Annotated in this window: 184 protein-coding genes, 2 tRNA genes, 5 pseudogenes and 1 riboswitch (2 of these 192 only partly in view); of the genes and pseudogenes, 76 read left to right on the forward strand and 115 right to left on the reverse strand. The window is 61.3% G+C overall.

Annotated elements, in window-relative coordinates; genetic code table 11:
- From JFT85_RS13250 to rnr, 12 genes are all read right to left on the reverse strand, one after another.
- Positions 1–1,328, reverse strand: the 5' portion of a protein-coding gene (locus JFT85_RS13250; protein ID WP_053254064.1) for a circularly permuted type 2 ATP-grasp protein. Its footprint begins 1,159 nt before the window's first position; only the first 1,328 of its 2,487 coding nucleotides appear in the window; its start codon is at positions 1,326–1,328; the stop codon falls past the left edge of the window.
- A gap of 159 nt (positions 1,329–1,487) precedes the next feature.
- The gene (locus JFT85_RS13255) at positions 1,488–4,778 is read right to left on the reverse strand and encodes a transglutaminase family protein (RefSeq protein ID WP_069550898.1); all 3,291 of its coding nucleotides are present in this window, start codon (positions 4,776–4,778) and stop codon (positions 1,488–1,490) included.
- A 176-nt stretch (positions 4,779–4,954) separates the two neighbouring features.
- The gene (locus JFT85_RS13260; RefSeq protein WP_053254062.1) at positions 4,955–5,404 is read right to left on the reverse strand and encodes a hypothetical protein; all 450 of its coding nucleotides are present in this window, start codon (positions 5,402–5,404) and stop codon (positions 4,955–4,957) included.
- Entirely contained in the window at positions 5,397–6,320 is a 924-nt protein-coding gene (locus tag JFT85_RS13265; RefSeq protein WP_053254061.1) for a hypothetical protein, read from the reverse strand. The genes JFT85_RS13260 and JFT85_RS13265 overlap by 8 nt, the downstream gene beginning before the upstream one ends.
- Before the next feature lie 204 nt (positions 6,321–6,524).
- Positions 6,525–8,828 (reverse strand): YgiQ family radical SAM protein, encoded by a 2,304-nt coding sequence (locus JFT85_RS13270; RefSeq protein ID WP_053254060.1) that lies wholly within the window; start codon positions 8,826–8,828, stop codon positions 6,525–6,527.
- Positions 8,829–8,941: 113 nt separating this feature from the next.
- Complete coding sequence (dnaB, locus tag JFT85_RS13275; protein ID WP_017526410.1) at positions 8,942–10,339, reverse strand: replicative DNA helicase; 1,398 nt, start codon at positions 10,337–10,339, stop codon at positions 8,942–8,944.
- Between the two features lie 110 nt (positions 10,340–10,449).
- On the reverse strand, positions 10,450–10,896 hold the full coding sequence (gene rplI / locus JFT85_RS13280) for a 50S ribosomal protein L9 (protein ID WP_003171376.1): 447 nt from the start codon (positions 10,894–10,896) through the stop codon (positions 10,450–10,452).
- A gap of 18 nt (positions 10,897–10,914) precedes the next feature.
- Positions 10,915–11,808 (reverse strand): hypothetical protein, encoded by an 894-nt coding sequence (locus JFT85_RS13285; RefSeq protein ID WP_053254059.1) that lies wholly within the window; start codon positions 11,806–11,808, stop codon positions 10,915–10,917.
- Positions 11,809–11,844: 36 nt separating this feature from the next.
- Positions 11,845–12,075 (reverse strand): 30S ribosomal protein S18, encoded by a 231-nt coding sequence (rpsR, locus tag JFT85_RS13290; protein WP_002551829.1) that lies wholly within the window; start codon positions 12,073–12,075, stop codon positions 11,845–11,847.
- Positions 12,076–12,103: 28 nt separating this feature from the next.
- Positions 12,104–12,526: a 30S ribosomal protein S6 gene (gene rpsF, locus JFT85_RS13295; protein ID WP_003217491.1), complete on the reverse strand. Its 423-nt coding sequence runs from the start codon at positions 12,524–12,526 to the stop codon at positions 12,104–12,106.
- A gap of 326 nt (positions 12,527–12,852) precedes the next feature.
- On the reverse strand, positions 12,853–13,608 hold the full coding sequence (rlmB, locus tag JFT85_RS13300; protein ID WP_053254058.1) for a 23S rRNA (guanosine(2251)-2'-O)-methyltransferase RlmB: 756 nt from the start codon (positions 13,606–13,608) through the stop codon (positions 12,853–12,855).
- On the reverse strand, positions 13,605–16,238 hold the full coding sequence (gene rnr / locus JFT85_RS13305) for a ribonuclease R (RefSeq protein WP_078827669.1): 2,634 nt from the start codon (positions 16,236–16,238) through the stop codon (positions 13,605–13,607). The genes rlmB and rnr overlap by 4 nt, the downstream gene beginning before the upstream one ends.
- A 224-nt stretch (positions 16,239–16,462) precedes the next feature.
- Between rnr and JFT85_RS13310 the strand changes: the two genes are divergently transcribed.
- The 4 genes from JFT85_RS13310 (at position 16,463) to JFT85_RS13325 (ending at position 19,561) form a co-directional block, all read left to right on the forward strand.
- Positions 16,463–16,549, forward strand: a tRNA-Leu gene (locus tag JFT85_RS13310).
- A 177-nt stretch (positions 16,550–16,726) separates the two neighbouring features.
- A tRNA-Leu gene (locus JFT85_RS13315) sits at positions 16,727–16,813 on the forward strand.
- 157 nt (positions 16,814–16,970) lie between these two features.
- The gene (locus JFT85_RS13320) at positions 16,971–17,996 is read left to right on the forward strand and encodes an extracellular solute-binding protein (protein WP_069550896.1); all 1,026 of its coding nucleotides are present in this window, start codon (positions 16,971–16,973) and stop codon (positions 17,994–17,996) included.
- Positions 17,996–19,561 carry an ABC transporter permease gene (locus tag JFT85_RS13325; RefSeq protein WP_069550895.1) on the forward strand — a complete coding sequence of 522 codons (1,566 nt, stop codon included), beginning with the start codon at positions 17,996–17,998 and terminating at the stop codon, positions 19,559–19,561. The genes JFT85_RS13320 and JFT85_RS13325 overlap by 1 nt, the downstream gene beginning before the upstream one ends.
- 91 nt (positions 19,562–19,652) lie before the next feature.
- Here the strand turns inward: JFT85_RS13325 and JFT85_RS28715 are convergent, their stop codons facing one another.
- From JFT85_RS28715 to JFT85_RS13385, 13 genes and pseudogenes are all read right to left on the reverse strand, one after another.
- Positions 19,653–20,537: a methyl-accepting chemotaxis protein gene (locus tag JFT85_RS28715; protein WP_372435876.1), complete on the reverse strand. Its 885-nt coding sequence runs from the start codon at positions 20,535–20,537 to the stop codon at positions 19,653–19,655.
- 21 nt (positions 20,538–20,558) lie between these two features.
- Positions 20,559–21,614: pseudogene (locus JFT85_RS28720) on the reverse strand (methyl-accepting chemotaxis protein); the annotation flags it as partial.
- Between the two features lie 112 nt (positions 21,615–21,726).
- On the reverse strand, positions 21,727–23,016 hold the full coding sequence (locus JFT85_RS13335; protein WP_053254053.1) for an adenylosuccinate synthase: 1,290 nt from the start codon (positions 23,014–23,016) through the stop codon (positions 21,727–21,729).
- 54 nt (positions 23,017–23,070) lie between these two features.
- Positions 23,071–24,258 (reverse strand): ATP phosphoribosyltransferase regulatory subunit, encoded by a 1,188-nt coding sequence (locus JFT85_RS13340; protein ID WP_053254052.1) that lies wholly within the window; start codon positions 24,256–24,258, stop codon positions 23,071–23,073.
- A 303-nt stretch (positions 24,259–24,561) separates the two neighbouring features.
- Positions 24,562–25,428 (reverse strand): protease modulator HflC, encoded by an 867-nt coding sequence (gene hflC, locus JFT85_RS13345; protein ID WP_053254051.1) that lies wholly within the window; start codon positions 25,426–25,428, stop codon positions 24,562–24,564.
- Entirely contained in the window at positions 25,428–26,603 is a 1,176-nt protein-coding gene (hflK, locus tag JFT85_RS13350; RefSeq protein WP_012721916.1) for an FtsH protease activity modulator HflK, read from the reverse strand. Before hflK ends, hflC begins: the two co-directional genes overlap by 1 nt.
- Before the next feature lie 96 nt (positions 26,604–26,699).
- Positions 26,700–28,001 (reverse strand): ribosome rescue GTPase HflX, encoded by a 1,302-nt coding sequence (gene hflX / locus JFT85_RS13355; protein WP_069550893.1) that lies wholly within the window; start codon positions 27,999–28,001, stop codon positions 26,700–26,702.
- Between the two features lie 12 nt (positions 28,002–28,013).
- Complete coding sequence (hfq, locus tag JFT85_RS13360) at positions 28,014–28,274, reverse strand: RNA chaperone Hfq (protein ID WP_003188059.1); 261 nt, start codon at positions 28,272–28,274, stop codon at positions 28,014–28,016.
- 93 nt (positions 28,275–28,367) lie between these two features.
- Positions 28,368–29,339 (reverse strand): tRNA (adenosine(37)-N6)-dimethylallyltransferase MiaA, encoded by a 972-nt coding sequence (gene miaA / locus JFT85_RS13365; protein ID WP_053254049.1) that lies wholly within the window; start codon positions 29,337–29,339, stop codon positions 28,368–28,370.
- A complete protein-coding gene (gene mutL, locus JFT85_RS13370; protein ID WP_053254048.1) occupies positions 29,339–31,252 on the reverse strand; it encodes a DNA mismatch repair endonuclease MutL in 1,914 nt (637 codons plus the stop codon). Before mutL ends, miaA begins: the two co-directional genes overlap by 1 nt.
- The gene (locus JFT85_RS13375; protein WP_078827668.1) at positions 31,252–32,673 is read right to left on the reverse strand and encodes an N-acetylmuramoyl-L-alanine amidase; all 1,422 of its coding nucleotides are present in this window, start codon (positions 32,671–32,673) and stop codon (positions 31,252–31,254) included. The genes mutL and JFT85_RS13375 overlap by 1 nt, the downstream gene beginning before the upstream one ends.
- A gap of 17 nt (positions 32,674–32,690) precedes the next feature.
- Positions 32,691–33,161 carry a tRNA (adenosine(37)-N6)-threonylcarbamoyltransferase complex ATPase subunit type 1 TsaE gene (gene tsaE / locus JFT85_RS13380; RefSeq protein WP_201229962.1) on the reverse strand — a complete coding sequence of 157 codons (471 nt, stop codon included), beginning with the start codon at positions 33,159–33,161 and terminating at the stop codon, positions 32,691–32,693.
- Positions 33,149–34,009, reverse strand: a complete 861-nt coding sequence (locus tag JFT85_RS13385) for an NAD(P)H-hydrate dehydratase (RefSeq protein WP_201229963.1) — start codon at positions 34,007–34,009, stop codon at positions 33,149–33,151. The genes tsaE and JFT85_RS13385 overlap by 13 nt, the downstream gene beginning before the upstream one ends.
- Positions 34,010–34,072: 63 nt before the next feature.
- Between JFT85_RS13385 and queG the strand changes: the two genes are divergently transcribed.
- Positions 34,073–35,137 (forward strand): tRNA epoxyqueuosine(34) reductase QueG, encoded by a 1,065-nt coding sequence (gene queG / locus JFT85_RS13390; RefSeq protein WP_053254044.1) that lies wholly within the window; start codon positions 34,073–34,075, stop codon positions 35,135–35,137.
- On the opposite strand, the gene JFT85_RS13395 is transcribed toward queG, so the two are convergent.
- Together JFT85_RS13395 and orn are read right to left on the reverse strand one after the other, a co-directional pair.
- Positions 35,134–35,751, reverse strand: coding sequence for a trimeric intracellular cation channel family protein (locus JFT85_RS13395; protein ID WP_169875734.1), 618 nt, complete (start codon positions 35,749–35,751; stop codon positions 35,134–35,136). The two genes, queG and JFT85_RS13395, sit on opposite strands and share 4 nt — an antisense overlap.
- Positions 35,752–35,942: 191 nt before the next feature.
- Complete coding sequence (orn, locus tag JFT85_RS13400; RefSeq protein ID WP_003171343.1) at positions 35,943–36,485, reverse strand: oligoribonuclease; 543 nt, start codon at positions 36,483–36,485, stop codon at positions 35,943–35,945.
- A gap of 108 nt (positions 36,486–36,593) precedes the next feature.
- Here orn and rsgA point away from each other — a divergent pair, with 108 nt between their 5' ends.
- A complete protein-coding gene (gene rsgA, locus JFT85_RS13405) occupies positions 36,594–37,625 on the forward strand; it encodes a small ribosomal subunit biogenesis GTPase RsgA (RefSeq protein ID WP_032890468.1) in 1,032 nt (343 codons plus the stop codon).
- Between the two features lie 49 nt (positions 37,626–37,674).
- Here the strand turns inward: rsgA and motB are convergent, their stop codons facing one another.
- Both motB and motA read right to left on the reverse strand, forming a co-directional pair.
- Complete coding sequence (gene motB / locus JFT85_RS13410; RefSeq protein WP_053254042.1) at positions 37,675–38,703, reverse strand: flagellar motor protein MotB; 1,029 nt, start codon at positions 38,701–38,703, stop codon at positions 37,675–37,677.
- A gap of 3 nt (positions 38,704–38,706) precedes the next feature.
- On the reverse strand, positions 38,707–39,558 hold the full coding sequence (gene motA / locus JFT85_RS13415) for a flagellar motor stator protein MotA (RefSeq protein WP_053254041.1): 852 nt from the start codon (positions 39,556–39,558) through the stop codon (positions 38,707–38,709).
- Between the two features lie 166 nt (positions 39,559–39,724).
- Here motA and JFT85_RS13420 point away from each other — a divergent pair, with 166 nt between their 5' ends.
- Genes JFT85_RS13420 through asd form a run of 3 tightly spaced genes read left to right on the forward strand, consistent with a single transcriptional unit; the run spans position 39,725 to position 43,010 of the window.
- Positions 39,725–41,260, forward strand: coding sequence for an HDOD domain-containing protein (locus tag JFT85_RS13420; RefSeq protein ID WP_053254040.1), 1,536 nt, complete (start codon positions 39,725–39,727; stop codon positions 41,258–41,260).
- Positions 41,261–41,317: 57 nt separating this feature from the next.
- Complete coding sequence (locus tag JFT85_RS13425) at positions 41,318–42,133, forward strand: rhodanese-like domain-containing protein (RefSeq protein ID WP_053254039.1); 816 nt, start codon at positions 41,318–41,320, stop codon at positions 42,131–42,133.
- Positions 42,134–42,149: 16 nt separating this feature from the next.
- Positions 42,150–43,010 (forward strand): archaetidylserine decarboxylase, encoded by an 861-nt coding sequence (gene asd, locus JFT85_RS13430; RefSeq protein ID WP_053254038.1) that lies wholly within the window; start codon positions 42,150–42,152, stop codon positions 43,008–43,010.
- Between the two features lie 142 nt (positions 43,011–43,152).
- Here asd and serB read toward each other — a convergent pair whose 3' ends face one another.
- Complete coding sequence (serB, locus tag JFT85_RS13435; RefSeq protein WP_069550889.1) at positions 43,153–44,367, reverse strand: phosphoserine phosphatase SerB; 1,215 nt, start codon at positions 44,365–44,367, stop codon at positions 43,153–43,155.
- 133 nt (positions 44,368–44,500) lie between these two features.
- Between serB and JFT85_RS13440 the strand changes: the two genes are divergently transcribed.
- Entirely contained in the window at positions 44,501–46,036 is a 1,536-nt protein-coding gene (locus tag JFT85_RS13440) for an AhpA/YtjB family protein (protein WP_201229965.1), read from the forward strand.
- Between the two features lie 190 nt (positions 46,037–46,226).
- Here JFT85_RS13440 and JFT85_RS13445 read toward each other — a convergent pair whose 3' ends face one another.
- From JFT85_RS13445 to JFT85_RS13485, 9 genes are all read right to left on the reverse strand, one after another.
- Entirely contained in the window at positions 46,227–46,934 is a 708-nt protein-coding gene (locus tag JFT85_RS13445) for a PqiC family protein (RefSeq protein WP_078827666.1), read from the reverse strand.
- Positions 46,935–47,110: 176 nt separating this feature from the next.
- On the reverse strand, positions 47,111–49,375 hold the full coding sequence (parC, locus tag JFT85_RS13450; RefSeq protein ID WP_053254034.1) for a DNA topoisomerase IV subunit A: 2,265 nt from the start codon (positions 49,373–49,375) through the stop codon (positions 47,111–47,113).
- Between the two features lie 10 nt (positions 49,376–49,385).
- Positions 49,386–49,907 (reverse strand): retropepsin-like aspartic protease family protein, encoded by a 522-nt coding sequence (locus JFT85_RS13455; protein WP_053254033.1) that lies wholly within the window; start codon positions 49,905–49,907, stop codon positions 49,386–49,388.
- The gene (locus JFT85_RS13460; protein WP_053254032.1) at positions 49,904–50,899 is read right to left on the reverse strand and encodes an esterase-like activity of phytase family protein; all 996 of its coding nucleotides are present in this window, start codon (positions 50,897–50,899) and stop codon (positions 49,904–49,906) included. Before JFT85_RS13460 ends, JFT85_RS13455 begins: the two co-directional genes overlap by 4 nt.
- Positions 50,899–52,803, reverse strand: coding sequence for a DNA topoisomerase IV subunit B (gene parE / locus JFT85_RS13465; protein WP_053254031.1), 1,905 nt, complete (start codon positions 52,801–52,803; stop codon positions 50,899–50,901). The genes JFT85_RS13460 and parE overlap by 1 nt, the downstream gene beginning before the upstream one ends.
- A gap of 45 nt (positions 52,804–52,848) precedes the next feature.
- Positions 52,849–53,457: a YqiA/YcfP family alpha/beta fold hydrolase gene (locus JFT85_RS13470; RefSeq protein WP_201229967.1), complete on the reverse strand. Its 609-nt coding sequence runs from the start codon at positions 53,455–53,457 to the stop codon at positions 52,849–52,851.
- A 116-nt stretch (positions 53,458–53,573) separates the two neighbouring features.
- Positions 53,574–54,389: a 3',5'-cyclic-AMP phosphodiesterase gene (gene cpdA, locus JFT85_RS13475; protein WP_069550884.1), complete on the reverse strand. Its 816-nt coding sequence runs from the start codon at positions 54,387–54,389 to the stop codon at positions 53,574–53,576.
- A 99-nt stretch (positions 54,390–54,488) separates the two neighbouring features.
- Positions 54,489–54,938, reverse strand: a complete 450-nt coding sequence (locus JFT85_RS13480; RefSeq protein ID WP_017138485.1) for a DUF1249 domain-containing protein — start codon at positions 54,936–54,938, stop codon at positions 54,489–54,491.
- A complete protein-coding gene (locus tag JFT85_RS13485) occupies positions 54,929–55,546 on the reverse strand; it encodes an NUDIX domain-containing protein (protein WP_053254028.1) in 618 nt (205 codons plus the stop codon). The genes JFT85_RS13480 and JFT85_RS13485 overlap by 10 nt, the downstream gene beginning before the upstream one ends.
- A 193-nt stretch (positions 55,547–55,739) precedes the next feature.
- Between JFT85_RS13485 and JFT85_RS13490 the strand changes: the two genes are divergently transcribed.
- Positions 55,740–56,486, forward strand: a complete 747-nt coding sequence (locus tag JFT85_RS13490) for an RsiV family protein (RefSeq protein WP_053254027.1) — start codon at positions 55,740–55,742, stop codon at positions 56,484–56,486.
- On the opposite strand, the gene cytX is transcribed toward JFT85_RS13490, so the two are convergent.
- Together cytX and thiC are read right to left on the reverse strand one after the other, a co-directional pair.
- Complete coding sequence (gene cytX / locus JFT85_RS13495) at positions 56,455–57,744, reverse strand: putative hydroxymethylpyrimidine transporter CytX (protein WP_078827663.1); 1,290 nt, start codon at positions 57,742–57,744, stop codon at positions 56,455–56,457. The genes JFT85_RS13490 and cytX overlap by 32 nt on opposite strands.
- A gap of 139 nt (positions 57,745–57,883) precedes the next feature.
- On the reverse strand, positions 57,884–59,773 hold the full coding sequence (gene thiC / locus JFT85_RS13500; protein WP_053254025.1) for a phosphomethylpyrimidine synthase ThiC: 1,890 nt from the start codon (positions 59,771–59,773) through the stop codon (positions 57,884–57,886).
- Positions 59,774–59,919: 146 nt separating this feature from the next.
- A riboswitch (TPP riboswitch) is annotated at positions 59,920–60,025 on the reverse strand.
- A 196-nt stretch (positions 60,026–60,221) separates the two neighbouring features.
- Here thiC and JFT85_RS13505 point away from each other — a divergent pair.
- Positions 60,222–61,661, forward strand: coding sequence for a TolC family outer membrane protein (locus JFT85_RS13505; RefSeq protein ID WP_053254024.1), 1,440 nt, complete (start codon positions 60,222–60,224; stop codon positions 61,659–61,661).
- A gap of 107 nt (positions 61,662–61,768) precedes the next feature.
- Here the strand turns inward: JFT85_RS13505 and waaA are convergent, their stop codons facing one another.
- On the reverse strand, positions 61,769–63,046 hold the full coding sequence (gene waaA / locus JFT85_RS13510) for a lipid IV(A) 3-deoxy-D-manno-octulosonic acid transferase (protein WP_201229969.1): 1,278 nt from the start codon (positions 63,044–63,046) through the stop codon (positions 61,769–61,771).
- 23 nt (positions 63,047–63,069) lie between these two features.
- Positions 63,070–63,960 (reverse strand): LysR family transcriptional regulator, encoded by an 891-nt coding sequence (locus JFT85_RS13515; RefSeq protein ID WP_053254022.1) that lies wholly within the window; start codon positions 63,958–63,960, stop codon positions 63,070–63,072.
- A gap of 102 nt (positions 63,961–64,062) precedes the next feature.
- Here JFT85_RS13515 and JFT85_RS13520 point away from each other — a divergent pair, with 102 nt between their 5' ends.
- The 4 genes from JFT85_RS13520 to JFT85_RS13535 are packed head-to-tail and all read left to right on the forward strand — an operon-like array spanning position 64,063 to position 67,448.
- Positions 64,063–64,398, forward strand: coding sequence for a DMT family transporter (locus tag JFT85_RS13520; protein ID WP_053254021.1), 336 nt, complete (start codon positions 64,063–64,065; stop codon positions 64,396–64,398).
- Positions 64,399–64,453: 55 nt separating this feature from the next.
- The gene (locus JFT85_RS13525) at positions 64,454–65,629 is read left to right on the forward strand and encodes an NAD(P)/FAD-dependent oxidoreductase (RefSeq protein ID WP_053254020.1); all 1,176 of its coding nucleotides are present in this window, start codon (positions 64,454–64,456) and stop codon (positions 65,627–65,629) included.
- Positions 65,626–66,438, forward strand: a complete 813-nt coding sequence (locus JFT85_RS13530) for an aldo/keto reductase (RefSeq protein WP_053254019.1) — start codon at positions 65,626–65,628, stop codon at positions 66,436–66,438. Before JFT85_RS13525 ends, JFT85_RS13530 begins: the two co-directional genes overlap by 4 nt.
- 41 nt (positions 66,439–66,479) lie before the next feature.
- The gene (locus tag JFT85_RS13535; RefSeq protein ID WP_053254018.1) at positions 66,480–67,448 is read left to right on the forward strand and encodes a hypothetical protein; all 969 of its coding nucleotides are present in this window, start codon (positions 66,480–66,482) and stop codon (positions 67,446–67,448) included.
- Positions 67,449–67,570: 122 nt separating this feature from the next.
- On the opposite strand, the gene JFT85_RS13540 is transcribed toward JFT85_RS13535, so the two are convergent.
- From JFT85_RS13540 to msbA, 3 genes are all read right to left on the reverse strand, one after another.
- Positions 67,571–68,506: an NAD-dependent epimerase/dehydratase family protein gene (locus tag JFT85_RS13540; RefSeq protein ID WP_053254017.1), complete on the reverse strand. Its 936-nt coding sequence runs from the start codon at positions 68,504–68,506 to the stop codon at positions 67,571–67,573.
- Positions 68,499–69,923: a bifunctional D-glycero-beta-D-manno-heptose-7-phosphate kinase/D-glycero-beta-D-manno-heptose 1-phosphate adenylyltransferase HldE gene (hldE, locus tag JFT85_RS13545; protein WP_069550878.1), complete on the reverse strand. Its 1,425-nt coding sequence runs from the start codon at positions 69,921–69,923 to the stop codon at positions 68,499–68,501. The genes JFT85_RS13540 and hldE overlap by 8 nt, the downstream gene beginning before the upstream one ends.
- A 217-nt stretch (positions 69,924–70,140) precedes the next feature.
- Positions 70,141–71,946, reverse strand: a complete 1,806-nt coding sequence (gene msbA / locus JFT85_RS13550; RefSeq protein ID WP_053254015.1) for a lipid A export permease/ATP-binding protein MsbA — start codon at positions 71,944–71,946, stop codon at positions 70,141–70,143.
- Positions 71,947–72,105: 159 nt separating this feature from the next.
- Here msbA and JFT85_RS13555 point away from each other — a divergent pair, with 159 nt between their 5' ends.
- Positions 72,106–73,965, forward strand: a complete 1,860-nt coding sequence (locus JFT85_RS13555) for an O-antigen ligase family protein (protein ID WP_201229974.1) — start codon at positions 72,106–72,108, stop codon at positions 73,963–73,965.
- A 41-nt stretch (positions 73,966–74,006) separates the two neighbouring features.
- On the opposite strand, the gene JFT85_RS13560 is transcribed toward JFT85_RS13555, so the two are convergent.
- The 9 genes from JFT85_RS13560 to JFT85_RS13600 form a co-directional block, all read right to left on the reverse strand.
- The gene (locus tag JFT85_RS13560) at positions 74,007–74,891 is read right to left on the reverse strand and encodes a glycosyltransferase (protein ID WP_053254013.1); all 885 of its coding nucleotides are present in this window, start codon (positions 74,889–74,891) and stop codon (positions 74,007–74,009) included.
- Positions 74,888–76,042, reverse strand: a complete 1,155-nt coding sequence (locus JFT85_RS13565; protein WP_169875698.1) for a glycosyltransferase family 4 protein — start codon at positions 76,040–76,042, stop codon at positions 74,888–74,890. Before JFT85_RS13565 ends, JFT85_RS13560 begins: the two co-directional genes overlap by 4 nt.
- Positions 76,039–76,923: a DUF6625 family protein gene (locus tag JFT85_RS13570; RefSeq protein WP_201229976.1), complete on the reverse strand. Its 885-nt coding sequence runs from the start codon at positions 76,921–76,923 to the stop codon at positions 76,039–76,041. The genes JFT85_RS13565 and JFT85_RS13570 overlap by 4 nt, the downstream gene beginning before the upstream one ends.
- Before the next feature lie 60 nt (positions 76,924–76,983).
- Complete coding sequence (locus JFT85_RS13575) at positions 76,984–78,399, reverse strand: PIG-L deacetylase family protein (RefSeq protein ID WP_053254010.1); 1,416 nt, start codon at positions 78,397–78,399, stop codon at positions 76,984–76,986.
- Entirely contained in the window at positions 78,396–79,292 is an 897-nt protein-coding gene (locus JFT85_RS13580; RefSeq protein WP_069550875.1) for an antimicrobial resistance protein Mig-14, read from the reverse strand. The genes JFT85_RS13575 and JFT85_RS13580 overlap by 4 nt, the downstream gene beginning before the upstream one ends.
- The gene (locus JFT85_RS13585) at positions 79,292–80,422 is read right to left on the reverse strand and encodes a glycosyltransferase (protein WP_201229977.1); all 1,131 of its coding nucleotides are present in this window, start codon (positions 80,420–80,422) and stop codon (positions 79,292–79,294) included. The genes JFT85_RS13580 and JFT85_RS13585 overlap by 1 nt, the downstream gene beginning before the upstream one ends.
- Positions 80,406–82,163: a carbamoyltransferase family protein gene (locus JFT85_RS13590; RefSeq protein WP_017138507.1), complete on the reverse strand. Its 1,758-nt coding sequence runs from the start codon at positions 82,161–82,163 to the stop codon at positions 80,406–80,408. Before JFT85_RS13590 ends, JFT85_RS13585 begins: the two co-directional genes overlap by 17 nt.
- A 141-nt stretch (positions 82,164–82,304) precedes the next feature.
- Positions 82,305–82,619, reverse strand: a complete 315-nt coding sequence (locus JFT85_RS13595; protein WP_169875733.1) for a YceK/YidQ family lipoprotein — start codon at positions 82,617–82,619, stop codon at positions 82,305–82,307.
- A 107-nt stretch (positions 82,620–82,726) separates the two neighbouring features.
- Positions 82,727–83,062, reverse strand: a complete 336-nt coding sequence (locus JFT85_RS13600) for a YceK/YidQ family lipoprotein (RefSeq protein WP_053254007.1) — start codon at positions 83,060–83,062, stop codon at positions 82,727–82,729.
- A gap of 172 nt (positions 83,063–83,234) precedes the next feature.
- Between JFT85_RS13600 and JFT85_RS13605 the strand changes: the two genes are divergently transcribed.
- The gene (locus JFT85_RS13605) at positions 83,235–85,337 is read left to right on the forward strand and encodes a TonB-dependent receptor family protein (protein ID WP_078827658.1); all 2,103 of its coding nucleotides are present in this window, start codon (positions 83,235–83,237) and stop codon (positions 85,335–85,337) included.
- 120 nt (positions 85,338–85,457) lie between these two features.
- Here the strand turns inward: JFT85_RS13605 and JFT85_RS13610 are convergent, their stop codons facing one another.
- From JFT85_RS13610 to glnE, 8 genes are all read right to left on the reverse strand, one after another.
- Positions 85,458–86,909, reverse strand: a complete 1,452-nt coding sequence (locus tag JFT85_RS13610) for a lipopolysaccharide kinase InaA family protein (protein ID WP_201229978.1) — start codon at positions 86,907–86,909, stop codon at positions 85,458–85,460.
- The gene (locus JFT85_RS13615) at positions 86,909–87,661 is read right to left on the reverse strand and encodes a lipopolysaccharide kinase InaA family protein (RefSeq protein WP_053254004.1); all 753 of its coding nucleotides are present in this window, start codon (positions 87,659–87,661) and stop codon (positions 86,909–86,911) included. Before JFT85_RS13615 ends, JFT85_RS13610 begins: the two co-directional genes overlap by 1 nt.
- Complete coding sequence (locus JFT85_RS13620) at positions 87,658–88,392, reverse strand: lipopolysaccharide kinase InaA family protein (RefSeq protein WP_053254003.1); 735 nt, start codon at positions 88,390–88,392, stop codon at positions 87,658–87,660. The genes JFT85_RS13615 and JFT85_RS13620 overlap by 4 nt, the downstream gene beginning before the upstream one ends.
- Positions 88,392–89,198, reverse strand: coding sequence for a lipopolysaccharide core heptose(I) kinase RfaP (rfaP, locus tag JFT85_RS13625; RefSeq protein ID WP_069550872.1), 807 nt, complete (start codon positions 89,196–89,198; stop codon positions 88,392–88,394). Before rfaP ends, JFT85_RS13620 begins: the two co-directional genes overlap by 1 nt.
- Complete coding sequence (locus JFT85_RS13630) at positions 89,195–90,319, reverse strand: glycosyltransferase family 4 protein (RefSeq protein WP_069550871.1); 1,125 nt, start codon at positions 90,317–90,319, stop codon at positions 89,195–89,197. The genes rfaP and JFT85_RS13630 overlap by 4 nt, the downstream gene beginning before the upstream one ends.
- Positions 90,319–91,380 carry a lipopolysaccharide heptosyltransferase I gene (waaC, locus tag JFT85_RS13635; protein WP_053254000.1) on the reverse strand — a complete coding sequence of 354 codons (1,062 nt, stop codon included), beginning with the start codon at positions 91,378–91,380 and terminating at the stop codon, positions 90,319–90,321. The genes JFT85_RS13630 and waaC overlap by 1 nt, the downstream gene beginning before the upstream one ends.
- Before the next feature lies 1 nt (position 91,381).
- Positions 91,382–92,416: a lipopolysaccharide heptosyltransferase II gene (gene waaF / locus JFT85_RS13640; RefSeq protein ID WP_053253999.1), complete on the reverse strand. Its 1,035-nt coding sequence runs from the start codon at positions 92,414–92,416 to the stop codon at positions 91,382–91,384.
- Positions 92,417–92,602: 186 nt separating this feature from the next.
- Positions 92,603–95,542, reverse strand: a complete 2,940-nt coding sequence (glnE, locus tag JFT85_RS13645) for a bifunctional [glutamate--ammonia ligase]-adenylyl-L-tyrosine phosphorylase/[glutamate--ammonia-ligase] adenylyltransferase (RefSeq protein WP_069550870.1) — start codon at positions 95,540–95,542, stop codon at positions 92,603–92,605.
- A gap of 383 nt (positions 95,543–95,925) precedes the next feature.
- On the opposite strand from glnE, the gene aceE reads away from it, so the two are divergent.
- The 4 genes from aceE to msrA all read left to right on the forward strand — a co-directional run bounded on the left by aceE (position 95,926) and on the right by msrA (position 103,961).
- Positions 95,926–98,571, forward strand: a complete 2,646-nt coding sequence (gene aceE / locus JFT85_RS13650) for a pyruvate dehydrogenase (acetyl-transferring), homodimeric type (RefSeq protein ID WP_201229980.1) — start codon at positions 95,926–95,928, stop codon at positions 98,569–98,571.
- An 11-nt stretch (positions 98,572–98,582) separates the two neighbouring features.
- Entirely contained in the window at positions 98,583–100,229 is a 1,647-nt protein-coding gene (aceF, locus tag JFT85_RS13655) for a dihydrolipoyllysine-residue acetyltransferase (protein WP_201229982.1), read from the forward strand.
- 318 nt (positions 100,230–100,547) lie between these two features.
- Positions 100,548–103,241 (forward strand): putative bifunctional diguanylate cyclase/phosphodiesterase, encoded by a 2,694-nt coding sequence (locus JFT85_RS13660; RefSeq protein ID WP_053253996.1) that lies wholly within the window; start codon positions 100,548–100,550, stop codon positions 103,239–103,241.
- 72 nt (positions 103,242–103,313) lie between these two features.
- Positions 103,314–103,961, forward strand: coding sequence for a peptide-methionine (S)-S-oxide reductase MsrA (gene msrA / locus JFT85_RS13665; protein WP_169875694.1), 648 nt, complete (start codon positions 103,314–103,316; stop codon positions 103,959–103,961).
- Positions 103,962–104,098: 137 nt separating this feature from the next.
- Here msrA and JFT85_RS13670 read toward each other — a convergent pair whose 3' ends face one another.
- Complete coding sequence (locus JFT85_RS13670; protein WP_017138523.1) at positions 104,099–104,935, reverse strand: 23S rRNA (adenine(2030)-N(6))-methyltransferase RlmJ; 837 nt, start codon at positions 104,933–104,935, stop codon at positions 104,099–104,101.
- 250 nt (positions 104,936–105,185) lie between these two features.
- On the opposite strand from JFT85_RS13670, the gene JFT85_RS13675 reads away from it, so the two are divergent.
- Positions 105,186–106,463, forward strand: a complete 1,278-nt coding sequence (locus tag JFT85_RS13675; protein WP_187601913.1) for an O-acetylhomoserine aminocarboxypropyltransferase/cysteine synthase family protein — start codon at positions 105,186–105,188, stop codon at positions 106,461–106,463.
- Here JFT85_RS13675 and JFT85_RS13680 read toward each other — a convergent pair.
- The 3 genes from JFT85_RS13680 to putP all read right to left on the reverse strand — a co-directional run bounded on the left by JFT85_RS13680 (position 106,449) and on the right by putP (position 110,898).
- On the reverse strand, positions 106,449–107,174 hold the full coding sequence (locus JFT85_RS13680) for a DUF4123 domain-containing protein (protein ID WP_201229984.1): 726 nt from the start codon (positions 107,172–107,174) through the stop codon (positions 106,449–106,451). The two genes, JFT85_RS13675 and JFT85_RS13680, sit on opposite strands and share 15 nt — an antisense overlap.
- 26 nt (positions 107,175–107,200) lie before the next feature.
- Positions 107,201–109,210, reverse strand: a complete 2,010-nt coding sequence (locus JFT85_RS13685; RefSeq protein WP_201229986.1) for a type VI secretion system Vgr family protein — start codon at positions 109,208–109,210, stop codon at positions 107,201–107,203.
- Positions 109,211–109,413: 203 nt separating this feature from the next.
- Positions 109,414–110,898, reverse strand: coding sequence for a sodium/proline symporter PutP (gene putP, locus JFT85_RS13690; RefSeq protein WP_053253991.1), 1,485 nt, complete (start codon positions 110,896–110,898; stop codon positions 109,414–109,416).
- Positions 110,899–111,359: 461 nt separating this feature from the next.
- Between putP and putA the strand changes: the two genes are divergently transcribed.
- Positions 111,360–115,313 carry a trifunctional transcriptional regulator/proline dehydrogenase/L-glutamate gamma-semialdehyde dehydrogenase gene (putA, locus tag JFT85_RS13695; protein ID WP_073638761.1) on the forward strand — a complete coding sequence of 1,318 codons (3,954 nt, stop codon included), beginning with the start codon at positions 111,360–111,362 and terminating at the stop codon, positions 115,311–115,313.
- Between the two features lie 213 nt (positions 115,314–115,526).
- Entirely contained in the window at positions 115,527–117,329 is a 1,803-nt protein-coding gene (locus tag JFT85_RS13700) for an acyl-CoA dehydrogenase (RefSeq protein WP_201229988.1), read from the forward strand.
- Here JFT85_RS13700 and JFT85_RS13705 read toward each other — a convergent pair.
- Positions 117,326–117,619, reverse strand: a complete 294-nt coding sequence (locus JFT85_RS13705) for a cell division protein ZapA (RefSeq protein ID WP_053253988.1) — start codon at positions 117,617–117,619, stop codon at positions 117,326–117,328. The genes JFT85_RS13700 and JFT85_RS13705 overlap by 4 nt on opposite strands.
- Positions 117,616–117,846 (reverse strand): hypothetical protein, encoded by a 231-nt coding sequence (locus tag JFT85_RS13710; RefSeq protein ID WP_038844376.1) that lies wholly within the window; start codon positions 117,844–117,846, stop codon positions 117,616–117,618. Before JFT85_RS13710 ends, JFT85_RS13705 begins: the two co-directional genes overlap by 4 nt.
- A gap of 343 nt (positions 117,847–118,189) precedes the next feature.
- Here JFT85_RS13710 and JFT85_RS28725 point away from each other — a divergent pair.
- From JFT85_RS28725 to trxC, 6 genes and pseudogenes are all read left to right on the forward strand, one after another.
- Positions 118,190–118,846: pseudogene (locus tag JFT85_RS28725) on the forward strand (MCP four helix bundle domain-containing protein); the annotation flags it as partial.
- Positions 118,847–119,149: 303 nt separating this feature from the next.
- Positions 119,150–119,749: pseudogene (locus tag JFT85_RS28730) on the forward strand (methyl-accepting chemotaxis protein); the annotation flags it as partial.
- 240 nt (positions 119,750–119,989) lie between these two features.
- Entirely contained in the window at positions 119,990–121,732 is a 1,743-nt protein-coding gene (locus tag JFT85_RS13720) for a potassium/proton antiporter (protein WP_053253986.1), read from the forward strand.
- Positions 121,733–121,788: 56 nt separating this feature from the next.
- Positions 121,789–125,127 (forward strand): mechanosensitive channel MscK, encoded by a 3,339-nt coding sequence (gene mscK / locus JFT85_RS13725; protein WP_053253985.1) that lies wholly within the window; start codon positions 121,789–121,791, stop codon positions 125,125–125,127.
- Between the two features lie 48 nt (positions 125,128–125,175).
- Entirely contained in the window at positions 125,176–126,639 is a 1,464-nt protein-coding gene (selO, locus tag JFT85_RS13730) for a protein adenylyltransferase SelO (RefSeq protein WP_069550862.1), read from the forward strand.
- A gap of 194 nt (positions 126,640–126,833) precedes the next feature.
- Positions 126,834–127,268, forward strand: a complete 435-nt coding sequence (gene trxC, locus JFT85_RS13735) for a thioredoxin TrxC (RefSeq protein ID WP_069550861.1) — start codon at positions 126,834–126,836, stop codon at positions 127,266–127,268.
- A gap of 130 nt (positions 127,269–127,398) precedes the next feature.
- On the opposite strand, the gene JFT85_RS13740 is transcribed toward trxC, so the two are convergent.
- The gene (locus JFT85_RS13740; RefSeq protein WP_069550860.1) at positions 127,399–127,626 is read right to left on the reverse strand and encodes a DUF6124 family protein; all 228 of its coding nucleotides are present in this window, start codon (positions 127,624–127,626) and stop codon (positions 127,399–127,401) included.
- Positions 127,627–128,103: 477 nt separating this feature from the next.
- Positions 128,104–128,874, reverse strand: a complete 771-nt coding sequence (locus tag JFT85_RS13745) for a ParA family protein (protein WP_053253981.1) — start codon at positions 128,872–128,874, stop codon at positions 128,104–128,106.
- A 337-nt stretch (positions 128,875–129,211) separates the two neighbouring features.
- Here JFT85_RS13745 and JFT85_RS13750 point away from each other — a divergent pair, with 337 nt between their 5' ends.
- The 20 genes from JFT85_RS13750 to JFT85_RS13845 are packed head-to-tail and all read left to right on the forward strand — an operon-like array spanning position 129,212 to position 146,469.
- The gene (locus JFT85_RS13750) at positions 129,212–129,931 is read left to right on the forward strand and encodes a beta-ketoacyl synthase chain length factor (RefSeq protein ID WP_053253980.1); all 720 of its coding nucleotides are present in this window, start codon (positions 129,212–129,214) and stop codon (positions 129,929–129,931) included.
- Positions 129,907–130,719 carry a lysophospholipid acyltransferase family protein gene (locus JFT85_RS13755; protein WP_053253979.1) on the forward strand — a complete coding sequence of 271 codons (813 nt, stop codon included), beginning with the start codon at positions 129,907–129,909 and terminating at the stop codon, positions 130,717–130,719. Before JFT85_RS13750 ends, JFT85_RS13755 begins: the two co-directional genes overlap by 25 nt.
- Entirely contained in the window at positions 130,697–130,966 is a 270-nt protein-coding gene (locus JFT85_RS13760) for a phosphopantetheine-binding protein (protein ID WP_014716603.1), read from the forward strand. The genes JFT85_RS13755 and JFT85_RS13760 overlap by 23 nt, the downstream gene beginning before the upstream one ends.
- A gap of 9 nt (positions 130,967–130,975) precedes the next feature.
- A complete protein-coding gene (locus JFT85_RS13765; RefSeq protein WP_053253978.1) occupies positions 130,976–131,230 on the forward strand; it encodes an acyl carrier protein in 255 nt (84 codons plus the stop codon).
- Entirely contained in the window at positions 131,227–131,772 is a 546-nt protein-coding gene (locus tag JFT85_RS13770; RefSeq protein ID WP_053253977.1) for a COG4648 family protein, read from the forward strand. The genes JFT85_RS13765 and JFT85_RS13770 overlap by 4 nt, the downstream gene beginning before the upstream one ends.
- A complete protein-coding gene (locus JFT85_RS13775) occupies positions 131,769–133,439 on the forward strand; it encodes an acyl-CoA synthetase family protein (protein WP_053253976.1) in 1,671 nt (556 codons plus the stop codon). Before JFT85_RS13770 ends, JFT85_RS13775 begins: the two co-directional genes overlap by 4 nt.
- Positions 133,432–134,166: a glycosyltransferase family 2 protein gene (locus JFT85_RS13780; RefSeq protein WP_053253975.1), complete on the forward strand. Its 735-nt coding sequence runs from the start codon at positions 133,432–133,434 to the stop codon at positions 134,164–134,166. The genes JFT85_RS13775 and JFT85_RS13780 overlap by 8 nt, the downstream gene beginning before the upstream one ends.
- Positions 134,163–135,098, forward strand: a complete 936-nt coding sequence (locus JFT85_RS13785; protein WP_169875686.1) for an LpxL/LpxP family acyltransferase — start codon at positions 134,163–134,165, stop codon at positions 135,096–135,098. The genes JFT85_RS13780 and JFT85_RS13785 overlap by 4 nt, the downstream gene beginning before the upstream one ends.
- Entirely contained in the window at positions 135,082–136,623 is a 1,542-nt protein-coding gene (locus tag JFT85_RS13790; RefSeq protein WP_053253973.1) for an HAL/PAL/TAL family ammonia-lyase, read from the forward strand. The genes JFT85_RS13785 and JFT85_RS13790 overlap by 17 nt, the downstream gene beginning before the upstream one ends.
- On the forward strand, positions 136,616–137,041 hold the full coding sequence (locus JFT85_RS13795) for an acyl-CoA thioesterase (RefSeq protein WP_069550857.1): 426 nt from the start codon (positions 136,616–136,618) through the stop codon (positions 137,039–137,041). Before JFT85_RS13790 ends, JFT85_RS13795 begins: the two co-directional genes overlap by 8 nt.
- Positions 137,038–137,628 carry an outer membrane lipoprotein carrier protein LolA gene (locus tag JFT85_RS13800; protein WP_053253971.1) on the forward strand — a complete coding sequence of 197 codons (591 nt, stop codon included), beginning with the start codon at positions 137,038–137,040 and terminating at the stop codon, positions 137,626–137,628. Before JFT85_RS13795 ends, JFT85_RS13800 begins: the two co-directional genes overlap by 4 nt.
- Positions 137,618–139,930 (forward strand): MMPL family transporter, encoded by a 2,313-nt coding sequence (locus JFT85_RS13805; RefSeq protein WP_201229991.1) that lies wholly within the window; start codon positions 137,618–137,620, stop codon positions 139,928–139,930. Before JFT85_RS13800 ends, JFT85_RS13805 begins: the two co-directional genes overlap by 11 nt.
- Before the next feature lie 33 nt (positions 139,931–139,963).
- Positions 139,964–141,211, forward strand: a complete 1,248-nt coding sequence (locus JFT85_RS13810) for an NAD(P)/FAD-dependent oxidoreductase (RefSeq protein WP_078827646.1) — start codon at positions 139,964–139,966, stop codon at positions 141,209–141,211.
- Positions 141,208–141,942: a class I SAM-dependent methyltransferase gene (locus JFT85_RS13815; RefSeq protein ID WP_078827645.1), complete on the forward strand. Its 735-nt coding sequence runs from the start codon at positions 141,208–141,210 to the stop codon at positions 141,940–141,942. Before JFT85_RS13810 ends, JFT85_RS13815 begins: the two co-directional genes overlap by 4 nt.
- Positions 141,939–142,421: a hypothetical protein gene (locus tag JFT85_RS13820; protein WP_053253967.1), complete on the forward strand. Its 483-nt coding sequence runs from the start codon at positions 141,939–141,941 to the stop codon at positions 142,419–142,421. The genes JFT85_RS13815 and JFT85_RS13820 overlap by 4 nt, the downstream gene beginning before the upstream one ends.
- On the forward strand, positions 142,418–143,584 hold the full coding sequence (locus tag JFT85_RS13825; protein WP_053253966.1) for a beta-ketoacyl-[acyl-carrier-protein] synthase family protein: 1,167 nt from the start codon (positions 142,418–142,420) through the stop codon (positions 143,582–143,584). The genes JFT85_RS13820 and JFT85_RS13825 overlap by 4 nt, the downstream gene beginning before the upstream one ends.
- A complete protein-coding gene (locus JFT85_RS13830; RefSeq protein ID WP_053253965.1) occupies positions 143,581–144,042 on the forward strand; it encodes an ApeP family dehydratase in 462 nt (153 codons plus the stop codon). Before JFT85_RS13825 ends, JFT85_RS13830 begins: the two co-directional genes overlap by 4 nt.
- Complete coding sequence (locus tag JFT85_RS13835; RefSeq protein ID WP_069550853.1) at positions 144,039–144,767, forward strand: 3-ketoacyl-ACP reductase FabG2; 729 nt, start codon at positions 144,039–144,041, stop codon at positions 144,765–144,767. Before JFT85_RS13830 ends, JFT85_RS13835 begins: the two co-directional genes overlap by 4 nt.
- Positions 144,767–145,993 (forward strand): beta-ketoacyl-ACP synthase, encoded by a 1,227-nt coding sequence (locus tag JFT85_RS13840; protein WP_053253963.1) that lies wholly within the window; start codon positions 144,767–144,769, stop codon positions 145,991–145,993. The genes JFT85_RS13835 and JFT85_RS13840 overlap by 1 nt, the downstream gene beginning before the upstream one ends.
- A 26-nt stretch (positions 145,994–146,019) precedes the next feature.
- A complete protein-coding gene (locus JFT85_RS13845; RefSeq protein ID WP_201229992.1) occupies positions 146,020–146,469 on the forward strand; it encodes a hypothetical protein in 450 nt (149 codons plus the stop codon).
- A 298-nt stretch (positions 146,470–146,767) separates the two neighbouring features.
- Here JFT85_RS13845 and JFT85_RS13850 read toward each other — a convergent pair whose 3' ends face one another.
- Positions 146,768–147,661 carry a LysR family transcriptional regulator gene (locus tag JFT85_RS13850; RefSeq protein ID WP_069550852.1) on the reverse strand — a complete coding sequence of 298 codons (894 nt, stop codon included), beginning with the start codon at positions 147,659–147,661 and terminating at the stop codon, positions 146,768–146,770.
- Positions 147,662–147,833: 172 nt separating this feature from the next.
- Here JFT85_RS13850 and JFT85_RS13855 point away from each other — a divergent pair, with 172 nt between their 5' ends.
- Entirely contained in the window at positions 147,834–149,060 is a 1,227-nt protein-coding gene (locus JFT85_RS13855) for an MFS transporter (protein WP_207201186.1), read from the forward strand.
- A 116-nt stretch (positions 149,061–149,176) separates the two neighbouring features.
- Here the strand turns inward: JFT85_RS13855 and hemE are convergent, their stop codons facing one another.
- From hemE to pilM, 10 genes and pseudogenes are all read right to left on the reverse strand, one after another.
- Positions 149,177–150,244 (reverse strand): uroporphyrinogen decarboxylase, encoded by a 1,068-nt coding sequence (gene hemE, locus JFT85_RS13860; protein ID WP_201229993.1) that lies wholly within the window; start codon positions 150,242–150,244, stop codon positions 149,177–149,179.
- A 242-nt stretch (positions 150,245–150,486) separates the two neighbouring features.
- Entirely contained in the window at positions 150,487–151,905 is a 1,419-nt protein-coding gene (locus JFT85_RS13865; RefSeq protein WP_053253958.1) for an FAD-dependent oxidoreductase, read from the reverse strand.
- Positions 151,906–151,937: 32 nt separating this feature from the next.
- On the reverse strand, positions 151,938–156,383 hold the full coding sequence (gltB, locus tag JFT85_RS13870; RefSeq protein ID WP_053253957.1) for a glutamate synthase large subunit: 4,446 nt from the start codon (positions 156,381–156,383) through the stop codon (positions 151,938–151,940).
- A gap of 352 nt (positions 156,384–156,735) precedes the next feature.
- Positions 156,736–158,304, reverse strand: a complete 1,569-nt coding sequence (locus tag JFT85_RS13875; RefSeq protein WP_053253956.1) for an SPOR domain-containing protein — start codon at positions 158,302–158,304, stop codon at positions 156,736–156,738.
- A 10-nt stretch (positions 158,305–158,314) separates the two neighbouring features.
- Positions 158,315–159,415 (reverse strand): 3-dehydroquinate synthase, encoded by a 1,101-nt coding sequence (gene aroB / locus JFT85_RS13880; RefSeq protein ID WP_053253955.1) that lies wholly within the window; start codon positions 159,413–159,415, stop codon positions 158,315–158,317.
- A gap of 124 nt (positions 159,416–159,539) precedes the next feature.
- Entirely contained in the window at positions 159,540–160,058 is a 519-nt protein-coding gene (aroK, locus tag JFT85_RS13885; protein ID WP_003209345.1) for a shikimate kinase AroK, read from the reverse strand.
- A gap of 4 nt (positions 160,059–160,062) precedes the next feature.
- Positions 160,063–161,390: pseudogene (locus tag JFT85_RS13890) on the reverse strand (type IV pilus secretin PilQ).
- Positions 161,391–161,459: 69 nt separating this feature from the next.
- Positions 161,460–162,431 (reverse strand): pilus assembly protein PilP, encoded by a 972-nt coding sequence (locus JFT85_RS13895; RefSeq protein ID WP_169875683.1) that lies wholly within the window; start codon positions 162,429–162,431, stop codon positions 161,460–161,462.
- Positions 162,428–162,979 (reverse strand): PilN domain-containing protein, encoded by a 552-nt coding sequence (locus JFT85_RS13900; protein WP_078827639.1) that lies wholly within the window; start codon positions 162,977–162,979, stop codon positions 162,428–162,430. Before JFT85_RS13900 ends, JFT85_RS13895 begins: the two co-directional genes overlap by 4 nt.
- The gene (gene pilM / locus JFT85_RS13905; RefSeq protein ID WP_053254193.1) at positions 162,976–163,632 is read right to left on the reverse strand and encodes a type IV pilus assembly protein PilM; all 657 of its coding nucleotides are present in this window, start codon (positions 163,630–163,632) and stop codon (positions 162,976–162,978) included. Before pilM ends, JFT85_RS13900 begins: the two co-directional genes overlap by 4 nt.
- Positions 163,633–163,852: 220 nt before the next feature.
- On the opposite strand from pilM, the gene JFT85_RS13910 reads away from it, so the two are divergent.
- Complete coding sequence (locus JFT85_RS13910) at positions 163,853–166,315, forward strand: penicillin-binding protein 1A (protein WP_371859146.1); 2,463 nt, start codon at positions 163,853–163,855, stop codon at positions 166,313–166,315.
- A gap of 193 nt (positions 166,316–166,508) precedes the next feature.
- Here JFT85_RS13910 and JFT85_RS13915 read toward each other — a convergent pair whose 3' ends face one another.
- Together JFT85_RS13915 and rpmE are read right to left on the reverse strand one after the other, a co-directional pair.
- Entirely contained in the window at positions 166,509–167,777 is a 1,269-nt protein-coding gene (locus JFT85_RS13915; protein ID WP_053253950.1) for a malic enzyme-like NAD(P)-binding protein, read from the reverse strand.
- A 288-nt stretch (positions 167,778–168,065) separates the two neighbouring features.
- Entirely contained in the window at positions 168,066–168,296 is a 231-nt protein-coding gene (gene rpmE, locus JFT85_RS13920) for a 50S ribosomal protein L31 (RefSeq protein ID WP_017738861.1), read from the reverse strand.
- Positions 168,297–168,656: 360 nt separating this feature from the next.
- Between rpmE and JFT85_RS13925 the strand changes: the two genes are divergently transcribed.
- The 10 genes from JFT85_RS13925 (at position 168,657) to JFT85_RS13970 (ending at position 181,576) form a co-directional block, all read left to right on the forward strand.
- Complete coding sequence (locus tag JFT85_RS13925; protein WP_069550849.1) at positions 168,657–170,876, forward strand: primosomal protein N'; 2,220 nt, start codon at positions 168,657–168,659, stop codon at positions 170,874–170,876.
- A 203-nt stretch (positions 170,877–171,079) separates the two neighbouring features.
- Complete coding sequence (gene argS / locus JFT85_RS13930; RefSeq protein ID WP_201229995.1) at positions 171,080–172,816, forward strand: arginine--tRNA ligase; 1,737 nt, start codon at positions 171,080–171,082, stop codon at positions 172,814–172,816.
- Between the two features lies 1 nt (position 172,817).
- Positions 172,818–173,519, forward strand: coding sequence for an SPOR domain-containing protein (locus tag JFT85_RS13935; protein WP_053253947.1), 702 nt, complete (start codon positions 172,818–172,820; stop codon positions 173,517–173,519).
- Between the two features lie 257 nt (positions 173,520–173,776).
- Complete coding sequence (gene hslV, locus JFT85_RS13940; protein WP_010563201.1) at positions 173,777–174,307, forward strand: ATP-dependent protease subunit HslV; 531 nt, start codon at positions 173,777–173,779, stop codon at positions 174,305–174,307.
- Between the two features lie 36 nt (positions 174,308–174,343).
- Positions 174,344–175,681 carry an ATP-dependent protease ATPase subunit HslU gene (gene hslU / locus JFT85_RS13945; RefSeq protein WP_053253946.1) on the forward strand — a complete coding sequence of 446 codons (1,338 nt, stop codon included), beginning with the start codon at positions 174,344–174,346 and terminating at the stop codon, positions 175,679–175,681.
- 148 nt (positions 175,682–175,829) lie between these two features.
- Positions 175,830–176,207 (forward strand): gamma-butyrobetaine hydroxylase-like domain-containing protein, encoded by a 378-nt coding sequence (locus tag JFT85_RS13950; RefSeq protein WP_053253945.1) that lies wholly within the window; start codon positions 175,830–175,832, stop codon positions 176,205–176,207.
- 249 nt (positions 176,208–176,456) lie between these two features.
- Positions 176,457–178,136: a class II poly(R)-hydroxyalkanoic acid synthase gene (gene phaC / locus JFT85_RS13955; protein WP_069550848.1), complete on the forward strand. Its 1,680-nt coding sequence runs from the start codon at positions 176,457–176,459 to the stop codon at positions 178,134–178,136.
- Positions 178,137–178,311: 175 nt separating this feature from the next.
- Positions 178,312–179,157 carry a poly(3-hydroxyalkanoate) depolymerase gene (phaZ, locus tag JFT85_RS13960; protein WP_053253943.1) on the forward strand — a complete coding sequence of 282 codons (846 nt, stop codon included), beginning with the start codon at positions 178,312–178,314 and terminating at the stop codon, positions 179,155–179,157.
- Positions 179,158–179,245: 88 nt separating this feature from the next.
- Complete coding sequence (gene phaC, locus JFT85_RS13965) at positions 179,246–180,928, forward strand: class II poly(R)-hydroxyalkanoic acid synthase (protein ID WP_053253942.1); 1,683 nt, start codon at positions 179,246–179,248, stop codon at positions 180,926–180,928.
- Positions 180,929–180,955: 27 nt separating this feature from the next.
- Positions 180,956–181,576, forward strand: a complete 621-nt coding sequence (locus JFT85_RS13970) for a TetR/AcrR family transcriptional regulator (RefSeq protein ID WP_053253941.1) — start codon at positions 180,956–180,958, stop codon at positions 181,574–181,576.
- A gap of 170 nt (positions 181,577–181,746) precedes the next feature.
- Here the strand turns inward: JFT85_RS13970 and JFT85_RS13975 are convergent, their stop codons facing one another.
- From JFT85_RS13975 to JFT85_RS13985, 3 genes are all read right to left on the reverse strand, one after another.
- Positions 181,747–182,676, reverse strand: a complete 930-nt coding sequence (locus JFT85_RS13975) for a phasin family protein (RefSeq protein WP_201229997.1) — start codon at positions 182,674–182,676, stop codon at positions 181,747–181,749.
- Between the two features lie 12 nt (positions 182,677–182,688).
- Positions 182,689–183,111 (reverse strand): phasin family protein, encoded by a 423-nt coding sequence (locus JFT85_RS13980; protein ID WP_053253939.1) that lies wholly within the window; start codon positions 183,109–183,111, stop codon positions 182,689–182,691.
- 105 nt (positions 183,112–183,216) lie between these two features.
- Entirely contained in the window at positions 183,217–183,492 is a 276-nt protein-coding gene (locus tag JFT85_RS13985) for a polyhydroxyalkanoic acid system family protein (RefSeq protein WP_053253938.1), read from the reverse strand.
- A 144-nt stretch (positions 183,493–183,636) separates the two neighbouring features.
- On the opposite strand from JFT85_RS13985, the gene ubiE reads away from it, so the two are divergent.
- The 12 genes and pseudogenes from ubiE to JFT85_RS14040 all read left to right on the forward strand — a co-directional run bounded on the left by ubiE (position 183,637) and on the right by JFT85_RS14040 (position 193,809).
- Positions 183,637–184,407, forward strand: coding sequence for a bifunctional demethylmenaquinone methyltransferase/2-methoxy-6-polyprenyl-1,4-benzoquinol methylase UbiE (gene ubiE / locus JFT85_RS13990; RefSeq protein ID WP_003171186.1), 771 nt, complete (start codon positions 183,637–183,639; stop codon positions 184,405–184,407).
- Entirely contained in the window at positions 184,407–185,030 is a 624-nt protein-coding gene (locus JFT85_RS13995) for a ubiquinone biosynthesis accessory factor UbiJ (RefSeq protein ID WP_053253937.1), read from the forward strand. Before ubiE ends, JFT85_RS13995 begins: the two co-directional genes overlap by 1 nt.
- Positions 185,027–186,631, forward strand: a complete 1,605-nt coding sequence (ubiB, locus tag JFT85_RS14000) for a ubiquinone biosynthesis regulatory protein kinase UbiB (protein WP_053253936.1) — start codon at positions 185,027–185,029, stop codon at positions 186,629–186,631. The genes JFT85_RS13995 and ubiB overlap by 4 nt, the downstream gene beginning before the upstream one ends.
- A 41-nt stretch (positions 186,632–186,672) precedes the next feature.
- Positions 186,673–187,065, forward strand: coding sequence for a phosphoribosyl-AMP cyclohydrolase (gene hisI / locus JFT85_RS14005; RefSeq protein ID WP_012721796.1), 393 nt, complete (start codon positions 186,673–186,675; stop codon positions 187,063–187,065).
- 2 nt (positions 187,066–187,067) lie between these two features.
- Positions 187,068–187,400 (forward strand): phosphoribosyl-ATP diphosphatase, encoded by a 333-nt coding sequence (locus tag JFT85_RS14010; RefSeq protein ID WP_053253935.1) that lies wholly within the window; start codon positions 187,068–187,070, stop codon positions 187,398–187,400.
- 25 nt (positions 187,401–187,425) lie between these two features.
- On the forward strand, positions 187,426–187,704 hold the full coding sequence (locus tag JFT85_RS14015) for a twin-arginine translocase TatA/TatE family subunit (RefSeq protein WP_012721795.1): 279 nt from the start codon (positions 187,426–187,428) through the stop codon (positions 187,702–187,704).
- Positions 187,705–187,714: 10 nt separating this feature from the next.
- Positions 187,715–188,134, forward strand: coding sequence for a Sec-independent protein translocase protein TatB (gene tatB / locus JFT85_RS14020; protein ID WP_053253934.1), 420 nt, complete (start codon positions 187,715–187,717; stop codon positions 188,132–188,134).
- Positions 188,131–188,922: a twin-arginine translocase subunit TatC gene (gene tatC, locus JFT85_RS14025; protein ID WP_053253933.1), complete on the forward strand. Its 792-nt coding sequence runs from the start codon at positions 188,131–188,133 to the stop codon at positions 188,920–188,922. Before tatB ends, tatC begins: the two co-directional genes overlap by 4 nt.
- Positions 188,919–189,626, forward strand: coding sequence for a 16S rRNA (uracil(1498)-N(3))-methyltransferase (locus JFT85_RS14030; protein WP_069550844.1), 708 nt, complete (start codon positions 188,919–188,921; stop codon positions 189,624–189,626). The genes tatC and JFT85_RS14030 overlap by 4 nt, the downstream gene beginning before the upstream one ends.
- Before the next feature lie 186 nt (positions 189,627–189,812).
- Positions 189,813–190,871, forward strand: a pseudogene (locus tag JFT85_RS28735) (methyl-accepting chemotaxis protein); the annotation flags it as partial.
- Between the two features lie 144 nt (positions 190,872–191,015).
- Complete coding sequence (locus tag JFT85_RS28740; protein WP_375232767.1) at positions 191,016–191,729, forward strand: methyl-accepting chemotaxis protein; 714 nt, start codon at positions 191,016–191,018, stop codon at positions 191,727–191,729.
- Positions 191,730–191,901: 172 nt separating this feature from the next.
- A complete protein-coding gene (locus tag JFT85_RS14040; protein ID WP_201230005.1) occupies positions 191,902–193,809 on the forward strand; it encodes a methyl-accepting chemotaxis protein in 1,908 nt (635 codons plus the stop codon).
- 5 nt (positions 193,810–193,814) lie between these two features.
- Here the strand turns inward: JFT85_RS14040 and JFT85_RS14045 are convergent, their stop codons facing one another.
- The 22 genes from JFT85_RS14045 to hutC form a co-directional block, all read right to left on the reverse strand.
- The gene (locus tag JFT85_RS14045) at positions 193,815–194,549 is read right to left on the reverse strand and encodes an amino acid ABC transporter ATP-binding protein (RefSeq protein WP_053253929.1); all 735 of its coding nucleotides are present in this window, start codon (positions 194,547–194,549) and stop codon (positions 193,815–193,817) included.
- Positions 194,542–195,501 carry an amino acid ABC transporter permease gene (locus JFT85_RS14050; protein ID WP_069550841.1) on the reverse strand — a complete coding sequence of 320 codons (960 nt, stop codon included), beginning with the start codon at positions 195,499–195,501 and terminating at the stop codon, positions 194,542–194,544. Before JFT85_RS14050 ends, JFT85_RS14045 begins: the two co-directional genes overlap by 8 nt.
- A gap of 145 nt (positions 195,502–195,646) precedes the next feature.
- Complete coding sequence (locus JFT85_RS14055; RefSeq protein ID WP_053254192.1) at positions 195,647–196,444, reverse strand: transporter substrate-binding domain-containing protein; 798 nt, start codon at positions 196,442–196,444, stop codon at positions 195,647–195,649.
- A gap of 211 nt (positions 196,445–196,655) precedes the next feature.
- A complete protein-coding gene (locus tag JFT85_RS14060) occupies positions 196,656–197,456 on the reverse strand; it encodes a transporter substrate-binding domain-containing protein (protein ID WP_053253927.1) in 801 nt (266 codons plus the stop codon).
- A gap of 186 nt (positions 197,457–197,642) precedes the next feature.
- On the reverse strand, positions 197,643–200,213 hold the full coding sequence (gene mdoH / locus JFT85_RS14065; protein ID WP_053253926.1) for a glucans biosynthesis glucosyltransferase MdoH: 2,571 nt from the start codon (positions 200,211–200,213) through the stop codon (positions 197,643–197,645).
- Complete coding sequence (locus JFT85_RS14070) at positions 200,206–201,981, reverse strand: glucan biosynthesis protein G (RefSeq protein ID WP_069550951.1); 1,776 nt, start codon at positions 201,979–201,981, stop codon at positions 200,206–200,208. The genes mdoH and JFT85_RS14070 overlap by 8 nt, the downstream gene beginning before the upstream one ends.
- 266 nt (positions 201,982–202,247) lie before the next feature.
- Positions 202,248–202,685, reverse strand: a complete 438-nt coding sequence (gene dtd / locus JFT85_RS14075) for a D-aminoacyl-tRNA deacylase (RefSeq protein WP_069550840.1) — start codon at positions 202,683–202,685, stop codon at positions 202,248–202,250.
- On the reverse strand, positions 202,682–203,653 hold the full coding sequence (gene pip, locus JFT85_RS14080) for a prolyl aminopeptidase (RefSeq protein ID WP_053253924.1): 972 nt from the start codon (positions 203,651–203,653) through the stop codon (positions 202,682–202,684). Before pip ends, dtd begins: the two co-directional genes overlap by 4 nt.
- 105 nt (positions 203,654–203,758) lie before the next feature.
- The gene (locus tag JFT85_RS14085) at positions 203,759–204,694 is read right to left on the reverse strand and encodes an alpha/beta hydrolase (RefSeq protein WP_053253923.1); all 936 of its coding nucleotides are present in this window, start codon (positions 204,692–204,694) and stop codon (positions 203,759–203,761) included.
- 155 nt (positions 204,695–204,849) lie between these two features.
- Complete coding sequence (locus JFT85_RS14090; RefSeq protein ID WP_069550838.1) at positions 204,850–205,797, reverse strand: choline ABC transporter substrate-binding protein; 948 nt, start codon at positions 205,795–205,797, stop codon at positions 204,850–204,852.
- A gap of 176 nt (positions 205,798–205,973) precedes the next feature.
- Entirely contained in the window at positions 205,974–206,774 is an 801-nt protein-coding gene (gene hutG / locus JFT85_RS14095; RefSeq protein ID WP_053253921.1) for an N-formylglutamate deformylase, read from the reverse strand.
- Between the two features lie 29 nt (positions 206,775–206,803).
- Positions 206,804–208,009: an imidazolonepropionase gene (gene hutI / locus JFT85_RS14100; protein WP_201230007.1), complete on the reverse strand. Its 1,206-nt coding sequence runs from the start codon at positions 208,007–208,009 to the stop codon at positions 206,804–206,806.
- 15 nt (positions 208,010–208,024) lie between these two features.
- On the reverse strand, positions 208,025–209,434 hold the full coding sequence (locus tag JFT85_RS14105) for an amino acid permease (protein ID WP_201230009.1): 1,410 nt from the start codon (positions 209,432–209,434) through the stop codon (positions 208,025–208,027).
- A 181-nt stretch (positions 209,435–209,615) separates the two neighbouring features.
- Positions 209,616–211,154: a histidine ammonia-lyase gene (hutH, locus tag JFT85_RS14110; RefSeq protein WP_139372183.1), complete on the reverse strand. Its 1,539-nt coding sequence runs from the start codon at positions 211,152–211,154 to the stop codon at positions 209,616–209,618.
- A gap of 45 nt (positions 211,155–211,199) precedes the next feature.
- The gene (locus JFT85_RS14115; protein ID WP_201230011.1) at positions 211,200–212,723 is read right to left on the reverse strand and encodes an HAL/PAL/TAL family ammonia-lyase; all 1,524 of its coding nucleotides are present in this window, start codon (positions 212,721–212,723) and stop codon (positions 211,200–211,202) included.
- 136 nt (positions 212,724–212,859) lie between these two features.
- Positions 212,860–213,684 (reverse strand): quaternary amine ABC transporter ATP-binding protein, encoded by an 825-nt coding sequence (locus tag JFT85_RS14120; protein ID WP_053253918.1) that lies wholly within the window; start codon positions 213,682–213,684, stop codon positions 212,860–212,862.
- Entirely contained in the window at positions 213,681–214,532 is an 852-nt protein-coding gene (locus JFT85_RS14125; protein ID WP_053253917.1) for an ABC transporter permease, read from the reverse strand. Before JFT85_RS14125 ends, JFT85_RS14120 begins: the two co-directional genes overlap by 4 nt.
- A 71-nt stretch (positions 214,533–214,603) precedes the next feature.
- Complete coding sequence (locus JFT85_RS14130; RefSeq protein WP_053253916.1) at positions 214,604–215,569, reverse strand: ABC transporter substrate-binding protein; 966 nt, start codon at positions 215,567–215,569, stop codon at positions 214,604–214,606.
- A gap of 69 nt (positions 215,570–215,638) precedes the next feature.
- On the reverse strand, positions 215,639–217,096 hold the full coding sequence (locus tag JFT85_RS14135) for a purine-cytosine permease family protein (protein ID WP_069550835.1): 1,458 nt from the start codon (positions 217,094–217,096) through the stop codon (positions 215,639–215,641).
- A gap of 143 nt (positions 217,097–217,239) precedes the next feature.
- Positions 217,240–218,910 carry a urocanate hydratase gene (gene hutU / locus JFT85_RS14140; RefSeq protein ID WP_069550834.1) on the reverse strand — a complete coding sequence of 557 codons (1,671 nt, stop codon included), beginning with the start codon at positions 218,908–218,910 and terminating at the stop codon, positions 217,240–217,242.
- 405 nt (positions 218,911–219,315) lie between these two features.
- Positions 219,316–219,876, reverse strand: a complete 561-nt coding sequence (locus tag JFT85_RS14145) for a HutD/Ves family protein (RefSeq protein ID WP_069550833.1) — start codon at positions 219,874–219,876, stop codon at positions 219,316–219,318.
- The gene (gene hutC / locus JFT85_RS14150; RefSeq protein WP_232000148.1) at positions 219,873–220,583 is read right to left on the reverse strand and encodes a histidine utilization repressor; all 711 of its coding nucleotides are present in this window, start codon (positions 220,581–220,583) and stop codon (positions 219,873–219,875) included. The genes JFT85_RS14145 and hutC overlap by 4 nt, the downstream gene beginning before the upstream one ends.
- Before the next feature lie 147 nt (positions 220,584–220,730).
- Between hutC and JFT85_RS14155 the strand changes: the two genes are divergently transcribed.
- Positions 220,731–222,095, forward strand: a complete 1,365-nt coding sequence (locus JFT85_RS14155; protein ID WP_169875673.1) for a formimidoylglutamate deiminase — start codon at positions 220,731–220,733, stop codon at positions 222,093–222,095.
- Positions 222,096–222,226: 131 nt separating this feature from the next.
- On the opposite strand, the gene JFT85_RS14160 is transcribed toward JFT85_RS14155, so the two are convergent.
- From JFT85_RS14160 to JFT85_RS14185, 6 genes are all read right to left on the reverse strand, one after another.
- Positions 222,227–222,796, reverse strand: coding sequence for a lipocalin family protein (locus JFT85_RS14160; RefSeq protein ID WP_053253910.1), 570 nt, complete (start codon positions 222,794–222,796; stop codon positions 222,227–222,229).
- 30 nt (positions 222,797–222,826) lie between these two features.
- On the reverse strand, positions 222,827–223,081 hold the full coding sequence (locus JFT85_RS14165) for a hypothetical protein (RefSeq protein WP_017849914.1): 255 nt from the start codon (positions 223,079–223,081) through the stop codon (positions 222,827–222,829).
- Between the two features lie 143 nt (positions 223,082–223,224).
- Positions 223,225–224,235 (reverse strand): class 1 fructose-bisphosphatase, encoded by a 1,011-nt coding sequence (locus JFT85_RS14170; RefSeq protein ID WP_053253909.1) that lies wholly within the window; start codon positions 224,233–224,235, stop codon positions 223,225–223,227.
- 96 nt (positions 224,236–224,331) lie between these two features.
- On the reverse strand, positions 224,332–225,675 hold the full coding sequence (locus JFT85_RS14175) for a DUF3999 family protein (RefSeq protein WP_201230898.1): 1,344 nt from the start codon (positions 225,673–225,675) through the stop codon (positions 224,332–224,334).
- Positions 225,675–229,187: a DUF2339 domain-containing protein gene (locus tag JFT85_RS14180; protein ID WP_201230013.1), complete on the reverse strand. Its 3,513-nt coding sequence runs from the start codon at positions 229,185–229,187 to the stop codon at positions 225,675–225,677. The genes JFT85_RS14175 and JFT85_RS14180 overlap by 1 nt, the downstream gene beginning before the upstream one ends.
- A gap of 170 nt (positions 229,188–229,357) precedes the next feature.
- A protein-coding gene (locus JFT85_RS14185; RefSeq protein WP_053253907.1) for a glycogen/starch/alpha-glucan phosphorylase crosses the window boundary here: on the reverse strand, positions 229,358–230,686 show its 3' portion. 1,122 nt of this gene lie beyond the right edge of the window; only the last 1,329 of its 2,451 coding nucleotides appear in the window; its start codon lies off the right edge, out of view; it ends in the stop codon at positions 229,358–229,360.

Here is a 230,686-nt window from a genome sequence, read left to right on the forward strand (position 1 = left end):
GCCACGGCGTACACGCGCATGCCGATGGCACGGTGCTGCAAATGGTCATCGACGGTGTGCCACACCGGTGCCTGGGACAGTTGCGCCAGCTCCTGAGCGACATAGGCGTAAGGCCTCGCGCGCATGCGTTCGGCCAGGGCCTGGCGCTGCTCATCATTCAAATCGCGGCCAAATACCGGGCTGAAGCTTTGCGACGGGAACGCCGGTTTGATCAGCAAATCCGGAAGTTTCTCCAAGGCTTCGGCAAGCACCGGCGCTTCACCGCACCACCAGGTGGCGATCGACGGCAGGATCAATTCTTCGCCAAACAGGAACTGGTTGATCTTCGGCAAAAAGCCGAGCAACCCCGGCGACTCCAGCACGCCACTGCCGAGGGCATTGGCCACCAGCACATTGCCCTGACGCACGGCATCGAGCAGGCCGGGCACGCCGAGGGCCGAGTCGGTGCGCAGCTCCAGCGGGTCGCAGAAGTCGTCATCGAGGCGGCGCATGATCGCGTGCACCCGGCGCAGGCCACTGAGGGTTTTGAGGAACACGGTGCTGTCGCGCACGGTGAGGTCGCCACCTTCCACCAACGGGTAGCCAAGCTGGCGCGCGAGGTAGAGGTGTTCGAAATAGCTTTCGTTGAATCGCCCCGGGGTCAGCAGCACGATCAGCGGCGGCTGATCATCGCCGGGTGCCTGGCGGGCCAGGGTTTCCTGGAGGGTGCGGAAGAAACCGGTGAGGTGTTGCACCTGCAGATCGCGGTACAAGTCCGGGAACGCACGGGACACGATGGTACGGTTTTCCAACGCATAACCTGCCCCCGACGGTGCCTGGGTACGGTCGGCGGTGACCCACCAACGGCCGTCCGGCGTGCGCGCCAAGTCCACGGCATACAGGTGCAAAAACGCGCCGTCCGGCGGCTGGATGCCCTGGCAAGGCCACAGGAAATTGTTATGCCCGAACACCAGCTCAGCCGGCAGCAGGCCCTCTTTGATCAAGCGCTGCGGGCCATAAAGGTCGGCCAGTACAGCATTGAGCAAGCGCGCCCGCTGGGCGATACCGGCCGACAGGTGCTGCCACTCATCGGCGGCCAGCACGTGGGGCAGTAAGTCCAGTTCCCAGGGGCGATCCGCGCCCTTGGGGTCGGCGTAGACGTTGTAGGTCACGCCGTTTTCCTGGATCTGCCGAGTCAGCAGTGCCTGACGTTGGGCCAGCTGCGCAGGCGTGCTGCGTTGCAGGTGATCAAGCAAGCGCTGCCAATGGGCACGCACCGCGCCACTGTCGTCCAGCAGTTCGTGATAAGTGCCCGCGGTCAGCGGGTAACGGTCGAGCAAGTCAGACATGGAACGCTCGGCAGAGGGTAAGGGAAGTCAGATTAACTCAAATTCACTGCAATCTATTGGGGGAGCTGGCTTGCCTGCGATTGCCATTTTCCAGTCACCTTATTGGCTGGCTGATCCATCGCTGTCGCAGGCAAGCCCGCTCCCACATTGACATCGCATTCAGTCATTTTTATTGGGGAAACGCCGCAGATCCAGGGTCATCGGCAATTCATCATTAATCTCTAAAGCAGGCACGGGGAGCTTGCCTGGGGTATGCCCCAAGCGGAAAAACCGCGCCATCCGCCGGCTTTCGGCTTCATTGGCATTCACCGGCAAGCTGTCGTAATTGCGCCCGCCCGGGTGGGCGACGTGGTACTGGCAGCCGCCCAGCGAACGCTGCATCCAGGTGTCGAGCACGTCGAACACCAACGGCGCGTGTACCGGGATAGTCGGTTGCAGGCAGTTGGCCGGTTGCCAGGCGCGATATCGCACGCCGGCCACGAATTCACCGACGCGTCCCGTCGGTTGCAGCGGCACCGGTATGCCGTTGCAGGTCAGCAGATAGCGCTGCGGCGCCAGCCCGCTCAACTTCACCTGCAAGCGCTCCAGGGAGGAATCCACATAGCGCACCGTGCCGCCCACTGCGCCCTCCTCGCCGAGCACGTGCCAAGGCTCCAGCGCCTGGCGCAGTTCCAGTTCGATGCCGCTGACGGCATAGTCGCCCACCTTGGGGAAACGGAACTCCAGATGCGCGGCAAACCATTCGGCCCGTAGTGGGTAACCGGCGGCATTCAGCTCGACAATCACGTCGGCAAAATCCTGCTCGATAAAATGCGGCAGCAAGAAGCGGTCATGCAACTCCGTGCCCCAGCGCGCCAGTTTCGGCGGCGCATACGGCTCACGCCAGAAGCGTGCGACCAACGCCCGCAGCAGCAATTGCTGGGTCAGGCTCATGCGCGCATGGGGCGGCATTTCAAAGGCGCGCAGTTCCAGCAGGCCCAGGCGCCCAGTGGCGCCGTCGGGTGAGTAGAGTTTGTCGATGCAGAACTCGGCGCGGTGGGTGTTGCCCGTCACGTCGATCAGCAGGTTGCGCAGCAGGCGGTCCACCTGCCATGGCGGGCATTCTTCGCCGACGGCAGGCATTTGAGCGAAGGCGATTTCCAGCTCGTACAACGCGTCGTTACGCGCTTCATCCACCCGAGGCGCCTGAGATGTCGGGCCGATAAACAGCCCGGAGAACAGGTACGACAGCGATGGGTGGTTATGCCAGTAGCTGATCAAACTGCGCAGCAAATCGGGGCGACGCAAGAACGGTGAGTCCTTGGGCGTCGCGCCGCCCAGCACAAAGTGGTTGCCGCCGCCGGTGCCCGTGTGACGGCCGTCGATCATGAACTTTTCAGTGGTGAGACGGGTTTGCCGTGCTTCTTCGTAAAGGAATTCCGTGCGCTCCACCAACTCGTCCCAGGTGGCAGACGGCTGCACGTTAACCTCAATCACCCCAGGGTCCGGCGTAACCCGGAAGTTACTCAAACGCGTGTCGAACGGCGGCTCGTAGCCTTCCAGCAATACCGGGCAGTGCAGCTCCTCGGCGGTGGCCTCAATGGCGGCCACCAGTTCCAGATAATCCTCGACGCGCTCCAGCGGCGGCATAAACAAATACAGGCGCCCGTCCCGCGCTTCGGCGCACAAGGCGGTGCGGGTCAGCCAGTCGGCGGACTCATCGACTTTCGGCACGCGCTCATCGCTGGCAGCCGGTTCGCCATGGCTTTGCAATTGCGCGCTGCTCGGCAGCTCCGGTTGGTCCTGGTTCGGGTCAGTCGGATGCACGAACGGATACTCCGCCGCCGTCACCCACGGTTGCGAGGCCAACGGCAAGCGATAGCCCAGTGGCGAGTCGCCCGGCACCAGGCGGCAGTGATTGTCGCGCAGGTACCAGCGCCCACTCTGCCAGCGATCATTGGCCGCCGTGCGCGCCAGCGGCAGCACGTGGCCGATGACTTTGTCCAGGCCCTGGCTGAACACTTTGCGCAGGCGCTCGCGCTCCAGGTCGTCGCTCAAACGCGGGTCCTGGGCGGTGACGTTCTGCGGCAGTGCACCTTCGCGCCACAGGTAATAGAAATTGTCTTCGAAGGCCGGGAATACAAAGCGCGCCGGCAGTTTGAGGCGTTCGGCGACACTGGCCAGGAAACGCCCGGCCATCACCCCATCGGCGCCGTAATCTGCTTGCTCATCGGCAATCAGCGCGCTGTTGTGCCAGATCGGCACGCCGTCGCGCCGCCAATAGCAGTTGAGCGACCAGCGCGGCAACTGCTCGCCGGGGTACCACTTGCCCTGTCCAAAGTGCACCAGGCCCTTGGGCGCATAGTGCTGACGCATGCGCTGGAACAGCTCGGCGGACAGCCGACGTTTGTCCGGCCCGAGGGCGGCGGTGTTCCACTCGGCGCCGTCGGGGTCGTCGATGGAGACGAAGGTCGGCTCGCCGCCCATGGTCAGGCGTACATCGTCCTTGAGCAGGTCGCCATCGATCTGCCGGCCGAGTGCCTGGATCGCCAGCCATTGTTCTTCGGTGTAGGGCTTGGTAACCCGAGGCGCTTCCCAAATGCGCTCCACCGACATTTCGTGGGTAAATTCGCACTCGCAAGGTTCCACCAGCCCACTGATCGGTGCGGCAGATGATGGATCAGGGCTACAGGCCAACGGGATATGACCTTCACCGGCGAATAACCCTGAGGTAGCGTCCAGGCCGATCCAGCCGGCGCCGGGCAAATACACTTCGCACCAGGCATGCAGGTCGGTGAAGTCCACGTCGGTGCCGGACGGGCCGTCGAGGGCTTTGACGTCGGCGGTCAGTTGGATCAAGTAGCCCGACACAAAGCGCGCCGCCAACCCCAGGTTGCGCAGCAATTGCACCAGCAGCCAGGCCGAATCGCGGCAGGAGCCGGAGGCGTTTTCGAGGGTGAACTCCGGGGTTTGCACGCCCGGCTCCATGCGGATCAAGTAGCCAATATCGGCCGCCAGGCGCTGGTTCAGCCCCACCAGGAAGTCCACGGCCGGCAGCGGCGTGCGGTCGATGCCCGCCAGGTAGGCGGCAAACTTCGGCGTCAGCGGCAGGGTTTCCAGGTACGGCGCCAGCTCTCGCTGCTCATCAGCGGCGTAGCTGAAGGGGATTTTTTCGGCGTAGGGCTCAAGGAAAAAATCGAACGGGTTGAACACCGCCATCTCGGCGACCAAGTCGACTTCGATGCGCAGTTCGTCCGTCTTTTCCGGAAACACCAGACGCGCCAGGTAGTTACCTTGCGGGTCCTGCTGCCAATTGATGAAGTGCTGCTCGGGCAGCACTTTCAATGCGTAGGACAAAATCCGCGTGCGGCTATGGGCTGCCGGGCGCAAGCGCACGATCTGTGGGCCGAGTTCGACAGCGCGGTCATAGCGGTAATGCGTAACGTGGTGCAACGCGACATGAATCGACACGGCGGCCTCCTGCGAGCCAGGGCATGGACACAACGTGCGCAAGACTTATGCCAGAGCAGCCGTCATTGCGCTTTCTCGTTAGACCCCGTGCAGTAGAGCACCAAAACGGCGCCATCACCGGTGCCGTGGTGCAAGTGCTGCACATATTTGTGGCGCAGGGTGGTGAATCTACCCAGCTAGCGTGCTTTGTGCGTTGCGAGCATGGCCTGGCGCAGCCGCCTCACTTCGACCAGTTTCTGGCGCATCTCGCGATGACGCTTGCTGTTGAGCAGCAGCAATCCCAGCAGCGGGAACAGCAGGCTCAAACCATAGGACAGCGGATGCGGACCGAAGGCGAGGGTAGGCAGCACTGCCAGAACGCAGAGTGCAAGCAGCATCACCAGCGGCCATACCCACTGCGGCCGCCCGCGCGCGATCATGAAGTTGCACTGCACAATCCCCCACGTCAGCGCGAGGCCACCCAGGAAGGAATACTTGAGGTTGTCGTCGATCGACAAGCGCGGGAAATAACTGTCGAAAATCAGCGGCACCGCAAACACCAGGCTGAACACCGCCGCGAAAATTGCGCCCATGAAGACCGGAAAATAGTGCGCCAGAAAACTGCGAATACCGGGTAGCTCATTCATTGCTCATTTCCTCATACAGCCCCACGGCAACGGTGCGTACGTTCCCCGAGATTGCACTGCCGGTAAAACCGATCGCCGCGCCCAGGGCATCCTGTATCTGGGTCACCGTCGCATGCTTGACCTGGGCGGGGGCGAAACGCTTGGTCGCCTCGCCAGACAGTTGCTTCAACTTGAGCATTTTGGCGCTCATACGTGGGTCCTGAATGCTGAGCAGCTCCTTCGTCAGCTTGGCGCGCTCTTGCCGGGTCAATCCTCGCAGCACCTCCCGCACGCTTTTGCCGGTGGTGGCCTGATTCAGCCGCACCAGCTTAATCGTGGTCAGCGTCGATGCACCGACCCCGACCAACGAGGCAGCATCCAGCGCGATCATCGTGTACTGATACCATTCCGAGCTGTCGAGCTTGTCATTTTTGGAGGGGTCACTGAGCTCATTGCTGACGCGATAGCCACTGGCAAAACACTGCAGCGTGCTGGCCGTGGCAGCGGTATAACCGATGGCCGTAATCACGCTGCTGGCACCCGCCGTGAACGGTACAGCGACGGTGCCGCTGAGCACCACGATCCAACCGATGACCGCGCCCGCGCAGGACAGAGACGTGTTGACCGCCTCTCCCACCAGGCGCGATTCGCGGGGATTGTCCTGGACCTGTTGCGCAAACTGCGCCGGGGCTATGTACTTCTGCGCTTCACGCAAAATCAAACGTTTAGGTGCAATGCTGCAGATGGGCTGAAATTCGCGCAGCGTGATGACGTTGAAGTCGGCGTCAATGTACACAACGCCCGCGCCGACGATGCTGGGGTCTGCATCGATGGCCGCAAACAGCCGTGGCAGGTTGATCTGGCTTTCGATGCGCTGGCGCGCCATGAACTGGGAGCGGTTGGAATCCATGCCGATACTGAGCAGGGGGTTGCTCATGAGAGTTCTTCCTTGAAGGTGATGATGGCCTGGCAGGCCTCATCGCGGGCAAGCCCGGCTCCCACAAGGGAACGCGTTCCAACTGTGGGAGCTGGCTTGCCTGCGATGGCGATCTAATGACCATCACCTTAACAAACGGTCTACCCACCCGCTAGAAAGCAAAACGCCAGCACGAGGCTGGCGTTTTGCATATTCAGGCTGCGATCAACGCGGCACCACCGGCTTGCGCGCAGGCTTGCCGCCTTTGCCCTTCGCCGCATCCGCGCGCTCCTTGGCAGCCTGCTTGTTACGCGCCATGGCCGCAGCCTTGGCTTGTTCGCGCTTGTCCCACGGGTTGCTGCCATCACTGCCACGCGGCGGCAGACCGGTGTGCTGGGTGAGGATCTTGGTGGTGGTTTCCTTGGCAACCTTATGGCTGCCGGCCGGCGTCGAGTTCTTGCGACGGGCGCTTTGGTAGCTGTCGGTGGCCGGCTGGTGCAGCGGAATCAACTGGTCTTTACCCGGCCCGATCAGGTCGGCACGGCCCATGCGGGTCAATGCTTCACGCAGCATCGGCCAGCCTTTCGGGTCGTGGTAGCGCAAGAAGGCCTTGTGCAGACGGCGCTGCTCTTCGCTCTTGACGATGGTCACCGCGTCGCTCTTGTAGGTGACCTTACGCAGCGGGTTCTTGCCCGAGTGGTACATCGCGGTGGCGGTGGCCATCGGCGACGGGTAGAACGCCTGCACCTGGTCGGCGCGGAAGCCGTTACCCTTGAGCCACAGGGCCAGGTTCATCATGTCTTCATCAGTGGTGCCCGGGTGGGCGGCGATGAAGTAAGGAATCAGGTACTGCTCCTTGCCCGCTTCCTTGGTGTACTTCTCGAACATGCGCTTGAACTTGTCATAGCTGCCAATGCCCGGCTTCATCATCTGGTTGAGCGGACCTTCCTCGGTATGTTCCGGGGCGATCTTGAGGTAACCCCCCACGTGGTGGGTCACCAGCTCTTTAACGTATTCCGGCGACTCGACCGCGAGGTCATAGCGCAGGCCGGAAGCGATCAGAATCTTCTTCACACCCGGCAACGCACGGGCGCTGCGGTACAGCTGAATCAGCGACGAGTGGTCGGTGTTCAGGTTCGGGCAGATGCCTGGGAACACACACGAAGGCTTACGGCACGCGGATTCGATTTCCGGGCTCTTGCAGGCGATGCGGTACATGTTCGCGGTCGGGCCGCCGAGGTCGGAGATCACGCCGGTGAAGCCGGGCACTTTGTCGCGGATCTCTTCGATTTCGCGAATGATCGACTCTTCGGAACGGTTCTGGATGATGCGGCCTTCGTGCTCGGTGATGGAGCAGAAGGTACAGCCGCCGAAGCAGCCACGCATGATGTTCACCGAAAAACGGATCATGTCGTAGGCCGGAATCTTTTCCTTGCCGTACGCCGGGTGCGGGACACGGGCGTAAGGCATGCCAAACACGTAGTCCATTTCTTCGGTGGTCATCGGAATGGGCGGCGGGTTGAACCACACATCCACTTCACCGTGCTTCTGCACGAGGGCGCGGGCGTTGCCTGGGTTGGTTTCCAAGTGCAATACGCGGTTGGCGTGGGCATACAGCACCGCGTCGCCACGGACCTTTTCTACCGAGGGCAGTCGAATCACGGTCTTGTCGCGGGTCATGCGCGGGCTGGCCAGGATCTGTACGACCTTGGCTTCTTCCGGGTCGTCCACCGGGCCTTTCTCTTGCTCGATGGCGCAGGCCTGGGTGTCCTGGGTATTCACATACGGATTGATGATCTTGTCGATCTTGCCCGGGCGGTCAATACGCGTGGAGTCCACTTCGTACCAACCTTGCGGCGTGTCACGACGAATGAACGCGGTGCCGCGCACGTCGGTGATGTCTTCGATCTTGTGACCCCAGGACAAACGCTGGGCGACTTCGACGATGGCCCGCTCGGCGTTGCCGTACAGCAGGATATCGGCGGTGGCGTCGATCAGGATCGAGTTGCGCACGCGGTCCTGCCAGTAGTCGTAGTGGGCGATGCGGCGCAGGGACGCTTCGATGCCACCGAGCACGATCGGCACGTTCTTGTAGGCTTCTTTGCAGCGCTGGCTGTACACCAGGCTCGCGCGATCCGGGCGTTTGCCGGCCATGCCGCCTGGGGTGTAGGCGTCGTCGGAACGGATTTTCTTGTCGGCGGTGTAGCGGTTGATCATCGAGTCCATGTTGCCGGCCGCGACGCCGAAGAACAGGTTCGGCTCGCCGAGCTTCATGAAGTCGTCTTTGGACTGCCAGTTCGGCTGGGCAATGATCCCGACGCGAAAGCCCTGGGACTCCAGCAGCCGGCCGATGATGGCCATGCCGAACGACGGGTGATCCACGTACGCATCACCGGTAACGATGATGATGTCGCAGGAATCCCAGCCAAGCTGATCCATCTCCTCCCTGCTCATCGGCAGGAATGGCGCAGGACCGAAACATTCGGCCCAGTACTTGGGATAGTCAAATAACGGCTTGGCTGTTTGCATGACGGTGACCGGTGTTGAGATGAAAAATCGCGGGCGCGGAATATAGCACAAATTTTGACCAATTCCGACGGTAATGGTCGGAATTGCGCTGAGGCCCTGACAGGCGCTGAGACCTACTCGTCGTCGTCGAAGTTATAGCTACCCGGCGCGAGGTTTTCGAAGCGCGTGTATTTACCGATGAACGCCAGGCGGATAAAGCCAATCGGGCCGTTCCGCTGCTTACCGATAATGATCTCGGCAATGCCTTTGTGCTCAGTCTCGGGGTGGTACACCTCGTCCCGGTACACAAACATGATCACGTCAGCATCCTGCTCGATCGCTCCGGATTCCCGAAGGTCGGAGTTCACCGGGCGCTTGTTGGGGCGCTGTTCCAGGGAACGGTTGAGCTGGGACAGTGCCACCACCGGGCAATTGAACTCCTTGGCCAGGGCCTTGAGGGACCGGGAAATCTCGGAAATCTCGTTGGTCCGGTTGTCGCCGCTGGAACCCGGAATCTGCATCAGCTGCAGGTAGTCGATCATGATCAGGGCGATGTCGCCGTGCTCACGCACCAGCCGGCGCGTACGCGCACGCATCTCCGATGGGCTGATACCGGCGGTGTCATCGATGAACAACTTGCGATCGTTGAGCAGGTTGACCGCCGAGGTCAGGCGCGGCCAGTCGTCGTCTTCCAGGCGACCGGCACGGACCTTGGTCTGGTCGATACGGCCCAGGGACGAGAGCATACGCATGATCAGCGATTCGCCTGGCATCTCGAGGGAGTACACCAGCACGGTCTTGTCGCTGCGCAACACGGCGTTTTCCACCAGGTTCATCGCAAAGGTGGTTTTACCCATGGATGGACGGCCGGCGACGATGATCAGGTCAGACGGCTGCAGGCCGCTGGTCTTCTCGTCGAGGTCGGTGTAACCGGTGGAAATCCCGGTGATGGCGTTGTCGGTGTTGAACAGCGTGTCGATGCGGTCGATGGCCTTGGTCAGCAGGTCGTTGACGCTGACCGGGCCACCGGTTTTCGGCCGCGCTTCGGCGATCTGGAAGATCTGGCGTTCGGCTTCGTCGAGGATCTCGGCGGCGGTGCGGCCTTCGGGGTTGAAGGCACTGTCGGCGATTTCGGTGCTGATGCCGATCAACTGGCGCAGGGTGGCGCGCTCGCGAACGATCTGGGCATAGGCCTTGATGTTGGCGACGGACGGCGTATTTTTCGCCAGTTCACCCAGGTAGCCCAGACCGCCGACCTGGGAGGTCTGGCCTTCCTTGTCCAATTGCTCGGCCAGGGTCACCACGTCGATCGGCGAGTTCTGGTCGGCCAACTTGGCGATGGCGCGGAAGATCAGGCGGTGGTCATGGCGATAGAAATCACCGTCCGAGACTTGATCCAGCACGCGTTCCCAGGCGTTGTTATCCAGCATCAAGCCACCGAGCACGGCCTGTTCGGCCTCGATGGAATGCGGCGGCACCTTCAGGGCAGCGGTTTGCAGATCGTATTGCTCAGGAGCTGAAATATCGTTCATGGCCACTTGGAATTAGGGGGTTGTAGAAAAACAAAAGGCACGACCTGTAAACAGGATCGTGCCCGATGTTAACTGGCTGACACGCGAGGTGCCAGTCAGTTAGGTGCTGCTTAAGCTGCTACCACGACAACGCGTACGGTGGCTTCAACTTCGGCGTGCAGGTGCACGGCTACGTCGAATTCGCCTACGTTGCGGATGGTGCCGTTCGGCAGACGAACTTCGCTCTTCTGCACTTCAACGCCGGAGGCGGTCAGTGCATCAGCGATGTCGTGGGTGCCGATCGAACCGAACAGCTTGCCTTCGTCACCGGCGGTGGCAGTGATAGTCACTTCCAGCTCAGCCAGTTGGGCAGCGCGAGTTTCGGCCGAAGCTTTTTTGTCTGCTGCTGCTTTTTCCAGCTCAGCACGACGCTCTTCAAACGCAGCCAGGTTGGCAGCGGTTGCAGCGGTGGCTTTGCCGTATGGCAGCAGGTAGTTACGACCGTAGCCGGCCTTAACGTTCACTTTGTCGCCCAGGTTGCCCAGGTTGGCGACTTTTTCCAGAAGGATCAGTTGCATGTGAAAATCCTCTAACTTTTAACCTTCACCGTTCGCGTTATCGGCGTCTTTCGACGCCAGACGACCGCGAAAATCAATCAGACCGTCGACAATGGCCAAAACCACGAGTAACGGATAGATCAGCTGCATGAACAGCAACAGCGTTACGTACAACCCCACCAGCCAAAACTTGGCCAGACGCTTTCGCGCAACCAGCCCATGAATCAGGGCCAGCCCGGCAAACACCAGCGGTACGCTGCAAATCGGCGCCAGCAAGGCCATCTGTGGACCGAAGTTCGGCCCGACAACCATGCACGCCAGCAGCAACATCGCCGGCCCCGCAGGGATTCTGATACTGCGAAACTCGCGACCAAAACCACCCGGGTTGTACAACAACGCCTGCCAATAACGCCCAAGAATCAGGCTCAGCACGCTGACGACCTGCAACAATGCCGCAATCAGGCCGGTCAGGACCGGGGCAATCAGTGACGCAAACCGCGCTCGCTCATCTACCGACAACTGCTGGTAGAGATCCCCGAGGGCCATCGGCAGGATCTTGACGATTTCCTGCGACAGCGCCTCGATTTGCGGGCGGAAAGCCGCGCCAAGCATCACTGAGTACACCAACCCCAATGCCACGCTGACCAGCAGCGTACGGACCCAGGACTCACTTGCGCGTAAAACCAACGCAAGGCTTGATGACCCCAGCAGTACCAAAAGTACCCGCGGATCACCAAATTGCAGCCACCAGATCAAGGCCGGCAACAATCCCAGGGCAAGGACGCCAAGGGCGTCCTTCAAACCGCGCCGCAGCAGCACTAGGCAACCTGCGGCAGCACCCAACCAATAAAGCAACGGCAATGCCGCACATCCAGCCACTACCAAAGTGGCCTGCACGCGACCGCGCATGATGAACTCAGCTAAGGCGCGCATGCATTCAATCCCTTACTACTTGTCGACTGCCCGGTCTCAGCGGCCGTGGCTGTCGGTGTAGGCCAGCAGGGCCAGGAAGCGGGCGCGCTTGATAGCGGTGGCCAGCTGACGCTGATAACGTGCTTTGGTACCGGTGATACGGCTTGGAACGATTTTGCCGGTCTCGGATACGTAAGCTTTCAGAGTGTTGAGATCTTTGTAATCGATCTCTTTCACGTCTTCAGCGGTGAAGCGGCAGAATTTACGACGACGGAAGAAACGTGCCATTTGATAGGCTCCTTAAAAGGTCCGTGGATTACTCGTCAGCGTTATCGCTGTTGTCGCTGTCATCACTATCAGCGCTTTCGGCGCCTTCGTGCTCAGGACGGTCGCGACGCTCACGGCGCTCACTGCGGTTTTCTTCAGCCTTGAGCATCTCGGATTGGCCGGTAACGGCTTCTTCGCGACGGATGACCAGGTTACGGATCACTGCATCGTTGTAGCGGAAGTTGTCTTCCAGCTCGGCCAGGGCCTTGCCAGTGCACTCAACGTTCAGCATCACGTAGTGAGCCTTGTGAACATTGTTGATTGCGTAGGCCAGTTGACGACGGCCCCAATCTTCCAGACGGTGGATTTTGCCGCCGTCTTCTTCGATCAGCTTGGTGTAACGCTCAACCATGCCGCCGACTTGCTCGCTTTGATCCGGGTGGACCAAAAAGATGATTTCGTAATGACGCATGAATGCTCCTTACGGGTTGTAGCCTGCCGCTCAAAAACGGTCAGACAAGGAGTGAATGACACTTATGGATCTTGCCAAAGGGAGGCACATGCGTGCCTGCCATGAAGGCAAGGGGCGCAATTGTAGAGAAGGGGGAGAAACGGCGCAAGGTGATTGGTGATTATTTGAACAATCACCCATTCAGCCCAAAAAAATGTGCGAGGGTCTTATGTGGGAACCGGGCTTGCCCGCGATGCAGGCACCTCAGTCTTTCAGCGAGACTGAGGTGACGCTATCGCAGGCAAGCCCGGCTCCCATATAAGCCCGCCCGCACATTTTTGATCGGGTTACTTCTTGCTCTTGGCCTTGGCACCGCGCTGGCGCTGGGCTTCAAACAGGCACACGCCGGTGGCAACCGACACGTTGAGGCTGCTGACGCTACCGGCCATCGGCAACTTCACCAGGTAATCGCAGTGCTCACGGGTGAGGCGACGCATGCCCTTGCCTTCAGCCCCCATGATCAGGATGGTCGGGCCGGTGAGGTCCTGGTCATAAAGGCTGACCTCGGCCTCGCCTGCCGTACCCACGACCCACAGGCCGCGCTGCTGGAGTTTCTCCAGGGTGCGCGCCAGGTTGGTCACGGCCACCAACGGAATCACTTCCGCCGCGCCGCAGGCAACCTTGCGCACGACCGGCGTCAGGGTGGCCGACTTGTCTTTCGGCACAATCACCGCCAGCGCACCGGCAGCATCTGCCGAACGCAGGCAAGCGCCGAGGTTGTGCGGGTCGGTCACGCCGTCCAGCACCAGCAGCAACGGCGCACCTTCGGTACGGTCGAGCAGTTCGTCGAGCATGGCCTCGCCCCAGACCTGGCTCGGACTTACGTCCGCCACCACGCCTTGGTGAACGCCTTCTACCCACACGTCCATTTCACGACGCTCGGCTTGGCCGATGGCAACTTTATTCTGGGTCGCCAGCTCGACCAGCGCTTGTACGCGCGGCTCGCTGCGACCTTCTGCCAACCACACTTGCTTGACGCGCTTGGGGTGGTGACGCAGCAGTGCTTCTACGGCGTGCACGCCGTAGATTTTTTCCAGACTCATGACTTGGCCTTAGGTTTGCGCGACCCGCCGCTTTTCGCGGGAGCCGAACCCGCTTTTGGCGGGCCTTTACGGTGTTTACTCGGTTTGCTCGACGGCTTTTCGGCCCCCTGGGACTTTCCCCCAGACGCCGCTTTACCACCGCTTTTGGCTTCGCTGAGCAACTGCTGCTTCAACTCGCGGCTGCGACGCAACTCGGCGTTTTTCGCCGCAGCGTCGCTTGGGCGGTAGGCTTCGGGGGCCTTGTCCTTGGCCGACGAACGACGGCCAGCCTTGGCTGGCTCAGCCTCGACGGCCACTGCTTTGGCAGGCGCCGCCTTACCTTTGGCGGCCGGCGCTGCGGTTTCGCTGCCACGTTTTTTACGGCCAGTCGGCTCGACGGGCTTGTCAGGCATACCGAAGTCGATCTTGCGCTCGTCAAGGTCGACGCGCATGACCTGCACTTCCACGGTATCGCCCAAACGGAAGCTGCGACCGGTACGCTCGCCCGCCAGGCGGTGATGCACAGGGTCAAAGTGGTAGTAGTCACCCGGCAACGCGGTGACGTGCACCAAGCCTTCGACGTAAATGTCAGTCAGCTCAACGAACAGACCAAAACCCGTCACGGCCGTAATGACGCCTGGGAACGACTCGCCCACGCGGTCTTTCATGAACTCGCACTTCAGCCAGTTCACTACGTCGCGAGTGGCTTCGTCGGCACGGCGCTCGCTCATGGAGCACTGCTCGCCCAGCTGTTCCAGGGCCGCCTCGTCGTACGGATAAATCCGTGCTTTCGGAATGGTCATGGCACCGGCGCGCTTGACGTGCGGGGTGTTCTGCTTGGAATGGATCACACTGCGGATCGCGCGGTGCGTGAGCAGGTCCGGGTAACGACGAATCGGCGAAGTGAAGTGGGTGTACGCTTCGTAATTCAGGCCGAAGTGGCCCTGGTTATCAGCGCTGTACACCGCCTGGCTCAGGGAGCGCAGCATTACGGTCTGGATCACGTGGTAATCCGGACGGTCCTTGATGCTCGCGAGCAGTGCCTGGTAGTCCTTCGGCGTCGGGCCATCCTTGCCTTTGTGCAGGGACAAACCGAGCTCACCGAGGAACGCGCGCAGCTTCTCCAGGCGCTCCGGCGGCGGGCCGTCATGCACCCGGTACAACGCAGGAATCTCGTGCTTTTTCAGGAATTCCGCAGTGGCCACGTTGGCCGCCAGCATGCATTCCTCGATCAGCTTGTGCGCATCGTTACGCGTGGTCGGGGTGATTGCGGCGATCTTGCGCTCGGAACCGAAGACAATTCGGGTTTCCTGCGTTTCAAAGTCGATCGCGCCACGCACGTGACGAGCGCCCAACAGCACCTTGTACAACGCGTAAAGCTGCTTGAGGTGCGGCACGACATGGCCGTACTCACCGCGCAGCGCTTTAGCTTCGCTGGTCTTCGGCTGTTCCAGGATGGTGCTGACCTTGTTGTAGGTCAGGCGCGCCTGGGAATGGATCACCGCTTCGTAGAACTGGTAGTCCGTCATTTCGCCGGTTTTCGAGATGGTCATCTCGCACACCATGGCCAAACGGTCGACTTTCGGGTTCAGGGAGCACAAGCCGTTGGACAGCTGCTCAGGCAGCATCGGAATCACGCGCTCAGGGAAGTACACCGAGTTGCCGCGCACCTGGGCTTCGTTGTCCAGGGCCGAACCGATCTTCACATAGCTGGACACGTCGGCAATCGCGACGAACAGCTTCCAGCCGCCGGAGAACAGGCGCAACTTGCCAGGTTTGGCTTCGCAGTAGACCGCATCATCGAAGTCGCGGGCATCTTCGCCGTCAATGGTGACGAACGGCAGATGGCGCAGATCGATGCGTTTTTCTTTGTCCTTCTCTTCCACTTCCGGCTTGAGCTTGGCGGCTTCTTTGAGCACAGCCTCAGGCCAGACGTGAGGAATATCGTAGGTGCGCAACGCAACGTCGATTTCCATGCCCGGCGCCATGTAGTTGCCGACCACCTCAACGATATCGCCCTGCGGTTGGAAACGCGCAGTTGGCCAATGGGTGATTTTCACCTCGACGAACTGGCCGACCTTGGCGGCGCCGTTACGACCCGGGGTAATCAGCACTTCCTGCTGGACCTTGGGGTTATCGGGCACAACAAAGCCAATACCGCCCTCTTCGAAGTAACGGCCGACGATAGACTCGTGGGCACGCGACACCACTTCGACGATCACACCTTCACGGCGACCACGACGGTCCAGGCCGGAAACGCGCGCCAGCGCACGGTCGCCATCGAACACCAGGCGCATTTGCGCCGGGCTCATGAACAGGTCGTCGCTGCCGTCGTCCGGGATCAGGAAGCCGAAACCATCACGGTGGCCGGCAATGCGGCCGAGGATCAGGTCGAGCTTATCCACCGGCGCGTAGGTACCACGGCGGGTGTAGATCAGTTGAGCGTCGCGCTCCATGGCACGCAAACGGCGGCGCAGGGCTTCGAGCTGGTCTTCGGTGGTCAGACCGAATTCTTCAACCAGCTGCTCGCGGCTAGCAGGCGAACCACGATCGGCGAGATGCGCCAGGATCAGTTCGCGGCTAGGAATAGGGTTTTCATATTTTTCCGCTTCACGAGCGGCCTCGGGATCGAGGGACTGCCAATCGGCCATTAGAGAGTTTTCACCTTGTCTATATGCGGGTTAGTTTGGCATACGCGTATTGAAACGGGAAATTTCAGACGTCAACAAGCCTTTAAAAGCCCTTTGTAGCCCCTGGCGCACACCTTGCACGACCATTGGCGAAATTTTCCAGGCTTTTTTCATAGCAGGGCTTTACAGCTTAAAATCCGCTCCGTATAGTGCGCGCCATCGACGACGGCAACGTTGTTGATGCTGCCCAGGTGGTGAAATTGGTAGACACGCCAGCTTCAGGTGCTGGTGATCGCAAGGTCGTGGAAGTTCGAGTCTTCTCCTGGGCACCAATTTCAAACTCAAGGTTACGCCTTGAGTCTCCAAAAACCCGCGAAAGCGGGTTTTTGCGTTTCAGCCCTTTGATTTTTAACGAGAATATAGATTTATATTTTTGATATCAGGGGTTTACAGATCAAAAAGCCCTCCGTATAGTTCGCTCCATCAACGGCGCAAGCGTTGTTGATAATGCCCAGGTGGTGAAATTGGTAGACACGCCAGCTTCAGGTGCTGGTGATCGCAAGGTCGTGGAAGTTCGAGTCTTCTCCTGGGCACCAAATTCAGATCAAACCCGCGAAAGCGGGTTTTTTCGTTTCCGGGGTTTGAAAACTTCCCCAGTGATTTGCCCCTCATCCGCACTTGAGAAGTTTTATCGTTTATCCTGCTCATACAAATCGGCAATGATTTGTTGCACTTATACGAGGAAAGCTTCGGATGACCATACGCAATACCCGTCTCAAGACATCCCTTCTGCGTGGCCTGACCCTCACCCTGCTTGGCCTGACCCTGCTCTCGCCAACTGCCTACTCCGCCGACAAAGTGTCACTGACCTTGTACAACGGCCAACACAAAGAAGTCGGCGATCAACTCGCCAAGGCCTTCGAAGCCAAGACCGGCATTCACGTCAATGTGCGCAAAGGCAGCAGCAACCAGTTGGCCAGCCAGATCGTCGAAGAAGGCAACCGCTCCCCCGCTGACGTGATCTACACCGAAGAATCGCCGCCGCTGAACAAACTCGGCGAGCAAGGCCTGCTGGCGAAGATCGACGCCAGCACCCTCGACGTATTACCCAAAGACTATGTCGGCAAAAACGCTGACTGGATGGGCGTGACCGCACGCACCCGCGTCGTCGCGTTCAACCCGAAACTGATTGCTGAAAAAGACCTGCCTAAATCGGTACTGGATTTCGCCGGCCCCGAGTGGCAAGGCAAAGTCGGCTTTGTACCTACCAGCGGCGCGTTCCAGGAACAGGCCGTGGCGATTATCAAACTGCACGGTCGCGAAGCCGCTGAAGAATGGCTGACCGGCCTGCGCGCCTTCGGCAAGGTGTACAGCAACAACATGGTCGCCCTTAAAGCCGTGGAAAATGGCGAAGTGGCCACCGTACTGGTGAACAACTACTACTGGTTTGCCCTCAAGAAAGAAAAAACCAACCTGGATTCACAACTGCATTACTTCACCGATGGTGACGCCGGCGGCCTGATTACCGTGTCTTCCGCTGCCGCACTGAAATCCAGCAAACACCCCAAAGAAGCCCAGCAACTACTGGCGTTCATGACCAGCGAAGAAGGCCAGCGCGTCATCACCAATACCTCGGCGGAATACCCGCTGCGCAAGGGCATGGAATCCAACCGTGGCCTCAAGCCTTTCAGCGAGCTGCAACCGCCGAAAGTCACCCCGGCCGACCTGGGTAACGCTGAAGAAGCCCTGGAACTGGAACGTGAGGTTGGCTTGAACTGATGAACCCATCGCTAACCGCCCCCGCCTTGCGCGGGGGTTTGCGCCCGCGCCGCAAGCGCCCCTCGATCTGGCTGTTGCTCCCCGTGCTGTTTCTGGTGGGCCTGAGCCTGTTGCCGCTGCTGTATGTCGGCACCAAGGCCTGGCAGGCCGGCTGGGCAGAGGCGGTGCATCTGCTGTGGCGGCCCTATGTATTCGGCCTGCTGCGCAACACCCTGGCGCTGATGATTGGCGTGACGCTGGCCTGCGGCGTAATCGGCCTGTCCCTGGCTTGGCTGCTGGAACGCAGCAACCTGCCGGGCCGGCGCATCTGGGGCGTGATCCTGTGCCTGCCGTTTGCGGTGCCGGCGTTTGTCAGCAGCTTTACCTGGGTGTCGCTGAGCGCCAACTTCGAAGGGCTGGGCGGGGCGATCCTGGTAATGACCCTGTCCAAATACCCGCTGGTGTTTCTGCCGGTGGCGGCGACCCTGCGCAATCTTGACCCATCCCTTGAAGAGTCGGCCCGCACCCTGGGACTGAATCGTTGGGGGGTGTTTTTCCGTATTACCCTGCCTTTGCTGTGGCCCTCACTCCTTGCGGGTGCGCTGCTGATCGCCCTGCATATGCTGGTGGAGTTCGGCGCGCTGTCGATCATCGGCCTGCAGACGTTCACCACGGCCATCTATCAACAATTCGAACTGGAATTCAGCAATGCCAATGCCGCGATGCTCTCGGCGGTGTTGCTGGTGATGTGCCTGACGCTGCTGTGGCTGGAGCTGCGCGTACGCGGCAAGGGCCGGCATGTGCGCATCGGCCAGGGCGCGGCGCGCCATGCTGAACAGGTTCAATTGGGTAAATGGGCGCCGCTCGGTCAACTCTATTGCCTGGCGCTGGCGATCATTGGCAGCGGCATTCCTTTGGGGATGCTCGGCTACTGGTTGGCGGTAGGTTCGTCAGCGGCGTTTCCCGTGGCGGAAATCGGCGAGGCGCTGCTGTCCTCCCTGACACTGTCACTGGGTGGCGCTGCGCTTTGCCTGATGCTGGCGGTGCCGGTGGGCCTGCTGGTGGTGCGCTACAAAGGCCGGCTGGCGATCTGGGCCGAACGCCTGCCTTATTTGCTGCATGCCCTGCCCGGCCTGGTGATCGCGCTGACGCTGGTGTATTTCGCACTGCATTATGTGCCGGCGCTGTACCAGACGTCGGTGTTGTTGCTGATCGCTTACGCGCTGTTGTTCCTGCCGCTGGCACAGGCGCCGATTCGCACCGCCTTGAACAAGGCCGCGCCGCAGCTGGAAGAGGCTGCGCGCACACTGGGCGCGTCGTCGTTCAGCGCGTTTTGCCGGGTGACCTTGCCGATCATTTTCCCGGCGTTGGGTGCCGCGTTTGCGCTGGTGTTTCTGGATGCGATGAAGGAATTGACGGCGACCTTACTGCTCAGCCCGACCGGGCTGAACACCCTGGCCACCGCCGTGTGGGCGCATACCTCGAATGTGGAGTTCGCGGCAGCCGCGCCCTATGCGGCGCTGTTGATTCTGGTGTCGGGGTTGCCGGTGTATCTGCTGACGACGCGGATGTATCTGAGCCGCTGAAATAGCTTTCGCGAGCAAGCCCGCTCCCACATTGGAATGCGTTTCAAATGTGGAAGCGGGCTTGCTCGCGAAAGGGTTCTCCCAGGCGACATCAAGCCCTGAACTGCCCCAGGCTCGCCTTCAACTGCGCCGCCAACCCATCCAGCACCTTGCCGCTGGCCGTGGTCTCCACCACCGCCTGCGCAGCGCGCTCGGCCTGGGCGTGAATCACTTCGACCCGCCCCCGCACCGCATGCGCGCCCTGGGCCTGATGCTCAGCCGCACGCGTCGCCAAGCCAATGGCCGCATGCACCTGTTCCACCGAAGCCTGCACCGTCTGCTGCAGGCGCACGCTGTCGCGCAGCACCAGCAAGCCTTCGCTCGCCTGACGCCCCGCCTTGCCGATGGTTTCCACCGCCTCACGTGCGCCCTGCTGCAACGCCACGATATGCGCCTGGATATCACCCGTGGAGCTCTGGGTTTTGCTGGCCAGGGCACGCACCTCGTCAGCCACGACCGCGAAGCCACGCCCGGTCTCACCGGCACGCGCAGCTTCGATCGCGGCGTTAAGCGCCAGCAAGTTGGTTTGCTCGGCAATGCCGTGAATCACCGTCAGCACCACTTCAATTTGTTCGCTTTGCTGCGCCAGGCGCTCAATAACCTGAGACCCCGCCTGCACCTGCCCCGCCAACGCTTCGATCAAGCTGCCGACTTCCGCCGAAGTGCGCGAGTTTTCGTCCGTTGCCTGGCGGATTTCCACCACTTGCTGCAACGCCGCTTGCATCGCGTGGCTTTCGGCCTGGGCCTCGTCTGCCATTTGCGACAGCGCACGCAAGCTCTCAGCCACTTCATCGCGCTGCAAACCGGCCGCTTTGTCGGCACCGGCATTGCGCAAGGTCATGGCGCCGATTTCCACGCCAGTACGCTGGGCCACATCCCCGGCCTCACGTACGATCGGCTGCAATTTATCCACAAAGCGATTGACCGCCGAAGCCATGTCGCCGATTTCATCCTTGCTGTTGATCTGCACGCGCTTGGTGAGGTCGCCCTCGCCCGCCGCCAAGTCATCCATGGCCGCAATCAGCAGCTTCAGGCGATTGACCACTCGGCGCCCCAACACGATAGCGATCAGCAGCAATACGCCGAACCCCACCAGTGCGAGCCCCATGCCGATACGCCAGCGCAGGGTGCCGGCGGCCTCCTGTACAGCGCTGGTGGTGTTGGCAGTCATCTGGGTCGCGGTAGCTTGCGCCGATTGCAGGCGTGCGCCCATGGCTGAAGCACTGTCGGCCGCAGCCCCTTTGAGACTGTCACCCACCAACTGATCGCCGCTGGCGATCAGCGCGGCAAAGCGTTTATCGAGCGCCTGCAGATCGGCCTCTACGGACGCCGTCGAAACCCCCATGCGCACTTTGCCGATCTCGACGCCGTTGGGGCTGATGGAGGCCTCTACGTAGTAAACGGCAGGATCAGCCTTGGCGGCGTCCAGCACCTTATCCAGGGCGCGGTCGCCCTGCCCTTTCGCCAGCAGTTCCTGGTTGATCGGGTTGTCACGGTTGAGATAACGGGTCAGATGCTCACCGGCCGCGTCGTCGTAGACCACGAACAGTACGTTGGGATTGCGCTGGGCACGCCGGGCAAACTCCGACAAGGTCGGCACGTCGCTGTCCCACATGGCGCGCGGCGCCACCGAGGCCAGCAGTTGCGCCATATCATTGGCGGAGTCTTGCAGGTCTTTTTCCAGGGTCGCACGTAATTGCTTCTGCTCTTCCTGCAGTCGCGTGGAAAGCCCTGCGGTCAGACGCTGGCGGGTACTGGAAGACAGGCTGTCCAGACTCGAGGTGACTTCCTTGCCGGCTTGCGCCAGTTCACCGGAAAGTTTCTGGCTGTCGACACCCAAGCGATTGCCCAAATCAGCTTCCAATGCAGTGACCGTGCTCCTCGTCAGAGCGACAGCCACCAGCACTTGCACCAAAAGAGCGATACCGAGGGTAACGAACACCGGCCGCAAGAGCCGGCTTTGTAACAATGAGAGAACGGCAGACACTGGAAATCCCTCCACCACGGGTGCCATTAATTTGATAGCACCGCGAAAGAGAGAACCATAGCAAGGGTCGTGCCGTTTGCCTGGCGCCAATAAAAAAGGGCTCCCGAAGGAGCCCTTTACTTTTTACATCAACAGCTTATTAAGCGAACGGGTGACGCAGAACGATGGTCTCGTTGCGGTCCGGGCCCGTCGAAATAATGTCAATCGGCGCGCCGATCAGTTCTTCAACGCGTTTGATGTAAGCACGCGCGTTGGCTGGCAGCTCTTCCAGGGTTTTGGCGCCCACGGTCGATTCGGTCCAACCCGGCACTTCTTCGTACACAGGCTGCAGGCCTACGTAGCTGTCAGCGTCGGTCGGAGCAACGTCCTTGCCTTCTGCGTCTTTGTAGCCGACGCAGATGTTGATGGCTTCCAGACCGTCGAGCACGTCCAGCTTGGTCAGGCAGATGCCCGAAATGCTGTTCACATCGATTGCGCGACGCAGGATAACGGCGTCAAACCAACCACAACGACGGGCACGGCCAGTGGTCGCGCCAAACTCGTGACCTTGCTTGGCCAGGTGCGCACCGACTTCGTCGAACAGCTCAGTCGGGAACGGACCCGAACCTACGCGAGTGGTGTAAGCCTTGGTGATGCCCAGGATGTAGTCCAGGAACATAGGACCAACGCCCGAACCAGTAGCAACGCCACCGGCGGTGGTGTTGGAGCTGGTCACGTACGGGTAGGTGCCGTGGTCGATGTCCAGCAACGAACCTTGGGCGCCTTCGAACATGATGTCTTTGCCGGCGCGTCGCAGGTCGTGCAGCTCGGCAGTCACGTCCAGCATCAGCGGCTTGAGCAGCTCGGCGTATTCCTTGCACTCGGCCAGGGTGGTTTCGAAGTCGATGGCCGGCTCTTTGTAGTAACCAACCAACATGAAGTTGTGGTATTCCACCAGTTCACGCAGCTTGTCTGCAAAACGCGGCATGTTCAGCAGGTCGCCCACACGCAGGCCACGACGCGCCACTTTGTCCTCGTACGCAGGGCCGATGCCGCGACCGGTGGTGCCGATCTTCAGCTCGCCACGGGCCTTTTCACGGGCCTGGTCCAGCGCTACGTGGAAGGACAGGATCAGCGGGCAGGACGGGCTGATACGCAGGCGCTCACGCACCGGTACGCCTTTCTCTTCCAGCTTGGTGATTTCACGCAGCAGGGCGTCAGGTGCAACCACCACGCCGTTACCGATCAGGCACTGCACGCCTTCGCGCAGGACGCCCGACGGAATCAGGTGCAAGACGGTTTTTTCGCCATCGATGACCAGGGTGTGGCCAGCATTGTGGCCACCTTGGTAGCGCACTACGGCGGCAGCATGTTCGGTCAGCAGATCAACGATCTTGCCTTTGCCCTCATCACCCCATTGGGTGCCCAGGACTACGACATTCTTACCCATAACACTTGTCCTCATTCGCGCAAACTTGGTGCCGGCGATGGCCGGCAGGAAAACTCAAGAAGCCAGTGGCGATACTTGCCAAAGCCCGTTCTGCAGAATCAATTGCCGGTCGCAGTCCGCTTCACGGGCGGCGGCCAATGGCTGCCCAGGCAAAGCCTGGACAACACGCTGACCCTCACTGCGCAACTGGCAAACCTGCTGCCAGAGTGCTGCGTCCGTACTGTCGGGCATCCAGATGCCACCAGACGGCAGCTCGACCTCAGCACGCCCCAGGGTCACCAGGGTTTTCAAATCGGTGGAAAAGCCAGTCGCCGGACGCGCACGACCGAAGTCGGCGCCGATATCGTCATAACGACCGCCTTGGGCGATGGCCTGGCCAACACCCGGCACAAACACTGCGAACACCACACCGGTGTGGTAGTGGTAGCCGCGCAACTCACCCAGGTCAAAATACAGCGGCAACTGCGGGAACCGCGCCGACAAGCGCTCGGCAATCGCCAGCACGTCATCCAGCGCCGCCAGCACTGGCGCCGGCGCATTGGCCAGGCGCTCACGTGCAGCCACCAGCACTTCACGGCCACCACACAGATCAACCAGCGCGCGCAGCATGCCGGCGAGGTCAGCAGGCACACCCTCGGTGAGGGCAACCACTTCATCGATAGCCTTGCGTTGCAGGGCATCGAACAACTGCTGCTCAACTTCACCTGACAAGCCGGCCGCACGGGCCAGGCCACGGTAGATACCGACGTGACCCAGGTCCATGTGCACATCCGGCACATCTGCCAGTTGCAGCATGGCCAACATCAAGCTGATCACTTCAACGTCGCTGCTCGGGCTGGCATCACCGTACAACTCGGCGCCCAGCTGAATCGGGCTACGGGAAGACGACAAGGCTCGCGGCTGCGCGTGCAGCACGCTGCCGGCGTAGCACAGACGGCTTGGGCCTTCGCGGCGCAGGGTATGTGCATCAATACGCGCCACTTGCGGCGTGATGTCAGCCCGGAAGCCCATTTGCCGACCCGATTGCGGGTCGATGACCTTAAAGGTGCGCAGATCCAGGTCCTGGCCCGCGCCGGTCAGCAGGGATTCCAGGTACTCGATATGGGGAGTCACGACAAACTCGTAACCCCAGCTCTGGAACAGATCCAACACCTGGCGACGCGCTACTTCAATGCGCGCAGCTTCTGGTGGCAGTACTTCTTCGATGCCATCTGGCAGCAGCCAGCGGTCTACCGTTGCCATTACGCCATTCCCCTATGATCCGGGCGGCCAGCCCTCGGCCGAGCCTTGAGTGAAGCAGAAAATACCCGGCGCCTGCATAAACAACGCGCAAGAACGACGTGACGAACGGCCTGCAAACGGCCTCGTCGGGCACTTTCCTCGAAAAACCTGTGGCGTCTGCGCAACCAGCAACAATCAAACATGCAGACGCAAAAAAGCCGGGAATTTCCCGGCTGCCGCATCATACACCCGTTTTCTGAAAGGATCACCCCGCCAGGCGTTTTAGCCGCCCGACGGAGTGCTTCCTACAGAGTCACAGGCTGATTACTTGGACTTTTCCAGGTAGCGGAAGAAGTCGCTGCTTGGGTCCAGCACCATGACGTCGGTTTTGTTCGCGAAGCTTTCACGGTAGGCGCGCAGGCTGCGATAGAACGCATAAAACTCCTGATCCTGGCCGTACGCCTTGGCGTAGATCGCCGCGGCTTGAGCGTCACCATCACCACGGGCCTCTTCAGACTCGCGATAGGCTTCCGCCAGCAGTACACGACGCTGACGGTCGGCATCCGCACGGATACCTTCAGCCAACTCGTTACCCTTGGCGCGATGCTCACGGGCTTCACGCTCACGCTCGGTGCTCATACGCTCGAACACGCTGCGGTTCACTTCCTTCGGCAGGTCGATCGCCTTGACGCGAACATCGACCACTTCGATGCCCAGCTCTTTCTCAGCCATAGCGTTCAACGAGCGTGTGATGTCAGCCATCAGCGCATCACGTTCACCGGATACCACCTCGTGCAGGGTGCGTTTACCAAACTGGTCACGCAGGCCCGATTCCAGACGGCGCGACAAGCGCTCGTCGGCGATCTGCTTGAGGCCGGAAGTCGCCGTGTAGAAACGCTCGGCATCCTTGACGCGCCACTTGGCGTAGGCGTCAACCATCACGGCTTTCTTCTCCAGGGTCAGGAAGCGCTGTGTCGGTGCATCCAGGGTCATCAGGCGGCCATCAAACTTGCGCACCTGGTTCACGTAGGGGACTTTCACATGCAGGCCCGGCTGGACATCCGCCTGGACCACACGACCGAATTGCAGCAACACCGCGCGCTCGGTCTGAGACACGATGTAGAAGCAGTTCCAGGCAGCGATGACCACGACGACGCCCACAATCAGGGCGGTCAGCGATTTATTGCTCATCAACGACTCTCCCTGGTACGTGTTTGCTGTTGCAGCAAGTCAGCGGCCGCACGGGCGCTCGCTTCGTTGGCAGCAGCGTTCGAACCGGTGGACGGCGCGCTGGTGCTGCTACGACCACCTTCGATCATCTTGTCCAGCGGCAGGTACAGCAGGTTGTTCTGCCCACCTTTGCTGCCGGTCACGAGAACCTTGCTGGTGTTGCTGAAAACTTCCTGCATGGTGTCCAGGTACAGACGCTCACGCGTGACTTCCGGCGCCTTGCGGTACTCGGCGACCAGCTTGGTAAAGCGATCCGCCTCACCCTTGGCACGCGAAACCACTTCATCGCGGTAACCGTTTGCATCCTCAAGGATACGCTGGGCCTGACCACGCGCTTCCGGCACGACGCCGTTGGCATAGGTTTCAGCCTGGTTACGCGAACGCTGCTCGTCTTCACGGGCGCGGATCACGTCGTCAAAGGCTTCCTGTACTTCGCGCGGTGCAGCTGCGCTTTGTACGTTCACCTGGGTGACCGTGATACCGGTGCGATAGGTATCGAGGAAGCGTTGCAGACGCTCCTTGATTTCGCTGGCCATCAACTCACGACCTTCGGTCAGCACCTGGTCCATGGCGGTGGAACCCACCACGTGGCGCAGGGCGCTTTCGGTTGCGTGTTGCAGGCTGATTTCAGGCTGATCAACGTTCAGCACGAAGTCCTGCAGGTTGCTGATCTTGTACTGCACGGTCAGCGGCACTTCGACGATGTTCTCGTCTTCGGTCAGCATCTGGCCCTGCTTGGTGTAGGCACGCTCACGCGTGACGTTCTCCATGTACTTCTTGTCGATCGGCGGGAAATAGATGTTCAGGCCTGGCCCGACCGTCTCGTAGTACTTGCCGAAGCGCAGCACCACGGCTTGCTCCTGCTCGTCCACCACGTACACGGCGCTGTACAGCCAGACGGCAGCCAGCACGACAAGACCCAGGCCCAGCAGGCCATAGCCGCCGCCCTTGCTTGTACGACCGCCTTCGTCACCACCGCGTTTTTTTCCACCACCGAACAACCCATTCAGGCTTTCCTGCAGCTTTCGGAAGGCCTCGTCGAGATCTGGTGGCCCCTTGCGGTCGCCATTATTGCGGCGCTTACCACCCCAAGGATCCTGATTATTCGAGTTGCCACCCGGCTCATTCCAAGCCATAGCGCTCTCCATCTGATAAAGCAAAGACGCACCCACGGCGCGCCGACCAATGCTACAGAATGCCTGCTACTGCGGCACAACCGCTTTAGGAGGCTTTTATTGCAAAGTGTGTTGTTCGATGAACTCGGCCGGTACCACACCTTCACGACTGACCAGCCGATTCAGCTCCGAACGCGGCAATCGAACGGCCAGCAAGCTGACACCTTCTTCGTCGTATTCTTCTTTCTGTACCGCGCCCAACTCAAAAAACTGTGCACGCAGTCGAGCAAAACGCTGAGGCAAGCGCAAGGTGCCGACAAACAAATCGCTGCCCAGCAACTCGGCAATGGCCTGTTCGAGCAACTCCAGGCCACTGCCATCGCGCGCCGACAACCATACCCGCTGGGGCTTGCCGTTCTCATCGCGCTGGATTTGTGGCTCAACGCCTTCAAGCAAATCGAGTTTGTTATAGACCTCGAGGATCGGCAAGTCCTGTGCACCAATCTCGCCCAGCACCACCATCACCTGCTCAATCTGCAACATGCGATCCGGTTCGGCCGCATCGATCACGTGCAGCAGCAGATCGGAGTTGCTCGACTCTTCGAGCGTAGACCGAAACGCCTCAACCAGCTTGTGGGGCAAGTGACGAATGAAACCCACGGTGTCGGCCAGGACAATCGGCCCCAGGTCGTCCAGTTCCAGACGGCGCAAGGTCGGATCAAGCGTGGCGAAGAGTTGGTCGGCCGCGTACACGTCCGATTTCGTCACGTTATTGAACAGTGTGGATTTGCCGGCGTTGGTATAGCCCACCAGGGAAACGGTAGGGATATCCGCACGCATCCGGCCGCGTCGCGACTGCTCGCGCTGGCTACGGACCTTTTCGAGGCGCCCCTTGATCTGGCGCAGGCGCACCCGCAGCAGACGGCGGTCGGTTTCCAACTGGGTTTCACCCGGGCCACGCATGCCGATACCGCCACCTTGACGCTCAAGGTGAGTCCAGCCACGAACCAGGCGGGTGCTCATGTGGTCAAGCTGGGCCAGTTCTACCTGGAGCTTGCCTTCATGGGTACGGGCGCGCTGGGCGAAAATATCGAGAATCAGACCGGTGCGGTCGATCACGCGACACTCGAAAACACGTTCGAGGTTACGTTCCTGACTGGGCGTGAGGGTGTGATTGAAGATCACCAGATCGGCTTCTTCAGCATGGACCAGATCGCGTAGTTCCTCGACCTTGCCGCTGCCGATCAGGTATTTGGCGGTTGGCCGATGACGCGGTACGTTAAAAAACGCAACGGTCTCGGCGCCGGCCGAATTTGCCAACTCCTGAAACTCCTGCGGATCTTCGCGCGCCTCAGGGTCCTGTCCATCCAAGTGAACGAGGATTACTCGCTCACCACCACCGTGGCGCTCAAAGAACAAAGGAGACTCCTATCAGGCGTTACCTGGCTCAGCGTCACCCTGTTCGTCACCCGCTGCGCTAGGCAGACGGATAGGACGGACTGGAACGACTGTCGAGATAGCGTGCTTGTAAACCATCTGGCTGACGGTGTTTTTCAGCAGGATCACGAACTGGTCGAACGACTCGATCGTGCCTTGCAACTTGATACCGTTGACCAGATAGATGGAAACCCCAACTTTCTCTTTACGTAAAGTATTCAAGTAAGGGTCTTGTAGCGAATGCCCTTTTGACATGTGCCGCACTCCTTTAAGGATCAATAATAAAATTCGGAAAATAGATAGCTTATGGCCGTCACACCCCCAAGGATAGACGGCAATTGCAAGGACTCAGCTCAATATGGAGACCGTTCCCAAGTATTTCAAGGCGCGTGACAGATTGTCGCTGTCCAGGCTGTCCAACCAGTGCAAATCGCTCCAGCTGCGCAGCCAGGTGAACTGGCGCTTCGCCAATTGGCGCGTGGCAATGATGCCGCGCTCCTGCATTTCGGCTGACGTCAGCTTGCCGTCCAGATGATCCCAGACTTGGCGATAGCCAACAGCACGTATCGAAGGCAACCCAGCATGCAGATCGCCTCTTGAACGCAGTGCTACGACCTCGTCCACAAACCCCTGTTCCAACATAATTGTGAATCTTTGTGCAATTCGTTCATGCAGCACCTGGCGATTTGCCGGAGCAATGGCCAGATTCGCCACAGTATAGGGCAATTGTGACTGTCCAGATGCGCCTGCTTCAGCACTTTGCGCAGTTTGTTTCAGCCTATGTTCAGTCATGGTCTGACCGCTCACACGCCAGACTTCCAGGGCCCGGGTGAGGCGCTGGGGGTCGTTGGGATGAATGCGCGCGGCGGACACCGGATCAACCGCTGCCAATTGGTCGTGCAGGGCCTGCCAGCCAAGGCGTGCAGCGGCTTCCTCGAGCTCGGCACGCACCTGTGCGTCGGCGGGCGGCATATCCGCCAGGCCTTCCTGCAAAGCCTTGTAATAGAGCATCGTACCGCCCACCAGCAGCGGAATATTGCCCCGCGCAGTGATTTCAGCCATGGCGGCCAGGGCATCGGTACGGAAATCCGCTGCGGAATAGCTCTCAGACGGGTCGATGATATCGATCAGCCTGTGCGGATGCTCGGCCAACAGCGCTTTGGACGGTTTGGCAGTGCCAATGTCCATGTCCCGGTAAACCAGTGCAGAGTCGACACTGATCAGCTCGCACGGCAGCACCTTGGTCAGCTCGATAGCCAGGTCGGTCTTGCCGGCGGCCGTAGGGCCCATCAGGAAGATGGCAGGGGGCAAGGCGCTCATCAACGGCCGCGCAAGAACAGTTTGTCCAGATCGTCCAGGCCCATCTGGGTCCAGGTCGGTCGGCCATGGTTGCATTGGCCGCTGCGCTCGGTGTTTTCCATGTCGCGCAGCAGACCGTTCATTTCCGGCAGGGCCAGGCGGCGGTTGGCGCGGATCGCACCATGACAGGCCATGGTACCGAGCAGTTCGTTGATATGTGCCTGGATGCGGTCGCTGGTGCCATATTCCATCAGGTCAGCCAGCACATCGGCGACCAGACGGTTGGCCTCAGCCTGCTTGAGCAGCGCGGGAATCTGGCGGATCGCCAACGTTTCCGGGCCGAGGCGCTGCAATTCGAAGCCCAGTTTCTGAAACACGCTGTGGTGCTCTTCGGCGCAGTCGGCCTCGCGCTGGCTGACTGCCAGGGATTCTGGCACCAACAAGGGCTGGCCGCTGAGGCCCTCACTGGCCATGGCGATCTTCAGGCGCTCGTACATGATTCGCTCATGGGCGGCGTGCATGTCCACCAGCACCAGGCCGTGGGCGTTTTCCGCCAAGATGTAGATGCCCTTGAGCTGGGCCAGCGCATAGCCCAGCGGCGGAATATCACCACCGCCCTCCGGCAACGCGACAGCGCCCGGCTCAGCGCCCGGCAGCGGCGCAAAGAACTCGCGATAGGCCGCCTGGGCCTCGGCTACCGGCACCGTCGACTGCGGACGCGGCGTGTATTGATACTGATAACCGGCGCCCGACCCGGCGCCCGGCGCTGTAAAAGCTGGCGCCGGCGGCGTCGATTGCAGCAAGTTGGCCGCCAGGCTCATTTCACCCTGAGGCCCGAATTCACCGGCTTCCGGCCCGCTAGGTCGCACCACCGCCGTCACGATCGGCGCCGACAGCTGGTCATCCGGGCGCACATCGCCCAGGGCGCGGTGCAAGGTGCCGTACAGGAAGTCATGCACCATGCGCCCGTCGCGGAAGCGCACTTCGTGTTTGGTCGGGTGCACGTTGACGTCGACCACCGAGGGGTCGACCTCAAAGAACAGTACAAACGTCGGATGGCGACCATTGAACAACACGTCGCGATACGCCTGGCGCACCGCGTGGGCCACCAGCTTGTCGCGTACCGCACGGCCATTCACAAAGAAATACTGCAAGTCCGCCTGGCTACGGGAGAAGGTCGGCAAGCCAACCCAACCCCACAGCCGCAAGCCGTTGCGTTCGATTTCAATCGGTAGCGCCTGTTCCAGGAAACCCGCGCCGCACACCGCAGCCACTCGCCGAGCGCGCGCAGCGTCGTCATTGGCTTCGTGCAGACTGAGGATGGTCTTGCCGTTGTGGCGCAAATGGAACGCAACGTCGAAGCGCGCCAGTGCCAGACGCTTGATGACTTCTTGCAGGTGATCGAATTCGGTTTTTTCAGCCTTGAGGAATTTGCGTCGCGCCGGGGTGTTGAAGAACAGGTCGCGCACCTCCACCGACGTCCCCACCGGGTGCGCCGCCGGCTGGACCCGAGGCGCCATGTCGCGGCCTTCGGTTTCCACCTGCCACGCCTGCTCGGCGTTGCGCGTACGGGAAGTCAGGGTCAGGCGCGCCACGGAGCTGATGGACGCCAATGCCTCACCGCGAAAGCCCAGGCTCATCACTCGCTCAAGGTCTTCCAGGTCGCGAATCTTGCTGGTGGCGTGACGGGCCAAGGCCAGCGGCAGGTCATCCGAAGAGATGCCACTGCCGTCGTCGCGCACCCGCAGCAGCTTGACGCCGCCCTGCTCCACGTCGACATCAATGCGCCGGGCACCCGAGTCGATACTGTTTTCCAGCAACTCCTTGATCACCGACGCCGGGCGCTCAACCACCTCGCCCGCGGCAATCTGGTTGGCAAGGCGCGGGCTGAGCAGCTCAATACGTGAACCGCTGGTCAACACTGATTCGCTCATTACTGCGCCGCCAATTCAGTGCCAGGAATGGTCAATACCTGACCGACTTTCAGCTCATCGGTTTTCAGGTTATTGGCGCTGCGCAAGGTCGCGGCCGAAACCTGGAAACGCACGGCGAGCATGGCCAGGGTGTCACCCGGCTGCACGCGATGGTCGCGCGGGCCCTGGGCGATTTTCCCGGAGTCACGCAGCCAGGCGATGTAGGTGCCAGGTGGCGGGTTCTGCTGGAAGAACTGACGAATACCCGCGCTGATCGAGCGAGCCAGGGCCTGTTGGTGGCCCGAACTGGCCAACTTCGAGGCTTCGTTGGCGTTGGAGATAAACCCGGTTTCCACCAGGATCGATGGAATGTCCGGCGACTTCAACACCATGAACCCGGCCTGCTCCACGCGCTGTTTGTGCAGCGAGGTCACGCGACCAATATTGCTCAGCACCTTTTGGCCGACGTTCAAGCTGGACGTCAGCGAAGCGGTCATCGACAGGTCGAGCAGCACGCCGGCGAGCATTTTATCCTTGTCATCGAGGGACACGTTACCGGCACCGCCGATCAAGTCGGAACGGTTTTCACTGTCGGCCAGCCACCGTGCGGTTTCGGACGTAGCGCCGCGGTCCGACAGGGCAAACACCGAGGCGCCAAAGGCGGCGGCCGAAGGTGCGGCGTCGGCATGGATCGACACAAACAGGTCTGCGCCCTTCTTGCGGGCGATTTCAGTACGGCCGCGCAACGGAATGAAGTAGTCGCCGGTACGGGTCAACTCGGCGCGATAGCCTTTCATGCCATTGACCTGACGCTGCAATTCACGAGCGATGGCCAGTACCACGTCTTTTTCGTGCTGCCCGCGCGAGCCGGAAGCACCCGGGTCTTCACCGCCGTGGCCGGCGTCGATCACCACGATAATGTCGCGCTTGCCCGCAGGCGCAGGCGGCGGCGGTGGCAGCTTGACCTGTGGTTGCGACGGGTTGACGGGCACTGCCGGCACGGTCGCAACACTTGGCGTTGGTGCCGGCGGCGGCGCGGCATCGGCGGCGTTGTCGAACAGGTCGACCACCAGCCGGTTACCGTATTGGGCGTTTGGCGCCAGCACAAAACTTTTCGGGGTCACGGCCTTTTTCAGGTCGATGACCACTCGCAGATCGGTCGGCGTACGCTGAGCCGAGCGCATCGACGTAATCGGCGTGTTGGCAGTGGAGACTTTCAGCGGCGCGGCCAGGGTCGCACCATTGATGTCGATCACCAGGCGATCGGGCGCCGTCAGGGTAAAGACGCTGTGCTGGACCGGGCCAGACAGGTCAAACACCAGTCGCGTGTTATCCGGCGCTCGCCACAGGCGCACACTTTTCACCTGTGAAGCAGCCAGAGCATTGAAAGTCATTGCCGCAAGCAACACCCCTACGACAGCAACCATCGCGCGAAAGCGCATACCAAACCCCACCAATTTTATTTGAATTCCAATGCCAGAGCAGCGCACCACAACTCACCGCGCGCACTCTGGGGCAACAACTTCAGCTGACGTCCGTGGTCATGCGGCGTAATGGTAATGGTCAGGTCCGGCTTTGGCAAAAAGCCTGTGCCTTTATCTGGCCACTCGATCAGGCACAACGCATCTTCGTCAAAATAATCACGGATGCCCATGTACTCCAGTTCTTCAGGATCTACCAGGCGATAGAGGTCGAAGTGGAAGGCGCGAACATCACCGATCTCATAGGGTTCGACCAAAGTGAACGTAGGGCTTTTTACTGCCCCGGCGTGTCCCAACCCACGAATAATCCCACGAGACAGTGTGGTTTTTCCGGCCCCCAAGTCGCCCTCCAGGAAGATCAACCCGGCACCGGCCGTCACGTGGGCAATGCGATTCCCGAACGCGACCATGGCATCTTCATCTGCCAGGAAAAGGGTTACTTCAGACACGGCGACTGCTCCTCCAGCAATTGACGAATGGCAGGTATCAGGTCACTGGCAGCCAAGCCGCGACCATAGGTGCCCTGGCGATCCCCCGCTGTGGCGTGCAACCACACGGCCAGGCAGCTGGCTTCATAAGCCGGCATGCCCTGGGCAAGTAAGGCGCCCACCACACCACTCAGGACGTCACCCAAACCGGCGGTGGCCATCGCCGGGTGGCCTTGATCACAGCGTGAAACACGGCCGTCCGGGCTAGCAATCAAACTGCCATCACCCTTGAGAATAGCCACTGCATTGAATTTCTGGCTCAACGCGCGCGCCACCTTAAGGCGATCAGCCTGAACCTCGACTGTCGTGATGCCCATCAACCGCGCCGCCTCGCCAGGGTGTGGGGTAATCACGCTGTTGGCTGGAAGGCTTACGCCGCCCGCGGCCAACTGATTCAACGCATCGGCATCCCAGACTTGCGGCTGCTGGGCATTAGCGGCGACGGACAACAGGCTTTTACCCCAGGACGCCGCGCCCAGACCGGGGCCGATGACAATGACTGAGATTTTTTCCAGCAACCCCATCAACTGGTTGGCCGAACTCACGCCGACGGTCATGACTTCCGGCAAGCGCGCCAGTGCCGCCGGCACGTGTTCAGGCCGGGTCGCCAGGGACACCATGCCCGCGCCACTGCGCAGGGCGCTTTCGGCACTCAACAGTGCCGCACCGCCAAAGCCTCGGTCGCCGCCGATGACCAGCAGGTGGCCGAATTGGCCTTTATGGGCGTCCGGGGCGCGCGCAGCGAGTTGCGGCAAATGGCCGTGCAACAGCGGCTGTACGTCGGTTATTGCGTGTTTTGTCTGCGGCATGCGTCTTCAAGCTCCGATGTCTGGCAGAATTATACCTATCTAACCTGCGGTTTCCCTTGTCTCATGCCTGCCATCACCACCGATCTGCCCGCCCTCGCCCAATCGATCAAAGACTGGGGCCGCGAACTGGGCTTTCAACAAGTCGGCATCAGCGGCCTGGACCTGGCCGAGCATGAACAGCACCTGCAACGCTGGCTCGACGCGGGTTACCACGGCGAGATGGAATACATGGGCGCCCATGGCAGCAAACGCTCCCATCCCGATCAACTGGTGCCGGGCACTCTGCGCGTGGTGTCGCTGCGCATGGATTATCTGCCAGGCGACACCCAAATGGCGCAACTGCTGGCAAAGCCAGAGAAAGCCTACATATCCCGTTACGCCCTCGGCCGCGATTACCACAAGCTGATCCGCAAACGCGTGCAGCAACTGGCCGACCGCATTCAGGCACAGATCGGCCCGTTCGGCTTTCGCGCGTTTGTCGACAGCGCGCCCGTGCTGGAAAAAGCCATTGCCGAACAGGCAGGCCTGGGTTGGATCGGCAAAAACACCCTGGTACTCAATCGCAAGGCCGGCAGTTATTTCTTTTTGAGCGAACTGTTTGTCGATTTGCCCCTGCCGGTTGACGCCCCTCACACCAGCGAGCACTGCGGCCGCTGCACGGCCTGCCTGGACATCTGCCCCACTAATGCCTTCGTCGGCCCCTACGTACTGGACGCACGACGCTGCATTTCCTACCTGACCATCGAGCTCAAGAGCGCAATCCCGGAAGACCTGCGCCCACTGATCGGCAATCGCGTGTTCGGCTGCGATGACTGTCAGATCGTTTGCCCGTGGAATCGTTTCGCCCGCGCTACCGATGAGGGCGATTTCAAGCCCCGGCATAACCTGGATAACGCAGAACTGGCCGAACTGTTTATGTGGGACGAGGATAAATTCCTCACCAGCACTGAAGGCTCGCCCCTACGCCGCGCCGGTTATGAGCGCTGGCTGCGCAACCTGGCAGTGGGCCTGGGCAATGCGCCGTCGAGCATTCCCGTGCTCGAAGCCTTGAAGGCGCGGCGCGACTACCCCTCGGACCTGGTGCGCGAGCACGTGGAGTGGGCGCTGAACCAGCACGCTACACGCTAGTGTACGTCGTCGTTGTAGACGAATTTGGGCATTTCCCAGTGAAAACGGATCGCCAGCAGGCGCAATAGAAAGCCGCTGAACAAGGTGAGCAAAATCGCCTGCTCGCTGGGCAGTTCCAGGTACAGGCACAGCATGTAGAACCAGGCGGCAAGGAACGACACGCTGGCATACAGCTCACGACGGAAGATCAGCGGGATGTCGTTGCAGAAGATATCCCGCAGGATACCGCCGAACACCCCGGTAATAACGCCGCTGACCGAAGCCACCAGCATGCCGTGGCCCATTTCCAGTGCAGTCATGCAGCCAATCAGGGTGAAGGCCACCAACCCCACCGCATCGAGTGCCAGGAACAGCGAACGCAGGTGACGCATCAGCGGCGCAATAAAGATCGTCACCAGCGCGGCGATCGAGGTCAGCACCAGGTATTCCGGGTGTTTGACCCAGGTCAGCGGGTAATGCCCCAACAGCACATCACGCACCGAACCGCCGCCCAGCGCCGTGACGCAGGCGATCAGCACCACACCAAACCAGTCCATGCCGCGCCGACCCGCGGACAGGGCGCCGGTCATGGCTTCGGCGGTGATGGCGATGAGGTAGAGCATCAACAACATGATGGCGATCCTTGCAAAGAGGCCGGCAGTCTAATCATTTGCTGATGGCACCAAAAGAGGGCGCTTGGCGAAAGACCGAGGCACGCCCTTCGCGAGCAAGCCCGCTCCCACCTTTAACCGCGTCCGTCCATTGGAATGCGGTCGAAGGTGGGAGCGGGCTTGCTCGCGAAGACGCCGGGCCAGGCGCCACAGATTCAAGCCTTGATGAAATGCTTGCGGTAATGCTGCAGCTCGGCGATCGATTCGCGGATATCGTCCAGTGCCAAGTGAGTGCTGCCTTTATGGAAGCTGTCCTTCACTTCCGGCGCCCAGCGTGCCGCCAGCTCTTTCAAGGTGGACACATCCAGGTTGCGGTAGTGGAAGTAGCTTTCCAGCCCCTTCATGTGCGTATAAAGGAAGCGGCGGTCCTGGCAGATGCTGTTGCCGCAGATCGGCGACTTGCCCTTGGGCACCCATTTTTCCAGGAACGCGATGGTTTCGGCTTCCGCTTCAGCCATGCTGATACGGCTGTCGCGTACGCGCTGGGTGAGGCCGGAGTTGCCGTGGGTGCGGGTGTTCCACTCATCCATGGTGGCGAGGACGGCATCGCTGTGATGGATGGCGATCACCGGACCTTCGGCCAAGGTGTTGAGGTTGCTGTCGGTGACAATGGTCGCCATCTCGATGATGACGTCGGTGTCGGGGTTCAGACCGGTCATTTCCAGATCGATCCAAATCAGGTTCTGTGGGTTTTGCATGGCTTGATTCTCTTGGCACCTTAGCGTAGCTGCGCAGTTTAGCAGGCGGGGCCGTGCTAGACTCGCGACCGTTTCACCCAACCTTTGCATTATCGACACGGAACACCAATGGCCAAACGCCAGCTCAATCGTCGCCAAAACTGGCGCATCGAAAAGATTCAAGGTGAGCGCGCTGCTCGCGCCGCCAAACGTGAATCCTCCGCCGTGGAAGCGCTCGAGGGCGGCGACCTGGGCCCCGAACAAACGGGCCTGGTGATCGCGCACTTTGGTGTGCAGGTCGAAGTCGAGGCGCTCGAAGGCGAACTCGCCGGCCAGGTATCCCGTTGCCACCTGCGCGCCAACCTGCCTGCGCTGGTGACCGGCGACAAAGTGGTCTGGCGCGCCGGCAACCAGGGCATCGGCGTTATCGTCGCCCAATTGCCGCGTACCACCGAACTGCGCCGGCCTGACAGCCGCGGCCAGCTCAAGCCGGTGGCGGCCAACGTCGACATGATCGTGATCGTGTTCGCGCCGCTGCCCGAGCCGCATGCCAACCTGATCGACCGCTATTTGGTCGCCGCCGAGCATGCGGGCATTCGCCCGTTGTTGCTGCTGAACAAATTCGACCTGATCGACGAGCAGAACGCCCCGGCGCTCAATGCGTTGCTGGCGGTCTATCGCACCCTGGGTTACCCGGTGCTGGAGGTCTCGGCACATCACGGCAACGGCATGGAACAGCTGCAACAGCAGTTGGACGGACGCATCAGCGTGTTTGTCGGCCAGTCTGGCGTGGGCAAGTCGTCGCTGGTCAACAGCCTGCTGCCGGAAGTCGACACCCGTGTCGGCCCGCTGTCGGAGCTGTCCGGCCAGGGCACTCACACCACCACCACTGCACGGCTGTTCCACTTCCCCGGCGGCGGTGAACTGATCGACTCCCCAGGGATTCGTGAATTCGGCCTCGGCCACGTCAGCCGCAGCGATGTGGAAGCGGGCTTCATCGAGTTCAACGACCTGATCGGCACCTGCCGCTTCCGCGATTGCAAACACGACCGCGAGCCGGGTTGTGCACTGCTCAAGGCCCTGGAAGATGGCCGCGTGCAGCAGCAGCGCATGAACAGCTACCGTTCGATTATTGCGAGTTTGCCTGAGAGCAGTTACTAAACTGCAGAGACAAAAAGGCCGCGATCATCGCGGCCTTTTTGCATGAGGGTTACGACCCGGGCGCCGGTGCAGGCGCCGTGGGATCTTTCACCCCGCCATCATCAAACAGGTTCAGTTTCTGCCGCAGCTCATGCGCCGGCAACGGCTCCTGCCCGGGTGGAATGGCGTTCGGATCAGCCGGCACTTCGCCTGGCGCCCCAGCACCTTGGTTCGGTGCCGATGGGGCCGCGCCTTGATCGCCTTCGATCGCACGCTGGGCTTTTTTGGTCAGCACCACGATATCGATCCGACGGTTGATCGGGTTGAACGGGTCCTTCGGATCGAATAGCTGCGAGGACGCAAAACCCACCACGCGCGCCACTTGCGGGTCCGGATAGCTGCCCGCCACCAGCGCACGCCGCGCAGCGTTGGCACGGTTGGCCGACAGTTCCCAGTTGCCGAAGTCGCCCTGCCCCGCATACGGCTTGGCGTCGGTGTGGCCACTGATGCTGATCTTGTTCGGCACCGCCTTGATCGTGTCGGCCATGGCCAGCAGGATGTCTTCAAAGTACGGCTTCAAACGCGCACTGCCGGAGTCGAACATCGGCCGGTTGGCGGCGTCGGTGATCTGGATGCGCAAACCTTCCGGGGTGATTTCGAAAGAAATCTGATCCTTGAATTTCAGCAGTTGCGGGTTTTCTTCAACCTTGGTCTGCAGTTCCTGCAGCAACAACTCGAGGCGCTCTTTCTCGACCTGCTCGGCCATGCTCTCAACAGTGTCGCGCTCGATCGGGATGTTTTCCTGCGGCGATTCGGTCTTGACCTCGGGGTTGATGGTGCGCTCGGGTGCCAGCTGCGGCGAGCCGCCCAGGTCAATCACAAAGGGTGTACCACTTTCCGAAAAGCCTATCGGGTCTTTGAAGTAACCGGCGATGGCGATTTTTTGTTCCGGCGTGGCGGTAGACATCAGCCACAGCACCAGAAAGAACGCCATCATCGCCGTCGCGAAGTCGGCGAAGGCGATTTTCCAGGCACCACCGTGGTGCCCCGCAGCGAAGCGCTTGACGCGCTTGATGATTATCGGCTGGTTGTTTTCCATGGTTTAGCGACCGCGAACCGCTTGTTCCAGCTCGGAGAAACTTGGGCGATGTTTCGGGTACAGCACCTTGCGCCCGAACTCCACTGCCAGCGATGGCGGCATACCGGACGCCGAAGCCACCAGGCACGCTTTGATCGCTTCGTAGAGGTTGACCTCTTCCTTGGCATCGTGGGCCAGGCAGGTAGCGAGCGGGCCGAAGAAACCATAGGCCGCGAGAATACCGAAGAAGGTACCGACGAGGGCTGCACCCACGTGCATGCCAATCGCCTTCTGGTCGCCTTCGCCCAGAGATGCCATGGTCACCACAATACCGAGTACCGCTGCGACGATACCAAAACCAGGCATGGCGTCGGCAACGCCGGTCACCGCGTGAGACGGGTGTTCCAGCTCTTCCTTGAGGCTGAACAGCTCCATGTCGAACAGGCCCTCCAGCTCATGGGGGGCCATGTTGCCGGAGGACATGATGCGCAGGTAATCACAGATGTAGGCGGTCATGCGCTCGTCTTTGAGCACGGCCGGGTACTTGGCGAAAATCGGGCTGGCGGCGGCGTCTTCAATGTCGCCTTCGATGGCCATCATGCCTTCACGGCGGCTCTTGTTGAGGATCTCGTAGACCAGCCCCAGCACTTCCAAATAGAAGGTGTGGGAGAAACGCGAGCTGAACATGCCCAGCGACTTCTTGATCACGTGCATGGTCATGTAGCCGGGGTTGGCCTGCAAGAATGCACCCAAGGCCGCACCGCCGATAATCATCACTTCGAAGGGCTGGATCAGCGCAGCAATTTTACCGTGGGACAGAACGTACCCACCGAGTACGCTTGCGAAGACGACGATGATGCCGATAATTTTAGCCATAGGGGATTGGTACTTGTGCCGTCGGGTTCATGGACATATTGGGTGCAGCCGAAAACTCTTGTTCTACTTATCGGCAAAACTGCGCCAGACTATAGCCCGTTAAGGCGAAAAGCCAATTCGGCCCGTTCCGGGCGTGTAGAACGCAAGTGATGATCGCGCCCCAATCATGGCTAATGAAACGACAGTCCCAAGTACAAAACCCACCACACTCGTTGCTTGGATCAAGCGCCTGGACGAGGTGCTGCTGCCCGTTCCCCAGGCCAGCCACGAGCGCGTGTGCAAAGCCATTCGCGATAGCCGCAGCTCGTTGCGAGATATTGCCGAGCTGATGCAACACAGCCCGGCGCTGGTGCTCAGCGTAATGCGCGAGGCCAATAGCCAGGCCCACGGCAGCCTGTCGGGGCCGGCGGAAAACCTTGAAGTCGCGCTTAACCGCCTGGGCCTGAAACGCGCCGAGGAACTGTTGGCGCGCCTGCCCTCTTTGCCGGAAAAAGACATCCCCGTAGCCCTTCGGCAACTGCTGCTGGTGAGCCAGCACGCTTCCCAGCAGGCCAACGGCTTGTTCGCCAGCCGCCTCGCGCGGTTGTGGCAAGACATTCACTGGGGCAGCTTGCTGTTTTTGTCGCCGCTGTGGCCGATGGCTGTCGCGTACCCCAAGCTCCTGGAAGAATGGGAACTGCGCGTTATTCATAAAGGCCAGTCGGCACGCCAGGTCGAGAAAGAACTGTTTGGTGTACGCCTGCTGGACTTGTGCCTCGGCTTGACCGAAGCCTGGCACCTGCCGATCTGGGTATCCCAGGGCTATAACCTGCTGCTGAGCGAGCAGCGCTTGCTGGTCAAGGCGCTGCACATCGCCCGTGAAGATGACGCGCTGCGCCACCAGCAATTACTGGATGCCGACCCCAACCTGCGGCGCTGGCTCAACCAGCCGGCCAACACCGTGCTACTGGCCAACGGCCTGGCGATGTCCGCCCAGGAATCGTGGACCTGCCCGCACACCGAGCGCTGGCAATACCTCACCGCGCTGTACTTGCAGGAGCCGTTGAGTGAGGTGCAGCAGCAGGTTCACCAGCAAGCGGTGACCAGCGCCCGCACCACCCTGATGCCCGATCTTTGGCACCCGGCGTTGTCACTGATCTGGCCGTGGCATGTGCAGAAAATCCATCGCGGCTTGTTGCCTGCAGCGCCTCCCACCGCTGAAGCCTTGGCCGTGTGGCGCAAGCGCTGCACCGAATTGCTGGTCGAGCCGAGCCGCTTTGCCAACGCCATGCACCTGACCACGTGCGCCAAAGAAGCCCTGGTCGCCAGCGGTATGCAACGGGTACTGCTGTTTATGGCCGACCGCGCCCTGAGCACCTTGCGCGTGCATCAAGCCGACGGTTTGCCCAGGGACGCCGCGAACCTGAGCCTGGATGTGGTCAACAGCACGCTGCTGCAGCGCTTGCTGGAAAAGTCCGCCCAGGTGCGCCTCACGCCGGACAACCACGCGCAATTTTCCGCGTTGTTACCGCCGGTCCTGCGTCGTTTGTTTACCGGCGAACACCTGCTGTTACGCTCCCTGAGCTGTAACGGTCGCGTGGTGATGCTGATGGTCGCCGACCAGGGCGGCGGTCCCTTCTCGGAAACCACCGTGCAGGCGTTCGGCAAAACCGCTCAATGCATCGAGAAAGCGCTGCACAGCTTTACCAACCGCAGCGCCTGATGCTTGCGCTACAATCGCCGTCTTTTATCGCCAACATTTGTGCCCAGGAGACCTCACATGCCTGACTTCTCTGGCTTGCCGCTGGTGATCGAATCCAGCGACCTGCTCGCTCAACTGGATGCCGAACACCTGATTGTGGTGGACCTCACCAGTGCCGCCCGCTACGCCGAAGGGCATATCCCCGGCGCGCATTTCGTTGACCCCAAACGCACCCAACTGGGCCAACCGCCCGCGCCAGGTTTGTTGCCGAACAAGGCCGAGCTGGAAAAACTGTTCGGCGAACTGGGGCACACCCCGGATGCCACCTATGTGGTCTACGACGACGAAGGCGGCGGCTGGGCCGGGCGTTTTATCTGGCTGCTCGACGTGATCGGCCACCAGAAATACCACTACCTGGACGGCGGCCTGCTGGCGTGGCTGGAAGGCCAGCACCCACTCTCCACCGAGGTGCCGGCGCCTGTCGGCGGCCCGGTCAGCCTGACCTTGCACGACGGCCCCACGGCCACCCGCGAATACCTGCAAAGCCGCCTCGGCGCGGCCGACCTGGGTATCTGGGACGCACGCGGCCCGCTGGAATATTCCGGTGAAAAGGTCCTCGCCGCCAAAGGGGGCCACATCCCCGGCGCGGTGAACTTCGAATGGACCGCCGGCATGGACAAGGCGCGCAACCTGCGCATCCGTCGCGACATGCCGCAAATCCTCGAAGACCTCGGGCTGACCAAAGACAAAGAAATCATCACCCACTGCCAGACTCACCACCGCTCTGGCTTCACCTACCTGGTGGCCAAGGCGCTCGGTTATCCGCGAGTCAAAGGTTATGCCGGTTCCTGGGGCGAATGGGGCAACCACCCCGACACCCCCGTTGAGATTTAAGGTTTAAGGACACTTAATGAAAAAGCAGTTGTTTATCCTCAGCCAATATTTGCTGCCGCACCACTTGCTGTCGCGCCTGGCCGGCTGCATTGCCGAGTGCCGTGTGCGCTGGTTCAAGAACGCCTTCACCAGCTGGTTCGCCAAGCGCTATCAAGTGGACATGTCCCAGGCGCTGGTCGAAGACCTGACCGCCTACGAGCATTTCAACGCGTTCTTCACCCGTGCATTGAAAGACGGCGCACGCCCGCTGGATCAAACCCCAGGCGCAGTACTGAGCCCGGCCGACGGCGCTGTCAGCCAGCTTGGCCCGATTGAACACGGCCGCGTATTCCAGGCCAAGGGCCACAGCTTCAGTGTGCTGGAACTGCTCGGCGGCGACGCGGCACTGGCTGCGCCCTTCATGGGCGGTGATTTCGCCACCATCTACCTGTCGCCGAAGGACTACCACCGCGTGCACATGCCGCTGGCCGGCACCCTGCGCGAGATGGTCTACGTGCCTGGGCGGATTTTCTCGGTGAACCAGACCACTGCCGAAAACGTGCCTGAGCTGTTTGCACGTAACGAGCGTGTTGTCTGCCTGTTCGACACCGAACGCGGGCCGATGGCAGTGGTGTTGGTCGGTGCAATGATCGTGGCGTCGATTGAAACCGTATGGGCCGGTTTGGTTACGCCGCCGAAGCGCGAGCTGAAAACCTTCCGCTACGACGAAGCCGCCCGCGCGCCGATCCACTTGGAAAAAGGTGCGGAACTGGGTCGCTTCAAGCTGGGTTCGACCGCGATCGTGCTGTTCGGGCCGGATCAAGTGAAATGGGCAGAAGAATTGGCAGCGGGTACGCCTGTGCAGATGGGCCAGGGCATCGCACTGCCCAAGGCCTGATTCAAAGCCAATAGAAGATCAAAATGTGGGAGCGGGCTTGCTCGCGAATGCGGTGTGACAGTCAATAGAGATACCGACTGATCTACCGCATTCGCGAGCAAGCCCGCTCCCACTTTGATCAGGGTGCTTCAGTGATGTCGGCTTACAGCTGACCGTCGCGGTCACGCAAGCCCAGCAGGTACAGCACGCCGTCCAGCCCCAAGGTCGAAATCGCCTGCTTGGCCGATTGCTTGACCAGCGGCTTGGCGCGAAACGCCACACCCAAGCCGGCAATTGCCAGCATCGGCAAGTCATTGGCGCCGTCACCGACCGCAATGGTCTGTTCCAGACGCAAACCTTCCTTGTGGGCCAGTTCCTTCAGCAGATCCGCCTTACGCTGTGCGTCGACAATCGGCTCGACGGCCACGCCGGTCACCTTGCCATCCACCACTTCCAGCTCGTTGGCGAACACATAGTCGATGCCCAGCTTGGCCTGCAGCTGCTTGGCAAAATAGGTAAACCCGCCCGACAGGATTGCGGTTTTATAGCCCAGGCGCTTGAGTTCGGCGAACAGGGTTTCGGCGCCTTCGGTCAGGCGCAACGAAGCCCCGATGGAATCCAGCACGCTGACATCCAGGCCCTTGAGCAGTGCCAGGCGCTCCTTGAAGCTCGCGCGAAAGTCCAACTCGCCGGCCATCGCGCGCTCGGTGATGGCGGACACCTGCTCACCCACGCCAGCGGCCTTGGCCAACTCGTCGATGACTTCAGCTTCGATCAGGGTCGAGTCCATGTCGAACACCGCCAGGCGGCGGTTACGGCGGAACAGCGAATCTTCCTGGAAGGCGATATCGACATTCAGCTCCTGGGCTACGCTCAGGAACTCGGCGCGCAGGGCTTGGGGGTCAGCCGGCTCGCCGCGCACGGAGAACTCGATGCAGCCCTTGCCCTTGTCGGCGGGCGTGTCCAATGGCATGCGACCCGACAAACGGTCGATATGGTCGATATTCAGGCCGTACTGCGCGGTGATTGAGCTGACCCGCTGCAATTGCTCGGCGGTCACCTTGCGAGTCAGCAAGGTCACGATGTGGCGCTTTTTGCCCTGGCCGTCGACCCAGTGTTGGTAATCCGCCTCGGAGACCGGGGTGAAACGCACCTGTTGATCCAGCTTATACGCCGTAAACAGGATGTCTTTGAGCACAGAAGACGCCTGCTCAGTGCTCGGGATTTCCACGAGGATCCCGAACGAAAGCGTGTCGTGGATCACCGCCTGGCCGATGTCGAGAATGCTCACACCACCCTGGGCCAGGACACCGGTAATGGCTGCAGTGAGACCCGGTCGGTCAAGACCTGTGATGTTTATCAGGACAATTTCGCGCAAAGCGCACCCCCAGGCTGGAAAAAAACCGCATTCTACCCACTTTCAGTGACCATCGGGCACAGCCAGCGCTTTGCCGGTTCTAGGCCTGTCGCTATACTGCGCGTCAACTTCACGGACCAAGAGCCGAGCGCAAGTGAACCGGCCCACGCCAGTAAAAACCGATAACTTCTTCCTGCTGATCTTCCGGGCACTGCGCCACCGCCGTGTACCGATCGCATTACGCATCGCCAGCCATAACGTGATCCTGGTCGCTCTGGCCTTGGTGATCTACGCCTGCGTGATGGGTTTGCAGTTCAAGCAGGCCATGCACGAGCAAGCCGACGCCCTGGGCGAAAGCTTGACTACCCAGACCGCCACTTCGGCGACTGAGCTGTTGGTGTCCAACGACATCCTCAGCCTCAACGTGCTGCTCAATAACCTGACCAAGAACCCGCTGGTGGCCCACGCCGCCATCTATAGCGTGGACAACCGGATCATGGCCGAAGCCGGGCAGCGCCCGAAAAACGGCCTGCTAGGTGAAGCCGAAGGCCTGTACCAGAGCAATATCACGTTTCAGGACGTGAAAGCGGGCCAACTGCGTATCAGCCTCGACATGCAGCAATTCCAGCAGCCGATGACCATCAGCCTGCAAAGCATGGGCATTCTCAGCGCGATCCTGCTGGCATTGGCCCTGGCCTTGAGCTTGCGCCTGGGCCGGCACATTTCCACGCCATTGATGCAACTGCGCATTTGGCTGCGCGACATCGACGAACATACCCCGGCCACCGACCGCCAGGATGAGATCGGCGACCTCGCCCGCCAGCTGCACGCCAGCTTCGCCCCGGAACCTGTGATCGTGCCAAAGGCTGAACCCGAGCCGGAATACGACGACACCGATTACGACGACGAGCCCGAGTTTGAAGTGCGCGACCTGCGCGACCCAGGCTTTGACGAAAGTGCACCGGTGGCCGGCCTCAAGCCTGCCACACGCCAGGTGATCAAGGCCGAGGAAGATGAACTGGATGATGAAGACCCGTTCTCCGACCTGCGCGACACCTCGGCCGCCGCGCCCGTTGTCGCACCCAAGCCTGAGCCGGTGAAAAACACTGAGCCGCAGCACAGCGCCGTACTGGCTGTGCAATTGGGCGCCCAGGACCAACTGCGCCGCCTGCCCCGCGCCCGCCTGACAGAATTGCTGGAACGCTACCGCGACTGCCTCGACCAGGCCGCCTCGCTCTATCAGAGTGAACTGCACACCCTGAACGATGGCAGCACGCTGATGCTGTTCCACAGCGAAGACAGCGGCGAAGACTACCTGACCAACGCCATCTGCTGCGGCGAACTGCTGCGCGCCCTGGGCCATGCCCTGCAGATTGAAGTGGCTGACAGTGGCATTACGTTGCAACTGCAACTGGGCCTGACGGTGGGTGACGATCTGTTCGGCATGAGCCAGATCGACCTGCTGCTGACCGAAATTGCCCAGGATGCACTGGCCTTGTCTCAACACAGCCGCAACCTGCTGCTGGTGGAGCGCAAGATCAGCGAAGATGCCCTGATCCGCCAGCGCGCCCGTATCCGCCCGATTGCCAGCCCTGAAGGCGCAAGCTGCGTGGAGCGGTTGATGGAACCGTACCCGTCGATGCTTGAGCGCCAGTTGGCGCGGATGCACGAGACCCGTGCCAAGCCCTAACCAACATCGATGGATCAATGTGGGAGGGGCTTGCTCCCGATAGCGGGGTGTCAGTCAGCACATGCATTGGCTGACTCACCGCTTTCGGGAGCAAGCCCCCTCCCACATTTGGTCTGTGCCAAGCTTCGAATCGCAGACAAACAAAAAGGCCCGCTGAGTCAGCGGGCCTTTTTTGTGGGTCGGTTTCAGGTCAGAACCTGAACACTTCCATATCCGTACGAATCGGCGTTGCCATCGGCATCTTCGGCCTTTGCGGCGCTGCCGGCTTGGCCTGGGCCGGGGCCTGCTTACGCGGCGCCTCGGCAATCGGCGGCTGGTTGGCCAATGGCTTGAGCGCCACCGACAACTGCTGCGCCAAATGCTGCAACAGCACGCCCTGGGCCTGGACCTGGGACGCGGTGGTGCCGGTGTGTTCTTCCTGCAGATGCACGATGCGGTTATCGCGCACTTGCCCACGACGGTCGATCAGACGCCACTGCGCATCCAGGATCGCCGGCTGCGAAGCACCGGAGTCGAGCCGGGTAATCGTCAGCAACACCTGCACATCCGGAGTGAAGCCGGCTGGCGCAGGTGCAAGCACCACACGCTGGCTGTCCAACTGGCCTGCAACCTGGCGCAGCAACAGTTGGTTGATATCGGACGACAAACTGCCCGCCCAACGGCCATCTGTGGAACCTTGCAGGCTGCCGTCGTTCTGACGTTGCAGCAGGGTTTCACGTTGCAGGTAATCGGCAACGACTACCGGGCCAAGCAATACGGCCATACCCGCTGTTTGAGCGGGCTGAGCCGGACTTCCGCTGTCCAGCTGGTACAGCGACACAGGCTGGTGTGTGCTGCAACCCGCCAGCCCCAAAAGGCCAGCGAGCATCAAAATTAAAGGAAGGCGTGGAGCAGTCATCATCCCATCCAGGTGGCTGCCACAAGGCGAACCACAATGTAATACTAAAAATAACCTAAACACGCTCGGCCACGCCGGCGCTGGAAAGGCCATATCATCCGTGAATATGCGCCCTGACTCCAGCGCCAAAGCGTCGATCTACGCGTTAAATCGTAGATCGAGGGCTCTAATCGGCGTTAAACAGGCGTTTCCACGAGCAAAGCATCCACTCGCTGGAAACCCCGCGGCAGTTTGTTGCCGCGTCGGCCACGCTCTCCCTTGTAGTGTTCAAGGTCGTCAGGGCGCAACGACAGCGTGCGCTTGCCGGCCTGGAGCACCAGGGTTGAACCTTCCGGGATCACGGCGATGTCGGTCACGTACTCTTCGCGACTGGCCACACGCTCCCCAGGAATCCCGATAATCTTGTTGCCCTTGCCTTTGCCCAACTGCGGCAAGTCGCTGATCTTGAACACCAGCAAACGCCCTTCAGTGGTCACCGACGCCAGCCAGTTACTCTCGCGGTCGTCCACGGTGCGCGGCAGGATCACCTTGGCGTTGTTGGGCAAGCTCAACAATGCCTTGCCTGCCTTGTTCTTGGCCTGCAGGTCTTCGCCCTTGACCACAAACCCGTAACCCGCGTCGGAAGCGATCACATACAGCGAATCATCGTCCGGCAGCAGCACGCACTCGAAATTCGCCCCCGGCGGCGGTGTGAGGCGCCCGGTCAATGGCTCGCCCTGCCCGCGTGCCGAGGGCAAGGTGTGCGCCGGCACCGAATAACTGCGCCCGGTAGAGTCGATAAACACCGCAAACTGGTTGGAACGCCCGGCCGCAGCGGTCTTGAAACCATCACCCGCCTTGTAGGAAAGGCCGGTGGCGTCAATATCATGCCCCTTGGCGGAACGGACCCAGCCCTTTTCCGACAGAACGACGGTAATTTTCTCGTTAGGTAGCAGCTCGGTTTCTGTCAGCGCTTTGGCTTCAGCACGCTCGACGATGGGCGAGCGGCGATCATCGCCATAGGTTTCGGCGTCTTTGATCAGCTCGCTGCGCACCAGCTTCTTGAGCTTGGCTTCGCTGCCCAACAGGGCTTGCAGCTTGGCTTGCTCTTTGAGCAGCGCATCTTGCTCATCACGCAGCTTCATTTCTTCCAGTCGCGCCAACTGACGCAAGCGGGTGTCGAGGATGTAGTCAGCCTGGATCTCGCTCAGCTCGAAACGCGCGATCAGCTCGGCTTTCGGGTGCTCGGCGGTACGGATGATGTGGATCACTTCGTCCAGGTTGAGGTAGGCAATCAGCAAACCGTCCAACAGGTGCAAGCGACGCTCAACCTTGTCGAGACGGAATTGCAGGCGCCGACGCACGGTCTGCACGCGGAACTCCAGCCACTCCACCAGCAGGTTGCGCAGGTTTTTCAGCTGCGGCTTGCCGTCCAGGCCGATGATGTTGACGTTGACCCGGTAGCTGGACTCCAGGTCGGTGCTGGCAAACAGATGCTGCATCAGCACTTCGTGGTCGACGCGACTATTGGTCGGGATGATCACAATGCGGCATGGGTTTTCGTGGTCAGACTCGTCACGCAGGTCCGCAACCTGCGGCAATTTCGACGGTTTGGCCTGCATCAGCGCAGCGATCTGCTCCAGTACCTTGGCACCGGACACCTGATGCGGCAGCGCGGTGACGATAATGTCGCCATCTTCGATGTGATAAACCGCGCGCATGCGCACCGAGCCCTTGCCGGTCTCGTACATCTTCAGCAGGTCGGCGCGCGGCGTGATGATTTCCGCTTCGGTCGGGTAATCCGGGCCCTGGATATGCTCGCAGAGCTGCTCGACCGTGGCTTTTGGCTCGTCAAGCAGGCGCACGCAGGCGGTGGCCACTTCACGCAGGTTGTGCGGCGGCACGTCAGTGGCCATGCCGACCGCAATGCCGGTGGTGCCATTGAGCAGGATATTCGGCAAACGTGCCGGCAACACCAGGGGTTCGTCGAGGGTGCCGTCGAAGTTCGGCCCCCAGTTCGCAGTGCCCTGCCCCAATTCGCTGAGCAACACTTCCGAATAACGCGACAGGCGCGCCTCGGTATAACGCATGGCCGCGAAGGACTTGGGATCATCCGGCGCACCCCAGTTACCCTGCCCGTCCACCAAGGTGTAGCGGTAGCTGAACGGCTGGGCCATCAGCACCATGGCTTCATAGCACGCGGAGTCGCCGTGGGGGTGGAACTTACCGAGCACGTCACCGACGGTACGCGCCGACTTCTTGTGCTTGGAATCAGCGTCCAGGCCCAACTCACTCATGGCGTAGATGATGCGCCGTTGTACCGGCTTCAGGCCGTCGCCGATATGCGGCAAGGCACGGTCCATGATCACGTACATGGAGTAGTTGAGGTAGGCATTTTCGGTGAAGTCAGCCAGCGATCGGCGTTCTACGCCATCTAAGCTGTCTGCGAGGATGTCACTCATGCGGGCCTCATCATTGTTTGGTCTGGCGCAGCAGCAATGTGCCGCTGCGCTGGGTAAATTCAAGTTGTTTCAATGCACTCATGCCTAACAGCACCTGTTCCCCGCCCAAGCCCGGCGCAACCAGCGCACGCACGTCCTGAAGGACGATATCGCCCAGTTTCAGGCGGTCGAGGTGGGTGCGGTAGCCCTGACTCCGCCCATTGGCGGTGCTCAAGGTCACCGGCATGCCACGTTTGAGCCCGAGACGGTCGGCCAATTCGGCTGGAACCGCCACGTCGGTCGCCCCGGTGTCGAGCATAAACTCCACCGGTTGACCGTTGATCTGGCCGCTGGCAACAAAATGGCCTTGGCCGTTGCCCAGCAATTTCACTTCGATGTAACCCTCGTGCTGCTCCGAGGTCACTACGGCATTGGGGTTTTCCTGACGCGCTTCCCATTGCCCAAAAAACCGTGTGGCCAAAAACAGCCCCGCGCCCCACGCCACGAACATCAACACACGTCCGGCGCGCTTGCCGGGCGGTTGTGCACTCATGGCTGAGCGCCCCAGCCACCGGCCGGCGCGGCAAAACGGTAGACGATCGGGCGTTTTTCACCATCGGCGCGAGGGCCGAAATTGTTGTCGATCCCCAGCCAGGCTCCGTCGGCATCCATCACCAGCGCTTCGGCCAGACCATAAGGCTGGGCATAACGCCGCTCCGGCGTCAGGGTCTCGTCGGCAAACGACCAGCACAACTCGACTTTTGCAGTGACCGCATCGCGCCGGCAAATCTGGAACGCATTGCGCTCCAGGGTAAACAGCTTGCCGTTGAACAGCGCGAGGTCGGCAAAATCCTTGGACACGGCCTTGGCGTGGACGAACTGCGCCGGCTGCACTTCCTGCCCGGCCTCACTCAGCAACACACAAGGCCCCTCACAATCCCACACGCTTTGCCCACGCTTGATCGAGATCAAGCCACGTCGCTCACGCTCGGCGGCCAGCCAGATCTGATTGCCTTGCGGGTTGATCGCCAGGCCTTCGAACAAGGCATTGAAATGCAGCAGCATGCCGCTGGCCCGCGCTTCGCGCACCATGCCCGGGGCGATTTTCAACCACTGCGGCGCACCACTCACCGGCACGTGCAGCACCGCCGCATGGGCTTCGCTGACAATGTAGCGGTCACCGGCGGCATCGCAGGTGATGCCTTCAAAGTCCAGGTCACCACCGCGAATGAACGAAGCAGCCTTGGTGCGCGAGCGCAGCCCCCACGGTAAACCGGACTCCGGCACCGGCGGCACGTCGATTTTCAGCGCTTCGGCCTTCCAGGTCGGCGCGCTGATATCGAGGCGGTAGATCTGGTCGTCATCACGGTCAGAAACGGTCCACAGCGCTTTGCCACACAGGGCCAGGCCCGACAGGTTACCGCCGCGCATGCCGTCCACCGGGTGTTCGGACACGAGTTTAAGCTCAACGGCGGGCGCGGCGACCACCTCGGTGGCCGCCAACCCGCTCAACATCAGGATCGCCAGGGCGAAACCTGTGCGCATCAGCCCAGAACCTCGGCCAGGTTGCCTTTGGACTCCAGCCAGGCTTTGCGATCCGGTGCACGCTTCTTGGCCAGCAACATGTCCATCATTTCCGATGTGCCGGCGAAGTCTTCCAGGGTCAATTGCACAAGGCGCCGAGTGTTCGGGTCCATGGTGGTTTCGCGCAGCTGCGGCGGGTTCATCTCACCCAGGCCTTTGAATCGTGTGACCTGTGGTTTGCCGCGCTTTTTCTCGGCGACCAGACGGTCGAGGATGCCATCGCGCTCGGCTTCGTCCAGGGCGTAGAAAATCTCTTTACCCATGTCGATACGGTACAGCGGTGGCATCGCGACGTAGACGTGACCGGCATCCACCAGTGGGCGGAAGTGCTGGACGAACAGCGCGCACAGCAACGTGGCAATGTGCAGGCCGTCGGAGTCGGCGTCGGCGAGGATGCAGATCTTCCCGTAGCGCAGTTGGCTGATGTCTGCCGCGCCCGGATCGACACCAATGGCCACGGCAATGTTGTGCACTTCCTGGCTGGCCAGGACTTCGCTGCCGTCGACTTCCCAGGTGTTGAGGATCTTGCCGCGCAACGGCAGGATCGCCTGGAACTCTTTGTCCCGTGCTTGCTTGGCGGAACCGCCGGCGGAGTCGCCTTCCACCAGGAACAGCTCGGAACGCATCGGGTCTTGCCCGGCGCAATCGGCCAGTTTGCCCGGCAGTGCCGGGCCCGCCGTAATGCGCTTGCGCTCGACCTTTTTGCTGGCTTTGAGGCGACGGCCGGCGTTGTTGATCGCCAGTTCCGCCAGGGCCAGACCCAGTTCCGGGTGTTCGTTGAGCCACAGGCTGAAGGCGTCCTTGACCACACCGGACACAAACGCCGCCGCCTCACGGGACGACAGTCGCTCCTTGGTCTGGCCAGAGAATTGCGGCTCCTGCATCTTCATCGACAGCACGAACGCGATGCGCTCCCACACGTCTTCCGGCGCCAGCTTCACGCCACGCGGCAACAGGCTGCGGTACTCACAGAATTCGCGCATGGCATCCAGCAAGCCCTGGCGCAAACCATTGACGTGGGTGCCGCCCTGAGCGGTGGGGATCAGGTTGACGTAACTTTCCTGCACGCTGTCGCCACCTTCGGGCAACCACAGCAGCGCCCAGTCGACCGCTTCTTTATTACCGGCCAGGCTGCCGCAGAACGGCTCGTTGGGCAGGCGTTCGAAGTCGCTGACGGAGTCTTCCAGGTAGGAGCGCAGGCCGTCTTCATAGTGCCACTCGACCTTTTCGCCGGTGCCTTTGTCTTCAAAGCTGACCAGCAGGCCCGGGCACAGAACAGCCTTGGCCTTGAGCACGTGCTTGAGGCGGCTGATCGAGAATTTTGGCGAATCGAAGTATTTAGGGTCCGGCGCGAAGTACACGCTGGTGCCGGTGTTGCGCTTGCCGACGGTGCCGATCACTTCCAGGTCGGTGGCTTTGTAGCCATCGGCGAAGGTCATCTGGTACTCGTTGCCGTCGCGCTTGACCTTGACCCGCACCAGCGTGGACAGGGCGTTGACCACCGAAATACCCACACCGTGCAAGCCACCGGAGAACTGGTAGTTCTTGTTGGAGAACTTGCCGCCGGCGTGCAGCTTGGTGAGGATCAGCTCGACGCCCGACACACCCTCTTCCGGGTGAATGTCCACCGGCATGCCGCGACCATCGTCAGACACTTCCAGGGAATGGTCGGCATGGAGGATGACTTGTACCGACTTGGCGTGCCCGGCCAAGGCTTCGTCGACGCTGTTGTCGATGACTTCCTGGGCAAGGTGGTTCGGCCGACTGGTGTCGGTGTACATGCCGGGGCGTTTGCGCACCGGGTCGAGGCCCGAGAGGACTTCGATGGCGTCGGCGTTATAAGAGCTAGCGCTGGGAGTGGCCATGGGGTCTCGTCGTGAGTCGTTCGATTAAAAAGTAACCTGCGATTCTTACAGTGAAAAAAAATCGAAGGATTGATACTGATCAGGGCCAATGCCGGCAAAGCTCAACATTGCCGGCAATTGCTGGGCGAACCCTTGGTAACCATGGTCGCCACCGGCCTGGATGCGCAAGGCACAGGCTCGGTAATACTGTTGGGCGAGGCGATAGTCCAGTGTTTCATCGCCGGTCTGCAACCACACCTGATAACGCGCGGCATCCTGGGGCGCCGGGACTTCCAGCTCGGCCAGTGCCGTGACGTGATCGTGGGTCAATTCCCAGGTTTCATCGGTGTAGAGGTTCTTCTGGGTGCCCAGGTAACCGTCGAACATCCGATGAGGGCTGACCGCCGGGTTGACCAGCAGCGCCTTAAGGCCATGGCGTTCGGCAAGATGGGTTGCATAGTAGCCGCCGAGTGAGCTGCCGACCAGCAGCGGCCGACCCAGCTGTGCAATGGCCTCCTCCAACTGGGGAATCGCCTGGCGGGGGTGGTGATGCAGGGCCGGCACGCGCAATTGGTCGGCCAGGCCGAGGCTGTCCATCACCGTCTTCAGTTGGCTGGCCTTGTTGGACGCAGGCGCGCTGTTGAAACCGTGGATATACAAGATCGAAGCGGACATGCCGGGCTCTCCGTGCTTCAGCCAAAGAGGCGCAGTTTACAGGGATCGAGGGGGTGTGTGAGTACCCTGTTGTCCAGCCAGCGAAGAACCCACATTTGGCTCAGTGTTTGCAGCCGTTAATAGCCATTGCTGCCGTAATCGACGGTAAATTCGAACCCTTTAACCCGCTCCACGCCCGTCTCCAACCGTCCGTCGGCATGCAATCGCAGCCAGCGGTAACCCGGCGCCTGTTCGCTGACCTGGAAGTCTTCACTGCCCGGCGTGAACTGGATGCAGGTGGACGGCGACGCCAGCAGGCGCACGCCGTTGCGTTCGCGGTCGATTTCCTGGTGCACATGCCCCCAAAGCACCGCTTTGACCTGCGGAAAACGGTCGAGTACGGCAAACAGAGCGTCAGGGTTGCGCAGGCCGATGGGCTCCATCCAGGCACAGCCGATGGGCACCGGATGATGGTGAAAGCACACCAGGTGGTGCCGACTCGGCGCCTCGCTCAAGGCCTGGGCCAGCAATTGCAGTTGCTGGTCTTGCAGGTAGCCGGGCACTGAACCGGGAACTGCCGAATCCAGCAGGGTGACGCGCCAGTTGCCGATGTCGAGCACCGGCTCCAGCAGATCACTGTGCACGGCGGCGTGCGCCATGACCTGCGGCTCGTCGTGGTTGCCGGGAATCCAGCGCGCTGGCGCAGCAATCGGCCGGGTCAGGTCACGAAATTGTTGATAGGACTCAAGCGTGCCGTCCTGGGACAAATCCCCGGTTGCCAGCACCAAATCGATCTGCGGCTGCTGCTCGCGCACCAACTCGATCACCCGCCGCAGGCTCTCGCAGGTGTTCATGCCGAGCAGCGTGCCCTCGGCCTCGGCAAACAGGTGGCTGTCGGACAACTGCACCAGCAACGGCGGCGCATCAGGGTTCAAGGCGGATACGCTTGGCAAGGCGCTCTCCCAAGGCAATCACAGGAAATGGACATTTGGCGCGATTATGCTGGGGCAGCACACAAAGAGGAAAGCGGAGTAAGCAGACGCAGTTCACATCTACCGCACGACTTCGAACTCATGGCCCAGGGCCAGGCAGTGACTCAACCATTCACCGAGGAACACATTGAGCTGTGCTTTCTCATCGGGCTGGTGCATGAACACATTCGGGTAAGGATAGATGCTGCGAAAGCGCCGCGCATGTTCGGCGCTGATCACTTCGGCCATGCGCGCATCGTGATACACCTGGACTTCCAGCTGCGGCACCGGCAGCCACGGCAGGCTGTGTTCCTGGCGCACGCGCAGGGTGGTGGTGTACGGGCAGTTGACGATGACCTCAAGGGTCAGCACGCCGAGCATCTGGTCGCCATGGGTCACGGCAATGCGCCGCGCTTCGGGCGCGTGGCGCATGTCGGGAAGCAGGCGCATCAACCGCGCATAGTTGGCCTCGCAGGCGGCTTGCAGCCCGATCAGGTCGACTCGATAACGTTCCCGTGCCTTTACTGCCATAACCCCCTCACTTCCGCGCGATTAAGCGCAAGCCATTGCAGGGCGATAATGCTGGCTGCGTTGGAAATTTTGCCGTCACGCACCGCTTGCAGGGCATCTTCGAATGCCCAGGTGGTGACGCGGATATCTTCTGCCTCTTCTTCCAGTCCATGGACGCCACCCGCCCCGGCGCTGTCGCAACGGCCCAGGTACAAATGGACGAATTCAGTGCTGCCACCGGGCGACGGGAAATATTTGGTGATCGGCCACAGCGCGGAGAATGTCAGCCCAGCTTCCTCCTCGGCTTCGCGGTGTGCAACCTCCTCCGGCTCTTCATCCTTGTCGATCAGGCCGGCGACCATTTCCACCAGCCACGGGTTATCGGTACGGCCCATGGCGCCTACACGAAACTGCTCGATCAGCACCACTTGATCGCGCTGCGGATCGTAAGGCAACACGCACACCGCGTCATGCCGAACGAGGACTTCACGATTGATCAACCGGCTCATGCCGCCATCGAATTTTTCGTGGCGCAACTGCATGCGATCAAGCTTGTAGAAGCCCTGGTAAGCATTGTCATGCTGAACAATCTCGATCTTGTTCGGCGTCGACTTGGCAATGTCCGTCATGTCTGTCCTCGATGTACCCGTGCAATTCGCGCCATCCTAACGCGCTCCTGCCCGTTGGTGCAGCCCCTTTCCAGTTGCCGGGATAGACGGCGGACGTCAAACTCACTCTAATCAGCTTAGTGGCGAACTGACTGCTCTGTCGGCAGTCCAAGCGCTACTCTTTTCGCTTCCCATCGATTTCCGAAGGACACACATGTCGCTTTTAAAAGTCGCCTCCGTGGCCTGTATTGCCTTGACCCTCGGTGCTTGCCAGAGCCTGTTCCAGCCCAGCTACCTGAAGCCCCTGGATACCAAGCCAGACGCCTCGGAGCAAATCAAACCCGGCTGCAACAGCCCTGATTGCCCGCTGGTGAACATCGATACCGTGCACTTCCCCTCCGAGCCGCAACTCGACACGCTGGTGGAGCAGCGCCTGCTGCAAATGACCCGCACCACCCCCGGCGCCAGCGTGCCGCCGACGCTGAATGCCTACCGCGACAAGTTCCTGCGCGAATCGCCCGACCGCAACAGCATGTACTTGCAGGCCAAGGTACGTGAGCAGCATGACGGGCTTGTGATCATCGAAGTGTCCAGTTACCTCGACACCGGCGCTGCCCATGGCGAGCCTGGCCGTGGGTTCATCAACTATTCGCGCCTGCTGCACAAAGAGCTGAGCCTGACCGACATGCTGTTGCCAGGCCAGGAGCAAGCGTTCTGGAATACCGCGAAAGTCGCCCACAACAGCTGGCTGATCAACTCGCAGATGGACCGTGACCCGGAGTTCGTGAAGAACTGGCCGTTCCAGAAAACCCCGAACGTGGCCTTGACCAGCAATGGCGTGGTGCTCAAGTACAACGTGGCGACGATTGCGCCTTACGCATTGGGGCTGATCGAAATGACCATCCCCTATGCGCGCCTCACCGGCGTACTCAAGCCCGAATTGGCGCCCGCGCGCCACTGAAGGCCCGGCCCAGGATGAACTGCAGCAAGCCTGCCAGCACCAGTGCCGGCAGGGTTGCGCCGATATCCGGGTAGAGATTGGCCAGCAGATGATACGTGCCAATGCCGCCCAACCAGGCGACCAGCGCAGGCCAGCGCAGGTTGCCAACCGCTCCCTGGCCACGGCGGCGCAGGATAAAGTGATCCACCAGCACCACGCCGAACAAAGGCGCAAACACCGAGCCGATCAGCAGCAGGAAGTTCTGATACTGCGCCAACGGTGCGAAGCAGGCGATCAAGGTGCATATCACGCCGATAGCCAACGCCAGATGCTCGACTTTCCAACGCAATAGAATCCCGCTGGACACCGCCGCCGAGTGAATATCGGCAAAGGCGTTTTCCGACTCGTCCAACAGGATCAGCAACAGCGGAATGCCCAGGCCCGCGCCGGCCAGGGCCAGCAACAGCGCATTCACCTCACCACTTGGCGCAAACGCCAGGGTGTAGGCCACGCCCAGGCTCATCAGCCAGAAATTGCCGATAAAGAACCCCAGCGCGGTACCGCCGAAGACAGCGTTGGCGCGCTTGCCGAAACGTGAGTAATCGGCGATCAGCGGCAGCCATGACAGCGGCATGGCGATGGCGATATCAAACCCTACCGCGAACGGCAGCGAACCGTCACCGGACTTGGCCCAGAGTGCGGCGAGGTCGGCCTTGGCGAACAGGTTCCAGGTCAGCCACAGGCACGCGGCGAGCAGCAGCCAGATCCCCCATTTGCGCAGGATTTGCCGTACGAACGTCAGCGGGCCGCTGACCGCCAGCAAGGTCGCCAGGCCGCCGAAAAACAGCGTCCACAGCAACGGGCTCGCCAGCAGGCTGCCCTCGCTGAACGCGCGCGTACCCAACAGACTGGCGGCATCGCGCATCACGATGATTTCAAACGCGCCCCAGCCGATCAGTTGCAGCAGGTTCAGCAACGCCGGCAGGCTCGCGCCCCTGGCGCCGAGGCTGAGTTTAAGCGCGGCCATGGCCGACAGCCCGGTGTCGCTGCCAATCACGCCGACAGCGGCCAGCAACAGCACACCGACCAGGGTGCCGAGGAAAATCGCCAGCAACGAGCCGGACAAGCCCAGCCCCGGCGCGAGCAAGGCACCGGTTTGCAGGACCATCAGGCCGATGCCGAGGGAGAACCACAGGGAGAACAGGTCGCGGGCGCCGAAGACGCGTTTGTCAGCGGGCACCGCGATGTCCGGGGAATAGGTGCTGGGTTGAATGCTCAAGGGTGTTATCTCTGAGGGACACTTTGTTGTTTGTCAGATTGCCTTCGCGAGCAAGCCCGCTCCCACATTTAGAATGCATTTCAAATGTGGGAGCGGGCTTGCTCGCGAAGAGGCCGGTACAGGCGCCTACAATCCCGAATCAGACCTTTTTGTAAAGCTGGCTCCCTTCCTGCTTGAACCGCTCCGCCTGCTCGGCCAAGCCCTTGGCCACATCCACATCCACCGCTTCAATGCGTTGGTTGGCGGCGTACTCGCGTACTTCCTGGGTAATTTTCATCGAGCAGAATTTCGGCCCGCACATCGAGCAGAAATGCGCGACCTTGGCCGAGTCCTTCGGCAGGGTTTCATCGTGATAGGAACGTGCGGTGTCCGGGTCCAGGCCGAGGTTGAACTGGTCTTCCCAACGGAACTCGAAGCGCGCCTTGCTCAAAGCGTTGTCACGAATCTGCGCGCCCGGATGGCCCTTGGCCAAGTCCGCTGCGTGGGCGGCGATCTTGTAGGTGATGATGCCGGTCTTCACGTCATCCTTGTTCGGCAAGCCCAGGTGTTCCTTGGGCGTGACGTAGCAGAGCATGGCGCAACCAAACCAGCCGATCATCGCGGCGCCAATGCCCGAGGTGATGTGGTCGTAGCCTGGTGCAATGTCGGTGGTCAGCGGGCCGAGGGTGTAGAACGGCGCCTCGTCGCAGCACTCCAACTGCTTGTCCATGTTCTCTTTGATCAACTGCATCGGCACGTGGCCCGGGCCTTCGATCATGGTTTGCACGTCGTGCTTCCAGGCGATTTTGGTCAGCTCGCCAAGGGTTTCCAGCTCGCCGAATTGCGCCGCGTCGTTGGCGTCGGCAATCGACCCCGGGCGCAGGCCGTCACCAAGGGAGAAGCTGACGTCATAGGCCTTCATGATTTCGCAGATTTCGTCGAAATGCGTGTAGGTGAAGTTCTCTTTGTGGTGCGCCAGGCACCACTTGGCCATGATCGAGCCGCCACGGGACACGATGCCGGTGACGCGTTTAGCGGTCAGCGGTACGTAACGCAGCAATACACCGGCGTGGATGGTGAAGTAGTCGACACCCTGCTCGGCCTGTTCGATCAATGTGTCGCGGAACAGCTCCCAGGTCAGGTCTTCAGCGGCGCCGCCGACTTTTTCCAAGGCCTGGTAGATCGGCACCGTACCGATCGGCACCGGCGAGTTGCGAATGATCCACTCGCGGGTTTCGTGGATGTGCTTGCCAGTGGACAAGTCCATCACGGTGTCCGAACCCCAGCGGATGCCCCAGGTCAGTTTCGCCACTTCTTCTTCAATGGACGACCCCAGGGCGCTGTTGCCGATGTTGCCGTTGATCTTCACCAGGAAGTTACGGCCGATGATCATTGGTTCCAGTTCGGTGTGGTTGATGTTGGCCGGGATGATCGCGCGGCCACGGGCGATTTCTTCGCGCACAAATTCGGGGGTGATGATCTTCGGCACGCTGGCGCCGAAACTGTGGCCGGCGTGTTGCTGGTCAAGCAGGCCGCTGGCGCGGGCCTCTTCAAGCTTCATGTTTTCGCGGATGGCAACGTATTCCATCTCGGCGGTGATGATGCCTTTGCGCGCGTAGTGCATTTGCGTGACGTTGGCGCCAGCCTTGGCGCGGCGCGGGTTTTTCACGTGGGCGAAACGCAGCGCGGTCAGCTCGGCATCGCTGAGGCGCTGTTGGCCGAAATGCGAGCTCAGGCCGCTCAGGCGCTCGGTGTCGCCACGCGCTTCGATCCACGGCGAGCGTACATCGCCCAGGCCTTTGCGCACGTCGATGATGACGTTGGGGTCGGTGTACGGGCCGGAGGTGTCGTACACCACCACGGGCGCGTTGATCTCACCGCCGAAATCGGTGGGCGTCACGTCCAGGCTGATTTCACGCATCGGCACACGAATGTCCGGGCGAGTGCCTTGCACGTAGATTTTTTGCGAGCGGGTAAACGGCTGCACGGAGCCGGAGTCGACTTTGGCCGATTCACTCAGGTGCACGGTATTTTTTAATTTTGTAGTCATCACGGGCTCTCCAACTATCCAGGCGGTGGATTTTTGTCGGAGCGAACCTGTGACGGATGGACGCACTGAAACCAGTGCTGTGCAAGGCACGAGGGCTGTTCGATTGTCGAACAACATCCCGGACGAAGCACAAGAGGACTCGCCGGGTGACGAGAAATCTTGTTCCCTACGCAGGCGCTAACCTGATCAGGTTCAACGGGATCCGGTATTTACCGATCTCAGCCTTCCAACAAGGCACCCCGACAAGAACGCGGCCAGTCTAGACCAAGGCGTGGGCAAATTGCCAATAGCGGTGCATTCAGCGTGATGAATGGCGTGATTGCGGGATTGTTGCGCCGGGTCAGCAACACTACACTCGGGGGCCGCCACAATGCTTGACGCCAGGAATGGCCAGCCTTAGCCTTGGGCGCTAAATTATCGCCGTAATATTCACACTAGGGATCGCCTCATGCTGCGCAAACTTTCACTGGCTCTTGCCGTGTCTTGTGCGACCAATGGAATGGTCTGGGCAGCTGAAGCGCCCTTGTCCGCCAAAACCGATTTGGTCAGCGTCTACCAGGAAGCGGTGAACAACAACGCCGACCTGGCCGCCGCCCGCGCTCAATATGGCGCACAAAAAGAAGTGGTGCCCCAAGCCCGCGCCGGCTTGCTGCCCAACCTCTCGGCCGGCGCCGACAGCAATAACGTGCGCACCCAGATCGACCAGCCGGCAGCCACCGTCAACCGTGACGCGCATTCCTGGCGTGCAACCCTGAGCCAGCCGCTGTTCCGCGCCGATCGCTGGTTCCAGCTGCAAGCCGCCGAAGCCGTCAACGAACAAGCCTCGCTGCAGCTTTCGGCCACCGAGCAGAACCTGATCCTGCAAAGCGCCGAAAGCTACTTCGCCGTGCTGCGCGCCCAGGACAACCTGGCCTCGACCAAGGCTGAAGAAAGCGCCTTCAAACGCCAGCTCGACCAGTCCAACGAGCGCTTTGATGTGGGCCTGTCGGACAAGACCGACGTGCTGCAATCCCAGGCCAGTTACGACACCGCCCGCGCCAACCGCATCGTCGCCCAGCGTCAGGTGGACGACGCCTTCGAAGCGTTGATCACCCTGACCAACCGCCAGTACAACGCGATCCAGGGCGTTGTGCACACCCTGCCGGTGCTGCCACCGGCGCCGAACGACGCCAAGGCCTGGGTTGAAACCGCCGGCCGCCAGAACCTCAACCTGCTGGCCAGCAACTACGCGGTGACCGCCGCCGAAGAAACCCTGAGACAGCGCAAGGCCGGCCACTTGCCGACCCTCGACGCCGTGGCGCAATACGAAAAGGGTGACAACGACGCGCTGGGTTTCAGCAACCCGAACCAACTGCCAGTGCCCTACGGCGGCGATGTGTCCCAGCGCACCATCGGCTTGCGCCTGAACATCCCGATCTACAGTGGCGGCCTCACCAGTTCCCAAGTACGCGAATCCTATTCGCGCCTCGATCAAACCGAACAGCAACGCGAAGGCCTGCGTCGCCAGGTGGTGGAAAACACCCGCAATCTGCACCGCGCGGTGAATACCGATGTGGAACAGGTGCAGGCGCGTCGCCAGTCGATTATCTCTAACCAGAGCGCGGTGGAAGCCACCGAAATCGGCTATCAGGTGGGCACGCGCAACATCGTCGATGTGCTGGATTCACAGCGCCAGCTCTACGCGTCGGTGCGCAACTACAACAACAGCCGCTACGACTACATCCTTGACAACCTGCGCTTGAAGCAGGCTGCGGGCACGCTCAGCCCAGGTGACTTGCAGGACCTGACGCGTTACCTCAAGGCTGACTACAACCCGGACAAGGACTTCCTGCCGCCGGACCTGGCCAAAGCCGCCGCCGAGCAGCTCAAGGCCCGTCCAGGCTACTAAGCACAGCACAAACCAATGTGGGAGCGGGCTGGCCCGCGATGCAGGCACCGCGGTGTATCAGTGACACCCGGGTGATGCAATCGCAGGCAAGCCAGCTCCCACATTTCTCAGTGATTGAGCAGTTTGTCCAACCCATCCAGCAAGCGCTTCAACGCGCCCTGATTGGCCTGCATCACCTTCAATCCCGCTTGTGCCATCTTGCGCGCGTCCTGCGGCAGCTCGAACAGTTGCCGCACCGCCTCGGCCAATCCCTCTGCGTCATCCACCTCTCGCAGCGCCCCGGCATCGCGCATCATCGCGCTGATTTCGAGAAAGTTGAACAGGTGCGGCCCCATGATGACGGGCTTGCCCAACGCAGCCGGCTCCAGCGGATTATGCCCACCGGTGGGCACCAGGCTGCCGCCGACAAACGCGCTGTCGGCCAGGGCATAGAGAAACAGCAGCTCGCCCATGGTGTCGCCGAGCAGCACCGAGGTGTCTGCGCTAACAGGTTCACCGCTGGAACGGCGCACGGTGGCAAACCCTTGCTGCACGCACAACTCGAACATCGGCCCGAAACGCTCCTGATGCCGCGGTACCAGAATCAGCAGCGCGTCGGGGTAGCTTTCGCGCAGTTGGCGATGGGCCGCCAGTACCACGTCGTCCTCGCCTTCATGGGTGCTGGCGGCGATCCACACCGGGCGCTCGCTGGCGCCCCATTGCTCGCGCAAGGCCGCAGCGCGCAGCGGCAGCTCGGGGTCGATGGTCAGGTCGAACTTGATCGAGCCGGTGACTTCAACCGTGTCCGGGCGGGCCCCCAGGCTCAGGAAACGCTGGGCTTCGGTGTGGGTCTGCACCGCGAACAGGCGCATTTCAGACAGCATCGGCGCGGTCAGCCTGGCGAAACGCGCATAGCCCTTGGCCGAACGCGCTGACAGTCGCGCATTCGCCAGCGCCACCGGAATACCGCGTTGCGCACAGGCGTGGATGTGGTTGGGCCACAACTCGGTTTCCATGATCACTGCCAATTTGGGCTGCACACGATCAAGAAAACGCTTGGCCGCGCAGGGCAAGTCATACGGCAAATAGCAGTGCTGAATGCGCGGCTCATTAGCGAACAGCGCCTGGATGCGCTCGGAGCCGGTAGGCGTCATGCAGGTCACCGTGATCGGCAGCGTGGGATGGCGCGCCATCAGCCCACGGATCATCGGCGCGGCGGCAATGCTTTCGCCTACCGACACCGCATGCACCCAGATGCCGCCCGGCTGCATGACCGGCAGCACATACGAAAAACGCTCGCCGACGCGCTTGGCATAGGCCGGCGCCTTGCGCGCGCGCAGCCATAGACGTAAAGCCACCAACGGCAGCGCCAGGTAAAACAGACAGCTGTAGAGAGTTCTATTCATGGCGGCGGAGTTTATCGGCTTTTTCAGTCAATCGCCCGCAAGCACTCGGCAAATCGTTCAGTCAGGAAGCGTGCTGCAGGGCCGAGGTGCTCGTCGCGACGCCAGACCAGTTCCACCACCAGCGCGGGCGGCGTCCATTCGCTGTTCAATTCCACCATCTGTTGCTGATAGGTCGGGTACTGCACAATATGCCGCGGCAACCAGGCCCAGCCCAGGCCACTCATCAGCCATTCGGCCAACACGTAGAAACTGTCGGCGCGCCACACCAGCGGGCTGGCGGCGTCGCTGCCGGGGTAAACACTGGTCTGGGTCGACATCAGCAACTGGCGGTACTGCGCCAGACGCTGACAGTCCACGTACGCCTCCTTAGCCAGCGGGTGGTTGACGCCGCACACCGTGACCATTTCCACACTGCCCACCACCCGACGCTCAAGCGCCTCGGGGATCAGGTCGTGATAGAACAACAGGCCGAGGTCGGCTTTACGCTCCACCAGCTTGCGCGCCACATCGCCTTGCGCGGCGCTGGACAGCTGCACTTCCAGGAGCGGGTACTGCACGGCAAGCGCCTCAAGGCTATCGAGTACCGGCTGGAACAACATGGCTTCATCCTGGGCCAGACGCAGGCAGGCTTCCTCACCGCGCGTCAGTGACAGCGCGCGGCCATTAAGCCGTTCACACTGGCGCAACACCTCGCGCGCTTCCTCCAGCAAGACGCTGCCGGCTTCGGTCAGGCGCGGCTGACGGCCACTGCTACGCTCAAACAGACTGAGCCCCAGATCAGCCTCCAACCAGGCAATTGCGTTGCTCACCGCTGACTGCGCCTTGCGCTCGCCGCGTGCTACGGCGGAAAACGAGCGCTGCTCGGCGACGCTCACAAACAAGCGCATCTGCTCCAGGTTCCACTGCACGCTCATGGCTAACCCATCTTTAATTCGGATAGGTAATGACTTTATCTCATCTCGTGAAGCGTTAGAATGCCCACCTAATCAAGCCTGCAACACACCGAGGACTACCCCATGAATGCCGCCTACCTTTATCTGGCCATTGCCATTTGCTCGGAAGTGGTCGCAACCGTTTCCATGAAAGCCGTCAAGGGCTGGAGTACGCCTCTGCCGCTGGCACTGGTCATCATCGGCTACAGCATTGCGTTCTGGATGCTGACCCTGGTGGTGCGTACCGTGCCGGTGGGCGTGGCGTACGCGGTGTGGGCCGGCATGGGGATTGTGATGGTCAGTATCGCGGCACTGTTTATCTATGGGCAAAAGCTTGATGTCCCGGCGATGCTCGGGATGGGCCTGATTGTACTGGGGGTGGTGGTCATTCAACTGTTCTCGAAAACCGCCGGGCACTGACCGCCACTCAACAGCCTGTATACTGCGCCTCTTGTCTTGAACACTGAGGTCGCCGATGCCATCCGTTATTTCCACCGACGTTCTGATTGTCGGCGCCGGAGTTGCCGGCCTCTGGCTTAACGCGCGCCTGCGCCGCCAGGGGTTTTCCACGGTACTGGTGGAAAGCGCCACACTGGGTGGCGGGCAAAGCGTGAAGTCCCAGGGGATTATCCACGGCGGCGCTAAATATGCCCTGCACGGCGCCCTCACCGGCGCATCCGAGGCAATTGCCGACATGCCGCGCCGCTGGCGCGAAGCCTTGGCTGGTGACGGCGAGCTGGACTTGTCCGGCGTGCGCTTGCTGTCCGAAGCCCATTACCTGTGGTCCCCGGGCACGCTCGCCGGCAACCTCACCAGCTTCTTCGCCAGCAAGGCCGTGCGCGGCCGTGTCGATCAGGTCAAGGGCGACGACTTGCCCCCGGCCCTGCAAGACCGACGCTTCAAGGGCAAGGTCTATCGCCTGGCGGAGCTGGTGGTGGACGTACCCAGCCTGATCGAACGCCTGGCCCAACTGGCGGGTGATGGCTTGCTCGCCGGGCAGCACATCGAACCGCTGTTGGACGGCGACACGCTCGTGGGCTTGAAAGTCGACGGCCGCGAGATCCGCGCCCAGCGCATCGTGCTGAGTGCCGGGGGAGGCACTGCTGATCTGCTGGCCGCTTTGGGCCTCAGCCAACCCGCCATGCAAAAGCGCCCGCTGCATATGATTATCGCCAAAGGCCCAGGCCTGAAACCGCTGTATGCGCACTGCCTGGGCGGCGGCACCAAGCCGCGCATCACCGTCACCACTCACCCGGCAGCCGACGGCAATTGGGTGTGGTACATGGGCGGCGATATCGCCGAGGCGGATGGCGTCGCGCGCACACCTGAAGAACAGATCGCTACCGCGCAAAAAGAGCTCGGGCAATTACTGCCGTGGATCGACATGAGCCAGACCCAGTGGGCCACGCTGCGGGTTGATCGCGCCGAGCCACTGCAATCGGGCCTGACCCGCCCCGACAACGCCTTCCTCGCCGAACAAGGCCGCCTGCTGGTGGGCTGGCCGACCAAGCTGGCGCTGGCGCCGGACTTCGCTGATCGCGTGCTCAACGCCCTGGAGCGCGACGGCATCCGCCCAAGCGCCAGCGAAACCCTGCCCGACCTGCCCAAGCCAGCCCTCGGCCAACCTGCCTGGGAGCACCTGTTGCCATGAGCCTGCCAACCCTGCACGACCTGCATCGCCCACTGGGCAGCACCGGCATTCTGGTCTCGCCACTGGGCCTGGGCACCGTCAAGCTGGGCCGCGACCAAGGGGTGAAATACCCTAACGGCTTCCAGATCCCCAATGACGACGAAGCGCGGATGTTATTGCGCCAAGCCCAACAACTGGGCATCAACCTGATCGACACCGCCCCGGCCTATGGCCGCAGCGAAGAACGCCTGGGGCCGCTGTTACGCGACCAGCGCAAGGACTGGGTGATTGTCAGCAAGGTCGGCGAAGAGTTTGCCGATGGCGTTTCCCATCATGACTTCAGTGCCGCCCATACCCGCCTGTCGATTGAGCGCAGTTTGAAGCGACTTGAAACGGATTTTATCGACCTGGTGCTGGTGCATTCCGATGGTAATGACCTGCACATCCTCAATGATTGCGAGGTGTACCAGACCCTGGCGGAACTGAAAAAAGAGGGCAAGATTCGTGGCTTCGGCTTTTCCGGCAAAACCGTCGAAGGCGGTGTGAAGGCTCTGGAACAGGGTGATTGCGCGATGGTCACCTACAATCTGAACGAACAGGCCGAGAAAACCGTCATTGAATATGCAGCGGCCCATGGCAAAGGCATTCTGGTGAAAAAGGCCCTGGCCAGCGGCCACGTGTGCCTGGAGCCTGGAATGGATCCAATTCGCGCGAGTTTCATGCTGTTGTTTGCGCAAACGGGCGTCGCCAGTGCTATTGTCGGGACCATTAATCCGCTGCACCTGGCCCATAACGTGGCGACCGCTGCCCAAGTCATTCGTCAACTCTGATGCCGCCGACGCGGCCGACCCCGTCGCAAAAAGGAGCCGACATGCCGCGTACGCTCATTAGAAAAAACCCGAGTAACTTTAAAACACTGCCGCTGCACGTCGAAGCTACCCCCGAAGGCCTGAGCTACCAGAGCGTGGGCATGCCGCTCAACTTTGCCCAGACCCTGCAACGGCGCAAGCCGGTGGCGGTGGCTGACCCCGAGCGTTTCGCCCTCGAGCTGGCGAACCTCGGCGTGTCGGTGCGCCTGACCCTGCACTGGCAGAACAAGGATTACTGGGTACTGGTGCGCCAACGCCGCCAGGACCGTGGCGATGTGGTGCTCAAACTGATCTCCGGCTACGTCCCCGCCCACGAACTGAACCTGCCGCTGCACACCGCCATCCAGGAAATCGCCGAAGAGTGCCTGCTGGAAACCCCCGAAGGCTGGCTCGGCGGGCGCTTCAATGACACCTGGCTGCCGGCCCCCTACTCCGCCGCCTTGCATTACCGTGAAGCCTTGCCGTTTCGCTTGAGCCCACTGTCAGGTGCCGCGCGCCCGGTGCGTTGCGCCACCACGCAATTGATCGAACGCCCGCGGGCTTACGTGCACCTGCCCACGGCGTCACTGCAATTGATTTATGACTTGCGTCTGGAAGTGCCGAAGGAAGCCAAGTCCCTAAGCTTGTTCCATGTGGATGAACGGCTTGAAGGTGACCAGTTGGTCGCGCGCCTGGACCGCCAGCGGCCCGACCTGTACCTGATGCCCTTGAAAGATGGCCAGCCGCTTGCCGAGCTGTACACGGTCAAGAAGGACCAGCTTTACCCGGCCAGTACGCGCGGCGTGTACCTGGCGGAAAGTTTCGCCCAGCAGGAAGGCTGGTTGGTGCGCGACGAGCGCATTCGCTGGAAGGATTGGGTCAGGCAACAAGGGCTGGCACAGCCTGAGAAAGAGTCAAAGCTCAAGCGCTTGACCGGCAAGGCACGGCAGATGCTGCGCAAGATCGTGCCGAAGAAAAAAGCCAGCCGCTGAACTCAAAAACCAAGCAGATCAATGTGGGAGCGGGCTTGCTCGCGAACGCGGTGCATCAGTTACACATGTACTGACTGACACGCCGCATTCGCGAGCACGCCCGCTCCCACCGTTGATGGTGCTCAGCTGTTAAGTAGCCGCTCCAGGCCGACCTTCAACGGGGTTGGCTCAGGCAGCGTGAAACTGGCCAGCAACCGCTGATTGTTGGCTCGCGAATGCCGAATATCCCCCGAACGCGCCGGCCCGTAGGTGATTACCGGCAACTGCCCCACCACCTCTTCCAGCGCCTCCAACACCTGCGTGAGCGTGGTGGTGCGGTTCCAGCCGACGTTGATCGCACCCAACGGTGCCTCAGGCGCTTCGATGGCTTGCACCAACACATCCACCAGGTCTTCGACGTACATGAAGTCGCGGGTTTGCTCGCCATCGCCAAACACGCTGATCGGCACACCCTGTTGCACGCGCTCGCTGAAGATACTGATCACGCCCGAGTACGGCGATGACGGGTCCTGGCGTGGACCGAAAATATTGAAGAAGCGGAAAATTACCGGTTCCAGGCCATGCTGGCGACGGTAGAAATCGAAGTAATGCTCACCGGCCAACTTGTCCGACGCGTAAGGCGTCAGCGGGGCCTTGGTGGTCTCTTCGTCAATCGAAGCGCCCTCGCCATTGTTGCCATACACCGCAGCGCTGGAAGCAAATACCACACGCTTCACACCGGCCTTGCGCATGGCTTCGCAGACATTCAAGGTGCCGACAAAATTGCTCTGGTGCGTGCTGACCGGGTCATCCACCGAGGCTTGCACCGAAGCCACCGCTGCCAAATGCACCACCGCCGTGGCGCCGATGGCGGCTTGCGCCACCAGGTCGGCGTTGGCGACATCACCTTCAATCAGCTGTACGCGTGGGTTATCCAACGGCACATTGCTGCGTTTGCCAGTGGACAGGTCATCCAGCACCCTTACGGCATAGCCCTTTGCAAGCAATGCATCGACCAGGTGCGAGCCGATGAAACCGGCACCACCGGTGATAAGGACCCACTTGTCTGCGTTACTCATTGTTGCGGATCTTCTCGACAATGGCCGTGGTCGAGCTGTTTTCAACCAGCCCGAGCACTTTGACCGTACCGCCGTAAGCGCTGACGATGTCGGCGCCCACGACTTGATCAACAGAGTAGTCGCCGCCCTTGACCAGTACGTCTGGCTTGACTTGGGCCAACAGGTTTTCCGGGGTGCCTTCAGAGAAGCTGATCACCCAGTCCACCGCGCCCAAACCCGCCAATACGGCCATGCGTCGGTCGACGCTGTTGATCGGACGGCCCGGGCCTTTCAAGCGGCTGACCGAGGCGTCGTCATTGACCGCGACGATCAGACGATCGCCTTGAGCGCGCGCCTGTTCCAGGTAAGTCACGTGACCGGCATGCAGGATGTCGAAGCAACCGTTAGTGAACACAATGCTTTCGTTGTGGGCACGGGCATCATCAATCGCCAGCAGCAATTGTTCCAGGCTCAGCACGCCACGCTCCGAGCCTTCGGAACGCTGGATCGCCCGGCGCAATTCAGGCGCACTGATGGCCGCGGTGCCCAGTTTGCCGACCACAATGCCCGCCGCCAGATTGGCCAAGGCCACGGCGTGGGGCAATTCTTCACCGGCCGCAATGGACGCCGCCAGGGTGGAAATCACCGTATCACCGGCACCGGTGACGTCAAACACTTCACGGGCGCGCGCCGGCAAGTGCATCGCCGGGTGGCCCGGGCGCAGCAGGGTCATGCCGTGCTCGCCACGGGTAACCAGCAAGGCCCCCAGGTCGAGGTCAGCCATCAACGCGGCGCCCTTGGTCACCAATTCGTGCTCATCGGCGCAACCGCCGACAATGGCTTCGAACTCGCTGAGGTTTGGCGTGATCAGGCTGGCGCCCCGATAAATCGAGAAGTCCTTGCCCTTGGGATCGGCCAGCACCGGAATGTTGCGGGCCTTGGCGGCCTGGATCAGTTCCTGATGGTTCTTCAGGGCGCCTTTGCCGTAGTCGGACAGGACCAGCACCTTGATGCCTTCGAGCAACGCGTCAACCTGACCGCTCAGGGCCAGGGCGTCGGTGGCGAAGGGTTCTTCGAAATCGATACGCAGCAATTGCTGGTGACGGCTCATGACCCGCAGCTTGACGATGGTCGGCTGATGGGCAATGCGCTGGAACAGCGCGCGCACGCCAGCACCGCGCAGGCTGTTGGCCAGGCTGTCGGCGGCTTCGTCGTCGCCGGTCACACCGACCAGGGAGGCCGGGGCGCCGAGCGCGGCAATATTGAGGGCAACGTTGGCAGCGCCACCTGGACGGTCTTCGATTTGCTCGACCTTGACTACCGGTACCGGTGCCTCAGGGGAAATCCGTGAGGTACCGCCATGCCAGTAACGGTCGAGCATGACATCGCCGACCACCAAGACAGGGGCTTGATCGAATCGCGGCATGGACAACTTCATGGAGCAACCCACATACAAAATGAACAGGGGCGCGATATTAGCACAGGGTTATGGAAGGCTTGTGGAGGGTGTGCACAGAAGATAGTGCGAGGGGCCTGCCATTGAATCCACCGAGGAACACATGTGGGAGCGGGCTTGCCCGCGATGGCGGTGAATCAGTCGAAACATTCGGTGACTGACACTGCGCTATCGCGGGCAAGCCCGCTCCCACAAGGTTTCAGGTGATATCGGCCGACACTGGGGCATCCAGGCCCATGGCATGCAGGCGGGCGTAGTAGCCGTTCTGTGCCAGCAGCTCGGCGTGGGTACCGCGCTCGACAATCCGGCCGTCGTCCATCACCAGGATCAGGTCGGCCTTCTCGATAGTGGACAAGCGGTGCGCAATCACCAGGGTCGTGCGGCCCTGCATGACCTTGTCCAGAGCCGCCTGAATGTGCCGCTCGGATTCGGTGTCGAGGGCCGAGGTGGCCTCGTCGAGAATCAGCAACGGCGCGTTCTTCAGCAAGGCTCGGGCGATAGCCAGGCGCTGGCGTTGGCCGCCGGACAACAGCACGCCGTTTTCACCCACCTGGGTATCGAAGCCTTTGGGCAACTGGTCGATGAAGTCCTTGGCATAGGCATCCGCCGCTGCCGCTTCAACGTCCGCCCGTGGCGCACCGGCCAGGTCGCCATAGGCGATGTTGTTGGTCACGGTGTCGCTGAACAGGGTGACATGCTGGGTCACCTGGGCAATGTGCTTGCGCAGGTTGAGCAGTTTGTAGTCCTCGATCTCTACACCGTCGAGCAGGATTTCGCCGCTTTCATGGTGGTAGAACCGCGGGATCAGGCTGGCCAGGGTCGACTTGCCGCTGCCGGAGCGGCCCACCAGGGCGATCATCTGCCCAGGTTCGGCGGTAAAGCTGATGTCCTTGAGCACATGGCGTTCGGTGCCAGGGTAGGTGAAGTTCAGTTGACGCACTTCCAGGCGGCCGCTGACCTTGTCGCGTTCGATGGTGCCGCGGTCGACTTCCTTCTCTTCGTCCAACTGTTCGAAAATGCTTTCAGCACCGGCCACGCCTTTCTGAATGGTCGAGCTGACTTCCGAGAGTTGACGGATAGGCTTGGGCAACAGGCCGGCCAAGGTGATGTAGGCCACCATGTCACCAGCGGACGCGTCGCCGCGAAGGTAAAGCACCAGGAACATCAGCACGGCCATGGCGGTGTAGATCACCAGTTGCAGCAACGGGGTGTAGATCGCCCCGGTGCGAGTCATGCGCAACTGCTTGTCGGTGTTGCCCTGGCTGGCCTTGAAAAAGCGCTTCTCTTCGTAGACTTCACCCCCGAAGCTGCGCACCACGCGATAGCCCTGGATGGTTTCGGAAGCCACGTGGGTCACGTCGCCCATGGCCACCTGGATCTTCTTGCTCTGCTTGCGGAATTTCTTGCTGGCCGTGCTGACCATCACCGCAATCAGCGGCAGGATGGCGATCATCACCAGCGTCAGGCGCCAGTTCATGAACAGCAGCGAGGCAAACAGGAAGATCACCGTCATGCCTTCGCGAATCACCACCTTGATGGCATCGGTCGCCGCACCCGTGACCATGGTCACGTTAAAGGTGATGCGGGAAATCAGATGCCCGGAGTTGTGGTTGTCGAAGTAACGGTTGGGCAGCGTCAGCAGGTTATTGAATAACTGCACGCGCAGGTCGTGGACCAGGCCCAGGGAGACCTTGGCCAGCAGGTAGTTGCCCAGGAACGAACCCAGGCCCTGCCAGGCCGCGATCAGAATGATCAACAAAGGCACGGCTTGCAGCAATTGCAGGTCGCGCAGGAACGGTACGTTGGGGAACAGCACCGCTTCCGGGTTGGATAGGCCGTCGACGAAGTACTTGAGGATGTACCCCAGCATGGGCTGGGTCGACGCGAAAATCAGAAATCCAACGATACTCAGCGCGAACAAGCCGGCATAGGGCTTAACGTACATGAGCAGGCGGAAGTATATTTTCAAGCTCGAAGGGCTTGCGCTCGGACTGGAGTCGGTCATATCACGCGGCGTTTTGAAAAAGGAGGCTGACTTTAGCACAGCTTCTCTGTTGTACTTGCACCCGGTATAACCCACGGCCCGGTTGGATCCAACCGACGACATTATATAGCGACTACTTTAAGATGGTCGGCTTTCTCAATTCTGGAATGGCTTTTCTGTATGCACTCCAAGCGCCTTGCCTACGGCTCAAATCGCGTTTTCGACTTCCTGGTCCTGTGGATTTTGCCCATTGGCTTGTTGTTGCTCCTGAGTTCGCTGTTCTACGTCACCAATCGCAATGTCATGCACCGGTTCTACTACGGTTTTTTCAGTGTGCCGACCTTGTTCCTGCTGTGCATGCGCCCGCGGGAAATCAAGGAGCTGTTGCGTGAACCCCTGATCATCGCGTTCCTGGCGTTTTGCGCCTGGGCAATCACCACCGTGCTGTGGAGCCCGGCGCCTACCGGCGACTCCAACCTGTTCAAGGTGCCGCTGCAAACCTTCATGCTGTTTGCCGGTTGTGGGTTGCTGCTGCATTACCGCAAAGACCTGTTCAAGCCGATATTTTTCAGCGCCGCCGTGATTGCGCTGGTGGTGTGCCTGTGCAACCTGGTGGCGTTCGCCAAAGGCTTCGAACCTGGCCTGAGCATGCGCATGATCGGCGGCCGTGGCGCCCTCGACAACCCACTGCTCAGCTCCCACCTCTTCGGCTTTTTCTGCGTCTACTGGCTCTATATCTGCATTACCACCCAGCGCCTGCGTGTGCTGTTTTTCAGTGCGCCTGCCCTGGCGATCATGGCGCTCGCGATCCTGGCGACCGGCTCCCGCACGCCGCTGGTTGCACTGACGCTGGCCGCCGTGTGGATCGCCTTTGTCAGCCGCAATCGCCGTTCAGCCCTGATGATTGCGACCCTGGTGCTGGGGGCGGCGGCACTTCTGCTGCTTTACCCGGAGGCCATTACCGAGCGAGGCAGTTCGTATCGCTTCGAGTTGTGGAGCATGACGCTGCAGCGTATCGCCGAACACCCCTTCATCGGACACAGCTACGACTCCGAATTGTCGCTGATCGTGGGCGGTGTCGAGCTGATGGAACCCCACAGCTTTGCGCTCGGCGTGCTCTATTACGTGGGCATCATCGGCTTTATCCCGTGGATCTTCATGCTGGGCTGGGGCCTCTATAAAGGCTTCAAAGAGCGTGCACAGCCACTGTTCCTGCTGGCTTCCGCCCTGCTGGCCTACGGCATCGGCGCCGGCCTGACTGAAGGCGGCGGCATTCTGTCGCGGCCCAAGGAGCACTGGTTCCTGCTGTGGATCCCTCTGGCCCTGATCGCGGGCCTGAGCATTGCCAAACGTCGTGGCAGCCTGCTGCGCATGCCGGTGCAAACACCCAAGCAGCAGGCGTTTGAAGCCCTGCGCAGCGGCGCGGACGTTATCGAGGAAGATGGTCTCGGGCCGAAAGTCCTGCGCCTGCAGGATGGCAGCTTCCTCAAGCTGTTCAGGGCCCGCCGCTGGTACACCTCGGGCATGTTCAATCCCTATTCGGAACGCTTTGTCAGCAACAGTGAACAACTGCGACGGCTAGGCATTGCATCACCGACCATCCTTGACCTGTATTGCCTGCAGGATGGCAGCAGCGCCGTGCACTACCGGCCACTGCCCGGCCTGACGCTGCGTCAGGCCCTGCAAAGCCTGGACAGCAGCCTGCGCGAATCGCTGATTGAACGGTTTGGCCGGTTCATGGCTCAGTTGCACGAGCGCGGTGTGTACTTCCGTTCCCTGCATTTGGGCAATGTGCTGCTCTTGGAAGACGGGGAGTTCGGCCTGATTGACGTGGCAGACATGCGCATCTTTCCGTCAGCGCTGCGCAACACTCTGCGCCAGCGCAACTTGAAGCATATGCAACGCTATTCGCAGGACCGCAACTGGTTGTTCGAAACCCACTTCGAACAGTTGATCAACGGGTATGCATCCGTCGCATCGCCGCACGCCACGCTGAAAATCCGCGAGCAGGTCCTCACACTCGCTCGCCCTGCCGCCTGAAGGCAAGCCCGGTGCGCCCCTGAAACGGGGCGCACGCGGTATCAGTCTTTTTCCAGCGGGGAAAAGTACAGCCGGCCAAGGCCGCGCCAGGTTTTCTTGTTCCAGGCCCGAAACGGGATCTGCGCCAGCAGCTCTCGCGCCAACGCACGATTGCGGTTGGACGTCTTGAGGAACATGGAGCTCAGGAACTTGTAACGCACCTCGTCATATTGCGGGTGGTCACTGAACAGCGCGTAGGAACGCAGGATGTTGTCGATCATGAATCGATGATTCTTGTACGAATTGGTAGCGTGCTTGCGGTAGCGCGCCATCACCACGTTCAAACCGTCGATGAAGTACCCGGCGCGGGTAATCTTCAGCTCGATCAACAAGTCTTCCAAGCGAATCTGCGGGTCGAACCCACCGACCTTTTCCAGCGCCTCGCGCCGAATCATCAGCGTGGGCGCCGGCGGGTAGGGTTTACGCTCCAGGAACATATCGTCGAAGTCCAGGCGCCGAAAAGGCACATCCCGGCGTTGGCGCTTCTCGGGAAACAGCTCGCCGTTGGAGTCGATCAGCTCGATATTACCCGCACAGATCCCCACCTCAGGCTTGCCGTCCATATACGCCACCTGGGTCGCGATGCGCTCCGGCAACATGATGTCGTCGGAACCGAACGGCACAATCAGCGGGCCTTGAGAGCGGGCAATCGCGCCATTGAGCGTATTGGTCAGCCCTTGATTCTGCTGGACACGAAAGTCGAAGGTATGGTGTTCCTGCAGTCGACGAATGCGCTCGACACTGTCATCTGTCGAACCATCGTCAATCACCAGCAGTTCAATGTTGGGGTACGTCTGGTTCAGGACACTGAGGATGCTTTCCTCAATGTAAGGCGCGTGGTTGTAAGACGCGATGATCACCGTGACCAAGGGCTGACTCTGGTTCATACATGGTTCCTGCGTGCTTGAGCCAATCCTGAATCAATCAGTTCCAGGTATTCCTGGCGGAACACCTCAATGTCGTGTTGTGCCTGAAGGTACTGATAAGCCTGTTCGCCTTTCTGCGCGAGTTCTTCATCGGACAGCGCCAGGTAGGTGTCCAGCGCCTGGATCAGCTCGGGCACGTTGGCCGGCTCCACCGCCAGGCCGCCCGCGCCTTGAATCAGCGGCAGCATGGCCGGTACGCTTGAGGCGATCACCGGCAGCCGACCGCTCATGCCTTCCAGCAGTGCCAGGCCCAAACCTTCTGCCAGCGACGGCATCGCCCAGATATCAAAGGCGCGCACGTATTGCAGGGCATTTTCCTTGAAGCCCAGCAAATGCACCCGCCCCGCCAGGCCGAGGCTGTTGATTTGCGCGGCCAGGTTGGACTCTTCGCGCCCGGCGCCAATGATGGCGAGCTGCGCCGAGGGGTAGCGGTCTTTAAGCGCCGCAAATGCTTGCAACAAATAGGTGTGGCCCTTCACCGGCACCAGGCGCCCCAAGGCGCCGATCAACCGCACAGAAGGGTCGATGCCCAGCAACTCGCGCGCACGCTCACGGGAATGCTGCAAGCCTTCCGCCTGCTCGATGTCGATGGCATTGGTAATGGCGTAGGTATTGCGGTCGGTAAACCCGCACTGGCAGTCCAGCAGGTACTGCTTGACCGCTGGCGACACGCCGACAAAACGCCAATGCTCGTCGATCCAGCGCTGAGCCTGCTTGCGCCGATAAAGGCGGTCATACTCGCCAAAGCCGTGGGAGATGCCGATGCACAGCGGGATCTTCAACCAGCGGTTCAACTGCAACATCATGTTGACCGGCTTGAAGCGGTTGCACACCACGACGTCGAATTTTTCCTTGCGGCAAAACTGATACAGCCGCCACATGGCGCGCAGCCTCAAGCCCTTGAGCGACTTGTCGGAAAACTCGAAGTAGACGGACGTGGCCGCGCGGCTGACCGGGTCTGCAGGCCCTGGCCGGCCCCGCAAAAAAGCGGCGGTGACTTCATAGCGGTCCGCAGGCAATGCCTTGACGATCTGTTCGGCCAGGTCGGCAAAATCATGGGATTTAACATTGTAGTCAGGCTGCAATTGCAGGACCTTGAAAGGCCGACTCATAACTCTCCTCGATGGAAACCTGTGGCATCAACAACCCAGGATTTTTCAGCGGCCAGCGTCGCAATGTACTCGGCGTCTGGCGCCGGCAGCAAAGACCACTGATTGCGTTTCCAGCAGACAAAATGGAAATACGGAAACTCGCGGTCGCCATCCCTGTCGTTGGTCAGGCGACCATTATTCCAGAACCATTGATGCGGAAAGCGATCAGTGCCGTCGTGCCATTTGATCGCACCACCCGGCGTACTGAACGCCTCGGTGAATTCACTGCGCCGACGCCACGGGTTGAGCTTGCCTACCAGCTCGAACAGTGGCTTCGGGAAATTCTTGCGCCACAGGAAGATCCTGCTGAACGCGCCTTCATCCAGGGCATGATGCTCCTGATCAGTGAAGCGCGCTTCCCAATCCTTGATCTGCATGAACACTTGGCGCTTTTTGGCGGTATTGCGCATCAGGCACAAATGGCCGGCCACCCGCCGCTCATGGGTCGAGAACAGGTCATAGCCGGCCAACCGATCGGCAGTGAAGTATTCGCGCAGGTTGCCATAGATCAGGTCCAGGTCACCAAACGCCCAGAAATCGTAGCCTTTGAGGCGGTCAGCATGAATGTGCCCCAGCGCTGGCTTGATATCACACAGCTTATACGGCGCTTGAGGCGCAAAGTTGATGTACAACCGCTGTGACACCAACGCGCAGTAATCGGCAAAGCTAATGCTTTCAATCCGGACGTTGTGCGGCACGTTGGCCGGTATCGGACAGTCGCTGAACAACAACCAGTCGATGTCCGCGTTGCGTCTGCAGCTTTCGAGAAAAAACGGCATCCAGAATGGCCAGTGACCAAAGTACGGGATAAGAAAAAGGATGCGGGGGCATGGATTAATCACTGGGGACTCACTGTCATTTTTTTTACTGGGACGTGCTGCACGCCACTTCGTTGCTTAACGTTACTTGTGCTTGATGAACCAAAAAAGTTCATGCCGCCGGACGGCCTTGCGGAAAAACTCATTCTCACCCCACGGCGAAACAGCTCTCCCAGCCAGCAGGCGCTGTATGACCCGCCGCACCCGCCGCTTGAACGGCATCCTCGGTTGCAGGTCATGCATCATGCCCAACGACATCGCCTTGTCGCATTGACGGTCGTTGGATAACGGCAGGCAATAAGGCCACAACGTCTGAGTGGAATCAAAAACTGGCGGCAACGTGACACCGCTTCCCGAATCACCCATTGGCCAGCGGTCGTTGTCATGCAGATGGTTGGCGTAGCCGAGCAAGGTGGTCGGCTGCCACTCCAGGCCCTGCAAGGCTTCCAATACGGCCTGCTGGGCGCAGATATGATCAGGGTGCGGGTCAAGCAGCGGATGGGGCAACACGATAACTTCAGGGCGCGCCATCAACAGCACGGCCCGCAGGTCAGCCAACAGATTGTTCCAAGTGGGCTGGCCATCGGTGTCGGCAGGCAAAGGGAAAGGGTTGAATTGGCGAAATACCCGAATATCGCTGAGTTCGGCCTCTCGCGACGCCACTGCGCGATCCGGCTCGGCCTTCATCGCCGCCAACTGCAGGCAGAAATACCCAAGCTGAACCGAGTTTTCCGGCGGCACACCCGCCCAACGCGGCACGGCGATGCTGTCCCAGGCCCGCAAACGCCCCTTGAGCCTTGCCGCCTCAGGCTTGCCCAGGCCCATTTGCTGATAATGCTCGGCTTCAATCTCGCCGGCCGTCAACGTCACGATCCAGGGTTGCGCCGCCTGACTGTACAGACCAAAGGCTGCAAGCTCGGCGTCATCGGCATGGGGCGCAATCACCATCACCCGTTGCTGGCGCACATCTGGCTGGCGGAATACCGACAACACAGGCGTGCCCTGCACACGGCAGAACCGACCACTCAGCCGCAATTGCCCAGCGAGCAACGCTTGCGCCTGGCCGGTCAGGTTCAGATAACGCAGGCCATTGACGCCGCGCTCGAATACTTGGCGGTCACCGTCCGGCAGGGCGATGAACGGGTCGACAAAGCGGCCCAGCACACTGCTCTTGAGCCGCAGCGCGAGGATCAATGTTTCATCGCCCGACAGCTCGACGGTTTCGCCCAGTACCAGCCGGCCCTCGCTCAGCACCACCTTGGGCTGCTCGGTATCCGCTGCAAATTGATACTGGTAGTCATCCTTCGGCGAGTAAAACAGATGGTCGGCAAACCAGGCCTCATGGGCAACCCAGGCCAGCACTGCCAACAGCAGCGGCAGCCACCAGGCCACCAGCACACCCACGCCGATCAACACCAGCAAACCGACCAACAGCCCGATGCGTTTATTGCGGCGGTGGCGCTTGAGCAGCGCCTGCTTGCGGCTCGTAGGCTCACTCATACCGTGAACACCGGCACGGGGTTGCACCAACGGTCCTTGTACTCGCGGTCCGCACGGCCAAACGAAAACCGCAATGGCTTGCCGACTTCGCGCGCTTGCTCCCAGGCACTTTGGGTATTGAGGAAGCTCAATACACTGCCCGGGCTGAAGGCGCGGGTTTCGGGGTCAACGCCGCCATTGATGTACTCGACACTGATCCACTGCGGCGCTTCAACGCGGTAGACCAACTGAATGGCAATTGGCGCATCGTTGAGGAAGATCACCGAACCAATCAGCCATTCACGCAGCAGCTCAATCACCTGTGCCATGCGTTCGGCGCCCGTGGCGGGAAAGCCCCAGCGGCGCTGAAACAGGTCGCAGTAGATCGCCGCCAGCTCTGCGCTGGAAAACTCCTGCACCGGGCGCACCACACCGCCCGCCTCTTCCAACAGGCGCAACTCGCGGCGCTGGTTATAACGAAACTTCTTCGACAACTCTTCCGGGGTACGTGCCATGGCCAGTTGCTCGGCCTGCGGCTTGAGGCCTGCAAAGCGGCCCTCATTCAGCGCCGACAGGTAACGCGCGCGATGACGCAGCGCGGCTTGGGCATCCTCGGCGGCGGGCAGGATCAACTCGGCGTTACCCAGGTCGAACAAGCCTTTCTTGCCATGCCGTTTGAGGACATCCTTGGACAACGCCAGGTCCCGCCCCCAAGTCGCAATGCAAGCCTTGAGCTCACTGCCCTGCTCCCATGCCAGATAGCGCACAGGAATGTCGGCCAAGCCGGCAAGACGCTCGACCACCTGCGGATGCGTGGCAACACTGCCACCAAAACGCTGCCAGGCTTGGCTGTAGGTCGGCGCGTCAACGACGGACCAGCCGCGCTCGCGCCAGCCTTGGAATCGATTGAGCATCAAGCCCTCGCGGTCAATTCATGTACGGGGGGCAACTGCCAGAAAGTAGCGCGCACCGCCGGGTCGGAAAACCGTTGGTGCAGGCGTTCCAGCATCATCTCGGCACACAGCTGGTGCTGTTGACGATCCATCGCCGCCAGGTGCTGAAGACCCTGGCCCAAGTGTTCGGCATCACCAAACGGAAACAGAATGCCCACGCCCTCGACCACTTCCCGGGCGCCGCCGCAGGCAGTGGCGAGCAACGGCACGCCGGCGACCATGGCCTCCAGCAACACCATGCCAAATGGCTCATGATCGGAGCTCAGGGCAAAGGCGTCGAACGCACGAAAATACCGACGCGCATCCGGCACCTGGCCGAGGAACAGCACTTGCTCGGCAATGCCCAGCTCGCGCGCCAGGGCCTTGAGGTCTTTCTCCAGGCGCCCGGTGCCGAGGATCGCCAAACGACTCTGTGCCGGCAAATGTGGCAACGCCAAGGCAAAGCCCTTGAGCAAGGTGGCCTGGTCCTTGTCCGGGTGCAGACGGCCGACATTGCCGACCACCCATTCATCCGGCGACAGCCCCAACGCATCCCGCGCCTCATCGGCGGGCACCTGCAGCGCTTGCATGGCCTCGACATCGATGCGGTTATACAACGTCTGAATACGCGCTGCAGGCCAGCCCGGCAGGCAGCGACGCATATCATCGCGCACCGCATCGGACACACCGAGCAGGCTCAGACGCTTGCTGAAAATCGACGCAAACAGCTTGCGGCTGCGGCGCCCGTAGTCACCAAACGCATGATGCACACCGATCACCGGCAGGCGGGTGCCGAGCAAGGCGATATAGATCGGCTTGAACCGGTGGGCGATGCAGAAACTGAAGTTGCGCGACGCGGCGATCTTGCGCAGCTCACGGATGGCGCCCAGCTTCAGGCCACGGATGGCCTTGGAGCTGAACGCCATAAACAACACTTCATCGCTGGCGCAACCAGCGGCTACCGCAGGGTCGGCGGCCCCGGTAAGAAACACGGTGGTCACCTTGTAGCCGGTGCCTGCGAACAAACTGGCGTACTGCCGCGCGCAGTCCAGAAACGGCCCGTCATAGCCGTGGCAGAACTGCAGGACGTGGCGCTCAGCCGACCGAGTCATAAGGGTCCACGCCGTCTTTGACGACCAGGATGTCTTCCATGATCAGGTATTGCAGGTCAGAGCCGAAGAACATGTTCAGCGCGTCGGTGGGCGAGCAGATCATCGCTTCGCCACGGCGGTTGAGCGAGGTGTTCAGCGACACGCCGTTACCGGTCAGCACTTCCAGCTCTTTCATCATGTCGTAGTAGCGCGGGTTGTATTCGCGCTTGAGCACCTGGGCGCGAGAGGTGCCATCTTCATGGACCACTTCCGGCACGCGGGTTTTCCACTCTTCCGACACTTCAAAAGTGAAGGTCATGAACGGCGCCGGGTGATCGACCTTGATCATCTGCGGGGCCACGGTGTCGAGCATCGACGGGCAGAAAGGCCTCCAGCGCTCGCGGAACTTGATCTGGTGGTTGATGCGGTCAGCCACGCCGGTGGCGCTCGGGCAACCGATGATCGAACGACCACCCAAGGCACGCGGGCCAAACTCCATGCGGCCCTGGAACCAGGCCACCGGGTTACCGTCGACCATGATCTTGGCGATGCGCTTGGGCATGTTTTCGATCTTGCGCCACACCGGCTTGCTCTCGTGCTTGGCGCACGCAGCGATCACGTCTTCGTTGCTGTAGGACGGGCCGAGATAGACGTGTTCCATCTTCTCTACCGGTACACCACGGGCGTGGGACACATAGGCTGCCGCGCCAACTGCGGTGCCGGCATCGCCGGACGCCGGCTGCACGAACAGCTCTTTGACGTCGTCACGGGCAATGATTTTCTGGTTCAGCTTGACGTTCAGCGCACAGCCGCCGGCGAAGGCCAGTTTGCCGGTGTCCTTGAGGATGTCGCCCAGGTAGTGGTCGATCATCTGCAGGGCCAGCTTTTCGAACAGCGCTTGCATGCTGGCCGCGTAGTGGATGTACGGCTCGTCGGCGATATCGCCTTCGCGCTTGGGACCCAGCCACTCGATCAGTTTTGGCGAGAAGTAGAAGCCCTTGCCCTTCTCTTTATAACGGCGCAGACCGATGACGTTGGCGTAGTCGGTGTTGATCACCAACTCGCCGTTTTCAAACGAAGCCAGGCGCGAGAAATCATATTTGCTGGCATCGCCATACGGCGCCATGCCCATGACCTTGAACTCGCCGTCGAGCATCTCGAAACCGAGGAACTCGGTAATCGCGCCATACAGGCCACCCAGGGAATCCGGATCGTAGAATTCCTTGATCTTGTGGATCTTGCCGTTTTCGCCGTAGCCGAAGAACGTGGTGGCGTACTCACCCTTGCCGTCGATGCCGAGGATCGCGGTTTTTTCCTGGAAGCCCGAGCAGTGGTAGGCGCTGGAAGCGTGGGCCAGGTGGTGTTCAACCGGCTCGATCTTGATTTTTTTCGGATCGAAGCCCAGTTGCTCCAGGCACCAGACGATCTTGTTGCGGTAGCGCTTGTAGCGACGGTTGCCCATCAGGATCGCGTCGAGCGCGCGGTCCGGGGCGTACCAGTAACGCTTGGCATAGTGCCAACGCGCCTCGCCGAACAGGCTGATCGGAGCGAACGGGATCGCCACCACGTCAACGTCGGAAGGCTTGATGCCGGCTTGTTCCAGGCAGAACTTCGCCGATTCGTAGGGCATGCGGTTCTTTGCATGTTTGTCGCGTACGAAGCGCTCTTCTTCGGCGGCCGCAATCAGCTTGCCGTCGATATACAACGCTGCGGAAGGATCATGGCTAAGGGCGCCGGACAGGCCAAGAATCGTCAATGCCACAGGGGTCTAGCCTCTTTTAGTCTGCATACAGGCGGGTTGCGCCTGAAAAAAGTGTGCCTCCCGCCTGAGCGAGAAACAGCTAAAGGGCGGGATTATAACTTAAAAGCAGTAGGAAGCTGTTAGCGGCAACCGGCAAGCGGACTACTTGTAGACCTGGATGTCGCCGTCCTGGCTTTGGCGGTAGACGGTGTAGGGCAGCATCAGCGTGTCGGCCAGACCCGAGGCCAGCGCCTCGATGGCAATGATCGGAAATATATTACTTGCCGGCTGGCCAAAGCCTGGGTTGTCTACGCCTTTTTCAGGTTTTGGCTCGCTGTTCAAGTAACAAAACCCGGATATCACACCGCTGTAGATACGCGGCACGCTGCCACAGTGGCTGCGCGAATCCTTGAGGCCCTGACTGGTCACGGTGTCCGGGCGAAAGACCGTATTGATCGTTCCGCACCCTGAAAGCATCAGCAGGCTCGCGACCAACAGCACTTCGATTCCACGATTCACGAACAACTCCTTTTGCCTGAAAGAATGAAACCGGGCCTGCCCCGGCGCATTGATAACGCCTGTCACTACGAACGACCGGGCGGCCAGTAAACCCCCCTGTTACCCAGCGTGCTCTGCTGGTAAAGCGTGTAGGGCAGCACCACGGTATCAACAATACCCGACGCAGTCAGGTCCACCAGCACCAACGGTACGAGCACGCCGGTGTAGTCCGGTGGCGCGTTAAGCAGGCAAAAATTAAACGCCAGGCCGCTGTAGGCACGCGGGATGGATTCGCAATAGGTCTTCTGTTTGCGCAATTCACGCGTCGCCGCCAGGTCATCACGCAACAGCGTATTCAGCGTGCCGCAGCCGCCTAATGTGAGACTGGCGAGCGCCAATGCCACAGTCATTTTCAAGCTCATGGACGGTCCTCTCCCAGTGGTCCGCCACGCTAGCATCGACAAGACCGACACCCCAGACTCAGCACGCCCGCCGGCTCGTGAGAAAAATCCGAAATGGTAAAAATTGCCCAAGCCACTAAACTCGCGCCCTTTTGCGCGTTTATGCCCTATGCGCCCCAGATCCTGGCTGACCATGAAAACATTCGCCCGCCTCACCTTTTTGCTGCCCAGCCTGCTTGCCCTGAGCAACACCGCTATGGCCGACGACGCACCACTGATCCTCGACCCCAGCGTCGTCACCGGTTCGCGCAGCGCCAACCCGACCTTCGACCTGCCCTACTCGGTCGACAGCATCAGCCGGGAACAGATCAGCGACGGGCAACTCGGCATCAACGCCTCCGAAGCGCTGTCGCGGGTGCCCGGGCTGGTGGTCCAGAACCGTCAGAACTATGCGCAGGACCTGCAGATTTCCTCACGCGGCTTCGGCGCCCGCTCGGCGTTTGGTGTACGCGGCATCAAGCTGGTTGCTGACGGCATCCCCGCCAGCACCCCGGACGGTCAGGGCCAGGCGGCCACCTTCAACCTCGATACCGCCGAACGCATCGAAGTCCTGCGCGGCCCGGCAGCCACCTTGTACGGCAGCAATGCCGGCGGGGTCATCCAGATGTTTTCCCGCGACGGCGAAGGCCCGCCACGCATCGGCGCTGAAACCCTGGTGGGCAGCGACGGCTTGAACAAAAACCACCTCACCGCCGAAGGCGCGGCGAACGGCGCCGGTTTCGTGCTTGACGCCTCGCGCATGGACACCGACGGCTACCGCGACCACAGCAGCGCCCGCCGGGACCAGACCTTTGCCAAGCTCAACTTCCAGCCGGATGACGACAGCAAGCTGGCGCTGATCTACAGCAGCCTGGAGCAAAACGGCACGCAGGACCCGCTGGGGCAAACCTGGGCCGCGTACAAGGCCGACCCGCGTTCGGTAGCGCCGGCCGCACTGGAATACAACACGCGAAAAAGTATCGATCATCAGCAATTAGGCATGAATTACGAGCGCTACATCGGCGATGCGACGTTGCAGGTCAATGCGTACACAGGACGGCGCAGCGTGATTCAGTACTTGTCGATTCCGGACAAATTCGCCAGTGGCGCACTCAACCCGGCAAACGCTCGCGGCGGCGTAGTGGCTTTCGACCGCAAATTCTACGGGGGCTCGGTCCACTGGCTGCAACCCATCACCAGCGCCCCCGGCGACCTGACGCTGATCACCGGCCTTGATTACGACCGCAGCCAGGATGATCGCCAGGGCTATTCCAACACCCTCGACGGTGTGCACGGTGTTAAAGGCGCATTGGGTCGCAATGAAATCGACACTGCCACCAGCCTCGACCCCTTCGTACAAGCCAACTGGCTGCTGGGCGACTGGACCCTGCAGGCAGGCCTGCGCCACAGCACCATGAAGATGGACGTGGACGACCACTTCCTCCGCGACGGCAATGACAGCGGCAGCAAGACCTATCAGAAGAACACCCCGTCGGTCAGCGTGATGTATGCCTTTACGCCGGACCTGCATGGGTACGTGAGCGCGGGCAAAGGCTTTGAAACCCCGACCCAGGCCGAGTCGGCTTATTCGAGCAGCGCCAACGGCTTTAACTTTGCGCTCAAGCCATCGGTCAGCCAGCAGTACGAAGTCGGCCTGAAGGCAAAACTGGGCGAAGACACTCGCCTCAACGCCGCGTTATTCCAGATCACCACTGAAGACGAACTGGTCGTACAGCAATCCAGCGGTGGGCGCACCACCTATCAAAACGCTGGCCGCACCCTGCGCCGAGGCTTGGAGTTGGGCCTGGAAAGCCAGCTCAGCGAACAGTGGAGCACCCACCTCGCCTACACCCGCTTGCAGGCCACTTACGACAGTGACTTCGTCAGCGGCGGCAACACGACCATCAGCAAAGGCAACTACTTGCCGGGCGTACCGCAAACCACGCTGTTTGCCGAGCTGAACTGGAAACCCCGCGACTGGGTGAGCACCGCCCTTGAAGGCATGTATCGCAGCAAGGTCTACGTCGAAGACACCAACCAACAACGGGCAGCACCGGGCTACAGCGTGTTCAACTGGCGCGCACGCTTTGAGCAGAAGGTGGAGCACTGGACCTTCCACCAGACGTTGCGCCTGGATAACTTGCTGGATCGCCAGTACGTCGGTTCGGTGATTGTCGGTGACGGCAATGGTCGCTATTACGAAGCGGCGCCGGGGCGGTCGTGGTATGCGGGAGCGGGGGCTGAATACCAGTTTTGATCAGGTCATGTAGCGCCTGAGCGGCCGCCTTCGCGGGCAAGCCCGCGCCCACATTGGACCGCGTTTACCAATCAACATGTGGGCCGGCGGGCATGCTCGCGAAAGGGCCGAAGACCGGCTTTAACCGGCGACGCCGACCTCTCGGGGCAAACGCTGGTCGATCCGTTGGTACAAGGCGCTGCTCTCAGGCCAGTTGCGCATAAATCGCGCGCGGTCCTTGGCAAACGCCGGGGCGAAGCTGGCTTCACTGCGGTGCTGGCACATGGCATCGAGGTCAATCAACGCCCAGCGATCCTCGGCCCAGAACAGATTATGGCCCTTGAAATCGCCATGGCTGATGCGCTCACGAATCAACTCGGCAAACAGATGATCCAGGGCCAGCAGTTCGTTTTCGGGCGCATCGCCGTTCTCAACATACGGTGCGAAGCGCTCGATGATGTCCGGCCCCGGCAAGTAGTCGGTGACCAGATAAGCCCGGCTGCGCAGCCAGAAAAAACGCTTTTCCAGCACAGCCAGCGGCTTGGGCGTGGCGATCCCCAGAAAGGCCAGGCGGTTGCCTTCGCGCCAGGAGTGCCAGGCACGACTGGGGCGCCAGAAACGCTTGAGCCAATGGGCGAACCCCTTGATGTTGTAGCGTTTGATCACCAGCGGCCGACCGGCCACTTCGACCTTGGCGACAGTGGCCGCACCACCGGTCTTGTACAGGTGGCCCTGATCAAGCAACGCATCGGCCTGCTCCAGCACCGGTAGCATCGCAGGCGCGTCCTCGCGACGAATCGCACGCAAGGCAAAGGCGCCACGCACCACGCTGAACAGCGTGCACTCACGACCGACCTTGTTCAAAAAGTCTTTCAAGCGCCAGGCACTGACCTTGCGCACCTGCTTCTCCAGGGCTTCCAGCGGCAACGCGTGCTCGCCATTGCCCAGCAGGTAATACACCAGCAACTCTTCGGTGAACGGCTCAAGGTTTTTCGGCAGCTGGGCGAAAAACACCCCGAGGTTTTCCAGCACCCGATTGCGTGACAGCGGCTTGCCCGCTTCTTCGACGCGAATCCCGGCACCGTCAATCAGGTACAGCTTGCCGTCCTGGCGCAGCAGGTTGTCCAGGTGCAGGTCTTCCTGCCACAAGCCTTTGCTGTGCATCTGCGCGATCGCAGCCAACGCCTCGGCGAGCACGGCGGTCTGTTCGTCCGCCAACGGCGGCAAACCTTCGACCGCCTGCCAGGCATCGGCGAGGCTTTCGGCGCCTTCAATAAAGTCGAACAGCAGCCAGCCACCCTCACCTTCCTGCAAACCATCGGCCAGCAGCTGCGGCGTGGTCAGGCCTTGCTCAGCCAGCAGGCGGACGCCGCCGAGTTCGCGCTGAAAATGCCGTGCCGCCTTGTTGCCCACCAACAATTTGGCCAGCACCGTGCGACCGCGCCACACGCCTGCGCCCACATAGCGCTCGCCGGGCAATACGCGCAGCAGGCTGAGCAATTGCAGTTGCCCTGGGCCAGCAGCATCCGCCAGCTCGATGGTCAGCGGGAGGTCAGGCGTGCGACCGGCTTTTTTCAGCTCAGACAAACGCATCAGCGCTTCTCCTTGTGACTGCGACGGGCCGTCAGGCGCTCGAACCAGGCGGTGGTCAGCGAGCTGTCTTCAGGTTGATCCAGATAGGCCGCCAGCAATTGCCGCACGTGGGCATCCGACCACTGCGGCGCGCGCCGCAACAGCGGTTCCAGGTCCTTGACCCGGTCGCGCCTGCCGAACAGTAACGGGCGAGTTTTCTCCAGGTCGATCAACTGCGCGGCATAACCTGTGCCTGTGGCCTGCAGGAAAATATGCTTGGGGTAAAAACAGCCATGCACCTGACCCACGCTGTGCAGGTGTCGCGCCAGCTGACCGCAGGCCAGCAAGATCGCACGGTGCTGGGCATCTGTCAGTTGCGACCATTGCTCCAGCAATGAATCCAGGTCGTTCCAACCGTCCAGGGCACGGGTCAGCAACATCGCACGGTGCTCGCCATTGACCTTGCGCTCACCGAAAAACGCCGCCTGCAACGCCGGAATACCGCGCTCGCGATAACGGCTGATGTTACGGAATTCACGGGCAAACGTCGGCTCGCCAAACGGCTTGCTGAGTGTGCGTGTCAGGTAATTGCTCTGGCGCTTGAGGTAGTAGCCCTGCCCTTCAAGCTCCAGACGAAATACGCTGCTCCACCCCCCATCGCTGGTATTGGGTTCATCCACCGCGTCCAGTTGCCTGGCCCACAGGGCATCGAAGTCAGCCAGGCCGTTGCGCTCAAGCAGAGCGCGATCTTCGGCCGCCAGGAAATCACTCATTCGCGCCCCTCGAAAAACTTCACCACGTGGCGAATCCGCTGTTTGTCCGACGCCGTCAGGTGCGAGCGTTGGCGATATTGCAGGTAGAAGCGCAGGCGCTGGGTAGCCGACAAGTGATACTTGGCGACTTTGTCCAGGCAGGCCAGGTCTTTGGTAATTCGGTACTTGAGCCAGAACCCGCGCCAGAAATCACCGTTGGGGCAATCGATCAGGTACAGGGTCTGATGATCGTCGACCAACAGGTTGCGCCACTTCAAGTCGTTATGGGTGAAGCGATGCTCGTGCATCGTACGGGTGTATTCAGCAAGCTGGCGACTGATCACGCTGACCCACTTGGGGTCTTTCAAACAGGCATCATTGCGATCGGCCAGCACCGACAAGTCAGCGGTTCTCGGCAGCTCGCGGGTGATCATCGCCCCCCGCGCATAGGCCAGGCCCTTGCGCTCCAGGCCCCAGGCCACCACGTCGGCGGTAGGAATCCCCCACCTGGCGAAGCGCTTCAGGTTCTGCCATTCGGACTTCACCCGCGGCTTGCCCAGGTAGCGGCGCAGGCCTTTACCGGCACCGACGTAACGCTTGACGTAGAAATTGACCCCGCCGCGCTCTACGCGGATCACTTCCGACAACGGGTCGCGCGTCAGCTGCTCGCCCTGCAGCGCAAACACCGCCTCAAGGCTGCCGAAATCATCCGCCAGTGCGGCGTAAGCAGGTTCCAGGTTCCAACCCGCCATCAGAGCGCGTCCCCGTAGCGTTGTTTGCGCGCATAAAGCTTGTCGGCCTTGGCCTGCAGCCACTGCAGCAAGGGGCTTTCTTCGGCCAGGATCTGGCGCAGCGGCTGCTGGAAGTAGCCCTTGAGGAAGCGCAACTTGTCGCGACGCGTGAGGCCGATGTCCAGCGCCGAAAAGTACAGCGCGGCCAAGTCTTTGTCGCGCCAGCGATGGCTGATTTTGTCGCGCGTCTGGGCGCGGTGCAGGTCGATCACCGACAGTTTGAAGTGATCGAAGGTGACCGGCGTATCCGTGTGCAGCAGGAAGTGGCAGATGTAGCAGTCGCGATGGTTGACCCCACCGCGATGCATCATGCCGGTCATCCGCGCCACTTCAGCGATCAGCGCGCGCTTGAGGCGCGGCTCGGGCGGCTGTTTGGCCCAGTTGATGCTGAAATCTTCAAGGCTGACCGTAGGCGCCAACTCTTCGGTGATGATGAACGAGTGCTGGTCGGCCGGGTTGCTGCCGCGCTCGCCGTACGCCACGGCGGTCATGGTCGGCACGCCGATTGCCTGCAGGCGCTCGATGGCCTGCCACTCCTGACCCGCGCCCAGCACCGGCAGCTTGGCGGTGACCAGGTTCTTGACGATCTCGCCCCAGCCGATGCCACGGTGGATCTTCACAAAATAACCACGGCCATCCACTTCGGTACGCAAGGTGCGCCGCGCTTCAAGCTCACGGTACACCTCGCCTTGCAGCCGCTCGACTTCGGCGAACGCATCGCGCCCGGCCCAGAGGGTCTTGAACGGCTCGGCAAGCATCAACTTCATCGTTTTGGCTCCGCCAGAATCACATCCGCCGCGTGCTGCGGCATGCTGTAGAGGTCAGCCGTCTCGGCGAAGGCCAACCCATTGCGGCCCCAGGCCGCGCGCTGTGCAGTGTCGGTGAGCATTCGCGCCAGATACTGGTTGAGCTGCGCCTGTTCAAAAGGCTCATCCAGCACCAGGCCGCTGTCGGCTTCGGCGATGTAATGGGCATAACCACACACGGCCGAGACCAGCACCGGCAAGCCGGCCACCAGCGCTTCGAGCAACACCGTACCGGTATTCTCGTTGTACGCCGGGTGGATCAACAGGTCGGCGCCCAGCAGGAATCGCGGGATATCGCTGCGCCCCTTGAGGAACTGCACGTTATCGCCCAGCCCCAAAGTGGCGCTCTGCAGTTGGAATACTTTGGGGTCGTCCTGGCCAATTACAAACAGGCGTGTGCGTTTTTTAAGTTCTGCCGGCAAGGCGGCCATGGCCTTGAGGCTGCGATCGACGCCCTTGGTCTTGAAGCCAGAGCCGATTTGCACCAGCAGCAGGTCGTCCTCGCCCAGGTTGAATTCCTGGCGGAAGCCTTCACGCAGCTCGGCGGCGTTGGGCGGTGCGCGGCGGTCCTGGGCAATGCCCGGTGGCAACAGGTGGAAGCGCTCCAGCGGGGTGTCGTAATGCTTGATGAACAGCGGCTGCTGCACTTCGGAGATCATCAAGACTTCGGTCTTGGCATCCTTGGCAAACACCGCACGCTCGTACTCGGCGAAGTGCTTATAGCGGCCAAAGCTGCGGTACAGCGAGTGGCGCAGGTTTTGCGCCTTGTCTTCAAAGCAGCCGTCGGCGGCGTAGTAAACGTCCAGGCCCGGCATTTTGTTGAAACCAATCAGACGGTCCACCGGGCGCTTGGCCAGGTCGGCCTCCATCCACGCGCTGAGCTTCTCGTTGCGCCGATGATTGAAGAACGCCTTGACCGGCGCCACCAGCACTTCGAAACCCGGCGGAATCTCGCCTTCCCAGATCAGCGTGTAGACACGAATCTGATGGCCGCGCTGCTGGCACTCCAGGGCGATACGCATGAAGTCGCGCTGCAGGCCACCGAAGGGGAAATATTTGTACAGAACAAAAGCCAGTTGCATCAGTGCAGCTCCTCAGCCAGTAACAACGTGCTCAGTCGGCTTGCCACACGCTCAGGGTTCAAGCGCGTGAAGCACAGGGGCGACTCGCGTTTGATGTCGAACCGACGCAGATCGTCGGCCGTTGGTTGATAGGTACAGTGTTTTTGCAGGCACGGCGCACAGGGGAAGTCGCTGGCCAGGTGAATCTGGCCCTTGCCGTAAGCGCCGGTCAGGCCGGGGTTCGTCGGGCCGAACAGGGAAATGGTCGGCACGTCCAACGCAGCGGCCAAGTGACCGAGGCCGGTGTCCACCGCCACGCAGGCGCGGGCGCCAGCGAGCACACGGGCCACGCCGGCGAGGTTCAGCTTGGGCAGCACTTCGGCGTTCTGCAGGCCTTGGGCCAAGCGTTCGGCGCGGGCTTTTTCGTCGGCATTGCCCCACGGCAACTTCACGTCCACACCCAGGCGACCCATGCGTTCGGCCAGCTCGCGCCAATAGGCTTCGGGCCAGTGCTTGGTGTCCCAAGTGGTGCCGTGCAGCAGCAGCACAAACGGTTTTTTCGGCGGCAGGCCGAGCAGCTTGTCGACGCTCAAACCGTAATCGCCCAAGGCTTTGGGCAAGTCATAGCCCAGCGCCACGGCGAACAGTTGGCGCAAACGCTCCACTGCATGCTGCCCACGGGCCACAGCCAGGCGTCGCGAGTAGAAGCGCGCAGCGATTGGCTCGCGGGCGGAGTGTTTATCGAAGCCCGCCACCGGGGCACGCACGTAGCGTGTCAGCCAGGCGCTTTTGAGCAGGCCCTGGGCGTCGATTACCAAGTCGTATTTAGTCGACTGGACGCGCTGCTTGAAGCGGCGCCACTCACCGCTCTTGAGGGTTTGCCAGATGTTTTTGCGCCAGCGGCGAATCGCCACCGGGATCACCTTGTCCACCGCCGGGTGCCAGGTGGGGATCTCGGCAAAGCCTTCTTCCACGATCCAATCAAAGCGAATGCCAGGGATTGCCCGCGCCGCGTCGGTCAGTGCCGGCAAGGCGTGGATCACATCGCCCAGGGATGAGGTCTTGATTACCAATACGCGCAAACTAACGGACCTCGACCACAGAGCCCTGCAACCGCTGCAAGGCATCGCTGACCGGTTGCGGCAGCAACTGGCGCAGGCAATTGTAGTGGCCGAAACGGCAGGTGCGGTCAAAACACGGGCTGCACTCCAGGCCCAGGCGCACCACTTCGACCTTGTCGGCCAATGGCGGGGTGAAGCCGGGAGAGGTCGAGCCGTAAACGGCCACCAACGGGCGATTCAACGCCGCCGCCACATGCATCAGGCCCGAATCGTTGGACACCACCGCGTCGGCGCAGGACAACAGGTCGATAGCCTCGGCCAACGACGTGTCGCCACTGAGGTTCACGGCTTCTTCGCGCAGGCCGGGAATCAGGCGCTGGCGAATGTCCTCACCCACCGAGTGATCGTTTTTCGAACCGAACAGCCACACCTGCCAGCCTTCACGAATCTTCATTTCGGCGACTTTGGCGTAATGCTCCGACGGCCAGCGCTTGGACTCGCCAAACTCGGCGCCTGGGCAAAGCGCGAGTACCGGACGGTCGAGCATCAGGCCGAACTTGGCCAGGGCCGCGTCGCGCGTAACCGGGTCGATCTGCAGGCTCGGGCGCGGGTACGCTGTCGGCAACTCGGCACCGGGCTCGTAGGCCAGGGCCATGAAGCGCTCGATCATCAGCGGGTAACGCGCCTTGTCGAGGGTGCGCACGTCATTGAGCAGCACATAGCGAAACTCGCCGCGCCAGCCGGTACGTTTAGGGATGCCGGCAAAGTACGGCACCAGCGCCGATTTCAGCGAGTTGGGCAGCAGGATCGCCTGGTCGTACTGGCCGCGCATGGATTTGCCGATGCGTCGGCGCGTCGCCAATTCGAGTGCGCCGTGGCCGAGCGGGAAGCTCAAGGCCTTGCGCACCTCGGGCATGCGCTCAAGGATCGGCCGGCTCCACTCAGGGGCGAGCACGTCGATTTGGCAGTCGGGATGACGCTGTTTCAGGCACTGGAACAGTGTCTGCGCCATCACCATGTCACCGACCCAACTGGGCCCAACGATCAGAATATTCATGTAGTTTCCACAAACGATGCGGGGAGGCTTATGCCTCCCCGCCTCAATAATTACTGCCAGTCGCGGTGGACCTGGGAACCGCTTTGTGTGGGAGCTGGCTTGCCTGCGATGGCATCGCCTCGGCAGGCCTGCTACACCGAGTCGCTTGCATCGCAGGCAAGCCAGCGCCCACATATCAGTCGAGTATCAGCTTAACCCCAGCGCTTGCCAGATTCGCATCACCTGGCGCCGTTCGTCGGCGAACTGATCCCCGGCCACCGTACCGGCCTCGTTTTGCAAGGCCTGGCGGTGCGCGGCGGAACGGTAGGCCTTATACACCTCGCGCAGCAGATGGGCATCGGCAGCGGGCATCAGCCCAACCTGCTCCAGGCCTTCCAGAATGCGGATATTGTCGGTGTAGCGCAGCAACGATGGATGTTGCGCAGACCACGCCAAAGCGGCGTATTGCACCATAAATTCAATATCGACGATACCTCCGGCGTCCTGCTTGAGGTCGAACGCCGCCGTCGGCTCGAACGCATTGGCGCCGGTACCGGCCGCCGTAGTGCGGGTGCCCAGGTTATCGCGCATCTTGGCGCGCATCTCGCTGACCTCCTGACGCAGCTTCGCCAAGTCCCGCTCACGCCCCAGCACCTTGGCGCGGACGTGCTCGAACGCGTGGCCGACATCCTCGCTGCCCACCAGCACCCGAGCGCGGATCAGGGCCTGATGCTCCCAGGTCCAGGCTTCATTCTCCTGATAGCGCTCAAACGCTCCCAGTGAACTGACCAGCAAACCGGACGCGCCCGAAGGTCGCAGGCGCATGTCCACTTCATACAACTGGCCCGAGTTGGTTTGGGTGGTCAGCAGGTGAATGATGCGCTGGCCCAACCGTGTAAAAAACTGCGCACCGTCGATCGGCTTGGCGCCGTCGGTTTCGGCCTGCGGGTCACCGTCATGGATAAACACCAGGTCCAGGTCCGAACCATGCCCCAGTTCGATCCCGCCGACCTTGCCGTAACCGACGATGATAAAACCCGGATTGCACAGGCTGCCGTCCACCCGCTGCGGCGAGCCGTGGCGCGCCACGGTCTGGCGCCAGGCCAGGGCCAGCACTTGTTCGAGAATCGCCTCGGCCAGCCAGGTCAGGTAATCGCTGACCTTCATCAGCGGCAGGCTGCCGGCGATTTCCGAAGCCGCGACACGCAGGCGGTGGGCCAGCTTGAAGTGGCGCAGGGCTTCCATTTGCTGTTCGAGGTCATCCTCGGGAATCCGCGTAAGGCGCTCGCGCAGCTCTGCGGCGAGCTCCGGTGCCAACGGCGGCTTGAACAGGCGGCCTTCATTGAGCAGTTCGTCGAGCAGCAGCGGAAAGCGGGTGATTTGTTCGGCGATCCACGGGCTGGCGGCGCACAGCGTCAACAGCCGGCGCAGGGCGTCAGGGTTTTCGGTCAGCAGCACGAGGTAGGCCGAACGGCGGGCGACAGCCTCCACCAGCGGCAAGACGCGCTCCAGTACCAGGTCCGGGTTGGCGTGCTCGACCGCCTGGGCCAGCAGGCGCGGAATAAAAGCATCCAGCCGTTCGCGCCCCAGACGCTGCATGGCGCGCAATTGCGGGCTGCCACGCAGGCCGGCCAAGGCCTTGAGCGCTTTGGTCGCGTCAGTAAAGCCACCTTCGGCCAACTGCCGGCAGGCGGCCTCTTCATCCTGGGACTCTTCCCACAGCGGCAACCACTCACCACCCACAACCAATTCGCTTTCTTCGCCTTCTTCCTCGTCAGGGTCAGCGATCACCTGGCGGAAATGCCAGTCCACACGGCCACGCCAGTACATCAGGCGCTCATGGAATGCCGCCCAATCGGCAAAGCCCAGCATAAAGGCAATGCGCGCCTGGTCTTCCGGGCCGTCCGGGAGCATTTGCGTCTGCCGGTCGGCAATTGCCTGGATGGCGTGTTCGGTGTAACGCAAAAACTCGTAGCCATTGCGCAACTCGGCGATCACGGCCGATGGCAGGTAGCCCTGGCCTTCCAGGGTCCCCAACACATTGAGCAACGGCCTCTGTTGCAGGCTCAGGTCGCGGCCACCATGGATCAATTGGAACGCCTGCGCGATAAATTCCACCTCGCGGATGCCGCCCGAGCCCAGCTTGATGTTGTCGGCCATGCCTTTGCGCCGTACTTCCTGCTGGATCAGCTGCTTCATGGTGCGCAGCGCTTCAATGGCGGAAAAATCCAGGTACCGCCGATAGACGAAGGGTCGCAGCATGTCGAGCAACTGCGCACCGGCCACCTGATCACCGGCCACTACCCGCGCCTTGATCATGGCGTAGCGCTCCCAGTCGCGGCCCTGGTCCTGGTAGTACTGTTCCAGCGCATTGAAACTGAGCACCAACGCGCCGGCCGAGCCATATGGCCGCAGGCGCATGTCGACACGGAACACAAAACCGTCGACGGTCATCGGGTCGAGGGCCTTGATCAGTTTTTGACCAAGCCGAATGAAAAACTCCTGGTTATCCAGCGCGCGCTTCACGCCCACTGTCTCGCCGCCTTCTGGGTAGGCGAAGATCAGGTCGATATCCGAAGACAGGTTCAGCTCCACCGCGCCGAGCTTGCCCATGCCGAGGATGACCATGTGCTGGGCTTCACCGCTGCGCCGGCCGGTCGGCGTGCCGAACTGCACGCAGTGGCGCTGGTACAGCCACTGGTAGGCCTGATCGATACAAGCGTCAGCCATGTCGGAGAGGTCGCGGCAGGTTTGCACCAGGTCCGCTTGTCGGGTCAGGTCGCGCCAAATAATGCGCACTTGTTGGCGCGTGCGCTGGCGGCGCAACACACGGCCCAGCTCATCTTCTGTTTCGGCCTGTTGCACAGCGCCCGCGATCTGGCTGCACAGTTCGCCGGGCGCGAAGCCCCGGTCCAACTCGCCCCAGGCCACCAGTTCGAGCAACATCAAAGGGTCACGAACGCTCTGTTCAATGACGAAATCACTGGCGGCGCATACCCGGACAAAGTCGGCCCACCGTTGCGGCGTCCACGCAGAAAGGCCATGATCGTCGTCCAGCGCGGCCACTGCGTCACGAAATGACTGCTCGGCCCGGCTGGCGTAAGGCAAGAGAATGGCCGGTAATTCGGCGAGTGTTGGGAGGCTCATGGTCTATCCTTAATCGGCGCGTAAATGGCTTGTTGCTGTGAACGCAAGAACCACGCTCGGTGAAGGACTGTCGAACAAAGGTTATAAATAGCTGAAATTAAATTAATCTTGGCAGGCAACATCAAACTTTCACCTTTTCTTGTTCGCAAAAGATCAACAATAACGATTATGCTCACCAGCCAGACCGAGCAATCCGCTCAGTCTTGTGTAGTTTTACTACTCGTATATACATTCGAAAGGCTGAAATGGCCGACGATTTGTAGTAAAACTACAGGACGCCGAAGCAACCTTCGGCCATCCAAGAATTTATGTCGTCTGCCCACAAGGCCAGTCGCAAACTTCAGGCAACCGATTCTGGTAGCCTTTCCGCCCTGGAGCAAGCCATGCAAGACCTCGATCCCGTCGAAACCCAGGAATGGCTGGACGCCCTGGAATCGGTTCTCGACAAAGAAGGCGAAGACCGTGCTCACTATTTGATGACCCGTATGGGCGAACTCGCGACCCGCAGCGGCTCGCAACTGCCTTACGCCATCACTACGCCATACCGCAACACCATCCCCGTTACCCACGAAGCACGCATGCCTGGCGACCTGTTCATGGAACGCCGCATTCGCTCGCTGGTACGTTGGAACGCCATGGCGATGGTAATGCGCACCAACTTGAAAGATTCTGACCTGGGCGGTCACATCTCCAGCTTCGCGTCCAGCGCAACCCTGTATGACATTGGCTTCAACTACTTCTTCCAGGCCCCGACCGACGAACACGGCGGCGACCTGATCTACTTCCAGGGCCACACCTCGCCAGGCGTTTACGCCCGTGCATTCATGGAAGGCCGCATCACCGAAGAACACATGAACAACTTCCGCCAGGAAGTGGACGGTAACGGCCTGTCGTCGTACCCGCACCCTTGGCTGATGCCTGATTTCTGGCAGTTCCCGACGGTATCCATGGGCCTTGGCCCGATCCAGGCGATCTACCAGGCACGCTTCATGAAGTACCTGGAAGCCCGTGGCTTCATCCCTGAAGGCAAGCAGAAAGTCTGGTGCTTCCTGGGCGACGGCGAGTGTGACGAGCCGGAATCCCTGGGCGCCATCTCCCTGGCCGGCCGCGAGAAGCTCGACAACCTGATCTTCGTCATCAACTGCAACCTGCAGCGCCTCGACGGCCCGGTTCGCGGCAACGGCAAGATCATCCAGGAACTCGAAGGTGTGTTCCGCGGTGCTCAGTGGAACGTGACCAAAGTCATCTGGGGTCGCTTCTGGGACCCACTGCTGGCCAAAGACGTCGACGGTATCCTGCAACGTCGCATGGACGAAGTCATCGACGGCGAGTACCAGAACTACAAAGCCAAAGACGGCGCGTTCGTGCGTGAACACTTCTTCAACACGCCTGAACTCAAGGCGATGGTTGCAGACCTGTCCGACGACGAAATCTGGAAACTCAACCGTGGCGGCCACGACCCGTACAAGGTCTACGCGGCGTACCACGAAGCGGTCAACCACAAAGAACAACCGACCGTCATCCTGGCCAAGACCATCAAGGGTTATGGCACCGGTGCCGGCGAAGCGAAGAACACTGCGCACAACACCAAGAAGGTTGATGTTGAAAGCCTGAAGCTGTTCCGCGACCGCTTCGACATCCCGGTCAAGGACGAAGAGCTGGAGAACCTGCCGTTCTTCAAGCCAGAGCCAAACAGCGCCGAAGCCCGCTACCTCAGCGAGCGTCGCACTGCACTGGGCGGTTTCGTGCCACAGCGCCGCGCCAAGTCCTTCGACATTCCGACACCGCCACTGGATACCCTCAAGGCGATCCTGGACGGCTCGGGCGACCGTGAAATCTCCACCACCATGGCCTTCGTGCGAATCCTCGCGCAACTGGTCAAGGACAAGGAAATCGGCTCGCGTATCGTGCCGATCATCCCGGACGAAGCCCGTACCTTCGGTATGGAAGGCATGTTCCGTCAGTTGGGCATCTACTCCTCCGTCGGCCAGCTCTACGAGCCAGTCGATAAAGACCAGGTGATGTTCTACAAGGAAGACAAGAAGGGCCAGATCCTCGAAGAAGGCATCAACGAAGCGGGCGCCATGAGCTCCTTCATCGCTGCCGGTACTTCGTACTCCAGCCACAACCAGCCGATGCTGCCGTTCTACATCTTCTACTCGATGTTCGGCTTCCAGCGTATCGGCGACCTGGCGTGGGCAGCAGGCGACAGCCGTACCCGTGGCTTCCTGATCGGCGGCACCGCCGGCCGGACCACGCTGAACGGCGAAGGCCTGCAACACGAAGACGGTCACAGCCACATCCTGGCTGCCACCATCCCGAACTGCCGCACCTTTGATCCAACCTACGGCTACGAGCTGGCGGTGATCATCCAGGACGGCATGAAGAAGATGACCGAAGAGCAGCAGGACGTTTTCTACTACATCACCGTGATGAACGAGTCCTACCAGCAGCCAGCCATGCCGGCCGGTGTCGAGGAAGGCATCATCAAGGGCATGTACCTGCTCGAAGAAGACACCAAGGAAGCGGCGCACCACGTGCAGCTGATGGGCTCCGGCACCATCCTGCGTGAAGTCCGTGAAGCGGCGAAGATCCTGCGTGAAGAGTTCAACGTTGGCGCTGACGTCTGGAGCGTTACCAGCTTCAACGAACTGCGTCGCGACGGCCTGGCGGTCGAGCGCAACAACCGCCTGCACCCAGGTCAGAAGCCTACGAAGAGCTATGTCGAAGAGTGCCTGGCCGGCCGTAAGGGTCCAGTCATTGCCTCTACCGACTACATGAAACTGTTCGCTGAACAAATTCGCCAGTGGGTCCCGTCCAAGGAATTCAAAGTCCTGGGCACCGACGGTTTCGGCCGCAGTGACAGCCGCAAGAAGCTGCGTCACTTCTTCGAAGTCGACCGTCATTTCGTGGTGTTGGCAGCCCTGGAAGCCTTGGCTGACCGTGGTGAGATCGAACCTAAGGTGGTGGCTGACGCTATCGTCAAGTTCGGGATCAACCCGGAAAAACGCAACCCACTGGACTGCTGAGGAGACTTTTTGTGAGCGAACTCATTCGCGTACCTGACATCGGCAGCGGTGAAGGTGAAGTAATCGAGCTGTTTGTGAAGGTCGGCGACAAAGTCGAAGCCGACCAGAGCATCCTGACCCTGGAATCGGACAAGGCGAGCATGGAAATCCCTGCTCCCAAGGCCGGCGTGGTCAAGAGCCTGAAAGTGAAGCTGGGCGATCGCCTGAAAGAAGGCGACGAACTGCTGGAGCTGGAAATCGAAGGTGCCGCTGATGCGGCCCCTGCGGCAGCACCTGCTGCCGCTGCTGCACCTGCACCGGTTGCTGAAAAGCCTGCCGCCGCCGAGGCTCCAGCCGCCCCGGCTGCTGCACCCGCCGCTGCCACTGTTCAGGACATTCATGTTCCGGACATCGGTTCGTCGGGCAAGGCCAAGATCATTGAGCTGCTGGTCAAGGTCGGCGACACCGTCGAAGCCGACCAGTCGCTGATCACCCTGGAGTCCGACAAGGCCTCCATGGAAATCCCTTCGCCGGCTGCCGGCGTGGTGGAAAGCATTGCGGTCAAGCTGGAAGACGAAGTCGGCACTGGCGACTTCATCCTCAAGCTGAAAGTACAAGGCGCTGCTGCCCCGGCGGCTCCGGCACCGGCTGCCGCGCCAGCAGCCAAGGCTGAAGCGGCCCCGGCCGCTGCCGCACCTGCACCGGCTGCAAAAGCCGAGGCCGCACCGGCCCCTGCGGCGGCTGCCCCTGCGCCAAGCGGTGCCAAGGTTCACGCCGGCCCTGCCGTGCGTCAGCTGGCCCGTGAGTTCGGCGTTGAGCTCAACGCTGTGTCGGCCACCGGCCCTCACGGTCGCGTGCTGAAGGAAGACGTGCAGGTTTACGTCAAAGCCATGATGCAGAAAGCCAAGGAAGCTCCGGCTGCCGGCGGCGCTACCGGTGGTGCTGGTATTCCACCGATTCCGGTCGTGGACTTCAGCCGCTTCGGCGAAACCGAAGAAGTGCCGATGACCCGCCTGATGCAAATCGGCGCGTCGAGCCTGCACCGCAGCTGGCTGAACATTCCGCACGTGACCCAGTTCGACCAGGCCGACATCACCGACCTGGAAGCTTTCCGCGTTGCGCAGAAAGCCGTGGCCGAGAAGGCCGGCGTGAAACTGACCGTGCTGCCGCTGCTGCTCAAGGCTTGCGCGCACCTGCTCAAGGAACTGCCGGACTTCAACAGTTCGCTGGCACCCAGCGGCAAGGCGATCATTCGCAAGAAGTACGTGCACATCGGCTTTGCCGTCGACACCCCGGATGGCCTGCTGGTACCGGTCATCAAGAACGTCGACCAGAAGAGCCTGCTGCAACTCGCTGCCGAAGCGGCTGCGCTGGCTGCCAAGGCCCGCGACAAAAAGCTCACCGCAGACGATATGCAGGGCGCGTGCTTCACCATCTCCAGCCTCGGTCACATTGGCGGCACTGGCTTCACGCCAATCGTCAACGCGCCGGAAGTGGCGATCCTGGGTGTTTCCAAGGCCACTATCCAGCCTGTATGGGACGGTAAAGCGTTCCAGCCGAAACTGATGTTGCCGCTGTCGTTGTCCTACGATCACCGTGTGATCAACGGCGCTGCCGCTGCACGTTTCACGCAGCGTTTGAGCCAACTGCTGAACGACATCCGCACCATCCTGCTGTAAGCATCAACGGGCCTCCCTGTCACCGGGGAGGCCTGGCTGCACCGATTTCCGAGCGCCACGCTCGTACCTCAACCCCGCCAATTGGCGGGGCTTTTTTTCGCCTGCTTTTTTTGTCCGCGCCAGGCGCGTCGAGGCTGCGTCAATACGCCACCCATCACCCCGATTGCAGAAACCGCTCTCGCGGCCGATAACAGCCTTATAGCACTTAGCCTTCATCCTCTCTTGTCAGTGCGTGCTGCATGATGCAACCTTGCCGCAGGCGACAGTAAAGAGGGCGTGAGCCCGGCGCCGTGCGCATTTTTCCAAGCGAGTTTCCCCATGAAAAGCCAACCCGATGTCGCCCGTATGGCGGCCGAGGTAGTGACGCAGTTACCGGTGCCTTCGCGCCTCGGTATGCTGCGTTTCGAGCGGCTTAATGAGGCAAGCTGGGCGCTGCTGTACCTCGACCCCAATTGCGAGCGCCAATTCGGCCTGCCAGCGGTCGAACTGTGCGCGCTGGTCGGCACTCCCTACGCCAGCCTGATGGAACCTCAGGTGCGCTATCAACTGCACGATGCGATCCAGCAGCAACTGTCCCAGAGCCCGCATTACCTGGTGCGCTACACCCTGCACACCAGCGACGGCCCGCTGAGCCTGTTGGAAATGGGCGAGGCTTACAAACAACACAATCGTCACTTGGTGCGCGGCTACCTGATGGTGGTCGACGGGCTGTTCAGCGAAGCGCCCGTAACCGCCCCGACCGCAGACCTGGAAAACCAGAACAGCCGCCTGCAGATCGCCCTGGAGCTCAACCAGCGCGCCCAACAGGAACAGTTGCAGCACCTGGAACGGGTACGCGCTCAACAGGAGCTGATCCTGCTGCTGGCACGCCAGCGCTACACCACGCCCAATTCGCTGCAAGAAGCCGCCGAGCTGATCACCCGCAGTGCGTGCGACATCTACCAGATCGACTGCGCAAGCATCTGGAACCTTGAAGGCCAGCGCCTGGTACCGATCTCGGCCTACCACCGCGCCGACCAACAGCATCATCTGCCCGAAGCGATCGACGCCAGTAATTTCCCGGACTACCTGGAAGCCCTGCATTCGAGCCGCGCCATCGACGCCACCCATGCAATGCGTGACCCACGCACCCGGGAAATGGCGGAGAACCTGCGCGCCAAGGATGTGCACGCGATGCTCGACGCGAGTATCCGCGTTGATGGCCAGGTCATCGGCGTGCTGTGCCTGGAACAGAGCGGCAGCTCGCGCGCCTGGCAGACCGATGAGATCGCCTTTGCCGGCGAGCTGGCGGACCAGTTCGCACAAGTGATCAACAACCACAACCGGCGCACCGCCACCAGCGCGTTGCACCTGTTCCAGCGTGCGGTTGAGCAAAGCGCCAACGCCTTTTTGCTGGTCAACTGTGACGGCGTGGTGGAGTACGTCAACCCGAGCTTTACCGCAATCACCCAGTACAGCGCCGAAGAAGTCCATGGCCACCGCCTCGCGCAACTGCCGGCCCTGGAAAATCTCAGCGAACTGCTCTTCGACGCGCCATCCAGCCTGGCCAAGAGCAACAGCTGGCAGGGTGAATTCAAGAGCCGACGCAAAAACCTCGAACCGTACTGGGGCCAGCTGTCGATCTCCAAGGTGTATGGCGACAACCGTGAGCTGACCCACTACATCGGCATCTACGAAGACATCACCCAGACCAAGCTGGCCCAGCAGCGTATTGAACGCCTGGCCTACACCGACAACCTGACCAACCTGGGCAACCGCCCGGCGTTTATCCGCAACCTGGATGAACGCTTTGCCCGCGACAGCGACAGCCCGATCAGCCTGCTGCTGGTGGACATCGATAACTTCAAGCGGATCAACGACAGCCTCGGCCACCAGACCGGCGACAAGTTGCTGATCAGCCTGGCTCGCCGTCTGCGTAACAGCCTGAGTGCCGGCGGCAGCCTGGCGCGCTTTGCCAGTAACGAGTTTGCGGTGTTGCTTGACGACGCTGACCTGGAAAGCGGCCAGCAGGTTGCCAGCCAGTTGCTGGCAACCCTCGACAAACCGATGTTCGTCGACAACCAGTTGATCAGTGTCACCGGCTCCGTGGGCCTGGCTTGCGCGCCGCTGCACGGGCGTGACCCACAGACCCTGATGCGTAACGCCGGGCTCGCCCTGCACAAGGCCAAGGCCAACGGCAAACACCAGGTGCAGGTGTTTACCGAAGCCCTGAATGCCGAAGCCAGTTACAAGCTGTTCGTGGAAAACAACCTGCGCCGCGCCCTGACCCAGAACGAGCTGGACGTGTTTTACCAGCCCAAGCTGTGCCTGCGCAGCGGTCGCTTGCTGGGCATGGAAGCGCTGTTACGCTGGAACCATCCGGAAAAGGGCATGATCCGCCCCGATCAATTTATCAGCGTGGCTGAAGAGACCGGCCTGATCATTCCTATCGGCAAATGGATCGCGCGCCAGGCCTGCCGCATGAGCAAGCAGTTGAGCGCCGCCGGCATGGGTAATCTGCAGGTGGCGATCAACTTGTCGCCCAAACAATTCTCCGATCCGGACCTCGTGGCGTCGATCGCCACGATCCTCAAGGAAGAACAGCTGCCCGCCAATCTGCTGGAGCTGGAACTGACCGAAGGCCTGCTGCTGGAGGCCACCGAAGACACGCGCCTGCAGCTGGATCAGTTGAAGAGCTTTGGCCTGACCCTGGCCATGGACGACTTCGGCACCGGCTACTCCTCGCTGAGTTATTTGAAAAAATTCCCCATCGACATCATCAAGATCGATCGCAGCTTTATCCACGAAATCCCGGACAACCAGGACGACATGGAAATCACCTCGGCGGTGATCGCCATGGCCCACAACCTCAAGCTCAAGGTGGTGGCCGAAGGCATCGAAACCAGCGAGCAACTGGCGTTCCTGCGCCGGCATCGCTGCGATGTGGGCCAGGGCTACCTGTTCGACCGGCCAATCCCCGGTGCAGAGCTGCTTGAGAAGCTTAAACGCTATCCTCGCGGGCCTATCGCCTGACAGCGCTGTAACACTCGGGCACACTGGCTGTCTGTCTTATTACATAACTCAATCTGACTGAGAGGACTGATCATGGTCTTGCGCTCGGAAATTCTGGTGAACAAAAACGTGCTGCCTACTCAAGAACAAGCTTTGCCTGGCCGTGAAACCCCGATGAAGCTGCCGGAAACGCATTTCGTCAACGGCAACCCGCTGCTGGGTCCATTTGTCGATAACGTAGAGTTCGCGATATTCGGCCTCGGTTGCTTCTGGGGTGCGGAGCGCAAATTCTGGCAGCGCGACGGCGTGGTCAGCACCGTCGTCGGGTACGCCGGCGGTTACACGCCGAACCCGACGTACGAAGAAGTCTGCTCAGGCCTGACCGGCCACAGCGAAGTGGTGCTGGTGGTGTTTGACCAAGACAAGATCAGCTACGAAGAACTGCTGAAAATGTTCTGGGAACTGCACAACCCCACCCAAGGGATGCGCCAGGGCAATGACATCGGCAGCCAGTACCGCTCGGTGATCTACGCGGTGAAACCTGAGCACTTGGAGGCGGCCAAGGCCAGCGCCGAGGCGTATCAGGCTGAGCTGACCAAAGCTGGCCTGGGCACCATTACGACGGAAATCGAAGAAGCGCCGACGGTGTACTTCGCCGAGGCGTATCACCAGCAATATCTGGCGAAAAATCCGCAGGGCTATTGCGGGATCGGCGGCACAGGCGTGACCTGCCCGATCTAAGACTTGCGCAGTTCAAATGTGGGAGCGGGCTTGCTCGCGAATGCGGTGTATCAGTCGACATATCTGTTAACTGACACTCCGTCTTCGCGAGCAAGCCCGCTCCCACATTTAGCTTGGTGTTTTGGCTTGAGATCTGATTACTCAGCGATGAGCCAATCCATCTGCCACCCGCCCTGGGTCTGGCCAAGCTTCTTGGACAGCCACGGCAGCAGCTCACGCAATTCCTCCTCCAACCCCCACGGCGGGTTGGCAATCGCCAGGCCCGAGCCGGTCAGGGTATTGGGCGTGTCCAGCGGATGCACCAGCAACTCCACGCGCAGCAACTTCGGCGCACCGGTGCCGGCCAGGTCCTGGTAGAAGCGGCGCAACATGCGCTGGTCCTTGACCGGATACCAGATCGCCGCAACAGTCTGGCGCATACGGCTGACCGCCTCCTTGAGGGACGCTGCGCAGCGCTGCATTTCATCGAGTTGTTCAAACGGCGGGTCAATCAGCATCAGTGCGCGTTTCTCCGGCACCGGCAACAGCGCACGCGGCACATGCCAGCCTTCGCCCAGGTGCACTTTGACCCGGCGATCACCTTTCATGTTGTCCTTGAGTAGTACGCCGTCTTCCGGGTGTTTCTCATTGAGCAACACCCGATCCTGAGGCCGCGTGAGGCGGCGCGCGAGCTCCGGCGAGCCCGGGTAGTAACGCAACTGGCCATCCGGGTTCATTTCGTGCAGCACGCGCATGTAGTCGGCGGTCAGCGGCGGCAGATCGCTTTCGCCCCACAGACGCGCAATGCCTTCCAGGTATTCACCGGTGCGGTTGGCCTGGTCGCCCTGCAAGTCGTACAGACCGATCCCGGCGTGGGTGTCGAGGTAGGCGAACGGCTGCTCCTTGCGCGACATCAGGGCGATGAGGCGGGTCAAAGTCAGGTGTTTGAAGACATCGGCGTGGTTGCCGGCGTGAAAGGCGTGACGATAATTCATGGTTGCTCCTGCGCAGGGGGCGAAGTTTACCTTCAACAGGGGCAAAGGTGCAGGGCTGCGTGTCGGGCGGTGCTTATGTCACAAACACAGGTACACCGCAGAAAACAGTCTAATTCCACCTATGGCAGCAGGCTTGCCCGCGGTGCAAGCGACGCGGTATTACCCGTACACCGCGCTGACGCTATCGCCGGCAAGCCAGTTCCCGCCGTGTTCGGGGGCACCCATGAATCCAAGGAGGTCTATCACCATCATGAAAGACGCCACTATTGCACTGCATCACGGCTTCAAATCGGACCCGACCACCAAGGCGGTCGCTGTGCCGATCTACCAGAACGTCGCCTTCGAATTCGATAACGCCCAACACGGCGCCGACCTCTTCAACCTGGACGTCCCCGGCAACATCTACACGCGAATCATGAACCCCACCAACGACGTGCTGGAACAGCGTCTCGCCGCGCTTGAAGGCGGCATTGCCGCCCTGGCCGTATCGGCCGGCAGCGCGGCGATCCACTACGCAATCCAGACCCTGACCCGCGCCGGTGACAATATTGTCACCACCCCGCAACTCTATGGCGGCACCTACACCCTGTTCGCCCACCTGTTACCGAGCTTTGGCGTCGATGTGCGTTTCGCTCGCAACGACAGCGCCGAAGCCATCGCCGAACTGATCGACGACAACACCAAGCTGGTGTATTGCGAAAGCATCGGCAACCCGGCCGGCAATATCATCGATATCGAAGCCCTGGCGAAAGTCGCCCACGCCCGGGGTGTCCCGCTGATGGTGGACAACACCGTGGCCACGCCAATCCTGTGCAAACCGATCCAGTTCGGCGCCGACATCGTGGTGCACTCGGTGACGAAATACGTCGGCGGCCATGGCAACTCCCTCGGCGGCGTGATCGTCGACAGCGGCACCTTCCCGTGGTCCCAATACCCCGAGAAATTTCCCGGCCTCAACCAGCCCGAGCCGGCCTACCACGGCGTGGTCTACACCGAAAAATTCGGCCCTGCCGCTTTCATCGCCCGCGCCCGTACCGTGCCGTTGCGCAATACCGGCGCAGCCCTCGCACCGATGAACGCATTCCTGTTGCTGCAAGGCCTGGAAACCCTGGCCCTGCGCATGGAGCGCCATACCGAGAACGCGCTGAAAGTTGCGCAGTTTTTGCAAAGCCACACCGAGGTGGAGTGGGTCAGCTACGCCGGGCTACCGGACCACCCGCACCACGCACTGGCGCAAAAATACATGCAGGGCAAACCCTCGGCGATTCTCTCCTTTGGCTTAAAGGGCGGCTATGACGCTGGCGTGCGCTTCTACGACGCCCTGCAAATCTTCAAACGCCTGGTGAATATTGGCGACGCCAAATCACTGGCCTGCCACCCCGCGTCCACGACTCACCGACAGATGAACGAGCAGGAACAGGCCAAGGCAGGCGTGAAGCCGGAGATGATTCGTCTGTCAGTGGGCATCGAGGCGATTGAGGACCTGATCGAAGACCTGCAGCAGGCATTGGGTTCAACTCAACGCTGAGGCGAGGTCATCGATCAGCGCTTCATGGCTGATGTCCGGCCTGCGCACGCAGTAGGCGACCTTGTGCCGCAAGGTCGCCGGCTTAAAGGCGGTGTACAGGTCAGGGCGCTGTTCTTCGAGCCATTGCAGCAGGTTGTCGACCAGCACGTGGGGCGATCGCGCTGCCAGGTGCCCCAGCAACGACTCTGGCACTCGCCACCATGGGCTGACGTTGGCGGCGGTGACGGGCCCCGTCGCAACGGTCAGCGGTTGGCCATTGATCAGATACCGCTGGAACACCGGCAACACGCTCCCCGTCTCGTCACCCAGGTTGCGCACAATCGGCAGAAACTGCGCAGCATCCCAGAAGCGCAAAAACACGGCCTGGTCACTGTGCACAAATACCTTGGTCAAGCTTTGCAGGTGCGCGACCACCGTTTCCGGCAGGCTGGATGAAACCGCCAGCCAGCCCCAATCCGTTGACTCGGTGGTAGCGACCCAGTCGAGGAAGGGACTGCCGGGCTCAATGAGCCCGACATAAGGCATTACCTCGCGCCACTGCGCATAGGCTGTGCCTGCCCAGATCGCCCGGGATGGCGCACCGGCAGCCATGGCTTGCCAAGCGGCAACCGGTTTGGCGTCGCTGGTTCCGCTGAGCAGCACAAAAATCTGCTCATTGGGTAACAAAGGGCATTGAGCCAGCCAAGCGCGTGGCGCCAAAGCGTGAGGCATGAGGGGCAATTCCTTTTAAATTAAGCTTAAAGGTGTCGGGTGATATCACATTGACCGTTCTTGCAGCGCTCACACTCTTCGCAAAACGGAGCGCTGCGTTTCAGGCTGGCCACTTGCACGCGGCTTAAGGGTGCGGGAATAACCGCCAGCAGTTTTTCTTTCACTCCCGCCATTAACGGCGCAGCGGCAGGGCCGGGCGCACCGCCAAGCTGAATCGGCACACTGCTGAATATGCCGGCTGCCGACACCGTGATCGACTGCCCTCCGGCCTGGATCGTCACGGTGGCGCCCGCGTCGATGACGACGCTTTGCCCTGCGCCGATCTGAATGCTCCGACCTGCCCGCACCTGTTGCGACCCGCCAATCACCAGGTGATCGTCCTGCTTGAGCTCGGTCAGGCGGTTGCCGTGGGTGATGCGCTGCTCTTCACCTTGAAGCTCATGATGGGACTCGCCACCGACCCTCACCCGGCGCAGGTTATCAACCTGGACCTGCTGGTCATGCAGCACGTGCTGGGTCCAATCACGCTGGGCACGCAGGTAGATTTCCTCGGCGCCCTTGCGGTCCTCAATCCGCAGTTCGTTGTAGCCACCCCCGCCCGGGCTGCTGTGACTGCGCAAAATGCTGCGGGTCTTGTCCGCCGGCAGGTCCAGCGGCACCGGTGTCGCGGCGTTGGGCAGGCACCCCATCACCAGGGGCATATCCATGTCGCCATTGACGAAGCCGACCAGGACTTCCATGCCAACCCTGGGGATCAGCACCGAACCATAACGGTCATGGGCCCAGGCACTGGCGACTCGCAGCCAGCAACTGGAATGGTCGTCATGCGCCCCGTCGCGATCCCAGGCCATCTGCACTTTGACTCGCCCGTATTCATCGCAGTGGATTTCGCTGTCGGCTGGGCCGGTGACCACCGCGTTCTGGTAACCCGCAAGGGTCGGACGCTTCTGCTCAGGCATGGGCGGACGAAAGATCACGTCCCACGGCGCAGCGATGAATGCGTTGCGATAGCCCTGGCGAAAATCCCCGCCGTCGACCTCAGTCACGGCCTCCTCGAGCACTTGGGGTTGTTTGCCTTCGTGGGTGACGTGCGTCAGCAGCCACACGTTGTTCCATTCTTCACGTGGGTGCCCGCTCAGCTTGAGGAAACGCCCGCAGACCAACCCCGGCTCATCACCTTCACCGTGGGCGATGCGAGCGTCCCGGCGGTGGCGTTCCAAACCGCGCTGTGCGAGGTATTTGCCATGCAGGCGGTCGGAAAATTGACCGGGGTAGCGTTGCTCCTCCAGCGTGGGAAGCGCCTCGCCGGCGACTTCGCTCTGCAACGCCAGGCGTGGCTTGCGGAAGTCGTAATCGCGCACGCTCACTGACGTCGTACGGGTTTCCAATTGCACCGCAAACCGTTTGATCGCCGGCGCGCCCGCCACCATTCCGGAACCGGGTGAGTACGGGGTCGGCTGATCAGCCTGGGTAAACACTGTCTGGTCATCGCCAAACACCAGCCGGTGCCCCTCCGGCGAATGCTGGAAGTGATAGTGAATCCCCTGCTCGGCACACAGGCGCTGAATGAACGCCAGATCGGTCTCCCCGAACTGCACACAATATTCACGCTGCGGGTAATGACCGCTCAGCCGAAACTCGAAGCGGTCGCTCTGAATCCCCTGCCCCACCAGCACCAGCGCAACGATCTGCGGCACGGTCTTGTGCTGGAAAATACGCTGATGGCTGCTGTGCATCAGGTAGGCCAATTGCGGCACAAGGCTAACCTGGTAGCGCGTAAGACGTCGTCCGGAATCGCCCTGGGCCACCCGGTAAACCAAGCCGTGCACGCCATGGCCGCGTTCATCAAAACCCAGATACACCTGGCGATGCAGCATGCTTTCGAGGTCGATATCGGGTTGCTCGCTGACCAGCTCAAGCTCAAAACGATAAGGCTGGCTGAGCGCCTCATGACCTTTGAAGCTATAGACTTTAAGGTCGCACGCAACGCCATCCAGGGTTAGGTTAAAGGCACTTTGATTGGCAGGAGCGAACATCCGGTGTTTCTCTGCGAAGGGTAGGCGCCAGATTCTGCACCACTGCTGCGCCCGGCTGAGCACGCCTCGGGAAAATCAGTAAAGCCCTACACGCACGCGTCCGAATGCTCTTGCGGCCGACGTAAATCGCACGCAAAAAAAAGCCCGCATCCTACGGATGGCGGGCCTTTTCTCAGCTCATCGGGCGCTAAACGCCGGAAGAATTACTTGTTGAGGTTGTAGTCTTTTTCCGCAGCATCAAAACGCTCGACCATACCTACCGTCGGTGCGCCCAGCTTGCTCACGAAGTAGATCGCCAAGCTGGCGAAGATAAAGCCTGGAATGATTTCGTACAGGCCCAGCAGGTTGAAATGCTTCCACACGATTACGGTGATAGCGCCCACCAGAATGCCCGCCAATGCGCCGTTGCGGGTCATGCCTTTCCAGATCACCGAGATCAGTACAACCGGACCAAACGCAGCGCCGAAACCGGCCCAGGCGTAGCTGACCAGACCCAGTACGCGGTTGTCCGGGTTAGCTGCCATAGCGATAGCAATCAGGGCAACCAACAGCACCATGGCACGACCGACCCACACCAGTTCAACCTGGGAAGCGTTTTTGCGCAGGAAGGTTTTGTAGAAGTCTTCAGTCAAGGCGCTGGAGCACACCAGCAACTGGCAGCTCAGGGTACTCATGACAGCCGCCAGAATGGCCGACAACAGCACGCCAGCGATCCATGGGTTGAACAGCAGCTTGGCCAGTTCAATGAACACACGCTCGTGGTTCTCGGTAACCGGCCCCGCGACTTCAGGGTGCGCCGAGAAGTAAGCGATACCGAAGAAGCCCACCGCCACAGTGCCGCCCAGGCACAGGATCATCCAGGTCATGGAAATACGGCGCGCCTTGGCAATCGACTTCACCGAATCCGCCGCCATGAAGCGCGCGAGGATGTGCGGCTGGCCGAAGTAACCCAAACCCCAGCCCATCAGCGAGATGATGCCGATGAACGAGGTGTTTTTCAGCATGTTGAAGTTGTCCGGGTTCTTGGCTTCGATCGCCAGGAACGTGGTGTCGATGCCGCCGGTGGCCAACAGCACGATGATCGGCGTGAGGATCAGGGCGAAGATCATCAGCGTGGCTTGGACGGTATCGGTCCAGCTGACGGCAAGGAAACCACCAACGAAGGTGTAGGCAATCGTCGCCGCAGCGCCGGCCCACAGCGCCGTCTCGTAGGACATGCCGAACGTGCTTTCAAACAGGCGGGCACCGGCGACGATGCCGGAGGCGCAATAGATGGTGAAGAACACCAGAATCACCACCGCAGAGATGATCCGCAGCAGGCCGCTTTTGTCTTCGAAACGGCTGGAGAAGTAATCCGGCAGCGTCAGGGCGTCACCGTTGTGCTCGGTCTGCACCCGCAGGCGGCCGGCCACGAACAACCAGTTCAGGTAGGCACCGACGATCAGGCCGATGGCGATCCAGCTTTCCGACAGGCCGGACATGTAGATCGCGCCCGGCAGGCCCATCAACAACCAGCCGCTCATATCGGAAGCACCGGCCGACAAGGCTGTGACCACGCTACCGAGGCTGCGACCGCCGAGGATGTAATCGGAAAGGTTGTTGGTGGAGCGATAGGCCATTAAGCCAATCAGCACCATTGCTGCGATGTAGATCACGAACGTGATCAGGGTAGGATTACTAACGCTCATAAGAGTGACGCCCTGGCTTTGTTTTTATGTAGCGACGGTCTGTCAGACGCCACCCACTGGTTCAGTGAGTAAACGTAACTGGTTGCCGCGCATTTATGACTGACGTTTCCCCAGGAAAGCCGCCAGCCGATGAACCGAACCGTGAAGGTGGTTGCACCTTGGCCGCGAATGCTATTCAACAAAGCAAATAAGGTGCAACCAGTTTCTTGAGATTAAGTTGCACCTTAGCGCAAATCGTCGAAAAGCCGTGTTTTTTGCTCCTTTTCGGAGCAAGAACTGCCGATCTCAGAAGCAAATGCACCAAAGCGAAGCCAATTCGCTTGAAGGCCGGATTTTTTCCTGTGAAGCGTCGAAAATTTCCTGAACAAAAAGGGTTGCACCCGGTTGCACCTCTTGTTGGGCAAAGCTAATCTTGCCGCCAGCAGATGCCACTCGGTAGTGGCACCCATGAGGATAAAAAGATGGCAACGACCACCCTTGGGGTCAAACTCGACGACCCGACCCGCGAACGCCTGAAGGCGGCCGCGACCTCCATTGATCGCACGCCGCACTGGCTGATCAAGCAGGCGATTTTCAATTACCTGGAGAAACTTGAGGGTGGTGCAACCCTGACCGAGCTCAATGGTTTGGGCAGTAAGGACGCTGAAGACGCTGGCGACATCCAGCCCGACCACGCCCACCAGTGCTTCCTGGAGTTTGCCGAGAGCATCCTGCCGCAATCGGTACTGCGCGCCTCGATCACCGCCGCTTACCGCCGCCCTGAGCCGGAAGTGGTGCCAATGCTGATCGAGCAGGCACGCCTGCCGCAGGCAATGGCCGAGGCCACCAACAAACTGGCCGCGTCGATTGCTGAAAAACTGCGCAATCAGAAGAGTGCCGGCGGCCGTGCCGGTATTGTTCAGGGCCTGCTGCAAGAATTTTCCCTGTCGTCCCAGGAAGGTGTGGCCCTGATGTGCCTGGCCGAAGCGCTGCTGCGTATCCCGGACAAAGGCACCCGCGACGCGCTGATCCGCGACAAGATCAGCACCGGCAACTGGCAGCCGCACCTGGGCAACAGCCCGTCGCTGTTCGTCAACGCCGCGACTTGGGGCCTGCTGCTGACCGGCAAACTGGTCGCCACCCACAACGAAGCGGGTTTGACCTCGTCCCTGAGCCGCATCATCGGCAAGAGCGGCGAGCCGATGATCCGCAAGGGCGTCGACATGGCCATGCGCCTGATGGGCGAACAGTTCGTCACCGGCGAAACCATCGCCGAAGCCCTGGCCAATGCGAGCAAGTTCGAAGCCAAGGGTTTCCGCTATTCCTACGACATGCTCGGTGAAGCCGCACTGACCGAACACGATGCGCAGAAGTACCTGGCCTCGTATGAGCAAGCCATTCACTCCATCGGCAAAGCCTCACACGGCCGTGGGATTTATGAAGGCCCAGGCATCTCCATCAAGTTGTCGGCATTGCACCCGCGTTACAGCCGTGCGCAATACGAGCGTGTGATGGAAGAGCTGTACCCGCGCCTGCTGTCCCTGACCTTGCTGGCCAAGCAGTACGACATCGGCCTGAACATCGACGCCGAAGAAGCCGACCGCCTTGAGCTGTCGCTGGACCTGCTGGAACGCCTGTGCTTCGAGCCGCAACTGACCGGCTGGAACGGCATCGGTTTCGTGATCCAGGCTTACCAGAAGCGTTGCCCGTATGTGATCGACTACGTCATCGACCTGGCGCGCCGCAGCCGCCATCGCCTGATGATCCGCCTGGTAAAAGGCGCGTATTGGGACAGCGAAATCAAGCGTGCCCAGGTTGAAGGCCTGGAAGGCTACCCGGTCTACACCCGCAAGGTGTACACCGACGTCTCCTACATTGCTTGCGCACGCAAACTGCTGTCGGTGCCGGAAGTCATCTACCCGCAGTTCGCGACGCACAACGCCCACACACTGTCGGCCATCTACCATATCGCCGGTCAGAACTATTACCCCGGCCAGTACGAGTTCCAGTGCCTGCACGGCATGGGTGAACCGCTGTACGAGCAGGTTGTAGGCAAGGTTTCCGATGGCAAGCTGAACCGTCCGTGCCGCGTGTACGCACCGGTCGGCACCCACGAAACACTGCTCGCCTACCTGGTGCGCCGCCTGCTGGAAAACGGCGCCAATACCTCGTTCGTCAACCGGATTGCCGACCAGTCCATCTCGATTCAGGAGCTGGTGGCCGATCCAGTGGCCAGCATCGAGCAAATGGCGACGCTGGAAGGCGGCTTCGGTCTGCCACACCCGCGTATTCCATTGCCGCGCGACCTGTATGGCAGCGACCGCGCCAACTCGGCCGGTATCGACCTGGCCAACGAACACCGCTTGGCCTCGCTGTCTTGCGCCTTGCTGGCCACGGCCCACAACGACTGGAAAGCCGCGCCGATGCTCGGTTGTGCGTCCAGCAATGAAGCCGCCGCCGCTGTGCTGAACCCATCTGACCTGCGCGATGTGGTCGGCCATGTACAGGAAGCCACTGTCGAAGACGTCGACAACGCCCTCCAGTGCGCCATTAACGCCGGTCCGATCTGGCAGGCCACCCCGCCCGCCGAACGCGCCGCGATCCTGGAGCGTGCCGCCGACTTGATGGAAGGCGAGATTCAGCCGCTGATGGGCCTGCTGGCTCGCGAAGCCGGTAAAACGTTTGCCAACGCCATCGCCGAAGTGCGTGAAGCCGTGGACTTCCTGCGCTACTACGCGGTGCAGGCCCGTAACGATTTCACCAACGACGCCCACCGCCCACTGGGCCCGGTGGTCTGCATCAGCCCGTGGAACTTCCCGCTGGCGATTTTCAGTGGCCAAGTTGCTGCGGCACTGGCCGCCGGTAACCCGGTATTGGCCAAGCCAGCCGAGCAAACACCCTTGGTGGCTGCGCAGGCCGTGCGCATTCTGCTCGAGGCCGGCATCCCGGAAGGCGTGCTGCAACTGCTGCCGGGCCAGGGCGAAACCGTCGGCGCGCGCCTGGTGGGTGATGATCGCGTCAAAGGCGTGATGTTCACGGGTTCCACCGAAGTGGCGCGCCTGCTGCAACGCAGCGTCGCCGGTCGCCTGGACACCCAGGGCCGTCCGATTCCGCTGATCGCCGAAACCGGTGGCCAGAACGCGATGATCGTCGACTCTTCGGCACTGACCGAACAGGTGGTGATCGATGTCGTGTCCTCGGCCTTCGACAGCGCCGGCCAACGTTGCTCGGCCCTGCGTGTACTGTGCCTGCAGGAAGATTCGGCAGACCGTGTCATCGAAATGCTTAAGGGCGCCATGGCTGAATGCCGCCTGGGCAACCCGGAGCGCCTGTCGGTGGACATCGGCCCGGTGATCGACGCCGAAGCCAAGGCGGGTATCGAGAAACACATCCAGGCCATGCGTGACAAAGGCCGCGCCGTGTACCAGGTGGCAATTGCCGACGGCGAAGAGATCAAGCGTGGCACCTTTGTGATGCCAACCCTGATCGAGCTGGAAAGCTTCGACGAACTGCAACGGGAGATCTTCGGCCCGGTGCTGCACGTGGTGCGCTACAAGCGCAAAGAGATCGACCAGCTCATCGCGCAGATCAACGCATCCGGCTACGGCCTGACCCTGGGCGTGCACACGCGCATCGACGAGACCATCGCCAAGGTGATCGACAACGTCCATGCCGGTAACGTCTACGTCAACCGCAACATCGTCGGTGCCGTGGTTGGTGTGCAGCCGTTCGGCGGCGAAGGCCTGTCAGGCACCGGCCCGAAAGCCGGTGGCCCGCTGTACCTGTACCGCCTACTGTCGACTCGCCCTACGGATGCCATCGAGCAATCCTTCGTGCGTGGCGACAAGCTGGCCGCACCGGATGTGCGTCTGCGCGACGCCATGAGCCTACCGCTGACCGCCCTGAAAACCTGGGCCGACAGCCACAAGCTCAGCGACCTGAGCGCCCTGTGCAGCCAGTTCGCCGTGCAATCGCAAAGCGGTATCACCCGCCAACTGGCCGGCCCGACCGGCGAGCGCAACAGTTACGCCATCCTGCCCCGCGAGCACGTGTTGTGCCTGGCGGAAGTGGAAGGCGACCTGCTGACGCAACTGGCGGCGGTATTGGCCGTCGGCGGTTCGGCGGTCTGGCCGGAAACCGACCTGACCAAGGCCTTGTTCCCACGCCTGCCAAGAGAGATTCAGGCGAAGATCAAGCGCGTTGCTGATTGGACCAAGGACGAGGTGGTGTTCGACGCCGTCTTGCACCACGGCGATTCCGACCAATTGCGCGCTGTTTGCCAGCAAGTGGCCCAGCGTGGCGGGGCGATTGTCGGGGTGCATGGTTTGTCGCAGGGTGAAACCGCGATAGGCCTTGAACGCCTGGTGATCGAGCGTGCGTTGAGCGTTAACACCGCTGCAGCGGGTGGTAACGCCAGCCTGATGACCATCGGCTAACTAATCTGGGAGCGGGCTTGCTCGCGAATACGGTAAATCAGTCAGTACATTGGGTGACTGACACTCCGCATTCGCGAGCAAGCCCGCTCCCACATTGACCGCACTCGCAGCGCCCTTCTCTCGTTCTGCCCTTCCATCACGCAAATCAATCTTGCTATCCAGCCTCCATTCGCACACTTAGACTCTGGCCTATTCCCCTACAGGTAAGCCGCCATGTCCGAGACGCTGCTCAGTTCCCGCAATCTGGCTTTCGAGCTGTACGAAGTCCTCGATGCCGAGGGCCTGACTCAGCGCGAGCGGTTTGCCGAACACAACCGTGAAACCTTCGATGCCGCCATCAGCACCGCGCGCAGCATTGCCGAGAAGTTCTTCGCACCGCACAACCGCAAGAACGACGAAAACGAACCGCGCTATGAAGACGGCCAGGCGATCCTGATCCCGGAAGTGAAACCCGCCGTGGACGCGTTCCTCGAAGCCGGCTTTCTGAACGCCGCCCGCAGTTTCGAAGCCGGCGGCATGCAACTGCCGACCTTGCTGTCCCAGGCCTGTTTCGCGCACTTCCAGTCGGCCAACGCCGCTTCCACGTCCTACCCGTTCCTGACCATGGGCGCCGCCAACCTGATCGAAAGCTTCGGCACCGAGGAACAGAAACAGCGCTTCCTGCAACCGATGATCGACGGCCGTTTCTTCGGCACCATGGCGCTGACCGAACCGCATGCCGGCTCGTCGCTGTCGGATATTCGTACGCGCGCCGAGCCTGCTGCCGACGGCAGTTATCGGCTCAAGGGCAATAAGATTTTCATCTCCGGTGGCGATCATCCGCTGTCGGAAAACATCGTGCACATGGTGCTGGCCAAGTTGCCGGATGCACCGGCCGGGGTGAAGGGCATTTCGCTGTTTATCGTGCCCAAATTCCTGGTGAACGACGACGGCAGTCTGGGCGCACGCAACGACGTGCTGCTGGCCGGGCTGTTCCACAAGATGGGCTGGCGTGGCACCACGTCGACGGCACTGAACTTCGGCGATAACGGGAACTGTGTCGGCTATCTGGTGGGCAAACCCCATCAGGGCCTGAGCTGTATGTTCCAAATGATGAACGAGGCGCGCATCGGCGTCGGCATGGGCGCGGTGATGCTGGGTTACGCCGGCTATCTCTACTCGCTGGAGTACGCTCGCGAACGTCCGCAAGGGCGCCTGCCCGATAGCAAAGACCCGAGCACCGCGCCGGTCGCGATCATCCAGCACGCCGATATCAAGCGCATGCTGCTGACCCAAAAGGCTTACGTAGAAGGCGCCTTCGACCTGGGCCTGTATGCGGCGCGGCTGTTCGACGACACCACTACGCTGGCCAGCGATGCCGAGCGCAAGCACGCCCACGAATTGCTCGACTTGCTGACGCCCATCGTTAAATCCTGGCCGTCGGAGTTCTGCCTCAAGGCCAATGAACTGGCGATCCAGATTCTCGGCGGCCACGGCTACACCCGCGAATACCCGGTGGAGCAGTACTACCGCGACAACCGCCTGAACCCGATCCATGAGGGGACCCACGGCATCCAGTCGCTGGATTTGCTCGGGCGCAAACTCGCGCAAAACGGCGGTGCGGGGTTGAAACAGCTGATCCGCCTGATCGCCGACACCAGCGCGCGTGCTCAGAAATACGCATCACTGACGGCATTGCGAGAACCCCTGGAACACCTGGTGGCACGCCTGCAAAGCGTGACCATTGGCCTGCTGACCGATCTGGCCCAAGGCAAGGTCAACCGCAGCCTGGCGAATTCGGCGCTGTACTTGAAGGTATTCGGGCACACGGTGATTGGCTGGCGCTGGCTGGAGCAGGCAATTCGCGCTGAAGAAGGCTTGGCCAGGGGCAATGCGGCCGATGTCGCCTTCTATAAAGGCAAGCTCCAGGCCGCTCGGTACTTCCTGACCTGGGAAGTGCCGAGCTGCCATCATGAACTGGCGATTCTGGAGGCACGCGATGACACGTGCCTGGGGATGCAGGATGAGTGGTTCTAAGGCGTTCCGATCGCCTTGGAAATCACGTCGACCGTGGCGCTGACTTGCTCTTGGTAACGGTCGAGTTCCTGCTGGTGGTGCTTTTGCATTTCGATCTGCTCGGCGCACAGGTTCAGTGCGGCCAGTACCAATAATTTGTCACCGATCAGGGTCGGGTACTTTTTCTTGGTGGTGGCCAGGGACGCCTTGAGCATGGTCACGGCGTGCATCAGGGTTTGATCCCCCCCATCCGGCGCCTTGATCGAGTAATCCTCTCCGAGAATCGAAACGACCTTTATCCCTTCATTCATGCGCCGACAGGCCCTGCGCTCACGCGCTCAACCAACGCCTGGATGCGAGCGGCGGTGGCGCCGTGCTTTTCTTCCTGCTCCATCAAGTTCAGTTGCAGGCTGTCGTTTTCATCCTTGGCGCGGGCCAGTTCCGCCTTGAGGGATTCGTTGCTGCCCAGTAGGTCCTGATTCTGCTGTACCAGGTCGCTGACCAGTTGTTCCAATTGGCTGAGGGATGCTTCTAACATTTTGATTTCTCGGGCATTTTCAAAGGGCGGTGACGATAAAGAAAATTCACCTCGGATGCCAGGGTTATCCCCGGCGCGCAGCCCGTTTTTTAAGGGCCGGGCCGCACTTTCGAGCCTTAGTGACTGCATTTACCCGATCTGGTTCCTGAATCCACCCAACTGCTCGTCAGATGCGACAAAAGCGCACGCGGCCTTAAGACTTTAGTCGCATGGCCGATAGCTGATGCACACCCCGTCTCACGGCCGCACGGATCGCGCTTCTCCCCAGGATTCCAGCATGTCTCTTCGTAATATGAACATCGCGCCGAGGGCCTTTCTTGGCTTCGCGTTTATTGGCGCACTCATGTTGTTTCTCGGTGTGTTCGCCCTGAACCAAATGAGCAAGATTCGCGCAGCCACCGAAGACATCACGCTGTCGAGCGTGCCAAGCATTCGCGCCCTCGATGAGTTCACCCAACTGACCCTGCGCCTGCGGGTGTTGTCCTACCGCTTGCTGACCAACCGCGAGCCGGACGTGCAGCAAAAGACCCTGGAAGCGTTTGAACTGCGCAACCAGCAGATCCGCGCCGCTCAGGGCGCCTACGAAAAACTCATCGAAGGTAGCGAAGAGCGTGCCGCGTACGACGAATACGTGCGTTTGCTCAGCCAGTACCATCAGATCGAGGAGCGCATGAAGAGCTTGTCTCGCGCCAACCAGATCGACGAGCTGCGCACCTTGCTCAACACCGAGTTGCTGAGCAACGCCGAGCAGGTCAATTCGGTGCTCGCGCGCCTGCTGGACATCAACAACAAGATGGCCAACGCGACTAACCAGGAGGCCAAAGACCAGTACGACATGGCCTTCGACCTGGTGGTGGGCCTGCTGATTATTGCCACGGCGTTGACCCTGTTGTTCGCGTGGTTGCTGACCCGCAGCATCACCCTGCCAATCGCCCAGGCCCTGGAAGCCGCCGAGGAAGTGGCTGAAGGCAACCTGACGCGCCCGATCAACGTCGACGGCAACGACGAAGCCGGCCGCCTGCTGGCGGCCATGGCCAAGATGCAAGACAAGCTGCGCGACACCTTGCAACGCATCGCCGGTTCCGCCACCCAGCTTGCATCGGCAGCGGAAGAGCTGAATGCCGTCACCGACGAAAGTGCGCGCGGCCTGACCCAGCAAAACAATGAAATCGAACAAGCCGCCACCGCCGTCAACGAGATGACCAGCGCCGTCGAAGAAGTCGCGCGCAATGCGGTGAGCACTTCCGAAGCGTCGCGCAATGCGACCACTTCCGCCGGTGACGGCCGTGATCTGGTGCAGGAAACTGTCAGCGCCATCGAGCGCATGAGCGGCGACGTGCAAGCCACGGCCACCTTGATTGGCGAGCTGGCGAATGAATCGCGGGATATCGGCAAGGTGCTGGACGTGATTCGCGGCCTGGCCGACCAGACCAACCTGCTGGCCCTGAACGCTGCCATTGAAGCCGCGCGTGCCGGTGAAGCCGGCCGCGGGTTTGCCGTCGTGGCAGATGAAGTGCGGGCTTTGGCCCATCGCACCCAGCAGTCCACCAGCGAGATCGAGCGGATGATCGGCAGCATTCAGGCCGGCACCGAGCATGCGGTGGATTCGATGCGTAACAGCACCGAGCGCGCGGAATCGACGTTGAATATCGCCAAAGGCGCCGGGATGTCGCTTGATACGATCAACACCGCGATTGTCGAGATCAACGAGCGCAACCTGGTCATCGCCAGTGCGGCGGAGGAGCAGGCGCAAGTGGCGCGGGAAGTGGACCGCAACCTGGTGAATATCCGTGATCTGTCGGTGCAGTCGGCGACCGGCGCCAGCCAGACGAGTGCCGCGAGCACTGAGCTGTCGCGCTTAGCGGTGGATTTGAATGGGATGGTGGGACGCTTTCGCCTTTAACTGACACACCCAGGTCAACAATGTGCGAGCTGTGTTTAGTCGTGCTCGCGAGTGCTGAGTGCCCGTCAAGCTATCTGCCGGCTGACACACCGTATTCGCGAGCAAGCCCGCGCCCACATTTGGATCTGTGCGATTCAGAAAAAGCTTTTTGACAGCACCGCAATTCAACAGGTTAGAATCGCTGGCACGCAGACTGCATGGTCAGTTCGCGCCCGTCTTCCCCGTTCTGGAGTACTGCCTTTGAATGCGACGACCATCAACAGCCTGTTCTTGATCGGCGCGTTGCTGGTGGGTGCGAGCATTCTGGTCAGTTCTCTTTCCTCACGCCTGGGCATCCCGATTCTGGTGATCATCCTGGCTGTCGGCATGGCCGCCGGCGTCGACGGCGGCGGCATCATCTTCGATAACTACCCGACCGCCTACCTGGTGGGCAACCTCGCGCTGGCAGTGATCCTGCTCGACGGCGGCTTGCGCACACGGGTGGCGAGTTTCCGCGTGGCACTCTGGCCGGCTTTGTCGCTGGCCACGGTGGGGGTGTTGATTACCACCGGCCTCACCGGCATGGCCGCGGCCTGGCTGTTTGACCTGAATATCATTCAAGGCTTATTGATCGGCGCCATCGTCGGCTCGACGGACGCCGCGGCAGTGTTCTCGCTGCTGGGCGGCAAGGGCCTGAACGAACGGGTCAGCGCCAGCCTGGAAATCGAATCCGGCAGCAACGACCCGATGGCGGTGTTCCTCACCGTCACCCTGATCGACATGCTGGCCAGCGGCCAAACCGGCCTGCACTGGAGCCTGTTGGGCCACCTGATCCGTGAATTCGGCATCGGCGGTATCGTCGGCCTGGGCGGCGGCTGGCTGATGCTGCAAATGGTCAACCGCATCAACCTGGCCACCGGCCTGTACCCGATTCTGGTGATCGCCGGCGGCCTGGTGGTGTTTGCCTTGACCAACGCTCTGCATGGCAGCGGCTTCCTCGCCGTGTACCTGTGCGGCCTGGTGATCGGCAACCGCCCGGTGCGTAGCCGTCATGGCATTTTGCACATGCTCGACGGCATGGCCTGGCTGGCACAGATCGGCATGTTTTTGGTGCTGGGCCTGCTGGTCACACCTCATGATTTGCTGCCGATCGCCCTGCCGGCCCTGGGCCTGGCGCTGTGGATGATCCTGTTTGCGCGGCCGCTGTCGGTGATGGTCGGCCTGTTGCCGTTCAAAGCCTTCCACGATCGCGAAAAAGCCTTTATCGCCTGGGTCGGCCTGCGCGGCGCGGTGCCGATCATCCTCGCCGTGTTCCCGCTGATGGCCGGCCTGCCTCACGCGCAGCTGTACTTCAACCTGGCGTTCTTTATCGTGCTGGTGTCGTTGCTGGTGCAGGGCACAAGCCTGCCGTGGGTAGCCAAGCTGCTGAAAGTCACCGTACCGCCGGACCCTGCGCCGATTTCCCGCGCGGCCCTGGAAGTGCACGTCACCAGCGAGTGGGAGCTGTTCGTCTACCGCCTGGGCGCCGAGAAATGGTGCATCGGCGCGGCCCTGCGCGAACTGAGAATGCCCGAGGGCACCCGCATCGCGGCGCTGTTCCGCGGCCAGCAACTGCTCCACCCGTCGGGTAGTACGGTGCTGGAAGTCGACGATTTGCTCTGTGTGATCGGCCACGAACACAACCTTCCGGCGCTGGGCAAGCTGTTCAGCCAGGCACCGCAACGCGGCCTCGACCTGCGTTTCTTCGGCGATTTCGTGCTCGAAGGCGACGCCCAACTGGGCGCGGTCTCGGCGTTGTACGGCCTCAAACTGGACGGCATCGACCCGGATATGCCATTGAGCCGCTTCATCACCCAGAAAGTCGGCGGCGCGCCGGTCGTGGGCGACCAGGTGGAGTGGAACAACACCCTGTGGACCGTCGCGGTCATGGACGGGAACAAGATCGGAAAAGTCGGCGTCAAATTCCCCGAAGGAAGTCGTCCAGGCCCTGGACTCTTCCTCTAAACTGCGGGGCTATGGCGCCACGCCCCCACCTTCTTTACCTTGCTCGATCGGTATCCATGACAACTCTGCGCACCTTCATCGCCACTGCCCTGCTCGGCCTGACCCTTTGTGTCGGCAGCGTTTATGCCGCCGACCCGCCCAGCGCCGACGCCATCCAGCAAACCCTGGACAAGCTGCCCGACCGCAAGCTGCCCGACGCCGACATGAAGGCGCTGCAAACAATCCTGCAACAGACCCTGACCTACCTGGGCAACAAGCAGGATTACGAGCAGCGCCTCACCGACCTCAAGCGTCAGCTGGAAGCCGCTCCGCGTCAGACCACCGATAACCAGCGTGAGTTGGTGCGGCTCAAGGCCACCAAAATCATCCCGGTGGCCCAACGCTACGCCACCCTGCCGGTGCCGCAGCTCGAACAATTGCTGGTGCAGCGCAGCACCCAGCAAGGCGACCTGCAAAAAGAACTGGCCGACGCCAACAGCCTGACCATCGCCGCCCAAACCCGCCCCGAGCGCGCCCAGACTGAAATTAGCAGCAGCCAGACGCGCATCCAGCAGATCAACACGATCCTCAAGGCCGGCAAAGACAACGGCAAGTCACTCAGCGGCGACCAGCGCAACCAGTTGAACGCCGAACTCGCGGCCCTCAATGCCCTGATCCCGCTGCGTCGCCAGGAACTGGCCGGCAACAGCCAGCTGCAAGACCTGGGTAACAGCCAGCACGATCTGGTGGTGGAAAAAACCGCGCGCCTGGAACAAGAGATCCAGGACCTGCAAACCCTGATCAACCAGAAACGCCTGGCCCAGTCCCAGCAGACCGTTACCCAACAATCCATCGAAGCGCAGAAAGCCGGCGGCAGCAGCCTGTTGGCCACGGAGAGCGCAGCCAACCTGAAGCTCTCCGACTACCTGCTCAAAAGCACCGACCGCCTCAACGACCTGACCCAGAAAAACCTGCAGACCAAGCAGCAACTGGACACCGTGACCCAAAGCGACTCGGCGCTGGACGAGCAGATCAACGTGCTCAAGGGCAGCCTGCTGCTCTCCAAGATCCTCTATAAACAAAAGCAGGCGCTGCCACGCCTCACCGTGGATCGCAACCTGGCAGACGACATCGCCAACATTCGCCTGTACCAGTTCGAGGTCAACCAGCAGCGCGAGCTGATCAGCACCCCCAGCACGTATGTGGATAACCTGCTCGCCAATCAGCCACCCGACGACGTCACGCCGCAACTGCGACGCACCCTGCTGGAGTTGGCAATCACCCGCAGCGACCTGCTGGAGCGCCTGAGCCGTGAGCTGAGCGCGCTGCTGAACGAATCGATCACCCTGCAACTGAACCAGAAACAACTGCTCAGCACCGCCACTAACCTGCGTGCGACCCTCGACGAGCAGATGTTCTGGATCCCCAGCAACAAGCCGCTGGACACCGAGTGGCTGGAAACCGTACCGGACCACCTGAGCAAGCAAGTCACCACCCTGCCCTGGGCCTCCAGCGTCAGCGAACTGTATGACGGCCTGACCCAGCGCCCGCTGCTGTTCCTGCCATTACTGCTATTGATCGGCGCGCTGTTGTGGCGACGCAAAGCCTTGTACCAGCGCCTGAACAAGGTGCACCTGGACATCGGCCACTTCAAACGCGACAGCCAGTGGCACACGCCGCAGGCGATTCTGATCAATATCCTGCTGGCAATGCCGGTGTCCCTGGGCCTGGCGCTGTGCGGCTACGCCCTGCAGATTGACGCCCGTGGGCAAAACGCCAACCTGGGCGCTGCCTTGTTGCAGATCGCTCAGGCATGGCTGGTGTTTTATACCGCGTACCGGATACTCGCCCCAGGCGGCGTGGCAGAGCTGCACTTCCGCTGGGAACGGCCTCAGGTGCACTTTCTGCAAGGATGGGTACGCAAGCTCGGGCTGGTGGTACTGGCCCTGGTGGCGGTGGTGGCGATCGCCGAGCACCAGCCGGCCGCGCTGGCCGACGACGTGCTGGGCATCGGCGTGGTGCTGACCTGCTATGCGCTGATGGCCTGGCTGCTGGGCCGCCTGCTGCTGAACAGCCCGACCCACGAAAAAGCCTCGCTGTTTCGCAAAGCCGTAGGCTTGATGTTTACCGCCCTGCCCATCGCCCTGTTTATCGCCGTGTGCTTTGGCTACTACTACACCGCGCTCAAGCTCAGCGACCGTTTGATCAACACCTTGTACCTGCTGATGTTCTGGCTGGTCATCGAGGCCACCTTCGTACGCGGCCTGGGAGTGGCCGCACGGCGCCTGGCCTATGCGCGCGCCCTGGCCAAACGCCAGGCCGCCAAGGAAGCCGGTGACGGCGAAGCGGTGATAGAAGAACCGACCCTGGACATCGAGCAAGTCAACGAACAGTCCATGCGCCTGATTCGCCTGGCCCTGCTCGGCGGGTTTATCGCGGCACTGTATTGGGTGTGGAAAGACCTGATCACCGTGTTCTCCTACCTGGACAACGTCACGCTCTACGAATACACCAGCGGCACCGGCGCCAATATCAGCATGGTGCCGATCAGTATCGGCGACTTGCTCGGCGCGTCGATCATCATCGGCATCACCTTTGCCCTGGCGCGCAACCTGCCCGGCCTGCTTGAGGTGCTGGTGCTGTCCAAGCTGGATCTGGCCCAGGGCAGTGCCTACGCCACAACCACCTTGCTGTCGTATGTGATTGCCGGCGTGGGCTTCGTCTCCACGCTGTCCACCCTCGGCGTGAGCTGGGACAAATTGCAATGGCTGGTGGCAGCGCTGTCGGTGGGGTTGGGCTTCGGGATGCAGGAGATCTTCGCCAACTTTATCTCCGGCATCATGATCCTGTTCGAACGCCCGGTGCGCATCGGCGACACCATCACCATCGGCAACCTGTCGGGCACGGTCAGCAAGATCCGCATCCGTGCCACCACCATCACCGACTTCGACCGCAAAGACATCATTGTCCCGAACAAAACCTTCATCACCGGGCAATTGATCAACTGGTCGCTGACCGACACCATCACCCGCGTCACCCTGAAACTGGGCGTGGACTACGGTTCAGACCTGGACCTGGTGAAGGAACTGTTGCTCAAGGCCGCCAGGGAAAACCCACGCGTGCTGAAAGAGCCGGAACCCCATGTGTACTTCCTCAACTTCGGCGAAAGCACCCTCGACCACGAACTGCGCATGCACGTGCGCGACCTGGGTGACCGCAACCCAGTGATCGACGAGGTAAACCGCTTTATCAACCGTGAGTTCAAGCACCACCACATCAACATCTCGTTCCGCCAGATGGAGGTCTACTTGAAAAACCTCCACGGCCAGGAATACAAACTGGTGGAAGTCGACACCCCGGCCAAGCCCGCCAACGACGGCGGTGTGCAAGAGCCGCCGCCAAGCAAACTCGACTAACGCGTCTATCCCCAGCAGAATGCTCGGACATTCTGCTGGAGATGGCCGGTGAAAGCCCTCGACGAACTGACCTTCGACAACCGCTTCGCACGCCTGGGCGACGCGTTCTCAACCCACGTACTGCCCGACCCCCTCGACGAGCCGCGCCTTGTGGTGGCGAGCAATGCCGCCATGGCACTGCTTGACCTCGACCCGGCGGTGGCCGAAACGCCGGTGTTCGCCGAGCTTTTCAGCGGGCACACGCTGTGGGCCGAAGCGGAACCACGGGCGATGGTCTATTCCGGGCATCAGTTTGGCGGCTACACCCCGCAACTGGGTGATGGCCGTGGGTTGTTGCTGGGTGAGGTGTACAACGAGGCTGGCGAGCATTGGGACTTGCACCTCAAAGGCGCGGGGATGACGCCTTACTCGCGCATGGGCGATGGTCGCGCGGTGCTGCGTTCTTCGATTCGTGAATTTCTCGCTTCCGAAGCCCTGCACGCGCTGGGCATCCCCAGCAGCCGCGCGTTGTGCGTGGTCGGCTCCAGCACCCCGGTGTGGCGCGAGACTCAGGAACGCGGCGCCATGGTGTTACGCCTGGCGCACAGCCATGTCCGCTTCGGGCATTTCGAATACTTCTACTACACCAAGAAGCCCGAACAGCAGGCAGCACTGGCCGAACACGTGTTGAACCTGCACTACCCCGAGTGCCGTGAACAGCCCGAGCCGTACCTGGCAATGTTCCGCGAAATCGTCGAACGCAATGCCGAAATGATCGCCAAATGGCAGGCCTATGGCTTCTGCCACGGCGTGATGAACACCGACAACATGTCGATCCTGGGCATCACCTTCGACTTCGGGCCATTTGCGTTTCTCGACGATTTTGACGCGCACTTCATCTGCAACCATTCCGATCATGAAGGGCGTTATTCCTTCAGCAACCAGGTGCCGATCGGGCAGTGGAACCTGAGTGCGCTGGCCCAGGCGCTCACGCCGTTCATCAGCGTTGACGCCTTGAAGGCAGCGTTGGGCCTGTACCTGCCGCTGTATCAGGCGCACTACCTGGACTTGATGCGCCGCCGGTTGGGGCTCACCACTGCCGAAGAAGATGACCAGAAGCTGGTGGAACGCTTGCTGAAACTGATGCAGAACAGCGGTGTGGACTACACGCTGTTCTTCCGGCGCCTGGGCGATGAGTCAGCGGCGTTGGCCGTGGCGCGGCTGCGTGATGACTTTGTCGATCTGGCCGGGTTCGATGCCTGGGCTGAGCTGTACAAAGCCCGTGTTGCCCGGGATGGGGAGTGCAGCGACGTGCAGCGCCGCGAGCGCATGCATGCGGTCAACCCGCTGTACATCCTGCGCAACTATCTGGCGCAGAACGCCATCGCCGCCGCCGAGTCAGGCGATTACAGCGAAGTCAGGCGGCTGCATGACGTGCTGAGCAAACCGTTCGACGAACAGCCGGGCATGGAGCAGTACGCCCAGCGGCCGCCGGATTGGGGCAAGCATTTGGAGATTAGTTGTTCGTCATAAAACCCCTGGATAAAGGTTTCCACTGACACCCCAAATCGGTCGGCCAGCAACACAGCACACGCTCCAACAGCCTGGGTACTGGGTTTCACATCAGCATCGGCAAACTGTGAGTGGATGAGACATCGCCTTCACAGCTTGATAAACCCTGGACTTGGCTCCAAATACATTCCATTGGCCATACCAAGGAGCCCACCATGTCCGAACCGCTTGTCATCCCCTGCCCGCATTGCAACGGCCTCAACCGCATCCCCGGCGAACGCCTGGGCGATGCGCCGAAATGTGGGCGGTGCAAGCAGCCGGTGTTGTTGAACACGCCTTTTGAGCTGAAACAAGGCGACTACGCCAGCCAGATCAAAGGCGACTTGCCGCTGCTGGTGGACGTGTGGGCCGAGTGGTGTGGGCCGTGTAAGTCTTTTGCGCCGGTGTTTGAACAGGCAGCCGCTCAGTTGGAAGGCACGTGTCGCTTGGCCAAGCTGGACAGCGAAGCCAATCAGCAGCTCTCGGCGCAGTTGGGGATTCGTTCGATACCCAGTTTGATTCTGTTCAAGAACGGTCGCGAAGTGGCGCGCCAGAGTGGGGCGTTTCCGTTGCCGCAGTTGATGAGCTGGTTGCGTAGCCAGGGCGTGTAATTCGGATTTCGCGAGCACCGCGCCCCATGTGGGAGGGGGCTTGCTCCCGATGGCAGTGGGTCAGTCAATGTATGCAGTGACGGGCACACCGCTATCGGGAGCAAGCCCCCTCGCACATTTTTGTCCGCGTTTACCTTGAGGCTACGGGGGATTCGCGGTCCATCATCTGGCCGACCAGCATTACGCCGAGCTCACTCAATTGATGGATGGCCAGGGCCACGTCGCGGTGTTCGCCAGTGAGGTTGTTGGACAGATTGAGCAATAGGGTGCGCACGGAAGAAAAGGTTTCGTAGCTGTTGAGCACGAGGGTTTCGGTGGGGAGGTTGGGGGTAATGCTGTAAAGATTACTAGTTTTCATCGTTATTCCCGGAGTGGGCCGCCCTTACCTCGCTACTAAACGAGGGTGGCAGCTGTGCGCAGGTTAGTAGACCGGGGAACAACGCAAAGCCGGCGCACCCGAAGATGCCCTACGCACAGCCACCATCAAACACAGACAAAAGTCTGCTAGATGAAGCTCGTGCACTTTACGCCGTTCTTCGGGCTACTAAACCCGACCGCTGAACATTCAGCGACCGAAGAACCTTAGAGACGCCCATCCAGACGCACAAGCCGGCGGATTCTGGCTTACCTGTAGGCAACGATACAAGGCACACCCCCGTTTGCCAGACCCTTCCTACAGCCTATGTGGGCCCCATCCAAATCCCCCTACAGGAATGCAAAAACAAATGTGGGCGCGGGCTTGCCTGCGATGGCATCGCCTCGGTGTGCCTGACAGACCGGGTCGCCTGTATCGCAGGCAACCCAACGCCCACAGGTTATGCGGTGACGGCAAGGATCAGGCGTTTTCCAGCAAGTTATGCAACGCCACAAACTGTTGCGTCAGCTTATGCCGTGGGTCGAGGTGGATCAGCGGCATGTTCTCCTGGTGCGACTCGCGCATGCGCACCGAGCTGGCCAGGTACACCGGCAGCACCGGCAGGCCTTCGGCAATCAGCTCATCAAGCATCTGCTGCGGCAAGCTCGCACGGGCCTGGAACTGGTTGACCACGATGCCTTCCACTTCCAGGCCTTCATTGTGGTCTTCCTTCAATTCTTCGATTTCCGCCAACAGGCCGTACAGCGCCTGGCGCGAGAAGCTGTCGCAATCGAAGGGGATTAGCACACGATCAGCGGCAATCAGCGCCGAAACCGCATAGAAATTCAGGGCTGGCGGCGTATCCAGATAGATCCGGTCGTAATCCTCGCTCAGCTCGTCCAGCAGCTTTCGCAACTTATTGATCTTGTGCTTGGCTTCAAGTTTGGGCTGCAGGTCCGCCAGCTCGGCGGTCGCGGTGATGACATGCAGGTTATCGAACGGGGTTTCGTAGATATCCACGCGATTTTTCTTCGAAAACGGCCCGGAAGACAGGGTTTGCTTGAAGAATTCGGCAATGCCCATCGGGATATCGTCGCCGGTCAGCCCAGTGAGGTACTGGGTTGAGTTGGCCTGTGCATCGAGGTCCACCAACAGGGTTCGATAGCCTTCACTGGCGCTCACCGCCGCCAGGTTGCAGGCGATGCTGGACTTGCCAACGCCACCTTTCTGATTGAACACCACACGCCGCATGGAAAAACCTCCGTGTATCAATGAATGTCCGAGTGTAGAGGGCAAAAGCGCCTGTTAGCTACCTCGTTCATCCATGCACTGCTGCATCGCGGGGCCAGATTCTGCCGAGCCCCGACACATTAAAAGGAATAGTCCGACAATCCTCCTGGCTTCAGGTAAAGGACAATGTGTAAATCCTTTCCAGGAAATTGTAATAAGCCGTGAACAATTATTTACCAAAGTTTGCTAGAACCCCGCAGCACCGGGATAATGCGCGCCATTCGGCCATTGTTCCCTGTCCCGGTATTCGGGGCCAACGGCCGCACATGGAAGCCCGCAGGGGCGGGATAACTTCTCAGTGATCACTTTCAATATCGCCCAATGGCGCGCCTGGGCTCCTGGCCTGGAGAGTGCGCACGATTGGCACGCCTGGTGCCAGGCCCCTGTGGTGCTGCCCGCGAGCGATGCATCCCCCGATGTGGCGTTCCTGCCCGCCATGCAGCGCCGCCGCCTGAGCCGACTGGCGCGCATGGCGTTCAGCGTGGGCTGGCCGCTGGCCGAGGGCCTGCAAGACCTGCCGCTGGTGTTTATCTCCCGGCACGGCGAAACCCCGCGCACCCTCGACATCCTCAGCGACCTGGCCAACGAGCAGCCACTGTCGCCCACCCAGTTCAGCCTGTCGGTGCATAACGCGGTGATTGGCCTGTGGTCGATCCTGCGTAATGAAACCAGCGAAATGACCGCCCTCGCGGCTGCCGGCGACGGCCTGGAACACGGCATGCTCGAAGCCGCCGCGCTGCTCAACGAAGGCGCCCCCGCAGTATTGCTGGTGATTACCGAAGAACAGCCACCCGCGGCCTACGCCAACTGGATTGTTGACGTGCCCTTCCCCTACGCACTCGGCCTGCTGTTGACGCCGGGCGACGAGTGGCGATTGGAACTAAACAGCGGCGCTGTCCAACTCAGTCAAACCCAGTGGCCCCATGCCCTGAACCTGCTGCGCACCCTGCTCACTGATCAGGCCGCCTGCCAACATGCCTGGAAGAACCGCGTATGGAACTGGCAACGCCAGCCATGACCGACAAGCCACGGGACGCCTATTACTGGCGCCTGTTCGCCACCGCCGCCAGCTTCGTCCTGTTCGGCGTCGGCGGGCTGTGCCTGCGTCTGCTGGTGTTCCCCTTGCTCGGTTGCCTGCCGGGCAGCGCTGAAAAACACCAGCGCCGCGCCCGTCACACCATCAGCAAGCTGTTCTGGTTCTTTATCTGCCTGATGCAACGCGCCGGCGTGCTGACCTACAGCGTCGAAGGCGCAGAAAAACTCGGCCGCCCCGGCCAGATGGTCATTGCCAACCACCCGTCGCTGATCGACGTGGTGTTTTTGATCGGTCTGGTGCGCCAGGCCAACTGCGTGGTCAAGCAGAGCCTGTGGCAAAACCCCTTTACCCGTGGGCCGGTGCGTGATGCCAGCTATATCAGCAATGACGGCAGCGCCGAAATGCTTGATGCCGCCGCCGATGCCCTGCGCGAAGGCCAGACGCTGATCATCTTTCCCGAAGGCACCCGCACCGCACCCGGCGCGATGCCCGCCTTTCATCGCGGGGGCGCCGCCATTGCGCTGCGGGGTGCGACAATCATCACCCCCGTGGTGATCAAGGTCAGCCCCACGACCCTGACCAAGGCCGAACCCTGGTATCGCATCCCCAAATGCCGCGTGCACTTCAGTTTGCGGGTGGGTGCCGATATAGAACCACAAGCGTTTGCCGCACTTGGGCCTGCGCCCCAGGCTTCACGCAAGCTCAACGATTACCTGCATGACTATTTCATTAAGGAGCTCGCCGAAGATGAGCGACCAACACCGCCTTGAGCACGACATAAAGACACTGATCATCGAGGCCCTGGGCCTGGAAGACATCAGCGTCGACGACATCGGTAGCGAACAAACCCTGTTCGGCGAAGGCCTGGGCCTGGATTCAGTCGACGCCCTGGAATTGGGCCTGGCGATTCAGAAAAAGTACGGCATCAAGATTGATGCCGACGCCAAGGACACCCGCAATCACTTCACCAACGTGGCCAGCCTTGCGGCGTTCGTCACGGCCAGACAGGCAGCTTGAGACCGGACCATGCAAACTCGTGACGATATTTTCAACACCCTGCGCAACGCCATGGTGGAACTGTTTGAATTGCCGCCGGAACGCGTCACCCTCGACGCCAACCTCTACCAGGACCTGGAAATCGACAGCATCGATGCCGTCGACCTGATCGACCATATCAAGCGCCAGACCGGCAAGAAGATCGCCGCCGAAGAATTCAAGGCGGTGCGCACCGTCAATGACGTGGTTGAGGCGGTGTACCGTCTGGTCACGCCCGCCGCATGAGACGCTTGATCGGCCTTGGCCTGTTGCTGGCGGGGCTGCTGTACCCCTTTGCGGTGTATTACGGCACCGAACACTTTGCACCCTGGCAATTCGGCTTGCTGTTGGGCAGCCTGTGGCTGTTGCGGGCACTGACCGGTGCGCGCCACCCCGGCAGCCGCTGGATGGCCGTGGCGGTGATCCTGTTCTGCCTGCTGCTGGCCTGGTTCGACAACCCGCACCTGTTGCGCTGGTACCCGAGCCTGGTCAGCGCGTTCATGCTGGCGCTGTTTGGCCTGAGCCTGAAATATGGCCCGCCGATGGTCGAACGCCTGGCACGCATGACCGAGCCACAGCTGCCGCCCGAAGCGATTGTGTATACCCGCCAGGTCACCGTGGTGTGGAGTGTGTTTTTTCTGTGTAATGGCCTGCTCGCCGCCGCGCTCACCCTGTGGGCGCCGTTGAGCTGGTGGACGTTGTACAACGGGCTGATCGCCTACGGGCTGATGGGGCTGTTGTTTGCCGTGGAATGGCTGGTACGACAAAGGGTTCGAGGCCGCGTATGAATGGGTTGAAACTTGAGCACGTGCTGCTTGAGCCGCTGGAACAACGGCCGGTCACCACCGAGCCTGCGATGAATCACGCCCAACTGTGCGCCCAAGCCCTGAGCCTGGCGGCGGGCCTGCAAGCGCGAGGTATCCAGCGTTTGGCGGTGCACCTTGAAGACGCCGGCCAACTGGCGATTGCCCTGCTGGGCGCCTGGCGAGCCGGGGTCAGTGTGCTGTTGCCCGCCGACCTGCAACCCCAGACGCGCCAACGCTGGGACAAGGCCGTCGACGCCTGGCTGGTTGAAGCCGCCGATCTCGACGGGTTGTATCAGGCGCCATTGCGCCCCGCCGCGCTCGATCTGGATACTTGTCAACTCAGCCTGTGCACCTCCGGCTCAAGCGGCGAGCCCAAGCGTATCGACAAGACCCTGCGCCAGCTGGCCAATGAAGTCCAGGCCCTGGAAAACCTCTGGGGCGCAGACCTCAAAGACGCCTGCATCATCGGCAGCGTCGCCACCCAGCACATCTACGGTTTGCTCTTTCGCGTGTTGTGGCCGCTGTGCGCCGGTCGCACTTTTGTGCGCAAACAACTGGCCTTCCCCGAAGACATGCAGCGCGCCAGCCGTGAGCACCCGCAATTTGCCTGGGTCGCCAGCCCGGCGTTGCTCAAGCGCATGGGCGATAACCTTGACTGGCCCGCGCTGAGCCACGTGGCGCGGGTGTTCTCTTCCGGCGGCGCGTTGCCCGTGGAGGCTGCCGGCAGCCTGTACGACCGCTTGCAGCAATGGCCGACGGAAATCCTCGGCAGCTCGGAAACCGGTGGCATCGCCTGGCGCCAGGGCGCCCAACCCTGGCAGCCGTTTGCCGACGTGCAACTGAGCCAGGACGCCGACGGCGCCCTGCGCATCGCCTCACCGTACCTGCCCGCCGGGCATATCGAACACACTGCCGACGCTGCGCGCATCCATTCCGATGGCCGTTTCGAGCTGCTGGGGCGCCTGGACCGTATCGTCAAACTGGAAGAAAAACGTATCTCACTGCCCATGCTGGAACAGGCGCTGATGACCCATGACTGGGTCGCCGACACCCGGATGGGCGTGGTGCAGGAAAACCGCGCATCACTCGGCGCATTGGTGGTGCTCAGTGCCGAGGGCTTGCATGCCCTGCGCAACCAGGGCCGCCGCACCGTCACCCAAACCTTGCGCCAACACCTGAGCCAACATTGCGAAGCGCTGGCCCTGCCGCGCCGCTGGCGTTTGCTGCGCCAATTGCCGCTTAATGCCCAAGGCAAACTGCCCCAGGCCGACGTCGCCGCGCTGCTGCTGGCACCACGGCCAAAAGCGCCGGAAGTGCTGGAGCAAGTCGAAGTCGATGGCGAATGGACCGTGCAACTGAACATTCCGCCGGACCTGGCCTACTTCAGCGGCCACTTCCCGGTCACGCCGGTGCTGCCTGGCGTGGTGCAAGTGGAGTGGGCGTTCAACCTCGGCCAGCAACTGCTTGACCTGCCCGCCACCTTTGCCGGCATGGAAGTGCTCAAGTTCCAGCAACTGGTGCGCCCCGGCGACCAGATTGAACTGCACCTGCGCTTTGACCCGGAACGCGGCAAGCTGTACTTCGCCTACCGCAACGGCGTCGCAGCCTGCTCCAGCGGTCGCATTCAACTGGTGACCGCGCATGCATAACCCCTGCGCCCTGATCCCGGTCTACAACCACGAAGCCGCCGTGCCGGCCGTGGTCCAGAGCCTGTTGAACAGTGGCCTGCCGTGCCTGCTGGTCGACGACGGCAGCAGCCCGGCCTGCGCAGCGGTATTGGCGCAATTGGCGACACTTGAAAACGTCACCTTGCTGACCCTGCCGAACAATCAAGGCAAGGGCGGCGCGGTCATGGCCGGCTTCCGTGAGGCCGCGCGCCTGGGCTTCAGCCACGCGCTGCAAGTGGATGCCGACGGCCAGCACGACCTGCGTGAAGTCGAGTGCTTCCTCGACAGCTCCCGCATGCACCCGGACGCGGTAATCTGCGGCTACCCGGAATACGACGAGAGCGTGCCCAAGGGCCGCCTGTACGCACGTTACCTGACCCATGTGTGGGTGTGGATCAATACCTTGTCGCTGCAGATTCGCGACTCGATGTGCGGCTTTCGCGTGTACCCGCTGGCGCCCACCCTGGCGTTGATGGACTCAGCCTACATTGGCACACGCATGGATTTCGACTCGGACATCCTGGTGCGCCTGGCCTGGCGTAACCAGCCGATGCGCTGGCTGCCGACCCACGTGCATTACCCCGCCGACGGTTTGTCGCACTTCCGGTTGTTCCGCGACAACGTGCGCATTTCGGCCATGCACACGCGGCTGTTCTTCGGCATGTTGGTGCGCGCGCCGATGATCCTGTGGCGTCGGTGGCAAGCATGAGCGACAGCAGCAAACACTGGGCCGACCGTGAGGAGCGCGGCAGCTTCTGGCTGATGAAGCTCACCGCCGTCGCCGCCAAGGTGCTCGGTCGCCGCCTGCTAAGCCCGGTGCTGTACGGCATCGTGTTGTACTTCTTCCTGTTCGGCCGCACGGCACGCCGGAGTGCCTGGGAATACCAGCAGCGCCTGGCCGACTGGAGCGGGCGCGCTGCGTTGCGGCCCAGCCACACACGTGTGTTCGGGCAGTTCATGGCCTTCGCCGACGCCCTGCTCGACAAGCTCGACGTGTGGAACGGCAAGCTGCGCATCGAACAAATCGAAATCAACGACCCCGCGCAATTGCGTGGGCAACTGCGCGGCGAGCGCGGGCAGATGCTGGTAGGCGCACACTTGGGCAACCTCGAAGTCTGCCGTGCGCTGGCCGAGATCGGTGAGCAAGTCACCATGAACGTGCTGGTGCACACCAAGCACGCAGAACGCTTCAACCGTCTGCTGGGCGAAGCCGGGGCGACCCATTTGCGCCTGATCCAGGTCAGCGAGCTGGACCCGGCGACCATGCTGCTGCTCAGCCAGCGCCTGGACGACGGCGAGTGGCTGGCGATTGCCGGTGACCGCGTGCCGCTGCACGGCGGGCGCAAGGTCCGCGTGGATTTCCTCGGCCATGACGCCGCCTTCCCCCAAGGCCCGTGGCTGCTGGCCGGCCTGTTGAAATGCCCGGTCAACCTGCTGATGTGCCTGAAACACAACGGCCGCTATCGCCTGACCATCGAGCCGTTCACCCCATTGATCGAATGGAAGCGCAGCACCCGCGAGCAGGTGATTGCCCTGTGGACCGCACGCTACGCTGCACGCCTGGGCCAGTTCTGCCTGGAAGCGCCCCAACAATGGTTCAACTTTTACCCTTTCTGGAAGACCGATGACGACGCATCTTGAGCCGGTAACCTTTGGCGAACACGCTTTGCGCATTGAAGACGTATTGGCCCTGGCCAACCGTCAGGTGCCCACGCAATTGCAGGATGATGCCGCCTATCGCCAGCGCATTGCCAAGGGCGCGCAGTTTCTCGACTCGTTGCTGGACAAGGAAGGCGTGATCTATGGCGTGACCACCGGCTACGGCGACTCCTGCGTGGTGGCGGTACCGTTGCAGCACGTCGAGGCTTTGCCGCGTCACCTGTACACGTTCCACGGGTGCGGGCTGGGCAAGTTGCTTGACGCCCAAGCCACACGGGCGGTGCTGGCGGCGCGTCTACAGTCGTTGTGCCACGGTGTTTCCGGGGTGCGTGTGGAGTTGCTGGAGCGCCTGCATGCGTTCCTTGAACACGACGTACTGCCGCTGATCCCGGAAGAAGGCTCGGTGGGCGCCAGCGGTGATTTGACCCCACTGTCGTACGTCGCTGCGACCCTGTCCGGCGAGCGTGAAGTGATGTTCCGAGGTGAACGCCGCCAGGCCGCCGACGTGCACCACGAATTGGGCTGGGAGCCGCTGGTCTTGCGCCCCAAGGAAGCCCTGGCATTGATGAATGGCACCGCCGTGATGACCGGCCTCGCCTGCCTGGCCTTCGCCCGGGCCGACTACCTGCTGCAACTGGCCACACGCATCACCGCGTTGAACGTGGTGGCGCTGCAAGGCAACCCGGAACACTTCGACGAGCGCCTGTTCGCCGCCAAGCCGCACCCGGGGCAGATGCAGGTCGCTGCCTGGTTGCGCAAGGACCTGGCGATTGATGCGCCGACCGCGCCGCTGCACCGCCTGCAGGATCGCTATTCGCTGCGCTGCGCGCCGCACGTGCTTGGCGTGTTGGCCGACAGCCTGAACTGGCTGCGTTCGTTTATCGAAATCGAACTGAACAGCGCCAACGACAACCCGATCATCGACGCCGAAGAAGAACGCGTGCTGCATGGTGGGCACTTCTACGGCGGGCATATCGCCTTCGCCATGGACAGCCTCAAGACCCTGGTGGCCAACGTTGCCGACCTGCTCGACCGCCAGCTCGCACTGCTGGTGGACGTGCGTTACAACCACGGCCTGCCGAGCAATCTGTCGGGCGCCCCGGCCGACCGCGCGATGATCAATCACGGTTTCAAGGCCGTGCAGATCGGCACCAGCGCCTGGACCGCCGAAGCGCTGAAAAACACCATGCCGGCCAGCGTGTTCTCGCGCTCTACCGAATGCCATAACCAGGACAAGGTGAGCATGGGCACCATCGCCGCCCGCGATGCAATCCGCGTGCTGGAGCTGACCGAACAGGTTGCCGCCGCGACCCTGCTCGCCGCTAACCAGGGTGTGTGGCTACGCGCCCAGGCTGACGATGCACGCGCGCTGCCGCCAGCCTTGGCCGCCATGCATGAAGAGCTGGCCAAGGACTTCCCGCCGGTCATCGAAGACCGCGCGCTGGAAGGCGAACTGCGCCTGTGCCTCAAACGTATCGCCGAGCAACACTGGAGGCTGCATGCGTAGCCAGGGCGTATTGCATTGCGACACCGAGATCCTCGTGCCGTTTTTCGATATCGACACCATGAATGTGGTGTGGCACGGGCATTACGTGAAGTACCTGGAAGTGGCGCGCTGCGCGCTGCTGGACAAGATCGGCCACAACTACACGGCAATGCTTGAGTCGGGTTATGCCTGGCCGGTGATCGACATGCAGCTGCGCTACGTGCGCGGCGCCACCTTTGGCCAGACGATTAATGTGCGCGCCAGCCTGGTGGAGTGGGAGAACCGTTTGAAGGTGAACTACCTGATCAGTGACCTTGCCAGCGGCGAGCGTTTGACCCGCGCCAGCACCGTGCAAGTGGCCGTAGAAATCGCCAGCCGCGAGATGCAGTTGGCCTCGCCGAAAATATTCACCGACGCCGTCGAAAGGGCTTTGGCATGAGAGTTTTAATACTGTTTGCAAGCTTGATGCTGAGCCTCAATGCCCATGCGTTTGACCTGCAACAACTCAGCGACCAGTTGGCCAAACCCTCGGTGATCCACGGCAGCTTCATCCAGGAAAAACACCTGCGCGCCCTGCCGCAGCCACTGGTCAGCAAAGGCACCTTCGTGCTCGCCAAAGACCACGGCCTGCTGTGGCTGCTGAAAACCCCGCTGCAACAGGACTACCGCATCAGCGCCCAGGGCATTGCCCGGCGTGACGCCAATGGCTGGCAACTGCTGCCGAACAAGAGCGCCGGCGCCGAGCAGAATCGCCTGTTCCTCGCCGTGCTCCAGGGCGACAGCAGCGGCTTGCAGCGCGACTTCGAACTGCAACTGCAAGGCGCAGCCAACCAGTGGAAGCTGACGCTGACCCCACGTTCACTGCTGCTCAAGCAGGTCTTCACCCAGATCAATATCGACGGTGGCGAGCTGGTGAACACCATCGAATTGCTCGAAACCCAAGGCGACAGCACCGTGCTGCGCATGCAAGACAGCACGGCCAGCCAACCGTTGAGCGACGCGGAGCAACACGACTTTGCCCAGTGAGCGCCTGCTGCCACGCCTGTTCCTGATCCTGCTGGTGGCCGTGCTGGCCCTGGCCGGCTGGCAATGGCGTCATGGCGCGCCGCTGTCGGCCAACTTGATGGAGCTGGTGCCCGGCAACACGCCGGATGCCCTCGAGCTGAAAGCCGAGCAGCGCATGCAAGCGCCGTTGAACCGCGAAATGCTGGTGCTGGTGGGGCATACCGACCGCCAGCAAGCGGTGGCCGTGGCACAGCAACTCGGCGAGCGCTGGCAAGCCAGTGGCCTGTTTGAAAAAGTGCAGTGGAACCTGCAAGCCGACTTGCCAGCGCTGCGTGAGCAACTGCTGCGCGGGCGACTGGCGATGCTCTCGGCCAAAGACCGCGAACAACTGATCGAGCACCCCGACGCGTTTATCCAGCAACGCGTGCAAGCGCTGTTCGACCCGTTCACCGGGTTCAGCCTGGTGCCGAGCCAGGATGACTGGCTGGGCCTCACCGGGCGCATCCAGAACAGCCAGCCGCAACACGGTTCGGTACAACTGGATATCGGCAGCGGCGCGTTGATCGCCGACGCCGATGGCAAAAGCTGGGTGCTGCTGCGTGCGCGCACCGCCGGCAATGCCTTTGACATGAAGCTGCCGCTGCAAGTGGCGGCGTTGCTCCAGGCCAGCCGCGCGCAGGCCAGCGAGCAAGGCGCGCAATTGCTCGCCGCCAGCGGCTTGCTCTATGCGGCCAACGGGCAGCAGCAGGCCACCCGCGAAATTACCTGGGTCGGCGGTGGCGCGACCCTTGGCATTCTGCTGCTGTTGCTCCTCGCGTTCCGCCGCTGGCGCGTGCTGCTGGCGTTTGTGCCGGTGCTGGTCGGCATGCTGTTTGGCGCGGTGGCCTGTGTGGCGCTGTTCGGCCATATGCATGTGATGACACTGGTGCTCGGCTCCAGCCTGATCGGCGTGGCGGTGGATTACCCGCTGCACTACCTGTCGAAAAGCTGGAGCCTGCAGCCGTGGCGCAGCTGGCCGGCCTTGCGCCTGACCCTGCCGGGGCTGAGCCTGAGCCTGGCGACCAGCTGCATCGGCTACCTGGCGCTGGCCTGGACGCCCTTTCCGGCGCTGACGCAAATCGCGGTGTTCTCCGCCGCAGGCTTGGTCGGCGCCTACCTCTCGGCCGTGTGCCTGCTGCCCGCGCTGCTCAAGGGCCTCGAACTGCGCCCGGCGCAATGGCCGCTGCGCATTGCCGAATGCCTGTGGTTGTTGCGTGCGTCGCTGATCAAGCGTGTACCGAGCCCGTTTTTGCTGGCGTGGGTGCTGTTGTTTTGCGCCGGTGGCCTGTGGCAACTGAACAGCAAAAACGACATCCGCCAATGGATCGGTGCCCCGCCGCAACTGCTGCAAGAGGCCCAGGCGGTGGCGCGCATCACCGGGTTCCAGCCCACCAGCCAGTTCTTCCTGGTGCGTGCGGACAACCAGCAGCAGTTGCTGGAACGCCAGGCCAGCTTAGGCAAACGCCTGGATCAACTGGTGAACATGAACAAGCTGCAAGGCTACCTGGCACTCAACCAACTGGTCAGCCAGCCTGCCGAGCAGCAGCAACTGCGTGATGCGCTGGACGCACTCGCGCAACACTGGCAGCCGCTGCTGGACCTCGGCGTTCCCGCCAGCGCCCTGCAGGCTGAAGTCGCGCAACTGAAAGCCCTGCCCACCGAAGACATCGACGCGGCACTGGTGGGGCCGTTGGCAGAACCGTGGCGCACGCTGTGGCTCGGCCCGGTAGACTGCGGCGTGGCCGCGATGGTCAGCTTGCAAGGCTTGAACAACCCGGCGCTGCTGCGCGTGCAGGCGCTGGACTTGCCCGGCGTGCAACTGGTGGATCGCCTGGGGGATTTGAACCGGGTGTTCGCCGACACGCAGATCAGCGCGGCGGAATTAAAATTGATGTCATGCGTGCTGATCGTCGTATTGCTGATCCTGCCGTTCGGCGTTGGCGGTGCCTTGCGCATCGTCGCCCTGCCACTGCTCGCGGCGCTGTGCAGCCTGGCGAGCCTGGGTTGGCTGGGCCAGCCGTTGACGCTGTTCAGCCTGTTCGGCCTGCTATTGGTCACCGCCATCAGTGTCGACTATGCCATCTTGATGCGTGAGCAGATCGGCGGCGCCGCCGTGAGTCTTTTAGGTACGCTGCTGGCGGCGCTGACGACCTGGTTGTCGTTTGGCCTGCTGGCCGTGTCAAGTACACCGGCCGTGAGTAATTTCGGCCTGTCGGTCAGCCTGGGCCTGGCTTTCAGTTTTATGCTGGCGCCTTGGGCCGGCCATCGGAAGCACGCCTTATGAATGTGATTATCGCCAAAGTGGCAAGGAGCCCTCGTGCCCATAGTTGAAATGGAACGTCGCCAGGTGGTGGTGATCGGTGCCGGCCCGTCCGGTGCCATCGCCGCTGCGCTGTTAAAGCGTAACGGGCATGATGTATTGATTATCGAGCGTCAGCATTTCCCACGGTTCTCGATCGGCGAAAGCCTGTTGTCGCACTGCATCGACTTTATCGAAGAAGCCGGCATGCTCGACGCCGTGCAGGCCGCGGGTTTCCAGGTAAAAACCGGGGCCGCATTCGCCTGGGGCGAGCGTTACAGCGCGTTTGATTTCGGTGACACGTTCAGCAACGGCAAGCCCACCACCTTCCAGGTGCAGCGGGGCGAATTCGACAAATTGCTGGCTGACCAGGCCGCCTTGCAGGGCGTGGACATCCGCTACGGCGAAACCATCATCGGCGTCGATTTCACCGGCGAAAGCCGTTACCTGCATGTGCGCCGCGAGAATGGCAGCGAATACCACCTCAAGGCCAAATTCGTGCTCGATGCCAGCGGTTACGGCCGGGTGCTGCCGCGCCTGCTGGACCTTGAAGCACCGTCGAATTTCCCGGTGCGCCAGGCGGTGTTCACCCACGTTGAAGACCATATCGAGCACCCGGGCTTCGACCGCAGCAAAATTCTTGTCACCACCCACCCAACCCAACGCGATATCTGGTTCTGGACCATCCCGTTCAGCAACGGCCGCTGCTCGGTGGGCGTGGTCGCGGCCAAAGCGCATTTCGACGGCCGCGACGGCGACCTCGACGCGTGCCTGCGCGGGTTTATCGACGAAACCCCAAGCCTGTCCGGCGTGTTGCAAAACGCCGTCTGGGATACGCCTGCGCGCACCATCGGCGGCTATTCGGCCAACGTCAAAACCCTGCACGGCCCGGGCTTTGCGCTGCTGGGCAATGCCGCAGAATTCCTCGACCCGGTGTTTTCCTCCGGCGTGACCATCGCCATGCGTTCGGCAAGCATGGCCGCAGGGCTGCTGCATCGCCAACTCAAGGGCGAGACCGTGGACTGGCAAACCGAATTTGCCGAACCGCTGAAACGCGGTGTCGACACCTTCCGCTGCTACGTCGAAGGCTGGTATGCCGGGACCTTTCAGGACGTGATTTTCCACCCCGGCAGTTCGCCGGAGATCCGTCGGATGATCAGCGCGATCCTCGCCGGTTATGCGTGGGATGAACGCAACCCGTTTGTCAGCGAGCCCAAGCGGCGGTTGCGGATGCTGTCGGAGATTTGTGCGAGTGAGCCGGTATGAGCAGTCAGTATTTAAGTAAGAACTACGTCGAAGAAACCAAGTTCGGCTTCTGGTTCCTGCGCAGCCACACTTGGCAGCACCACGTCCTGCGCGTAGCGATCAACGACCTGCGCGGCCTGTTCAGCGAGCCACTCCCCGTGGCGCCAGTGTTGCTGGACGCCGGGTGTGGCCAGGGCAAATCCTTCAAGCTGCTGCAGCACGCATTCGCGCCCAAGCGCCTGATCGGCCTGGATGCCGACCTCCACAGCCTGGAATTGAGCAAGGCCGAAGCCGCGCGCCAAGGCCTGGCCATCGAGTTGATCGGCAGCGACTGTGCGACCCTGGAGGTGCCGGATGAAAGCGTCGACATCCTGTTCTGCCACCAGACGTTCCACCATCTGGTCGAACAGCATCGCGCACTGAAGGAGTTCTACCGCGTGCTCAAGCCGGGCGGCTATTTGCTGTTTGCCGAATCCACCGAAGCCTATATCGACACCTGGGTGATTCGCTGGTTGTTCCGCCACCCGATGCACGTACAGAAAAGCGCCGAAGAGTACCTGGCGATGCTCCGCGAGCAGGGCTTTGAGTTTGGCCCGCAGAACGTTTCCTACCCGTATTTGTGGTGGAGCCGTTCGAGCGATTTCGGCCTGCTGGAGCGCTGGGGCCTGCGTAACCCGCCGCCGGTGGGTCAGCGTGAAGAAACCCTGGTCAACTGCGTCGCACGTAAACCGCCAGTGAGCGCGGCACCATGATCCGCCTGCTGTTGATCGGTTGCCTGCTGCTGCTGAGCGCCTGCGCCAGCCAGCCGCCGCTGCCCGAGAGAACGCCGGTGTTGAGCCTGCCGATGCAACTGCACGTGCAGCGCCGGGCGGGCGGCCAGAGCCAGGACTGGCTGCTGGTGATCCAGCGCGAAGGCGCTGCCCTTCGCTGGTCGATGATGGACCCACTGGGCATTCCCCAGGCCCGGCAAAAGCTGATCAATGGCCAGTGGCAGGCCGATGGCTTGCTGCCGCCCAACCCGCAGGCACGCGAGCTGTTTGCCGCCTTGCTGTTTGCCCTGACCTCGGCCGATGACGTGCGCGCGCTTTACCCGAGTGCCCAGGCCATGGACCTCACACGCACGCTGCCAGGCCATTGGCAAATCGTGTATCAGTCTTCCGAGGTGTTTAGCGTGAACATGACGGGCCAATCCTTGAGCTACCGCGTCACGCCGCTTGGGGTCGCCCGATGACGGCTTATCTCAATGCGCTCGGCGTGATCTGCGCCTTGGGGCGCACGCCGTCCGAGGTCAGCCGCAGCTTGTTCGCCGGCGACTGCTCCGGCATGCGCGCCGAAAGTGGCTGGGTGCCGGAGCGCGTGGTGCCGGTGGCGGGTGTGCATTGGCAACTGGCGAGCATCCCGACTGAGTTGAACCAGCAAAGCAGCCGCAATAACCAGCTGCTGCTGGAAGCGGCATTGCAGATCGAGGTTGAGATCCGCCAGGCGATCCACACCTACGGTGCTTCCCGCGTCGGCGTGGTACTGGGCACCAGCACCTCGGGCATCGACGAAGCCAGCCGTGGCATCGCGCACTACCTGCGCGACCAGCAGTTCCCCGGCGACTACGATTACCAGCAACAGGAACTCAGCGCGCCAGCGAACTTCCTGGCCGACTGGCTGCAATTGAGCGGCCCGGCTTATGTGATTTCCACTGCCTGTACTTCCAGCGCCCGCGCGCTGATGAGTGCCCAGCGCCTGCTGGACCTGGGCGCGTGCGACGCGGTGATTTGCGGCGGCGTCGACAGCCTGTGCAAGCTGACGTTGAACGGCTTTACCTCACTGGAGGCCGTCTCCAGTGAGCGCTGCAACCCATTTTCGGTGAACCGCAACGGCATCAATATCGGCGAAGCCGCGGTGCTGTTCCTGATGACCAAAGCGCCCGCGCCGATTGCCTTGCTCGGCAGCGGCGCGAGTTGCGATGCACATCATATCTCCGCCCCCGAGCCCACCGGCAAAGGCGCACTGCTGGCCATGCGCAAGGCCTTGGCCAGCGCGAAACTGGCGCCTGAGCAGATCGGTTACCTGAACCTGCATGGCACCGCGACCCATCATAACGACGCCATGGAAAGCCTCGCTGTCGCCAGCCTGTTCCCCGAAGGCGTTGCCTGCTCATCGACCAAACCCATGAGCGGGCACACCCTCGGTGCGGCCGGCGCGCTGGAAGCGGCGTTCTGTTGGCTGAGCCTGACCCACGGCCGGGTGCCGCCGCACGTGTGGGACGGCCAGGCCGACCCGGCGTTGCCCGCGTTGCACTGGGCGCACCCTGGCGACAGCTTGAAAAAACGCTGCCTGATGAGCAACTCGTTTGCCTTCGGTGGCAATAACGTCAGCCTGATTATCGCAGAGGCCCCATGATCGATTGGCCACTCGCCGAACTGCTGCCTCACGCGGGCGACATGATCCTGATTGACCAGGTGCTGTCGTTCGATGAAGAGCAGGTTCACACCCGCACCACCGTCAAGCCCGGCGGCCTGTTCAACCGCCCGGACGGCAGCCTGCCGGCCTGGGTCGGAATCGAGCTGATGGCGCAAAGCGTCGCGGCCTATGCCGGTTGCCGCGCCCGCCAAAAGGGCGAAGCCGTGGAACTGGGTTTCCTGTTGGGCACACGTAAGTTCGAGTGCAACGTGGAATGCTTCCCGGCCGGCGCCGAACTGCGCATCCACGGCCTGCGCTCCCTGGAAGACGACAACGGCATGGGTGTGTTCGAATGCCACCTCAGCGGTGACGGTATCCAGGCCAGCGCGCGCTTGAACGTATTTCGACCGCCCCAGGCGACCCACTATTTAGATGAATCGAAGGACGAAACGCCATGACTGCAACCGTACTGGTCACCGGCTCCAGCCGTGGCATCGGCCGCGCCATTGCCCTGCGCCTGGCCCAGGCCGGGCATGACATCGTGCTGCATTGCCGCAGTGGTCGCGTCGAAGCCGATGCGGTGCAGGTCGAGATCCAGGCCCTGGGCCGCAACGCGCGGGTGCTGCAATTTGATGTGGCGGACCGCGCCAGCTGCAAAGCAATCCTTGAAGCCGATGTGGAGCAACATGGCGCCTATTACGGCGTGGTGCTCAATGCCGGCCTGACCCGCGACGGCGCATTCCCGGCCTTGTCGGAAGACGATTGGGACGTGGTGATGCGCACCAACCTGGATGGCTTCTATAACGTTTTGCACCCGGTGATGATGCCGATGATTCGTCGTCGCGCAGCGGGCCGTATCGTCTGCATTACCTCGGTTTCCGGGCTCATCGGCAACCGTGGCCAGGTCAACTACAGCGCCTCGAAAGCCGGCTTGATCGGTGCGGCCAAAGCCCTGGCCATCGAGCTGGGCAAGCGCAAGATCACCGTTAACTGTGTGGCGCCCGGCTTGATCGACACCGCCATGCTCGATGAAAACGTGCCGGTGGAAGAGCTGATGAAGATGATCCCCGCACAGCGCATGGGCACGCCGGAAGAAGTCGCCGGCGCCGTGAATTTCCTGATGTCGGCCGAAGCCGGCTATATCACCCGCCAGGTCCTGGCGGTGAACGGAGGCCTGTGCTGATGAAGCGCGTCGTTGTCACCGGCATGGCCGGCATGACCTCCCTGGGCAGCGACTGGGACACCATCGCGGCCAACTTTCGCGCCAACCGCAGCGGCATTCGGCGCATGGACGAGTGGGACCGTTTCAGCGAATTGAACACGCGCCTGGCCGGGCCGATCGACGATTTCGTGGTGCCCGCTCACTGGACACGCAAGCAACTGCGCAGCATGGGCCGCGTGTCGCGCCTGGCTGTGTGGGCAGCGGAGCAGGCGTTGCAGGATGCCGGCTTGCTCGGCGACGAGTCGATCAAGGACGGGCGCATGGGCGTGGCCTGCGGCTCGTCCACCGGCAGCACCGATGAGATCAAGGCGTTCGGCAATATGCTGCTGAACTCGGTGGCCGAAGGGCTGAACGCCAACTCCTACGTGCGCATGATGCCGCACACGACGGCGGCGAATATCAGCATTTTCTTTGGCCTCACCGGGCGCTTGATTCCCACGTCCAGCGCCTGCACCAGCGGCAGCCAGGGCATCGGCTATGCCTATGAGGCCATCAAGTTCGGCCGCTTGCCGTTGATGCTCGCGGGCGGCGCCGAAGAGCTGTGCCCTACCGAAGCCATGGTGTTTGATGCGCTGTACGCCACCAGCCTGAAAAACGATGCCCCACAAACCAGCCCGCGCCCTTATGACAGTGGCCGTGATGGCCTGGTGATAGGCGAAGGCGGCGGCATGCTGGTGTTGGAAGAACTGGAACACGCTCTGGCGCGTGGCGCGCATATCCATGCCGAGATTGTCGGTTTCGGCAGCAACGCCGACGGCCAGCACACCACCCGCCCGGAGCAGAAAACCATGCGCCGCGCGATGGAGCTGGCCCTGGAAGATGCCGGGCTGGAGCCTTCCGCCATCGGCTACGTCAACGGCCATGGCACCGCGACCGATCAAGGCGATATCGCCGAAACGCTGGCCACCCACAGCTTGTTCGGCAGCCGTATGCCCATCAGCTCGCAGAAGAGCTTCCTCGGCCACACCTTGGGTGCGTGCGGGGCGCTGGAGTCCTGGTTCAGCATCGAAATGATGAACCGCGACCAGTACGTGCACACCTTCAACCTGGATAGTGTCGACCCGCAATGCGGCGAGCTGGATTACCTGCAAGGTGGCTTTCGCGAGATGCACCACGACTACGTGATGAACAACAACTTTGCCTTTGGCGGCGTCAACACCTCGCTGATTTTTCGCCGCTGGTCCTGACTTTTTAATCGATTGGAGAAAACGGAATGTCTTCCTTGCTGCGCGCCACCCTGATCACATTGGCCCTGCTGAGCACCGCCGCTTGCACCAGCAAACCGGTGCTGAACACCCAGCACGACCTGCCGGCCACGACCCAGGTCGGCGAAGAAACCATGAAACAGGTGATTGTCGCAGCCCTGCAAAAACGCGAGTGGACCGTGCAACGTTTCGGCCCGCACCTGGTGCAGGCCGAGATCACTGTGCGTAACCAGTATTACGCGGCCATCGACATTCGCTACACCCGCAACAGCTACGCCATCACCTACCGCGACAGCCGCGACCTGGGCTACAAGGACGGCAAGATCCACCGCAACTACAACCGCTGGGTGAGCATGCTCGACCGCGACATCATGGCGGGCTTGCAGAGCCGTGGTGCGAATGTGCCGGGTTCGGCGGCGCAGTTGTTTGAGCAGCCGGGAACGGCGAAGCAGAACTGAGAACGTCAGCCCGTCAGAAACGACAAAGGGCGCCTTTCGGCGCCCTCTTCACAAACAGGTTGGCGTGTCATCGCCGCGTCCTGCCTCGCTCTGCGATGGCTGGATGCCCAGGATCCTCAGAGTCTCACAAGCCCCTTTCGGGAACTCGGCCAGTCTGCCTGAAAACAGCTCGCCTGCAATCGGTGGCAAAGCGCCGCTCAGCTCTGATCCACTTCATCGCACCCCCAGCGCACTGCGCACCGCCGCTTTATTCTTGCGAATGACTAAGCCGGTTGCGTTACCTGATAGGTGACAGTCCCTACATCGCCGCCTTGCGCGTCAGAAGCTCCACAAACGCCCTGGCCATCGGGGTTTGCGCGCCTTTGCGTTGCACCAGCCACACGGCCGTCACGGCGTCCTGATCGAGCAAGGTGCGATACACCACGCCATCAATGCGTATGCGCTGGTAAGACGCCGGCAACACTGACACCCCCAAGCCTGCCGCCACCAGGCCAATGATGGTCATCGCCTCGCCCGCTTCCTGGGCGAAGTGCGGGCTGAAGCCAGCGTCACGCGCCAGGGTGAGCAATTGTGCGTAGAGGCCGCTGCCGTAGCTGCGAGGGAAAAACACGAACGGTTCTTCAGCCAGCTGCGCCAGGTACAAGCCGCGCTCGCTGCCTTCCACCAAGCGGTGCCCGGCGTTCAGGACGGCGACCAGCGGCTCACGCATGAGCTCGATGACACTCAACGAGTCCGGCAACGGCAACGGGCGCATCAGCCCGACCTGGATCGACTCATCGACGAGCGACTCGGCCACTTCGGTGCTGCTCATTTCCTGCAAATTCAGGTGGACCGCCGGGAACGCCTGGCGAAACGCAAAAATCGCCTGCGGGATGCTGGCGTTGAACGGCGCCGACGAGGTGAAGCCGATCTTCAATTCGCCAAGCTCACCCAACTGCGCGCGCCGCGCCACATCGGCGGCTTTATCGACCTGCGCCAGCACCAACCGCGCCTCGTGCAGGAACAACCGCCCGGCCTCGCTCAACTCGACCCGACGATTGGTCCGCTCAAACAAACGCGCGCCCACCTGTTGCTCCAGCGCCTGAATCTGCTGGCTCAGCGGCGGCTGCGAGATGCCCAGTACCTGCGCGGCACGGCCGAAATGCAGTTCTTCGGCGACGGCGATGAAGTACCGCAGGTGACGCAATTCCATGCAAACCTCATTAGGTCGTAAAAGCTATCAAACAGGTCGAACAATATATTGGAAAGAATCATTAGGCAGCTATATTCTTTTTTGCATTGCCAGTCCTGGCAGGCTTTCCCTCGCCGAGGTCCCCGTGAAATCTGCTGTTGCTCCATTTGCTCAAAAAGCCCCGCCTACCGCCCTGGATGAGGTGGTGGCCCAGCTCAACGAGGTGTTCATCGAGAAAGGCACGCCGATGTTCATGCGCACGGTGCTGGCACTGTTCTCCGGCGGGTTTGCGACCTTTGCCCTGCTGTATTGCGTGCAGCCGATGATGCCGGCGCTGTCTCACGAGTTTTCCATCAATGCCGCGCAAAGCAGCCTGATTCTCTCTGTCTCGACGGCGATGCTCGCCTTGGGCTTACTGATCACCGGCCCGATTTCCGACACCTTGGGGCGCAAACCGGTGATGGTCGCCGCGCTGTTCTGCGCGGCACTGGCCACCATCGCCAGCGGCTTGATGCCGACGTGGGAAGGGATTCTGCTGATGCGCGCACTGGTGGGCCTGTCATTGAGCGGCCTGGCCGCCGTGGCGATGACCTACCTGAGCGAAGAGATCCACCCGCAACACATCGGCCTCGCCATGGGCTTGTATATCGGTGGCAACGCGATTGGCGGCATGAGTGGGCGCCTGATCATCGGTGTGCTGATCGACTTCGTCAGTTGGCACACCGCAATGCTGATCATCGGCGCCCTGGCGCTGATCGCAGCCACCGTGTTCTGGAAAATCCTCCCCGAATCGCGCAACTTCCGCGCCAGCAGCCTCAAGCCGCGCAGCCTGGTGGACGGCTTCGTCATGCACTTCAAGGACGCAGGCTTACCCTGGTTGTTTCTCGAAGCCTTCCTGCTGATGGGCGCGTTCGTGACGATGTTCAACTACATCGGCTATCGCCTGCTGGCTTCGCCCTATGAGTTGAGCCAGGCAGTGGTTGGCCTGCTGTCGCTGGTGTATTTGTCGGGCATCTACAGCTCGGCAAAAATTGGCTCCCTGGCGGATCGCCTCGGCCGTCGCCGCGTGCTGTGGGGCACCATCGTGCTGATGCTCGCCGGCATGGTCCTGACCCTGTTCAGCCCACTGTGGCTGGTGGTGCCGGGCATGCTGATCTTCACCTTCGGCTTCTTCGGCGCCCACTCGGTGGCCAGCAGCTGGATCGGCCGTCGCGCAGTGAAAGCCAAGGGGCAGGCGTCGTCGTTGTACCTGTTCTGCTACTACGTAGGCTCGAGTGTGGCCGGCACGGCAGGCGGGTTCTTCTGGCACTTTGCCGGGTGGAACGGGATCGGTGGGTTTATCGTGGCGTTGCTGATTGGCGCGCTGTTGGTGGCGCTGAAGCTGGCGAAGTTGCCGCCGCTGGGGAATGTAAAGGCCTGACGCGGTCCTGCTTTATGTGGGAGCGGGCTTGCTCGCGAAGGCGGTGCTTGAGTGACGAATTTATCGACTGACACTGCGCATTCGCGAGCAAGCCCGCTCCCACATTTGTTTTGCGTTTACTCGTGGTACTGCGCCGACAGCTCATGCACTGCGCGCAGGAACGCGCCGGCGTGTTCCGGGTTCACTTCCGGCGTAATGCCATGGCCGAGGTTGAACACGTGCCCGCTGCCCTTGCCGTAGCTGGCCAGGATGCGGCCGACTTCGGTGCGGATCGCTTCCGGCTTGGCGTACAGCACGGTGGGGTCCATGTTGCCTTGCAGCGAAACGCGGTTGCCCACGCGCTGACGGGCTTCGCCAATGTCGCAGGTCCAGTCCAGGCCCAGGGCATCGGCACCGGCGTCGGCGATGCTTTCCAGCCACAGGCCGCCACCTTTGGTGAACAGGATGACCGGCACTTTGCGGCCTTCGTGCTCGCGGATCAGGCCGCTGACGATCTTGCGCATGTAGGCCAGGGAGAACTCCTGGTACGCCGCCGCCGACAGGTTGCCGCCCCACGTGTCGAAGATCTGCACCGCTTGGGCACCGGCCATGATCTGGCCGTTGAGGTAGCTGGTGACCGACTGCGCCAGCTTGTCGAGCAGCAGGTGCATGGCTTGCGGGTTGTCGTAGAGCATGGCCTTGGTTTTGCGGAAGTCTTTCGACGAACCGCCTTCGACCATGTAGGTGGCCAGGGTCCATGGGCTGCCGGAGAAGCCGATCAGCGGCACACGGCCATTGAGCTCGCGGCGAATGGTGCTGACAGCATCCATCACATAACCGAGGTCTTTGTGCGGGTCAGGGATCGGCAGGGCCTCGATGTCGGCCAGGGTGCTGACGACTTTCTTGAAACGCGGGCCTTCGCCGGTTTCGAAGTACAGGCCTTGGCCCATGGCGTCGGGAATGGTCAGGATATCGGAGAAGAGGATGGCCGCATCCAGTTGTGGGTAGCGGTCCAGCGGCTGCATCGTGACTTCGCAGGCGAACTCCGGGTTCATGCACAGGCTCATGAAGTCGCCGGCGTGGGCGCGACTGGCGCGGTATTCCGGCAGGTAGCGACCGGCTTGACGCATCATCCACACGGGCGTGACGTCTACAGGTTGCTTGAGCAGGGCACGAAGGAAACGGTCGTTCTTGAGGGCAGTCATGTCGGCATCCGCAAAAAAAGTGCGGGCATTTTCTCAGAGCGCGACGCAAAAGGCACGGAGTGAGCCGTGCCTTTTGTCTATCGGGTCAATTTGTCGCGGACATAAGAGCGCCGTAAAACAAATGTGGGAGCGGGCTTGCTCGCGAAAACGGTGGGTCAGCCAACACATCTGGTGACTGATACACCGCATTCGCGAGCAAGCCCGCTCCCACATTTTGATCCCATTTCAACTGGGGATCGGAGTCAGACCTGCAGGTAGTCCAGGATCCCTTCGGCGGCGTTGCGGCCTTCGAAGATCGCTGTCACCACCAAATCAGACCCGCGCACCATATCGCCACCGGCGAAGATTTTCGGGTTGCTGGTCTGGTGTTTGTACTGGCCTTGTTCCGGGGCGACCACGCGGCCCTGGCTGTCGGTCTGGATCTCGAACTGCTCGAACCATGGCGCCGGGCTTGGGCGGAAGCCGAAAGCGATGACCACGGCGTCAGCCGGGATGATTTCTTCGGAACCCGGAATCGGCTCGGGGCTGCGACGGCCACGGGCGTCCGGCTCGCCGAGACGGGTCTCGACCACCTTCACGCCTTCGACGCGGTCTTCACCGACGATAGCGATTGGCTGGCGGTTGTAGAGGAATTTCACGCCTTCTTCCTTGGCGTTCTTCACTTCTTTACGCGAGCCCGGCATGTTGGCTTCGTCACGACGGTACGCACAGGTTACCGACTTGGCGCCCTGGCGGATCGAGGTGCGGTTGCAGTCCATCGCGGTGTCGCCACCGCCCAGCACAACAACCTTCTTGCCTTTCATGTCGACGAAATCTTCCGGCGCCTTTTCAAAGCCCAGGTTGCGGTTGACGTTGGCGATCAGGAAATCCAAAGCATCGTAAACGCCCGGCAGGTCCTCACCGGCAAAGCCGCCCTTCATGTAGGTGTAGGTGCCCATGCCCATGAACACGGCATCGTATTCGGCGAGCAGTTGCTCCATGGTGATGTCTTTGCCGATTTCGGTGTTCAGGCGGAACTCGATGCCCATGCCGGTGAACACTTCACGACGGTTGCTCAGTACGGTTTTTTCCAGCTTGAACTCGGGGATGCCGAAGGTCAGCAGGCCGCCGATTTCCGGGTTCTTGTCGAACACCACCGGGGTCACACCGCCACGCACTAGCACGTCGGCACAGCCCAGGCCCGCCGGGCCTGCGCCGATGATCGCGACGCGCTTGCCGGTCGGCTTGACCTTGGACATGTCCGGGCGCCAGCCCATGGCGAACGCGGTGTCGGTGATGTACTTCTCCACCGAACCGATGGTCACCGCGCCGAAGCCGTCGTTGAGGGTGCAGGCACCCTCGCACAGGCGGTCTTGCGGGCACACCCGGCCGCAGACTTCCGGCAGGGTGTTGGTCTGGTGCGACAGCTCGGCGGCGGCGAGGATGTTGCCCTCGGCCACCAGCTTGAGCCAGTTCGGAATGAAGTTGTGCACCGGGCACTTCCATTCGCAATACGGGTTACCGCACCCCAGGCAGCGGTGGGCCTGGTCGGCCGAGTGCTGGGGTTTGAAGGGTTCGTAGATTTCCACGAACTCTTTCTTGCGTTGACGCAACAGTTTCTTCTTCGGATCTTTGCGCCCGACATCGATGAACTGGAAGTCGTTATTCAGACGTTCAGCCATGTTAAAACCTCATCAAACTCTTCAGGCGCATATCACTGCGGGTTGGCACGGATGCTGGAAAGCAACGATTTCAGGTTGGCAGCCTTGGGCTTGACCAGCCAGAAACGACGCAGGTAATCATCGAGGTTTTCGGCGAGGTTACGACCCCATTCGCTGCCGGTCTCCTCGACATACTCGTCCAGCACGTGCTGCAAGTGGTTCCGGTAGGACTCCATGGCTTCGCCGCTGATCCGCTGGATCTCGACCAACTCGTGGTTGACCTTGTCGACGAAGGTGTTGTCCTGGTCCAGCACGTAGGCGAAACCGCCGGTCATGCCCGAACCGAAGTTGTAACCGGTCTTGCCCAGTACCGCGACAAAGCCACCGGTCATGTACTCACAGCAGTGATCGCCGGTGCCTTCCACCACGGTGTGGGCACCGGAGTTACGCACGGCGAAACGCTCACCGGCAGTACCGGCCGCGAACAGCTTGCCACCGGTAGCGCCGTACAAGCAGGTGTTGCCGATGATGGCACTGTCCTGAGTCTTGTAGATGCTGCCTTTAGGCGGAACGATCACCAGCTTGCCGCCGGTCATGCCCTTGCCCACGTAGTCGTTGGCGTCACCTTCCAGGTACATGTGCAGGCCACCGGCGTTCCACACGCCGAAGCTCTGGCCGGCAGTGCCGTTGAAACGGAAGGTGATCGGCGCCTTGGCCATGCCCTGGTTGCCGTGCTTGCGCGCGATTTCACCGGAGATGCGTGCGCCGATGGAACGGTCGCAGTTGCAGATATCCAGAGCGAAGTCGCCACCGCTGGCGTCGTTGATCGACGCGCTGGCCATGTCGACCATCTTCTCGGCCAGCAGGCCTTTGTCGAACGGTGGGTTGCGATCCACCTGGCAGAATTGTGGCTTGTCTGCCGGGATATGGTCGCTGCCCAACAGCGGCGTCAGGTCCAGGTGCTGTTGCTTGGCGGTCTGGCCTTCGAGGATGTCGAGCAAATCGGTACGCCCGATCAACTCTTCCAGCGAACGCACGCCCAGCTTGGCCAGCCACTCACGGGTTTCTTCGGCGACGTAGGTGAAGAAATTCACCACCATGTCGACGGTGCCGATGTAGTGGTCTTTGCGCAGCTTCTCGTTCTGCGTCGCGACGCCGGTGGCGCAGTTGTTCAGGTGGCAGATGCGCAGGTATTTGCAGCCCAGGGCGATCATTGGCGCAGTCCCGAAGCCAAAGCTTTCGGCGCCGAGGATCGCGGCCTTGATCACGTCGAGGCCGGTTTTCAGGCCACCGTCGGTCTGCACCCGGACTTTGCCGCGCAGGTCATTGCCGCGCAGGGTCTGGTGAGTTTCAGCCAGGCCCAGTTCCCACGGCGCGCCGGCGTACTTGATGGAGGTCAGCGGCGAGGCGCCGGTGCCGCCGTCGTAGCCGGAGATGGTGATCAGGTCGGCATAGGCCTTGGCCACACCGGCGGCGATGGTGCCTACGCCGGCTTCTGCGACCAGCTTCACCGAGACCAGGGCCTGCGGGTTGACTTGTTTCAAGTCGAAAATCAGCTGCGACAAATCCTCGATGGAGTAGATGTCGTGGTGCGGCGGCGGCGAAATCAGCGTCACGCCCGGCACTGCATAACGCAGCTTGGCGATCAGGCCGTTGACCTTGCCGCCTGGCAGTTGGCCGCCCTCACCGGGCTTGGCGCCCTGGGCGACTTTGATCTGCAGCACTTCAGCGTTAACCAGGTATTCCGGGGTTACACCGAAACGACCCGTCGCCACTTGCTTGATTTTCGAGCTCTTGATGGTGCCGTAGCGCGCCGGGTCTTCACCGCCTTCGCCGGAGTTGGAACGCGCACCCAGGCGGTTCATGGCTTCGGCCAGGGCTTCGTGGGCCTCAGGCGACAAAGCACCCAGGGAGATACCGGCGGAGTCGAAACGCTTGAGGATCGATTCCAGTGGTTCGATTTCGCTGATCGCCAGCGGGGTGTCCAGGGTTTTCACCTTGAACATATCGCGGATCATCGACACCGGGCGGTTATCCACCAGCGCGGTGTATTCCTTGAACTTGGCGTAGTCGCCCTGCTGCACAGCGGCTTGCAGGGTGCTGACCACATCCGGGTTGTACGCGTGATATTCGCCACCGTGGACGAACTTGAGCAGGCCGCCTTGCTGGATCGGCTTGCGCGCGCTCCAGGCTTCGGCCGCCAGGGCTTTCTGTTCGGCTTCGATATCGACGAAACGCGCACCTTTGATGCGGCTCGGCACACCCCGGAAACTCAGGTCGCAGACCTCTTCGGAGAGACCGATGGCTTCGAACAATTGAGCGCCACGGTACGAGGTGACGGTGGAGATGCCCATCTTCGACAGGATCTTCAACAGGCCCTTGGTAATGCCCTTGCGGTAGTTCTTGAACACCTCATAGAGGTCGCCCAGCACTTCACCGGTGCGGATCAGGTCGCCCAGCACTTCGTACGCAAGGAACGGGTACACCGCCGAGGCGCCAAAACCGATCAGCACCGCAAAGTGATGCGGGTCGCGGGCAGTGGCGGTTTCGACGAGGATGTTGGAGTCGCAGCGCAGGCCTTTTTCGGTCAGGCGGTGGTGCACAGCACCCGTGGCCAGCGAAGCGTGGATCGGCAGTTTGCCTGGCGCGATGTGGCGGTCGGTCAGCACGATCTGGGTACGACCGGCGCGCACAGCTTCTTCGGCCTGATCGGCGACGTTACGCACAGCGGCTTCAAGGCCGAGGCTCTCGTCGTAGTTCAGGTCGATGATCTGGCGGTCGAAGCCTGGGCGCTCCAGGGTCATCAACGAGCGCCATTTGGCCGGGGAAACCACCGGCGAACTGAGAATGACGCGGGAAGCGTGCTCAGGCGATTCCTGGAAGATGTTGCGCTCGGCACCGAGGCACACTTCCAGCGACATCACGATGGCTTCGCGCAGCGGGTCGATCGGCGGGTTGGTCACCTGGGCGAACTGCTGGCGGAAATAGTCGTACGGCGTGCGCACGCGCTGGGACAGCACGGCCATTGGCGTGTCATCGCCCATGGAGCCGACGGCCTCGTAGCCTTGCTCGCCGAGCGGACGCAGCACCTGGTCGCGCTCTTCGAACGTGACCTGGTACATCTTCATGTACTGCTTGAGCTGGTCGACGTCATAGAAAGCCGAACCGTGGTCGTTGTCTTCCATGGTCGCCTGGATGCGCAGGGCGTTCTTGCGCAGCCATTGCTTGTACGGGTGACGCGACTTCAAGCGGTTGTCGATCGCATCGGTGTCGAGGATCTGCCCGGTTTCGGTGTCCACCGCCAGGATCTGGCCAGGGCCGACACGGCCTTTGGCGATGACATCTTCAGGCTTGTAGTCCCATACGCCGATTTCCGACGCGAGGGTGATGAAACCGTTGGTCGTGGTGACCCAACGCGCCGGGCGCAGACCGTTACGGTCGAGCAGGCACACCGCGTAGCGGCCGTCGGTCATGACCACACCGGCCGGGCCGTCCCACGGCTCCATGTGCATCGAGTTGTACTCGTAGAACGCACGCAGATCCGGGTCCATGGTTTCGACGTTCTGCCACGCTGGCGGAATGATCATGCGCACGCCACGGAACAGGTCGATGCCGCCGGTGACCATCAGCTCGAGCATGTTGTCCATGCTGGAGGAGTCGGAGCCCACGCGGTTGACCAGCGGGCCGAGCTCTTCGAGGTCCATCAAGTCGTTGGCGAACTTGGTGCGACGGGCCACGGCCCAGTTGCGGTTACCCGTGATGGTGTTGATCTCGCCGTTATGGGCGAGGAAGCGGAATGGCTGAGCCAGCGGCCATTTCGGCAAGGTGTTGGTGGAGAAGCGCTGGTGGAACACGCAGATTGCGGTTTGCAGGCGCTCGTCGCTCAGGTCTGGATAGAAGGCGGTCAAATCCGCCGGCATCATCAGGCCTTTATAAATGATGGTCTTGTGCGAAAAGCTGCAGATGTAGTGGTCAGTATCGGCGGCGTTGGACACCGACGAGCGACGACGCGAGGTGAACAGCTTGATCGCCATGTCCTGATCGCTCAGGCCATCGCCGGCGATGAACACTTGTTCGATCTGTGGCAGGCGCTCCAGGGCCAGACGGCCGAGCACGCTGGTGTCGATCGGCACTTTGCGCCAGCCCACCAGTTGCAGACCGGCAGCCACGATCTCGCGGTTCATGTTCTCGCGAGCGGCTTCGGCTTTGACCGGGTCCTGGTTGAAGAACACCATGCCCACGGCGTACTGCTTGGGCAGGTCGACAGCAAATTGTTCTTTTGCGACAGCACGCAGGAACTGGTCGGGCTTTTGAATCAGCAAGCCGCAACCGTCACCGGTTTTGCCGTCGGCGTTGATCCCACCGCGGTGGGTCATGCAGGTCAGGGCCTCGATGGCCGTTTGCAAAAGGGTATGACTGGGCTCGCCCTGCATATGGGCTATCAGGCCAAAACCGCAGTTATCCTTGAATTCATCGGGTTGGTACAGACCTGCTTTCATAGACACTTTCTCACCAGGCTGCCTCTGTTACCGAGGCAAATTTCTTTTCAATTCAACCCGTTACCTTCCACGCCGAACGTACGCCAGCTTTGCGGGGGCAAAAGGGAGGTCATTGTACACACCGACACGAACGCTCACAAATTTAGCGACGAAATGTCGCAAATCTATGTCGCATTTATGAAAGGTTTAAAGCGATATGCTGTGCTAGTCAAAACTTTTTTAATTCTGACCGCTACGACTCAAAAGCTACTGTGACGCAGACACCACAAAGCGCGCGGCCTTGAGGGCAGCACGCACTTGCGGATTTTTTTGAGGTGCCGGGAGAGGCGGCCTGGGTAAGGCCGCCGAATCTTCAGCGAGTTGTTGCGAGTTCTTGTTGAACGCTGGCAACAGTGCGAGGCCAAGGTTTACCAGCCTGAACCTTCGCTGGCAAGGCTTTGATCGCGGAATCAGCTGCTGCACGGCTTGGGAAGCTGCCGTAGGTGATCACGTAGAGAGGCTTGCCGTTGAGCACTTTCTTGAAATAACGGTACTCGCCGCCCTGCTCTTTCACGAACGCCTGAGCGTTGGCTTCGGAACTGGTACCGAGGATCTGCACCACGAAGTGGCCGGCCGGCTGGCTGGTGTACCAGCTGCTGCCCGCGGCGGCAGGCGCAGCCGCTTTGGCAACGGCGGCAGGTTTCTCAGCGGGCTTGGCGGCTGGCGCCGGCTTGGCCACTGGCGCAGGCGCGACTGGCTTGGCAACCGGAGCTGGCTTGGCGGTAGCGACGGTCGGTGCCGGGGTCGGCTTGGCCGCTGGAGTGGCTGCCGGGCCCGCTGGCACGCCTGCAGGCGGCGCAGTCGTGGTCACGGTTGGCGGCGTGGCGCTGGAGCCTTCCACCGGCACACCGTCATCGCCTTCGGAAATACCACCGGCGGCTTCGGCCAGCGGGCCGCGCATCACCGGCTGACCCACCATCGGCAGGTTGGTCGGCTGGCCGGAGTTGGCGAATTCGACATTTGGCGTGGGTTTGCCCAGTGGCAACTGCGCCTGTTCGGTTGGCGCACCGGCGGTGGCGGGTGCCTTGCTGCGGCCCGGAATCAACCAGGCGGCGGCAACAGCGACCACGACAACGGCGGAAATAGCCAATACGTGCTTCTTAGGCATAGTAAACCCCATCTTTGGACGCTTAACCGCAGAGCGGCTTGCAATCATGGCTTCGATCAAGGCATCCCGGGCAACCTGGTTGATGGTGCCAGGCCAGCCGTCGGAGCTTTCGTGAATATCAGAGATCTGCGAAGCGGAGAAAAGTTCGATACCGGCCCCGGCGCCTTCAAGGCGTTGAGCCAGGTATTCGCGGGTTTCTTCCTCTTCGTACGGTTGTAATTCGATGACGTGAAACAGCTCCTGATCACCACTGATCTGCTCCAGATCGGCGATCAACGACGACTCGCCAAACAGGAACACGTGCGGGCGACCTTCGGGCGTGCCCGCCGCCAGCGCCAGCAGCGCTTCCAGGGCAGACTCGTCGAGTTGTTCGGCGTCATCGACCAGCAAATACACTTCTTGCCCGGTCAGGCCCAGTTGCACCACTTGCTTGAGAATCGCGTTCGGCTCGGCATTGGACACATTCAGCGCCTGAGCCACCTGGCGTAGCACACCCGCCGCATCCCCCGCACCACGGGCCGACACCACAACGCTCTGGACCGATTGCTTGTTGGTGCTGGCAACCAGCGCCTGGCGCAGCAGGGTTTTGCCACTGCCCAACGGGCCGGTCACCACCAGCAGCAATTGGCTGTAGCGCGCCAGATGGTGCAATTGGCCAAGCACCGGCTTGCGCTGGGCAGGGAAAAATTTGAAACCAGGCACCCGCGGAGCAAAAGGGTCATGGCTTAACTGGTAATGGCCGAGGAACGCCTCGTCGGCATGCAAACTAGTCATCGGGATCTTATTAACCTTTAAGCTGGGCCAGGGCGCGGTAATCCGCTCCCAGCGTGGCCTGTAAAATCTCTTTCGGATAATCGTCGGTCACTACCGCTTCGCCCATGTGGCGCAGCAACACCAGTCGCAGGCGACCGTCGATCACTTTCTTGTCTATTGCCATATGTTCGAGGAAATCCGCCTCGGTCATCTCCAAGGGTGGAACGACCGGCAAGCCGGCGCGCTGGAACAGGCGTATACCCCGGTCCCGCTCCTGGGCACTGATCCAGCCCAGGCGTTGCGACATTTCCAATGCCATCACTGTGCCAGCCGCTACGGCTTCCCCATGCAACCACACACCATAGCCCATGTGCGTTTCGATCGCATGGCCGAAGGTGTGGCCCAGGTTCAGCGTGGCGCGTACACCGGACTCCCGCTCATCGGCATTCACCACCAGCGCCTTGGCCGCGCAGGAACGAGAAATCGCTTCAGTCAGCGCCACCTGGTCCAGCGCGCGCAGGGCATCCATATGTTCTTCGAGCCAGGTCAGGAACGGCTCGTCGCAGATCAGTCCGTACTTGATGACTTCTGCCAGCCCCGCCGACAACTCGCGCGGCGGCAGCGTGTTGAGGGTGGCGGTGTCGATCAGCACGACATTGGGCTGATAGAACGCGCCGACCATGTTCTTGCCCAGCGGGTGGTTGATGCCCGTCTTGCCGCCCACCGACGAATCGACCTGGGAAAGCAAGGTGGTCGGCACCTGGATAAAGTCCACACCGCGCTGGTAGCAGGCTGCCGCAAAACCGGCCATGTCGCCGATCACACCGCCGCCCAAGGCGACCACGGTGGTACGACGGTCATGGCGCGCAGTCAGCAGCCCATCGAAGATCAGTTGCAGGGTTTCCCAGTTCTTGTGGGCCTCGCCGTCAGGCAAGATCACTGAGATCACCGAATACGCCGCGAGGCTGCGGCTCAGACGCTCAAGATACAGCGGCGCGACCGTTTCGTTGGAGATGATCGCCACCTGCCGCCCGGCAATATGCGGAGCGAGCAATTCGGGCAGGTCCAACAAACCTTCGCCAATATGGATTGGGTAGCTGCGCTCGCCTAGATCGACCTTAAGTGTCTGCATGTGTCCCCGCGTGAAGATATATGTACGATCGGCAACGCTCGGATCTGACGCCGCCTGATGGCTCTACGCCACACCCCGAAGGCTGATAACGCGTCGCCGAGAATAGCGCATTTCGGGCCAGGCTTTAACGGGGCGGCAACTGTGCCAGGCGTTCAAGAATGTCGAGAACGACCATTCGTGGCGGCCGCTCATCGGTTTCCACCACCAGATCGGCGATTTCCCGATAAAGCGGATCACGCAACGTCAGCAAGTCCCGCAACGTTTTTGCCGGGTCGGCCGTGCGCAACAATGGGCGGTTGCGATCGCGGGCGGTGCGGCCCACCTGCTGCTCGACCGATGCGTGCAGATAGACCACGCGGCCACCGGCATGCAGTGCCCGGCGGTTTTCATCGCGCATGACGGCGCCGCCGCCGGTGGCCAATACCACGCCATCGCAGCCGCACAGCTCGGCAATCATCGCCTGCTCGCGGTCGCGAAAGCCCAGCTCGCCTTCCTTATCGAAGATCCATGGGATATTGGCACCCGTGCGCAATTCAATTTCCTTGTCGGAATCTTTGAACGGCAGGCGCAGCTCTTTGGCCAGCAAACGGCCGATGGTGCTTTTTCCAGCCCCCATCGGTCCTACAAGAATCAAATTTCGCACAGAATCAACGACTCACAGCAATCGCCTGGTTATTCATAATACGCGGAGTCAGGAATACCAGCAGCTCGGATTTTCTTTCCGCCAGCACATCGCGCCGGAAAAGGCGGCCAAGATACGGCACATCGCCCAAAAATGGCACTTTATCTACCACTTTGCTTTGGGTATTGGAGAAAACCCCACCGATGACGATGGTCTCGCCATCCTTGACCAGCACCTTGGCGTTGACTTCGTTTTTCTTGATCGGCGGCACGTCGTTGAGCTTGTTCAGATAGTCAGGCTCGTCCTTGGTGACCTTGACCTCCATGACCACCCAGCCATCAGGGGTGATTTGTGGCGTCACCTCCAGCGACAGCGAGGCCTCCTTGAACGACACCGACGTGGCACCCCGCGAGGTGGATTCCTGATAAGGGATCTCGGTGCCCTTGAGGATCCGCGCGGTTTCCTTGTCAGAGGTAACCACCTTGGGCTGCGAGACGATTTCACCGTTGCCGGTTTTCTCCATGGCCGTCAGCTCAAGGTCCAGCAGCAGGTTGTCGGTGATATAAGCGATACCCAGGCCTGAAGTACCGGTGAGCGAACCCATGTCGACAAACGGCGAGCTGGGCAGGCTTTCCGACGGTTCAGCGCCCTCGGCCAACGGTTTGTTGATACCGCCCGCCCCCCAATTGCCACGGTTGAGGCGCCCACCCCAGCGCACGCCAAGGCTTTTGTCGTAATCGACATTGGCTTCAACGATTCGCGCCTCGATCATCACCTGGCGCACCGGGACATCCAGCTGCGCCACGATCCGCCGCAGCTCTTCGAGCCGTTCGCCGGTCTGGTAGGCGATGATGTTGTTGGTACGTTCATCCACGGCGACCGAACCGCGCTCATCGGGGATGCCTTCCAGGCTGGTGACCGATTGGAACAATTTGGCCAGGTCCGCCGCCTTGGCGTAATTGACCTGCAACAGTTCCCGGCGCAAGGGCGCCAACTCGGCCATTTGCTTGCGCGCCTCCAGTGTCAGCAGTTCGCGTGCGGCCAACTCTTCGGCCGGCGCCACCAGCAACACACCGGCTTTCACACGTTTGTCCAACCCCTTGGCTTGCAACACCAGCTCCAGTGCCTGATCCCAGGGCACCTCCTTGAGCCGCAAGGTGATGGAGCCTTGCACATCGTCGCTGGCCACCAGATTAAGCCCGGCGACATCCGCAATCTGCTGCAATACAGCGCGCAAAGCGATGTCCTGGAAGTTGAGGGCAGCTTGTCGCCGGAATAGTGGGTACTCAACGCCGAGCTGCCGGGAGGTGGCAGCTGGATCAGGTCCAGGCGATTGGGCACAGCAAAAGCCATCGGTGCCGTGAACGCTATCCATAGCGCCACACCGAAGGACGAGAAAGTCCTTTTCATTGGTTGATTCCGTTATGAGTTGATAGTTAACACCAGGGTTCGCGAGCGCTGCAGCCATGCGCCCTGCTCATCCGGGAACAGCTCGGCCAGCTCGATATGGCCGGCATGAATGGCTGTGACCCGGCCGTGGTTGGGGCCCAGGTAGTCACCCACCGCCAGGCGGTGCACAGCCGAGGCTGCGCGCAGCAGGACGAAGGTTTGTGTGCCGCGGGACAAGGTGCCGACCATTTCGACTTGATCGAGGGCCAGACCTTCGAGCACTCCACGTTTACGCGCGAAGTCCGGTGCAGGTGCCGGCTGGCCTGGCGCGTGATAGGCCTGCGAGGCAGGGGGCTGGAACGGATCACGCAAAGAGGTCGCATCGTAGACAAATTGCGCCACCGGCTCGACAACGCGCTCAGGCTTGCCGCCAGGCAACCTGCCGCGATAAGCCTTGGCCAGTAGCTCAAGGCGCACTAACGGCCCATCAGAGCGAAGCGCAACATCGTGCACAGTGACGATCTGCGACAACCCGCCCAAGGCACTCACGAACGTCACCAGGTCATGGTAGGCGCCAAAAACCGCCACCTGCACCGGTTCCTCGATGAAGAGCGGCAGAGACAGTTCGTCGAGGACCGTGACGCCCTCGACCACCAAACCGTTGGCAGCCGCCAGCCGCGCAATGTCGTCGAGCAAGCCAGGCATATCCGACTCACCGGGCAATTGTCGTAACAGCCCGCCAACCGCCTCCTGCATCACCTGCTCCTGGCGGGCACGGTGCTCAAGACTGTCTGCCAACCCAGCCTTTTGTGCGAGGTCCTGTTGCAGCGCCACTGCCTGCGCTTCCAACGTGTGCAACCGCTCGCCTGCCGGCGTCAGCAACCAACCATCGCCCACCCCCCACACCAGACCTGCCAGCGCGCAGCCCAGCAGAACCTTGCCCGGCAGGGGCCATTTAGCAGCGTTGTGAGAGAGCGTGGAAAAGTCGAGCCTGGGCAGGCTCATGGCTGGGCCTCGGTGGATTCCCCCTGGCGCACCATCAATTGAAAGGCGTTGCCACCACCTTGCCCTTGCGCACGTACCTGTTGCAGTCGCGTGGCGTGAGCACCTTCTGATGCCTCCAGGCGACGCATCAGCTGGGCGATATCCTGGCTGGATTCGGCACTGCCGCTGACACTCACGGTGTTGCCCCTGGCTACAACCTCGTGCAGATGCACCCCATCCGGCACCGCACGGGCCAACTGGTCCAACAGCTGGGCGCTGGCCGAGCGGGATTCGTGCAGGTCCTGAACGACCTTCATGCGCGCAGCCAGTTGCTGGCTTTGCTCCTGCAAGTCGTCGATGGTCTTGATGCGGGCGTCCTGAACGGCGACGTCTTTAGTCAGGTGATTGTTGCGCGTCACCTGACGGTCTATAGCCTGATCGATGACCTGGTCCGCCAGCCAAACCGCCGCGAGCGCCACACCGGCGAACGCCAGCAGGAATATCAGGAAGTATTTGCGCCGCCGCTCCGCCAGCGCCTGGCGCCAAGGCAAAAGATTGATTCGTGTCATCCAGCGAAACTCCTCAGGGCCAACCCGCAAGCAACTCCCATCCCGTGGGCATCCACGGCCCATTGTGCGCCATCAACCCGATGGCCCGGCGTGAAGCTGGCGAAATCCTGACGGCAAGCGCGCTCCAATGCAAACCCTTCGACGTCCACCACTCGCGCCGCCAGCCCGGCCAGGGCCAAAACCGCTTCGCGGGCCTCGACCTGCTCCTTGAGGCAGGCCGCCAGCAACACCTCGACCCGCGCCGCGCCCTGGGGCGACGGGCCACGGACCTGAAAATCAATGGCAACATCGTCCAACGGGTAAGGAATGTACTGGTCGGCCTCCATCTGGATTTTCCAGACCATTTCCTCGTCACTGAGCCCCGCTTCCATTTCGATCACCCGCGTGATGACCGATGGGCCCGACACCGCCACGGCCGCCTGCCGGGCGGACGTGTGCAAGCGAGATAACGCCTGCTGCAACGTCCGCGCTATCGCTTCAAGGTCCAACAGCGTGCCATCGACCACGGCATTGGCAGGCAACGCCTGCGCAGCATAGGACTGAACGCTGTAGCCACTGGCTGAATGGGCCAGCTCAATCAGCTTGATAGCTGCGTCATTGATGTCGACGCCCAGCAGCGTGTCGGCTTTTCGCCTGAAAAATCCCTTTCTCATAAAACTCCCCAAAACTTTGCCTGTCATACCGCCTGATTGCGGCCGGGTGCGGTGCATTCGGTCGACTTGTTTAACTGGCACGAATGACGCCCCAAGCCGAAAATGCTTTAATGCCCAGCGTTTTTTCCCGCTTTTTATCTGCTGCTCGGGTCGATCCATCGTTTGCCATGCATGCCCCGACGCCTAACTCATTCTTTTCTCTGGAAATCCAAAAGCCTTGATTCGTCTGCTGAAGTTTTTCGGGTACTCCATTGTCGCGATCGTCTGCGGGCTGCTGCTCGTACTCAGCGGTGCCTACCTCTACCTTAGTCCGGGTTTGCCTTCCGTAGAGGCGCTCAGAAGTATCCAGTTGCAGATTCCTTTGCGGGTTTACAGCAGCGATGAAAAACTGATCGCGGAGTTCGGCGAAATGCGCCGTACACCGATCCGTTTCGCCGACATTCCACCCAATTTCATTAACGCGCTGCTGTCGGCTGAAGACGATAATTTCGCCAATCACTACGGCGTAGACCCCAGCAGCCTGGTGCGTGCCGCCACACAGCTGGTAAAAAGCGGACACATTCAGTCCGGCGGCAGCACCATCACCATGCAGGTGGCGAAGAACTTTTTCCTCACCAGCGAGCGCAGCTTTTCGCGTAAAGCCACTGAAATCCTGCTGGCATTGCAGATCGAACGTCAGTTGACCAAGGACGAAATCCTTGAGCTGTACGTCAACAAGATCTACCTGGGCAACCGCGCCTACGGGATCGAAGCGGCGTCCCAGGTCTACTATGGCAAGTCGATTCGTGACGCCAGCCTGGCGCAGATGGCAATGATTGCCGGCCTGCCAAAGGCCCCGTCACGCTTTAACCCACTGGCCAACCCCGCGCGCAGCAAAGAGCGTCGCGACTGGATCCTGGGGCGCATGTACAAGCTGGGCAAGATCGACCAGGCCGCCTATGAAAGCGCCGTCGCCGAGCCGTTGAATGCCAGCTATCACGTGCCGACACCGGAAGTGAATGCACCGTACATCGCCGAAATGGCGCGTGCCGAAATGGTCGGCCGTTATGGCAGCGAGGCCTACACCGAAGGCTTCCGTGTGACCACCACCGTTCCGAGCAACTTGCAGGACATCGCCAACAACGCTGTCCATGACGGCCTCGTCACCTATGACCAGCGCCATGGCTATCGCGGCCCCGAATCGCGCCTGCCCGGCAAAACCCTGAGCGCCTGGACCACCGAACTTAGCAAACAGCGCCCCATCAGCGGCCTGGAGCCAGCCATCGTCACCCAAGTGAAGAAGGATGGCGTGCAAGTACTGACCCGCACCGGTGAAGGCCATGTGTCGTGGGACAGCATGAAGTGGGCACGCCCGTTCCTGAACACCAACAGCATGGGCCCGATGCCCAAGCAGCCGTCGGACGTGGCGCAGGTGGGTGACTTGATCCGCGTAAAACGCCAGAAAGACGACAGCCTGAAATTCAGCCAGGTGCCTGTGGCTCAAGGCGCGCTGGTGTCTCTTGACCCGCAGAACGGTGCCATCCGCGCCCTGGTCGGTGGTTTTGCCTTCGAGCAAAGCAACTACAACCGCGCCACCCAGGCCAAGCGCCAGCCGGGCTCAAGCTTCAAACCGTTCGTCTACAGCGCTGCACTGGACAACGGCTACACCGCCGCCAGCCTGGTCAACGATGCGCCGATCGTGTTTGTCGACGAGTACCTGGACAAGGTCTGGCGTCCGAAGAACGACACCAACACGTTCCTCGGCCCGATCCGTATTCGCGAGGCGCTGTACAAGTCGCGTAACCTGGTGTCGATCCGCCTGCTGCAGGCGATGGGCGTTGGCAAGACTATCGACTACATGACGCGCTTCGGCTTCAACAAGTCGGACCTGCCACCCAACCTGTCCCTGGCCCTCGGCACCGCGACCCTCACGCCGATGGAAATCGCCACCGGCTGGAGCACCTTTGCCAACGGCGGCTACAAGATCACGCCGTACCTGATCGACAAGATCGAGAGCCGCAATGGCGACACACTGTTCACCGCCAACCCGCCGCGCGTGCCGGGCGATGTGGTCAACGGGGTTGCAGCACCTGATGGCATCGCCGCACCGAGCAACGGTGGCATCACCATCGAGCCGACACCCGGCGCAGCGCCAGCTGCAAACGCCCCGGCGCCAACCGAGCCACAAGCACCGGCGGTAGCTGAACGTATCGTGGATGGCCGTACCACCTATATCCTCAACAGCATTCTGGAAGACGTGATCAAGAAAGGCACCGGCCGTCGTGCCCTGGCCTTGGGCCGTGCAGACATCGCCGGCAAGACCGGTACCACCAACGAGTCCAAGGACGCCTGGTTCTCCGGCTACAACGGTGATTACGTGACCACCGTATGGACTGGTTATGACCAACCGGAAAGCCTCGGTCGTCGCGAGTTTGGTGGCACCGTCGCCCTGCCGATCTGGATGAGCTACATGGGCGCGGCCTTGAAAGACAAGCCGCTGCACACCCAACCTGAGCCGGAAGGCATTCTCAGCCTGCGGATCGATCCGGTGAGTGGCCGTGCGGCTTCACCCAGCACGCCAAATGCGTACTTCGAGTTGTTCAAGAGCGAAGACACCCCGCCGTCGGTCAACGAGCTGGGTAACGGCACCGCACCGGGCAGCCCGCTGCCGGCGGATGAGGCGGCGCCGATCGATCTCTTCTAACTCGCGCAGATCCAATGTGGGAGCGGGCTTGCTCGCGAAAGCGGAGAATCAGTCAATGAACCTGGCGACTGACCCACCGCGTTCGCGAGCAAGCCCGCTCCCACCCTTGGAGCCCCACTAGGCCCAAGCGAATCGCCACAAAAAAGCCCCGACTCGTGAGAGCCGGGGCTTTTTGTTGGTGCGCTACAACCGCTTAGCCGTTGAACACATCATCCACGCTTTGCAGCGGGTAGTGCTTCGGATACGGCAGGGTGGCCACACCGGTCTCGATGGCGGCTTTAGCCACGGCATCGGAGATCAGGGTGATCAGGCGCTTATCCATTGGTTTCGGAATGATGTACTCACGGCCGAACGCCAGCGGGGCACCACCGTAGGCATCGCAGACATCCTGCGGCACCGGCAGCTTGGCCAGTTCACGCAGGGCGTTGGCGGCCGCTACTTTCATCTCTTCGTTGATGCGCTTGGCGCGAACGTCCAGGGCACCACGGAAGATGAACGGGAAGCCCAATACGTTGTTGACCTGGTTCGGGTAGTCCGAACGGCCAGTGGCCATGATCACGTCGTTACGGGTGGCGTGCGCCAGTTCCGGGGAGATTTCCGGATCCGGGTTGGAGCAGGCGAACACGATCGGGTTGGCCGCCATGGACTTCAGGCCTTCGGCGCTGAGCAGGTTCGGGCCGGACAGGCCAACGAACACGTCTGCACCGTTCAAGGCGTCAGCCAGGGTGCGCTTCTCGGTCGCGTGGGCAAACATCGCCTTGTACTGGTTCAGGTCGGTACGCTCGGACTGAACAACGCCCTTGCTGTCGACCATGAAGATGTTTTCCAGCTTGGCGCCCATGCTCACCAGCAACTTCATGCAGGAGATGGCCGCAGCACCAGCGCCCAGGCAGACGATCTGAGCGTCAGCCAGGGTTTTGCCAGCGATTTCCAGGGCGTTGATCATGCCGGCCGCAGTAACGATCGCGGTGCCGTGCTGGTCATCGTGGAATACCGGAATGTCGCACTGTTCGATCAGGGCCTTTTCGATCTCGAAGCACTCAGGTGCCTTGATGTCTTCCAGGTTGATGCCACCGAAAGTGATGGAGATGCGCTTTACAGTGTCGATGAAAGCTTGCGGGCTTTCGGAATCGACTTCGATGTCGAAAACGTCGATGCCGGCAAAGCGCTTGAACAGCACGCCCTTACCTTCCATGACTGGCTTGGAAGCCAATGGGCCAAGGTTACCCAGGCCGAGAATCGCGGTGCCATCGGAAATCACTGCAACCAGGTTGCCTTTGCCGGTGTACTTGTACGCCAGTTCAGGATCGCGGGCGATTTCACGTACGGGCTCGGCAACGCCAGGGCTGTAGGCCAGCGACAGATCGCGGGCAGTGGCAGTGGCTTTGGTGAGCTCTACACTCAGCTTTCCTGGACGAGGATGGGCGTGATATTCGAGAGCGGCAGTTTTCAAATCAGACATATCGGCATTCCGCTTTTACTGTTGGTCGACGGACCGCCGAGGATACGCGTGTCGCAAAGTCCCTACAAGACTGGGCAGTCACAGGTGTCAAGGGCCCTGCGCTAAGACTTTCGGCCAAGAGCCACGGGATACAAGGGCTCAACTGTTCACAATCAACTTAAAAAATGTCTACAATTTTTTCTCAACAATCGCTTTTAACCGCGCATCGCCAAATCACAGGCACAAAAAAGGCGCCCACAAGGGACGCCTTTTTCAACAGCTGACAAAAGCCCAAAAGGCTTTTGAGGCTTACTCCGCTGGAGTAGCAGCCTTCTTGCCGAAAGCACCAAAGCGATCTGCGAAGCGCTGTACACGGCCGCCGGTGTCCAGAGTTTTCTGCTTACCGGTGTAGAACGGGTGGCACTCGTTGCATACGTCAGTACCCAGTGGCTTGCACAGGTTCGAACGTGTTTCGAACTTGTTGCCGCAGCTGCAGGTTACTTCGATGGTTTCGTACGCTGGATGGATATCGGCTTTCATGGTGACTTCCTCGGGCTAGCGTGCCGCCACTCGACACTATTGTCGAATACCGCACGTAATTAGGCCGCGGATTCTACCAGACCTTTCTAAACGCGCAAGCCGCACTTCCTGTGGTTTACCCCTATAAAAGCCCCTTTCATCAGAAAAAACCCCACACACCACCGTCCATGTGGGCACTGGGCTTGCCCGCGATCGCGATATCTCAGGCACCCCATCCAGCGACTGCCGAGCCGCCATCGCGGGCAAGCCCGGCGCCCACAGTTGGGCTGCCGTATTCCGAACAACGCGGGACACCCCCACAGCAGGTCTGCTAGGCTCCCGCCCCTGCGCCACTGCCTGCCTTTAGATGAGACTCCCCGCGTGCCCGACGCCATTTTGCGCCTAGCCCTGCCTTCGCCCCTGCGCCGCCTGTTCGACTACCGGGCGCCGGCCGGCGTGCTGCGGGCGCAGTTGCAGCCAGGCATGCGCGTGCGTGTGCCGTTTGGCCGCCGGGAGATGATTGGCATCCTGATCGAAGTCGCCGATCACAGCGAAGTGCCCGCCGAAAAGCTCAAGCCGGCACTGGCCATCCTCGACGCCACACCACCGCTGCCGCCCGCCTTGTTCAAACTGTGCCTGTGGACCGCCCAGTATTACCAGCACAGCCTGGGCGACACGCTGAGCTGGGCGCTGCCGGTGCTGTTGCGCCAGGGCGAACTGGCCGAAGCGCGCCAGGAACGCTTTTGGTCGATGGTGCCCGGTGCGCGCCTCGACGACCCACGCATCGCCCGCGCGCCGCGCCAGCGTGAAGCCCTGGCGACCCTGGCCCAACACCCGCACGGCGTGGCCCACCAGCTGTTAAGCAAGCTGATGCTGAGCAAGGACAGCCTCGACCTGCTGCTGGCCAAGGGCATGGTGCAGGTGGAAATCCGCAAGCACGCGCCGGACCCGCGCCACGACCACTGGCTGGCCCAGCCCGAACTGCCGCTGAACCCCGAGCAGCGCGCGGCGTATGAAGCCATTCGCGCCGGTTTCGATACCTTTCATGCGTTTCTGTTGGCTGGCGTCACCGGCAGCGGCAAGACCGAAGTGTATTTGCAACTGATCCGCGAAACCCTGCAGGCCGGTAAACAGGCGCTGGTGTTGATCCCCGAGATCAACCTGGGCCCGCAAACCCTGGCGCGCTTCGAACAACGCTTTAACGCGCGCATCGCCCTGGTGCACTCGGCGGTCAACGACCGTGAGCGTTTGGAGTCATGGCTGGCGGCGCGGGACGGTGAGGCCGACATTATTATCGGCACCCGCTCGGCACTGTTCACGCCCATGAAAAACCCCGGGCTGATCATCATCGACGAGGAGCACGACGGCTCCTATAAACAGCAGGAAGGCCTGCGCTACCACGCCCGCGACCTGGCGCTGGTGCGCGCACGCCAGGAAAACATCCCGATTGTGCTGGGCTCCGCCACGCCCTCGCTGGAAAGCCTGCACAACGCCTACACCGGCCGTTACGGGCTCCTACGCTTGAATGAGCGCGCAGGTGGCGCCAAGCAACCACGTTTCCTGCGCCTGGATGTAAAAAGCCGCCCGCTGGACAGTGGGATTTCCGGGCCGATGCAACAAGCCATCGGCCAGACCCTTGCCGCCGGCCAGCAAGTGCTGGTGTTTCTCAACCGCCGCGGTTTTGCACCGACGCTGTTGTGCCATGACTGCGGCTGGATGTCCGAGTGCGAACGCTGTGATGCGCGTATGACCGTGCACCAACGCTACGGCGAGTTACGCTGCCACCACTGCGGGCATGTCGAGCGTGTGCCGCGCCACTGCCCGCAGTGTGGCAAAGTCGATTTGCGCCCGGTAGGCGCGGGCACCGAGCGCGCCGAAGAGCGCTTGGGCATCCTGTTCCCGGATTACCCGGTGCTGCGGGTCGACCGCGACAGCACCTCGCGCAAAGACGCGATGAACCAGCTGTTCGCCACCATCCAGAAAGGCCAGCCGTGCATTCTGGTCGGCACGCAGATGCTTGCCAAAGGGCACCACTTCCCACGTGTCACGCTGGTGTCGATCCTGGATGCCGACGGTGGCTTGTTTTCCGGAGACTTCCGCGCCAGCGAGCGCATGGCGCAGTTGATCGTGCAGGTCGCAGGCCGTGCGGGGCGCGCCGAAGAACCGGGCAAAGTCATTATCCAGACCCACCTGGCCGACCATCCGCTACTGATACAGCTGACCGAACAAGGCTATTTTGCCTTCGCCGAACAAGCGCTGAGCGAACGCCGCTCGGCCGGTTTACCGCCCTTCTCTCATCTGGCCCTGCTGCGCGCTGAAGCGCACAAACCCGGGCAGGCCGAAGGCTTTCTGGATGAAGCGTGCAGTGCCGCCGAACGGTTACTCGGCGAACTGGGTCTGACCGGCATCGAATTGCTCGGCCCGGTGCCCGCCCCCATGGAACGTCGCGCCGGGCGCTACCGTGCTCAGCTACTCTTGCAGGCATCATCCCGTGCACCGCTGCATCGGCTATTAAGTAGCTGGTTGCTTGCCCTGGAGCAAATGCCCAGCGGCCGGCAAGTGCGATGGTCGTTGGATGTGGACCCGGTGGACCTGTATTGACAGAAACCGCCTGATTGCAGGCGGCCAGCGCCCACCTGTAGAAATATTCATCCATTAAAATCTGGCAGCGGGCTTGCCCGCGATGAGGCCCGCAGGTCTACCAACCCGTCTGAACGGTTGGCAAGCCCGCCCTCGCCACGGATAATGCCCAGTTTTTCCACCTGCGCATCGCGCGCCGCCGCTTGCGGTCGAAAGAGAACACCATGAAAGACACCATTCGCCAGCTGATCCAACAAGCCCTCACCCAACTCGTCAACGAAGGTGTGTTGCCTGAAGGCCTGACGCCGGCGATCCAGGTGGAAAACACCCGCGACAAGAGCCACGGTGACTTCGCCAGCAACATCGCGATGATGCTGTCCAAACCTGCGGGCATGAAGCCACGCGACCTCGCGGAAAAAATCATTGCCGCACTGCCGGCCGACGCAAGCGTGACCAAGGCGGAAATCGCCGGCCCTGGCTTCATCAACTTCTTCCAGAACACCCAGGCCCTGGCTTCGCGCCTGGACGCGGCCCTGGCCGACGCCAACATCGGTGTGCGCAAGGCCGGCCCGTTGCAGCGCGTGGCCATCGACCTGTCAGCACCGAACCTGGCCAAGGAAATGCACGTCGGCCACTTGCGCTCGACCATCATTGGCGACGGCGTGGCGCGGGTGCTGGAGTTCCTGGGTGACGACGTGATCCGCCAGAACCATGTGGGCGACTGGGGCACCCAGTTCGGCATGCTGATGGCGTACCTGCAGGAAAACCCGATTACCAGCAACGAACTGTCGGACCTGGAAAATTTCTACCGCGCCGCGAAGAAGCGCTTCGACGAATCCGAAGAGTTCGCCGACCGCGCCCGTGGCCTGGTGGTCAAGCTGCAAGCCGGTGACAAGGAATGCCTGGAATTGTGGGGCCGCTTCCGTGAGATCTCGCTGTCGCACTGCCAGGAAATCTACGAACTGCTCAACGTGAAGTTGACCATGGCCGACGTGATGGGCGAAAGCGCCTACAACGACGACCTGATCAACGTGGTCAACGACCTCAAGGCCAAGGGCCTGCTGGTTGAGAGCAACGGCGCGCAGTGCGTGTTCCTCGAAGAATTCAAGACCGCCGACGGCGAGCCGTTGCCGGTGATCATCGTCAAGGCCGATGGCGGCTACCTCTATGCCACCACCGACCTGGCGGCCGTGCGCTACCGCAGCGGCGTGCTGAAAGCCGACCGTGCCCTGTATTTCGTCGACCAGCGCCAGGCCCTGCACTTCCAGCAGGTGTTTGAAGTGGCACGCCGCGCGGGCTTCGTCACCCACCCGATGCACATGGAGCATATGGGTTTCGGCACCATGAACGGCGCCGACGGCCGCCCGTTCAAGACCCGCGACGGCGGCACCGTGAAGCTGATCGACCTGCTGAACGAAGCCCAGGAGCGTGCCTACAACCTGGTGAAGGAAAAGAACCCGGAGCTGGCCGAAGCCGAGTTGCGCAACATCGCCCGTGTGGTGGGCATTGGCGCGGTGAAATACGCCGACCTGTCCAAGCACCGCACCAGCGACTACAGCTTCAATTTCGAGCTGATGCTGAATTTCGAAGGCAATACCGCACCGTACCTGCTGTACGCCTACACCCGCGTGGCCGGCGTGTTCCGCAAGTTGGGCAAGGACTTCAGCGAAGTTGAAGGCCAGATCAATCTTGAAGCGCCCCATGAACAGGAACTGGCCGCCAAACTGGCGCAATTCGGCGAAGTGCTGAACAGCGTCGGCGAGAAAGGCACGCCGCATATCCTTTGCACCTATTTGTACGAAGTCGCTGGCCTGTTCTCCAGCTTCTACGAGAACTGCCCGATTCTCACTGCCGACGATGAAGCCCAAAAGCAAAGTCGCCTGCGCCTCGCCGCATTGGCTGGACGGACCCTCAAGCAAGGCCTGGAACTGTTAGGCCTGGAAACTCTGGAGCGTATGTAAGTTGGCTGCCAAGAAAAAACCTGCACCCAAGCGCGGCGCCAGCCGCTATCAGGCACCGGCGAAGAAACCTATTCCGGGCTGGCTATGGATGGCTATCGGCCTGGCGGTCGGCGCATTTGTGGTGATTCTGATGAAGCTGGAGCCCGGCAAGGGCGACGACGTCAAACGCGTCAAGCAAGAGCAGCAGAAGGCCACAAAAATGGCCGAAGCGAACAAAACTGCGCCTAGCCCTACAGCACCGGTGAAGCCGAAATACGACTTCTATACGCTGCTGCCGGAATCGGAAGTGATCGTGCCGCCCGACGCCGTGCCGGAGAAGACCCTGCCGACGCCGCAAGTGCCGACCACGCCGGTGACCCCAGCGGAAGCCGCAAAAATCGACACAGCCCGTGCCCAGGCCGCATTGGCCGGCATCACCCCGCCACCGCCGCCGCCCGTCGCGACGACCAAGGCGGCGCCGGTGACCAAGTTCTTCCTGCAAGCGGGCTCGTTCCCCAAACAGGCCGATGCGGATCGCGTGCGCGCTCAGATCATTCTGTTGGGCCAAGCGGTGACGGTGGAGTCCGGCACCGTGAAGGACGCGACCTGGTATCGCGTACTGGTCGGGCCGTTCAGCAACCGCGAACAGCTGACCGTGGCGCAGAAACAATTGGCCGGCGCGGGCTTTAGCAACCTGTTGTTACAACAACGCCAGAGCCGCTGATTCTGAGAACACAGTAGGCCCCATGTGGGAGCGGGCTTGCTCGCGAATGCGGTAGATCAGTCACTATTTCCGGCGACTGACATACCGTATTCGCGAGCAAGCCCGCTCCCACATTTGGTTTCGGGGCGCGCTCAAACGTGTGTCGGACCCATAAACACCACTCGTCCGCCATAACCCCCTACGGTTGAAATCCCTCCCTCCACCCCCATATGAGTTTCCATCAGGGCATTTTCGCCCCGCTGCGTGGAGACTCACCCTTGACCACCATCGTTTCAGTACGTCGCCACGGCAAAGTCGTCATGGGCGGCGACGGCCAGGTTTCCCTTGGCAACACCGTGATGAAAGGCAACGCCAAAAAAGTGCGTCGCCTGTACCACGGCCAGGTACTCGCAGGCTTTGCCGGCGCCACCGCCGACGCCTTCACCCTCTTTGAGCGTTTCGAAGGGCAACTGGAAAAACACCAGGGTCACCTCGTTCGCGCCGCTGTCGAACTGGCTAAAGAATGGCGCACCGACCGCTCCCTCAGCCGCCTGGAAGCCATGCTGGCAGTCGCCAACAAAGATGCGTCCTTGATCATCACCGGTAACGGCGATGTGGTTGAGCCTGAACATGGCCTGATCGCCATGGGTTCCGGCGGTGGCTACGCCCAAGCGGCAGCCAGCGCCTTGCTGAAGAAAACCGACCTGTCGGCCCGTGAGATTGTCGAGACTGCCCTGGGCATCGCCGGCGATATCTGCGTGTTCACCAACCACAACTTCACCATTGAGGAGCAGGACCTCGCCGAGTAAGCCGTAGGCTTATTCCGCTTGAGGCCGCCAAACACTATGTCCATGACTCCCCGCGAAATCGTCCATGAACTGAATCGTCATATCATCGGCCAGGACGATGCCAAGCGCGCCGTTGCCATTGCGCTGCGTAACCGCTGGCGCCGGATGCAACTGCCCGAAGAACTGCGCGTTGAAGTAACGCCGAAGAACATCCTGATGATCGGGCCGACCGGCGTCGGTAAAACCGAAATCGCCCGGCGCCTGGCCAAGTTGGCCAACGCCCCGTTCATCAAGGTCGAAGCCACCAAGTTCACCGAAGTGGGCTACGTAGGCCGCGACGTCGAATCGATCATCCGTGACCTGGCCGACGCGGCCCTGAAAATGCTCCGCGAACAGGAAGTCACCAAGGTCAGCCATCGCGCCGAAGACGCCGCCGAAGAGCGCATCCTCGACGCCCTGCTGCCGCCGGCACGCATGGGTTTCAACGAAGACGCCGCACCGGCCTCGGATTCCAACACCCGCCAGCTGTTCCGCAAGCGCCTGCGTGAAGGCCAGCTGGACGACAAGGAAATCGAGATCGAAGTCGCCGAAGTGTCTGGCGTCGATATCTCCGCACCGCCTGGCATGGAAGAAATGACCAGCCAGTTGCAGAACCTGTTCGCCAACATGGGCAAGGGCAAGAAGAAAAGCCGCAAGCTCAAGGTGAAGGAAGCGCTCAAACTGGTGCGCGACGAAGAAGCCGGGCGCCTGGTCAATGAGGAAGAACTCAAGGCCAAGGCCCTGGAAGCGGTCGAGCAACACGGCATCGTGTTTATCGACGAGATCGACAAGGTCGCCAAGCGCGGCAACTCCGGTGGCGTCGATGTCTCCCGCGAAGGCGTACAGCGCGACCTGCTGCCGCTGATCGAAGGCTGCACCGTGAACACCAAGCTGGGCATGGTCAAGACCGACCACATCCTGTTCATCGCCTCGGGTGCATTCCACCTGAGCAAACCAAGTGACCTGGTGCCGGAGCTGCAAGGCCGTCTGCCGATTCGCGTGGAGCTCAAGGCGCTGACCCCGGGCGACTTCGAACGCATCCTCAGCGAGCCACACGCCTCGCTTACCGAGCAATACCGTGAGCTGCTGAAAACCGAAGGCCTGGCCATCGAGTTCCTGCCGGACGGCATCAAGCGCCTGGCGGAGATCGCCTGGCAGGTCAACGAGAAGACCGAGAACATCGGTGCCCGTCGCCTGCATACCTTGCTTGAGCGCCTGCTGGAGGAAGTGTCCTTCAGCGCCGGCGACATGGCCGGCTTGCAGAACGGCGAAGCGATCAAGATTGACGCTGCGTACGTCAACAGCCACTTGGGTGAATTGGCGCAGAACGAAGACCTGTCTCGTTATATCCTGTAAGCCTCACTCAGGACCGCTTTGCTTTACTGTGGGAGCGGGCTTGCTCGCGAATGTGCTGTATCAGCCTCAGATCTGCTGACTGACACAGCGCATTCGCGAGCAAGCCCGCTGCTACATTTTGAAGCCGGTTCCTTCAGGATCATCACCAATGTCAAAATTCCCCACTGCTGTAAACCTGCACAAAACCTCCAACACCCTCGGCCTCACCTACGGGCCCGACGAGGTCTACCAGCTTCCCGCCGAACTGCTGCGCACCCACTCGCCTTCCGCCGAGGTGCAGGGCCACGGCAAACCCATCCTGCAATTCGGCAAACTCAACGTTCGGTTGATCAAGGTAGAACCGGCCGGTCAGTACGCACTGAAATTGACCTTCGACGACGGGCATGACAGCGGACTGTTCACCTGGGACTACCTCTACCAATTGGCCGTGCGCCAGGAAGCGCTGTGGGCCGACTATCTTGCGGAACTCAAAGCTGCCGGTAAAACCCGCGACCCGAGTGAGTCGGTCGTACGGCTGATGCTCTAGCCCAGGCTTCTTGCTCTTTAGAGGGCATTTTCTAATTTCATCTGCTTGAATGCCCTGTCGCGTGGTCAACGATTGGCCCGCTTGCGAAAAAAATTAAACTCGGGTAACCAATGGAACTGGCAAGTTCCCTGCATTTAACGATGCGGTATTTACGGTCACCCGAGTCGCAGTACCAGGCTGGTGTCGTGTATCGAAATTGGGTGCGCAGCAATCGCCGGTACTCGTCTTTCGGACAATGGAGCGTCGTAGATGAGTAACAAGAATAACGATGACTTGAAACGCCAGGCCTCGGAAAACACCCTGGGGCTGAACCCGATCATCGCGTTACGCAAAAAGGACTTATTAGCCTCGGCGAAGATGGTGCTGACCCAAGCCATCAAGCAACCGTTACACAGCGTTAAACACGTTGCCCACTTTGGCATCGAATTGAAGAACGTGATGTTCGGCAAATCCGCGCTGGTGCCCGAAAGCGACGACCGCCGCTTCCACGACCCGGCGTGGAGTCAGAACCCGCTCTATAAGCGCTACCTGCAGACCTACCTGGCGTGGCGCAAGGAACTGCACGACTGGATCGCCGACAGCAACCTGTCGGAACAGGACATCAGCCGTGGCCACTTCGTGATCAACCTGATGACCGAAGCCATGGCCCCCACCAACAGTGCGGCCAACCCGGCGGCGGTCAAACGTTTCTTTGAAACCGGCGGTAAAAGCCTGCTCGATGGCCTGTCCCATCTGGCCAAGGACATGGTGCATAACGGCGGCATGCCGAGTCAGGTCAACATGGGCGCCTTTGAAGTGGGCAAGACCCTGGGCACCACCGAAGGCGCCGTGGTCTTTCGCAACGATGTGCTGGAGCTGATCCAGTACAAGCCCATCACCGAACAGGTGCACGAGCGCCCACTGCTGGTGGTGCCGCCGCAAATCAACAAGTTCTATGTATTCGACCTGAGCCCGGAGAAGAGCCTGGCGCGCTTCTGCCTGCGCAATGGCCAGCAAACCTTTATCGTCAGTTGGCGCAACCCGACCAAGGCCCAGCGCGAGTGGGGCCTGTCGACCTATATCGAAGCGCTCAAGGAAGCGGTCGATGTGGTCACGGCGATTACCGGCAGCAAAGACATCAACATGCTTGGCGCCTGTTCCGGCGGCATCACCTGCACCGCCCTGCTCGGCCACTACGCGGCGCTGGGCGAGAAGAAGGTCAATGCCCTGACCCTGCTGGTGAGTGTGCTGGACACCACGCTGGACACGCAGGTGGCGCTGTTCGTCGACGAGCAGACCCTGGAGGCGGCCAAGCGCCACTCCTACCAGGCCGGTGTGCTGGAAGGCCGCGACATGGCCAAAGTGTTTGCCTGGATGCGCCCCAACGACCTAATCTGGAACTACTGGGTCAATAACTACCTGCTGGGCAACGAGCCGCCGGTGTTCGACATCCTGTTCTGGAACAACGACACCACGCGCTTGCCGGCTGCCTTCCATGGCGACTTGATCGAGCTGTTCAAGAACAACCCGCTGGTGCGCGCCAACGCTCTGGAAGTGTGCGGCACGCCGATCGACCTCAAGCAGGTCACCGCCGACATCTACTCGCTGGCCGGCACCAACGATCACATCACGCCGTGGCAGTCCTGCTACAAGTCGGCACAGCTGTTTGGTGGCAAGGTCGAGTTCGTGTTGTCCAGCAGTGGGCATATCCAGAGCATTCTCAACCCGCCTGGCAACCCCAAGGCGCGCTACCAGACCAGCGATGGGCTGGCAGGCAAGCCGCTGGAGTGGCAGGAAAATGCAACCAAGCACACCGACTCCTGGTGGCTGCACTGGCAGGCATGGCAGGCAGAGCGGGCGGGAAAATTGAAGAAAGCACCTACAAGTTTGGGTAACAAGGCTTATGCCGCAGCAGAGGCTGCACCGGGTACTTATGTGCACGAACGATAAACGAAACACTGTTTTGTAGCTGGAATGCGGTCAACTGTGGGAGCGGGCTTGCTCGCGAAGGCGGTGTGTCAGCCACCGAATGCATCAACTGACACACTGCTTTCGCGAGCAAGCCCGCTCCCACATTGATCGGGTTCCGACAGGGAAATATCGCGCCATTTCACAGGGCTTGAGCATGCCGCAACCGTTCATCTTCCGTACCATCGACCTGGATGGCCAGACCATCCGCACGGCGGTGCGCCCGGGCAAGCCTCACTTGACGCCGCTGCTGATTTTCAACGGTATCGGCGCCAACCTTGAGCTGGTGTTTCCGTTCGTCCAGGCGCTGGACCCGGACCTGGAAGTGATCGCCTTCGATGTGCCGGGCGTAGGCGGCTCCTCGACGCCCAAACGGCCCTATCGATTTCCAGGATTGGCCAAACTTACCGCACGCATGCTCGATTACCTCGACTACGGCCAGGTGAACGCCGTTGGTGTGTCCTGGGGCGGGGCGCTGGCGCAACAATTTGCGTATGACTACCCCGAGCGCTGCAAGAAGCTGATCCTGGCGGCCACCGCTGCCGGGGCGTTCATGGTGCCGGGCAAGCCGAAGGTGCTGTGGCTCATGGCCAGCCCCCGGCGTTATATCCAGCCGTCCCATGTGGTGCGCATTGCGCCAATGATTTATGGCGGCTCGTTCCGCCGCGATTCAAAACTGGCCGCCGAGCACGCCAGCAAAGTGCGCTCGGCCGGCAAGCTGGGTTACTACTGGCAGCTGTTCGCGGGGCTGGGCTGGACGAGCATTCACTGGCTGCACAAGATCCGCCAACCCACCCTGGTGCTGGCGGGGGACGACGACCCGCTGATCCCACTGATCAACATGCGCATGCTCGCCTGGCGTATTCCCAATGCACAGTTGCACATCATTGATGACGGCCACTTGTTCCTGATCACCCGGGCCGAAGCCGTGGCGCCGATCATCATGAAGTTTCTCGAGGAGGAGCGCCTGCGGGCTGTGATTCACCCGCGACCGGCGGTGTAAGGACTGCACCGCCGCGCAACTTGCCGAGAACCGACTATGGTTCTGAATTGGCGTGCCTGTTGTTGCCTTGACGAAGGAGTGTTGGCTCATGCGAGAAAGACCCGTGACGAACCCGGCGCCCATCCCTGCCGCGTTCATCAATGCGCAAAATGCGATTACTGGCCTCAGGGGGCGGGATCTGCTGGCAACCCTGCGCAGCGTCGCAAGTCACGGCTTGCGCAACCCGGTGCATACAGCGCGTCACGCGCTGGCGCTGAGCGGCCAGCTGGGCCGCGTCCTGCTGGGCGAAACCGTGCACGAGCCCAACCCTAACGACGCGCGCTTTATTGACCCCACCTGGAAGCTCAACCCGCTGTATCGACGCAGCTTGCAAGCCTATTTGAGTTGGCAGAAACAGACCCGCCACTGGATCGATGACAGCGCCTTGAGCGCAGATGATCGAGCCCGTGCGCACTTCGCATTCGCCTTGTTCAACGATGCCGTCTCGCCCTCCAATACGCTGCTCAACCCACTGGCCATCAAGGAGTTGCTCAACTCAGGCGGCAACAGTGTGGTGCGCGGCGTGAGCAACCTGTTCAACGACTTACTGCACAACAATGGCTTGCCAAGTCAGGTCAGCAAACACGCTTTTGAAGTGGGCAAGACTGTCGCCACCACCCCGGGTTCAGTGGTGTTTCGCAACGAGCTGTTGGAGCTGATCCAATACAAGCCCATGAGCGAAAAACAGTACGCCAAGCCCCTGCTGATCGTGCCGCCGCAAATCAACAAGTACTACATTTTCGATCTCAGCCCGGCCAACAGCTTTGTGCAGTACGCCCTGAAAAACGGCCTGCAGACCTTTATGGTCAGCTGGCGCAACCCGGATGTGCGTCACCGTGAATGGGGCCTGTCCACCTATGTGGCGGCGCTGGAAGAAGCGTTGAATGTGTGCAGGGCGATCACCGGCGCCCGCGAGGTCAACCTGATGGGCGCCTGCGCCGGCGGCCTGACCATTGCCGCGCTGCAAGGCCACCTGCAAGCCAAACGCCAGCTACGGCGCATTTCCAGCGCCAGTTACCTGGTGAGCCTGCTGGACAGCCAGATCGACAGCCCCGCCACCCTGTTCGCCGATGAACAAACCCTGGAAGCCGCCAAGCGCCGCTCCTACCAGCAAGGCGTGCTGGACGGTCGCGACATGGCCAAGGTGTTTGCCTGGATGCGCCCCAACGACCTGATCTGGAACTACTGGATCAACAACTACCTGCTGGGCAAGGAACCGCCAGCGTTCGACATCCTGTATTGGAACAACGACAACACGCGGCTGCCCGCCGCGCTGCATGGCGATTTGCTGGACTTCTTCAAGCACAACCCGTTGAGCCACCCCGGCGGCCTGGAAGTGTGCGGCACGCCTATCGATTTGCAGAAGGTCACGGTGGACAGCTTCAGCGTGGCCGGGATCAACGACCACATCACACCGTGGGACGCGGTGTATCGCTCCACACAATTGCTGGGCGGCGAGCGGCGCTTCGTACTCTCCAACAGCGGGCATATCCAGAGCATCCTCAACCCGCCGGGCAATCCCAAGGCCAACTACGTCGAAAACCCCAAGCTGAGCAGCGACCCACGCGCCTGGTACTACGACGCCAGCCACGTCGAAGGCAGCTGGTGGCCGCAGTGGCTGGCGTGGATTCAACAACGCTCCGGCGTGCAGCGCGAAACCCTGACCGCCCTGGGCAACCAGAATTACCCACCGATGGAAGCGGCGCCGGGCACCTATGTGCGAGTGCGCTGAGCTCAACGATCACATTAAGAAGACTGGATGAAGACCCGCGACCGTATCCTTGAATGTGCCCTGCAGTTGTTCAACCACAAGGGCGAACCGAACGTGTCGACCATGGAGGTGGCCAATGAAATGGGGATCAGCCCCGGCAACCTCTACTACCACTTCCATGGCAAGGAACCGTTGGTGCTCGGGCTGTTCGAGCGCTTTCAGAACGAGCTGGCACCGCTGCTCGACCCACCGCCGGATGCGCAGTTGAAGGCCGAGGATTATTGGTTATTCCTGCACCTGATCGTCGAGCGCATGGCCCATTACCGGTTTCTGTTTCAGGACCTGTCGAACCTTGCAGGGCGGCTGCCGAAGCTGGCCAAGGGCATTCGTCACTTGCTCACGGCGCTCAAGCGAACACTGGCTTCGTTGCTTGCGCGGTTGAAGGCAGCCGGGCAGTTGGTCAGTGACACCCAAGCATTGGGGCAACTGGTGGAGCAAATCACCCTGACCTTGCTGTTTTCCCTGGATTACCAGCGAATTCTCGACCGTGAAGGCGAAGTGCGGGTGGTGGTGTACCAGATCATGATGCTGGTGGCGCCGCATCTGCTGTTGCCGGCGCGACAGGCGACCGAGCGGTTCGCCCTGAAATACCTGGATGATCTGGATTGAACATGTCGGAGCGGGCTTGCCCGCGATAGCGGTGGATCAGCCAATTTCAATGTGACTGACACTGCGCCATCGCGGGCAAGCCCGCTCCCACATTGGATTTGAGGTGTTCATAAAGTCGCAAAAAAACGCCCGACCTTCACAGGCCGGGCGTTTGTTGTGCCCTGAAAAAATCAGGACTGACTGGATGACGTCGGCGTTGCCGGCGTGACAGTCGGGGCAGTAGCAGCGTGCGTCGGCGCGGACACCGAGTTGGCTGTCGACGCGGTTGGCGCTGGGGTTGCGGGCTTGGCCGCGACGGCAGGCTTTGGCGCTGCGGGCTTTTTCGCGACCGCGGGCTTCTTGGCGGCGGCTGGTTTTGCCGCTGGCTTGGCAGCCACAGGTTTTGCTGTTGCGGTTTTTGCTGCAGCAGCGGGTTTTGCCGCTGCAGTTTTAGCGGCTGGCTTCGCGGCCGGTTTGGCGACTGCCTTGGCTGCAGGTTTAGCCGCTGGCTTGGCAGCGGTTTTCGCAGCCACTGGCTTGGCGGCCGGTTTGGCAGCAGCGGTTTTTGCCGCAGGCTTGGCAGCCGCTTTAGCCGCAGGTTTGGCCGCCAGCTTGGCTGGCGCTTTAACCAGTGGCTTGGCCGCGGTTTTCGCAGCGGGTTTGGCAGCGGCGGTTTTCGCGGCAGGCTTGGCAGCAGGTTTAGCGGCTGCCGTTTTAGCCGGGGCCACTTTGGCACCGGTGAGTTTTTCGATTTGCTTGGTCAGGGTATCGACCTTGCTGTGCAGCGTCTTCAGTTCCGCTTTGCTGGGCACGCCCAATCGCGAAATAGCACTGTTGAGACGCTTGTCGAAAGTCTCTTCCAACTTGCCCCAGGTATCCGAAATGCTCGATTTGGCAGAGCCGGCGCTCGCTTTTGCCGCCTCTACTTTTTTACCGACTGTGCTCTTGGTCAACTTCTCGGCCTTCTCGCCGTCCTTGACCAACGTCTCGAAGTATTTGCCGCCGTCACTGCTAACCTTCGAGTACACGCCTAAACCAGCAAGCCAGATTTTACGGGAATATTTTTCAACTTCCCCGATCCACGAGCTGCCTTCTTTCTGAGTAGTCTTTTTAACAGCCATCCCGATGTCTCCTTAGTGTTTACGCGCGACACGTTCTAGCAATGCCGTCAGCTCTTCGAGCTTAGCAGAGAGTGTCTCAACGTCATGTTTAGACGCAATGCCGATTCGATTCAAGGCACTTGCAACACGCGTGTCAAAAGCTTTTTCAACTTTATCCAGTTGAACTTCAACCAGGCCTTTGACGCTTGAGACATTACTCTTTACTTGGTCAATCTGACTGTTGGCGGCATCAAGTTGTTCAACCACAACTTTTTTGCCTTTACTTTCAACATGTTGACCAGACTTAACCAGCTCTTTGAAGTACTCGGCACCCTCGCTGCCGACCTTGGCATAGGCACCAAGGCCCGCCAGCCAGATCTTGCGGGCATAGCTTTTAACGTCACTCAGAGCGGTAGACTGAACGTCGATTTTTTTCTTCAAAATAACTTTGGCCATGGTGCACCTCACGCAGATTAGGGTCGAGGAACGGCCCGCAGGAGTTGAGGGCTTGGGCACAAAGTAGGGTGAAAAATTAGAATCGGCACCCTAAGAACACAGCGATCAGGCCAATGCCTTATCCAGGGCCTTCTCGATTTCAGACTTGATAGTGCCACTCATGGCCGACATCAACAGTCCCAGTTCCACATCAATACGCAACGAATCATCCGCAACCAACACAGTGCCTTTAACCCCCGAACGCTTGAGGTTCAAGGTATCGCCGGACCACGATGGCTCCAGGCCATATTGCTCCTTGAGTTTGTTCGCCAACTTCTCGGCCTTCGCGCGCGCGCCGTCCTTACCCAGGGTGTGTGCACGTTCAACGGTAATACGGGCCATTGCTATGACTCCTCTTTATAGCGACTGGAACACCTGCCATGCGGCAAAAGGTCTCGGTGACCGTCTATCTTACCTTCAGCCTTGCCAAGACAAAGCAGGCCTTGGGGATTATCATGTCCCGCATTCTCTTTTGGTGACAGCGATATGACTGATCAGCGCAAAGGCAGCGATGCCGAACCCACCACTCACTTCGGTTTCAAGAACGTCCCGGAAAGCCAGAAAGCGGAAAAAGTCGCTGAGGTGTTCCACTCCGTAGCCGCCAAGTACGACCTGATGAACGACGTGCTGTCGGGCGGCATGCACCGCCTGTGGAAGCGCTTCACCATTGAGTTGTCGGGCGTACGCACCGGCAACCGCGTGCTGGATATCGCCGGCGGTACGGGCGATCTGGCGGCCAAATTCTCCAAGCTCGTCGGCCCTACCGGCCAGGTCGTGCTGGCGGACATCAATGGCTCGATGCTCAAGGTCGGCCGCGATCGCCTGCTGGATAAAGGTGTGGCCGGCAATATCGAGTTCGTCCAGGCCGATGCGGAAAAGCTGCCGTTCCCGGACAACCATTTCGACTGCGTGACCATCGCCTTCGGCCTGCGCAACGTGACCCATAAAGAGGACGCGATCCGCTCGATGCTGCGCGTACTCAAGCCGGGCGGCCGCCTGCTGGTACTGGAGTTCTCCAAGCCGACCAACGCGCTGATGTCCAAGGTCTACGACACCTACTCGTTCGCCTTCATGCCGCTGATGGGCAAGCTGATCACCAACGACGCCGAAAGCTACCGCTACCTGGCTGAATCGATCCGCATGCACCCCGACCAGGAAACCCTCAAGTCGATGATGGTAGAAGCCGGTTTCGACCGCGTGACTTACCACAACATGACCTCGGGTATCGTCGCCCTGCATCGCGGTATCAAGCCCTGATGCTGTTCGCCGGTCTTCTCGCCAGCGTTGAACACGGCCTCAACCGTGTGCTGCGCCTGGACAGCACCGCCCTGGCGCGGCTCGCGCACTTGAACGGCAAAATCATTGCCGTCGATTGCCGCAGCCCCGCCTTGCAGCTGTTTATCCTGCCCAGCGATGAAGGCCTGCTGCTCGCAAGCGCCTGGGCCGCCGAGGCCGATTGCACCCTGCGTGCGCCGGCGTCGAGCCTGTTGCACCTGGCGCTGAGTCGCCATAAAACCGCCATCCTGCACAGCCCAGAAGTGGAGCTGGAAGGCGACAGCGCGGTGCTGATGGACCTGGCCGCCGTGCTGCAGGACCTGGAACTGGATTGGGAATACGAGCTGTCGCGCTGGATCGGCCCCGTCGCCACCCAGCTGATCAGCGGGCACCTGCGCAGCCGCTCGCGCTGGTACCAGCAGGGGTTCGCCAGCCTCAACCAGAACCTCGCCGAATACCTGAGCGAAGAATCGCGCACCCTGGTTGGGCAACGGGAAGCGCAAGCGCGCTTTCGCGAACTCGACAAGGCCAAAATCGACCTGGAACGCCTTGAGGCGCGCTTCGAGCGCCTGAGCCGGTCCCTTGATCCAAGCGATAACGCATGAAGCTGCTCGCCGTCCGCCGTTTGTTTCGTATCCAGCGCGTCGTAATCCGCTACCGCCTCGATGACCTGCTGTTCGCCCTGCCCTTGCCGTGGTTTCTGCTGGCGGTGCGTTATGTACTGCCGTGGCGCTGGTTCCCGCGCAAGCCGCTGGAGCTGAGCCGTGGCGCGCGCCTGCGCCTGGCGTTGCAGGACCTGGGGCCGATCTTTATCAAATTCGGGCAGATCCTCTCCACGCGGCGCGACCTGCTGCCGGAAGATATTGCCGACGAACTGATGCTGTTGCAGGACCGCGTACCGCCCTTCGACTCCCAGCAATCGATGAAGCTGATCGAAGAGCAGTTGGGCAAGAAGATCAGCGAAGTGTTCAGCCGCTTCGACATCGACCCACTGGCCTCGGCCTCGGTCGCACAAGTGCACGCCGCGCAGCTCAAGACCGGCGAAGAAGTGGTGGTGAAGGTGATTCGCCCGGGCCTCAAGCCGATCATCGGCCAGGACCTGGCGTGGCTGTTCATCCTCGCCCGCGCCGCCGAACGTTTCTCTGCCGATGCGCGCCTGCTGCACCCGGTGGACGTGGTCGCCGACTACGAAAAAACCATCTACGACGAACTCGACCTGCTGCGCGAAGCCGCCAACGCCAGCCAGCTCAAGCGCAACTTCGAAGGCTCGCCCCTGCTGTACGTGCCCCAGGTGTATTGGGACTGGTGCCGCCCGAAAGTGCTGGTGATGGAGCGCATCTACGGCGTGCAGGTCACCGACCTCGCCACCCTGGCCGACCAGCGCACCGACATGAAGATGCTCGCCGAACGCGGGGTGGAGATTTTCTTCACCCAGGTGTTCCGCGACAGTTTCTTCCACGCCGACATGCACCCCGGCAACATCTTTGTCAGCACCGTGAACCCGTGGAGCCCGCAGTACATTGCGATCGACTGCGGCATCGTCGGCAGCCTGACCCCGGAAGACCAGGATTACCTGGCGCGTAACCTGTTCGCCTTCTTCAAGCGTGACTATCGCCGCGTGGCGCAGTTGCACATTGATTCGGGCTGGGTGCCGGCGGAAACCAAGCTCAACGAATTCGAAGCGGCGATCCGTACGGTGTGCGAACCCATCTTTGAAAAACCGTTAAAAGATATTTCATTCGGCCAGGTGCTGATGCGCCTGTTCCAGACCGCGCGCCGCTTCAATATGGAAGTGCAGCCGCAGCTGGTATTGCTGCAAAAGACCCTGCTCAACATCGAAGGCCTGGGCCGTCAGTTGTACCCGGACCTCGACCTGTGGAATACCGCGCAGCCGTTCCTCGAACGTTGGATGCGCGAGCGCGTCAGCCCGAAAACCCTGCTGGGCAACCTGCAAAGCCAAGTGGAGCAACTGCCGCACCTGGCCAACATGACCCGCGACCTGCTGGAGCGCATGTCACAGCCCCACGCCAAAGACCCTGCGCCGCCCTGGCAAACGCGCAAGGACGACTGGTTCCTGCGCCTGCTGGGTGCTGCGCACCTGGTCGGCGGCGTGATGCTGGCCATTGGCGGGCCGCTGAACCAATTGGGGCATTGGCCGGCGGGCATCATGGTCGCCGTGGGTGTTTATCTGATCGTGCGTCGATAACCCATCCGGTTATACACTGTCGCAAATTGCCGGAGCCGAACATGAAAGACTGGCTGGACGAGATCAAGTGGGACAGTGACGGCCTGGTGCCGGCCATTGCCCAGGACTACAAGACCGGGCGCGTATTGATGATGGCCTGGATGAACCGTGAGGCCCTGAGCCTCACCGCCACTGAGCAGCGCGCCATTTACTGGTCACGTTCGCGTGGCAAACTGTGGCGCAAGGGCGAAGAGTCCGGGCACGTGCAAACCCTGCACGAGATGCGCATCGACTGCGACGCCGACGTGGTGATCCTCAAGGTCGAGCAAATCGGCGACATCGCCTGCCACACCGGCCGTCACAGCTGCTTCTATCGCGTGTTCGAGAATGGCGAATGGAAGGTTGTGGAACCGGTGCTTAAAGACCCGCACGCCATTTACTCGGCAGGACATTGAACATGAGCGATACCCTGAACCGTGTGGCCCAAGTGCTGGAAGACCGTAAAGGCGCGGACGCCGACAGCTCCTATGTCGCCAGTCTGTACCACAAGGGCCTGAACAAGATTCTGGAAAAACTCGGCGAAGAATCCATCGAGACAATCATCGCCGCCAAAGACGCACAGATCAGCGGTGATTGCAGCGATGTGATCTACGAAACCGCTGACTTATGGTTTCACAGCCTGGTCATGCTCGCCCAACTGGGGCAGCATCCACAGGCCGTGCTGGATGAACTGGACCGTCGCTTCGGCTTGTCCGGGCACGTCGAAAAGGCCTCGCGCCCGTCCGCCTGAATAACTTTTACAGAGGAATTGCAGCATGGGCATTTTTGACTGGAAACACTGGATCGTCATTCTCGTGGTGGTCGTTCTGGTGTTCGGCACCAAGAAACTCAAGAACCTGGGCACCGACGTGGGCGAGTCGATCAAGGGCTTTCGTAAAGCCATGAACGATGATGAAAAGCCCGCTGACCCGGTCGTCAACCCGGTACCTCCGGCCCAGCCTGTGCACCCGCAGGCGACCCAGCCGATCACCGAGCGTCGGACTTTCGACGTGCAAGCCGAAAAAGTCGAAGAGCCGACCCGCAAAGACTCGTGAGCACTGACTAATGTTTGGTATCAGCTTCTCTGAACTGCTCCTCGTCGGCCTCGTGGCCCTGCTGGTACTGGGGCCGGAACGCCTGCCCGGTGCCGCACGCACGGCCGGCCTTTGGATCGGGCGCCTGAAACGCAGTTTCAACGCCATCAAACAGGAAGTTGAACGGGAAATCGGCGCCGACGAAATCCGCCGCCAATTGCACAACGAACATATTCTGTCGTTGGAGCAGGAAGCGCGGAAGATTCTGTCGCCGGTGCAAGAGCCGACCAAACCGGCCGAGCACAGCATCGCGCCACCGCCCGTGGCCGACGTTGCGCCGGTGGTGGAACACACCCCCACGCCGCCCGCTCACACCCCGACCGAGCCAGCGCCGACGCCCGTTGCGTCGCCCGCTCCCCATGACCCTACATTGCCGCCGCGAGCCCCATGAGCGCTGATAAACCGGAAGACGACCATCACATGCCGCTGGTTTCGCACCTCACCGAGCTGCGTACCCGCCTGCTGCGTTGCGTAGCGGCCATCTTCATCATCTTTGCCGGGCTGTTCGCCTTTACCCAGCAAATCTATACCTTCGTCTCCACGCCGCTGCGCCAGTACCTGCCGGCCGGCGCGACGATGATCGCCACCGACGTGTCGTCGCCGTTCCTGACGCCGTTGAAGCTGACCATGATGGTCTCGCTGTTCCTGGCGATTCCGGTGATCCTGCATCAGATCTGGGGCTTTATCGCACCGGGCCTGTACAAGCATGAGAAGCGCATCGCGGTGCCGCTGCTGGTGTCGAGCATCCTGCTGTTCTACACCGGCATGGCCTTCGCCTATTTCCTGGTGTTTCCGCTGATCTTCAAATTCTTCGCCGCCGCCACCCCGGCCGGCGTGGAGATGATGACCGACATCACCAGCTACCTCGACTTCGTGATGACGCTGTTCTTCGCCTTCGGCGTGGCCTTCGAAATCCCGGTGGCCGTGGTGCTGCTGGTGTGGATCGGTGTGGTCGACGTCAAATACCTGAAGAAAATCCGCCCGTACGTCATCATCGGCTGCTTCGTGGTCGGCATGATCCTTACGCCGCCGGACATCTTCTCGCAGACCCTGCTGGCCGTGCCGATGTGGATGCTGTTCGAGATCGGCATCCTGTTTGGCAGCCTGATCAGCAAGCGTGGCGACCACCCGGATGACCAACCCGTCGACGACGACCAGCCGCCAGCGACGCAGCCGTGAACCTGCTGCTACTTGAAGAGGCCGACTTTATCGCGGCCGACCGGGTCATATTGCGTGATCGGCGCCTGGTGCACATGCAGGAAGTCCACCGCGCTGCGGTGGGTGACAACCTGCGCGTCGGGCGTATCGGCGGGCTGATGGGCAATGCGCAACTGCTGCGCCTGGAAGCCAGCGAAGCCGAGCTGCAAGTCAGCTTTGAACAACCGCCGCCGGCCAAGCTGCCGCTGACCCTGCTGCTCGCCCTGCCACGCCCCAAGATGCTGCGCCGGGTGCTGCAAACCGTGGCCGCGATGGGCGTGCCGAAGGTGGTGTTGGTCAACAGTTACCGGGTTGAAAAGAGCTTCTGGCAAACTCCGTTTCTGGAGCCCGAGGCGATTCGCGAGCAACTGATCCTTGGCCTGGAACAGGCACGGGACACCGTCCTGCCCGACATCATTATCGAAAAACGCTTCAAACCGTTTGTCGAAGATCGCCTGCCCGCCATGACCGACGGCACCCTGGGCCTGATCGGCCATCCCGGTGATTACCCGGCCTGCCCCCGTGGCCTGGATGAGCCTGTGACCCTGGCTATCGGCCCGGAGGGTGGCTGGATTCCTTACGAGGTGGACCTGCTGGCCAAGGCCGGCTTGCAACCGGTGCAACTTGGCGCACGAATCCTGCGCGTAGAAACCGCCGTCACCGCCCTGCTCGCCCGCCTCTTCTAACAACGCCAAACCCTGTGGGCGCGGGCTTGCCCGTGATAACGGTGGATCAGTCAGACTATCTGCCACTGGTACACCGCTATCGCGAGCAAGCCCGCTCCCACAGTGGATTGGCGTCGCTACAGAATCTTCCTACACGGCCGATAGCCTCTGAATAAGTCCAAGCCTTGTTCAAAGGGAGTTCGCCGTATGTATCGTTGGTTAGCCGAAAAACTCGGGAATGTGAGCGTCAATCGCAAGCTGAGCATTGGCTTTGGCCTGGTGCTGGTCCTGACGCTGTTGATCACCTTCACGGGTTGGACCGGCCTGGGCGATGTGATCAATCGCGGCGACAAACTGGGCTTCATCTCCAGCCTCAACGGCCTGACCAAAGACCTGCGCCTGGCGCGTCTGGACTTTGACATGCGTCGCGGCGAACAGGGCACGGACGCGGTCACCGGCCTGCTCACGCAGCTGGACAACGGCCTGAAAACGGCCCAAACCCTGATCGAGCAACCCGATGACAAGGCCCTGGTAGAACAGCAACTGGAGGCCTTGAACCAATACAAAAAGGCCTTCGCCACCATGGTGCAGGCGGGTCTGAAGCGCGAAGGCGCCCGCAGCAAGCTCGGCGACACCGCCGACAACGCCGTGGCCAAGATCAAGGAGATCGAAGCCGCCTTGCTGCAAGGCGATAGCATCACGCAGTTCAACAGCGTGGTCGATCTGAGCAAGCTGATCCAGCAATCACGCTTCCAGGTTCGCGGCTACACCTACAGCGGCAAGACGGAGGCCGAACAGCCGGCCCTGGACGCTATCGACAATGCCCTGAAGAAAATTACCGAACTCCAGGGCCAATTGCCGGCCCAGTATCAGGCCAACCTGCAAGAGGCCAGCACCTCCCTGCAGGCCTACCGCGGCGCCGTCAGCCAATACCGCGACTCCCAGGTCGCCAGCGCTGCGGCCCTGAAAATAATGATCGCCCAAGGCGATATCCTGCTGGGCCACAGTGAGAAACTCACCACGTCCCAAACTGCCGTGCGCGATGCCGATGCCGCACACGCCAAGCAACTGTTGCTGCTGGCCACCGTGCTGGCGCTGATCTTCGGCATCGTCGCCGCCTGGGCCATCACCCGTCAGATCGTTATTCCGCTGAACCAGACCCTCAATGTCGCTGAGCGCGTCGCCTCCGGCGACCTGAGCCACAACCTGAACTCCACGCGCCAGGACGAACTGGGCCAACTGCAACGCGCCATGCAAAGCATGAGCCTCGGGCTGCGCACGCTGATTGGAGGCATCAGTGAAGGCGTCACCCAGATCGCCAGCGCCGCCGAACAACTGTCCGCCGTGACCGAGCAGACCAGCGCCGGGGTCAACAGCCAGAAGATCGAGACCGACCAGGTGGCCACCGCCATGAATGAAATGGCCGCCACTGTGCAAGAAGTGGCACGCAACGCCGAGGAAGCCTCGGAGGCGGCTGTCGCGGCGGATCAGCAAGCGCGCGAGGGTGACAAGGTGGTCGGCGAAGCCATCGCCCAGATCGAGCGCCTGGCCACCGAGGTCGGCAATTCCACCGAGGCCATGGGCCATCTGAAACGCGAAAGCGACAAGATCGGCAGCGTGCTCGACGTGATCAAATCGGTGGCCCAGCAAACCAACTTGCTGGCACTCAACGCCGCCATTGAAGCGGCGCGTGCCGGTGAAGCCGGACGTGGCTTTGCCGTGGTGGCCGATGAGGTACGCAGCCTGGCCCAGCGCACCCAGAAGTCCACCGAAGAGATCGAAGAACTGATCGTCGGCCTGCAAAGCGGCACCCAGCAGGTCGCGGCCATCATGGACAACAGCCGTGGCCTCACCGACAGCAGCGTCGAGCTGACCCGGCGTGCCGGTAACGCACTGGGCAATATCACGCGCACGGTTTCGACCATTCAGGCGATGAACTCGCAGATTGCTACCGCCGCCGAGCAACAAAGTGCCGTGGCCGAAGAGATCAACCGCAGCGTACTGAATGTGCGTGATGTCTCTGAACAGACCTCTTCGGCCAGTGAAGAAACCGCTGCATCCAGTGCGGAACTGGCGCGCCTGGGGATTTATCTGCAAACCCTGGTCGGCCGCTTCAAGGTTTGATCCCGTCGCGACGGCCATCATGGCCGTCGCCCTCACAGCTTGTGAAATTTCCTACGCGCTTTTCAGGTCGTGGATTACACACCTAGCGCCGAATAAAAGGAGCGTTTCAACTTCCCTGGCCGCTGTCAGCCGGACCGTCGAAACGCTCCTTTTGATTCGTTGGAGGTTTACCATGATTCGTCCACTGACCCGCCTGTTAGGCAATCTCGGCATCACCCTCAAACTTGCCCTGGGCTTTGGCCTGGTGCTCTGTCTTAGCCTGGTCATCGCGTCCACGGGCTGGCAAGCGTTGGACGCCTCGCTCGCACGCTCTCAGAAGCTGACCATCCTCTCGCAACTGGCGGTCGTCGGCGAAGAGCTGCGCGCCGATCGTATCGTTTACCGAACCCTCAGCGACCCGGCGAGCCTGGTCAAAATTGGTTTGCATATCGAAAAAATCGACGGCCTGTTGGTGACGCTTTCGCCGCGTTTTTCCGACCCGATCAATCAACAGCAGTTGCAACAAAGCCGCCGCTTTGCGACCGGCTTCAAAACCGCCTTGGGTGGCCTGGAAAATTTGATCAAACAGCGCGAAACCGCGCAGGAACAGCTCAAGCTTGGCGCGGTACAGGCCAGCGACGTGCTGGCGCAGTTGTCCAGTGACCTGCCCAATCAGGACGACGAAAGAGCCCTCGATGCCGTAGAGCAACTGCGGCAAGCCATGGAGCAAGCCGAAGACCGCGCGCGCAACCCCGCCTGGGCTGCGGCTTCGTTGGACAGTTACGCCAAAGGCGTCGATGAATCGATCCAGGCACTCGACCGCGCAGAGGCCACCGTGATGACACTGCCCGTTAACAACGTCGCGCTTAAGAGCGCGTTGCTCGACTATCGCACGCAATTGGCGCGGCTCAAGGACGCCCAGCTCACCACCGAGACCACCCAGAACCAGCTTGAGCAATGGCTGGATCAGTTGCTCACGGAAAGCGACCTGTTGAGCCAGGACCAAACCGCCAAACGTGATAAAGAAGCGGGCATCGCTCGCACCTTGCTGCTCAATGTCACCGCAGCGGCACTGTTAGTGGGCGCACTGGCCGCGTGGCTGATCGCCATGCAGATCGTCAAACCGCTGCACCATGCGCTGTTGGCTGCCAATCGAGTCGCCGAGGGCGATCTGAGCCAGGACATCACCACCACTCGCCGCGATGAATTGGGGCAGCTGCAACGCAGCATCGGGCAAATGACGCTCAACCTGCGCGGCTTGATCGGGGGCATCGGCGACAGTGCGCGACAGATCGCCAGCGCTGCCGAGCAGTTGTCCAGCGTGACCGAACATTCGCGCGCTGGCGTCGAGGAGCAGAAACAGGAAACCGAACAAGTGGCCACGGCCATGAGTGAAATGCTCGCCACCTCCCAGGAAGTTGCACGCCACGCCGAGCAAGCCTCGAACGCTGCCACTGAAGCCGATCAACAGGCAAGCGCGGGCGACCAGGTGGTGGCCGAGGCGATTACTCATATCGAACACCTGGCCCAAGAGATGGCTCACTCAAGCCAGGCCATGCAAGGGCTGCGGCAGGAAAGCCAGAAGATCGGCAGTGTGCTGGAGGTGATCAAGTCGGTCTCGGAGCAAACCAACCTGCTGGCCCTCAACGCTGCCATCGAAGCCGCTCGCGCCGGTGAAGCCGGCAGATGTTTTGCGGTCGTTGCCGATGAGGTACGCAGCCTGGCGCAACGCACCCAGCAGTCGGCGGAGGAAATTGAAGAACTGATCGGCAGCCTGCAACGCGGTACACAGCAGGTCGCCGACATCATGGACAACAGTCTCAGCCTCACCGATAACAGTGTGCAACTGACCCGCCGCGCGGGGGACGCCCTGGCCAATATCACTCGCACGGTCTCGGTGATCCAGGAGATGAACCCTCAGATTGCCGCCGCTGCCGAGGAGCAAACCGCAGTGGCCGAAGAGATCAATCGCAGCGTGCTGAAGGTCAAGGATGTGTCGGAACAGACCTCGACCGCCAGTCAGGAGACCGCAGCGGCCAGTGTCGAACTGGCGCGCCTGGGCTCGGACTTGCAGGGTTGGGTGGGCAAGTTCAGGGTGTGAAACCGTTACAGCACCTGGCGCAGAAAGGCCTGGGCCCGCGGGTCTTTCGGCGCCTCGAAGAACTGCGCCGGTGAGGCGTCTTCCAGCAACTTGCCATGGTCGAAGAACAACACCCGGTCCGCCACTTCGCGGGCAAAGCCCATCTCGTGGGTGACGCAGACCATGGTCATGCCTTCCAGAGCCAGGGTCTTCATCACGTCCAGCACTTCGCCGACCATTTCCGGGTCCAGCGCCGAGGTGGGCTCATCAAACAGCATCACCTTGGGTTCCATGGCCAACGCACGGGCGATCGCCACCCGCTGTTGCTGACCACCGGACAAACGCGAGGGGAATTCGTTGGCCTTTTGCGCAATGCCGACTTTTTCCAGCAGTGCCAGCGCCTTGGCTTCGCGCTCTTTTTTGCCGCGCTTGCGCACGACTTTTTGCGCCAGGCAGAGGTTTTCCAGCACGGTCATGTGGGGGAACAGGTTGAAGTGCTGGAACACCATGCCGACTTCGCGGCGATAGGCGTTCACATCCGTTTTCGGGTCGGCCAGTTGCAGGCCGTCGATGCTCACCGAGCCTGCGTCAAACGCCTCCAACCCGTTAAGGCAGCGCAGAAAGGTGGATTTTCCCGACCCCGAAGGGCCGATCACCACCAGCACTTCGCCCTTGGCGACTTGGGTGGTGACGTGGTCCACCGCGCGCACCACGTGGCCACGGGTGTCGAAGACTTTTACCAGATCGCGGACTTCAATCACTTTGCGCGAGCCTCCGCTCAAGCCGGCTGGCCATTTTCGACAGCGGCAGGTTGATCAACAGGTACAGTCCTGCCACACAGAACAGGATTTCAAACGGCGAGAACGAGGTGGTGATGACTTCACGGCCGCTTTTGAGCAGCTCGGTAATCGCGATCACCGACACCAGCGACGTGTCCTTCACCAGGCTGATAAATTGCCCGGCCAGCGGCGGCAACACGCGCTTGAACGCTTGCGGCAACACCACGTGACGCATCGACTGGCTGGCACTCAAACCCAGGGACCGTGCGGCTTCATTCTGGCCACGGGTGATGGACTGCACGCCGGCGCGGACGATTTCCGCCACATACGCGCCGGTGAACAGCGACAACGCGGCGATCCCGGCGAATTCCCGGGACAGGTTAAGCACCGTTCCGATGAAGAAATAGAAAATAAAAATCTGCACCAATAGCGGCGTACCGCGCACCAGTTCGACGTAGATCGTCGACAGATCGCGCAGGGTCGGGTTGCTGGACAGACGGCACAACCCGGTCGCCAGGCCAATCACCAGCCCCAGAATTCCGGAGATGACCGACAGCCACAAGGTGGTCCACAAGCCCCACATCAGCGGGCCCAGCGCCCAATGCCGGGTTACGCCGATCACATCGCCTTCAGCCACGTCGTCACCGCGCGCCACTTGCAGGCTATTGTCGGCAACCGTCAGCGTTTGTTCGGCACCGGCGTCATTGCGCAGCGTCACGTGGGCTACGTCGCCGTTGCGCACCAGTTCAATGACGGTGGAGATGTCGGCGGCACGTTGCGAGGTTTCCGCCTGATAGGCGAAGTACTGCGGCACACGGTTCCAGCGCCACTCGTAGGACATCAGCGAGGTGGCGTAGTACAACGCGCCAGCCAGGCCAACCAGCACGGCCACAGTCAGCAGGTGCCAGGGCCATTGGGCTTTTTTCTGTTTCATTTCAGCTTCCGGGATTGATGTCGCCTGTCAGGCCGCTTTCGCGAGCAAGCCCGCTCCCACACTTGACCGAGTTCCAACATGAGAATGCGGTCAAGTGTGGGAGCGGGCTTGCTCGCGAAAGGCGCGACTCGGTATTCAGCCTGGCTTATTCCATGTCCTTGAGCCACTCGGCACTCTTGAACCACTTGTCATGGAGGCGATCGTAGGTGCCGTCGTTACGGATCTGATGCAGGAAATTGTTGATGTAGTTGAGGCTGTCGTAATCGCCTTTTTTCAGGCCGAACGCCAACGGCTCAAAGGTGAAGGGCTCGTCCAGGAACACCAGCTTGCCGTTGCCGACTTTTTTCTCGGCAACCACGTTGTACGGAGCGTCATACACAAAGGCATCGGCCTTGCCGTTGACCACGTCCAGCACGCCTTCCTGCTCATTGTCATAGCCGTGGTACTTGGCTTTGGAGATCATCTTTTTGGCGATCATCTCACCGGTGGTGCCGAGCTTGGAGGTCAGGCGATATTTCTCGTCGTTCAGGTCTTTGTAGGACTTGATGGTGCCTTCCAGGTCTTTGCGAATCAGCAACGTCTGGCCGACCACGATGAAGGGTTCGCTGAAGTTCAGGCGCAGGTTGCGCTCCTGGGTCAGGGTCATGCCGCTGCCGATCATGTCGAACTTGCCGGTCAGGAACGCGGGGATGATGCCGTCATAACCGGTGGAGACCAGCTCCAGTTTGACGCCCATGGACTTGGCCATGGCCTTGAGGATGTCGACTTCGAAACCGATGATTTCACCGCGCTTGTCGGTCATTTCGAACGGCATGTAGGTCGGGTCCATGCCGACTTTCAGCGTGCCGCGCTTGACCGCATCGTCGATGGCGCCAGCATGCGCTGCAGTGACGGCGACCAGCGCGGTGACGCCGAGCATCAGCCTCGAAAGATACTTTTTCATCATCACGTCCCCTGAACCATTGCTTGTAAGGTCGGCGCGCAAAAGGGCTGCACCATTTCGGGGTGCGATCCTAACCCACTCGCTGCCCGTCACAAAGGTTTCACAGGTAAATGTTATCGGCGTATGTCGGAAAAGCCCTACAACGGTGCAGAGAAGCACGGGCGTAGACACGTGCGCAGGCAACTGATTGATGTGTAAACAGTTATGACGATCAGTCCATCTCCCCCACCCAGGTGGTGTCCTTGAACCACTTGTCATGCAACTGATCGTAGGTGCCGTCCTGCGCTATTTGATTGAGGAAATGGTTGATCCAGTTCAGGCTGTCGTAATCACCTTTTTTCAGGCCGAACGCCAGGGGCTCAAAGGTAAACGGCTGCTCAAGTGCAAAGAGTGTGTGGTTTTCCGGCCTGGCCATCGCAATCAGGTTGTAGGGCGCGTCATGAATGAAAGCATCGGCCCTGCCCTCCACCACCTCCCGCACGCCTTCTTCCGGCGTGGCGAAACTGCGCAGGCGAGCGGCGCCCAGAAAACGTTGCGCCGCGGCTTCCCCCGTAGTGCCTTCAATGGCGGCGATCCGGTAACCCGCTTCGTCCAGGTCTTCTATGCTGGAAACCTTGCCCGCAAGGCTCGGATGCAGCAGTACGGTCTGGCCCACCACGATAAAGGAGTCGCTGAAATTGAGTTTAAGGTTGCGCTCCTGCGTCACCGTCATGCCGCTGCCAATCAGGTCAAACTTTTTCGCCATCAGGCCCGGCAGCAACTCGGTATAGGGCACCGCCACCAACTCCAGCTCGACCCCTAAGGCTTGGCTCATCGCCTGGAGCAAATCGACTTCAAAGCCGACGATACGCCCCTGTTTATCCGTCATTTCAAAGGGCACGTAGGTGGGCGTGGTGCCGACTTTAAGCACGCCACGCCGAACGGCATCCTCCAGGGCGCCAGCATTCACCCAGCCGACACACGCCAATGCGGCAACGCCGATCAGCCATGCCGAATAATACCTGTTGATCATGAATCCCCCCGCGGCCTCGTCAATATGGGGGGCGATCCTACCCCAGCAAAAGGCACGGCAATACGTCTCGAACAAAGGTCTTTTGTTTCGAAATAACAAGGGGTTAGAGCTAAGAGGAAGAAGCGTGAAACGCTGTAGGACCAGCGCTTCGAACGCCCCCGAGGTGAACCCTCGGGGGCGTCTGAATCAGGCCAGTTGGGCCTGGGACGACAGCGGTTGCAGCGGCAGCAATGGCGCGTGCGGATCAGCCTTGATCGATTCACGCCAGGCGCCGAGCCACTCGGCGTGGCCTTCGTTCCACACCTGCTGGTGCAGACGAGCCAGGGCCACCGGGTCACTGAGCAACGCCAGGCGCTCGCCATTGTTGAGGCCGGCAGGGCCGACTTTCAACGCGTGGCGAACACGTTCCTGACGCAGGTGCTCGATCGGCTCCGCCTCACGGTGACGCGAGGTCGCCAGGGCGCAGGCCAGGGCGTTTTGCTGCGGGTCGACCACCGAACGCACAAACCCGTCATTGAGGGCGTGCCAACGGTTTTCGTGGGTGTACTTCTCGGTCGACAGCAGGGCTTGCGGCGGATTGTATTCCTCGGGGATCAGGAACAGGCTCTCGTCGCGGGACTTGAGGCCCAGCTTGACCCGGCTGGAGATCACCGACACCGGAATCGACAGCATCAGCGAACCCACGATCGGGATCAGCCACCACAGGAAGCTTGGGTTCAACCACACCACCAGCAGCGCCCACAGGAAGCCAAGCAGGGTTTGTGGACCGTGGCGCTTGACCGCCTCGCTCCATGGCGTGGAGTCGTCGTCACGCTGCGGCGAGTTCCAGGTCGCAGCCCAGCCGAGGAACGCAGCGAGCACGAAACGGGTGTGGAAGATCATCCGCACCGGGGCCAGCAGCATGGAGAACAACATCTCCAGCAGCATCGACAAGGTCACCTTGAACTTGCCGCCGAACTCTTTCGCGCCCTTGGCCCAGATCAGGATGATGCTCAGCAATTTAGGCAGGAACAGCAACACAATGGTGGTGGAGAACAGCGCCACCGCCTTGTCCGGATGCCATTGCGGCCACAGCGGGTACAACTGGCGTGGCGCCATGAAGTACTGGGGTTCCATCAGGGTGTTCACCGCCAGCAACGCTGTCGACAGCACCAGGAAGAAGAACCACAACGGTGCCGACAGGTACGACATCACGCCGGTCAGGAACACCGCACGGTGTACCGGGTGCATGCCTTTTACCAGGAACAGGCGGAAGTTCATCAGGTTACCGTGGCACCAGCGACGGTCACGCTTGAGTTCGTCCAGCAGGTTCGGCGGCAGCTCTTCATAGCTGCCCGGCAGGTCGTAGGCAATCCACACGCCCCAGCCGGCACGGCGCATCAGCGCTGCTTCAACGAAGTCGTGGGACAGAATCGCACCGGCAAACGCCCCTTTACCCGGCAACGGCGCGAGGGCGCAGTGCTCGATAAATGGCTTCATGCGGATGATGGCGTTGTGGCCCCAGTAGTGCGATTCACCCAACTGCCAGAAGTGCAGGCCAGCCGTAAACAGCGGGCCATAGACGCGGGTAGCGAACTGCTGCATGCGCGCATACAGGGTGTCCATGCCCGACGCCCGTGGCGCGGTCTGGATAATCCCGGCATCCGGCGTGGCTTCCATCAGGCGCACCAGGCTGGTCAGGCATTCGCCGCTCATCACGCTGTCGGCGTCGAGGACCACCATGTACTTGTATTCACCGCCCCAACGACGGCAGAAGTCGTCAAGGTTGCCGCTCTTGCGCTTCACGCGACGGCGACGACGGCGATAGAAGATCTTGCCGAAACCACCGGCTTCGCGGCACACATCAAGCCAGGCTTGTTGTTCGGCGATGCAGATATCGGCTTCGTTACTGTCGCTGAGGACGAAGAAATCAAAGCGATCCAGGTCACCGGTGGCGGCTACCGACTCAAACGTCGCACGCAGACCGGCAAATACCCGGGGCACGTCTTCGTTGCAGATCGGCATCACCAACGCGGTGCGGGCATCTTTCGGAATCGGCTCGTCGCCGGCACTTTTACCGGAGATCCGGTATTTATCGTGACCGGTGAGCAGTTCGAGGAAGCCCATCAGCGCGGTCCAGAAACCGGCCGAAACCCAGCAGAACAAGATCCCGAACATGATCAGGATGCTGGTTTGCAGGGCGTAAGGCAGTACCTGGGTGGCGGTTTGCAGCAGGGTCTGATTGCGAATCTCGTCGAAGTCGACCAGCGACCAGCCCTGGTACGGCATGATGCCTTTCATGTACCAGCCGGCAACGATGGTCTGGCCGAGCATCAGCACCAGCAGGATATAGCGACGGATCGAACCCACGGTACGCCAGCGAGCCGCTGGCAATACACGCTCGTCCTTCGGCGGTGCCGGAGGGTTGGTGCGACCGGTCATCCGGCGCCAGCCGCGCACCAGGATGTTGGTACGCCAAGGCTCGGGCACCACTTTGGTCCGACGGATCGGCGGCGTGGCCTTCAGGCAGACACGGCCACTGGCATCGAGTGCCAGCATTTCTGCATCTTGCAGCTCTTCAGCCGTGTTGAGGGTCAGCCGACGGCCAACCGACGCTTGGGCAGCGTCGGTTGGTGCGTCGAAGGTTGCGGACGACAAACGTTGGTGCAGCTCGCTGAAGGAAGTGCAGCCCGCCAGTTCGGCGCGCTGCTCTGCAGTCATCGGGAGGTGCGCCAGGTACTCGGAGAGCGTCTCGGGCGTGGCTTGAGAATTACTCATCGGCAGGCAACTGATAGCTCCAGGTCTCGGTCAGGACATGTTCTGTCTTGGCCGGATCTGGGTTAGAGAGTGGAGTGGCTGAGGCCGCTTCTGGCTGCTTGGCGTCCTTGTCTTTCGCGTCTTTGGCGTCTTTAGCTTCTTTCGCGTCTTTCTTGGCCTGTTTCTCGTGTTGCTTGGCCAACAGCTTGTCGGCTTTGAGCACCTGGGTCGAGACCTTCTCAGGCTCAGGTTTGACGATGTCCTCAACCAACGCCGCACGCATTTCAGTCGGCTTGCCTGCGTCTTTGATCTTCATGCGCAGGGTCAGGCGCCAGCCTTTGGTGTGCTCGTTGTAGCGCACGCTGTTTTCAACGATTTCGGCGTTGTCGCCAACACTCACCTGGCTGCGAACCGGGGCGTCCGCCGGCAGGTTCTTCAGGGCCGGGCCCTCGAAGTCCACCAGGTAGGCCACGCTGCCGTCAGGCTGACGGATCAGGTTGGATTGCTTCACGTCACCGGTGGAACGCAGGGTCTGCTTGACCCAGGCGCTGTCGGCCGGGTGCAGGGCCTTTTCGTCCATGGTCCAGTGCAGGCGGTAGCTGACGTCCAGCGGCTCGCCGACTTTCGGCAGTTCGGCCGGGCTCCAGAACGCAACGATGTTGTCGTTGGTTTCGTCGGCGGTCGGAATCTCTACCAGGTCGACGGAACCCTTGCCCCAGTCGCCTTCAGGCTCGATCCAGGCGCTTGGGCGCTTGTCGTAGTTGTCGTCCAGGTCTTCGTAGTGGCTGAAGTCGCGGCCACGTTGCAGCAAGCCGAAACCACGCGGGTTCTCGACGCTGAAGTTACTGACCGACAGGTGTTTAGGGTTGTTCAGTGGGCGCCAGATCCACTCGCCATTGCCGGCATGGATCGACAGACCGCTGGAGTCGTGCAGTTCACGACGGTAATTGAGCACTTTCGACGGCTGGTTCGCGCCGAACAGGTACATGCTGGTCAGCGGGGCAATGCCCAGCTTGGTGACCTTGTCGCGCAGGAACATCTGCGACTTGACGTCGACAATGGTGTCGGTGCCAGGGCGCAGGGTCAGGCGATAGGCGCCGGTCGCGCGTGGCGAATCCAGCAGGGCGAAGATCACCAGCTGTTTTTCGCCCGGTTTTGGACGCTCGATCCAGAACTCGGTGAAACGCGGGAACTCTTCGCCGGACGGCAATGCAGTGTCGATCGCCATGCCACGGGCGGACAGGCCATAGGCCTGGCCTTTGCCGACGACGCGGAAGTAGCTGGCGCCGAGCATGGTCATGATTTCGTCTTGCTTGTCGTCTTTGTTGATCGGGTAAAGCACACGGAAACCGGCATAACCCAGTTGTTCGGTGGACTTTGGATCATATTTCACGTCACCGAAATCGAAACGCGTCGGGTCGTACTTGATTTCATGAACACTGTCGGCGGTCACTTCGTTGATTTTCACCGGCGTGTCGAAGTGCATGCCCTGGTGATAGAAGGACAGTTTGAACGGCGTGTTCTGATCGGCCCATTCGGCTTTTTCGTTACGGAAACGAATCTTCTGATAGTCGGCGAATTTCATTTCGCGAAATTCGTTAGGCAGATTGCTGCGCGGAGCTTCGTATTTCTGCCCGGCCAGCTCTTTTGCCTTGGCCGACACATCATCCAGACTGAATGCCCACAGTTGACCCGCGCCGAACAGGCAAAACAGGGCAGAGCCCGTTACCAGTGCGTTTCGTAACCGTTTGGCAGACAATTTTGGTGCATTACAGGGACTAACAATCACGAGCAACCCTCGCCGAAAACAGATCAAAAAACCAACGGCCAGCTATCTATATGCCAGGTTGGCGAGCATTGTTCCGACTCCCCTGGGTCAAAATGATTCCCCAATGGTCGACGGACAAGTCTCTACCTAAGTCAAAAATGGACCAAACAACGCTGATCCCCGTAGCGCGCGATTATCTAGTAGCCCGCGAAACAACGCATCAGGGACAACGAAGTATTTGTAGCGAAACCCTGCGTTTTTAGGCATTAAAGTCGTTTTTAATACATTCATGTCTGTAAGAGGAAGGTCACAGGGCCATCATTGACCAAATGCACCTGCATATCCGCGCCAAAACGCCCTGACGCCACCTTGCCATGCAATTGTTGCGCTTGTAACAACAAGTACTCAAAAAGCGCTGCTCCGAGTGCCGGAGGGGCCGCCGTGGAGAAGCTCGGCCGCAGCCCGCTTTTGGTGTCCGCCGCCAGGGTGAACTGCGACACCAGCAACAAACCACCACCGATATCCTTCAAGGACAGGTTCATCTTGCCCTCGTCGTCACTGAATACCCGGTAGTTAAGCAGCTTGTGCAACAGTTTGTCGGCGCTCTCGGGCGTATCTGAAGGTTCGACGGCTACCAGCACCAACAAACCCTGGTCAATTGCCCCTACGACTTCGCCCGCAACCTCGACGCGGGCGCCACGCACCCGCTGCAACAGGCCCTTCATGCTTCTTCAGGGGGCAGATCAAGCAGGCGTCGTGCCATCTCGCCGGTCGCGCGCACCAACGCATCGGTGATGCCCGGTTCGGACGCGGCATGGCCGGCTTCGCGGATCACTTGCAGCTCACTGTTGGGCCACGCCTGATGCAGCTCCCAGGCATTGTCCAGCGGGCAGATCATATCGTAGCGGCCATGAATGATTACGCCAGGCAGATGGGCGATCTTGTGCATGTCGCGAATCAGCTGGTTGGGCTCCAGGAAGGAGTCGTTGGTGAAGTAGTGGCACTCGATACGCGCAATGGACAGCGCGCGCTGCGGCTCGGAAAAACGCTCGACATGCTGCGGGCTCGGGCACAGGCCCAACATACGACCTTCCCAGCCGGACCAGGCTTTGGCCGCGTGCATCTGGGCGATCTGGTCGTTGCCGGTCAGGCGCTTGTGGTAAGCCGCAACCATGTTGTGGCGCTCATCCGCAGGGATCGGCGCAAGGTAATCCTGCCAGTAATCGGGGAACATGCGGCTCGCGCCGTCCTGGTAGAACCAGTGAATGTCTTGCGGGCGAGCCAGGAAGATGCCGCGCAGGATCAGGCCATGCACACGCTCAGGATGGGTTTGTGCGTAGGCCAGGGAAAGGGTCGACCCCCAGGAGCCGCCGAACAGCACCCATTTTTCGATGCCCAGGTGCTCGCGGATGCGCTCAAGGTCGGCGACCAAGTCCCAGGTGGTGTTGTTTTCCAGGCTTGCGCGAGGGGTGGAGCGCCCGCAACCGCGCTGGTCGAAGGTCACAATGCGGTAAAGGTTCGGATCAAAGTAGCAGCGGCTCTGCGCGTCGCAACCGGAGCCCGGGCCGCCATGAATGAAGACGACGGGCAAGCCCTCGGGGGAGCCACTTTCATCGACGTACAGCGTGTGGGTGTCATCGACTGCCAGATCGTGCCGGGCGTAGGGTTTGATCTGCGGGTACCAAGTCTGCATTGCGCGCTCCGTAGGGTGTCGGGTTCATCCCTGGGGGGACGTCTATTATTTTTTGCCGTCTGGCATCATAAACCCGAATTGTGCAATGAGCATGTCCTTGAGCGCTTAGACCTGTGTCAGCCCTTCGCTCCTCAGGTAATCCAGCAGACAGTCATACAGTTGATCCACCTCCGCCACTTGGCCGCGCGCGCGCAAACAGCCGTGGATCAGGCCCTTGCCCGGATACATCAGCGCGGACACGCCCGCCGCTTGCAGGCGTTCGGCGTAGAGCATGCCGTCATCACGCAGCGGGTCGAACTGGGCCACGGCGATCAATGCCTTGGGCAAACCGCTGAAATCCTCGGCCAGCAGTGGCAGGGCATAGGGCGATGGATGGCCGGCGCCCGGCAGGTAGAGCGCCCGGTAGCCGTCGGTGTCGGCCGTGCTGAGCAGCGGCGCATCCCAGCAGTCACGCCGCGACGGCAAATCAGACGCGCCGCCCAGCCCTGGATAAATCAGCACTTGAGCCAGGGGCAGCGGCTGGCCGTCATCGCGCAGGCCCAGACACAGCGCCGCAGCCAGATTGCCGCCCGCGCTGTCACCGATCACCGCCAGCCGTTGCAGGTGGATGGCGTGCGGCCCCTCGCCCGCCTGGATCGCTTGCCACACCGCGCGGCAATCCTCGTAAGCCGCCGGGAACGGGTGTTCGGGTGCCAGGCGATAATCGATGGCGAGCACCAGCACCTGCAGCGTACTGGCCAACTCGAAACAAATGAAATCATGGGAATCCAGCCCGCCGACCACCCAACCGCCGCCGTGCATATAAAGGAGACAGGGCCAGCCCTCCGTCGGCGCCGGAGCCGTGGGTAAGTAACTGCGCACGCCTACGCCGCCCAGTGCGAAGTCCGAGACTTGCAGCCCTTCAGGCTTCGGTGGCGTGAAGGCCTGGCACATACGGTTGTAGTTGTGGCGTAAGCCTGCCAGCGACGCGTCGTCACGGGTGAAGGCGTCGGTTTTGGCGACGAAGGCGCGCATCGGCGAAGAAATAGGGTATTCGGACATACGTAAATGTCTCTGACAATGGCGATCAACCGGTGGGAGCGGGCTTGCTCGCGAATACGGTGTATCAGCCGCCTGATCAGCTGGTTGACCCACCGTATTCGCGAGCAAGCCCGCTCCCACCTCTGCGCTGTGTTGTTTGATCTACCGTGGCCGGCTTAAGGTTTGAGGCTGGCCTGCACTGCTGCCATGCCATCGCTGCCATCAAACGCCGTAACCCCGGCCAACCAGCGCTGCAAATCCTCAGGGTGGTCACGCAGCCATTGCTTGGCCACATGCTGCGGCGACTGACGCTCCATGATCGGTACCATCAACTGGCTTTCCTGGGCGGCGGTGAAGGTCAGGTTTGCCAGCAGGCGGTTGGCGTTGGGGCAACGTTCGCCAAAGTCCGGCGCGGTGACGGTGGAAACCGTAGCGCGACCTTCGTCCGGGCCGAACACATCTTCACTGCCGGTGAGGTAGGCCATTTTCATATTGATGTTCATCGGGTGTGGGGTCCAGCCGACAAACACCACGAACTCCTTGCGATTCACCGCGCGCTGCACCGCCGCCAGCATGCCTGCCTCACCGGAGGCGACCAGTTTGAAGTCGCCGAGGCCGAAGTGGTTGGTGTCGATCATTCTCTGGATATCGGTATTGGCACCGCTGCCGGGCTCGATACCGTAGATCTTGCCGCCCAGTTTGTCCTTGAAGCGGGCGATGTCGGCGAACGTTTTCAATCCGGCATCGGCCACGTACTGCGGCACGGCCAGGGTGGCTTGGGCATCGGAGAGGCTGGGCGTGTCGAAGACCTTGACCTGCTTGGCGGCCAGGAATGGCGCGATATTGTTGTCCATCGCCGGTTTCCAGTAGCCGAGGAAGATCTCCAGGCGCTTGTCGCGGATGCCGGCAAAGATGATCTGCTGCACCGCACTGGTCTGCTTGCTGTCGTAGCCCAGGCCGTTGAGCAGCACGTCGGCCATGCCCGAGGTGGCGATCACGTCGGTCCAACTGACCACGCCCATGCGCACCGCTTTGCAGGAGGCCGGTTCAGCGGCCATGGCTTGTGCACTCAGGAGTGCGGCGCCGATGAGGGTCAACAGGTAACGGTTGAACGGTCTTTTCATCAAAGAGGTCTCACTCGGCAGCTTTATTGTGGGGAGTGGCGTCTGACGCGCCCTGCCCACAACCTTACCCAGCGGGACCTCTGCTAACACGACCTGTGGCGACCGGCAGTTGCACTGGGGCGACCGTGAGGCCGCCATCGCGGGCAAGTCGAACGCTATTTCAGCAGCACCGAAAATTACCGGTAGTGCTTGTGCCCCCAGTTCAGGAACCCTTCCAACAATTGCTTCAACACCACCCGTGTCGGCTCGGCCAGATCAGGCCGATAACGAAACGGCTCGAACTCTTCCATATAAGCGCTCTGGCACAGCTCCAATTGCACGGCGTGGATATCCTGCGCCGGGTCGCCGTAGTGGCGGGTGATGTGCCCGCCCTTGAAGCGCCCGTTGAGCACGTGGGTGTACTGCGGATGCGTGGCGCAGATGGCTTCCAACTGGCTGGCCAGCTGAGGATCACAAGCGGCGCCGTTGAAAGTGCCGAGGTTGAAGTCCGGCAGCTTGCCGTCGAACAGGTGCGGGATCACCGAGCGGATCGAGTGCGCATCAAACAGCAATGCATAGCCAAACTCAGCCTTGAGCCGCGCCAGTTCTTCTTGCAGGGCGCGGTGGTACGGGCCCCAGATTTTTTGCAGGTAGGTGGCGCGCTCCGCCGGGGAAGGCTCCAGGCCTTCGCGGAACAACGCCACGCCGTCGAACAACGTCGCCGGGTATAGCCCGGTGGTGGCACCGGCGTACAAGGGTTTGTCGTCCGACGGCCGGTTCAGGTCGATGACAAACCGCGAGTACTCGGCCGACAAGGTGCTGGCGCCCAGTTCCTCGGCAAAGTCATACAGCGTGGGAATGTGCCAATCGGTGTCCGGCAGGCTTTGCGCTTCGGGGATCAACCCGGCTTCCACCGCGGGCGTCAGGCGCAGGCCGGCGTGGGGCATGCTGATCAGCAGCGGCACACGGCCTTGTTTGAAGTTCAGAACCTTATCCACAGCAGTACTCCTCGTTCACAAAGGCAGCCTTAAACAGTGACATCGACGCCGTGGCGCACGACGCGTTTATCCAGTTCGCCGCCCAGCCAGTAGGCCAGGTCGGCGGGACGATCAATCTGCCAGGCGACAAAGTCGGCGACCTTGCCCGCCTCCAGCGAACCATGGGTCTGGCCCATGCCCAGCGCGGTGGCCGCGTGTTGCGTGGCGCCCGCCAGGGCTTCTTCCGGGGTCATCCGGAACAGGGTGCAGGCCATGTTCAGCATCAGGCGCACCGACAACGCCGGTGAGGTGCCGGGGTTGAGGTCACTGGCGATGGCGATCTTCACGCCGTGTTTGCGCAGGGCTGCCATCGGCGGCAACTGGGTTTCGCGCAGGAAGTAGAAGGCGCCCGGCAACAGCACCGCGACGGTGCCGGAAGCGGCCATGGCGATGGCATCTTCTTCGGTCATGAACTCCAGATGGTCCGCCGACAACGCCTGGTAACGCGCGGCCAGGCTGGAGCCGTGCAGCGACGACAGTTGTTCGGCGTGCAGCTTCACCGGCAGGCCCAGTTGCTGGGCGACTTTAAACACCCGCTCCACCTGTTCCGGGGAAAACGCCAGGTATTCGCAGAACGCATCCACCGCGTCCACCAGCCCCTCCGCTGCCAGGGCCGGCAGCATCTCAGTGCAGATGTGGTCGATGTAATCATCCGCGCGGTCCTTGTACTCCGGCGGCAACGCATGGGCCGCCAGGCAGGTGGCACGCACGCTGACCGGCAGCGCTTCGCCGAGGCGCCGAATCACCCGCAGCAATTTGCGCTCACTGGCCAGGTCCAGGCCGTAGCCGGATTTGATCTCCACCGTGGTCACGCCGTCGCGCAGCAGACTGCGCAGGCGCTTGTGCGCGCTGGCAAACAATTCATCTTCGCTGGCGTCACGCGTGGCGCGCACGGTGCTGGCAATACCGCCACCCTTGGCGGCGATTTCGGCGTAGCTCACGCCTTCCAGGCGCTGCTCGAATTCGCCGCTGCGATTGCCACCGAACACCGTGTGGGTGTGGCAGTCAATCAGCCCGGGGGTGACCCACGCGCCTTGCAGGTCATGCACCTGGGCGTAATCCGCCGCTGGCGCCTGGCTACGGGGGCCGATCCACTCGATCAGCGAACCCGCGGTGACCATGGCGGCATCCTCGATGATCGAGTATTTGCCCTGGGCCATGGTTGCGACGTGGCAGTGTTGCCAAAGCGTTTTCATCAACGCCTCCCTAAGTTATCGATGAGACAAAGCCGAGTCGTAATGGACCTTGGCGCCCTGCCCGGCAACGGGCTTGACCCACAGCAGGTAGGCGAGCACCAGCAGCACGATCCAGACGGCGCCGACCAGCAAAGCGGCCTGGGTGTCCGGGAAGTAACCCAGCACGCCAAACACGAACAGCATGAACACAATGGCGGCCGCTGGCGCGTAGGGCCAGAACGGTACCGGGAATTTCAGCTCGGCGACCTGCGCCTGGGTCATCGAACGGCGCATCGCGACCTGAGTGAACAAAATCATCAACCACACCCACACCGTGGCGAAGGTCGCGATCGAGGCAATCAGCAGGAACACGTTTTCCGGGATCAGGTAGTTGAGCACCACGCCGCCAAGCAGCGCCGCGCCCATCACCACCACGGTCATCCAGGGCACGCCTTGCTTGGACAACTGAGCAAAGCCCTTGGGCGCCTGACCTTGCTGGGCCAGGCCGTACATCATGCGGCCGGCGCCGAAGATGTCGCTGTTGATGGCTGAGACTGCCGCCGAGATCACCACGATGTTAAGAAGGGTCGCCGCCGAGCCGATGCCAAGGTTGCTGAAGATCTGCACGAACGGGCTGCCCTGGCTGCCGATCTGTGGCCACGGGTAGAGGGCCATCAGCACAAACAGGGTCAGCACATAGAACAACAGGATGCGCAGCGGCACCGCGTTGATCGCCTTGGGGATAACGCGTTGCGGGTCCTTGGCTTCACCGGCGGTGATGCCGATGATTTCGATGCCGCCGAAGGCAAACATCACCACCGCGAACGAGGCGATCAAACCGCCGACCCCATTAGGCATGAAGCCGCCATGGGCCCACAGGTTGCTCAGGCCACTGGCCTGAGTCTCATCTGCCGAGTGGATGCCGAACAGCATGATGCCGAAGCCGCCGAGAATCATCGCCACGATGGCGCCAACCTTGAGCAGCGACAGCCAGAACTCCATCTCGCCAAACACTTTGACGCTGCACAGGTTCAGGCCGCCGATCAAAAACACAATGCCGAGCACCCACACCCAACGCGCGACGTCAGGAAACCAGAAGCCCATGTAAATGCCGAAAGCGGTAACGTCGGCGAGGCAGACGATGATCATTTCAAACGCATACGTCCAGCCGAGGATAAACCCGGCCATGGGGCCCAGGTAGGTGCTGGCGTATTGGCCGAAAGAGCCGGACACCGGGTTGTGCACGGCCATTTCGCCAAGGGCGCGCATGACCATGAACACAGCGGCACCGCCAATCAGGTAGGCCAGCAGAACGGCAGGGCCCGCCATCTGGATGGCCGAGGCGGAGCCATAGAACAGCCCGGTGCCGATCGCGGAACCGAGTGCCATGAAGCGAATATGTCGGGCACTGAGCCCGCGTTTCAAACCCTTTTCTTGCTGGTGCATTTCTCTTCCCTAATTATTTTTATCCCGAGAAAATCCATCGCTATCGCACATTAAATGTGGGCGCTGTCGAGCTTTAGCGAGGCTGCGAAGGCGGTGTGTCAGGCAACAAAAATGTTGCCTGTGCCGACGCCTTCGCAGCCTCGCTGGGGCTCGACAGCTCCCACATTGGACAGCGGCGAGCTTAGAGGCTTGGCAGCAACGTGGCCGGCACCAGCTCATTCAGGCAGCGGCTGGCGAGCAGCTCAGTGGCGGCAATGATGTCCGGGGCAAAGAAGCGGTCCTTGTCGTAGAACCCCACTTTGGCGCGCAGGATGCCACGGGCTTTTTCCAGCTTCGGCGAAGTTTTCAAGCCTTCGCGCAGGTCCAGGCCCTGGCAGGCCGCCAGCCATTCAACGGCAAGGATGCCACGCGTGTTCTCAGCCATTTCCCACAGACGCTTGCCGGCAGCCGGGGCCATGGACACGTGGTCTTCCTGGTTGGCGGACGTCGGCAGGCTATCAACGCTATGCGGATGGGACAGCGCCTTGTTCTCGCTGGCCAGGGCTGCCGCCGTGACCTGGGCGATCATGAAACCGGAGTTCACCCCGCCATTGCCCACCAGGAACGGCGGCAGTTGCGACATGTGCTTGTCCATCATCAGCGAGATACGACGCTCGCTCAGGGAGCCGATTTCAGCGATGGCCAGTGCCATGTTATCCGCGGCCATGGCCACCGGTTCGGCGTGGAAGTTACCGCCGGAGATCACGTCGCCTTCGGCTGCGAACACCAGTGGGTTATCCGACACGGCGTTGGCTTCCACCACCAGCACTTCGGCGGCCTGGCGGAATTGAGTCAGGCAGGCGCCCATGACTTGCGGCTGGCAGCGCAGGGAGTAAGGGTCTTGCACCTTGTCGCAATTCTGGTGCGACTGCGAGACCTGGCTGCTTTCGCCCAGCAGATCGCGATAGGCCGCAGCCGAATCGATCTGCCCGCGTTGGCCACGCGCCGCGTGAATCCGTGCGTCGAACGGCGAGCGCGAGCCCAGCACGGCTTCCACGGTCAAGCCACCACACGCGAGTGCGCCGGCGAACAAATCTTCGCCTTCGAACAGGCCGCGCAGGGCGTACGCGGTGGACACCTGCGTGCCGTTGAGCAGCGCAAGGCCTTCCTTGGCGGCGAGGGTCAGCGGCGCCAGGCCGGCGACTTTCAGCGCTTCAGTGGCTTCCAGCCATTCGCCTTTATAGCGCGCCTTGCCTTCGCCGAGCAGCACCAACGACATGTGTGCCAGGGGCGCCAGGTCACCGGATGCACCGACCGAACCTTTGAGCGGGATGTGGGGGTACACCTGGGCATTGATCAAGGCGATCAGCGCGTCGATCACCTGGCGGCGAATCCCCGAGAAGCCACGGCTCAGGCTGTTCACCTTGAGCACCATGACCAGCCGCACCAGCGCATCGCTGATCGGCTCACCGACGCCGGCGGCGTGGGACAGCACCAGGGAACGCTGGAGGTTTTCCAGGTCTTCGCTGGCGATGCGGGTCGAGGCCAGCAGGCCAAAACCGGTGTTGATGCCGTAGGCCGTGCGATTCTCGGCGAGAATCTGCTCCACGCAGGCAACGCTGGCTTCGATCTGCGCCGTGGCGCTGTCATCCAGGCTGAGGGTTACCGGCTGCTGGTAGATAGCCCGCAGTTGGGCAAGGCTCAGTTGGCCTGGAATCAGATTTAGCGCAGTCACATTCATACTCCTTGTGAATTGTTCTTTTGAATACTTCTGTTGAATAAGTGCTCAGTGCAAATTCGGTAATACGTGGTGCAGCAAAGCGCTGTCGTTGAGCAGCGCGGCGGCGCTCGCGATGTCCGGCGCCAGCCAGCGGTCCTGCTCATAGGCCGGGACTGTTTCGCGCAACAGGCGCCAGGCACAGTGAGTGCCTGCGCCGAAACGCTGGTCCTTGAGAAACTCGAAGGCCTGGGCCGCCAGCAGGTATTCGATGGCGAGAATCTGGGTGACGTTGGCCAACAGCTGATGCAGCTTGAGCGCGGCATTGGTGCCCATGCTCAGGTGGTCTTCCTGCAGGCCGGAGGTGACGAAGTTGTCGAGCACCGCCGGTTGGGCCAGTTGGCGGTTTTGCCCGCACAGGGATGCCGCGACGTACTGCACGATCATCATCCCGGAGTTGACCCCGGGGTTGCTGACCAGGAACGCCGGCAAGCCGCTGACATGCGGGTTGATCAGGCGGTCCAGGCGGCGCTCGGCCACCGCGCCGATTTCAGCCATGGCAATGGCGAGCATGTCGGCCGCCAGCGCTACGGACTGACCGTGCGGGTTGGCCTGGGACACTACGCGGTAGTCGTCCGGAGTGCCGAGCACCAGCGGGTTGTCCGTGGCGCTGTTGAGTTCGGTCTCGATCTGGCGGGTGGCGTGTTCTACCTGGTCGCGGGCTGCACCGTGAATCTGCGGGATCGAGCGAATGCTCAGAGCGTCCTGGGTGCGGATGCCCTTGCTGCTGGCGATTACTTCACTGCCGTCGAGCAAGGCGCGCAGGTTGATACCCACGTGTTGCATGCCGGGGTGCGGCTTGAGGGCGATGATGGCTTCGTCAAACGCATCGATCTGGCCGCGCTGGGCCTCGAAGCTCATGGCGCCGATTACGTCGGCCCATTGCAGCAAGTGATGCGCGTCGGCCAGGGCCAGGCAGCTCAGGCCGGTCATGCACGGCGTGCCGTTGACCAGGCACAGGCCGTCCTTGGCGCCGAGCACCACCGGCTGCAAACCTTCTGCGCTCAGGGCCTGTTGCGCCGCAACGATGCGGCCCTGGTAGCTCACATTGCCAACGCCGAGCAAGGCCACGCCGACGTGGGCCATGTGGGTCAGGTAACCCACCGAACCCTGGGACGGCACTTGCGGCGTGATGCCGTGGTTAAGCAGCGCCAGCAACGAATGCACCACCTGCGGATGCAGGCCGGATTTGCCGTGGCTGTAGTTGATGATGGCCGCGCAAATAATCGCGCGGGTCTGCTCGTCGCGGAGCACCGGGCCGACGCCACAGGCGTGGCTGAGCAGGGTGTTGCGCGACAGCTGGCTGAGTTGCTCGCCCTTGAGCGACACGTTGCACAGCGCGCCCAGGCCGGTGTTCACGCCATAGGCGCGTTCACCGCGGGTGACGATGCGCTGCACGATGGCCTGGGCATTGTCGATGCGCGCCCAGGCGTGGCCCGACAGTTCGAGCACCGCGCCATGACGGGCCACGGCGACCACGTCCTGCCAGCGCATCGGGGCGTCGGCGATGATGATTTTTGCTGCCTGGGACATCTTCATACCTTCTTCAATTCTTGTGCAGCCTTACCGGCCTCTTCGCGGGCAAGCCCGCTCCCACAGGGGAACGCATTCCAAATGTGGGAGCGGGCTTGCTCGCGAAGAGGCCAGCCGGCTCACCTCAAAATCCGGGTCAGACCACCGCCGCCCGCCGCTGAACAAACCGGTCCACATACTCATCCGCCGGCGAATGCAAGATCTCGCGCGGCGTGCCGACCTGGATCAGCTTGCCGTCCTTGAGGATCGCAATGCGGTTGCCGATACGCACAGCCTCGTCGAGGTCGTGGGTGATGAACACGATGGTCTTGTGCAGGGTCTTTTGCAGCTCGAGCAACTGGTCCTGCATCTCGGCGCGGATCAGCGGGTCGAGCGCACTGAAGGCTTCGTCCATCAGAATGATGTCGGTGTCAGCCGCCAAGGCGCGAGCCAGGCCCACACGCTGGCGCATGCCGCCGGAAAGCTGGTGCGGGTATTTGTTTTCGTAGCCTTTGAGGCCCACGGTTTCGATCCAGTGCAGCGCGCGTTCGGCGCAGACCTGCTTGGTTTCGCCACGCACTTTCAAGCCATAGGCGACGTTATCGAGCACGCTCTTGTGGGGCAGCAGGCCGAAGCTCTGGAACACCATGCTGATCTTGTGCCGACGGAATTGGCGCAAGGCTTCCATGTCCAGTTGCAGGATGTCTTCGCCGTCCACCAGGATCGCGCCGCTGGTGGGATCAATCAGGCGGTTGAAGTGGCGCACCAAGGTCGACTTGCCGGAGCCCGACAAGCCCATGATCACAAAGATCTCGCCGGTACCGATGCTCAGGGACAGGTCATTCACGCCGACCACGCAGCCGGTCTCGGCCAGCACCTGGTCCTTGGTCTTGCCCTGGCCAACCAGGGCCAGCGCGTCCTTGGAGCGGTTGCCGAAGATCTTGAAGACGTTCTTAACTTCAATTTTGCTGACAGTAGTCATTTGTTCGCCTCATGCCGTGGACGACCATAGGCCTGGGTAATGCGGTCGATGACCACTGCAAGAATCACGATCGCCAGCCCGGCTTCTAGGCCACGGCCAACGTTGAGGGTCTGGATGCCGACGAGGACGTCTTCACCCAGGCCACGGGCACCGATCATCGAGGCAATCACCACCATCGACAGCGCCATCATGGTGGTCTGGTTGATCCCGGCCATGATGCTCGGCAGCGCCAGCGGCAGTTGCACGCCGAACAGCTGCTGCCAGCGGTTGGCACCGAAGGCATTGATGGCTTCCATGACCTCGCCGTCGACTTGGCGAATGCCCAAATCCGTCAGGCGAATCAGCGGTGGCGCGGCGTAGATCACCGTGGCGAAAATCGCCGGCACCTTACCGAGGCCGAACAGCATCAGCACCGGAATCAGGTACACGAAGCTGGGCATGGTTTGCATGATGTCGAGCAACGGCATCAGCACCGAACGCAGGCGATTGCTGCGTGCCGACAGAATGCCCAGCGGAATGCCGATCAGCACCGAGATCACCGTGGCGACCATCATCAGTGCGAGCGTTTGCATCAGTTTGTCCCACAGGCCCACCGCGCCCACCAGGAACAGCAAGCCAACGATGACCGCCGTGGTCAGCACCTTGCGGGTGGCGTGCCAGGCGATCCCGCCGACGATGATTAGCATCAGCCACCAGGGCGCCGCGCGCAGCAACCCTTCCAGGTTGACGATGGCCCATAGCAGGGTGTCGGAGATGTGCCGGAACACATCGCCATAGTTGGTGACCAGCGAGTCCACCCAACCGTTGACCCAGTCGGCGATGGAAAACGTAAAACTCTCAGGAAACATAGCGTGCTCTCGATCCAGTGGGTTGTGGCCAGGCGTCCGGTTGCCGGTGAAGGCAACCGGAAACGCTCAACCTACAAGGCCGCGTCGATTTTCTTGGCTGCGTCGTCGCTCACCCATGCGTGCCAGACTTCAGGATGTTCCTTGAGGAAAATTTTCGCCAGTTTTGGCGACTCAATTCGCTCTTTGGCCATGCGGCCCAGGTTCTGGTTCAGCAGATCGATAGGCAGGTTGACCTTCTCCAGCACGGCCACCAACTCCGGCGCCTGCTCATGGAAGGTCTTGGACAAGCCAACCTTGATGCTCACGGTTTTATCCACACCGGGTTTTTCTTCCAGCTTGACCAGATCAACCTGGCCCATCAGCGGGGTGGGCGACCAGTAGTAAAACAGGATCGGCTCGCCACGCTTGTAGCTCGACAGCACCGCCGCATCCAGCGCCGGGCCGGTGCCCGGGCGGAAGTTGGTGTAGGTGCTTTCCAGGCCGTAGCTTTTGAGCATTTCGCTGTTGTCCAGCTCACAGGTCCAGCCGGCCGGGCAGTTGTAGAAACGGCCTTTGGACGGCTCTTCCTGGTCCTTGAACACCGAGGCGTATTTGGCCAGGTCGGCGATGTTTTTCAGGCCCGGCGCCTTGGGTTCCAGCTTGCGCTTGGCGTCGCCTTCGATCACGTAACGCGGCACGTACCAGCCTTCGACAGCACCGACAACCGGGGCACCGACGCCGACGACTTTGCCGGCCTTCTCGGCCTTGTTCCAGACTTCACTGCGGCCGACCCACTCTTCGGCAAACACCTGGATGTCGTTGCTGCTCAGGGCGTTTTCCATGGTGATGGAGTTGCCCGGCAGGCTGTCGGTTTTGCAGTCGTAGCCTTTCTCCAGGACGGTTTGCAGGATGTCGGTGAGCAACATGCCGCTTTCCCAGTTCAGGCCGGCGAATTTCACCGGTTTGCCGGATTCGCACCAACCGGCCGCTTGCGCGCCGACACTCGCCAGCAGGCCTGCAGAAAACAGTGTGGCCAGCAGGGTCTTATTCATGTTCATTGTTGTGACGCTCCCAATCTTGAAATGGATTACGGCAGTCAGTAGGCATCCTGCCCTGTCCACGTCCCATCAGGCCTGTGCAGTCAGCCCGTTTGTCGTTGGTGTAGCGCCCTGCTCTTGCGGCAGGATCAGTCGTTCAGGAATTGCGCTGTGCCATTTTTTCGCACAGACGTAATAGAGGGCTGCGGGAAGCACCAGACCGATGATCCAGGAAATATCCACATCACCCAGCGCGGCCACCAGCGGGCCGGTGTAGAACTTGGTCGAGATGAAGGGCAATTGCACCAACACGCCGAAGACATACACGCTGATACCGAGCAGGTTCCAGCGGCCGTAGCGACCGTTCGGGTCGGCCAGCGCCGGCACGTCATAGCGCTCGCGGGTGATGCAGTAGTAATCCACCAGGTTGATCGCACTCCAGGGCGTAAAGAACGCCAGCAGGAACAGGATGAAAGACTTGAACGCCCCGAGGAACGAGTGCTGGCCGAGCAACGCGATCAGGGTCGCAGTGCCGACAATGACCAGCACGAAAACCAGGCGCTGCAGACGCGTGACCTCCAGGCGACCCCGAAAGCCGCTGATGATGGTCGCGATGCACATGAAACTGCCGTAGGAGTTCAGCGTAGAGATGGTGACCTTGCCGAAAGCGATGCTGAAGTACAGCAGCGCAGCCGTGGCCCCCGTGCCGCTCAAACCCACGATGTAAGCCACTTCGTGGCCTGCGAATTGCCCGTTGGACATGGCCGCGGCAAACACGCCGAGGATCATCGCTACCTGTGCACCAATGACCGAACCCGCGCCAGCGGCGAGAAAGGTTTTCAGCGAAGACGTCTTGCTCGGCAAGTACCGTGAATAGTCCGCCACGTAAGGGCCGAAAGCGATCTGCCAGGAGGCCGCGAGCGACACCGCCAGCAAAAAACTGCTCCAACTGAAGTGGCGGATTTGCAGAAGAGCACCCACGTCGGTCTGGCTGATCAGGCGGCTGAACAGGTAGACGAACGCAACCACACCGATGACGCTGGCGACGCGGCCGATCCAATGGATCACCCGGTAACCGAGCACTGTGACCAGCACGATGACACTGGCGAAAATAAGGATACCGACGCTGTCACTGACGCCAAACAACTGGCCCAGCGCTTGGCCGGACAGTACGGTGCCGGTCGCGGTAAAGCCCAGGTACATCAAACAGACCAGTACGATCGGGATGGCCGCGCCATAAACACCGAACTGCACCCGGCTGGAGATCATCTGCGGCAGGCCCAGCTTCGGTCCTTGCGCTGCATGCAACGCCATGACACCGCCACCGATCAATTGGCCGATCAACAGACCGATCAACGACCAGAACACATCACCGCCCAGCACCACGGCCAGAGCCCCGGTGACGATCGCGGTGATTTGCAGGTTGGCACCCATCCATAGGGTGAACTGACTGAACAGACGGCCGTGTCTTTCCGCTTCCGGGATGTAGTCGATCGAACGCCTTTCGATCAACGGGGTGGTGCTTGCACGTGCGTCATTTGCAGCCATGTGTGTTCAACCTCTGATGGATTGTTTTTGTTTGCAACACAGATCAAATGTGGGAGCGGGCTTGCTCGCGAAAGCGGAGGGTCAGCTAACGATTACGGTGACTGGCACACCGCATTCGCGAGCAAGCCCGCTCCCACCTTGCATTACTTGATCATCGGGAGATTGAGGCCCTGCTCCTTGGCGCAGTCGATTGCGATCTGGTAACCGGCGTCTGCGTGGCGCATCACCCCGGTAGCCGGGTCGTTGTGCAGTACGCGGGCAATCCGCTCAGCCGCTTCATCGGTGCCGTCGCAGACGATCACCATGCCGGAGTGCTGCGAGAAGCCCATGCCCACGCCGCCGCCGTGGTGCAGCGAAACCCAGGTCGCGCCGCTGGCGGTGTTGAGCAAGGCGTTGAGCAGTGGCCAGTCGGACACAGCGTCGGAACCGTCCTGCATGGCTTCGGTTTCGCGGTTCGGGCTGGCGACCGAGCCGGAGTCGAGGTGGTCACGGCCGATCACTACGGGTGCCGACAGCTCGCCGCTGCGCACCATTTCGTTGAACGCCAGGCCCAGCTTGGCACGCTGGCCCAGGCCCACCCAGCAGATACGTGCCGGCAGGCCCTGGAAGCTGATGCGCTCGCGCGCCATGTCCAGCCAGTTGTGCAGGTGCGCGTCGTCGGGGATCAGCTCTTTGACTTTGGCGTCGGTCTTGTAGATGTCCTGCGGGTCGCCAGACAGCGCCGCCCAACGGAACGGGCCGATGCCACGGCAGAACAGTGGGCGGATGTAGGCCGGTACGAAGCCTGGGAAGTCGAATGCGTTTTCCACGCCTTCTTCTTGTGCCATCTGGCGGATGTTGTTGCCGTAGTCGAAGGTCGGGATGCCTTGCTTCTGGAATTCCAGCATGGCGTTGACGTGCACGGCCATCGACTGCTTGGCGGCCTTGATCACGGCAGCCGGTTCGGTTTTCGCGCGGGCGCGGTATTCGTCCCAGGTCCAGCCGGCCGGCAGGTAGCCGTTGAGTGGGTCGTGGGCGCTGGTCTGGTCGGTGACCATGTCCGGGCGCACGCCACGCTTGACCAGCTCCGGCAGGATTTCCGCCGCGTTACCCAACAGGGCGATGGAGATGGCCTTGCCTTCCTGGGTGTATTTGGCGATGCGGGCCAGGGCGTCGTCGAGGTCGGTGGCTTGCTCGTCGACATAACGGCTGCTCAGGCGGAAGTCGATGCTGACCTGCTGGCACTCAATGTTCAGCGAGCACGCCCCGGCCAGGGTGGCAGCCAGTGGCTGAGCGCCGCCCATGCCGCCGAGGCCGGCGGTGAGTACCCAGCGGCCGGTCAGGTCACTGTTGTAATGCTGGCGACCGGCTTCGACGAAGGTTTCGTAGGTGCCCTGAACGATGCCCTGGCTGCCGATGTAGATCCAGCTGCCAGCGGTCATCTGGCCGTACATGGCCAGGCCCTTGGCATCCAGCTCGTTAAAATGTTCCCAACTGGCCCAGTGCGGCACCAGGTTGGAATTGGCGATGAGCACGCGCGGGGCGTTGCTGTGGGTCTTGAACACGCCGACCGGCTTGCCGGATTGCACCAGCAGGGTCTCGTCGTCGTTCAGGTTAGTGAGGCTCTCGACGATCTGGTCGTAGCACTCCCAGTTGCGCGCCGCACGGCCGATACCGCCGTATACCACCAATTCTTTCGGGTTCTCGGCCACTTGCGGGTCGAGGTTGTTCATCAGCATGCGCAGCGGCGCTTCAGTCAGCCAGCTTTTGGCGGTGAGCTTGTTACCGCGGGCGGCGCGGATTTCGACGTCACGGTATTTTGTAGGCTTGGTCACAGCTAGGACTCCTCGGCGATCGATGCGCGAACATGGATGGTGCGCAGGAGAGTCTTACGCACACATCTTTACTTGTACATACAAGCATATGCAATCAAGCGGCCAACTTTCGCAACGCGGGTGTCAGATTTTTTGCGCAGGTGTGCGAAAGCCTTGGAAATTAAGGCGTGGAGGCTTGGCGAAATTTCTTACGGAGGAGTTTTTCAGGGAGGGCGATTGTTCATAACAACGCGGCGTTGCGCCACGCTGGGGCATTCGGTAACAAATTGGTGCGCGAGCCGGAAACAGATCCCTTGAACAACACAGATACACATGTGGGAGCGGGCTTGCTCGCGAATGCGGTGGGTCAGCCAGCCTATCTGGCACTGCTACACCGCGTTCGCGAGCTAGCCCGCTCCCACATGTTTAACCGCGCGGGGTCAGCTCGATAATGCAGCAGCGGCCGGTAACCGAGAGGTCCAGCAGGGCGGTGTTACCGTCGATTTGCAGGCAGTCGTGATGCCCCAGCTTTTGGTCCAGCACCTTCACTTCATCCGCGACGCTGAACACCAGCACGGTCTGCGCGGTAGTGAAAAAACGCTGCACACCATCCATCCACTGCAAGCGTGCGTGGTAATGCTGCGGCGAATAAATCAGGTTGAAATCGCGGATCGGCCCGGTGATCAGGCGACAGGAAACGTCGCTTTCACCGCTGAACGCGAAGGGCTGCAGCGGTAACAACCCGCGCTGCTCCTCGCCATCGACGGTCAGGACCATGCCCGCGCCCTTGATCACGGTAATGACGCGCTGGTAGCCGGCGAAGGTGGAAAACCCACCCGACTCACCAATGTCGGCAATCGACAGGCGCCAGCCAAAGCCATCCAGGCCAGTACCGGCGTCGCGGGTAATTTCTTCGGTGCTGCCGCCGCCGTTTTTCCATGGCATGCGGATGTAATCGGTGGCGCGCCAGACTTTCACTGCACTCATTTACTGAAACGTCCTTCCAGGCTATGACGGGAACCGGGGTGGATCAAACGCGCAGCGGTCACCGGCTGGCGCCCGGACCAAGTGCGTCGGCGGATCAACAGGCACGGCTCGCTCGGCTCGATCTGCAGCAACTTGCACTCTTCGGCATCGGCAAGAATCGCTTCGACCACATGCTCGCCTTCGGTCAGCGGTGCAACCTGGTTCAAGTAGGCGTAAGGCGTTTGCTGGGTGAAATCCTGCTGCAAGTAGTCCGGCGCCACCAGGGCGTTGACGAAACGGTCTTCGATTTGCACAGGAATGTCGTTCTCGAAGTGCACGATCAACGAGTGGAACACCCGCCCGCCTTCGCGCATTTCCAGGGCGACGGCGCGCTCGGAGCCTGCGGCCTCTTCGCACAGGTGAATGACCTGGCAGGTATGCCGATGACCGCGGGAGGCGATCTCATCGGCAATGTTGTGCACTTCAAACAGCGCCGATTGGCTCTTGGGTTCGGCGACGAAAGTGCCAACGCCTTGCATGCGCACCAGCAACCCTTCGGCGGTGAGCTCACGCAGGGCGCGGTTGATGGTCATGCGGCTGAAACCCAGCTGGCTGACCAACTCGCTCTCCGACGGCACGCGGTAATGGGGCGGCCAGTTGCCGTTGAGGATTTGCTGGCTGATCATCTGTTTGACGCGGGCGTACAAGGGCGCCGGACTTTCGTCCATGTGGGCAGCCAGCGAAGACTTGGCAGGCGGAGTCGGCACAGGGAATCCTTGCAGGGGGAAAAGATGCATAGATTGCCGGAGTTTACCGAGCAGGCAAACGTCTGTATATGTATATACAAATAAACACACGACCGGGGTGCCTTGATCATGTCCGCTTTCTTTGCCGAACGCGCGCTGCTGCCTAATGGATGGGCCAACGATGTACGCTTTGAAGTCAGTGCCGATGGCCTGCTGACCCACGTTGAGCCCAACGCCAGTGCAGAGCGCGCCGAACGGCTTAGAGGCCCGGTATTGGCGGGCATGCCCAACCTGCATTCCCACGCGTTCCAACGCGCCATGGCAGGTTTGGCCGAAGTGGCCGGCAACCCGAATGACAGCTTCTGGACCTGGCGCGACTTGATGTACCGCATGGTCGGCAAGATCAACCCGGAGCAACTCCAGGTCATCGCCCGCCAGCTGTACATCGAGATGCTCAAGGCCGGTTACACCTCGGTGGCGGAATTTCACTACGTGCATCACGACGTCAGCGGCCAGCCCTATGCCGACCGTGCTGAGCTGTCGCGGCAGATCAGCCAGGCGGCCGCCAGCAGTGGGATTGGCTTGACCTTGCTGCCCGTGCTCTACACCCACTCCGGGTTTGGTGGCCAGGCGCCGAATGAAGGTCAGCGGCGCTTTATCAACAGCACCGAAAACTATCTGGACCTGCAAGCACACCTCAAGCCGATGCTTGCCGCCCAACCGGCGCAGCAGCTGGGCCTGTGCTTCCACTCGTTGCGCGCCGTCACGCCGCAGCAAATCAATGACGTGCTGGCCGCCAGTGACAAGGCTTGCCCGGTGCACATCCACATCGCCGAGCAGCAAAAAGAAGTCGATGACTGCCTGGCCTGGAGTGGCAAGCGCCCGCTGCAATGGCTGTATGACAATGTTCAAGTCGATGAGCGCTGGTGCCTGGTGCATGCCACCCACGCGGATCCTGACGAAGTCACGCGCATGGCCAAGAGCCGTGCGATCGCCGGTCTGTGCCTGACCACCGAAGCCAACCTGGGCGACGGGATTTTCCCGGCCGTGGATTTCCTCGCTCAAGGCGGACGCCTGGGCATTGGTTCCGACAGCCATGTGTCACTTAGCGTGGTGGAAGAATTGCGCTGGCTGGAATACGGCCAGCGCCTGCGTGACCAGCGGCGTAACCGCGTGTACCGCAGCGATCAGCCAATGGTCGGCCGCACACTGTTTGATGCTGCCGTGGACGGTGGCGCCCAGGCGCTGGGCCAGCCGATTGGTCGCTTGGAAGTGGGCAAACGCGCGGACTGGCTGGTGCTCGACGGCAACGACCCGTACCTGGCGACGGCGACGGAGGACGGGATTTTGAATCGCTGGCTGTTCGCCGGAGGTGATCGGCAAGTGCGCGATGTGCTGGTGAACGGGCAGTGGGTCGTACGGGACGGGCATCATGCCGGTGAAGAGGAAAGCCGCCGCGCCTTCACGCAGGTGCTGAGGGATATGCTGGGCTAACAAGCCATCCCAAACAAAGGTGGGAGCGGGCTTGCTCGCGAATGCGGTGTATCAGTCATTACATCTGTCGACTGACACTGCGTATTCGCGAGCAAGCCCGCTCCCACATGTTGATCGGCGAAGGCTCAGGTTTACTGCGAAGTCTTCGCCATCTGCTTGTCCGACGTACGCCAGATCAACCGCGTGGTGTCGTACCCTTGCTGCCGCGCCCTGCTGAGCAGGTCTTCGCGGGTGTCGGCGCTGACCGTCGGCGTGCGTGACAAGATCCACATGTAGCGCCGGCTTGGGCTGCCAACGATGGCGGTCTTGTAGTCATCACTGACGTACAGCACCCAGTAATCGCCCTTGGCGACGCCCGGCAACAGCGCCGTGAACCAGTTATTGAATTCCACCCAAAGCTTGTCGGTCTTGCCGGGCACTTGCGGCGTGGCCGTGCCCTTGGCTTCTTCCCACTTCCACTCAGGCGTCAGGCAGCGGTTGAACACCGACATGTCGCCATCCGGCAGCAGGCTGTAGCGCGCTTCGGACTGCGCACAGTTGCGCTGGAAGTACATCGGCAATCGGGCCAACTCGTACCAGGTGCCCTGGTAACGCTTGAGGTTGACGTTGCTCGCTGTCTTGGGTTGCAGATCATCGCCAGAATGGCTGGCGCAGCCCGCCAAAAACAGGCTGGCGCAAAGGAACAAAACAAAACGCATCATTCTTCTTCTCCCGCAGGCTCGCGCCCCGGTTTACTTCAGGCCTTGCCCGGAAAACATCAGAACTTTGTCACCGGCGTACTGCACGCTGATAAAGCTGTTTTTATCGCCCCACGTGCAACTGGACATACCCAGTGCGCCGGAACAATCGGTCGGCTTGCCCAGCAACGACTCAACCTCGGCCTTGGCCATGCCAGCCGACAGCTTCGCGTAATTTTCTTGATTGACCTTGCTGCACGCGGCTAAGAGCACGCAAAAAGCCAACAAAGCGAGACGGCGTAAAGACATGGAAAAGCTCCTGAAGAGACGAAGCAGCTGGGGTATCTGCCAGAAGCTTAGAAGGGAAAAGGGGTGTCTGGTTCCCGACGAGCGAAAACAAAAAAGCCCCGAAAACGCTGAAACGTTTCGGGGCTTTTTATTACCGCAAGGTTTTACTTCTTGTGGTAACCGGTCACACGCTCAACCTCTTCCTTCGAACCCAGGAACACCGCTACACGCTGGTGCAGGCCTTCAGGCTGGATGTCGAGGATGCGTTGGTGGCCGTCAGTGGACGCACCGCCCGCTTGCTCGACCAGGAACGACATCGGGTTGGCTTCGTACATCAAGCGCAGTTTGCCAGGCTTGGAGGGCTCACGGCTGTCACGTGGGTACATGAACAGGCCACCACGGGTCAGGATACGGTGCACGTCGGCCACCATCGCGGCGACCCAGCGCATGTTGAAGTTCTTCTTCAACGGGCCTTCTTCACCGGCCATCAACTCGCCGACATAGCGCGTAACCGGCTCTTCCCAGTGACGCTGGTTGGACATGTTGATCGCAAATTCCTGGGTGGAGGCAGGAATCGTGATGTCTTCGTGGGTCAGCACGAAGCTGCCCATTTCACGATCCAGGGTAAAGCCTTTGACGCCGTCGCCCAGGGTCAGCACCAGCATGGTCTGTGGGCCGTAGATCGCATAGCCGGCAGCAACCTGCTCGGTGCCTGGCTGCAGGAAGGCCTTTTCGTTCAGGGCTTCGTTCTGGCTCAGGTATTCGTTCGGGCAACGCAGTACCGAGAAGATGGTGCCGACCGGCGCGTTGATGTCGATGTTGGACGAACCGTCCAGTGGGTCGAATACCAACAGGTACGCGCCTTTCGGGTACTTGCCCGGGATCTGGTAGGCATTGTCCATTTCTTCGGACGCCATGCCGGCCAGGTGACCGCCCCATTCGTTGGCTTCGAGCAGGATCTCGTTGGAGATGACGTCGAGCTTCTTCTGCACTTCGCCTTGGACGTTTTCAGTGCCCATGCTGCCCAGGACACCACCCAGTGCGCCTTTGGACACGGCGTGGCTGATTTCCTTGCAAGCACGCGCCACCACTTCGATAAGGAAGCGCAGATCGGCAGGCGTGTTGTTGCTGCGGGTCTGCTCGATCAAATAGCGACTCAGGGTAACGCGGGACATGTAAGGCTCCGGAGAATGGGGGGCTTATAAACCCGCGCAGTTTAACGCGAGTCGAGGCGTATTTCCTCTAATCAGAGGATTTAACTCCAATAGAGTTCACGGTTTGCCTGCTGGCGCGCGCAACAAACTGTAGGCCATCGCCCCCAGTGCCGCCACACCCAGCAGGAGCACGGCCCACAGGCCAAGTTTCTTCCAGTCGCCGCCCACTTCGGGCAACGGGGCCACGACGCTGGGTTTGACCACCACCGCTCCCGTGACCGTGGCCTGACCCAACGTCTTGAGGCGCTCGGCGCTGTAGTCAGGGATCAGGGTCGACAACGGCAGGTTCGCCGCCTTGACCGAGCCATTGCCTAACGCCAGGGTAAACGGTGGTTCGCCCCGCGCCAGAAACACCAATTGGGTGGCGCGCACGGCAAAACGCAGAGCCGGGGCTTCGATGCCCAGGCCACCGCCGCGCTCATCCACCTGCAATTTGAGCTCGGCCACGGCCTGACCAGGCAGCTGCAATTCGTCCTGCACCACGTCCTGGCCGTTCTGGGTCAGGCGGTACAACAAACCATTGCTCAGCGGCTGCCAGGCTTGATGGGCGTCGCGGCGCCCCGCCAAGGTGACCGGCGCCAACGTATTGGGCTGTTTCAACTCAACACGCACGCGCTCCACAGGCAGCCCCGTCGGCAGTTGCCAGGTGTATTCCCCGGCTTTGAGCCGCGCCCCCGACAGCGGTTGCGACCACACCAACGGCAGCGGCAAACGGCTGCTGGAGGCGCTGACCAGCTTGGCCGAGGTCAGTTGCGGCGCAGGTTGGCCCTGCCACACCAAACGCAGGTAACGCGCCGACTGGCCCGGCAGGCTGACGTCATGCTGCTCGACGCGCTCATCGGCAAACGACAGGCGCGCCACCTGCCCATCGCCCCACGACTGCCAGTGCTGCAAGTCATCGCTGGCTTCAATGCTGAAACGCTGGAAGCCATCCTGCTCGCGGCGCCAGTCCAGGCTCAGTTGCTGCAGCGGCGCCTTGATCGCGCTGGCATCCAGCACCCAGCCACGCAGCACTTGCTGACCTGCCTTGGACGGGAGCACTTCGAGCAGCGTGCCTTCGGCAGTGGACTTCATCAGCACGTTCGGCACGCTTTCGCGGGTGTCGGCGGCGTACAGTGGAAACCACTTCACGTCAGCCACATCGCGGCGTTCAGTACGCTGCGCTGATTGACGCGACAGCGCATAGGCTTGCGGCTCACCGGCGGCATTGAACACCCGCACATCACTAAGGTCAGCCTGACGCGCGCTCAATTGCACCGCCAATGGCAGCTCCAGGCGATACCAGGGGCCGTTGCCGTTGACGGCCAGCGGCACGTGTGTGGTGAAGTCGGCGGGCGCTTCCTGGGCCCACACCGACAACGTCGTACACACGCCCACCGCGATTACGCTCAACTTACCGATCAAGAGGATGCTCCTTCAGTTTCCAACACCGGTTCGGCGCGCTTGGGCGGCAGCGGCGCAAAGTAGCCCACCACCAGCAACAGCCCGCCCACGCCGATAAACGACACGATCCGCGCCAGCCCGCCACGGTTGCTCAGTTCGACAAAGAACAGCTTGGCGACCACTAGCGCAATCAGCGCCGCGCCGATCAGCCACACTTCGCGACGATGGCGCAGGTGGCCGCCGATCATCAGGCCGAGGGCGACCAAGGTCCACACAATCGACAGGCCGGCCTGCACCAACATCGACTCCAGCAGTGCATCCAGCTGGAAGGGCACGCCAGCCCAATGGTGGGCAGTGCGCATCACCAATGCCGTAAAGAAGGCAAACAGCGAAATACCCGCCACACCTTGGGCGATCAGCTCAGTACGCGGCCCGCGTTGCGGCGCCACGCTGCGCGACCATAAATACACACCCAGCAGCGCAAACAGCAGGCCCAGGTCCAGCGGGTTGAGCAGCGGTACATACGGCAGCGGTTTGGCCGTACCGTCACTGAAGATAGTTGCCAGCCAGAACCAGCCGAGCATCAATACCGCCAGCGGCAGTGCTGCCAGCACGCGGTATTCACGCGGGTAGGCCGAGACTGGCCATGGCCAGCTGCGCGACGCAGCCGCCAGCACCAGATAAAGGCTCGGCAGAATCGCCCAACCCAACCAGCGCCAGGCGTTGTACTCGCTCGACAGCAACAGCAGGCCGTAACGCAGCTCCAGCGCCAACACGCCGATCAACATCCAGCAGCCGAGCACGTGAGCGATGCTCAACACGTTGCCCGGCACCCGCGCAGCCAAACGGCGCAGTGCGATGAAATGCACAACGAACACCGCCAACCAAGCCAGCCAGCCGTACTGCGCCGCCGGGTGGTAGTAGTCATGGGCAGACACCAGCAACACCACGCCCGCCGCCGGCATCAGCAAGGCGCACAGAATGCCCAGCGATGCCCAGCGCAAACGTTCGGCCAGCACTGCCCAGATCGCCACGCTCACCGCCGCGATGCTGAGCAAAAATGGCCCCTGCAGCTCCTGCGGGATAAACCGCAACACTTCACCGATCAGCGCCAGCGTCCACCAGGCCGCGCCCCACACCAGCAGCAGGTCGGACAGGCGTTGCAGCTTCAACACAGCAAACACCGGCGCATGCGGTTCACGCTGCAAGCGCCAGGCGCCCACCATCGCGGCCAGGCCCAGCACCATCGGCGTCCAGAACCCGCTGTGCGCCAAGGGGCGCAAGCCATCGCCGGTCAGCGGCCCAAGCAACTGCGGCGCCGCCAACAGGAACGAGCCGCCGCCGACCAATTGCAGCAGCAGCCCAAACACGAAGCTGACGCGCTGTTGCAGGTACAGGCTCAGCCAGATGATCAACAAGCCACTCGCCGCCCACACGCCGCTGGCACTTTCCCAAGGCAGTACGAACAGCACAGCAAGATTGATCAGCACCAAACCTGCGAGCAACACCACGGACAGACCGCGCAGTAACCGCACGTCGCTGCGCACCATGTCATCGCGCGCCGCCAGCAGCATGCCGCCGACCAAGGCCAGGCCGATCAGCGAGGCCGTCAACAAGCCGGACCAACCCGCACTGAAGACCGCCGCCCCGTCGCCGCCTTGCAAGCGCAGCAGGAACAACGCCCCGCCAAGCAATTGCACGGCGAAGGCGCTGAACAGGAAGGTACGCGAGCCGATGCGCAGGCCGATAAACAGAGTGACCAGACCGGCGATTGCCCAACTGATGGCCGTGCCTTGGGTCAGTAACAGCAACGGCGCGAGCAGGTACAAAAAGCTCAGGCCCAGGCTCGCCAATACCGGCAAGCCTTTGCGCTCCCAATCGGCTGCCTGTTCAGTCGGCGCCTTGCGCAACTGAGCGAAGCTGAACAGCAATGCCGCGCCCAGTAGCAGCGCACCCAACGGCGCAGCGTCGAGCAAGGTCTGTGCGCCCACGCGCAGCTCGCTGAGGAACGCCAGCGCCGACCCCAGTTGCAACAACAGGCCAAAGGCCCGCGCCAAAGGCCGCTGCTGACGCAAGCCTAGCCAGAAGATCCCGGCGCCCTCCACCGCCCACGCGGCAGCCGTCCAGCGTGCATCGAGGCCCAGTGGAATCGCCAGGCTGGCAAAGATCACACCCAGCGCCAGGCAGGTTTCCGCCAGCAACAAGGCGCGCCCACCCCTCAACAACCGGGCCAGGCCCATGTAGATAAGCCCCAAGCCCAACGCACTGAACGCTGCTGCAAACTCCAGGTGCTGCACCAGCGCGAACTGCAAGCCGAAGCCCACCAGCGGCGGACCGAACAGCATGCTGCCGTCGACATAATCGCCCTTGCCCGCCGACCAGCGCAGCAGTGCGTCACGGCCTTCAGGGGCGTCGCCCAGCGCCAGCAGTTTGCGCCGCGCAAACAGCAGCCCGATGGCCAGGTACATCAGGAAAAACAGGATCAGGAACGGCTCGGTGCTCCACAGCAGGTCCGGCGTGTAAGCGCGCATGCCCCAGGCGAAACCAATGCCGAAGGTACCGACAAACCCGATCAGGTTGAGCAAACGCCAGGCCTTGAACCAGGCGATGGCGAGGATGCCGGCGTTGAGCAGCGCGAAGTAGCTGAACAGCGCCACATGGTTACCGGCGCCGGTAGAGGTCAGGATCGGCGCGGCAAAACCACCCAACGCCGCCGCGCAGGCCAGGCCGAGGGCATCCTGGGTGATCGCCAGGATCGCCGAGAACACCGTGACCGCCACCAGCAGGCCGAGTGCCGCGCCGGGATCGATCAACGGGTGCAGGCGCATCGCCGCGAACACGGTCAGGTACAACACGGCAATGCCGGTGCCTTGCAGCATCAAGCCGTAATTGCTGTTACGCAGCCGCAACCACCAGCCCAGCCCGAGCAGGCCGATGGCGGCGGCGGCAACGCCGGCGTAGCGCAGCTCGATCGGCACCACTACGCCTTCGGTGGCGTAGCGCAGCAGGAAGGCCAGGCCGAGGAAGAGCAGCACCACGCCGACGCGCAGCACGGTGTTACCGCCAAACAGCCAATTGCGCGCGCCACTGATGGCCCGTTCGATCAGGTTGGGGCCTCGGGGAATGGCCGGCGCTTCAGGTTGCGGCGTTGGCGCTGCGGCCCAGACGTCATCCGGCAGTGGCTGGCTTGCCTCGGCCACCACGGCAACAGGCGCCAGCTCGGCGGGCAACTCCCAAACAAGTTCGGGCTTTGCAACGACAGGTGCAGGTTCAGGGAGGGGGGCTTCGACGATCACGCTGTTGGTCGGCGCGGGCACTTCCAGTTGCCGCAGGCGCTCACCGAGGGCTATCAATGCCTTCTGCGTGGTCTCTAACTGACGCGCTTGCTGGTCTGCCTGGGCGGACAGCTTCGAGAGGCGAATCGCCTGGCCAATGCCCAGGCCCAAGAGCGCACCGAAGCCGGCATCGGTGAACGACTCATCGAGTGTCCAGCCGAGCACCAGGCCAATCAGCATGAAAATCCATTGCATGGTCGATATCCCTAAGCAGCCCGAGGCGGGCAAACCGGGGCCTAGTATATCGACGCGGGGCTAATGTGGGAGCGGGCTTGCTCGCGAAAGCGGGGTGCCAGTCGACATATTTGTTAACTGACCCTCCGCATTCGCGAGCAAGCCCGCTCCCACACTTTTTACTGCGGTGTTTAGTCGAGCGCTTTCCAGATCTCGGTGGCGTATTCGCGGATCGTCCGGTCCGACGAGAACCAGCCCATGCGCGCGGTATTGAGCACCGCCGAACGCCACCAGGCCTTGGAATCGTGCCAATGCGCTTCGACCCGCGCCTGGGCGTCCCAATAGGCATCGAAGTCGGCACACACCAGGAAGCGGTCGTAGTCGATCAGCCCGTCGATCAAGCCCACATAACGGCCCGGATCATCCGGCGAGAACACCCCGCCGCGAATCGCTTGCAGCACATCGTTGAGACGATGGGAGGCTGCCACATCCGGCCCGGCGTGGAATTCACCGGCGTGCTTGCGGGCTTCCACTTGTTCGGCGCTGAGGCCGAAGATAAACATATGCTCGGCGCCCACCCGCTCATGCATCTCGACGTTGGCGCCGTCCATGGTGCCGATGGTCAGCGCGCCATTGAGGCCGAACTTCATGTTACTGGTGCCCGACGCTTCAAAGCCGGCGGTGGAAATCTGCTCCGACAAGTCCGCCGCCGGAATGATGCTTTCCGCCAGGCTGACGTTGTAGTTGGGCAGGAACACCACCTTGAGCAAACCGCGCACGGTGGGGTCGTTGTTCACGGTGCGCGCGATGTCGTTGGTCAGCTTGATGATCAACTTGGCCTGGTGATAACTCGCGGCGGCCTTGCCCGCGAAGATTTTCACCCGTGGCACCCAATCGGTGCCCGGCTCGGCGCGGATTGCCTGGTACAAGGCCACGGTGTGCAGCAGGTTTAACAGTTGGCGCTTGTACTCGTGGATGCGCTTGACCTGCACATCGAACATCGCCGCCGGGTTCACCGAAATGCCCAGGCGCTCGTGGATGATCTCGGCCAGTGCACGCTTGCTGTGCAGGCGCTGTTCGGCGAAGGCTTTGCGGAACACCTGCTTCTCGGCGAAGGTTTCCAGCTCCGTCAGGCGGGTTTCCATGGTGTCGAGGATGTCCGGGCCCAGGGCTTCCACGAGCATCTCGGTGAGCTTGGGGTTGGCCTGGTACAACCAGCGGCGGAAGGTGATGCCGTTGGTTTTGTTGTTGATGCGCTCCGGGTACAGCTTGTGCAGTTCGGAGAACACCGTGCTACGCATCAGCTGGGTGTGCAAACCGGACACACCGTTGACGCTGTGGGAGCCGAGGAATGCCAGGTTACCCATGCGCACGCGGCGGCCGTTGTCTTCTTCGATCAGCGACACCGCGCGCAACACGTCGAAATCGTGGATGCCCTTGGCCCGCAGCGAATCAATGTGCTGGGCGTTGATCAGGTAGATGATCTGCATGTGCCGCGGCAGCATGCGTTCCATCAGGCC

Source organism: Pseudomonas sp. TH04 (assembly GCF_016651355.1).
Lineage (GTDB): Bacteria > Pseudomonadota > Gammaproteobacteria > Pseudomonadales > Pseudomonadaceae > Aquipseudomonas > Aquipseudomonas fluorescens.

Bases quoted from the DNA above. Each gene is read 5' to 3' on its own strand.
- msbA (WP_053254015.1), bottom strand. From the start codon at position 71,946: ATGACCGACTCCAGTCCGAGCGCAAGCCCTTCGAGCTTGAAAATATAC.
- JFT85_RS13680 (WP_201229984.1), bottom strand. From the start codon at position 107,174: ATGCCTCACGCTTTGGCGCCACGCGCTTGGCTGGCTCAATGCCCTTTG.
- JFT85_RS13385 (WP_201229963.1), bottom strand. From the start codon at position 34,009: ATGCCGCAGACAAAACACGCAATAACCGACGTACAGCCGCTGTTGCAC.
- JFT85_RS13480 (WP_017138485.1), bottom strand. From the start codon at position 54,938: ATGGCAGTAAAGGCACGGGAACGTTATCGAGTCGACCTGATCGGGCTG.
- parE (WP_053254031.1), bottom strand. From the start codon at position 52,803: ATGGCCACTCCCAGCGCTAGCTCTTATAACGCCGACGCCATCGAAGTC.
- JFT85_RS13260 (WP_053254062.1), bottom strand. From the start codon at position 5,404: ATGAATGAGCTACCCGGTATTCGCAGTTTTCTGGCGCACTATTTTCCG.
- JFT85_RS14085 (WP_053253923.1), bottom strand. From the start codon at position 204,694: ATGTCCGAATACCCTATTTCTTCGCCGATGCGCGCCTTCGTCGCCAAA.
- JFT85_RS14060 (WP_053253927.1), bottom strand. From the start codon at position 197,456: ATGATCAACAGGTATTATTCGGCATGGCTGATCGGCGTTGCCGCATTG.
- JFT85_RS13340 (WP_053254052.1), bottom strand. From the start codon at position 24,258: ATGGCAACGGTAGACCGCTGGCTGCTGCCAGATGGCATCGAAGAAGTA.
- JFT85_RS13775 (WP_053253976.1), top strand. From the start codon at position 131,769: ATGAATGGGTTGAAACTTGAGCACGTGCTGCTTGAGCCGCTGGAACAA.
- hisI (WP_012721796.1), top strand. From the start codon at position 186,673: ATGAAAGACTGGCTGGACGAGATCAAGTGGGACAGTGACGGCCTGGTG.
- JFT85_RS13685 (WP_201229986.1), bottom strand. From the start codon at position 109,210: ATGTTCGCTCCTGCCAATCAAAGTGCCTTTAACCTAACCCTGGATGGC.
- JFT85_RS13445 (WP_078827666.1), bottom strand. From the start codon at position 46,934: ATGACTGCTCCACGCCTTCCTTTAATTTTGATGCTCGCTGGCCTTTTG.
- JFT85_RS13915 (WP_053253950.1), bottom strand. From the start codon at position 167,777: ATGTCTGATTTGAAAACTGCCGCTCTCGAATATCACGCCCATCCTCGT.
- JFT85_RS13420 (WP_053254040.1), top strand. From the start codon at position 39,725: ATGGCTAATGAAACGACAGTCCCAAGTACAAAACCCACCACACTCGTT.
- JFT85_RS13505 (WP_053254024.1), top strand. From the start codon at position 60,222: ATGCTGCGCAAACTTTCACTGGCTCTTGCCGTGTCTTGTGCGACCAAT.
- rfaP (WP_069550872.1), bottom strand. From the start codon at position 89,198: ATGAAGTTGATGCTTGCCGAGCCGTTCAAGACCCTCTGGGCCGGGCGC.
- JFT85_RS13895 (WP_169875683.1), bottom strand. From the start codon at position 162,431: ATGAGCCTGCCCAGGCTCGACTTTTCCACGCTCTCTCACAACGCTGCT.
- JFT85_RS13615 (WP_053254004.1), bottom strand. From the start codon at position 87,661: ATGAGTGATTTCCTGGCGGCCGAAGATCGCGCTCTGCTTGAGCGCAAC.
- pip (WP_053253924.1), bottom strand. From the start codon at position 203,653: ATGCAGACTTGGTACCCGCAGATCAAACCCTACGCCCGGCACGATCTG.
- JFT85_RS13375 (WP_078827668.1), bottom strand. From the start codon at position 32,673: ATGCGCTTTCGCGCGATGGTTGCTGTCGTAGGGGTGTTGCTTGCGGCA.
- JFT85_RS14125 (WP_053253917.1), bottom strand. From the start codon at position 214,532: ATGTTTCCTGAGAGTTTTACGTTTTCCATCGCCGACTGGGTCAACGGT.
- JFT85_RS13265 (WP_053254061.1), bottom strand. From the start codon at position 6,320: ATGAGCAACCCCCTGCTCAGTATCGGCATGGATTCCAACCGCTCCCAG.
- JFT85_RS13825 (WP_053253966.1), top strand. From the start codon at position 142,418: ATGACGGCTTATCTCAATGCGCTCGGCGTGATCTGCGCCTTGGGGCGC.
- hldE (WP_069550878.1), bottom strand. From the start codon at position 69,923: ATGAAGTTGTCCATGCCGCGATTCGATCAAGCCCCTGTCTTGGTGGTC.
- waaA (WP_201229969.1), bottom strand. From the start codon at position 63,046: ATGAATAGAACTCTCTACAGCTGTCTGTTTTACCTGGCGCTGCCGTTG.
- JFT85_RS13760 (WP_014716603.1), top strand. From the start codon at position 130,697: ATGAGCGACCAACACCGCCTTGAGCACGACATAAAGACACTGATCATC.
- argS (WP_201229995.1), top strand. From the start codon at position 171,080: ATGAAAGACACCATTCGCCAGCTGATCCAACAAGCCCTCACCCAACTC.
- JFT85_RS14135 (WP_069550835.1), bottom strand. From the start codon at position 217,096: ATGGCTGCAAATGACGCACGTGCAAGCACCACCCCGTTGATCGAAAGG.
- asd (WP_053254038.1), top strand. From the start codon at position 42,150: ATGAAAAAGCAGTTGTTTATCCTCAGCCAATATTTGCTGCCGCACCAC.
- JFT85_RS13985 (WP_053253938.1), bottom strand. From the start codon at position 183,492: ATGGCCCGTATTACCGTTGAACGTGCACACACCCTGGGTAAGGACGGC.
- mdoH (WP_053253926.1), bottom strand. From the start codon at position 200,213: ATGAGTAATTCTCAAGCCACGCCCGAGACGCTCTCCGAGTACCTGGCG.
- JFT85_RS13705 (WP_053253988.1), bottom strand. From the start codon at position 117,619: ATGAATGAAGGGATAAAGGTCGTTTCGATTCTCGGAGAGGATTACTCG.
- JFT85_RS13560 (WP_053254013.1), bottom strand. From the start codon at position 74,891: ATGAACCAGAGTCAGCCCTTGGTCACGGTGATCATCGCGTCTTACAAC.
- rsgA (WP_032890468.1), top strand. From the start codon at position 36,594: ATGGCCAAACGCCAGCTCAATCGTCGCCAAAACTGGCGCATCGAAAAG.
- JFT85_RS13830 (WP_053253965.1), top strand. From the start codon at position 143,581: ATGATCGATTGGCCACTCGCCGAACTGCTGCCTCACGCGGGCGACATG.
- tatC (WP_053253933.1), top strand. From the start codon at position 188,131: ATGAGCGCTGATAAACCGGAAGACGACCATCACATGCCGCTGGTTTCG.
- JFT85_RS14130 (WP_053253916.1), bottom strand. From the start codon at position 215,569: ATGAACATGAATAAGACCCTGCTGGCCACACTGTTTTCTGCAGGCCTG.
- miaA (WP_053254049.1), bottom strand. From the start codon at position 29,339: ATGAGCGCCTTGCCCCCTGCCATCTTCCTGATGGGCCCTACGGCCGCC.
- JFT85_RS13540 (WP_053254017.1), bottom strand. From the start codon at position 68,506: ATGAGTAACGCAGACAAGTGGGTCCTTATCACCGGTGGTGCCGGTTTC.
- phaC (WP_053253942.1), top strand. From the start codon at position 179,246: ATGCGAGAAAGACCCGTGACGAACCCGGCGCCCATCCCTGCCGCGTTC.
- JFT85_RS14120 (WP_053253918.1), bottom strand. From the start codon at position 213,684: ATGACTACTGTCAGCAAAATTGAAGTTAAGAACGTCTTCAAGATCTTC.
- orn (WP_003171343.1), bottom strand. From the start codon at position 36,485: ATGCAAAACCCACAGAACCTGATTTGGATCGATCTGGAAATGACCGGT.
- dnaB (WP_017526410.1), bottom strand. From the start codon at position 10,339: ATGAACGATATTTCAGCTCCTGAGCAATACGATCTGCAAACCGCTGCC.
- rpsF (WP_003217491.1), bottom strand. From the start codon at position 12,526: ATGCGTCATTACGAAATCATCTTTTTGGTCCACCCGGATCAAAGCGAG.
- JFT85_RS13285 (WP_053254059.1), bottom strand. From the start codon at position 11,808: ATGCGCGCCTTAGCTGAGTTCATCATGCGCGGTCGCGTGCAGGCCACT.
- JFT85_RS13610 (WP_201229978.1), bottom strand. From the start codon at position 86,909: ATGCGTTTGTCTGAGCTGAAAAAAGCCGGTCGCACGCCTGACCTCCCG.
- JFT85_RS13840 (WP_053253963.1), top strand. From the start codon at position 144,767: ATGAAGCGCGTCGTTGTCACCGGCATGGCCGGCATGACCTCCCTGGGC.
- JFT85_RS13530 (WP_053254019.1), top strand. From the start codon at position 65,626: ATGAGCCTGCCAACCCTGCACGACCTGCATCGCCCACTGGGCAGCACC.
- glnE (WP_069550870.1), bottom strand. From the start codon at position 95,542: ATGAGCCTCCCAACACTCGCCGAATTACCGGCCATTCTCTTGCCTTAC.
- hutH (WP_139372183.1), bottom strand. From the start codon at position 211,154: ATGAATGTGACTGCGCTAAATCTGATTCCAGGCCAACTGAGCCTTGCC.
- JFT85_RS28740 (WP_375232767.1), top strand. From the start codon at position 191,016: ATGAATGAAATGGCCGCCACTGTGCAAGAAGTGGCACGCAACGCCGAG.
- rpmE (WP_017738861.1), bottom strand. From the start codon at position 168,296: ATGAAAGCCGATATCCATCCAGCGTACGAAACCATCGAAGTAACCTGC.
- mscK (WP_053253985.1), top strand. From the start codon at position 121,789: ATGACAACTCTGCGCACCTTCATCGCCACTGCCCTGCTCGGCCTGACC.
- queG (WP_053254044.1), top strand. From the start codon at position 34,073: ATGCCTGCCATCACCACCGATCTGCCCGCCCTCGCCCAATCGATCAAA.
- JFT85_RS13790 (WP_053253973.1), top strand. From the start codon at position 135,082: ATGACGACGCATCTTGAGCCGGTAACCTTTGGCGAACACGCTTTGCGC.
- rpsR (WP_002551829.1), bottom strand. From the start codon at position 12,075: ATGGCACGTTTCTTCCGTCGTCGTAAATTCTGCCGCTTCACCGCTGAA.
- JFT85_RS13700 (WP_201229988.1), top strand. From the start codon at position 115,527: ATGTCCGAGACGCTGCTCAGTTCCCGCAATCTGGCTTTCGAGCTGTAC.
- rlmB (WP_053254058.1), bottom strand. From the start codon at position 13,608: ATGAGTCTGGAAAAAATCTACGGCGTGCACGCCGTAGAAGCACTGCTG.
- JFT85_RS13980 (WP_053253939.1), bottom strand. From the start codon at position 183,111: ATGGCCAAAGTTATTTTGAAGAAAAAAATCGACGTTCAGTCTACCGCT.
- JFT85_RS13325 (WP_069550895.1), top strand. From the start codon at position 17,996: ATGAACCCATCGCTAACCGCCCCCGCCTTGCGCGGGGGTTTGCGCCCG.
- JFT85_RS13765 (WP_053253978.1), top strand. From the start codon at position 130,976: ATGCAAACTCGTGACGATATTTTCAACACCCTGCGCAACGCCATGGTG.
- JFT85_RS13535 (WP_053254018.1), top strand. From the start codon at position 66,480: ATGCCGCGTACGCTCATTAGAAAAAACCCGAGTAACTTTAAAACACTG.
- JFT85_RS13755 (WP_053253979.1), top strand. From the start codon at position 129,907: ATGGAACTGGCAACGCCAGCCATGACCGACAAGCCACGGGACGCCTAT.
- JFT85_RS13975 (WP_201229997.1), bottom strand. From the start codon at position 182,676: ATGGCTGTTAAAAAGACTACTCAGAAAGAAGGCAGCTCGTGGATCGGG.
- JFT85_RS13785 (WP_169875686.1), top strand. From the start codon at position 134,163: ATGAGCGACAGCAGCAAACACTGGGCCGACCGTGAGGAGCGCGGCAGC.
- motA (WP_053254041.1), bottom strand. From the start codon at position 39,558: ATGGCTAAAATTATCGGCATCATCGTCGTCTTCGCAAGCGTACTCGGT.
- JFT85_RS13485 (WP_053254028.1), bottom strand. From the start codon at position 55,546: ATGACGGACATTGCCAAGTCGACGCCGAACAAGATCGAGATTGTTCAG.
- ubiE (WP_003171186.1), top strand. From the start codon at position 183,637: ATGACTGATCAGCGCAAAGGCAGCGATGCCGAACCCACCACTCACTTC.
- JFT85_RS13845 (WP_201229992.1), top strand. From the start codon at position 146,020: ATGTCTTCCTTGCTGCGCGCCACCCTGATCACATTGGCCCTGCTGAGC.
- ubiB (WP_053253936.1), top strand. From the start codon at position 185,027: ATGAAGCTGCTCGCCGTCCGCCGTTTGTTTCGTATCCAGCGCGTCGTA.
- msrA (WP_169875694.1), top strand. From the start codon at position 103,314: ATGGTCTTGCGCTCGGAAATTCTGGTGAACAAAAACGTGCTGCCTACT.
- JFT85_RS13620 (WP_053254003.1), bottom strand. From the start codon at position 88,392: ATGGCGGGTTGGAACCTGGAACCTGCTTACGCCGCACTGGCGGATGAT.
- JFT85_RS13660 (WP_053253996.1), top strand. From the start codon at position 100,548: ATGAAAAGCCAACCCGATGTCGCCCGTATGGCGGCCGAGGTAGTGACG.
- JFT85_RS13670 (WP_017138523.1), bottom strand. From the start codon at position 104,935: ATGAATTATCGTCACGCCTTTCACGCCGGCAACCACGCCGATGTCTTC.
- JFT85_RS13800 (WP_053253971.1), top strand. From the start codon at position 137,038: ATGAGAGTTTTAATACTGTTTGCAAGCTTGATGCTGAGCCTCAATGCC.
- pilM (WP_053254193.1), bottom strand. From the start codon at position 163,632: ATGAGAAAGGGATTTTTCAGGCGAAAAGCCGACACGCTGCTGGGCGTC.
- JFT85_RS13525 (WP_053254020.1), top strand. From the start codon at position 64,454: ATGCCATCCGTTATTTCCACCGACGTTCTGATTGTCGGCGCCGGAGTT.
- JFT85_RS13865 (WP_053253958.1), bottom strand. From the start codon at position 151,905: ATGGCTGAACGTCTGAATAACGACTTCCAGTTCATCGATGTCGGGCGC.
- JFT85_RS13490 (WP_053254027.1), top strand. From the start codon at position 55,740: ATGTCGCTTTTAAAAGTCGCCTCCGTGGCCTGTATTGCCTTGACCCTC.
- JFT85_RS13460 (WP_053254032.1), bottom strand. From the start codon at position 50,899: ATGCGCACAGGTTTCGCCCTGGCGATCCTGATGTTGAGCGGGTTGGCG.
- JFT85_RS13950 (WP_053253945.1), top strand. From the start codon at position 175,830: ATGTCAAAATTCCCCACTGCTGTAAACCTGCACAAAACCTCCAACACC.
- JFT85_RS13320 (WP_069550896.1), top strand. From the start codon at position 16,971: ATGACCATACGCAATACCCGTCTCAAGACATCCCTTCTGCGTGGCCTG.
- JFT85_RS13595 (WP_169875733.1), bottom strand. From the start codon at position 82,619: ATGCTTTCAGGGTGCGGAACGATCAATACGGTCTTTCGCCCGGACACC.
- JFT85_RS14015 (WP_012721795.1), top strand. From the start codon at position 187,426: ATGGGCATTTTTGACTGGAAACACTGGATCGTCATTCTCGTGGTGGTC.
- dtd (WP_069550840.1), bottom strand. From the start codon at position 202,685: ATGAAGGGCCTGTTGCAGCGGGTGCGTGGCGCCCGCGTCGAGGTTGCG.
- aroB (WP_053253955.1), bottom strand. From the start codon at position 159,415: ATGCAGACACTTAAGGTCGATCTAGGCGAGCGCAGCTACCCAATCCAT.
- JFT85_RS14115 (WP_201230011.1), bottom strand. From the start codon at position 212,723: ATGTCCCAGGCAGCAAAAATCATCATCGCCGACGCCCCGATGCGCTGG.
- JFT85_RS14055 (WP_053254192.1), bottom strand. From the start codon at position 196,444: ATGAAAAAGTATCTTTCGAGGCTGATGCTCGGCGTCACCGCGCTGGTC.
- JFT85_RS13820 (WP_053253967.1), top strand. From the start codon at position 141,939: ATGATCCGCCTGCTGTTGATCGGTTGCCTGCTGCTGCTGAGCGCCTGC.
- thiC (WP_053254025.1), bottom strand. From the start codon at position 59,773: ATGACTACAAAATTAAAAAATACCGTGCACCTGAGTGAATCGGCCAAA.
- phaZ (WP_053253943.1), top strand. From the start codon at position 178,312: ATGCCGCAACCGTTCATCTTCCGTACCATCGACCTGGATGGCCAGACC.
- JFT85_RS13995 (WP_053253937.1), top strand. From the start codon at position 184,407: ATGCTGTTCGCCGGTCTTCTCGCCAGCGTTGAACACGGCCTCAACCGT.
- JFT85_RS14180 (WP_201230013.1), bottom strand. From the start codon at position 229,187: ATGCAATGGATTTTCATGCTGATTGGCCTGGTGCTCGGCTGGACACTC.
- JFT85_RS28715 (WP_372435876.1), bottom strand. From the start codon at position 20,537: ATGGCTTCGGCGGTCAATCGCTTTGTGGATAAATTGCAGCCGATCGTA.
- JFT85_RS14105 (WP_201230009.1), bottom strand. From the start codon at position 209,434: ATGCACCAGCAAGAAAAGGGTTTGAAACGCGGGCTCAGTGCCCGACAT.
- tatB (WP_053253934.1), top strand. From the start codon at position 187,715: ATGTTTGGTATCAGCTTCTCTGAACTGCTCCTCGTCGGCCTCGTGGCC.
- JFT85_RS13455 (WP_053254033.1), bottom strand. From the start codon at position 49,907: ATGAGTGCACAACCGCCCGGCAAGCGCGCCGGACGTGTGTTGATGTTC.
- hflC (WP_053254051.1), bottom strand. From the start codon at position 25,428: ATGAGCAATAAATCGCTGACCGCCCTGATTGTGGGCGTCGTCGTGGTC.
- JFT85_RS13580 (WP_069550875.1), bottom strand. From the start codon at position 79,292: ATGCTCAATCGATTCCAAGGCTGGCGCGAGCGCGGCTGGTCCGTCGTT.
- JFT85_RS13875 (WP_053253956.1), bottom strand. From the start codon at position 158,304: ATGACTAGTTTGCATGCCGACGAGGCGTTCCTCGGCCATTACCAGTTA.
- hfq (WP_003188059.1), bottom strand. From the start codon at position 28,274: ATGTCAAAAGGGCATTCGCTACAAGACCCTTACTTGAATACTTTACGT.
- JFT85_RS13740 (WP_069550860.1), bottom strand. From the start codon at position 127,626: ATGAAAACTAGTAATCTTTACAGCATTACCCCCAACCTCCCCACCGAA.
- JFT85_RS14010 (WP_053253935.1), top strand. From the start codon at position 187,068: ATGAGCGATACCCTGAACCGTGTGGCCCAAGTGCTGGAAGACCGTAAA.
- hutC (WP_232000148.1), bottom strand. From the start codon at position 220,583: ATGGACGAAAGTCCGGCGCCCTTGTACGCCCGCGTCAAACAGATGATC.
- JFT85_RS13835 (WP_069550853.1), top strand. From the start codon at position 144,039: ATGACTGCAACCGTACTGGTCACCGGCTCCAGCCGTGGCATCGGCCGC.
- hutI (WP_201230007.1), bottom strand. From the start codon at position 208,009: ATGAAAACGCTTTGGCAACACTGCCACGTCGCAACCATGGCCCAGGGC.
- hemE (WP_201229993.1), bottom strand. From the start codon at position 150,244: ATGACTGCCCTCAAGAACGACCGTTTCCTTCGTGCCCTGCTCAAGCAA.
- putP (WP_053253991.1), bottom strand. From the start codon at position 110,898: ATGAGCGTTAGTAATCCTACCCTGATCACGTTCGTGATCTACATCGCA.
- JFT85_RS13900 (WP_078827639.1), bottom strand. From the start codon at position 162,979: ATGACACGAATCAATCTTTTGCCTTGGCGCCAGGCGCTGGCGGAGCGG.
- JFT85_RS14145 (WP_069550833.1), bottom strand. From the start codon at position 219,876: ATGAGTGCAGTGAAAGTCTGGCGCGCCACCGATTACATCCGCATGCCA.
- JFT85_RS13970 (WP_053253941.1), top strand. From the start codon at position 180,956: ATGAAGACCCGCGACCGTATCCTTGAATGTGCCCTGCAGTTGTTCAAC.
- phaC (WP_069550848.1), top strand. From the start codon at position 176,457: ATGAGTAACAAGAATAACGATGACTTGAAACGCCAGGCCTCGGAAAAC.
- JFT85_RS13850 (WP_069550852.1), bottom strand. From the start codon at position 147,661: ATGGAATTGCGTCACCTGCGGTACTTCATCGCCGTCGCCGAAGAACTG.
- JFT85_RS13600 (WP_053254007.1), bottom strand. From the start codon at position 83,062: ATGAGCTTGAAAATGACTGTGGCATTGGCGCTCGCCAGTCTCACATTA.
- JFT85_RS14090 (WP_069550838.1), bottom strand. From the start codon at position 205,797: ATGAAAAGACCGTTCAACCGTTACCTGTTGACCCTCATCGGCGCCGCA.
- JFT85_RS14040 (WP_201230005.1), top strand. From the start codon at position 191,902: ATGATTCGTCCACTGACCCGCCTGTTAGGCAATCTCGGCATCACCCTC.
- JFT85_RS13585 (WP_201229977.1), bottom strand. From the start codon at position 80,422: ATGACTCGGTCGGCTGAGCGCCACGTCCTGCAGTTCTGCCACGGCTAT.
- JFT85_RS13815 (WP_078827645.1), top strand. From the start codon at position 141,208: ATGAGCAGTCAGTATTTAAGTAAGAACTACGTCGAAGAAACCAAGTTC.
- JFT85_RS14170 (WP_053253909.1), bottom strand. From the start codon at position 224,235: ATGTCCCGCGTTACCCTGAGTCGCTATTTGATCGAGCAGACCCGCAGC.
- waaF (WP_053253999.1), bottom strand. From the start codon at position 92,416: ATGAATATTCTGATCGTTGGGCCCAGTTGGGTCGGTGACATGGTGATG.
- JFT85_RS14165 (WP_017849914.1), bottom strand. From the start codon at position 223,081: ATGTCTTTACGCCGTCTCGCTTTGTTGGCTTTTTGCGTGCTCTTAGCC.
- JFT85_RS13520 (WP_053254021.1), top strand. From the start codon at position 64,063: ATGAATGCCGCCTACCTTTATCTGGCCATTGCCATTTGCTCGGAAGTG.
- JFT85_RS13470 (WP_201229967.1), bottom strand. From the start codon at position 53,457: ATGTCCGCTTCGATCTTGTATATCCACGGTTTCAACAGCGCGCCTGCG.
- JFT85_RS14160 (WP_053253910.1), bottom strand. From the start codon at position 222,796: ATGATGCGTTTTGTTTTGTTCCTTTGCGCCAGCCTGTTTTTGGCGGGC.
- JFT85_RS13745 (WP_053253981.1), bottom strand. From the start codon at position 128,874: ATGCGGCGTGTGGTGTTCAATCAGAAAGGTGGCGTTGGCAAGTCCAGC.
- JFT85_RS13425 (WP_053254039.1), top strand. From the start codon at position 41,318: ATGCCTGACTTCTCTGGCTTGCCGCTGGTGATCGAATCCAGCGACCTG.
- parC (WP_053254034.1), bottom strand. From the start codon at position 49,375: ATGAGTGACATCCTCGCAGACAGCTTAGATGGCGTAGAACGCCGATCG.
- JFT85_RS13565 (WP_169875698.1), bottom strand. From the start codon at position 76,042: ATGAGTCGGCCTTTCAAGGTCCTGCAATTGCAGCCTGACTACAATGTT.
- rplI (WP_003171376.1), bottom strand. From the start codon at position 10,896: ATGCAACTGATCCTTCTGGAAAAAGTCGCCAACCTGGGCAACCTGGGC.
- aceE (WP_201229980.1), top strand. From the start codon at position 95,926: ATGCAAGACCTCGATCCCGTCGAAACCCAGGAATGGCTGGACGCCCTG.
- gltB (WP_053253957.1), bottom strand. From the start codon at position 156,383: ATGAAAGCAGGTCTGTACCAACCCGATGAATTCAAGGATAACTGCGGT.
- JFT85_RS13575 (WP_053254010.1), bottom strand. From the start codon at position 78,399: ATGAGTGAGCCTACGAGCCGCAAGCAGGCGCTGCTCAAGCGCCACCGC.
- JFT85_RS13270 (WP_053254060.1), bottom strand. From the start codon at position 8,828: ATGCAAACAGCCAAGCCGTTATTTGACTATCCCAAGTACTGGGCCGAA.
- JFT85_RS13710 (WP_038844376.1), bottom strand. From the start codon at position 117,846: ATGTTAGAAGCATCCCTCAGCCAATTGGAACAACTGGTCAGCGACCTG.
- motB (WP_053254042.1), bottom strand. From the start codon at position 38,703: ATGGAAAACAACCAGCCGATAATCATCAAGCGCGTCAAGCGCTTCGCT.
- JFT85_RS13780 (WP_053253975.1), top strand. From the start codon at position 133,432: ATGCATAACCCCTGCGCCCTGATCCCGGTCTACAACCACGAAGCCGCC.
- hflK (WP_012721916.1), bottom strand. From the start codon at position 26,603: ATGGCTTGGAATGAGCCGGGTGGCAACTCGAATAATCAGGATCCTTGG.
- JFT85_RS14155 (WP_169875673.1), top strand. From the start codon at position 220,731: ATGTCCGCTTTCTTTGCCGAACGCGCGCTGCTGCCTAATGGATGGGCC.
- JFT85_RS14050 (WP_069550841.1), bottom strand. From the start codon at position 195,501: ATGAAACAGAAAAAAGCCCAATGGCCCTGGCACCTGCTGACTGTGGCC.
- trxC (WP_069550861.1), top strand. From the start codon at position 126,834: ATGTCCGAACCGCTTGTCATCCCCTGCCCGCATTGCAACGGCCTCAAC.
- JFT85_RS13605 (WP_078827658.1), top strand. From the start codon at position 83,235: ATGAAAACATTCGCCCGCCTCACCTTTTTGCTGCCCAGCCTGCTTGCC.
- JFT85_RS13675 (WP_187601913.1), top strand. From the start codon at position 105,186: ATGAAAGACGCCACTATTGCACTGCATCACGGCTTCAAATCGGACCCG.
- JFT85_RS13770 (WP_053253977.1), top strand. From the start codon at position 131,227: ATGAGACGCTTGATCGGCCTTGGCCTGTTGCTGGCGGGGCTGCTGTAC.
- JFT85_RS13795 (WP_069550857.1), top strand. From the start codon at position 136,616: ATGCGTAGCCAGGGCGTATTGCATTGCGACACCGAGATCCTCGTGCCG.
- hslU (WP_053253946.1), top strand. From the start codon at position 174,344: ATGTCCATGACTCCCCGCGAAATCGTCCATGAACTGAATCGTCATATC.
- JFT85_RS13555 (WP_201229974.1), top strand. From the start codon at position 72,106: ATGCACTCCAAGCGCCTTGCCTACGGCTCAAATCGCGTTTTCGACTTC.
- putA (WP_073638761.1), top strand. From the start codon at position 111,360: ATGGCAACGACCACCCTTGGGGTCAAACTCGACGACCCGACCCGCGAA.
- JFT85_RS13335 (WP_053254053.1), bottom strand. From the start codon at position 23,016: ATGGGTAAGAATGTCGTAGTCCTGGGCACCCAATGGGGTGATGAGGGC.
- rnr (WP_078827669.1), bottom strand. From the start codon at position 16,238: ATGGCCGATTGGCAGTCCCTCGATCCCGAGGCCGCTCGTGAAGCGGAA.
- mutL (WP_053254048.1), bottom strand. From the start codon at position 31,252: ATGAGCGAATCAGTGTTGACCAGCGGTTCACGTATTGAGCTGCTCAGC.
- JFT85_RS13630 (WP_069550871.1), bottom strand. From the start codon at position 90,319: ATGCAACTGGCTTTTGTTCTGTACAAATATTTCCCCTTCGGTGGCCTG.
- JFT85_RS13515 (WP_053254022.1), bottom strand. From the start codon at position 63,960: ATGAGCGTGCAGTGGAACCTGGAGCAGATGCGCTTGTTTGTGAGCGTC.